Source organism: Streptomyces sp. NPDC048185, assembly GCF_043202495.1.
GTDB lineage: Bacteria > Actinomycetota > Actinomycetes > Streptomycetales > Streptomycetaceae > Streptomyces.
The window spans coordinates 1-193940 of the sequence record NZ_JBIDAN010000017.1 but is presented as its reverse complement, the minus strand read 5'-3'; the positions used below and the strand labels follow the sequence as shown (position 1 = coordinate 193940).

Sequence of the window (193940 nt, the reverse complement as noted above, 5' to 3'; positions counted from 1 at the left end):
CGCCGGCCGAGGTCGGTGGCCCCCGCCCCCCCCCCCGACCCCCGGGGGGGGGAGCCGCGGGGGGCCCGGGGGCACGACGGGGGAACACCTATTGCGGACAAGGCGGTGGCGCGATGGACGGTTGTCCATCGCGCCACCAAAAGGGGTGAACGGTCGTAACTTTCCCGTGCGGGACGCGTTCGGTCGCGCTAAGGGATCATGCGGCTACCGTGTGCGACGCAACGGCCATGGCGGGTCAGCCGTTGGGGTAGGCCCAGGCGTTGGGACGGCAGTCGATGCCGTCGTGGTCCACGAACTTGGTCTGCTGCTGCATGACCGGGGCGAGCTGGCCGTCCTTGTCGCAGGAGACGTGGTTGTAGCCGATGCGGTGGCCGACCTCGTGGTTGATCAGCATCTGCCGGTAGGCGTATATCTGGTCGCCGAAGGGCTCGGCGCCCTGCGCCCACCGGTAGGCGTTGATCATCACGCGTTCGGTGGCGGCCGAGTCGCAGGAGACGTTGTCCTCGGTGGTGTCCAGGCCGGACTTGGCGCACCAGTCGGCCGTGGTGCCGGGGCTGGCGAGCGTGATCACGAAGTCGGGCTCCCCGGAGTGGATGCGCTCGAACGTACGGGCGCCGTCGTGGGCCCAGCTCCGGTTGTCGTTGAGCGTCTTCTGCACGGCCTGCGCGAAGAGTGCGCCGTCGAGGCCGAGCCCCTGCTCCACGTCCACGCGGTAGGTGTACTTCTGCCCTGTCCCGGGCGCCTTGTCGAAGCCGGGGACCGCCTCGAACTTCCCCGACCCCTTGTAGGTGGCGCCGAGGGGATAGGTCTTGGCCATCTTCTGCTCGTACGTCAGCGGCGCCGCGGCACCGGACGCGGCGGGCCGCTCGTCCGAGCGGGACGCGGGGTCGCGGACGTCACGGGCCTGGTCGGTCGCGGACCGGGAGTCCGCGCCCTTGCTGCTCTGGCCGTCGGCGACCTGGCCGGCCACGACGACCGCCAGCACGGTGGTGACGGCGGCGGCCGCGATGCCGGTGAAGGCCCGCCCCTTGCCGCCCCTGGCCGGCGCGGGTTCGCCGGTGGGCGCCGCGTCGTCGTCGCCGGGGGCGCCGGGGCCGTCGGCGGACCTCCGGTCGGTGACGGAGGCGTACGGGTCGGGCGCCTGGGCGGGGACGGGGGTACGGGGCCGGGTCCGGGTCGAGAAGACGCCGTCGTCCTCGCCGAAGGCGTCCAGGTAGTCGCGCCGCGGCCCTTCCGCGGGCGCCTGCCGCTGCCGCGGGAAGGGGACGCCGGACCGACCGGGCGCGGTCGCGTCCGACTGCGGCCCTGCCGCGGCCCGCCCGCCCACGCCGCCCCAGCCGCCGCCGGGTTCGCGCTGCTCGGGATGCCCGCCACGGACCTGCGGCATCCCGTGCGCGGGAGTCCCGTCGGGAGAGCGGGGCACACCTCGCGCAGGCGTCCCGCCGGGAACACGGGGCGAACCGTGCGCGGGCGTGCCGTCGGGGAGACGCGGCGAACCATGCGTCGGCGTGCCGTCCGGGACGCGCGGCGAACCCTGCGCGGGCGTCCCGTCGGGGAACCCCGGGAAGGGCTGCGCCTGCCGGCCGCCCTGCGCCCGCGGAAACTCCTGCGCGGGCGTGCCACCGGGGAACCGGGGAACGCCGTGCGCCGGTGTGCCGCCGCCCGGCCGGGGAACGCCGTGCGTCGGCGTGTCGTCCGGTGGCCGCGGGGCAGCGTGGCCCCAGGCGCCGCCCGGCGCCGTGCCGTGTGCCGACGGACCCGGCATTCCGTCGGCCGGCGGGGCGGGCAGGCGCCGTCGGCCCGGGCCTGCGGCCCGGTCCTCGCGTGCTGCCGCGGGGGCGTCCGCGCTGTCGCCCTTGGGGGCGGGTCCGCGGCGGCTGTGGCGTCCCACTCGCGCCTCAGCCTCCTGTGGTCTGGTTGGCGGGCTCGTCGTCGACGGGCCCGGCGGTGCTCCTGGCGACCGCCGACTCCCCGGCGTCCGCGAGAAGTTCGCGGAACGCCGTGGCCACGGTCTCCGGGTATTCCATCATCGCCACGTGTCCCGCGTCCGGCAGGGTCAGCAGCCGGGCGTCACGGAAGGCGCGGGCCGCCCGCTGAGCCATGCGGTAGCCGACGAGTTGGTCCCGTCCACCGTAGACCAGCAGTGTCGGTGCGAGAACCCGTTCGGCCTGCCGCCACAGCCCGTGCTGGCCGCCCACCGTGTACGCGTTGACGATCCCGCGTGCCGAACGTGCCATCGCGTCCCAGAAGTACGGCAGTTGCAGCCGCCGCTCCATCTCCTGCACGGCGTTGCGGAAGCCTTCCGGCGACACCCTCCCGGGGTCGCCGTAGCAGAGCGCCGTCACCCCGCGGACCCGCTGCTCGGCGGTCCACTCCCTGGTGAGCCGGGTGAACAGCGACACCACGCCCGGCAGCGCCAGCAGCCCCGTGGGCACCGCGCTGCGCTGGACACGGATCTCCGGGAGCGCGGGCGACACGAGGGTCAGCGTGCGCACCAGGTCGGGCCGCACCGCGGCAACGCGCGTGGCGACCGCGCCGCCGAGCGAGTTGCCGAAGAGGTGGACGGGGCCGCGCCCGGCCGCGTCGAGGTGACGGATGACCGCGCGCGCGTGACCCGAGACGGAGTAGTCGCCGTCGTCCGGCGGCGGCGAGTCGCCGAAGCCGGGCAGGTCGACGGCCTCGCTGTCGACGACGTCGTCCAGCAGCGGCATCAGCGCCGACCAGTTCTGGGACGAACCGCCGAGGCCGTGGACGTACAGCGCGGGCGGAAGCCCTTCGCGAGCGGGCTGCCTGGAGCGCACCGCGAGAGTGATCCCGGACAGACGTACCGAGCGGAGCCGCTCGCCCTCCACGACCTTGACGGCCGCCACCCTCGGCAGCACATTGGCAGGCGGCACGGACGGCGGCTCGGTCGAAGACATGCGGCAATGTTACGAGACGATCACGCAGTGGCTCATGTGTTCGCCGTCACAGAACGTGTGCGACGCCGGGCGGGCCGGGTACCTGCGATCGGCGCACACCGACGCCTGGCGGCCGAATCGGGTGTCTCCTAGGCTCATGGAGAGGGCACCCGCATGTGGCCCCTGCATCTCCAGGGACGTCCGTAGGAAGGGAGCCCAGCATGACCGTCGACCCCACCGACCCGGAGACCTTCGACGACGAGGACCGGGGACCCGAGGAACTCGGCGTCGAGGCCCCCGACGCCGACGCGGCGGAGCAGTACGCCGACGTCACACCCGATCGCGACGACCCGCTGACCGGTGTGGAACCGGACCGCGCCAACGAGGCCGACCTGGCCGAACAGGCCCGGGTCGTCGCGCAGGACGAGGACGACTACCGCTGAGGCGGAACGACTGCCGCTGAGGCGGGGGGCCGCCGATCAGGAGGGAGGCCGATTTTTGCCCGGCCTGCGACCTTTTGAAACCTGTTGTGCGGCTTTCGCCACCGTCCGGTCCGTGAAATTCTGCGCTCGCACCGCGCACACCACGGTTACCGAAAAGTACGATGGCGACGCGGCGCACACCGCACGTGGACGACTTTGGGAGGCGGCGTGACAGCCATCGAGCAGACAGAGGCGGTACGCCCGCGGGGCACACGCCTTCCCCGCCGTGCCCGACGCAACCAGCTGCTGGGCGCCGCCCAGGAAGTGTTCGTGGCGCAGGGCTACCACGCCGCCGCGATGGACGACATCGCCGAGCGCGCCGGCGTCAGCAAGCCGGTGCTGTACCAGCACTTCCCGGGCAAGCTCGACCTCTACCTCGCCCTGCTGGACCAGCACTGCGAGGCGCTGATCCAGTCCGTGCGCAACGCGCTCGCGTCGACGACCGACAACAAGCAGCGCGTCCGGGCGACGATGGACGCCTACTTCGCGTACGTCGAGGACGACGGCGGCGCCTTCCGCCTGGTCTTCGAGTCGGACCTGACCAACGAGCCCGCCGTGCGCGAGCGCGTCGACAAGGTCACGAACGAGTGCGCGGAGGCGATCTGCGACGTCATCGCCGAGGACACCGGCCTCTCCCGTGCCGAGTCGATGCTGCTGGCCTCCGGTCTGGGCGGCCTCGCCCAGGTGGTGGCCCGCGCCTGGCTGCACAGCGACCGCACCGTGCCGCGCGACCAGGCGGTCCAGCTGCTGACGTCGCTGGCCTGGCGGGGCATCGCCGGTTTCCCGCTGCACGGCACCGAGCAGCACTGACCGTCGCACGTTCGGCGTACGGCGGCGTCTGTTCCCCCCGGCTGTTCGCTCCTGGCGTTCTCGGGCGGAGCGTGTACGTCCCCTCACCGGGCTAATGTGTGCTGGGTACGGCGCGGAAGATCGCGCACTTCACTGACCGTCGGAGGGACATAGCCGTGGAGGTCAAGATCGGCGTGCAGCACGCGCCCCGCGAGATCGTTCTGGAGAGCGGTCAGAGTGCCGAGGAGGTAGAGCGCGTGGTGGCCGAGGCACTGGCCGGCAAGTCGCAGCTGCTGAGCCTCGTGGACGAGCACGGCCGCAAGGTCCTGGTCCCGGCCGACCGCCTCGCGTACGTCGAGCTCGGCGAGCCGAGCCCGCGCAAGGTGGGATTCGGCGCGCTGTAGCCGACGGAGGAAGTACGGCGAAGGGCCCGGCGGTCGAGACCGCCGGGCCCTTCGCCGTACTTCCGTCCGGAGCACAGCTCGTCCACAGGAGGAGGATTGCATTCCGCAGGTCAGGGGTATGTCGGCCAATGACCGTTTCGGGCAGGCCGGCCACGTGGGAGGGACCCCGACATGCTCCTGGAAGCGCTCAGCGCCTCGATCCTCGGCCTCGCTCTGGCCTGGGCCGCCGCCCGCCGTCTGCCGCACCGCCTCCCCGACCGCGTCCTGGTCCTGCCGACGGGTGTCGCCGGGGCCCTGTTCGGGGCGTTCGTCACGCACACCGCGCTGGGCGCCGGCGGACTCCTGCTGGTCCTCATGGGCGCGGCCGCCGTCTCGGCGGCTTCGCTGTCGCTGCTGCTCCGCCCGGAAAGGCTGCGCCGTCGTTCGGCGACCGCCTGACCGGCCGCCGGTGGCGGCGCCGGCGGTGAGGCCGGGGCGGGCCGGCGCCTAGGGGGTGTCGTTTGGATCAGGCCGGCTCCGGACCACGGTGCCGTGCTGCCGACCCGAGCGGGGTCTGGCGCGTGCAGCTGCAAGGCGGAGGAGGGAGCCGACGCGGAGCGTCGGGGACCGACGACAACGCCGCAGATGCGCGTGCCAGACCCCGCGACCCCGGCAAGATCCAAACGACGCCCCCTAGGCCGCCAGCCCCAGCGCCGCCATCCGCTTGGTGTGCGCCTCGGTGATCCGGGAGAACATGCGGCCCACCTCGGCGAGGTCGAAGCCGTCCGCGACACCGCCCACGAGCATCGTCGACAGCGCGTCCCGGTCGGCGACCACCCGCTGGGACTGCGACAGCGCCTCGCCCATCAGCCGCCGCGCCCACAGCGCCAGCCGCCCGCCCACCCGCGGATCGGCCTCGATCGCCGCGCGCACCTTCTCCACGGCGAAGCTCGCGTGCCCGGTGTCGTCCAGCACGGCCAGCACCAGGCTCCGGGTGTCGGAGTCGAGCCGGGCGGCGACCTCCCGGTAGAAGTCGCTGGCGATGGAGTCGCCGACGTAGGCCTTGACGAGACCCTCGAGCCAGTCCGAGGGGTCCGTCTGCTTGTGGAAACCGTCGTAGGCGGCCACGAACGGCTCCATGGCCGCCGTCGGCTCCTCACCGATCTCGGCGAGCCGGTCGCGCAGCCGCTCGAAGTGGTGGAACTCCGCCGACGCCATCTTCGCCAGCTCCGCCTTGTCCGCCAGCGTGGGCGCCAGCTTGGCGTCCTCGGCGAGCCGCTCGAACGCCGCCAGCTCGCCGTACGCGAGCGCGCCGAGCAGGTCCACGACCGCGGCACGGTAGTGCGGGTCGGCGGCCGCCGTCGCCCAGTCCTGGGCGGCGACTCCGGTGGCTGCGGCGGTCTCGGCGGGGACGTCTGCGGCGTTGCCAGGCTTGTCAGAGCTCGTCATGCAGCGCACAATAACCCGCCCGCCGCGGACCGTAAGGGCCTGGTCAGTCACTGTGACGACGACTACGTGACCAATTCGGCCATCGCGTGTGCGCCGATTCGGGGTATGGTGGTAATGCGCCTGCCGAGTATGTGACGTACAGGTACGTGACGTCTTCGTCGGGCCGCACGCATGAGGATGCCCGGTCGGTGGCCCGATCGGCTCCGACCCGACAGCCCTCCCTGCCGTACGCCACACTGCGTACGGACCCCGGAGGGGGACCCTCAGTGGTACGAGCGCTGGAGCGTCGACAGAGGTCCCGTGTCCTACGGCTCACCCGTAAGGGCGGCCGACGTCCCCGACACGGTCCGCACGACCCGCGCGCTCGCCTCGCACCACGCACACAGAAGAGGCAGCACCCTGACTACGACGTTCCGATCCCTCGGGATCCTCCCCGAGACCGCCGAAGCCCTCGAGGCCGTCGGCATCGTCAATCCCTTCCCCATCCAGGAGATGACGCTCCCCGTGGCCCTCTCGGGCACGGACGTCATCGGCCAGGCCAAGACCGGCACCGGCAAGACGCTGGGCTTCGGCCTTCCGCTCCTCGAGCGCGTCACCGTCCCCGCCGACGTCGAGGCGGGCCGCGCCGCGCCCGAGTCCCTGACCGACGCCCCGCAGGCCCTCGTCGTCGTCCCGACGCGCGAGCTGTGCCAGCAGGTCACCAACGACCTGCTCACCGCCGGCAAGGTCCGCAACGTGCGCGTCCTCGCGATCTACGGCGGCCGGGCGTACGAGCCCCAGGTGGAGGCCCTGAAGAAGGGCGTCGACGTGATCGTCGGCACCCCGGGCCGTCTGCTGGACCTCGCCGGCCAGAAGAAGCTGAGCCTGAAGCACATCAAGTGCCTGGTCCTCGACGAGGCCGACGAGATGCTCGACCTGGGCTTCCTGCCCGACGTCGAGAAGATCATCAACATGCTGCCGGCCCGGCGCCAGACCATGCTCTTCTCGGCGACCATGCCGGGCGCGGTCATCGGCCTGGCCCGCCGCTACATGTCGCAGCCCACGCACATCCGCGCCACGTCGCCGGACGACGCGGGTGCGACGGTCGCGAACACGAAGCAGTTCATCTACCGCGCGCACAACATGGACAAGCCCGAGATGGTGGCGCGCATACTGCAGGCCGAGGGCCGGGGACTGGCCATGGTCTTCTGCCGCACCAAGCGCACCGCGGCCGACCTGGCCGACCAGCTGAAGCAGCGCGGTTTCGCCTCCGGCGCGGTCCACGGCGACCTCGGCCAGGGCGCCCGCGAGCAGGCCCTGCGCGCCTTCCGCAACGGCAAGGTGGACGTCCTCGTCTGCACCGACGTCGCCGCCCGCGGCATCGACGTCGAAGGCGTCACGCACGTCATCAACTACCAGTCGCCGGAAGAGGAGAAGACGTACCTGCACCGCATCGGCCGCACCGGCCGCGCGGGCGCCAAGGGTACGGCGATCACGCTGGTCGACTGGGACGACATCCCGCGCTGGCAGCTGATCAACAAGGCGCTGCAGCTGGACTTCAACGACCCGCCGGAGACGTACTCCACCTCCCCGCACTTCTACTCCGACCTGGGCATCCCCGAGGGCACCAAGGGCATCCTGCCGCGCTCGGAGCGCACGCGGGCCGGGCTGGACGCGGAGGAGCTGGAGGACCTGGGCGAGCCGGGCGGCCGGGGCGGTCGCGCCCGCGGTGGCCGGGGCGGCCGGGACGAGTCCCGCTCCTCCGACCGCGAGCGTTCCTCCGACCGCGAGCGTTCCTCCCGTACGACGCCGCGCCGCCGTCGCCGTACGCGCGGCGGGGCGCAGGTGGACGCCCCGGCCACCGGGACCACCGCCCCCGAGGCCGTGGCCGGCGGCACGAACGGCGCCACGGACACGGAAGGCACCGCTCAGGGGCCCCGCGTCCTGCGTCGCCGTCGCCGTACGCGGGGCGGTGAGCCGGCCCAGCAGCCGGTGACGGCCGCCACCGCCGAGACCGCGGCGGCTGAGACCGCCGTCGCGACGGCGGAGGGCACGGCTCCGGAGGCTTCGGAGGGCGTCGAGGCCCCGGCCAAGCCGCGTCGTCGTCGCACCCGCAAGTCGGCCGAGACGCCGTCCGCCGCACCGGAGGCCGCCGCGGTGGCCGAGCCGGCGCCGGTGGTCGAGGCTCCGGTGACCGAGGTTCCCGAGGCCGCCGCGGTCGAGGCGCCCGTCGAGAAGCCGCGTCGCCGCACCCGCAAGGCCACGGCCCCGGCTGCCGCCGAGACGGCCGTCGACACGGCCGAGGGAGTGACCGAGCCGGCCGCCGAGCCGGCGGAGTCGAAGCCGCGTCGCACCCGCAAGACGGCGGCCAAGACCACGGCCACCAAGGCGGAGACCGCGGTCGACACGGCCGAGGCGCCCGTCGAGAAGCCGCGTCGGACGCGCAAGGCCGCCGCCGAGGCCTCGGAGACCGTCGAGGCCGCTGAGGCGGTCGAGGCTGCTGAGGCCAAGCCGCGTCGGACCCGCAAGACCGCGGCCAAGACCACGGCCCCCAAGGCGGAAGCCGCCGTCGACACGGCCGAGGCCACCGAGGTCAAGCCGCGCCGCCGCACCCGCAAGGCCGCCGAACCGGCCGAGGCCACCGCCGAGATCCCGGCCCAGGCCTCGCAGGAGCCGGAGGCGGCCGAGGCCAAGCCGCGCCGCACCCGCAAGACGGCGGCCAAGACCACGGCCACCAAGGCGGAGACCGCGGTCGACACGGCCGAGGCGCCCGTCCAGAAGCCGCGTCGGACCCGCAAGGCCGCTGTCGCTTCGGATGCCGTCGAGGCCGCTGAGGCCGCGGTGGCTCCGGAAGCCGCCGAGGCCAAGCCGCGCCGCACCCGCAAGACCGCGGCCAAGACCACGGCCACCAAGGCGGAAGCCGCCGTCGACACGGCCGAGGCCACCGAGGCCAAGCCGCGCCGCCGCACCCGCAAGGCCGCCGAACCGGCCGAGGCCACCGCCGAGATCCCGGCCCAGGCCTCGCAGGAGCCGGAGGCCGCACCGCGGCGCCGGACCCGCAAGGCCGCGGCGGCCCCCGTCGAGGCCGCCGAGACGGCCGACGAGGCGAAGCCGAAGGCTCGTCGTACGCGCAAGGCGGTGGCGGCGCAGCCCGCGGAGTCGGCCGAGAGCTGACCCGCCGCGTCCCGGTCCGTCGGCCCGGTCCCGCCACTCGGCGGGGCCGGGCCGACGGCGTATCCGCGCCCCTGTCGCCGCTGACGTGGGGCTCGGGAAGGGTGGGGCGCCGGTGTTCACGGTCCGGCGGCGTGGCGCGCGAGGGCGCTCGCCCCTCGCTGCCGGGTGCCTCCCCGGCAGGCCCCCCAGCGCCCCCGTGCCGCTCCGGCCGCCCGACTGCCCGCGGTCGGGCCGGCGGGGGTGGCCAAGGTGGGGCGGGCGCGCGGGGCCACGGATAGTCTCTGGGCGTGAGTACGAACGCCCGCTTCACCCCGCCGCCCGATGCCCGCGCGTACCGGCTGCGTACCGCGCGTGGTGAGTTCGCCGTCGTCGACTCGCCCGTGGCGGGCGGTGGCGTGCCGAAGGGGGTCGTGCTGATGCTGCCCGGTTTCACGGGCAGCAAGGAGGACTTCACGCTGCTGCACGAGCCGCTCGCGGCGCGCGGGTACCGCACGGTCGCCGTGGACGGCCGGGGACAGTACGAGTCCGACGGTCCGGAACACGACGAGTCAGGCTACGCGCAGCCCGAACTCGCCCGGGACGTCCTCGCGCAGGTCGCCGCGCTCGGGACGGCCGTGCACCTCCTCGGGCACTCGCTCGGCGGCCAGATCGCCCGTGCCGCCGTCCTCCTCGACCACTCCCCCTTCCTGTCCCTCACGCTGATGTCGTCGGGTCCGGCGCGGATCTCCGTCTCCCAGCAGCAGCGCGTGAAGCTCCTGCGGGACGCGCTCGACACCATGACGATGGCCCAGGTGTGGGAGGTGATGCAGGCGATGGGGCCGCCGGAGGAGGCCGGTGCCCCGGTCCCCGCCCACGGTCCGGACGCTCCGGAACGCCTGCGCGAGCGCTGGCTGGGCACGAGGCCGGCTCAACTGCTGGCCACGGGGCGCCAGTTGTGCACCGAGCCGGACCGCGTCGCCGAACTCGCCGCGACGCCACTGCCGTTGCACGTCCTGTCGGGGGCCTACGACGACACCTGGCCCGTGCCCCTCCTCGACGAGATGGCCGAACGGCTGGACGCGCGCCGGACCGTCGTCCCCGGGGCGGAGCACTCGCCCAACACGGACCAGCCGCTGCCGACCGCCCAGGCCCTGGCCGACTTCTGGGACGGCGTCCCCGCGAGGTGACCGGCGCGCGGGCCCGGCCGGTCCCGGGGCTCGGCCTAGTACTGGGCCCGGAGGTGCTCCCAGAAGCCGTCCCGCAGCGCCCGCCGCAGGTCGGCCTGGCCGCGCAGTGAGTACTGCAGCAGCCCTTCGGCCTCCACCAGCAGGTCCTGGTCCACGGAACCGGGGAGGTACGGATGGCCGGGGAGCAGCTCCAGCAGTGCGTCGCGGCCCCGGGCCGCCAGCCACTTCGCCGCGATCTGGGCGCCCACGAAGCGCACGTCCTCGCGGGCCGGCCGCACCACGCCCGCCGCTTCGAAGGCCTGGGCGGTGCGCCGGGAGACGTACGGCTTGAAGAAGTCGAGGTCGAAGGTGCGCTGGCTGTCGACCTCCCAGAGCAGCGGGTCGGCCTGGTTGCGGCCCTCCGGGGCCTCGATGCCCCACAGGTGGACGCGGGCGCCGTAGCCCTGGGCGGCCTCGACCGCGGAGACCAGGTCCTCGTCGCCGCCGAGGAGCGCCGCGTCGCTGATGGCGCGGTGGCGGGCGAGCGATTCGAGGTCGGAGCGGATGAGGGAGTCGACGCCCTTCTGCTGGTTGTTGGCGTTGAGGTTGCCCAGGCGGACCTTGACGTCCGGCAGCTCGGCGATGGACTGCTGCTCGGCGGTGTGGATGCGGCGCCGGGCGCCGTCGTACCAGTAGACCCGCAGCAGGCGGCTGTCCGCGAAGATCGTGCGGGCCGTGTCGATGAGCGCCTCGATGAGTCCCTCGGCGTCGAGGTCGAAGGCCCGGCGGTCCTCGGTCCCGGCGACCAGTCGCCCCGCCGCCGCGTAGAGGTACCCGGCGTCGACGAAGATCGCGTGCGTCGAGGGCGTCTTCGCCACCTCGGCGAGCATGCGCTGCAGCAGCTCGTTGGTGCGGTCGATGCGGGCGTTCAGGGACGCGAGGTCGTCGTTCATCGCCTCCATTGTCCCGGCGGTCACGCTGCGAACACAACCGGTCCCGGTCGGTCCCGCACCGACCGTGCACCGATCGCTCCGACGCCGTCTTCTTACGTGTCAGTAATTAGTTGTTCGAAAAATTTCCTTAGCGTAGGGAATGTTCGTGACACCCAGGCCGTTGAACCGTACGGACGCCCGGGCACCGACGACCCGGGGCCCGCACCAGTAGTTCTCCTCAGGAGGATGACCAGATCAAGGGAGAGGCCATGCGCTTTGAAGTCATGCGACTCGACGACACCGACGGAACGCCCGTCGACACCACCGTCGTGGACGCCGCCTCCGTGAACCGCATCGTTCAGCAGGCCGCCGCCATCGGGCAGCGCCTGTGGATCCGCCCCGCCGGCACCTCGGCCTCGTAACGCGGACCGTTCGACACGCCGCGAGCCCCCGTACGGCACCGTCACCGGTGCTGTGCGGGGGCTCTGTCGCGTCCGGGGCTCAGGCCCCCTGGATCACCTGGGTGACGCCGTTGATGATCTGCTGCACGGCGATCGCGGAGAGCATCATGCCCGCGAGGCGGGTCACCAGGACGACACCGCCGTCCTTGATGACGCGGATGATCAGCAGCGAGTACCGCATCACCAGCCACAGCACCACGTGGATGGCGAGGATCGCCGACCAGACCGACACCTGCGAGGTCACGCTGTCGGCCTTCTGCACGGCCAGGATGACCGACACGATGGCGCCGGGCCCCGCCAGCAGCGGCATGCCCAGCGGCACCAGCGCGACGTTGACGTCCTTGGTCTGCTTGGGCTCGTCCGTCTTGCCGGTGAGCAGGTCGAGCGCGATCAGCAGGAGCAGCAGCCCGCCCGCGATCATCAACGCGGGCACGGAGACGTGCAGGTAGTTCAGGATCTGGTGCCCGAGCAGCCCGAAGACCGTGATCACACCGCCGGCCACACAGACGGCCTGGAAGGCCATCCGCTTCTGCACCTTGGCGGGCCGGCCCGCGGTCAGCGCGAGGAAGATCGGGGTGATCCCGGGGGGATCCATGATGACAAAAAGGGTCAGGAAGAGGGAGCCGAAGACGGCGAGGTCGAACATGAGCGTGACAGGGCCTTGCGATGACAGGAACAACGAACGGGGTGGGGGACGGGAGAGGCCCGCGGGCCTCGGGTGCGGCGGGCCTCAGGCTCCGCCGGCCCCCGGCACGGGGAACGCCCCGTGCGCCCGCCGCGTGATCTCCCCGTACACCTCGGGGTCGGTCGTGTACTCGCCCAGCTCGCAGGTCTTCCGGCTGCCGTGGTAGTCGCTGGAACCGGTCACCAGGAGCCCCAGCTCCGCGGCGAGCCCGCGCAGCCGCGCCCGCGTCCGGACGTCGTGGTCCATGTGGTCGACCTCGATGCCGTCCAGTCCGGCGGCGGCGAGCTCGGCGATGGCGCTCTCCGGCACCGTGCGGCCCCGCTTGGCGGCGGCGGGGTGGGCGAACACCGCGACGCCGCCGGCTCCCTTGATCAGCCGGATCGCCTCGAAGGGGTCGGTCTCGTGCTTCTCGACGTACGCCCGGCCGCCGTCGGCCAGCCAGTCCTCGGTGAAGGCGTCGCTCACGGTCGGCACGACGCCGAGTTCCACGAGCGCGGAGGCCACGTGCGGACGCCCGACCGAGCCGTCCCCGGCGATCCGCGCGACCTGCTCCCAGGTGACGGGGACGCCCAGCTCGTTGAGCCTGGCGACCATGGACCGGGCCCGCGGCACCCGGTCGTCCCGGACGAGCTCCCGCTCGGCGAGCAGGGCGGGCTCCTCGGGATCGAAGAGGTAGGCCAGCATGTGCATGCTGATGCCGTCGAGGCGGCAGGAGAGTTCGGCGCCGGTGACCAGCGTCAGGCCCCCGGGCAGGGCGGCGACGGCCTCGGCGTGTCCGCGGGTGGTGTCGTGGTCGGTCAGCGCGACGACGTCCAGTCCGGCCGCGGCGGCGTTGCGCACCAGCTGGGCCGGGGTGTCCGTGCCGTCGGACGCGGTGGAGTGGGTGTGCAGATCGATGCGCACGACGCTGACTCCAGGCGGTGACGGGACGGAGGGACGCTCCAGGATAACCGGACTTTCGTACCCCGATGTCACACCCGAAGCAGCCTCGCACCCCCTACGTCCGCGGCAACCACGCCCGTCTCCGGTCCTCGCCCTAGGGCTGGATCAGCCGCGGCGAGAGGGCGCCGCACGGCACCAGGTCCACCTCGGCCCCGGCGTCCCGGAGGTCGGTCAGCACCAGCTCGTCGTACATGAGCAGCCCCGACTGCTCGGGCCACAGCACGGCCCACAGCCACATGCCGAGGGCCTCCCCCGCGAACACCGCCCGGTCGGCCGGGGCTCCGGACACGTGCCAGAGCGGGGTCGGGCGGCCGGCGGCGAGCACCTTGGCCTGCGGCGGCTTCTCGACGTCCATGTAGGGGCCCGGGTCCGGGGCGTCGATCCCCGCGTACCAGGCGCCGAGTCCGACGCCCAGCTCCTCGGCCACCAGGATCAGCTCCCCGACGCCGCCGAGCGGGCCCGGCCCCGAGCAGGCCACCGCGGTGGCCCGGCCGCCGCTGCGGTCGTCGCCCGCGCAGGCCACGCCGGTGAACAGCCAGCCCACGGGCAGCGGCCACGGCATCCACACCGGCACCTGGGTGCGGTGCACCACGACGCCGAGCGCCTCGACGCTGGGCGGTATCACGGGCTGGACCGGGTGCACCGTGCCGTGCACGTCGCACTGCCATGAATCGGCGAAAAGACCGGGAGCCCTGACCCGGCCACCACACTTCGGGCAACTGGGTTCGCCCCTCATACAGCCCCACGGTCCTACCCTCACCCGCCCACGTCAAGGACGATCACCCATCCGGGCGGCGGACCTGACCAGGGGAAAGTAGGTGCATGTTGCATTAATTAGCCACGCTAACTTACTATGTGCATACACCAACCATTTCTGTCGGCATTGGAGCAACCATGGACCCTCTCGACGCGGGTGCGGGCGGCATCCTGCGGCAGCCCAAGGCGGTGTGGGCGACCGCCGGTGCGTCCGTCGTCGCCTTCATGGGCATCGGGCTCGTCGACCCGATCCTGCCGTCCATCGCCAAGGGTCTGGACGCGAGCGCCAGCCAGGTCTCCCTCCTGTTCACCTCGTACTTCCTGATCACGGCAGTCGCCATGCTGGTCACGGGCTTCGTCTCCAGCCGCATCGGCGGCCGCAAGACCCTGCTGCTCGGCCTGGCCTTCGTGGTGGTCTTCGCGGGCCTGGCCGGCACCTCCGACACCGTCGGCCAGCTCGTCGGCTACCGGGCCGGCTGGGGCCTCGGCAACGCGCTGTTCGTCTCGACCGCCCTCGCGGTCATCGTCGGCGCGGCGGCCGGCGGCAGCGCCGCGGCGATCCTGCTGTACGAGTCCGCCCTCGGCCTCGGCATGGCCTGCGGCCCGCTGCTGGGCGCGCTGCTCGGTGACGCCAGCTGGCGCTACCCGTTCTTCGGCACCGCGTTCCTGATGGCGATCGGCTTCCTGTGCATCACGGTGTTCCTGAAGGAGCAGCCGAAGCCGGCCCGCAAGACCTCGCTGCTGGACCCGATCAAGGCACTGGGCCACGGCGGTCTCGCCTCCGCCGCGATCTCGGCGTTCTTCTACAACTACACGTTCTTCACCGTGCTGGCCTTCACCCCGTTCGTGCTGAACATGACCCCGTACAAGTCCGGTGCCGTGTTCTTCGCCTGGGGCGTGCTGCTCGCCGTCTTCTCGGTCCTCGTGGCGCCGCGCATGCAGAAGCGGTTCGGGTCGCTGAAGGTGCTGGGCGGCTCGCTGGTGCTGCTCGCTGCCGACGTGCTGGTCCTCGGGTACGGCAACCACACCGCGGCGATCGTCTGCACCGTCCTGTCCGGTGCCTTCATCGGTGTGAACAACACGGTGTACACCGAACTGGCCCTCGGCGTGTCGGATGCACCGCGGCCGGTGGCGAGCGCCGGCTACAACTTCGTGCGCTGGTTCGCGGCGGCCGCCGCCCCGTACTTCGCGCCGAAGATCGAGGAGTGGACCGACATCCACATCCCGTTCGTGGTGGCCGCGGTCACCGCCGTCCTGGGCGCGGCCGTGGTCGCCGTACGGCGCCGTGCGCTCACCCACGAGGCCGAGGAGCTGGAGCCGAGGCACGCGGCCGAGGACGGGGTCACCGTCTTCGCCGACTGAGCCACGGCTCACAGGCGTTGGGCGTCGGTGAGACGCGTCACTCCAGCGGGACGGACCTGCGGGACGGATCCCGCAGGTCCGTCCCGTGCGTCAGCCAGCGCTCCTGGAGGGCCTGGGCGCCGTGCACCCGCTTCCAGGCGGCCTCGTTGGGCGTCATCGGCAGCAGCGGCAGGAACCGTACGGGATCCAGCGGGGCGTCCAGCTCCAGGTCCTCCACCAGGCCGCCCGGCTCGGCGACCAGCACCGAGGTGAACGGGGCGCCGGGCCACAGCGGCTCCCCGACGTCCAGGGACGCACCCGGCGCCACGACGACGCCCTCCACCTGCGGGGACGCGGCGAGCACGGCCAGCGGCCGGAGCACCTTGCCGGTGTCGGCGAGACCCGCCCGGACGGAGAGGAGCAGTTCGGCGCGCGGGCCCTTGACCGGGTCGGCGAGCACGGCCGTGGGGTCGGCCATGGGCTGCGCGGACATGCCGAGGGTGGCGTAGCGGACGATGTCGCCCTCCGGGCCGCCGCCGGGGAAGCGCAGCACCTCGATACGGTCGGCGCCGAGGAAGGTGACCGCCGCGCGCGCGTCCGGTTCGCCCAGTGCCGTACACAACCGGGCCTCGACCAGAGGAAGAACATCAGCCATGCGGCGAGCATAGAACTCGTCAGTACGCGGCAAAGCGGCACCTTGACACGTCGAGTCACTGGTACTCTGGGCCAGCGGTTTTGGGGCAGCACGCAGCTGGGGTCTTCTCCCAGTCCCTCCAGGCTCTGGGGGATTCGCGATCACGGCCCCGACGCTGAGAACACTCCCCTACGGGGAACCCCTCCAAACAGGGGTATGGATCGTCCCTCACGAGGGACCGGCCGGAGGAGGTGGGCGGCATGGACCGAAGTCGACCGTGCAGTACCACTCGCTCTTCCGGCCGCTGACGCAGCTGCTCCGGTTCTTCCCGCCGCCGCTTCCTGCTCGCGCGCTTCTCCTCGGAAGAGCACTTCGTCTCGTTTTGCCTGATCTGCCTGCCTGCAACAGCAGCGCTGAATCAGCAGTGAAGCCGGCCACCGCGACGGTGCGGTGCCCCCCGCTTTGTGGACGCGCCGAGCACGCGTGATCTGGACGTCCTCATTCCGGGTGGTTCCACCCCTCGCCGGCACGCTCGCTGCCCGTCGCGAAGGAGCCCGCCATGTCGATGATCCGTGACCTGCGCGCCGCGGTCCGCCCGTCCCGCGTCTCGCTGCGCAAGGACAACGGCGCCTACGACACCACCCGCGACCCGGGGACCACCTCCGCCGTCGTCGACTGCGCCGTCTACCGCGACGGCACGCGCGTCGAGACCGACGCGCCGCTGAGCCCGCACCAGGCTATGCGTCAGGTACGCCGCGACGGCGGATTCGTGTGGATCGGCCTGCACGAGCCCACCGAGGACGAATTCGCCGGGATCGCCCGGGAGTTCGGGCTGCACCCGCTGGCCGTGGAGGACGCCGTCCAGGCCCACCAGCGGCCCAAGCTGGAGCGCTACGACGATTCCCTGTTCACGGTCTTCAAGACCATCCACTACGTCGACCACGACGAGCTCACCGCGAACAGCGAGGTCGTCGAGACCGGCGAGGTCATGTGCTTCACCGGGCGGGACTTCTTCATCACCGTCCGGCACGGCGGGCAGGGCTCGCTGCGTGCGCTGCGGTGCCGGCTCCAGGAGGACCCCGAGCTGCTGCTCAAGGGCCCCTCCGCGGTGCTGCACGCCATCGCCGACCACGTCGTCGACGGCTACATCGCGGTCGCCGACGCGGTGCAGGACGACATCGACGAGGTCGAGACCGAGGTGTTCTCGCCGGGCCGCAAGGGCAGCCCGCGCGGCACCGACGCCGGCCGGATCTACCAACTCAAGCGCGAGGTGCTGGAGTTCAAGCGGGCGGTGGCACCGCTGCTGCGGCCCATGCAGCTGCTCAGCGAACGCCCGATGCGGCTGATCGACCCGGAGATCCAGAAGTACTTCCGGGACGTCGCCGACCACGTGGCGCGGGTGCAGGAGCAGGTCATCGGCTTCGACGAGCTGCTGAACTCCATCCTCCAGGCCAACCTGGCCCAGGCGTCCGTCGCGCAGAACGAGGACATGCGCAAGATCACCTCGTGGGCGGCGATCATCGCCGTGCCGACGATGGTGTGCGGGGTGTACGGCATGAACTTCGACTACATGCCGGAGACGCACTGGAAGTTCGGCTACCCGCTGGTCCTGTCGATCACGGTCGGCATCTGTCTGGGCATCCACCGCACGCTCAAGCGCAACGGCTGGCTCTGAACCCGTCCACGGGCTCGTGGATAGGCTGACCGCATGACAAGCGAGCTGCTCGACCAGGCCCTCGTCGAGGAGGCCACCAAGAAGTCCGGCCTCATCTGGGTCAGGGGCCCCGGCGTGCCCGCCCGTGCGCTGTGGCACGTCTGGCACGAGGGCGCGGCCTGCGTCGTCGGCGACGGGCCCGGCGAGCAGCCGCTGCCGGGCCTGGCCGACGGGGCCGCGGCCGAGGTGACGGTGCGCAGCAAGGACAAGGGGGGCCGGCTGGTCTCCTGGACGGCGAGGGTCGTGGAGCTGCCGTCGGGGTCCGAGGCGTGGCAGGCCGCGGTCGCCGACCTCAAGGGCAAGCGGCTGAACGCCCCGGACGGCGAGGCGATGACCGGCCGCTGGGCCCGTGAGTGCCGGGTGCTGCGTCTGGAGCCGACGGGGACGGTCGCACCGCTGCCCGACGGCTCGCTGGCCGAGGCACCGCTGCCCAGCCCGGCGACGACACGCGGACCCGTCCCGGCGGGGCTGCCACGCCTGCTGCTGAAGCGCCGGAAGAAGAGCCGCCGCGGCCAGGACAGGGCCTAGGACGTCGGCAGCTGCTTGCCGTAGTCCAGGGTGTCGTCCTTGGCCGGTGCCGTGAGCCCGAAGTCCTTGTTCCAGTCCGAGAAGCTGAGCGTGCCCGCGCTGCCCGCCCGCATCAGCCGCAGTGGATAGGGCGTGCCCTTCAGGGAGACGTCCAGCGAGCCGCCGGAGCCCTGGTCGCCGGTGATGCGGACGGTGCGCACGCCCGCCTGCTCGTGCCGGCCGTCCGTCTCCACCGTGCCGTGCAGGGTCAGCAGCCCGTCGAGGAGGACGTCCTTGTCCGTGAAGCCGCTGAACTTCTGGTACGCGGGGTCGCCCTCCGGCACCTTCACGTACTTGCCGGCCAGCTTCTCCGCGGCCGCGGCGTCGCCGCCGTCGTGGCTCCAGAAACCGGCGTCGGCCTTGAGGAAGAGCTGGTCACCGACCCGCAGCAGCCGGAAGGTCGCTCCCTCGGCGGCGACCGAACCGGTGCCGCCGTCGGACTTCAGGCGCATGTCCAAGGTGTACGTGCTGCCGCCGGCGGCCACGGTCCCGTGCAGCCGGACCGCGCGGGCGGAAGCGGCGGCCGCCCGCGTCCTGGCCTGGATCTGCTCGGCCGGGAGCTTGCCCACCCCGTTGGTGCCCGCGTCCGGGTCCTCGCTGCTGCATCCCGTCAGCCCCGCCCCCGTCACGGCCAGGGCGCACAGCGCTCCCAGCCAGGCGGCCCTGCGGAATCGGCGCCGGGGAGTCACGGTCACAGGTGGGCTGCCTTTCCGACGGAGATCCAAGCGGCTACCGCAGCGTACCGGGGCCGGGGGCGGTGATCGGAGCCAGTCCGTCCGGACCGGCCGCCAGGGCGGAGCTCTTCGGGACGGGCTAGCCTGAAGGCCGTCCGAGCGGGCAATTCGGAAAAGAGACACAGTACGAAACTCCTCTCACGGACTGACCGACGAAAAGGAGCCGCGGCCATGGCAGCGGGCGCCCCCCGGATCTTCGTCTCGCACCTCTCCGGCATCGCCGTCTTCGACCCGGCCGGCGACCAGGTGGGGCGGGTGCGCGACCTGGTCGTCATGCTCCGCGTCGGCCGCAAGCCCCCGCGGGTTCTCGGTCTGGTCGTCGAACTGTCCACGCGCCGCCGCATCTTCCTGCCGATGACCCGGGTCACCGGGGTCGATTCCGGCCAGGTGATCACGACCGGGGTGCTCAACGTGCGGCGCTTCGAGCAGCGGCCCACCGAGCGTCTCGTCTTCGGCGAGCTCCTCGACCGGCGGGTGACGCTGACCGAGGACGGCGAGGAGGCCACCGTCCTGGACCTGTCGGTGCAGCAGCTGCCGGCCCGCCGGGACTGGGAGATCGACAAGGTCTTCGTCCGCAAGGGCAAGAAGGGCGGCGCCTTCCGGCGCAACAAGGGCGAGACGCTGACCGTCGAGTGGTCCGGCGTCACCGGCTTCTCCGTGGAGGAGCAGGGGCAGGGCGCCGAGAACCTGCTGGCCACCTTCGAGCAGCTGCGTCCCGCCGACCTCGCCAACGTCCTGCACCACCTGTCCGCCAAGCGCCGCGCCGAGGTGGCCGCCGCCCTCGACGACGACCGCCTGGCCGACGTGCTGGAGGAGCTGCCCGAGGACGACCAGATCGAGATCCTCGGCAAGCTCAAGGAGGAACGCGCCGCGGACGTGCTGGAGGCGATGGACCCCGACGACGCGGCCGACCTGCTCGGCGAGCTGCCCGAGGCCGACAAGGAGCGGCTGCTGAGCCTGATGCAGCCCGGCGACGCGGCCGACATGCGGCGCCTGATGGCGTACGAGGAGCACACGGCCGGCGGGCTGATGACGACCGAGCCGATCGTGCTGCGGCCCGACGCCACCGTCGCGGACGCCCTCGCCCGCATCCGCAACCCCGACCTGTCGCCGGCGCACGCCGCGCAGATCTACGTCTGCCGCCCGCCCGAGGAGACCCCGACCGGCAAGTACCTGGGGACGGTCCACTTCCAGCGCCTGCTGCGCGACCCCCCGTACACGCTGGTCGGCTCGATCCTCGACGACGACCTCCAGCCCCTGGAGCCGGACGCCGCACTGCCCGTGGTCGCCGGGTTCTTCGCCGCGTACGACATGGTCGCGGCGCCGGTCGTCGACGATTCCGGGTCGCTGCTGGGCGCGGTCACCGTGGACGACGTCCTGGACCACATGCTGCCCGACGACTGGCGGGAGACCGAGTACCACCTGGAGGAGTCGGCGGGGGAGGCGAGCGGCGATGGTGCCTGAGCGCGAGACCACGACCCGTGAGCGTGCCGCGTCGGGGGCCACGGCCGCCTCCCGCACCCGGACCCGCCTCGACCAGCCCCGTCCGCCGCGCCGCAGGCTGTTGCCCGAGTGGGACCCGGAGTCCTTCGGCAGGCTGTCGGAGCGCGTCGCGCGCTTCCTCGGCACCGGGCGGTTCATCGTCTGGATGACGGTCGTCATCATCCTGTGGGTGGTGTGGAACGTGTCGGCGCCGAGCGGCCTGCGCTTCGACGAGTACCCGTTCATCTTCCTGACCCTGATGCTGTCGCTCCAGGCCTCCTACGCCGCCCCGCTGATCCTGCTCGCGCAGAACCGGCAGGACGACCGGGACCGCGTCAACCTGGAGCAGGACCGCAAGCAGAACGAGCGGTCGATCGCCGACACCGAGTACCTGACCCGGGAGATCGCCGCGCTGCGCATCGGCCTCGGCGAGGTCGCGACGCGGGACTGGATCCGCTCCGAGCTCCAGGACCTGATCAAGGAGATGGAGGAGCGGCAGGACGGCCACCACCGCGGTGAGGGGGTATTCCCGGCAGATCGGTCCGCCGGGCGTGACGTACACGACCGCTGACGGGGCTTTCCGCACCCCGTGGGCGGCGCCGTACCATCGTGTCTATGGCTACGGAAGACGCGGTGCGCGAGGCACTGGCGACGGTGAACGACCCCGAGATCAACCGGCCCATCACCGAGCTCGGGATGGTCAAGTCGGTGGGGATCGGCGCGGACGGAGCGGTCGCGGTCGCCGTGTACCTGACGGTCTCCGGCTGTCCCATGCGGGACACCATCACCCAGCGGGTGACCGACGCCGTCTCCCGGGTCGAGGGCGTCACGCGGGTCGACGTCGAGCTGGACGTGATGAGCGACGAGCAGCGCCGTGAGCTGGCCTCCGCGCTGCGCGGCGGCCAGACCGAGCGCGAGGTCCCCTTCGCCAAGCCCGGCAGTCTGACCCGGGTGTACGCGGTCGCCTCCGGCAAGGGCGGCGTCGGCAAGTCGTCGGTGACGGTGAACCTGGCGGCGGCGATGGCGGCCGACGGCCTCAAGGTCGGCGTCGTCGACGCCGACATCTACGGCCACTCCGTGCCGCGCATGCTGGGCGCCGACGGGCGTCCCACCCAGGTCGAGAACATGATCATGCCGCCTTCGGCCAACGGGGTGAAGGTCATCTCGATCGGCATGTTCACCCCGGGCAACGCGCCGGTCGTCTGGCGCGGCCCGATGCTGCACCGCGCCCTCCAGCAGTTCCTGGCGGACGTGTACTGGGGCGACCTGGACGTCCTGCTTCTCGACCTGCCGCCCGGCACCGGTGACATCGCGATCTCCGTGGCGCAGCTCGTCCCCAACGCCGAGATCCTCGTCGTGACGACCCCTCAGCAGGCCGCCGCCGAGGTGGCGGAGCGGGCCGGCGCGATCGCCGTGCAGACCCACCAGAAGATCGTCGGCGTGGTCGAGAACATGTCCGGCCTGCCCTGCCCGCACTGCGGCGAGATGGTCGACGTGTTCGGCACGGGCGGCGGTCAGGCGGTCGCCGACGGCCTGACCCGCACGACCGGCGCCTCGGTCCCGGTCCTCGGCTCCATCCCGATCGACGTCCGCCTGCGCGAGGGCGGCGACGAGGGCAAGCCCGTGGTCCTGTCCGACCCGGAGTCCCCGGCGGGCGCGGCCCTGCGTGCCATCGCGGGCAAGCTGGGCGGCCGTCAGCGCGGCCTGTCGGGCCTGTCGCTGGGGATCACGCCCAGGAACAAGTTCTGACCTCCCGTACGGCCATCGGGGCGCTGTCCTGGCGGACGGCGCCCCTCGTCGTACGCCCGGTCGCGGGTCAGCCGTCGTAGGCGGCGATGTCCTTGACCACCGAGAAGGCGAGCCCGTAGGCGCTCATGCCCCGTCCGTACGCCCCGAGGTGGACGCCGCGGTCGGTGGACCCGGCGAGCACCCAGCCGAACTCGGACTCCCGGTAGTGGAAGGACGTCGGCACGCCGTCGACGGGCAGGGACAGCGTCGTCCAGTCCTCCCCGTCGAGGTCGTCGGCGAGCACCCAGGCGGTCTCGGTCTGCTGCTCCAGCCAGTTGTCGCGCAGGGAGTGGTCCATCTGGCCGGGCCAGGTGAAGGACAGCAGTCCCACACCGGCGAGCCACGCCGCCGAGGACACCGAAGTGGCCTCCAGCAGACCCCTGCCGTCGGCGCTGCGCCGGTCGGGGTTGGCGGCCACCGTCACGACCACCGCGAACTTCTCCTTGGCGTCCTGCTCGTCGCCCGCCACGTGCTCGTTGCGCACCGACGGTTCGTCGCCGTGTCCGATCGAGCCGTGCTCCACGGCCCCGTCGGCCGCCGTGCCGACCTGCATCAGCCAGCGCCGCCCCGTGAACGCCTCGTCGAGGCCGTACCACGGGAAGTGCGCCCGCAGATAGCCGTCGACCGCGCGCCGGGCGGAGGGGACTGGTTGTCCGTCCTCCGCGGCCGGCGCCTGCGCGACCGCCGCGTTCGTCGTCTCCATGTGCCCGGACGCCTCCTCGCTCTCGTCGGAGCGGATCGGCCCACCCCCCTTCGGGCGCACTCGTCCGCTCCGCACAACAACTCGGCAGCATAGCCACACCACCGCGGACAGCCTGGAAAGCGCCCGGCGCGTGGGCCGGACCGGTGCCGTGATCAGGCCGTGTGCGACCGGTTCGGAGTATGAGACGCGTCACGTACGGCGGTGGCGCGGGGGCCCGTCCCGCCGTGCGGCGGCCGGCTCGCCGGGCTCAGGTGGCGTCGGCGTCGAACGGCGGGCGTTCGTCGCGAGCGGGGGCCTCGGGCTTGTTCGCCATGTCGATCTTCTTGGACATGTCGATGGCCCCGCCCGAGGAGGTGGACGACGACGTCTCCGACTCGCGGCCGTGGACCGCGTCGGCGACCTCGGCCATCTCCTTCTTCATGTCGAAGCCGTTGCGGATCTCCTTGAGACCCAGCTCGTCGTTGTCCAGCTGCTTGCGGATGAACGTCTTGGGGTTGAGGTCCTCGAACTCGAAGTCCTTGAACTCGGGGCCCAGCTCCTCCCGGATGTCCCGCTTGGCGCTGTCCGAGAACTCCCGGATCTTCCGGATGGTCCGCGTCACGTCCTGGATGACCTTGGGGAGCTTGTCCGGGCCGAACACGAGCACGGCGAGGACGACGAGCGTCACCAGCTCGAGTGCGCCTATGTCATTGAACACCTGAAGCTCCTTGGGATGTCCGGGCCGCAACCACGGTACCCGCCGACCCTGCCCGGCCGGTACCGTCCCGTGACCACTGGCCGCGCGTATGCGAGCGCTTTCCCGATTGTTTGCCTTCCTGGCCCCGTTTCCTGGCCGTATGTCGGCCTGTCCGGCGGTTCAGCCTCCGTCGGAGGAGCCGAGCACCAACGAGACGTTCGTCTCCCTGCCCTGGCGCTCCACGGTCAGCTCCAGGCGGTCGCCGGGGCGGTGGGCGCGGGTCTTGACGATGAGTTCCTCACCGGAGTGCACGCGTCGGCCGTCGACCTCGGTGATCACGTCCCCGGCCTTGAGGCCGGCGTCGGCGCCGGGTCCGCCCGCGGTGACCGGGGGGCCGCCGTCACTGCCCTGGTTGCCGACGCGGGCGCCGTCGCCGGCGTAGGCCATGTCGAGGGTGATGCCGATGACCGGGTGCGTCGCCCGGCCCGTGTTGATCAGCTCCTCGGCGACGCGCTTGCCCTGGTTGACGGGGATGGCGAAGCCGAGGCCTATGGAGCCGGCCTGGCCGCCGTCGGACTCGGCGCCGCCGCCGTCGGCGGACCGGATGGCGGAGTTGATGCCGATGGCCCGGCCCTGGGCGTCCAGGAGGGGGCCGCCGGAGTTGCCGGGGTTGATGGGCGCGTCGGTCTGCAGCGCGTCGACGTACGACACGTCGCTGCCGTCGCTCTCCTCGCCGCCCGCCGTGATGGGCCGCTCCTTGGCGCTGATGATGCCCGAGGTGACGGTGCCGGCCAGGTCGAAGGGGGCGCCGATGGCGACGACCGGGTCGCCGACCTGCACGTTGTCGGAGTTGCCGAGCGGCATGGGGGTGAGTCCCTCGACGCCCTTCACCTTCACCACCGCGAGGTCGTATCCGCTGTCCCGTCCGACGACCGTGGCCTCGGCGGTGTCGCCGCTGTTGAAGGTCACCGTGATCTCGCCGCCCTCTCCGGCGGGCTCGACGACGTGGTTGTTGGTGAGGATGTGGCCGCGCCCGTCGAGGACGAAGCCCGTGCCGGTGCCCGCCGCGTCGCTGCCGCTCACGTGCAGCGTCACCACGCTGGGCAGGGCCCGCGCGGCGATCCCGGCGACGCTGTCCGGGGCCCGGTCGGCCGGTTCCCGGCCGGCCTGCGGCAGCTCCACGGTGCCGGTGCCGCCGTGGCGCTCCAGGTACGCCCCTACGGCGCCGCCGACGCCGCCGGCGACCACGGCGATCAGCACGACGCCGACGACGACCCCTCGCCGGGCCCGCTTACGCCGCCGCTCGCGTGTCCCGACGGCGGCGCCGTTCTCCTGGAGCGGACCGGCCGCCGCCACGGCCCACGGGTCGTACCGCCGCCAGGGGTCGGGCGCGGGGGCGTCCCCGGGGTGCGGGGACGGGGCGGTCGCGCCGGGCGCGGTGGGCGTGCCCGCGGCCGGCGTGCCTGCGGCCGGCGCCAGGGGGGCCGTCGGCGGGTGCTGGGGCAGGGGGGCGTCCGCGGCCGGTGTGCCCGCGGTCGGCGCCAGGGGGGCCGTCGGCGGGTGCTGGAGCAGCGGGGCGGGCGGCGGGGCGTCCGCGTAGGCGGGGTCGGGCACCGGGGCACCGGCGGGCGTCGCCGGCCCTGCGGGCGCCGGGGGCGCCGTCGTGCCGTGGGCCGGCGTCGCCACCGGGTGCTGGACCGGCGGGGCGGGAGCCCAGGGGCCGGGCTCGCCGTACGGCGGAGTGCTGTAGGGATCGGGGTCGTGCAGCGGCCCGGGCCGCTCGGTGACGGGCGCGGAGGCGGGTATGCCGTCGGCGCGGGGGTCGCCGGGAGCGGGGGCGCCGGGGGCCTCCGGGGCGGCGGCACAGGCATCGGCAGCCGCGCCGGTGCCGGGGGCGTCCGGGGCGAGCGGAGGGACGGCGGCCACCGCGTCGGGGCCGGGGGCGTTCGGAGCGGGGGGAGGGACGGCGGCCACCGCGTCGGGGCCGGAGCCGTCCGAGGCGAGCGGAGGGACGGCGGCCACCGCGTCGGGGCCGGAGGCGACCGGGGGTGGGGTGCCGTCGGCGGGGACCGCGTCGGGGGTGGGGCGTGGCTCCGGGATCGGGGCGGTGGCGGGGTCCGGCGTCGGTTCGCCGGGGCGCGCCGCGGGGCCGTCCAGTTCGTAGTCGCCGTCGTGGTCACGCTCGGCGGCCGCCCGCGGCGCATCGGGGCGCGCCAGCGGGAAGTCGCCCTCGTCGGGCTCGGCGTCGCCGGTGCCGTGGGCCGCACGGGGCCGTGCCAGTTCGAAGTCCCCGTCGGAGCCGTCCCCGGACGGGCGAGGACGGCTCCACCATTTCGCCTTCGTGGGCTTCCCCTCGTTCATGCTCTCCCCGCACCTGGCCGCAGATCGTCGGCTCCAAGGGCTCTGGCGCCAACCCGGATTCAATCAGGTCCGGGTGCCGGCGCGCAGATCCCCTCAGGGGGCCGGACGGTGGGACGCGGTGGGAAGCGCCGAGGCCCGGGGGGAGGAGAGCGGATCGGGGGCGGGTGCGGTGAACAGACCGGGCGGTTCGACCACGGACTGCGACGGCCAGGCGGCCAGGGCGAGCGGCGGAACCGCGTCCAGCGGCCGTATCAGCGGGGACACCGCGACCGCGCCGACCGTGACCGGCGTGGTCAGGGCCCGCACGGCCTGCTGCCGTGGGTCGGCGACCGCGGGGGCCGGCAGGCCGGGCAGCAGCGGCGCGGACACCTCCGTCGGGGCCGCAAGGGTCTCGGACGCCCGCTGGCCCTGGGCCTGTCCGAGCAGCGGGCCGAGCGAGCGGCGGCGCTGGTTCTCCGGCGTCTTGCTCGCTCCCGCGCCCTGGGTGCCCAGCGGCGTCACATTGCTGCCGGTGCCGGAACCCCGGGCCTCCGTGGTGGTGTCGGGCGTGCCGAGGGTGACACCGCCCAGCGCGATCGCGGCCAGCGACACCGCCCCCGCGGCGACGAACGCGAACCGCATCCCGCGCGAGGCCGACCGCTCCGACTCGTGCCGGGTCACGTCGTGGATCCGGAAACCCCGGTCCGCCGGCGAGGACGACAGCGGGGAGGAGTGCGGGCGGGCGGGAACGTAACCGAACTCGAACTTCCCGGGCATCGGGTCGGAGAAGCCTCCGCCACTCAGCGGCGAGCCGTGCCCGTCCGTGTCGCCGCCGCCCGGCAGCCCTTGGAGGCGGGCCAGGAAGCTCTCGGACGGGGCCGGCGGGGCGGCGGCCGCGAAGACGTTCTTCAAACGGCGCTGCGCGTCGACCTCCGCCTTGCACTTCGGGCAGGTCGCCACGTGCGCCAGCACGCGCTCACGCGCGTCGTGACCGAGCTCTCCGTCCACGAGGGCCGAGAGTCGGTCTCCCAGGTGCTGCTCCGCGAGGTGTCCCTCCGGTTTCGGCCGTGACCCACTCACGCGCTCGTGCCCCCTCCTCCCAGTGCGGGAACACGGGCCACGAAGGAGCGGCGCTCGGCGCGGGCCTGCGGGGAGCGGTGCGCGAGGGCCTTGCGCAGCTGGGAGCGGCCCCGGTGGATGCGGGAGCGGACGGTGCCGAGCTTGACGCCGAGGGTCGCGGCGATCTCCTCGTACGACAGCCCCTCGATGTCGCACAGCACGACGGCCGCGCGGAACTCGGGGGCGAGGGTGTCCAGCGCCTGCTGGACGTCCGCGTCGAAGTGGGCGTCGTGGAAGACCTGCTGCGGGTTCGGCTCCTTGCTGGGCAGCCGCTCGGCCGCGTCGTCGCCGAGCGCGTCGAAGCGGATGCGCTGCTTGCGGCGCACCATGTCCAGGAACAGATTGGTGGTGATGCGGTGCAGCCAGCCCTCGAAGGTGCCCGGCGTGTAGGTCGACAGGGACCGGAAGACTCGGACGAAGACCTCCTGGGTGAGGTCCTCGGCGTCGTGCTGGTTACCGGTGAGGCGGTAGGCGAGGCGGTAGACCCGGCCGCTGTGCGTGCTGACGATCTCCTCCCAGGTGGGCGGAGTCCACGCCTGCCCGTCCGCGTCGCTGGTGAAGGTCGCGGTCTGGGCGGGTCCTGAGGCAGGACCAGTGGCGTGGCTGTGGTCAGCAGCGGTGTCGTTCACGGATTTCGGCCTGCCCGCCGATCCGAGAAAGCGCCGCAGCACTCCTCCCCGATCCACAGGTACGGCCGCACCTCCCCTGTCGGCTCTGGTGGTGTCCAGTGGAGCCCCTACCATAGCCACCTCGCCCGTTAGCTCCGGATAAGCGGTTTTACGAGAATTTGATCTGAGCTGGTACCGCTCGTACGGCTGCGTCAGCACTTGCTCGGTGCCCCTGCCCATCCGCTGCCCCCGTCGCCGTACCGACCGCTCTGCCGTGTCTTCCCGTACCCCTTTAAACGACCGGTCCCATCTGCGGGTTCCCGACGCCAACGGATACAGTCACGCCGAGGCAACGACGGGGACAGGAGAGGGTCATTACCGGCAACCGGCAGACGAGCTGGGCGTTCGCCGACGCCTATGTCGCCGAGGACGACGCGCTGCGCTGGGCGCGCGACCGGGCCTGCGAGGCGGGCCTGCGCTCGGTGACGCCCGGCACGGGGTCGGCGCTCGGGTTGCTCGCCGCCGCCGTGGACGCCAAGGCGGTCGCGGAGATCGGTACCGGCTGCGGCGTGTCGGGGATCCACCTGCTGCAGGGCATGCGGCCGGACGGGGTCCTGACCACCGTCGACCCGGAGCCGGAGCACCAGCAGTTCGCCCGGCAGGCCTTCCGGGCCGCGGGGTTCGCCAGCAACAGGGCCCGCTTCATCCCGGGCCGCGCCCTGGACGTCCTGCCCCGGCTGGCGGACGCCGGCTACGACCTCGTCTTCTGCGACGGCGACCGGCTGGAGTACCTGGACTACCTCGCCGAATCGTTGCGCCTGCTGCGCCCAGGGGGCCTCGTCGCCTTCGAGGGTGTCTTCGGGACCGGCAGGACGATCGACTCCGGACCGCAGCCCACCGAGGTGCTGCGGCTGCGGGAGGTGCTGCGCGCGGTGCGGGAGAGTCAGGAACTGGTGCCGTCGTTGCTGCCGGTGGGCGACGGGCTGCTGTGCGCGGTGAAGCGGTAGCCCGGCGCGGGGAAGCGGTGACAGGCCTTCGGGAAAAGCGGCGAAACCGTCCGGGGACATCCCGGAAAGCAGGAGAGAACCGGGAAAACAATCGCCCCGGCACCAGGTACGGCACCGGGGCGACTGAACGGGTATGGTCGCTTGCGCGTCAGCCGACGACCTTCTTGAGGGCGTCGCCGAGCGCGTCGGCCTCGTCGGGGGTCAGCTCGACGACGAGTCGACCGCCGCCTTCGAGCGGAACGCGCATGACGATGCCCCGCCCCTCCTTGGTCACCTCGAGCGGGCCATCGCCCGTCCGCGGCTTCATGGCCGCCATGCTCGTTCCCCTTCCTGATACCAGCTCACCGTCACCGCCGACGGCCCGTGAGGGCACGCGCAGTCCGGCTTGGACGCGCGACACCGGCATCGAACACATTGCTTCCCAGCCATTATCCCGCATCCCAGGACCCGATGACCAACATCGGTCGGCATCGCTTGGGCAACGCGCGCGAGCAAAACCACTCAATTCGGCGATGTGACTGCGATACTGCGCGCCCCGCCCCACTCCGACCGAATGGATACGGACCGGAATTCTTTGACGGAGGTCACACCCCCGCGGCGGTCCGCCGCCGGTGATCTCCGTCATGCTGTCCTGCAGACACAAGCCGCGACGCGGAGGGGATATCCATGGCCGACACCGTGCTCTACGAGGTGAGCGACGGGCTCGCGACGATCACGCTGAACCGCCCCGAGGCGATGAACGCGCTGAACATCGAGACCAAGATCGCGCTCCGGGACGTGGTGCGCGCCGCCGCGGCGGACGGCGCCGTGCGCGCGGTGCTGCTGACGGCGGCCGGGGAGCGGGCGTTCTGCGTCGGCCAGGACCTCAAGGAGCACATCGGGCTGCTGGCCGCCGACCGGGAGACCGGCGAGGGCCGGACCATGAGCACGGTCCGCGAGCACTACAACCCGATCGTCCGGGCGCTGGCCGAGGCGCCCAAACCGGTCGTCGCCGCCGTGAACGGGGTGGCGGCCGGGGCGGGCTTCGGTTTCGCGCTCGCCGCCGACTACCGGATCGTCGCGGAGACGGCGGCGTTCAACACGTCGTTCGCGGGTGTCGCGCTGACCGCCGACTCGGGCGTCTCCTGGACGCTGCCGCGCGTGGTGGGCCCCGGGCGCGCCGCCGACCTGCTGCTGTTCCCGCGGAGCGTCAAGGCCCAGGAGGCGTACGAGCTGGGCATCGCCAACCGGGTCGTCCCGGCCGCCGACCTGCGCGCCGAGGCGGAGCGCACGGCACGGGCCCTGGCCGAGGGGCCGACGGTGGCCTACGCGGCGCTGAAGGAGTCGATGGCGTACGGGCTGACGCACTCGCTCTCCGAGACGCTGGAGAAGGAGGACGAGCTCCAGTCGCGGGCGGGGCAGTCGCAGGACCACGGCATCGCGGTGCGGGCCTTCGTCGACAAGGAGAAGCCGGTCTACCTGGGGCGCTGAGCCGGCCGCGGGCGGCGCGGGCGGGGTCCGCGCCGCTCAGGCCCGCCGGGCCACGCAGGTGGCCAGGTGGTCGTCGACCAGTCCGCACGCCTGCATCAGCGCGTACGCCGTCGTGGGGCCGACGAAGCGCAGGCCCCGCTTCTTCAGGGCCTTCGACAGGGCCGTCGACTCCGGGGTGACGGCCGGGACGTCGGCGAGGGTCTTCGGCACCGGGCGGCCGTCCGGGTCGGGGGCGTGGGACCAGATCAGCTCGTCCAGCTCGCCCGGGGCCCAGCCGGTCAGTACGCGCGCGTTGGCGAGGGTCGCGTCGACCTTGGCGCGGTTGCGGATGATGCCCGGGTCGGCGAGCAGCCGCTCGCGGTCCTCGTCGGTGAACTCGGCGACCGAGGCGATCTCGAAGTCCGCGAAGGCCGCGCGGAAGCCGGTGCGGCGGCGCAGGATGGTGATCCAGGACAGGCCGGACTGGAAGGCTTCCAGGCTGAGCCGCTCGAACAGGGCGTCGTCCCCGTGGACCGGGCGGCCCCATTCCTCGTCGTGGTACGTCACGTAGTCCGCGGTGGACAGGGCCCAGGGGCAGCGCAGCGCGCCGTCCGGGCCGGCGACGGCCTCACCGGCGCTCACTGCTGCTCCTCCTGGGCCGGCTTGTCCGGGCCGGCGTGGTGGGCGGCGGCCCGGGCGCCCGCCAGCGCGGACTCCAGGTCGGCGATGCGGGCGTCGCGCTCGGACAGCTCGGCGCCGAGGCGGCCGAGGGCGTCGTCGACGTCCGCCATGCGGTAGCCGCGCACGACGAGCGGGAAGCGGAGCCGCTCCACGTCCCCGCGGGCCACCGGCCGGTCCGGGGGCAGGGAGTCCCGCAGCTGCTCGGGGGCGGCCTCGGGCAGCGGTCCGCTGTCGCCGCCGCTCACCACGGCGAGCGTCACCGCGGCGACCACGACGGCGAGCGCGACGACGAGGAAGAGGAACATGACCATCGCTGGGGCCCCCATGGTCGGAACGAGCGCTGCGATCGCACGGTGCGTTCGACGGAGCGCGTCGGCTGATTGGATCGGAGTCGTTGTGTCGGGTCCGATCGTGCCATGCGAGTCTGACAGTCGGGATCGCAGGCGGTCGATCGCAGGCGGTCGAAGGACGCGGGCGGACACCGAAGAGCGGGACGTCGGAGCCGGAGCGGGACATGAGGGACGGTATGGGCGAGGAGATGTCACAGGGGATGCTCAGGCTGGGCAGGCGTGAGTTCGCGCCGCACGAGCCGGTGATCATGGCGATCGTGAACCGGACCCCGGACTCCTTCTACGACCAGGGCGCCACCTTCCGCGACGAGCCGGCGCTCGCGCGCGTGGAGCAGGCCGTGGCCGAGGGGGCCGCGATCATCGACATCGGCGGGGTGAAGGCCGGGCCCGGCGACGAGGTGTCGGCCGAGGAGGAGGCGCGGCGGACCGTGGGCTTCGTCGCGGAGGTGCGGCGGCGGTTCCCGGACGTCGTGATCAGCGTGGACACGTGGCGGCACGAGGTCGGCGAGGCCGTGTGCGAGGCCGGGGCGGACCTGCTGAACGACGCGTGGGGCGGTGTCGACCCGAAGCTGGCGGAGGTGGCGGCGCGGTACGGGGTGGGCCTGGTGTGCACGCACGCCGGCGGCGCCGAGCCGCGGACGCGGCCGCACCGGGTGACGTACGGCGACGTGGTGGCCGACATCCTCGAGGTGACGGTGGGGCTGGCCGAGCGGGCGGTGGCGCTGGGGGTGCCGCGGGAGTCGGTGCTGATCGATCCCGGGCACGACTTCGGGAAGAACACGCGGCACAGCCTGGAGGCGACGCGGCGGCTCGGGGAGATGGTGGAGACGGGGTGGCCGGTGCTGGTGTCCTTGTCCAACAAGGACTTCGTCGGGGAGACGCTGGACCGGCCGGTGAAGGAGCGGGTGCTGGGGACGCTGGCGACGACGGCGGTGTCGGCGTGGCTGGGGGCGCGGGTGTACCGGGTGCACGAGGTGGCGGAGACGCGGCAGGTGCTGGACATGGTGGCGACGATCGCCGGGCACCGGGCGCCTGCGGTGGCTCGGCGGGGGCTGGCATAGGCGGGGCGGGCGGGGCGTGGGGCGGGCGTGGGGGTTTTTCTCGCCCCCGCCGCCCGTACCCTTCCCGTCCCAGGGGCTTCGCCCCTTCGACCCCACCAGGGGCTCCGCCCCCGGACCCCGGCGGGGACTGCGTCCCCTGCACCCCTGCCGGGCTCGCGTCCCGGCAACGTGCCGGGCCTGCGTCCGCGTCGCGGGTGGGCTTACGTTCCCGTACCGTGCCGGGCTCGCCTCCCCGCACCGTGCCGGGCTTGCGTCCGCGTCGGGGGCGGGCTCGCGTTCCCGTTCCGTGTCGGGCTCGCGTTTCCGGGCTAGCGGCCCGCCTCCTTGGAGACCAGGGCGACGGCCTCGTCCACGTCGTCCGTGACGTGGAACAGCAGCAGGTCCTTCTCCGCCGCCTTGCCCTGGGCCACCAGGGTGCCCCGGAGCCAGTCGACCAGGCCGCCCCAGTACTCCGAGCCGAAGAGGACGATGGGGAAGCGGGTGACCTTCTGGGTCTGCACCAGGGTGAGCGCCTCGAAGAGTTCGTCGAGGGTGCCGAGGCCACCGGGCAGGACCACGAAGCCCTGGGCGTACTTCACGAACATCATCTTGCGGACGAAGAAGTAACGGAAGTTCAGCCCGATGTCGACGTACGGGTTGAGGCCCTGCTCGAAGGGCAGTTCGATGCCGAGGCCGACCGAGATGCCCTTCGCCTCCAGCGCGCCCTTGTTGGCCGCCTCCATCGCCCCCGGCCCGCCGCCGGTGATGACCGCGAAGCCCGCGTCGACCAGGCCGCGGCCCAGCCGGACGCCGGCTTCGTACTCCGGCGAGTCGACGGGCGTGCGGGCGGAGCCGAAGACGCTGATCGCGGGCGGGAGTTCGGCGAGCGTGCCGAAGCCCTCGATGAACTCGGACTGGATCCGCAGGACGCGCCAGGGGTCGGTGTGGACCCAGTCCGTGGGGGCACGCTCGTCCAGCAGGCGCTGGTCCGTGGTGCTCCCCTGGACCTGGTCCCGCCGTCGGAGGACAGGGCCCAGGCGCTGCTCCTCCGGCGGCTGCTTCTTGCCCTCCGGGTTGCCTGTAGGCATGTGCGCTCCCTCCGTGTGCAGGTGGTTCCACCTCAGCGTAGATCGACGCGGGTTACGTACGGGGGACCTCAGCATGTCCGGCACGCAGCGGTGTAAACCCGGAACGGATCATGCCGTCAGCCAGGACCGCAGTCGCTCCTCCCCCGCGAGGATCTTCGCCGTCTCGACGCGTTCGTCCCGCTTGTGCGCCAGGTGCGGGTTGCCGGGGCCGTAGTTGACCGCCGGAACGCCGAGCGCGGAGAAGCGTGACACGTCCGTCCAGCCGTACTTCGGCTGCGGGGTGCCGCCGACCGCCTCGATGAAGGCCGCCGCGGCCGGGTGGGACAGACCCGGCAGGGCCGCGCCGCTGTGGTCGTCGACCACGAACTCCGCCACCCCGCAGTCCTCGAAGACCTCGCGGACGTGGGCGAGGGCGTCCTCGGGGCTGCGGTCCGGGGCGTAGCGGAAGTTGACGGTGACCACGCACTCGTCGGGGATCACGTTGCCCGCGACACCGCCCGTGATGCCCACCGCGTTCAGGCCCTCGCGGTACTCCAGGCCGTCGATCACCGGGTACCGCGGCTCGTACGCCGCCAGGCGCGCGAGGATGGGGGCGGCGGCGTGGACGGCGTTGGAGCCCATCCAGCTGCGGGCGGAGTGCGCGCGCTCCCCCGTGGTCCTCAGCAGCACCCGCAGGGTGCCCTGGCAGCCGCCCTCCACCTGGCCGTCCGACGGTTCGAGGAGCACCGCGAAGTCGCCCTCCAGCCACTCGGGGTGCGCCTCGGCGACGTGCTTCAGGCCGTTGAGGTCGGCGGCGACCTCCTCGTTGTCGTAGAAGACGAAGGTCAGGTCGCGGTTGGGGGCCGGGACCGTGGCCGCGATGCGCAGCTGCACGGCGACGCCCGCCTTCATGTCGCAGGTGCCGCAGCCCCACAGGACGCCGTCCTCGTCCAGCCGGGAGGGGACGTTCTCGGCGATCGGCACGGTGTCGATGTGCCCGGCGAGGATCACGCGCTCCGTCCGGCCCAGGTCCGTGCGGGCCACGACGTTGTTGCCGTACCGGTCGACCGTCAGGTGCGGCAGGGCGCGCAGCGCGCTCTCGATCGCGTCCGCCAGGGGCTTCTCGGAGCCGCTCTCGGAGGGGAAGTCGACGAGCCGCGCGGTGAGCTCCGCGGCGTCCAGCGTGAGGTCAAGCGGGGTATCGGCCATGCCGTCGACCCTACCCGCCGGGTCACGGGCGGTGCCCTCCCGCATCATCCGCACCAGGGTCCCAGGAGCCCTACTCTCCAGTACCTTGTACGCGTGCTTGAGCCGTCCCCCACCCGCAAACGCCGCGGCCGCCTCCTCCGTGCCGGGGCCGCCTTCGTGGTCCTGCTCGCGGTCGCCGGTTACCTCACGGTCCAGTACGTCACCGGCGGCGCGCCGGGTTGCAAGGTCGTCTCGGGCGACGACGACCGTACGGCCTACGAGTTCACGCCGGAGCAGGCGGTGAACGCGGCGACGATCACCGCGGTGGGCACCGCGCGCGACCTGCCCGAACGGGCGGTGACGATCGCCCTGGCGACCGCGCTGCAGGAGTCCGGGCTGCGCAACATCGACTACGGCGACCGCGACTCGCTCGGCCTGTTCCAGCAGCGGCCCTCGCAGGGCTGGGGCACCGCGAGGGAGATCATGGACCCGGCCTACTCGGCGGGCGTGTTCTACGACCACCTGGCCGAGGTGCCCGGCTACACGCGCCTCCCCCTGACGGTCGCCGCGCAGCGCGTGCAGCGCAGCGGCTTCCCCGACGCGTACGCCAAGCACGAGCCGGACGCCACGCTGCTGGCGGCGGCCCTGACCGGGCGGTCCGCGGCGACGCTGACCTGCGAAGGGCGCCCCGGCGCGCACCGGGCGGAAGGGCCGGACGCGGTACGGGCGGCGCTCGTGCGGGACTTCGGGCGCGATGTGCTCCGGCCGGCCGGCGCGGAGGTGGGCGCTTCGACGGAGTCCGGCCCCTCGGCGTCCCCGGACGCGCGCGGCGGCTCCGACGGGCGGACCGTGACCCTGCCCGTGGGCGACGGCCACGGCTCGGGCACGGACCGGAGCGCCGAGCGGCGCGGCTGGCAGCTGGCGCACTGGGCGGTGGCCAACGCGTCCGCGCTGCGCATCGAGCGGGTCACCTACGCCGGCCGGCAGTGGACCGCCGGGAACACCGACAGCAAGTGGTACGCGACGGGCGGGACCGGCACACACGGTGCCGAACAGGGCACGGGTTCGGTCCGGATCACGTCCGCGCGGTAGTGCGAACCGTCCCCTGCGAGAGGTAGTCGCACCGGCATGAGGCCGGCGGTGTGCGCACGTTTTCGCGTCGTCACCCCGAAAACTCCCGGAACCCCGGAGAACAAAGAGCTGTAAGGATTCGGCAGGCTTTCCGGGCGGAGCCCTTTTGCCCGCTTTTCAGGGCAACCGATAATGCGACGCATTGCCAACTCTTTACGTCGCGCCGCCGCAACCTTCGCGGACTTCGAGCGGTAGTCACTGCGTCCGAGCCCGGCGTTCACCCGCCGGGCGAGGTCGGAACCTCATCGTTGACTTCCGTCGAAGGAGCATCATGTCCCTCCCCCTGACCCGCCGGATCGCCCGTGCCGCGCTGCTCGTCGCTGCGGGAGCGGCTGCCGGGGTCGGTGCGGCCGGCTCCGCCAGCGCGGCTCCCGGGCTGCCGGCCACCCCGAACCTCGGCGGGCTGACCGCGCTGGACGGGGCGACCGCGGACGGCGCCGTCCAGCACGTCACCAAGACCGCGGGTGACACCGGCGGCAAGGCCGTGAAGAAGGCCGTGCCCGCCGCCGGCAAGACCGGCGGCTCGGCCGTCAAGAAGGCCACGCCCGTGGCGCAGAAGACCGCGGGCGACGCGGCGTCCTCGGCCGGGGACCTCCTCGGCGACACCGCCTCGACGGCCACGAAGGGCGGGTTGCCGGCGGGCGGCGCGCTGCCGGCGCAGACGCTGCCGCTGCGCTGACGGCGGCTGCCGCCGGTCGGTGTGGCGACGGGGTCCGGGTTCCTGCCCGGACCCCGTCGCGCTACAGGCGGCTCACCGCTGCGGCCACGCGGGCGTCCGTGGCGGTGAAGGCGACGCGGACGAAGTTCTCGCCCGCCGGGCCGTAGAAGTCGCCGGGGGCCACGAGGATGCCGCGCTCGGCCAGGTGGGCGACCGTGTCCCAGCAGGACTCGTCGCGGGTGGCCCACAGGTAGAGGCTGGCCTCGCTGTGCTCGATGCGGAAGCCGTGACCGAGCAGCGCCTCGCGCAGGGCCGCGCGGCGGGCCGCGTACCGCTCGCGCTGGACGCGGACGTGCTCGTCGTCGCCGAGAGCGGCCACCACGGCCGCCTGCGTCGGCGCCGCGGTCATCATGCCGCCGTGCTTGCGGATCTCCAGGAGCGGGCCCAGGACGGCCGGGTCGCCGGCCAGGAAGGCCGCGCGGTAGCCCGCGAGGTTGGAGCGCTTGGAGAGGGAGTGGACGGCGACGAGGCCGTCGTAGGAGCCGCCGTTGACGTCCGGGTGCAGCACCGAGACCGGGTCGGCCCCCCAGCCCAGCTCGAGGTAGCACTCGTCGGAGACGACGAGGATGCCGTGCTCGCGGGCCCAGGCGACGATCCGGGCCAGCTCGGCCTGCGAGAGGACCTTGCCGGTCGGGTTGGACGGGGAGTTGAGCCAGAGGAGTTTCAGACCCGCCGGGTCCAGCTCGGTCGGGTCGTCGTACGCCTCGTACTCGGCACGGGCCAGGCGCGCGCCGACCTCGTACGTCGGGTAGGCGAGGCGCGGGAAGGCGACCCGGTCGCCGGGGCCGAGGCCCAGCTGGGTCGGGAGCCAGGCGACGAGTTCCTTGGAGCCGACGATCGGCAGGACGTGGCGGTGGGTGACGTCCCGGGCGCCGAGGCGGCGCTCGACCCAGCCGGTGATCGCGTCGCGCAGTGCCGGCGTGCCCCAGACGGTCGGGTATCCCGGGGAGTCCGCCGCGTCGATCAGGGCCTTCTGGATCAGCTCGGGGACCGGGTCGACCGGGGTGCCGACGGAGAGGTCGACGATCCCGTCCGGATGCGCGGCGGCCGTCTTCTTGTACGGCTCCAGCTTGTCCCAGGGGAAGGTGGGCAAGCGGTCGGAGACTGCGGACACGTTACTGGCTCACTTTCGTCGTGGGCGCCCGGTACGGCAAACGCCTCGGTCCCGTGCGGCGCCGATCGGGGTGACCGGGCCGTACGGGACCGAGGCGGCGCGCGTGCGGGCCGCCGTTACTGGTTCTGCGGCGGCAGCGCGGCGACGAAGGGGTGGTCGCGCTCGATCAGACCCAGCTTGCTGGCGCCGCCGGGCGAGCCGAGCTCGTCGAAGAACTCGACGTTCGCCTTGTAGTAGTCCTTCCACTCCTCCGGAGTGTCGTCCTCGTAGAAGATCGCCTCGACCGGGCAGACCGGCTCACAGGCACCACAGTCGACGCATTCGTCCGGGTGGATGTACAAGGACCGCTGGCCCTCGTAGATGCAGTCGACCGGGCACTCCTCGATGCACGCCTTGTCCTTCACGTCGACACAAGGCTGCGCGATGACGTAGGTCACGCTGTCGTTCCTCCTCGATAGGGCGCTGGCGGGCCTCCTCAGGCTCCGCCGCCTGGCGCGCGGGAGCGCGGCGTCGTCGATGCCCGCCCCTAGTATCTCCGTTCTTGGGCATGATCCGAACAGGAGGGGTGGACCGACCCGTGGAAATCTCTGCCGCCGGGCGACTCGAAGTCCGCATTACGGCTGCTGACGTGGGCAAACGAGTCTCCGTGCGGCGCTTGAGCGAACCTGGTGTCGCAGGTGAGAAGTTCACCGACACGGTCGGCGTTCTCACATCATGGGACAAGGGTGTGCTGCTGATCACACGGAAGAGTGGCGAGTCGGTCCGGATCGCGGAATCCACGCTGGTGGCGGGGAAGGTGGTGCCGTCCGCCCCGGCGCGTCGGCGTGGCCCCGCGGCGTCCTACGACGAGCTGGCGCGGGCCGCCGCGAGGGCCTGGCGGCCGGTGGAGAGCGAGTGGCTCGGTGAGTGGGAGCTGCGGGCGGCCGCCGGGTTCACCCGACGGGCCAACTCCGTGCTGCCGCTCGGCGATCCGGGGATGCCGCTCGACGACGCGCTGGCCGCCGTACGCCGCTGGTACGGCGAGCGCGGCCTGCCCGCGTACGTTCAGACCGCCACGGGGGCCGAGGGCACACAGGAACTGCTGTGCGCGGAGCTGGAGCGACGGGGCTGGGTGCGGGAGGTGACGGCGGAGGTGTGGACCGGCGGCCTGGCGCCGGTCGCCGACCGGGCCGAGGGGACCGGTGTGGTGCTGTCCCGGGAGGCCGGCGAGGCGTGGCTCGGCCGGTACCGGCGCAAGGGCCTGAGTGACGTGGCGCTGCGGGTGCTGAACAGTGGGCCGTCGGTGTGGTTCGCGACGGTGCCGGGGGCGGGGACGCCCGGGACGGAGGCGCCCGCCGCGATCGGGCGGTGCGTCGTGGACGGGCGGTGGGCCTCCTTCGCGGCCGTCGAGGTCGATCCCGGGCAGCGGCGACGGGGGCTCGCCACCGAGGTCATGGCCGCGCTGGCCCGGCGGGCGCTCGACGAGGGCGCCTCGGCGGCGTGGCTCCAGGTCGAGGAGGACAACGCGGGGGCGCGGGCGCTGTACGCCGGGATGGGGTTCTCGGCGCACCACGCGTACCACCACTACCGCGCGCCCGAGGGCGACGCGCGGGTGGAGCGGGGCTGAGGGCCGGCCGTCGTTCGCTGTTCGTCCGTCGTTCGCTGTTCGTCCGTCGTTCGCTGACTGCCGTGAGAGGGCACGAGCCCGATATGCGTCACCTTCCCCATCCGCCCCCGCCGGAGCGTTCCGCCGAGGTGCGGCGCCGGTTCGCCGAAGAGGCGCGGTCCGAGCGGCCCGATCTGTCGATGCTGTGCCTGCTGCTGGGCGCCGTGGCGGACGGCGGGCTGGACGAGGCGGGTCTGGACGCCGCGCAGATGGAGCTCGACCGGCTGGCCGGTCAGGTGCCGTTCCGGCCGGGTTCGCCGCGGGCCTGGGCGGTCGCGCTGCGGGACCTGCTCGGGGAGCGGTACGGGTTCCACGGGGTCGCGGCGGACTACCGGCGCCTGGAGTCGTCGTTGCTGCACGAGGTGCTGCGGCGCCGGCGGGGGCTGCCGATCCTGCTGTCGGTGGTGTGGCTGGAGGTGGCCCGGCGTGCGGGGGCTCCGGTGTACGGGGTCGCGCTGCCGGGACACTTCGTGGTCGGGTTCGGGCCGGAGGGTGACCGGGTGCTCGCCGATCCGTTCGACGGGGGGCGGGTGCTGAGCGGGAACGACGCGGAGGTGCTGGTGGCGGGGGCGACGGGGGCAGGGCTGGATCCGTCGATGCTGGAGCCCGCGGCGCCGTTGGACGTGGTGTCGCGGATCCTGAACAACGTGCGGGCGTGGGCGGCGGCCCGTCCGGAGCGGTCGGACGTGGGGCTGTGGGCGATCGAGCTGGCGCTGCTGTTGCCGTCGCATGCGGCGCGGTTGCGGTACGAGCGAGCGCAGTTGCTGGTGCGGCGGGGGGAGTTCGTGGCGGGGGCGGTGGAGTTGGACGCGTATGCCGACGTCGTCGGGGTGGTGGACGAGGGGGCGGCGGAGAAGGTGCGGGGGGAGGCGCGGGCGGCTCGGGCGTTGCTGAACTGAACGCCGGTCCGGTGAGCGGGGAGCGGGGCCCGCGGCCCGGCGCTGCGGGGTGCTGCCTGCGCCCACCCGTGCCGACCCTGGGGGCACCTCCCAGGCCGTTCAGGCACTGGGGGAGGCACGACTGCCCCCAGGCTGCGGGGCGGGGTGGGTGCACGACAGCCGCAGGCTGAGGGGGGGGCGGGGTGGGTGCACGCCAGCCCGCAGGCTGCGGGGAGGGCGGGGTGGGTGCACGACTGCCCGCAGGCTGCGGGGAGGGCGGGGCGAGTGCACGACTGCCCGCAGGCTGCGAAGGCGGGATGGGGCGAGTGCACGACTGCCCGCAGGTTGCGCCGGAGGGCCGGTGGGGCTACAGCCAGCCCTTCTCTCTTGCTATGCGGACCGCCTCCGCTCTGTTGCGGGCGGCCAACTTCTGGATGGCTGTGGAGAGGTAGTTGCGGACCGTGCCCTGGGACAGATGGAGGGCCTTGGCGAGTTCCGCGTTGGTGGAGCCGTCGGACGCGGCGCGCAGGATCTCGCGCTCGCGGTCGGTCAGGGGGTTGGCCCCCTCGGCGAGGGCCGCCGCCGCGAGGGTGGGGTCGATGACCCGCTCCCCCGCCAGCACCTTACGTACGGCCTCGGCCAGTTGGGCCGCCGGGGCGTCCTTGACCAGGAAGGCGTCCGCGCCCGACTCCATGGCGCTGCGCAGATAGCCGGGGCGGCCGAAGGTGGTGAGGACGATCAGCTTCACCGACGGGAGCTCGCGGTGCAGCAGGGCCGCCGCCTCGATGCCGGTCGCGCCCGGCATCTCGATGTCCATCAGCGCCACGTCCACGCCGTGTTCGCGGGCGGCCGCCAGTACCTCGTCGCCGCGCGCCACCTGGGCGACGACCTCGATGTCCTCCTCCAGGCCGAGCAGGGCGGCCAGTGCCTCGCGGACCATGGCCTGGTCCTCCGCCAGCAGGACCTTGATCGTGGGGCTCATGCCCCGGATCCTACGTCCGCGACCGCGCCGGCCGGCACGCGGGCGACCAGCCGGAATCCGTGCCGGACGCGGCCGGACTCCAGCTCGCCGCCCGCCTTCTCGAGGCGCTCGGCCAGTCCGGTCAGCCCGTTGCCGGGGGCCTGCGCGGGTCCGGGGCCGCCGGAGCCGTTGTCCTCCACCGACAGTTCGAGCACGCGCCCGTCGAGGGTGTGGCGCGTGAGCAGCTCCACCGTGCAGCGTCGGGCGCCGCTGTGCCGGACGACGTTGGTGACCGCCTCGCGCAGGGCCCAGGCGAGGGCCGACTCGGACTCCTCGGGGACCCCGGTGAGATCCGGTTCGGCGGGCAGCTCCGGGACCACGCCGGCGGCGGTCAACGCGACCTGTGCCCCGGCGAGTTCGGCGGTCAGGCGGGCACGCCGGTAGCCGGTGACGGCCTCCCGGACGTCGACGAGGGCCTGGCGGCTGACCTGTTCGATGTCGGCGACCTGCTGGGCGGCCTTGTCCGGGTGGCCGGGGAGCATGCGGCCGGCCAGTTCGCTCTTCAGCGTGATCAGGGACAGCGAGTGGCCGAGCAGGTCGTGCAGGTCGCGGGCGAGCCGCAGCCGTTCCTCGTTGGCGGCGAGGTGGGCGACGGTGGCACGGGCCTCGCGCAGCGCGATCGTCGTCCGGATCAGCTCGCGTACGCCGGTCATGGCGAAGCCGCCCAGCAGCGCCGGGAGCAGCAGGCCGGCGATGAAGGAGGTCCCGCCGGGCACCGCGAGCGCGAGCGCCGTCAGCAGGGCCGAGGCGCCCGGGATCGTCCAGCGGGCCAGCCGCAGCGGCAGGGCGGCACCGGACGCGATCGACACGTAGACGAACAGGACGAGCCACTCGCGGCCCAGGGTGAGGGCGAGGACCGTGGACTGGGCCGCGAGGACGGCCAGGGAGCCGAGGACGACGCGGGTCCGGTCGCCGCGGCCGGTGCGGAAGAGCAGCAGCATGTACCAGGTCACGAAGACTAGGAGACCGAGCCAGCCGAGGATCTGGACACCCACGGCGTGACCGCCGTGCAGCAGGTCGCTGACGGGGGCGCCCAGGTAGGCCAGCCAGATGGCGGTCCACATGACCTTGACGGCCTGCTGCCTGCGGTTCTCCGGGCGTTGCCCGATGCCGACGCCGCTCACGCCTTCAGCGTGTCCTTCCGGTAGAGCCACGCCGCGCCGCCTGTGAAGAGCACGAACGAGACGGCGAGGACGGCGAGATCCTGTGCGTGCGGGGCGTGACTCTGTTCGATCGCCTGCCCCAGGGCAGCGTACGCGTGCGTGGGCAGCCATTCGGCGATCTTCTGGAGCCAGCCCGGGAACGTGGTCGTGGGCATCCACAGGCCGCCGAGCATGGACAGGCCGAAGTACACGATCATCGTGATCGGGCGGACCGCGTCCCCGCTCGCCAGGTAGCCGATGGCGACGCCGAGCGCGGCGAAGACCAGGCTGCCCGCCCAGATGGCACCGGTCAGGGCGAGCCACTGCCAGGCGTCCAGGCGTACGCCCTTCACGGCCGCGGCGACGACGAAGACGATGACGATGGAGGGCAGGCTGACGACGGCGGCGCTCGCGGTCTTGGCGAGGACGTAGCCGCGGCCCGGGAGCGCGGTCAGCCGCAACTGCCGTACCCAGCCGCTCTCGCGCTCCTTGGCGATGCGTTCGCTGTTGCCCATCAGTACGGCGGTCAGCGCGCCGAAGGAGGCCATGGAGACCATGAAGAAGGTCGGCAGGGTCAGGCCGGTGCCGTCGACCTCGGTGGTGGCGTCGGCGCTGCCGGCGATGAGCAGGAACAGGGCCGAGGGGTAGATCACCGAGAAGAACAGGAACTTGCGGTTGCGCAGGGCGCGGGTGAGTTCCAGCTTGATCAGGCTGTTCACGGCTGCCTGGCCTCCTCTGCGGCGGTGATGGCGACGAAGGCCTGCTCGAGTCCGAGGCCGGCGACCTCGAGATTGCGGGGGTACAGGCCGAGGCCGTACGCGGCATGGACGGTGGCGTCGGCGTCGGAGGACTGGATGCGGACGGCCCGGCCGGACACGGTGAGGGACGTCAGGAACGGCAGTGCGCGCAGCGCCTGTTCGTCGATCGCGCCTTCGAGGTCGAAGGAGATCCTGCGGGCGCCGGCCCTGGCCTTGATCTCGGCGGCGGTGCCGTCCGCCAGCAGCCGGCCCCGGTGCAGGACGAGCACCCGGTCGGCGATGGCGTCGGCCTCCTCCAGGTAGTGCGTGGCGAACAGGACCGTGCGGCCCTGGTCGGCCTGGTCGCGCATGGTGGCCCAGAAGGCCTGGCGGGCGGTGACGTCCATGCCGGTGGTGGGCTCGTCCAGGACGATCAGGTCGCTGTCGCCGGCGGTGGCTAGCGCGAAGCGGACGCGCTGTGCCTGGCCGCCGGAGAGCTTGTCGACCTTGCGGTCGGCGATCTTCGTGAGGCCGGCCCGGGCCAGGACGTCGGCGGCCGGGTAGGCCCTGGGGTGCAGCGCGCAGCCGAGCCGGACCAGTTCGGCGACGGTGATCTCGTCCATCAGCCCGCCGCTCTGCAGCATCGCGCCCACGCGCCCGGCGACGATGGCCTCGCGCGGGCCGGTGCCGAAGACCCGGACGGTCCCGGTGTCGGGCTGCTTGAGGCCGAGCAGCAGGTCGAGGGTGGTCGACTTGCCCGCCCCGTTCGGCCCCAGCAGGGCCACGGTCTGGCCGGGGCGCAGGGTGAGCGTCAGGCCGTCGACGGCGCGGACGTCGCCGTAGCTCTTGGTCACCCGGTCGAAGCCGACCGCCTCTGTCGTCGTCATGGCAGCCATCGTGGCCGCCGCGGCCGGGTGCGCGGCAGTGTCGGCGGTCCGGAATGGCGGATGACAGATGTCATACGGCACCCGTTCCGGGCGCGGGCACGGCGAAGGGGGCCGCCCGGCGCCTGCCGGGTGCCCCCTTCGCGTGCGGGCCGTGCGTCAGCTGGGGTCGGTGTCGATGACCCCGACGCGGTTGCCGGTGCTCTTCAGCGCCGGGCGCAGGGCGCCGATCACGTCCTGGACGGTGACCGGGGTCTTCTGGCCGGTGGCGCGGGTGATGAGCACGCCGTCGAAGGTGTCGCCGTACAGCTCCTTCAGGGCGGCCTGGTCGTAGTACTCGACCAGCTTGCCGTTCTGCGGCTTGACGGCGAGGAACTTCCACAGCGACTTGCCGGGGCTGAAGGAGACCGTGTGCACGGCGTCGGTCCGGACCGTGACCAGGCCGGACATCGCCGGTTCGGCGAACTCCTTCATCATCCGGTCGACCTCCGCGTCGGAGACGGTCGGCTGCCGGTCGGTCGTCGGCACGTTCACCGCGGTGGAGGCGCCGGTCTCCACCTGGGCGCGGTACGCCTTCTCCACGGCGTCGGTCGACTTGGCCACGTCGATGCCCTTGCCCGCCTTGCCGTACACCGGGACGGCCTTGCCGGACTCGAACCTGATCGTGCCCTCGGTCGCCGTGCCGGCGCCGCCCGCCGCGTCCTGGAGGGCGGCGTGCAGCTTCTCCTCGTCGACGGGCATCACCGGGTCGACGACACGGTGGTTGCCGAAGAGCGAGCCGATCACGGAGACCGGGTTGTAGTCGCTGGTCGCCGCAGCGCTGGCCGTGGCCTGGGTGTCGAACTGGAGCCCCGCCTGGTCCGGCTTGAGGGAGATGCCGCCGCCGCCCACCGTGAGCTTCAGCGGCTTGTTCACCCGGTCGCCGAGGGCGGCGTCCAGCTTCTCGACGGCGTCGTCGCGCGAGCCGCCGCCGATGTCGACGCCGAGCACGGTGGTGCCCTTGGGGACCTCGGAGTGGTTCATCAGCAGGCCGGCGCCGTAGGCACCGCCGGCGACGACGATCAGGCCGCCGACGAGCAGGGGGAGCTTCCCGCGGCCCTTCTTCCTGGCGGCCGGCTTGGCGGAGCCCGCCGGGGGCGCGGGGGCCGGCGCGGGTGCCTGCGGGGGCGTGTGCGGGCGCGGTCCGTCGGGGGACCCCGCGGGGAACGGGCCGTTGCGGTCGCCGGGTACGACGGGGATGCCGCTGGTGACGGTGTTGCCGGAGACGTTGTCCGGGTTGCCGTGGCGGGCGCCGTCCGGCGGTTCCGGGGCGGGGCGCTGCGGGGTGAGGATCGCGGTGTCGTCGCTCAGCCCCCCGCCGGGCCCGGGACGCGCGCCGGGGCCGTCACCGGGGCCCTGGGCTCCGCCCGGAGCGCCCGGTGCGCCTGGTGCGCCGAGGGTGCCGGGGCCGTGCAGGCCGGTGGGTGCGGGGCCGCGCCGGCCGTCGGGCCGTCCGGGTGCGCCCGGTCCGCCGAGCGGGGGCACCGGCGGGCCGTCGCCGGTGACCGGGCCGGTCGTCGGGCCCGCGGGCGCCTGGGCGCCACCGAAGGCGGCCTGTCCGTGCTGCCGGTTCCGGCCGGTCCGTGCCTCCGGTCCGCCGGGGAAGCTCTGCTCGCCCCGCCCGTCCTCCGGGGAGAACGGCAGGTCGTCACGGCCGCGTTCGGCGGGGCCGTCGCCGCCCGGGCGCGTCCCGTTGCCGCCGAGCGGTCCTCCCGCCAGCGCCTCGGTCACGTCGAAGGAACCGGTGCCGCCGCCGTGTCCGGGCGCCACGGGTCCGCCGGTCGCGCCGGGCAGGCCGGCGCCGTTGGTGGAACCGGAACCGGACCGGGAACCCCCCGGCACGCTCATGGAGCCGACCACGCCACCGGGACGGCCGCTCCCGCCGCCCGGCCGCGCACCGGCGCCCGTGCCGGCACCCGGGGACGCCGGACCAGGACCGGTGCCCGGGCCGGCGCTGCCGGCTCCGGAACCACCGGGCAGACCGGCACCGTTGGTGGAACCGCCGCCCTGACCGCCCTTGCCCGGCGCGGACTTGCGGGGCGCGAACCAGTCGCTGGTCGGCTTGTCCTCGGCCGGCTGGGCGGGCTCGGCGGGAGCCTCGGCGGTGTTCGCGGGCGCGGCGGCACCCGGCTGGGGGTGCTCGGCCGTCTCCGGGTCACCGGCGTCGCTCCCGGCGTCCGCGACGGGCTTGCGCACGACGACCGGCGGAATGGGCCGCGACCCGGGGATGTTGATCCGGATCCGGGTCGTCAGCGTCGTCTCGGTCTTGCGCTCCTCCGGCCGCGTGGCCGAACGGCCCGCGTCCGCACCGGCACCGGAAGCCACGGGGGTCCCGTAGGGCGGGGTGCCCGACGGGTACGCGGCTCCACCGCGCCCGTGGGGCCCGGAGGACGGACTGTCAGTTTCACGACTCAAGGCAGGTTCTCCCGGTTGGCTCCGCCGCCCGGCGCACCAGAAAGCGGGCGGCCCGGCGGCGCGCACCACCATACTGGCCACTTCTCACGCGTATCCCGTGACTGTCGGGGAAACCCACACCGGACTCGCACGCCCGTGCCACGGCGAAGTAGTACGTCATTTGCCAAGTCGGGCGCCGCCGCCGTGCGGTTGCCGAACCGGCGCGAGGGTGGCGCACATCACAGCGACGGCGATACCGCCGAGCAGGAAGAGGTACGAGCCGCTGCCCGCGGCGAAGACGAAGTCGCCCTCCGGGCGGCTGGCGGTGAGCAGCACCACGGCGACGGCCCAGCCGACGGCGGGTGCCACGGCCGCGCCGCGGCGGCCCACGGCCCGGCCTGCGCCGAGGCAGAGTCCCGCCTCGGCGGCCAGCGCGAGCAGCAGTCCGCCCGGGAACCAGGCCGGCTGGACGAGTGCTCCCGCCACGCCGGTCAGCGCGCCGAGGACGAGGAGCCCTAGGTAGAGGGCGGCCCGCCCGGGGGACGGCGGCCGCAGCGGCTGTGCCAGGGCGGAGGTCGTCGGCTCGTTACGTCCGCTCACGACGCCTCCCCGGTCCCGGTTCCGGCGAACAGGTCACTCTCGCGCCCGTCCCCGTCACCGGCCCGCTCGCCGCGCACCAGTTCGTAGTACTCGGTGGTGAAGAGGGGCTGGGCCAGTTCGTTGGAGAGGACGAAGTACGGCTCGGCCACGGTGATCTGCGTGGCGTGCGCGCGCATGGCCGCGGCCTTGGCGGCGGCGTGCGGGGTGCCCTCCGCGCGGATCTCGGTGGTGATCCGCCCGTCGTCCACGACGCCCGGCACGTCCTCGACGCCGGCCGCCTTCTCGAACGGCAGGCCGGGCAGGTCCTCGCGGAGCCGGGCGAAACCGTCCTCGGCGACGGTGCGCGGTACGCGGTTCCAGTAGACCTTGGCGACCGGGCAGCCCGCGTCGGCCGCCAGCTCCACGGCGCGCATGGCGATGCGGTGGGCCTGGATGTGGTCGGGGTGGCCGTAGCCGCCGTCGGGGTCGTAGGTGACGAGGACCTGGGGGCGCACCTCGCGGATCACCTCGACGAGGAGGGCGGCGGCCTCGTCGAGGTCCGCCTGCCAGAGGCAGCCGGGGTCGTCGTTGTCGGGCAGGCCCATCATTCCGGAGTCGGCGTACCGGCCGGGCCCGCCGAGCAGCCGGAAGTCGTCGACGCCGAGCGCACGCATCGCCTCCGTCAGTTCGCCCCTGCGGTGCCCGCCCAGGGCGGCCCCGGTCAGGTGCGCGAGCCCGGGCGGGATGACCTCGCCCCGCTCGCCGAGGGTGCAGGTCACCAGGGTCACGTGGGCGCCCTCGGCCGCGTACCTGGCCATGGTGGCACCGTTGTTGATCGACTCGTCGTCCGGGTGCGCGTGCACCAGCAGCAGACGCCGGGCGGGGAGATCCTTCATGGGGCCACCCTATGAGGCCGCGGGCCCGTCCTCGTCATGCGGGAGACCGTCCGTGGGGACGGTCCGGGGCGGGAGCGCCTCGGCAGCCCCGCCCTGAAAGTCCCCTACCGGATAATCCGCCACGGAACGACGGCGCCTACGCTGGCGGACATGACCGCCATGACACCCTCGCGGACCGAGCCCGACCTGTCGTTCCTGCTCGACCACACCAGCCACGTCCTGCGGAGCAAGATGTCCGCCGCTCTCGCCGAGATCGGCCTGACCACCCGCATGCACTGCGTGCTCGTGCACGCCCTGGAGGAGGAGCGCACCCAGATCCAGCTCGCCGAGATCGGCGACATGGACAAGACCACCATGGTGGTGACGGTGGACGCCCTGGAGAAGGCGGGCCTGGCCGAGCGCCGCCCTTCCCGCACGGACCGGCGGGCCCGGATCATCGCCGTCACCGACGAGGGCGCCCGTGTCGCCGGACGGAGCCAGGAGATCGTCGACCGGGTGCACCGCGAGGCCCTGGCCACGCTCCCCGACGGGGAGGCGGACGTCCTGCTGCGGATTCTCGGCCACCTGGTCGGCGACGGCCTGGCGACCCCCGTCGAGGCTCCGCGCTCCGCGCGCCGGGCACGGCAGCCGAAGTAGAGCCGAAACAAATAGTCTGCAACAAAACCATCTGCTACGGTCTCCCCTGTCGCCTCGACCGACAGGAGAGCGCATGTCCGCCATATCCGGCCCCGCACCGTCGCCCGTCCCTCCCGCTCCTCCCTCCGACCCGCGTACGCGCCGGCTCGCCCTCGGGGTCATCGCCACCGGGATGCTGATGATCGTCCTCGACGGGTCCATCGTGACCGTGGCGATGCCGGTCATCCAGAACGACCTGGGCTTCACCCCCGCCGGCCTCAGCTGGGTCGTCAACGCCTACCTCATCGCCTTCGGGAGCCTGCTCCTGCCGGCCGGGCGGCTCGGCGACATGATCGGCCGCAGGCGCGTGTTCCTGGCCGGCATCGCCGTCTTCACCGCCGCCTCGCTGCTGGCCGGCGTGGCCACGTCGCCCGCCGCACTGATCGCCGCCCGCTTCCTGCAGGGCGTCGGCAGCGCGATGGCCTCGGCCGTCGGTCTGGGCATCCTCGTGACGCTGTTCACCGAAGCCGGGGAGCGCGCCAGGGCCATCGCCGTGTTCAGCTTCACCGGCGCGGCGGGCGCGTCCATCGGGCAGGTCCTCGGCGGGGTCCTCACCGACGCGTTCACCTGGCACTGGATCTTCTTCATCAACCTGCCGATCGGCATCGCCGCCCTCGCGATCGCCGTACGCGTCCTGCCCCGTGACCGCGGCGCCGGCTTCGGGGCGGGTGCGGACGTTCCCGGCGCGGCTCTGGTCACCGCAGGTCTGATGCTCGGCATCCACACGGTCGTCAAGGCCGAGGAGTACGGCTGGGGCTCGGGGCGCACCCTCGGTTCCGGCGCCCTCGCCGGTGCCTTGATCGCCGCGTTCCTCGCCCGTCAGGCGACCGCGAGGAACCCGCTGATGCCGCTGAGGGTCTTCCGCTCGCGCAGCGTCTTCGCGGCCAACCTGGTCCAGGTCCTGATGGTCGCCGCGCTCTTCTCCTTCCAGGTCCTCGTCGCCCTCTACCTCCAGAAGGTGCTCGGATACGGTGCCGCCGGGACCGGCCTCGCGATGCTCCCGGCGGCCGCCGTCATCGGCGCGGTCTCCCTGGGAGCCTCGGCACGCCTCAACGCCCGGTTCGGTGAGCGCAACGTCCTGCTGGCGGGCATCGTGCTCCTCGTCGGCGTCCTCGGGCTCCTCACCCGGGTGCCCGTCCGCGCCAGTTACCCCGTCGACCTCCTGCCGGTCATGCTGCTCGCCGCGGGCTTCGGCCTCGCGCTGCCGGCCCTGACCGCGCTCGGCATGTCCGGCGCGGACGAGGAGGACGCCGGACTCGTGTCCGGCCTGTTCAACACGACCCAGCAGATCGGCATGGCCCTGGGCGTCGCGGTCCTGTCCACGCTGGCCGCCGCCCGCACCGAGCGCCTGGCGGCGGACGGCCGGACGGCCGCGGAGGCGCTGACCGGCGGCTACCGGCTCGCCTTCGCGGTGGGCGCGGGCCTGCTGGTCGCCGCGTTCGCCGTCGCCTTCACCGTGCTGCGGCGCCCCGAGCGGGAGGCCGCCCGGGAGCCGGCCGCCGGGGCACCGCGCCCCGGCCGCTCCCCGGCCGCCTGAACCGCCCCCTCGTCCCCCTCCCGACCGCAGGAAGGCCGATCACCATGAGCGAGAACGCCGAGGTACCCGCCGGCACCACCAGGAACGACGGCCCGGCCCCCCGGGCGCTCACCGACCAGGAGCTCTCCCGGCTGTTGGGCCGGCAGCGCTTCGGCGTGCTGGCGAGCGTCAGGAGCAGCGGCCATCCACACCTGTCGACCGTCCTCTACGAGTGGGACGCCGAGGAACGCGTGCTGCGCGTCTCCTCCACCGCCGACCGCCTCAAGGTCCGCCAACTGCGCCGCGACCCGCACGCCTCGCTGCACGTCGACGGCCCGGACGTCTGGTCGTTCGCCGCGGCGGAGGGCGAGGCGGAGATCGTGGACCCGGCCGACGGGGCGGCCCCGGGCGAGCGGCCGCTGCCCGACCGCCGGGTGGTGATCCTGATCAGGGTCTCCCGGCTGTACGGGACGGCCCTGGACGTCGCCGCCCAGGGCTGAGCCGGCTGTCAGAAGTTGATGCTCCCGATCATCCCCGCGATGTTCGACGTCACCTCACTGATCGTGGGGGCGACGGTCGAGGAGGCCAGGTAGAAGCCGAGCAGCATGCAGACGACTGCGTGCCCGGCCTTCAGTCCTGACTTCTTGACCAGCAGGAAGACGATGATCGCCAGCAGCACCACCGCCGAAATCGAGAGTGCCACGGCGGCTCACCTCCAAAGAACCCAGGGACATGGGAAGGTCGGACGCGGTCGGACTATCGGAACGCTTCGGTACGCGGGAGCAGATAAATCCACGCAGCGGGCACCCAGTTGATACCCACTATGCGCTAGTGATCATAACTATCCGTACGCGCGCATCGATCGGCGCACGGCCGCACAAGGGGGCGCATGGCCAATATGGTCAGGGCATGACGACCGAGTCCGACTCCTTCCCCAAACGGCACGCCCGCACCCAGCGGTTCACGCTCGGCGCGCCGCGTTCGTTCACCGTGGCACCCGACGGTTCACGGGTCGCCTTCCTGCGCTCCGGTTCCGGTACGGACCGGGCCAACTCCCTGTGGGTCCTCGACGTCGCGGACGGCGGGGAGCGCGTCGCCGCCGACCCGCGCGCCCTCCTGGGCGGCGCCGAGGAACGCCTGTCGCCCGTGGAGCGGGCGCGGCGCGAGCGCAGCCGCGAGGGCGGCGCCGGCATCGTCGGGTACGCCACCGACGCCGCCGTCGAACTGGCCTCCTTCGCCCTGTCGGGGCGGCTCTTCACGGCCGAGCTGCGCGCGGGGACGGCACGCGAACTCCCCGCCCCCGGGCCGGTGATCGACCCGCGCCCCTCCCCCGACGGACGGCACGTCGCGTACGTCGCCCGGGGTGCCCTGCGGGTGGTGGGCGCCGAGGGGGACGGGGACAGGGCGCTGGCCGATCCGGACGGCGACGGAGTCTCCTACGGCCTCGCCGAGTTCATCGCCGCCGAGGAGATGGGGCGGGCGCGGGGCTTCTGGTGGGGCCCGGAGTCCGACCGGCTGCTGGTCGCGCGGGTGGACGACACACCGGTCAGGCGCTGGTGGATCTCCGACCCGGCCCACCCCGGACGTGATCCACAACACGTCCCGTACCCGGCGGCGGGCACCGCCAACGCGGACGTACGGCTGTTCGTGATCGGGCTGGACGGGGGGCGCACGGAGGTCCTGTGGGACCGGGCGCGGTACCCGTATCTGGCGCGGGTGCACTGGTCAGCGGCGGGTGCGCCACTGATCCTCGTACAGGCGCGCGACCAGCGCAGTCAGCTGTTCCTCGCCGTGGACACGGAGTCCGGGACGACCCGGATGGTGCACGCGGACGAAGATCCGATTTGGCTGGAACTCTTCCCCGGAGTGCCCTGCTGGAGCCCGTCCGGGCAGCTCGTGCGGATCGCCGACGAGGGCGGGGCGCGGGTGCTGACGGTCGGGGAACGACCCCTCACCGGGGCACAGTTGCACCTGCGGGCGGTACTCGACGTCTCCGGCGACGACGTGCTGGTCTCCGCGTCGGCGGGCGAGGGCGCGGCGGACCCGGAGACCGGCGAGGTGCACGTGTACCGGGTCAACGAGCTCGGCGTGGAGCGCGTCTCGCAGGAGCCCGGCGTGCACTCGGCGGTGCGCGCCGGGGGCGTGACCGTTCTCGTCTCCGCGACGCTCGGCCGGCCGGGGGCACGGGCACAGGTTCTGCGGGACGGGAAGCCCACGGCGACCGTGACGTCGTACGCCGAAGACCCCGGTTTGTCCCCGCGCGTGACGCTCACCCAAGGGGGCGCACGCCGCGTCCCGTGCGCCGTGCTTATGCCAACGGACTACCACGGTGACACCCCCCTCCCGGTGCTCCTGGACCCGTACGGCGGCCCGCACGGCCAGCGCGTGGTGGCCGCGCACAACGCCCACCTCACGTCCCAGTGGTTCGCCGACCAGGGCTTCGCGGTGGTCGTCGCCGACGGGCGGGGCACCCCTGGGCGCTCCCCCGCCTGGGAGAAGGCCGTCAAGGACGACGTGGCCGCGGTCGTCCTCCAGGACCAGGTCGACGCGCTCCAGGCACTCGCCGCCGACTTCCCGCTCGACCTGGACCGGGTGGCCGTCCGCGGCTGGTCCTTCGGCGGCTATCTGGCGGCCCTGGCGGCGCTGCGCCGGCCGGACGTCTTCCACGCGGCGATCGTCGGCGCCCCGGTGACGGACCTGCGGCTGTACGACACCCACTACCAGGAGCGCTACGTCGGCCACCCGGACGAGCAGCCGGAGGTCTACCGGCGCAACTCGGTGATCGACGACGAGGGCCTGGTCGACGCCGCAGAGCCGCACCGGCCCATGATGATCATCCACGGGCTGGCGGACGACAACGTGGTGGTCGCGCACTCCCTGCGCCTGTCCTCGGCCCTGCTGGCGGCCGGACGCCCGCACGAGGTGCTCCCGCTGTCCGGCGTCACGCACATGACCCCGCAGGAGACGGTCGCCGAGAACCTGCTGCTGCTCCAGGTGGACTTCCTGAAGCGCTCGCTGGGCCTGACCTCACCCGAACACCGACGGCCGTAACACTCAGGCAACTTCGCCGAAGCGGCACCGATATACGGACGCGCGAAGCTCGTCCGCGTACGGCCGTGCGGGTGCCGTGAGCGGGCCGGGGAGCGCCATGTCACCCCGGCCCGCTGCCGTCGTCCTCCGCCTCGGGCGGCACCACCTGCTTCTCCTCCGCGAAGTGGCACGCCGAGTCGTGCGCGGCGGGCCCGGGCACGTCCCGGAACCCGGCGGGCACCGCCAGTGCGGGCACCTCCAGGGCGCACCGCTCGCGCGCCTTCCAGCAGCGGGTGCGGAAGCGGCAGCCGGAGGGGATGTTCGTCGGGGAGGGCACGTCACCGGCGAGGATGATGCGCTCGCGGTGTTCCCGGGCCTCCGGGTCGGGCACCGGCACGGCGGACAGCAGCGCCTGGGTGTAGGGGTGGGTGGGGTGGTCGTAGATCTCCGCGTCGCGGCCGGTCTCCACGATGCGGCCGAGGTACATCACGGCGACCCGGTCGGAGATATGCCGGACGATCGACAGGTCGTGGGCGATGAAGATGTACGAGAGCTCGAACTCGTCCTGGAGCCGGCCCATCAGGTTGACGACCTGCGCCTGGACGGAGACGTCGAGGGCGGAGACCGGTTCGTCCGCGACGATGACCTCCGGGCGCAGGGCGAGCCCGCGCGCGATGCCGATGCGCTGGCGCTGGCCCCCGGAGAACTGGTGCGGGTAGCGGTTGATGTACTCCGGGTTGAGGCCGACCACGTCCAGCAGGTGCTGGACCCGTCTGCGCCGGTCACCCTTCGGGGCCACCTCGGGGTGGATGTCGTAGGCCTCCCCGATGATGTCGCCCACCGTCATCCGGGGGTTGAGGGAGGTGTAGGGGTCCTGGAAGACCATCTGGATGTTGCGGCGCACGGCCTTGAGGGCCCTGCCCGACAGGCGGGTGATGTCCTCGCCCTTGTAGCGGATCTCCCCCGCCGTCGGCTTCTCCAGGTTGACCAGCATCCTGGCGACCGTGGACTTGCCGCAGCCGGACTCGCCGACGATGCCGAGGGTCTCGCCGCGCCCGAGGTCGAAGTCCACGCCGTCGACCGCCTTGACCGCGCCGACGTGCTTCCTGAAGAGGATGCCGGAGGTGAGCGGGTAGTGCTTGACGAGGCCGCGGACCTCGAGGACCGGTTCGGTGGCCTCAGCCATGCAGGCACTCCCTCCAGAAGTGGCAGGCGCTCCCGCGTTCCGCGCCGTTCCACTCCGGTTCCGTCACGTCGTACAGCGGTGGCACGTCGGTGCGGCAGACGTCCTGGGCCATCGGGCAGCGGGGGTGGAAGGCGCAGCCGGGCGGGATGCGGGTGAGGTTGGGCGGCAGGCCCTTGATGGCGTACAGCTCCCGGCCCTTCTGGTCCAGGCGCGGGATCGACTCCAGCAGGCCGCGGGTGTACGGGTGCGCCGGGGCCTTGTAGATGTCGTGGACGGGGGCCGTCTCCACGATCCGGCCCGCGTACATCACGGCGATCTTGTCGGCGACGTCGGCGACCACGCCCAGGTCGTGGGTGATGAGGATCAGGCCCATGTGGTACTCGCGCTGGAGTTCCGCGAGCAGTTCCATGACCTGGGCCTGGACGGTGACGTCGAGGGCGGTGGTCGGCTCGTCGGCGATGATCAGCTTGGGTTCGAGGGCCATCGCCATCGCGATCATGATGCGCTGGCGCATGCCGCCGGAGAACTGGTGCGGGTACTGCTTCACCCGCTCCCTGGCGGCGGGGATGCGCACCCGGTCCATCAGGTCGACGGCCCTGGCGCGTGCGTCCTTGCGGGACATGCCCCGGTGCACGGTGAACATCTCGCCGAGCTGGTCGCCGACGGTGAGCACGGGGTTCAGCGAGGACAGCGCGTCCTGGAAGATCATCGCCATCTCGGCGCCGCGGACCTTCCGGCGTTCCTCCTCCTTCAGCTTCAGCAGGTCCCGGCCCTGGAACAGGACCTCGCCGGAGGTGACCCGGCCGGGCGGGACGTCGAGGATGCCCATGATGGTCTGGGCGGTGACGGACTTGCCGGAGCCGGACTCGCCGAGGACGGCCAGGGTCTCGCCGGCGTCCACTTCGTAGCTGACGCCGTTGACGGCCTTGGCGACGCCGTCCCGGGTGTGGAACTCCACGTGCAGGTCGCGCACTTCGAGCAGCATGGCGGCGGCTCACCTCAGCTTCGGGTCGAGGGCGTCGCGCACCGCGTCGCCGAGCATGATGAACGCGAGGACGGTGATGGCGAGGGCTCCGGAGGGCCAGAGGAGGGCGTGCGGGGCGTTGCGGACGTAGGGGGCGGCGGAGGAGATGTCGATGCCCCAGGAGACACTGGGCGGCTTGAGGCCGACGCCGAGGAAGGACAGGGTCGCCTCCAGGGAGATGTAGGTGCCGAGCGCGATGGTCGCGACGACGATGACGGGGGCGACGGCGTTGGGCGCGATGTGCCGCAGCAGGAGGCGGGAGTGGGAGGCGCCCAGCGCCCGCGCGGCCTGGACGTAGTCGTTCTGCTTGGCGGTGATGACGGAGCCGCGGGCGATGCGGGAGATCTGGGGCCAGCCGAGCAGCACGATGAAGCCGATGACCGGCCAGACGGTGTTGCTGGTGATGACGGACAGCAGCACCAGGCCGCCGAGGACGACCGGGATCGCGAAGAAGACGTCGGTGATCCGGGACAGGACAGCGTCCCCCGCCCCGCCGAAGAACCCGGCGAGTCCGCCGAGCACGCTGCCGAGGACGGCGACCCCGAGCGTGGCGAGGACGCCCACCTCCACCGACGTACGGGCGCCGTAGACGGTGCGGGTGTAGACGTCGCAGCCCTGGCCGTTGAAGCCGAAGGGGTGGCCGGGCTGGGAGCCCTCCTGGGCCTTGGCCAGGTCGCACTTGAGGGGGTTGCCGGAGGCGATCAGGGACGGCCAGACGGAGATGACGATCAGGAAGAGGATCACCAGGGCGGAGATGATGAAGACCGGGTTGCGGCGCAGGTCGTGCCAGGCGTCGGACCAGAGGCTGCGGGGCTTGTCCCGGGGGCCGGTGCCGTCGGGGCTCTCCGGGGGCTTCTCCAGGGTGATGGCCTCGCTGGTGCCGAGGTCCATCGTGCCTCCCATGCCGGTCCCGGCCATCGCGCGCTCGGGCTCGTAGGACTCCTGCTCAGGCATAGCGGATCCTCGGGTCGAGTACGGCGTACAGGAGGTCGACGACGAGGTTGGCGACCAGGAAGACGAGGACCAGGACGGTGACGAAACCGACGACGGTCTGCGTGTTCTGGCGCAGGATGCCCTGGTAGAGCTGGTAGCCGACACCGTGGATGTTGAAGATCCGCTCGGTGACGATGGCGCCGCCCATCAGGGCGCCGATGTCGGTGCCGATGAAGGTGACGACGGGGATGAGGGAGTTGCGCAGCAGGTGCCGGGTGACGACCCGGTGGCGGGGCAGGCCCTTGGCGATGGCCGTGCGGACGTAGTCGGAGCGCCGGTTCTCCGCGATGGAGGTCCGGGTCAGCCGGGTGACGTACGCCAGTGACACGGAGGCGAGGACGAGGCCGGGGACGATCAGCTCGTCGAAGGGGGCCGCCGTGGAGACCGCCGGGTCGATCCAGCCCCAGGTGACGCCGAGCAGGAGCTGGAGCAGCAGGCCGGTGACGAAGGTGGGGACCGAGATCACGACGAGGGTGAGCAGCAGCACCCCGGTGTCGACGGGGCGTCCGCGGCGCAGGCCGGTGACCACGCCCAGCGCGATGCCGACGACGATCTCGAAGAGGATGGCCACGACGGTCAGCCGGATGGTCACCGGGAAGGCGGTGCCCATCAGCTCGGTGACCGGCTGGCCGTTGAAGGCGGTGCCGAAGTCGCCGGTGAAGACGTTGCCCATGTAGGTGAGGTATTGCTGCCACACGGGCTTGTCGAGGCCGAACTCCCTCCTGAGCTGCGCCGCGGTCGCCGGGTCGCACTCCCGGTCGCCGCACAGGCCGGCGATGGGGTCGCCCATCACGTTGACCATCAGGAAGATCAGCAGCGTGGCCCCGATGAAGACCGGGATCATCTGGAGCAGCCGCCGGACGACGTACCGTCCCATGGCGCCTCCTCAGCTGACCTTGATCTCGTTGTAGACGGGGACGCTGAAGGGGTTGAGCTTGACGTCGGACAGCCGCTGCGAGTAGCCGGCGCTGCCGTTCTGGTACCAGAGCGGGATGGCGGCCATGTTGTCCCGCACGACCTCCTCGGCCTGCTGGAAGGTCCCCACGGCCTTGGCGGTGTCGGACTCGCCGTTCGCCTGGTCGACGAGGTCGTCGAACTTCTGGTCGGACCACTTGCCGTCGTTGGACGAGGCGTTGGTGTAGTAGAGCGGCTGGAGGAAGTTCTGGATGAGCGGGTAGTCCATCTGCCAGCCGGCGCGGAAGGGGCCGCTCATCTTCTTGTCGGTGATCTGGTTGCGGAAGTCCGCGAAGGTGCCGACCGGGTTGCCGACGCAGGCGCGGTCGTTGTCGAGGGCGTTGTTGATGGAGTTGCAGACGGCGTCGACCCACTGTCCGTGGGAACCGGTGTCGGCGTTGTACGTGATCTTCACCTGGCCGCCCGGCAGGCCGCCGCCGTCCTTGATCAGCTTCTTCGCCTGGTCCGGGTCGTACTCGCAGGCGTCCCCGCACAGACCGGCCTTGTAGCCGCCGTCCTCGCCGAGGACGGGCGAGGTCCAGTCGGTGGCCGGGGTGCGGGTCCGCTGGAAGATCGTGTCGGTGATCTGCTTGCGGTCGATCGCCATGGACAGGCCCGTGCGGACCTTGTCGGAGCCGGGCTTGTTCCAGTCCTTGTCGTAGTACGGGAAGGCGAGGGTCTGGATGATGCCGGCGGGGGTGTTGATGTACCGGTCGCCGAGGTCGTTCTTGACGTTCTTGAGCTGGGCGGCGGGGATGTCGTCGACGAGGTCGAGGTTGCCGGCCATCAGGTCGGTGTAGGCGGTGTTGTTGTCGGTGTAGACCTTCAGGTCGACGCCGCCGTTGACGGCCTTGTCGGGACCGGGGTACTGCTCCCACGTGCGCAGGGACATCTGGGAGCCGCGGGCGTAGTTGTCCACCTGGTAGGGCCCGTTGCCGACCGGCTTCTTCACCCAGGCGTCGTGGTCGTCGAAGAACGCGGTGGGCAGCGGGGCGAAGGCGGGGTAGCCGAGGGTGTCGGGGAACGTCGAGAACTTCTGGCTGAGCTTGACCGTGAAGGTGCGGGGGCCGGTGACCTTCAGCCCGGAGAGCGTGTCGGCGCTCTGCTCGCTCCCGTCCTCGGGGTGCACCTTGTCGTAGCCGTCGATGTAGGCGAAGAAGTACGCGTTGCGCTGGTTGTTCTTCAGGCTCGCGCCGTAGTTCCAGGCGTCCGTGAAGGACTGGGCGGTGACCTTCTCGCCGTTGCTGAAGGTCCAGCCGTCCTTGACCGTGATGGTGTAGTTCTGCGAGTCCGAGGTGTCGATCTTCTCGGCGAGCATGTCCTTCGCCTCGCCGGTCTCCGGGTCGTACTTCTTCAGCCCCCGGAAGATCATGTCGAGGACCTTGCCGCCCTGCACCTCGTTGGTGTTGGCCGGCTCGAGTGGGTTCTGCGGGTCGCCCCAGGAGGAGCTGAGCACGGCACCGCTGTCCGAGCCGCTGTCCCCGCCGCCCCCGCAGGCCGTCACCGCGAGGGCTGCCGCCGCCGCGCCTGCGGCCCATTTGGCGTGCGTGGCTCCGCGCATGGAGTGCCTCCCAGTGCCTGACTCGTCCGCTGGTCCCTTGTCGGCCAGCATCGGGGGGCGGCTCCTGCAGCGCACATTCGTCCGGTCCGTACGGGTTCGGGGGTCCTCCGGACGGACGCAAGGGGGCAGCGGGCCGTGCGCGGCGGCGCGCGAAGGACCGGGGGCGGGAGAGTCGTCCTCCCGCCCCCGGTCCACGGGCCGTCAGGTCTCCGGCCGGGGCCGGACCCGCCGGGTCAGCTCTTCGAGACGTCCGCCCCGCCGTCGGTGCCGTCCTCCAGGGCCGAGAGCGCCGGGTCGAGGACGATGTCCTCGGCGCGGGCCTCGACGGTGGGCTCCTCCGGGAAGTGGCAGGCCGTCAGGTGACCGGCCCTGTTGCCCTCGATGCGGACGAGCGGCGGCTCCTCCGTCGCGCACTTGTCCTGGGCCTTCCAGCACCGCGTACGGAACCGGCAGCCGGACGGCGGGGCGATCGGCGAGGGCACGTCGCCCTGGAGGCGGATGCGCTCCTTCTTCTCCGCGTCGATGTCCGGGTCCGGCACGGCCGACAGCAGCGCGTGCGTGTACGGGTGGCGCGGCCGCTCGTAGAGGGAGTCACGGTCCGCGATCTCCACGATCTTGCCCAGGTACATCACCGCGACGCGCTGCGAGAAGTGCCGCACGATCGACAGGTCGTGGGCGATGAAGACGAACGCGATCCCCATCTCCCGCTGCACCTCCTGCAGCAGGTTCACCACCTGGGCCTGGATCGACACGTCGAGGGCCGAGACCGGCTCGTCGGCGATGATCAGCTTCGGCTGGAGCGCGACGGCACGCGCGACACCGATGCGCTGGCGCTGACCGCCGGAGAACTCGTGCGGGAAGCGGTTGTAGTGCTCCGGGTTGAGACCGACGATCTCCAGGAGCTCCCGGACCCGCTTCTCGCGGCCGCCGGGCGGGTTGATCCCGTTGATCTCCATCGGGCCGGAGATGATCGTGCCCACGGTCTGCCGGGGGTTCAGCGACGCGTACGGGTCCTGGAAGATCATCTGGATCTCGGACCTGATCGGCGCCAGCTGGGACCGGTTGGAGCGGGTGATGTCCTGCCCGTTGTACTCGATCGTGCCCTCGGTGGGCTCGTACAGACGGGTGATCAGCCGGCCGGTCGTCGACTTGCCGCAGCCGGACTCGCCGACGAGGCCGAGGCTCTCCCCCGCGAAGACCTCGAAGTCGACGCCGTCGACGGCCTTGACCGCGCCGACGGTGCGCCGGATCGGGAAGCCGCCCTTGATCGGGAAGTGCTTCTTCAGGCCCTTGACCCGCATGAGGGGTTCGCTGCCGCCGTCCCGCTGCTGCGGGATCGAGTCGGCGACCGCCGTGTTCGTCTTGCTGTTGTCGCTCATGGTGATGCCCCAGTCGCCGGTTTCCGCTCAGCCCAGCCGGGGCTGAATCGTCTCGATGAACACCTGCTGCCGCTGCTCGCCCGTCAGGTGACAGGCCGCCGCACGGCCCGGGCCGAGCGTCGGGCGCTCACCCGAGCAACGCTCCCCCGAAACCTTGTCGGTGAACGCGCACCGCGGGTGGAACGGGCAACCCGTGGGCGGGTTCAGCAGCGAGGGCGGCGATCCCGGGATCGGCATCAGCGGCTCGTCGACGTCGGAGCCGAGCCTCGGCATCGAACCCAGCAGACCCCAGGTGTACGGGTGCTGGGGCGACTTGAGCACCTCGCGCACCGTGCCGCGCTCGACGGCACGGCCGGCGTACATCACCAGGATGTCGTCGGCCATGTTGGCGACCACGCCCAGGTCGTGGGTGATCATGATGATCGCGGAGCCGAACTCCTGCTGGAGGTCCTTGAGGAGGTCCAGGATCTGCGCCTGCACGGTCACGTCGAGGGCCGTGGTCGGCTCGTCGGCGATCAGCAGGTCCGGGTCGCAGGCGAGCGCCATGGCGATCATGGCGCGCTGCCGCATACCGCCGGAGAACTGGTGGGGGTAGTCGTCCACCCGCTGCTGCGGGTGCGGGATGCCCACCTTCTCCAGCAGGTCGATGGCGCGCACCCGGGCGTCCCTCTTTGAGGCGCCGGTGTGCTTCATGAACGGCTCGCCGATCTGGCGGCCGATCGTGTAGTACGGCGACAGCGCGGTCAGCGCGTCCTGGAAGATCATCGCCATCTTCTTGCCGCGCAGCTTTTCCATCTGCTTCTCACTGGCGTCGGTCAGCTCCTGACCGTCCAGTGTGATCGACCCGTCGATGGCGGTCTTCTTGCGGTTGTGCAGGCCGAGCACGGCCAGGTTGGTCACCGACTTGCCGGAGCCGGACTCGCCCACGATGCCGAGCGTCCTGCCGCGCTCCAGGTCGAAGGAGAGCCCGTCCACCGCCTTGACGATGCCGCCCTCGGTGGAGAAGTGCACCTTGAGGTCGCGCACCGACAGGAAGGCGTCCCCCGCGGCGGCGGGCGTGGCCTCTTCGGGCTTAGTCTGAGTGGTCACGGTGGTTCTCCTAGGACAGGCGCACGCGCGGGTCGATGACGGCGTACAGGGCGTCCACGATCAGGTTGAAGACGATGATGAGCGCGGCGCTGACCAGCATGACGCCCATCAGCATCGGCAGGTCCTTGTTGGTGACGGAGTCCAGCGCCAGCCGGCCGAGTCCGGCCAGACCGAACGTCAGCTCGGTCACCATGCCGCCCGACAGCAGCGAGGACAGGTCGATGCCGAGGATGGTGACGATGGGGATGAGGGAGCCGCGCCACGCGTAGCGGAAGAAGACGTAGTTGCCGGACATGCCCTTGGCGCGGGCCGCCTTCACGTGTTCTTCCTGCAGTTGCTCGATCATCGACGAACGGCTCATGCGGGTGTAGTTGGCGGTGAAGATCGTCGCCATGACGAGCCAGGGGATCAGCAGCCCCATGAACCAGCCGCCGAGGTCCTCGGAGAACGGCACGTACTTCGGCTTGTCCAGCCAGCCGGTGTTGTAGACGAAGAGCAGCAGGACCAGCGGACCCAGGAAGTAGATCTGCATGGAGCTGATGACCAGAGAGCCCGAGCTGAACGTCTTGTCCAGCCAGGTACCGCGGTTCTTCGCGGCGAGCATGCCTGCGCCGAGACCGACGATGAGGAAGACCAGGAGGCTGCCGACGGTCAGCGAGAGCGTCAGCGGGAAGCGGTCGACGATCGTGTCCCAGACGTTCTGGTTGTTCGCGAACGAGACACCGAAGCAGGGCGCGGCGCAGTGACCGACGGCGAAGTCACGGCCGGCGAAGATGCCGACGATGAAGTTCCAGTACTGGACGGGGACCGGTGAGTCGAGGCCGAGGTTCTTGTGGATGATCGCCAGCGCGTCCGGCGTGCAGTTCTTGCCACAGGCCAGCATGGCCGGGTCCTGCGGGATCGCGAAGAACATGAAGAACGTGAACGCACTGATCAACAGCAGAATCAGCGCCGCGCCGAACGTCCGGCGAATGAGGAATTGAAGCATGGCAGGCAGCTGCTCTCAGGACGGCGGCAATCGGTTGGGGAGGTCTGGAAGGGGATCCGGGCCCCGGTGGTGGGCGCTCCGCCGCGCGCCCACCACCGGTTTCCCGACAGGACGGATTACTTCTTGAGGAAGATCCGGGTGACGTCCACGTAGCTCGAGTCCGAGCTGTAGCGGATGCCGCCGATGTTCGAACCGAAGATCTGGAAGACCTTGGTGTAGTAGATCGGCGCGGCCGGGTTGACCTTCTCGGTGATGTACTTGCCCAGCTCACCCCAGGCCTTGGTGGCCTCGGCGGTGTCGGTGATCTTCTGGATCCGGGCGATCTCCGAGTTCACGTGGTCGTCGTTGATGTGCGAGTAGTTCGACGCGCCGTCCTGGATCTGCGTGCCGTCGTACACCGGCGGGAAGACGGTGGACGCGGACGGCCAGTCCTGGCCCCAGCCGGTCATGTACAGGTCCAGGCCGTTGTTGACCTTGCCGACCTGCTCGTACCAGGTCGCGGCGTCGATCTCCTTCTTCTGGATGTCGAGGCCGATCTTGCCCAGCGCGTCGGCGATCAGGACGGCCTGCTGCTGACGGGTCGGCGTGTTGCCGTAGGCGTAGACGAGCTTCTTGCCCTCGTAGCCGCCTTCCTTGATCAGCTTCTTGGCGGCCTCGATGTCACCGTTCGGCTTCTTGGCGCGGTTGAACGGGTCGTACGTCTCGTCGTAGCCCGGAGTGGTGGGCGACATCAGCGAGTTGGCGACCTCACCGCCGTAGGCGCCACCGTCGGCCTTGAAGACCGAGGAGGCCGGCAGGGCCAGGGCGATGGCGTCACGGAGCTTCTTGTCCTTGACGCGGTCCATGTTGAAGTTGAGCTGCCACACGTAGGGCGCGTAGCCCTGGATCGTGCGGTTGGCCATGGCGTTCTTGTCGCTGACGACCTTCTGCAGCTGCGTGGTGGCGACCTGGCCCGTGAACATCATCGCGTTCTTGGCCTCGCCCTGGTCGGCGAGCAGGGTCTTGGTCTGGTCTTCGTCATCGTGGTTCATCTCGATGTTGAAGCCGTCCACGTACTGGTGGCGCACCGAGTCGGACTTCGCGTCCCACTGGGGGTTCTTGACCAGCTTCATCGACTTGCCCGGCTTGAAGTCCGCGATCTTGTACGGACCGGTGGCGACGGGGTCGGAGTCGTACTTCTCCTTGGTGTCCGTCTCCTCCGGAACGACGCCGTAACCGGGCATGGTCAGCATCTGCGGAAGGTCGGGCTGCGCGTCCTTGAAGTGGAAGACGATCGTCTTGTCGTCCGGCGTCTCCAGGACGTTGTCGGGCAGGTGCTTGCCCTTGTCCGGACCTTCGTACGCCTTGCGGTAGGTGGTGCCGGCGCCGGACAGCCACTGCTGCAGGTAGATCGGACCGTCGGTGATGTAGGAGGAGTACAGGCGCTCGACCGTGTGGCGGATGTCCGCCGAGTTGATCGGGTTGCCGTTCTCGTCCTTCAGGTTGTCCTTGAGGGTGTACGTCCAGGTCTTGCCGCCGTCGGACGCCTTGCCCGCGTCGGTGGCGAGGTCGCCCACGACGGTCAGGTTGCCCTTGTCGTCCTCGGAGTACTGGGTCAGGCCGCGGTAGATGAGGCGGCTGAGCAGCTTGCCGTCCGAGACGTAGATCTGGCCCGGGTCCAGGTGGGAGAAGTCGTCCTCCTGGTACACGGTCGCGACGCCACCGGGCTTGGCACCGGGGACCTCGGCCGCGGGACCGGTCGACGCCTGGGCGTCACCGATCTGCACCGGCTTGGACTGCGACGCGGCGTCCTTCTTGCTCTTGCTGTTGTCCTTGGACGAGTTGCCGCTGTCGCCGCCGCCGCAGGCGGTGAGGGTCAGGGCGCCCGCCGCCACCGCGACGAGCGCGGCCGTAGCGGTGCGGTTTCGGAAGATGCTCATGGAGTCGAATCCACCTGCCTGTGAGTAGTGAGCACTGCAGTTGCGCGGCCGGAGACGGGCTGTGTGGCACCGGGCCCGACCTGGGGCAGAGCGAGGAGTCCCCGTGGGGGCTCAGCGGCCCGTCTTGGGATCGAAGGCGTCCCGCACCGAGTCGCCGAGGAGGTTGAAGGCCACGACGAAGATCACCATGGCGATGCCGGGGAAGAGCATGTAGTACGGGTCCTGCTCCACGATGTTCGCGCCGATGGCGAACATCCGTCCCCAGTCCGGCGTGGGTTCGACGTATCCCACACCCACGAAGGAGAGGAAGGCGATGCTCAGGATGGTGCTCGGCAGCGTGAGAGTCGCCTGCACGAGCGTGGGCGTGACGATGTTGGGCAGTAGTTCCTTGCGGATGATCCGCCAGGACGAGGCGCCGGAGATGCGCGCGGCCTCGACGAACTCCCGGTCACGCAGGGACAGCGTGGCGGCTCGGACGATGCGCGCCATGCTCATCCATCCCAGGAAGGCCATCACGATGATGATCGCGCAGGTGCGCACGTAGGTGGGCGTCTCCTCGTCCGGGGCGACGAACACCGTGGTGATCACGGGCATCGCGGCGACGAAGAACAGCTGGCTGGGCAGGGCCATGAAGAAGTCGGTCACCCGGCCGAGCCAGTAGTCGGTCTTGCCTCCGAAGTAGCCGCCGGCGAGGCCGATCAGCACACCCACGATCGTCATGATGAGCGTCGCGGCCAGCGCCGTGGCGATCGAGGTCCGCATGCCGTACAGCAGCTGCGTGAAGACGTCGCGTCCCAAGCCGGGTTCGATGCCGAACCAGAATTCGCCGTCGATGCCACCGGCCGGCTTCGCCGGCATGGTGAACATGTCCAGGAGGTCGGGGTTGTCCTGGCCGTAGAGCGTATACGGGTTCTTGCCGTACACCTTCGCGATCAGCGGCGCCGCTGCCGCGACGACGAAGAAGAACAGGACGACGAAGGCAGAGATGACGCCGGCGCGGTCGCGCTTGAAGCGACTCCACATCAACTGCCCGGGACTGCGCCCCTCAGACTCCTTCGACTCCTTGGCGTCGCCCTGGGGTGCGCTCTCTTTGTCCAAGACGGAAGAGGCTTCAGCACCCTCAATCTCGATTGGACTCGTCATGATTCGTCCATTTCACAGGTGTTGGAGACCGTCGGCAGTGCACGAGTGGTCCGACGGCCTTCGCACGGCGTATGTCATTCGAAGCGCGCGAGGGGGAACAACGACTGGCGGCGAACCCGCCCTTGGGGAACCTGGCTCACGGTCGGCACCGGCCGGCCGTGGGAACGAGCCGTCAAGGAAGTCCGCGCCACCGGATCGCCGGCGCGGCGAAGGCAGCGGAACCGAACCCACCCACGGGACCTGCACCTGCCACCGGGGACGACGCGGCCCATATGGCGCTTTTGGCACCTCGCATGGGTTCCTCCTCATGAATCCGCTGGTTCACCGCAAAGAGGAGCACACGACAGTTCCCGGCCCCGTCACCGGTGCCCGAGATCAGTCAAGTGCCCCCGCGCTCGCGAGTCTGCGCCGTCAGCGCCTGACCCGTTCATACGAGCTCTACGCGCCTAACTATCTGCCATCCGCCAGGGACCGAACCACACTCTCGAGGTCTCGGTTCGATCACAGATAGGGGCTAGATCTTCCAAAATCCGGACAAAGGGTTTGGTGAGAGATCACTGCGAAACGGACTTGTTACACATCTATCGGAAGGCGATGCCCGGATAGCGGACACCTGTGTCAGGAAAAGAGATTGCGAGTAACGTGCCCGCCGTGCAGGGTGCCCACAGGCATGTCCCGCGCCCGGCACGCTCCGTGTGCGGGGCGGTTGACCTCGGTGACGTGCACCCCGGCCCCACCGGCCCGTGCGGCCGCGTGACTTGCGGGCAGGGTAGTGCGAGTCGGTCCTCCGGACGGCATCTCCCCACGAAATAGAGGGTTTTCCCTACGCTTTCGCGAGCCTCTCTTCAGAGGATCGCACCACAGACGCGAAAACGGCGCCGGGCACCCCTCGACGAGAGGGGTGCCCGGCGCCGTTCGGCGGTGCGGGTCAGCCGTGCTTGGCGCGGCTCGCGGCGCGGGCGCGCTCACGGGCGTCCAGGTTCACCTTGCGGATACGGACGGCCTCGGGGGTCACCTCGACGCACTCGTCGTCGCGGCAGAACTCGAGCGACTGCTCCAGCGACAGCTTGCGCGGCGGGACGATCGCCTCGAACGAATCGGCCGAGGAGGAGCGCATGTTCGTGAGCTTCTTCTCCTTGGTGATGTTGACGTCCATGTCGTCGGCGCGGGAGTTCTCGCCGACGATCATGCCCTCGTACACCTCGGTGCCGGGCTCCGTGAAGAGCACGCCGCGCTCCTGGAGGTTGGTCATCGCGAACGCGGTGACCGCACCCGAGCGGTCGGCGACCAGCGAGCCGTTGTTGCGGGTCGTCAGGGTGCCGAACCAGGGCTCGTGGCCCTCGTGGATGGAGTGGGCGATGCCGGTGCCGCGGGTCTGGGTCAGGAACTCGGTGCGGAAGCCGATGAGACCCCGGGAGGGGACCACGAACTCCATGCGGACCCAGCCCGAGCCGTGGTTGGACATGTTGTCCATCCGGCCCTTGCGCACGCCCATGAGCTGCGTGACCGCGCCCATGTGCTCCTCGGGCACGTCGATCGTCATGCGCTCGACGGGCTCGTAGGTCTTGCCCTCGACCTCCTTGGTGACGACCTGCGGCTTGCCGATGGTCAGCTCGAAGCCCTCGCGGCGCATCTGCTCGACCAGGATGGCCAGCGCCAGCTCACCGCGGCCCTGCACCTCCCAGGCGTCCGGACGCTCGGTGTCCAGGACGCGCAGCGAGACGTTGCCGATCAGCTCGCGGTCCAGACGGTCCTTGACCTGGCGCGCGGTGACCTTGCGGTCCTTGACGACCGCCTTGTTGTCCGCGCCCTTGCCGGTGGCGCCGCGGCCGACCAGCGGGGAGGTGTTGGTGCCGATGGTCATGGAGATCGCCGGCTCGTCCACCGTGATCAGCGGCAGCGGAACCGGGTTCTCCGGGTCGGCCAGCGTCTCACCGATCATGATCTCCGGGATGCCCGCGACGGCGCAGATGTCACCGGGGCCGGCCTTCTCGGCGGGCTTGCGGGTGAGCGCCTCGGTCATCATCAGCTCGGAGATGCGCACGTTCTGCACGGACCCGTCGCGCTTCATCCAGGCGACGGTCTGGCCCTTCTTCAGCTCGCCCTGGTGGACGCGCAGCAGCGCGATGCGGCCGAGGAAGTTGTCGGCGTCCAGGTTGGTGACGTGGGCCTGGAGCGGGGCGCCCTCCTCGTAGGTGGGGGCCGGGATGTGCTCCAGGATCGTCGAGAAGAACGGCTCCAGGCTGGTGGAGTCGCTCGGGACGGTGCCGTCCTCGGGCTTGGTGAGGGAGGCGACGCCGTCGCGGCCGCAGGCGTAGACGATCGGGAACTCGATCTGCTCCTCGTCGGCGTCCAGGTCGAGGAAGAGGTCGTACGTCTCGTTGACGACCTCGTCGATCCGGGAGTCCGGCCGGTCCGTCTTGTTGATGCAGAGGATGATCGGCAGGCGCTGCTGGAGCGCCTTGCGCAGCACGAAGCGGGTCTGCGGCAGCGGGCCCTCGGAGGCGTCCACGAGCAGGACGACGCCGTCGACCATCGACAGGCCGCGCTCGACCTCGCCACCGAAGTCGGCGTGGCCCGGGGTGTCGATGATGTTGATGGTGATGACGTCGCCGCCATCCTTCGGGTGGTACTTCACCGCCGTGTTCTTGGCCAGGATCGTGATGCCCTTCTCACGCTCCAGGTCGTTCGAGTCCATCATGCGGTCGTCGACGGAGTCGAGCTGGTGCGCGGCGAAGGCACCGGCCTGCTTGAGCATCCCGTCGACGATGGTGGTCTTGCCGTGGTCGACGTGGGCGACGATGGCGACGTTGCGGATGTTGTGACGCGTAACAGACACAGCCATGTGTGGCGTACTCCCGGAGGGTGTGAGGACGGCCCTCGCGGACGTCCGTGTCACGCGGGCCTGCCGGGCGATACGTGCCACGGCCTCACCCAATGGTACGGGGCCGTGAGGGCAGGGGCTTGCCGGGCCGTGTGCGCGGGACGGGGAGCCCGGTCAGGACGACGGACTCGCCGACCGCGGCGCGCCCTCTGCACCCTTCTTCAGGAAGCCCATGTCCTCGTAGACCGGGGTCCCGAAACCGAAGGCGCCGGCGTTGACGAGGTTCTTGCGGGCGGCCGTCAGCTGGGGGCGCTGATAGAGGGGGATGGAGCCCGCCGCCGCCCAGATCCGCGAGTCCGCCTTGCGCAGCAGGTCGCGGGCCTCCTTCTCGTCCAGCGTCCCCAGGGCCTGGTCGAAGAGCTGGTCGACCTGGTCGGTGCCGACCCGGGTGTAGTTCTGCGCGACGTTCAGGGAGCCGTCGGCGGCCGGGACGGGCTTGGCGTAGATGGGGCGGGCGTCGGTGGCGGGGAAGGCGGTGGTCGGCCAGGAGTAGAGCGCCAGGTCGTACTCGCCGGAGGCGATGTGGTCCTTGAAGTAGCTCTCGTCGGAGACCTTGGTGATGTCGGTGCCGATGCCGACCTTCTTCAGCATGCCGGAGATGCGGTCGGCCACGGTGCGCAGCGCCTCGGAGCCGGGGCCGGAGGGCAGCACGAAACGCAGGGTGAGGGCCTTGCCGTCCTTGGCCAGCGGCTGCACGGCCGAGCCGGCCGGGGCGGCGGTGCCCTTGGGGGCGTAGGCGCCGGGGGCACCGCCCTGGGCGGTGTTCTTCCCGGTGCGGTGCTTCTCGCCGCTCTCCTGGTCGGTGTCGTCGTTCTTGTTGTCCTCGCCGACGATGTAGGTGCCGTCGTCGCCGCCCTCGGACTGCTCCTCGTCCTTGTCGTCCTTGTCGCTCTTCTCGCTCTTCTCGCTCTTCTCGCTCTTCTCGCTCTTCTCGCTCTTGGACTTCTCGCCCTCGGCGCCGGCCGCCTCCTCCTCTTCCTCCTGCTCGTCCACGGGGCCGCCGGGCACCCACCCGGCGTCCGCGAGGAGGGCGCGGGCCTCCTTGGCGTCCTGGCCGCCCAGCGCTCCGCTGTTGTCGGCGTACACGGGCTGGCCGGCCAGGGCGAGGTGGCTGCCCACCGGCTCGGCGGGCAGACCCAGCGGCTTGAGCACCGCCTCGGCCAGTGCCTCCCGGTCCAGGGCGCGGGCGACGGCGCGGCGGACGCGCTCGTCGGCGAGGGGGCCGTCGGCACCGTTGAGGGCGAGCTGGGTGTAGGCGGGCTCCAGCGACTTGCGGAGCTCGAATCCGCGCAGGGCCCGCTGCCGCCGCTGGTACTTCTCCGCCGCCTCGCGGCGCTTCTCGCGCGCGAGGGTCTCCTCGTCGGCGGCCTCCTCGTCGGAGCCGTTGGCCACGGCCCAGGAGCGCAGCTCGTCCGCGGCGGACCGCTTCCCGTCGGGTCCGGGCAGCGGCGTACCGCCCGGTCCGGGGGCCGGGCTGCCGCCGGCGCCCATGACCGGGGTGCCGGTGCCCGCGTCCCGGGGCCCCGCGGCCAGCGCCACCTGCTCGGCGGTATCCGGGTCGATCTCGGCCAGGTCGACCTCACCGGCGGCCAGGGCGGAGACCCGCTTGTCGCGCGGCACGGCGCTCAGCACGATCTCGGAGAGCTTGGGCTGGTCGCCCCACCAGCGGGGGCTGCGGGCGAGGACGACCTCGTCGTCCTTGGTGTCGACCTTCTTGAGCGAGAAGGGCCCGGCGGTGACCTTGAGCTTGCGCCGGGCTCCGTCGTTGAAGGAGTCCGGGGTGCCCATGACGTCCTTCGGGTACAGCGGTGTGAACAGCGACTTCCAGTCGGCGTAGGGCCGGCTGAAGGTGACCTTGACCTCCAGGTCGTTGGCGCCGCGCTCGATCTTCTCGATGCGGTCGTAGCCGGCGTTGCGTGCGGTCCAGTAGGCGCTGTCCTTGCCGGACAGGGCCCGCCACTGGGCGGCGAAGTCGGCGGCGCCGATCTCCCGGCCGTCGCTCCAGACGGCCTGCTGGTTGAGCCTGTACAGGACGACCTGCTTGGGCTCGGTGTCCACGACCTTCGCGGACTCCAGGTAGTCGGCGTCGCGCACCGGGCGGCCGTGCGCGTCCGTCCGGTACATCGCGGGCAGCACGGCCTGCGCGACGCGGGTGGTGGTGGCGTCGGCGTCCGACTGGAAGGTGTTCAGGGTGTCCGGCACGGAGTCCACGGCCCAGTGCAGGGTGCCGCCGTCGGCGATCCGGGCGCGGGCCGCGGAGGCGATGTCCTGCCCGGCGAGCGGCTTCCCGGACGGGTCCTCGGAGCTGCAGCCGGCCAGCGCGGGGAGCGTGAGCACACCCGCGGTGAGGAAGGCGACCGAGCGCGTGACCGCGCGGGGTCCGACGCCGACGTGGGACATCTCTGCTACCTCCGGTAGGCCGCGGGCTGGTGATCACGTCCGTGGTGATCGCTTTTGCGGTATATGGAGTTGATCATTTGTATCCGTGCGGTATGCGGCCACTGAAGAGGAAACGGTTCGGCGACGCGGGGAGACACGGCGGTGACGCTGTCCAAGCCCACCCGTGCGGCGCAACGCACCGCATCGCGCACCTGTACGCCCCGGCCAATCGCTGCACGTCCCTTCCCAGCGGCCGGTGTGACGCGCGACACTCGCAGGCGCATGAACGTCACCGTCCAGGACCGGCCGCGTGCCGGACCTACGGAAGTGAGGTCACGTCATGTCCGTGCACGACGACCTGTCATCCCTCCAGCGCTGCCTCGACGACCTGACCCGGTCGGTGAGCCGCCTGGCCCAGCAGCTCGGCGGCGACGGCCTGGAGATGCGCCGGGTCCGCACCGACGCCGGCCACCTGCGCGAGAGCGTCGCGCTGCTGCGGGCGGCGGCCGCCTCCCCCGACGCGGCCGAGCGGCCCGACCTCGTCCCGATCCCCGACACGCCGTACGACGGCTCGCTGTGGACGGACTCGGACGACGAGGGCCTCGGCGCCCGCGACCGCCGCGCCCCCTGACACCGACCCGGAGCCGCCCCGTGGCCACTGGAACGGAACCACCCGACACGGACCGCCGTCGCCGCGGCGGCGTCCACGCCCCGACGCGCGCCGCCATCCGCGCCCCGCACCTGCGCACCGACCGCTGGTGGCTGGCACCGGCCGCCACCGCCGCCGGGCTGCTGGCCTTCGTCGTCTACTCGACCTGGCGGGCCTTCGCGAACGCCGACTACTACGCGGCCCCGTACGTCTCGCCGTTCTACTCGCCCTGCCTGGCCGAGAACTGCGAGCCGATGCGCGCCGGCCCGAACTGGGAGCTGTTCGGCACCTGGTGGGGCGTCTCCCCCGCGATCATCATCCTGATCTTCCCGCTCGGCTTCCGCCTGACCTGCTACTACTACCGCAAGGCCTACTACCGGGGCTTCTGGGCGTCCCCGCCGGCCTGCGCGGTGGCGGAGCCGCACCGGAAGTACACCGGCGAGACCCGCTTCCCGCTCGTCCTGCAGAACGTCCACCGGTACTTCTTCTACGCGGCGCTGCTGGTCGCGGGCATCCTCACCTACGACACCGTGCTCTCCTTCCGCGACGAGCACTACGCCTGGGGTCACATGGGTCTGGGGACCCTGGTGTTCCTCGCGAACATCGCGCTGATCTGGGCGTACACCCTCTCCTGCCACTCCTGCCGGCACGTCGTCGGCGGCAAGCTCAGGCACTTCTCCCGGCACCCCGTGCGCTACCGGATGTGGCAGCTGGTCGGGAAGCTCAACGCCCGGCACATGGCCCTGGCCTGGGCGTCGCTGGTGAGCGTGGCGCTCGCCGACTTCTACGTGTATCTCGTCGCGTCCGGTGTCTTCGACGATCCGCGCTTCTTCTGATGAGTGAGGGCTCTTGATGTCCGTGGTCGACCGGCAGGAATGGGACGTCGTCGTGGTGGGCGCGGGCGGCGCCGGACTGCGCGCCGCGATCGAGGCCCGCGAGCGGGGCGCCCGTACGGCCGTGATCTGCAAGTCCCTGTTCGGCAAGGCGCACACCGTGATGGCCGAGGGCGGCATCGCCGCGGCCATGGGCAACGTCAACTCCGGCGACAACTGGCAGGTCCACTTCCGCGACACCATGCGCGGCGGCAAGTTCCTCAACCAGTGGCGGATGGCCGAGCTGCACGCCCAGGAGGCCCCGCAGCGGGTGTGGGAGCTGGAGACGTGGGGCGCGCTGTTCGACCGGACCAAGGACGGCCGGATCTCGCAGCGCAACTTCGGCGGCCACGAGTACCCGCGCCTCGCGCACGTCGGCGACCGCACCGGGCTGGAACTGATCCGCACGCTCCAGCAGAAGATCGTCTCCCTCCAGCAGGAGGACGCCCGGGAGACCGGGGACCACGAGTCCCGCCTCAGGGTCTTCCAGGAGTGCACCGTGACACGGGTCCTCAAGGAGGGGAACCGGGTCTCCGGCGTCTTCGGGTACGCACGCGAGACGGGACGCTTCTTCGTCCTCCAGGCGCCCTCGGTGGTGATCGCCACGGGGGGCATCGGCAAGTCCTTCAAGGTGACGTCGAACTCGTGGGAGTACACCGGCGACGGCCACGCCCTGGCGCTGCTGGCCGGGGCGCCGCTGCTGAACATGGAGTTCGTGCAGTTCCACCCGACGGGCATGGTCTGGCCGCCGTCGGTCAAGGGCATCCTCGTCACCGAGTCGGTGCGCGGCGACGGCGGGGTCCTGCGGAACTCCGACGGCGAGCGGTTCATGTTCGACTACGTCCCCGACGTGTTCAAGGAGAAGTACGCCGAGTCGGAGGAGGAGGCCGACCGCTGGTACGACGACCCGGACCGCAACCGGCGGCCGCCCGAGCTCCTCCCCCGCGACGAGGTGGCCCGGGCGATCAACGCCGAGGTGAAGGAGGGCCGGGGCTCACCGCACGGCGGAGTGTTCCTCGACGTGTCGACCCGGATGCCGGCCGAGGTGATCAAGCGCCGGCTGCCCTCGATGTACCACCAGTTCAAGGAGCTGGCCGACGTCGACATCACGGCCGAGCCGATGGAGGTCGGACCCACCTGCCACTACGTGATGGGCGGTGTCGCCGTCGACTCCGACACGGCCGCCGCGCGCGGGGTGCCGGGGCTGTACGCGGCCGGTGAGGTGGCCGGCGGCATGCACGGCTCCAACCGGCTCGGCGGCAACTCGCTGTCCGACCTGCTGGTGTTCGGGCGGCGGGCGGGCCGGCACGCGGCCGCGTACGCGGCGGCCCGGGAGTCCGGTGCGCGGCCCCGGGTGGACGACGACCAGGTCGCCGCCGCAGCGGCTGAGGCACTGCGGCCGTTCTCGGCCGAGACGGAGCAGCCCGAGGAGGGGCCGCCGGAGAACCCGTACACCCTCCACCAGGAGCTCCAGCAGGCGATGAACGACCTGGTCGGCATCATCCGCCGCGAACCGGAGATGAAGCAGGCCCTGGAGAAGCTGGCCGAGCTGCGGCTGCGGGCCCGCCGGGCCGGTGTGGAGGGACACCGGCAGTTCAACCCGGGCTGGCACCTCGCCCTGGACCTGCGGAACATGCTGCTGGTCAGCGAGTGCGTGGCGCGGGCCGCGCTGGAGCGCACCGAGTCGCGCGGCGGGCACACGCGCGAGGACCACCCGACGATGGACCGCCGGTGGCGCCCGGTCAACCTGCTGTGCTCCCTGGCCGACCCGACGGGCACCCTGGCGGCGACGGACCCGGAGCGCGGCCAGATCAGCCTGGAACGGCAGACCACCGAGCCCGTACGTCCCGACCTGCTCGCCCTCTTCGAGAAGGACGAACTGGTCAAGTACCTCGCCGAGGAGGAGTTGTCCGAATGAGCGGCTACGTGGCCGGCTTCCGGGTGTGGCGGGGCGACGCGGAGGGGGGTGGACTGGAGGACTTCCGCGTCGAGGTGAACGAGGGCGAGGTGGTCCTCGACATCATCCACCGCATCCAGGCGACCCAGGCCCCCGATCTCGCGGTCCGCTGGAACTGCAAGGCCGGCAAGTGCGGTTCGTGCTCGGCGGAGATCAACGGGCGCCCCCGGCTGATGTGCATGACCCGCATGTCGGTCTTCGGCCGCGAGGAGACGGTCACCGTCACCCCGCTGCGGGCCTTCCCGGTCGTCCGCGACCTGGTGACGGACGTGGGCTTCAACTACGCCAAGGCGCGGGAGGTCCCGTCCTTCGTCCCGCCCGCCGAGCTCGGGCCGGGTGAGTACCGGATGATGCAGGAGGACGTGGACCGCTCGCAGGAGTTCCGCAAGTGCATCGAGTGCTTCCTGTGCCAGGACACCTGCCATGTCGTCCGTGACCACGAGGAGAACAAGCCGGCCTTCGCGGGTCCGCGTTTCCTCATGCGGGTCGCCGAGCTGGACATGCACCCGCTGGACGCGGCACCGGAGACCGGCCTGGACCGCAAGCGCACGGCCCAGGACGAACACGGCCTCGGCTACTGCAACATCACCAAGTGCTGCACGGAGGTCTGCCCCGAGGGCATCAGGATCACCGACAACGCGCTGATCCCGCTGAAGGAGCGGGCCGTGGACCGCAAGTACGACCCGCTGGTGTGGCTGGGCTCGAAGATCCGGCGCCGGCCGTCCTAACGGACCCAGCCGTCGCGGTACGCCGCCCAGTCCTCCTCCGTCGCCGCGAAGTCGATGTACGCGGCGACACCGAAGCGCGCACGGTCCGCGTCCGTGCGGGACAGGCCGAGGCGCACGCCCCGGACGGCGGCGGCGACGGTCTCGGCGTGGTTCCAGTGGCCGAAGCGGTTCTCGTGGTAGAAGGGCAGGCCCATCAGCAGGTGGGTGGTCGGCGGCGTGACCTCCAGGGCGAGGGAGGTCTGCTGGGCGACGTAGCCGCCGTACAGGCTCTGCAGGGGCTGCATGGTGTCGTAGGACATGACGGCGATCTGGTCGACGCGGCGGGCGACCTGGCCGAAGAACGCCTGCGACCACCACTTGGGGTGTCCGGCGACCGTGCCCCAGAAGGAGTGGAAGGCGGGGAGCGGGTCGATCTGGTGGGCGGCCACCGAGAGCTGCGCGCCCTCGGCCCGCGTCACCGCGTGCAGGTCGTCCAGGAGGGACAGGTAGTTCCGGTCGCCGGAGTGGAGGGGCTCCAGGTCGAGGTGGACACCGTCGTAGCCGGCGTCCAGGACCTGACGGGCCGAGCCGACGACCGCGGCCCGGGTGGCGGCCTTCTCCAGCCGCATGCCGTCGGGGCTCTCGGTGGCGAGGACGTCGCCGAGGAAGGCCTGGACGCGGACGCCGGGCATCTCCCGGTGCACGGCCTCGGTCAGCCAGTGCGCCTTCGGGTACAGCGACCGGGGCAGGGTGCCGTCGTGCTCCATGGGCCCGGTGTGGACGTACAGGTCGCGGATGCCGGTGGACTCCAGGCGGCGGGCCAGCGCGGCGACGTCCGCGTCGTCCTTGCGGCCGTCGACCCAGGCGTGCCCGAGCCAGATCGCGTCGCGGTTCCTGGTCTGGGTGCCGTCGGCGGGGTCGCCCATGTAATTGACGCGCAGCGCGGTCTCGGCGGTGAGGAGGGGCACGAGCAGGACGAGGAGCACGGCGAGGGCGATGCGGCGGACGCGGCGCAGCCGTCGCTTCCTCGCGGGCGGCCCCTCGGGGGCCTGCTCGTCGTCGGCGGCTGCCGCTGCGGCGCTCCTCGGTTCCGTGTCCTCCACGGTGTCCCCTCCCTGTGGCCGTCCCCGGTCGCGCCGGCCGGTTGTGGCGCATACGCTCCGAGCGTGTTGCCACCGGGGACGACTCGAACCGGTGTTCCGGTTGCGGTCAGGGGTGCGTCGCGATGATCTCCGCCGACCTGGTGCCGCCGTTGGTCACGGCCGGGGCGGCACTGCTGCTCGCCGCGTACGCCCGGGTGCGCCGCACCCGGCGCGCCCGGAGCCGTACGACGCCGGGCCGCGTCAGAAGAGGCTCAGCAGGGCCTCCGCCGGGTCGGCCAGCCGGGTGTCGCCGCCCGGCAGGGGCAGTTCGAACCACACCGTCTTCCCGCGCGGCGTACGGCGTGAGCCCCAGGCCGCACTGAGCAGGCCGACCAGTTGCAGGCCGCGGCCGCCCTCGTCGGTGTCGCGGGCGCGGCGCCGGCGGGGCTGGACCAGGCCGGAGTCCCAGACCTCGCAGACCAGGGTGCGGTCGAGCAGGAGGCGGAGTCTGATCTCGCCCTCGCCGTACCGGAGCGCATTGGTGACCAGCTCGCTGACCAGCAGCTCCGTGGTGTCGACCAGGGGTTCCATGTCCCAGCTGAGCAGCTGTGCGCGGGCGTACTCGCGGGCCCGGCCCACACTGCGCGGCTCGCGCGGCAGGGTCCAGTCGCCGACGGACTCGGCGGGCAGTCCCTGGACACGGGCCATCAGCAGGGCGATGTCGTCCTCGCCGTGGTGGCTGCCGAGGGTGTCGAGGACCTGGTCGCAGACGTCCTCGAGGGGACGCGTGGGATCGGTGAGGGCGCCGACGAAGGCCTGGAGTCCCTCGTCCAGGGGGTGATCGCGGCTCTCCACCAGTCCGTCGGTGTAGAGCGCGAGCAGGGCGCCCTCGGGCAGTTCGACCTCCACCTCCTCGAAGGGCTCGCCGCCGACGCCGAGCGGCAGGCCCGGTGGGACGTCCAGCATCAGCGCGGACTCGCCGGGCTCGACCAGGACGGGCGGCAGGTGGCCGGCGTTGGCGAAGGTGCAGCGCCGGGTCACCGAGTCGTAGACGGCGTAGACACAGGTCGCCAGGTAGACCTCGGACAGGTCGGCCTCGCGGGGCCGGCGGGCGGCCCGCGTCGCCTGCTGCACGCCCCCGGGGGCGCCGAGGCCACGGGCGATCTCGTCCAGATGGGAGAGCACCTCGGCCGGTTCGAGGTCGAGCTGTGCCAGCGTCCGTACGGCGGTGCGCAGTTCGCCCATCGCGACCGCGGCGCGCAGCCCGCGCCCCATGACGTCGCCGACGACCAGGGCGGTGCGGTGGCCGGGGAGTTCGATGACGTCGAACCAGTCGCCGCCGACCTCGCTGGGCCGGGCGGTGGCCGCGTTGCCGGGCAGGTAGCGGCAGGCGATGTCGAGTCCGGAGGCCTCCGGGTCGCCGGGCGGCAGCAGGGAGCGCTGGAGGATCAGCGCGCGTTCGTGCTCGCGCCGGTAGAGGCGGGCGTTGTCGATGCACACGGCGGCCCGCGCCGCCAGTTCCACGGCGAGGTCCCGGTCGCGGTCGCCGAACGGCTCGCTGCCCTTGGTCCGGGCGAACTGGGCGAGTCCCACCACCGTGTCGTGGGCGACCATGGGGACGGCGAGCGTGGACTGCACGAGACCGCCGTCCTCGGCGGGCACGGTGCGCGGGCGGGCCGTGCGCAGGGCGTCCGCGCAGGGCGAGTTGAACGGGTAGTGGTGGACGGCGCCGAGCTTGACCCGCTCACCGGTGCCGTCGAAGGGCGCGTCGGAGACGGCACTGGAGAAGGCGACGCGACGCAGTTCGGCGCTGCCGTCGGCGAGGCCCGGCGGGGTCTCGTCACCGGCCAGCAGGCCCTGGTAGAGGTCGACGGTGGCCAGGTCGCAGAAGCCGGGGACGACGACGTCGAGGAGTTCGCGGGCGGTGGTCTCCAGGTCGAGGGAGTTGCCGATGCGGGCGCCGGCGTCGTTGAGGAGGGCGAGATTGCGCCGGGCGGCGGCGGCCTCGCGGGCGGCGGCGCGGCGGGCGGTGATGTCGGTGCCGAGCCAGGCGACGCCGATGGGCCGGCCCGAACCGCTGTGTACGCGGTAGAGGTTGACGGACCAGTGGCGGCGCTCGTCGGAGCCGGGCACGAAGCCCGTGACGTGCATGTCGGTGATGGACTCGCCGGTCTCCAGCACCCGGCGCAGGGTGGCGGAGACCCGGTCGGCCTCGGCGCGCGACAGGTAGTCGTGGACGCCCTTGCCCCGGTGGGTGTCGGGTGTGCCGCCGAAGACGGAGGCGAACCGCTGGTTGGCGCGGCGCACCTTCAGCTCGCGGTCGATCAGCAGGAACCCGAACGGGGACTGGCCGAAAATGGCCTGCGAGGCGGCGAGGTCGGTCTCGATGCTGCGCAGGGTGCGGACGTCGACGACGATGCAGACGGCGGCCCGCTCGCCCTCCTCCGTCCGCGTCGGCATGACGTACACCTCGGCGAGCCCGCGCGGCCCCCGGTGCCCGCGCCCGCCCTCCTCGGTGCCGACGGCCGGTGCCCGGAAGGGGACCACGCCCGTCCACTCGCGGCCGTCGAGGATCTCGGCCATCTTGCGCTGGCCCCGTTCCCGCAGGTCGGCGTCGATGAACGTCTCGATGGGGTCGGTGCCGACGGCGCGTTCGGCGGGGATGCCGAGCAGTTGCTCGGCGCGCAGGCTCCACTGATCGACGAGGCCGTCGGGGCCGATGGAGAAGGACGCGACCTTGATGTAGTCGTACATGGAGCCGGGCGGGCTGCTCTGCCACACGGCGTCACCGGACGGCGCGTCACCGGACGGGCCGCCGCCGGGACCGGTGCCCGCCGGGGCCCCGGCCGCGCCCGCGGCGCCGGCCCTGGCAGCGTCCGACGGACCCTCGGACCCCGTGGCCCTCGCTGGTATCTCGCTCACGCGAACCGTCCCCTCCAGCTCACCGCGCCCGGCACCGGTCACCGGGGGCGGCTGCCCGCAGTATCCAGCACTACGGTGCCGCACGACACGGTGTTCACGATCACAGCACGGTCCCGATGCTTTTCGGTCCGGACCGTGACAACACTTCCAGTCTTCTAACCAGCGGGCACGGCATCGAATCACGTACGCCGACAACTGCTGCTGGCCTGAACCGGCCGGTCGACCGGACGGTACCGGACGTCGGGACCTGCCGGCGCGGCCGGTACCCCTCATTCCGGCACCGCGAGCTCGAACCAGACCGTCTTCCCGGTCCCCCCGGGCCGGGTGCCCCAGCGGCGCGCGGAGGAGGCGACCAGTTGCAGCCCCCGGCCGCCCTCGTCCTCGGGGCGGGCGGCACGCTCGCGGGGCGGGTCCGGGAGCGGGTCGGAGACTTCCACGAGCAGCACGCCGTCCAGGCCGTCGGGGCGGAGCACGAGGCGGACCCCGATGGGGCCGGTGGCATGCCGCAGGGCATTGGTGACCAGCTCGCTGACCAGCAAGGCCGTGATGTCGCCGACGCTGTCGAGGTCCCAGCCGCGCAGCCGGTCGCGCACGAGGGAGCGCGCCGTCCGAACGGCGCCCGGCTCCCCCGGGAAGACCCATTCGACCGTGTGGCCATCGGTCTCGATCACGCCGATCACTTCCCCGGCCGGCAACCCCACTTGTCCGGTTTCGTCAGGTTAGTGGGCCCATACCCGATATCAGGGGCCCAGTACCGTCACCAGGACAGCCCGTGGGCCTGCGGGCGCACGGAAGCACCGGCGGCGTACGAGGCGCCCGTACCGGCTCCCCCTACGCGCCCGGCGCGTTCCCCGCCTCCGGTGCCAGGTGCGCGAGCGCCCGCTCGACGGCCGGCACGTCCTGGTCGAGCCAGGGCACGTCCCAGATCTCGCCGGGCGCGAGCCAGCGCAGGGTGTCGTGATCCTGGAGGGGTTCGGGAGCGGCGGAGCCGGGCAGCAGGCGGGCGGTCCACACCTGGAGGACGTACGGGGGCCTCAGCGGCCACTGCCCCGGGACGCGCTCCCCGGTCTCGGCCGCCACACCGAGTTCCTCGCGCAGCTCCCGCACCAGGGCCGCCTCGGGGGTCTCGCCCGCCTCGACCTTGCCGCCGGGCAGCTCCCAGCGTCCGGCCAGCTCGGCCGGCGCACTGCGCCGCGCGGCGAGCAGACGCCCGCCGTCGAGCAGCGCGGCGCCCACCACGATCCGTTCCGTCATACGGCCGAGCCTAGTTGCCCGGCGGGGGCCGGCGATGCGGCGGTACGCCCGGTCAGTCGGCCGGGCCGGACGTGTTCGAGCCGAGCTTCTCGACCCAGTAGAGCTGTTTGTGACCGCGGCCGTCGAGGGTGTCCGCGACGTTCTGAGCCTCGGCCCGGGTCGCGTACCTGCCCACGCGATAGCGATTGCCGTTGTCGTCCTGGCGGAAGACCAGCCAGGGAAGAGTGACCGTGCTGTCGTTCATCGCGCCCCTCCGCTTCCCACCCGCGGCCCCCGACGGCCCCGCCCGTCGAGGAAACCGCAATACGCATATGCCCGACCCTACGCCTAACCTTCACGCAGCGAATACGACTTTTCACAAAGAGGTACGCAACCAGCCAGAACGCAGGGGGCGCACGCTGTCCGATGCGCCGTCCAGGGCCACCGGTGCTTCCGGTCGGGGGCATGCGCCGCACGACGGAGGCGACCTGCGAGAACGACGGCAATCCCGTGGTGCGGGGCGGTGGCGCGGGACGCACAAGGCGGTGCGGACGCGCAGCAGGGGGCGCGAGAGGCGCACGGAGGCGTGCGCCATCTCACAGTGCGGCGTGCCCCGTTGGCGGCGGACGGACGCCGCGGGCGGGCCCGGGGCGCTACTTGACGGGCAGGTGGTACGCCACCCGGTACCGGTCGGCCGGGACGACCACGTCGGCCGTCTCGACCGCGCGGCCGGAGGCGTAGAAGGTGCGCCGGACGACCAGCACGACGTGCCCGGGGACGCCGCCCAGGGCGAGCAGCTCCTCGGCGAGGCCGGGGCGGGCACCGACCTCCTCGGTGACGTTGTCCACGACGACGTCGATGGCGGCCATCCGCTCGACGACGCCCATGCCGCCGAGCGGACCCTCCTCGGGCAGCATCACGGGCGTGCGGCCGGTGAGGTCGAGCGGCTCCCACGAGGTGGAGAGCATCATCGCCTCACCGCCCTCCCGGAAGACGTACCGCGTGCACATCACCCGGTCCCCGGGCTCGATGCCGAGCCGCTCGGCGACCGCGCCGCTCGCCACGGCCTGTTCGCTGCGGGACTCCCACGTGCCGCGGGAGCCCGCGTCGGCCTGCTCCTGCCGGAAGGGCGTGGCGCCGCCGGCCGGCCGGTACCCGGAGCGGGCGATGCGCCGCGGCTCGGGCCGCTCGCGCACATAGGTGCCGGAGCCCGAGCGGCCCTCGACCAGCCCTTCGGCCATGAGCACCTTGCGCGCCTCCAGGGCGACGGTGTCCGAGACGCCGTACTCCTCGCGGATCCGGGCCTGGGAAGGGAGGCGGGTGTGCGGCGCCAGCAGGCCGTCGACGATCTTCTTGCGGAGATCACCCGCGACACGCAGGTACGCCGGCTGCTCACCGAATGTCACTGGCCGCTCCCATCAGGTTGTACAGACAGCAACAGCGTGGCAACCGTAGGTTGTGCCAGGCAAGCGAAGGCCAGAGAATCACTCGAAGTGATGACACGTGCCGTGAGGGGCCTCACGCAGGCACTTTCTCCCCACTGTGCACGCCCTCACACCTCCATGCCGGTGCCGGCCCCGCCGTCGCCGCCGTCCTCCCCGTAGTCCGGCGGTGTCGTGGGCAGTCCCAGGGCCTTGCGTGCGGTGACCGTGGTGTCCGCCTCGATCAGGTCGAAACCCTTGCCGTAGTGCTCGTAGTACGCGTCGACGTCGGTCGCCCGGGCCGCCTCGCCCCACTCCTCCCGCGCCGCGTCCAGGTCCTCGATCAGGGCGGCGACCTGCCGCTCGGACCCGGCGGGCCAGTCGTGCCGGCGCAGGACCCCCACCTCGTGGCGCAGCGCCTCCGAGACCTGCCCCGCCCACACCCCGTACGCCGGGAAGTCGTCCTCGACGGACTCCGCCTCGGGCACCTCGTCCATGGCCCGGTTGAGGGCGCCCTCCCCCGTCAGGTAGGCGACCTGGTGCGGGTCGAGCGTCCTGGCGTCGTTGCGCAGCGAGCCGGTGAGCGTGCCCTGCTCGTCCGTGTTGCCGAACAGGCAGGTGACCTCCCGGTCGCCCAGGCGCCAGCTCTGCCGGGTCGGCGTCAGGTAGTACACGTCGACGTCGGCGGGCAGGGCCCAGCGGTCCATGGCGTACGTGTCCTGCAGTGCGTAACACCGGTCGTCGGCGGACCGGGTGATCTCGTCGTCGCCGGGGAAGGAGCCGCCGGGCAGATCGAAGGCGGCGAACACCTCCCCGTCGTGCTCCTCCGCGCACGGCACCACGTCGACGTCGTAGGCGACTCCCTGCAGGGACCCGCTGGGCGTGGTGAAGCACTGGCCCTCGGAGAGCGCGTACGCGGTGCCCTCGCCCTGTGCGGCATCCCTGAAGCCCTGCCAGAAGTCGGCGGCGGCGCCCGTGGAGAGTGACACCGCCCACAGGACGAGACCCACGGAGGAGAGCACGGAGCCGGCCACGGCGAGCCCCTTGCCCCGCTCGCCCCTCCTCCTGATCTGGCGCAGGGCCACCAGGCCCAGCACGAGTCCGACCGCCGGTACGAAGCAGAGGACGCCGAGGACGAGCGCGGCGATGGCCACACCGTTGACGGGTGCCGGCCGCGGGTACGCCCCGTAGGGCCCGCCCCAGGCCGGCTGGGGCTGCTGCGGGCCGTACGGCCCCTGCGGGTACGGCCCTCGGGGACCGGGGGGCGGCGGTATGGACACGGGTGCCGTGCTCCTGATCCGTGCGGCGACGCGGTTCGCTCCGCGGGTGAGAGCGACCGCCGGGAACGCACGGCCGCGTGACTGACCGCATGGTATGCGCGCACCGGCCGGGGGCGGTACGGGAGATCGGGTACGGCGGTCCGGGTCCGCGAGGGTGGCCGGGGAGGGTGGTCCGCGCCGACGCGTGCCTCAGTCGTCGTAGCCCGTCGCCCTGGTGCGCTTCTCCCAGGCGGTCACGTCCGCCCGGACCTGGTCGAGGTGGCCGAGGACCGCGCTGACACCGTCGTCGCCGAGCGGCAGCCGCAGCGGGGTGTCGTCGGCCTCCAGCGCGGCGAGGACGAGCGCCGCCGCCTTGGCCGGGTCGCCGGGCTGGCTGCCGTCGCCGCCGGTGACGAGCCCACGGGTCTCGCTCACCTTGGCGTAGACACCGCTGTCCGCGCTGAGCCCGGCCGCGCCGCTCGCGAACAGGCCGGTACGGAAGGCGCCCGGCTCCACGATCAGCACCTTGATCCCGAACTCCCGCACCTCGTCCGCGAGCCCCTCGCTCATGCCCTCCAGGGCGAACTTCGTTCCGCTGTACGCCGAGAAGCCCGCGAAGGACATCTGCCCGCCCATGCTGCTCATCTGGACGACCGCGCCCGAGCGCCGCTTCCGCATGTGCGGCAGCACGGCCCGCGTGAGCGCGGCCGGCCCGAAGACGTGCACGTCGAACAGGGCGCGCAGCTCGTCCTCGCCGGTCTCCTCGAAGGCGCCGACGTGCGTGCGGCCCGCGTTGTTGACCAGGACGTCGATCCGTCCGTGCCGCGCCACCACGTCCCGCACGGCGGCCTCGGCGGCGGCCGTGTCGGCGACGTCCAGGCGCACTGCCTCCATCTGGTCGGGGTGGGCGGCCACCAGGTCGTCCAGCCCCTCCGGCCGCCGTGCCGCACCGACGACCACATCACCCTCCGCGAGGGCCGCCTCGGCGATCGCCCGCCCGAAACCGCTGCTCGCACCCGTGACCAGCCACACCTTGTTCATTCCGGCTCCCTCGCCGTTCCGTCTTCCGTAACCGCCAACCACCCTGCCGGGAAAGCCGGTTGCCAGTCCAAGACCCGTGGTGATAGCCAACGGTCATGACGACGGACGTGCACGTGCGGGACCTGCGTTACTTCGCGGCGGTGGCGGAGGAACTGCACTTCACGCGGGCGGCCGAGCGGCTGTACGTGTCCCAGCCCGCGCTGAGCAAGCAGATCCGGGTTCTGGAACGGCAGTTGGGCGCCGAACTGTTCCGGCGCGAGCCGCGCGGCGTGACGCTGACCGAGGCGGGCACGGCACTGCTGCCCTACGCCCGGCGGGTGCTGGCCGACTGGACCGAGGGCGCGACGGCGGTGCGGGCTGCGCAGGCGGCGCGGCGCGGCACCCTGGTGATCGGCATGAGCACCAGCCCCGGACGCGGTGGCCTGTTACCGGCTATCCGCTCCCGGTTCACGGCGGCCCACCCGGAGGCACTGCCCCGGCTGCGGCAGCTGGACTGGCACGACCCGACGGCGGGCCTCGCCGACGGCACGGCCGACGTCGCGTACGTGTGGCTGCCGTTGCCCGACGCCGACCGCTACGCGTGGGCCACGGTCGCCGAGGAACCCCGCCTGGTCGCCCTCCCCGACACCCACCCGCTAGCGGCCCGCGCCGAGGTCGACTTCGCGGACCTGGCCGACGAGCCGTTCCTCGCCCTGCCGCCGGAGGCGGGTGTCCTGCGCGACTTCTGGCTGGCGCTGGACGAACGGCGCGCCCTGCAGGAACGGCTCGGCCCGGCCGGAGGCACCGCCGGCCCGCCGCGCATCGGCGCGGAGATCGCCGGCACGGAGGAGACGTACGAGGCCCTCGCCGCCGGCCTCGGCATCTGCCTCGTCGCCACGGGCAACGCCCCGCTGATCACCCTGGGCGGCGTCACCACCCGCCCGGTCCGGGGGCTGAGCCCCAGCCGCTATGCGCTCGCCTGGCGCCGGGAGGACGAGGGCCGCCCGCTGGTGCGGGGGTACGTGGAGGCGTGCCGGCAGGTGATCGCCCGTGGGTGACGACCGGTCGGCGGACCTGGACCGCTACCTCACGGTCGCCGAGGTCACCGAGGCGGCGCGGCGGCTGGTCGCCCGGTTCCCCGGCGTCGCCCGCCTGCACCGGATCGGGACGTCCCGCGCGGGCCGGCCGATCCGGATGCTGTCCGTGGGACACGGGCCGCGGCGCGTCCTGGTGGTCGCCCGGCCGCACCCTGACGAGCCGGTCGGCGGCGTGACCGCGCTCGCGCTGGCGGAGCACGCGGCACGCGGCGACCGGCTCTCGCCGGCGACCGACCTCGCCCTCGTCACCTGGGACATCGTCCTCTGCCTGGACCCGGACGGCGCCGCGCTGAGCGAGGGACTCGAAGCGGCGACGGCCGGCCCACGCCCCACCCTGGACGGCTATTACCGCGCCGCTTTCCGCCCGGTCGCGGCGGAACAGCCGGAGTGGGCGCCGATCGTCCGGCGGGACCTCCCGGAGAGCCGCGCCCTGTTCGAGGTGATCGACGAGCGGCGACCGTTCCTCCAGTGTTCCCTGCACAACGTCGAAGCGGGCGGCAGCTGGGTCCAGCTGACCCGCGACCTCCCCGGCCTCGCCACCCCCTTCCGGACCTCCGCCCGCGCCCTCGGCATCCCGGTCCAGCACGGCACGTACGACGCCCTGTACTGGGAGAATCCCGGCCCCGGGGTGTACGTCCTGCCTCCGCCGGACAGCACCGCCCGCCTGGCGGCCGGGTCCGAGGACATCGGCCTGTCCACCTGGTGCGCGCCTCAGCGGTACGGCGGTGTCACCGCGATCGTCGAGGTGCCCATGTGGGCCACGGACCTGGCCGACGCCGTGTCCCCGCACCCGCGGGCCGCTGACGCCCTGCGCGGCCTGTCCGCCCTGGTGCGGGAGGGCGGACGGCAGGTGACCGCCGTCCTCGACAGGGCGCGGGGCTTCCTGCCGCCGGCCCGGGACAGCGCGCCGCGCCGCGTACTGGAATGGATGGCCGACGACCTCTACGACCTGGTCGCCGACTCCTGGGAACCACTCGCCCGGCAGGCGGCCGAGGCGACCGGCCCGGACGACCCGCGGCACCTGACGACGGCCCGGGTCTCCGCCCTGGACGTCGTGGCCCGCCGCCAGCCGCTGCGCGCGGCGGGCCTCCTGCTGCGCCTTCTGGCCGAGGCGACGGACCCCGCCGCCCCCGGTCTGCACCGCGAGCTGGAAGGGCTCTTCACTTCATGGTGCACGGACTTCGAGCAGGCCCTGCGCCTGCGCTGGGTGCCCGTGCGCGACCAGGTGGAACACCAGACCCGCACGGCCCTGGCAGCAGCGGAGGCCGCGCTGCGCTGACCAGACCACGCGCGCTGCCCGAACCGGACCACTGGAGGACGGTGACCGGGCTGTCGCTACGGCGCGCGCCGAGTACGCCCCGCAGCAAGACCGGGCGTGGGCAGCTTTCCGTGTCCCTCGACGTCCCTCGACGCACATGCGCGGTACCGGCTCAGTCGGCGGTGCCGGGCTCCACGACCCACTCGGCTCGCAACCCGCTCACCGAAGCGATCATGTCGAAGTCGCCGTCGTAATGCAGCACCGTGTCTCGATGCCGCTCGGCGGTTGCGGCGATGAGGAGATCGGCCAGCGACAGCGCCCGGTGAAAACCGGCATTCAGCGCCAGGGCCTGGATCTCGATCGCCCTCTCGAACTCCTCGTCATTGCAGGGCAGGTAGTCGAATCCCCGGAGCAGGGAACGCAGACGCAGCGCCTCGGGTTTTCCGCGAGCCGAGTAAAGGATCTCGAACTCGGTCGGGGCGCACACCGCCAGAAGCCCGTCCCGGTCCAGCTCGTCCAACCGTGCCCGCACTGCCGCTTCACCCCGTCGCGCCAGCGCTGACTTGTCGATCAGGCCGTCTGTCGAGTAGGGCCGACCACCAGCACCCGTCCAGCCCGGTGGGAAGTCGTCCAGTACATCCAGCCCTACTCGGGCCGGCCCCACTTTGGGCAGTGGTGTACACATGGCACACTCGGTACGCTTGAGCGCATGACACAGCCGCTGCCCATAGAGTCCATCCGCGACGTGCGCGCCCACTTGGCCGAAGTCGTCGAACGGGCCGACCGCGACGACGTGCCCACTGTCATCACCCGTCGCGGCAAGCAGGTCGCCGCCGTGGTCTCGATCGAGGTGCTTCGCAAGTACCAGGAGTGGGAAGAGCGCGAGATCAACCGCATCATCGACGAGCGCATGGCGAGCCCGGCCGTCGGCGTCCCGATCGAGGACGTGATGAGGGAGACGCTGGCACGCGGTGAGTGACTACCGCACGGTGTTCCGGCCCGAGGCCCAGGCCGAGCTGCGCAAGATCCCGCGTGACATGGCGCTTCGCATCCTGGCCAAAGTGACAGAGCTGGAAAGCGACCCCTTCGGCTTCAACACCACCCCACTCGTATCCCAGCCCGAGCGCCGCCGCCTACGGATCGGCGACTACCGTGTCGTCTACACGATCGACAATGGGGAACTGGTGGTGTGGGTCGTCCACGTCGGACACCGCTCCACGGTCTACGACACGTAGCTGCTCCAGGTTCTGCGGACTGCTGCGGACAGCACGACGGCCTGACCTGCTTTCTCGCAGGTCAGGCCGTCTGTCCACGTCCAATCAGACGTTGAAGCGGAACTCCACCACGTCCCCGTCCTGCATCACGTAGTCCTTGCCCTCCATGCGCGCCTTGCCCTTGGCGCGGGCCTCGGCCACCGAGCCGGTCTCGACCAGGTCGTCGTAGGAGATGACCTCGGCTTTGATGAAGCCCTTCTGGAAGTCGGTGTGGATGACACCGGCGGCCTCGGGGGCGGTGGCGCCCTTCTTGATGGTCCAGGCGCGGGATTCCTTCGGGCCGGCCGTCAGGTAGGTCTGCAGGCCGAGGGTGCGGAAGCCGACGTGGGCGAGGGTGGCGAGGCCGGGCTCGTCCTGACCGACGGACTGGAGGAGCTCCAGGGCCTCGTCCTCCTCCAGCTCGGCGAGGTCCGCCTCCAGCTTGGCGTTGAGGAAGATCGCCTCGGCGGGGGCCACCAGGGCGCGCTGCTCGTTCTTGAAGTCGTCGTCGGTGAGCTCGTCCTCGTCGACGTTGAAGACGTAGAGGAAGGGCTTCGTCGTCAGCAGGTGCAGGTCGTGGAGCAGCTCGTTGCGCTCGGTGCCCTGGACGATGCCGTGGGCGAAGAGCGTGTCGCCCTTCTCCAGGATCTCCTTGGCCTCCTCGACCGCCTTGACCTTCGGCGCGACGTCCTTCTTGATCCGGGACTCCTTCTGGAGGCGCGGGAGGACCTTCTCGATGGTCTGCAGGTCGGCGAGGATCAGCTCGGTGTTGATCGTCTCGATGTCGTCCTTGGGCGAGACCTTGCCGTCGACGTGGACGACGTTCTCGTCCTTGAAGGCCCGGATGACCTGGCAGATCGCGTCGGACTCGCGGATGTTGGCCAGGAACTTGTTGCCCAGGCCCTCGCCCTCGCTCGCGCCGCGCACGATGCCCGCGATGTCGACGAAGTCGACCGTGGCCGGGAGGACCTTCTCGGAGGAGAAGATCTCGGCCAGTTTCGTCAGGCGGGGGTCGGGGACGCCCACGACGCCGACGTTGGGCTCGATCGTGGCGAACGGGTAGTTGGCCGCGAGCACGTCGTTCTTGGTCAGGGCGTTGAACAGGGTCGACTTGCCGACATTCGGCAGACCGACGATTCCGATCGTGAGCGACACGTTGCGACTTCCCGTACGTGAGGATGCGGAGGGCGAGGCAGGCCAGACTGGGCCGATCCACCAGTCTACGGGGTGTCCGGTAACGGCCACGCCGGGCGTCGAACGCTTGGCCAGGCATCGCCCCACGGCGTGTCTGTCGGGCTATTCGGCACATTAACCGACCTAAGTTGGTCCAGTGGAGCAACACGGGACGGGACCTGCGCAGTACGGACCGCGACGGGGCCGGACGCCGTTGCCCTCGCAGGGGCGGGGCGTCGGCGGCGGTCCGGCGAGACCGCCGGCCCGGCCCGTCGCGCCTGCCGCTCGCCCCCGGCCCGTCGCGCCGGGTGCGGGCGGGCGGCCGCGTCGCCCGACGGCAGCGGGGTCCCGGCCCGGGGCGGGGAGGCCGGCGCCGCTGGTGGCGCGGGTCCTGCGGCGGGTGCGCGCGACGCCCAACCCCCGGCTGACCGGGGTGGGCGGCGGTCTGTTCTGCGCGGCGGTGATGGTCCTGCTCGGGTTCCTCGACCAGGTGCTTTTCGGCGGGTCCCTGACGGTGTACGGCGTGCTGTTCCTGCCGGTGTGCGTGCTCACCGCGTTCTGGGTGCGCAGGGGCGACCTGCTGATCGCGCCCGTCGTCGTGCCGATCGCCTTCGCCGCGGGTCTGGTGACCGTCGCCGAGCGCGGTGACGGCGCCGGCGGGCGGCTGATGGGGCTGGTGACCGCCCTGGCCACCGAGGCCGGCTGGCTGTACGGCGGGACGCTGGTCGCCGGGTCGATCGTGATCGTCCGGCGGATCCGGCTGGTGCGCCGCCGGGCGGCTGCCGCCCGGAACCGGTCGGCGGCGTCCTGAGGGAGGCGGGCGCCACGGCCGCGCCGTGACCGGCGCCGTACGGCGACCGGCGCGGCCGGGGGGACGTGAGTGGCCGGGGCGCGGCACGGCCCTCCGTAAGGAGGCCGGGAGGCGGCCGGGGTCCGGTGCGGTCGTGCGCCGCGCCGGCCTCCGCAGGAGGAAACGCGGCCGATGCGGCGGCCGGCCCGAGGCCCGCACCGCGCCTCCGGTGCGCACCGCCGCGCGGGCGGACCGGCGTCCGTGCCCGCCGGTCAGCCCGCCGCGCGCATCGCCGCTCCCACGATGCCCGCGTTGTTCTGCAGCTGCGCCGGGACGATCTCCGCCTGGATGCCCTCGAGGTGGTGCAGGAACTTGTGGGACTTGCGGCTGACGCCGCCGCCGATGATGAACAGCGAGGGGGAGAACAGCATCTCCACGTGCGCGAGGTACTTCCGGACCCGGTGCGCCCACTGCTCCCACGACAGGTCGTGGTCGTCCTTGACCTTGCTGGAGGCCCGCTTCTCCGCGTCGTGGCCGTCCAGCTCGAGGTGACCCAGCTCGCTGTTGGGGACGAGGACGCCGTCGCTGAAGACGGCGCTGCCGATGCCCGTGCCGAAGGTGAGCAGCACGACCGTGCCCTGCCGGCCGCGCCCGGCACCGAAGTGCATCTCCGCCACGCCGGCCGCGTCCGCGTCGTTGACGACCGTGACGTCCAGTCCGCCGAGCCGCTCGCTGAACAGGGCGCGCGCGTCCGTGTCGACCCAGCTCCTGTCGACGTTGGCCGCCGTACGGACCGTGGCGCCGCCGGTGACGACCCCCGGGAACGTGAGCCCGACCGGGCCGGTCCAGCCGAAGTGGTCGACGACCTGCTTCACCCCGTCGGCCACCCCGTCGGGGGTCGCCGGGTGCGGGGTGAGCACCTTGTGGCGCTCCTGGGCCAGGTCACCCCTGTCGAGGTCCACAGGGGCACCCTTGATGCCCGATCCGCCGATGTCCACGCCGAAGATCTGCATGGCTCCACGTTACGACGGGCCACCGACCGTCACGAGGGCGGTGATCCCGGCGGCTCAGGCCCCCGCCGTACCGGCGCCACCCCGCTCGGCCACCAGCGCGGCGGCCTCCTCGCGCAGGTCGCGGCGGAGCTCCTTGGGCAGCGAGAACGTGATCGACTCCTCGGCGGCCTTGACGATCTCCACGTCCTCGAAGCCGCGCGGCGACAGCCACTCCAGGACCTGCTCGACCAGGACGTCGGGGACGGACGCGCCCGAGGTGACGCCGACCGTGGTCACGCCCTCCAGCCAGGCCTCGTCGATCTCGTCGGCGAAGTCCACCAGGTGGGCGTCGCGCGCGCCGGCCTGCTTGGCGACCTCGACCAGGCGCTTGGAGTTGGAGGAGTTGCGGGAGCCGACGACGATCACCAGGTCGGCCTCGGCGCCCATCTGCTTGACCGCGAGCTGGCGGTTCTGCGTGGCGTAGCAGATGTCGTCGCTCGGCGGGGAGACGAGCTGCGGGAACTTGTCCTTGAGCGCGTCGACGGTCTCCATCGTCTCGTCGACCGAGAGGGTGGTCTGCGACAGCCACACCACCTTCGACGGGTCGCGCACCTCCACCTTGGCGACGTCCTCGGGGCCGTCGACGAGCTGGATGTGGTCCGGGGCCTCGCCCGAGGTGCCGATGACCTCCTCGTGGCCCTCGTGGCCGATCAGCAGGATGTCGTAGTCCTCGTTGGCGAAGCGGACGGCTTCCTTGTGCACCTTGGTCACGAGGGGGCAGGTGGCGTCGATGGTGGCGAGCCGGCCGCGCTCGGCCTCCTGGTGGACGACGGGGGCCACGCCGTGCGCGGAGAACATGACGATGTTCCCCGGCGGGACCTCCTCCGTCCGCTCGACGAAGATCGCGCCCTTCTTCTCGAGGGTCTGCACGACGTACTTGTTGTGGACGATCTCGTGCCGGACGTAGACGGGGGCCCCGTACTGCTCGAGGGCCTTCTCGACGGCGATCACGGCACGGTCCACACCCGCGCAGTAACCACGGGGGGCGGCGAGCAGGACACGGCGGCCAGGCGAAGCGGTCATGGCACCCATCGTAAGGCCGCGTTCGGCGGGTCAGAGATCGCGTGGGCGTGGCGTCGGCGGGGACACTGACGGGGACGTTCCGAGGCACAGTCCGATGCGCTGGCGGAGGCACGATGTCCGAGTCCGGTACGACGGCCCCCGAGGCCGGTGAGGAACACGAGCTGCGGCGCAGCCTGGGCTTCCGGGACCTGGTGGTCTACGGGCTGCTGTTCATCGCACCCATGGCTCCGGTCGGCGTCTTCGGCACGCTGGACGCCAAGTCGCACGGCGCGGTCGCCCTCGTCTACGTCGTCGCCACGGTCGCGATGGCGTTCACCGCTTTCAGCTACGCGCAGATGGTGCGGGTGGTCCCCCAGGCGGGGTCGGTGTTCGCCTACGCGCGCGTGGCGCTCGGCAACGGGGCCGGTTTCGTCGCCGGGTGGATGGCGATGCTGGACTACGTCCTCATCCCGGCGGTGGCCTACCTGTTCTCCGGTATCGCCATGGAGGCGCTGGTCCCCGAGGTGTCGCGGTGGGTGTGGACGGCACTCGCGGTGGTCGTCACGACGGCGCTGAACCTGTGGGGGGTGCGGACGGCCGCCCGGGTGGGCTTCCTGGTGCTCGCGTTGGAGATCGTGGTCCTGGTGGTGTTCGTGGCCACGGCGATCGTGGTCCTGGCGCAGGACGGGGCCGGCCGCGGCTGGCTGTCGCCGCTGTCGGGGGACGGCACGCAGGGGGCGTTCGCGCTGTCGGCGGTGGTGGGCGCGGTGTCGGTGGCGGTGCTGTCGTACCTGGGCTTCGACGCGATCGCGACGTTCGCGGAGGAGGTCACCGGCGGGTCGGCGAAGGTGGCGCGGGCATTGCTGTTCTGCCTGGCGCTGGCGGGCGTGCTGTTCGTGGCGCAGACGTATCTGGTGGCGCTGCTGGAGCCGGTGACGTCGGCGCGGCTGGCGGCGGATCCGGGGAGCCAGGGGTCGGCCTTCTACGACGCGGTGGACTCGTCCGTGGGGACGTGGCTGCACGACCTGGTGGCCGTGAGCAAGGCGATCGGGGCGGCGTTCGCCGCGCTGGCCGGGCAGGCGGCGGCGGGCCGGCTGCTGTTCGCGATGGGCCGCGACCGGCGGCTGCCGGGGGTGCTGTCGCGCACGGACGCCGGGGTGCCGCGGGTCGCGCTGCTGGTCGCGGCCGTGATCACGCTGGTGGCGGCGGTGTGGGCGGCGCGGCGGGACGACGGCCTCGACCATCTGGTGTCGGTGGTGGACGTCGGCGCACTCACCGCGTTCACGCTGCTGCACGCGAGCGTGGTGGGCTGGTTCGCGGTCCGGCGTCGCGGGGGTCCGGTGAGCTGGTGGCGCCATGTGCTGGTGCCGGTGCTCGGCGCGGCCATCACGATCGCGGTGATCGTGGAGGCCTCGGGGACGGCACAGGTGGTGGGCGCGATCTGGCTGGCGATCGGCCTGGTGGTCCTGGCGGTCCAGAGCCGGCGGAGGAGCCCGGCGGGGCCGTGAGGCCCGCGCCCGCCCGCCGACACGGTCGCGAGGCGGCCGCGGGGCGGGCAGCCACCTCGTCGGCTCGGCGGGGGGTGTTGTCGTACGCGGCCGTTACGCTCGGGCGCATGGCTGCGAACACGTCCCCTGAAGCTCCCCTGCCCGTCGGCGAGGTGTCACGGCTGATCGGCGGCTGGATCGACCGGCTCGGTGCGGTGTGGGTCGAGGGGCAGATCACGCAGTTGTCGCGGCGGCCGGGTGCGGGGGTGGTGTTCCTGACGCTGCGCGACCCGTCGTACGACATCTCCGTGAGCGTCACCTGCTACCGCCAGGTGTTCGACGCGGTGGCCGACGTGGTGGGCGAGGGCGCCCGCGTGGTCGTGCACGCCAAACCGGAGTGGTACGCGCCGCGGGGGCAGCTGTCGTTGCGGGCCGCCGAGATCAAGCCGGTGGGGGTCGGTGAGCTGCTCGCACGGCTGGAGCAGCTGAAGAAGTCCCTCGCGCGCGAGGGCCTGTTCGCGCCGGAGCGGAAGAAGCCCCTGCCCTTCCTGCCGCAGCTGATCGGCCTGGTCTGCGGGCGGGCCTCCGCGGCCGAGCGGGACGTGCTGGAGAACGCCCGGCACCGCTGGCCCGCCGTCCGCTTCGAGGTGCGCAACGTCCCCGTGCAGGGCGTGCACGCCGTGCCGCAGGTGGTGCAGGCGGTGAAGGAGCTGGACGCGCGGGACGACGTGGACGTGATCGTCGTCGCACGCGGCGGCGGCAGCGTGGAGGACCTGCTGCCGTTCTCCGACGAGCAACTGGTCCGGGCGGTCGCCGCCTGCCGTACGCCGGTCGTCTCGGCGATCGGGCACGAGCCGGACAGTCCCCTGCTGGACCTGGTCGCCGACCTGCGCGCCTCCACGCCGACCGACGCCGCGAAGAAGGTCGTGCCGGACGTCGGCGAGGAGTACGAACGGGTGCGGCAGCTGCGGGACCGCGCACGGCGGTGTGTGGCGGCCTTCGTCGACCGCGAGGAGCGGGGGCTGGCCCATGCGCTGGCCCGGCCGGTGATACAGGACCCGCACCGGATGATCGACGAGCGGGCCGAGCAGGTGACGGCCCTGCTGGAGCGGGGCCGCCGCTCCCTGCGGCACCAGCTCGACCGGGCCGACTCCGAGCTGACGCACACGCACGCGCGCGTGGTGGCCCTCTCCCCGGCCGCGACCCTCGAGCGCGGGTACGCCGTGCTGCAGCGGGCCGACGGCCACGCGGTGCGGGACCCGGGCGAGGTGGAGCCGGGCGAGACGCTGCGGGCCCGCGTCTCCGAAGGTGATTTCTCTGTACGAGTCGATGCGTAGGGTGAGTGGATGACCAGCGAGGTGGAGCAGCCGGCGGCCGTGTCCGAGGCGCTCGGGTACGAGCAGGCGCGGGACGAGCTGATCGAGGTCGTACGGCGGCTGGAGGCCGGCGGTACGACCCTGGAGGAGTCCCTCGCCCTGTGGGAGCGGGGCGAGGAGCTGGCGAAGGTGTGCCGGCGGTGGCTGGAGGGCGCCCGGGCCCGCCTCGACGCGGCGCTGGCCGAGGAGACGGGGGCGGAGGACCGGGACGGGGACGCCTAGCCCTCCCCCGCTCCCCTGCTCCGCCGCCGTCCTCGGCTACTTCCCGCTGTCCTCGGCGAGCGTGTGCGCGACGAGCGCGTTGGCGTGTCCGTGGCCCAGTCCGTGCTCGGTCTTGAGCCAGGTGACGAGTTCCATGTGCTTGGCGAGCGGCGAGGAGCGGATCAGTTCCTTCCACTCCGCGATCGGCCGGCCGTACTTCTTCTCGATCGACGGGAAGTAGGAGGCGGGGCCCTTGACGGCGCTGGTCATGTCGGTGCGGTCCTGTCCGTGCGAGGAGCGGTCTGTCCCCAGTAGGACCCCGGTCGGCGAGCGAAGTGATCGCCCGTCGGGCGTGAGCTGCGTCACTCCACGAGCCCTGAACAGGTGAAGCGGATCACTCCGCTCCCCTATTGGTTGAAGCTTGAACTTCTTTGGCGTACCGTCGTCCCCGTCAACGGCTTCCGTGCCGCACCGCGCGGGCCGACGCGAATCCTGAGGAAGTTCACGCATGTCTCTCGTTCTTGACCCCGCCGCCCAGGACCTGCTGTTCCGTGAGGCCCGCACCGCCAACACCTTCACCGACGAGCCGGTGACCGACGAGCAGGTCCAGGCGATCTACGACCTGGTCAAGTACGGCCCGACCGCGTTCAACCAGTCCCCGCTGCGCATCACGCTGGTCCGCTCCCCCGAGGCCCGCGAGCGTCTGGTCCAGCACATGGCCGAGGGCAACCGGCCCAAGACCGCCGCCGCCCCGCTGGTCGCGATCCTGTCGGCGGACAACGAGTTCCACGAGGAGCTGCCGCAGCTCTTCCCGCACTTCCCCCAGGCCAAGGACGCCTTCTTCAGCGAGCGCCCCGTGCGTGAGGGTGCCGCCACGCTGAACGCCGCCCTCCAGGCCGCGTACTTCATCGTCGGCGTCCGTGCCGCCGGCCTGGCCGCCGGCCCGATGACCGGCCTCGACTTCGAGGGCGTCCGCAAGGAGTTCCTGGACGACGACCACACCCCGCTGATGGTGGTCAACATCGGCCGCCCGGGCCCGGACGCCTGGTTCCCGCGCTCCCCGCGCCTGTCGTACGAGCAGGTCGTCACCACCGTCTGAGGCGACGCCCGCGCCGCGGCGCGCTCACCCCACGACGACGGCCCCCGGCAACGCGCCGGGGGCCTTCGCCGTACGCCGGTACCGGCCGGCCTCAGTCCGTCTTCAGCGCCGCCGCCATGTCGGCCAGCTGCTCGAACGACCCGGTGCCCGCCACGACCGTCGTCGCGCCCTTGACGCCGTCCGTGTCCTGCAGCACCAGCGCGTCGTACCGGCCGCCCTCGTAGCGGGTCCAGGTACGGCCGGCGATCTGCTCGGTGGCGTCGGTCTTCCGCCCGCCCTGGCTGGCCTCCTCTATGAAGGTGGCCGGCTTCTCCGTTGACTGCTCGACCGCCACGTACTCGCCGTCGGGAGCGCGGAAGCCCAGGTGCCAGGCGTCGAAGTCGTCGCCGCGGAACCGGACGGAGGTCGGCTTCCAGTCCTTGGAGAGCCCCTCGGGCGCCGCGACCGGGTACGACGCGGCGCGGCGCGCGGTGAGCAGCTCGACCCGGTAGTCGACCCGCTTGATGTCGGGCTCGCCCTCGCTGTGCGGGATGAAGAGCCACATGCCCAGCCCCACGAGCACGATGACCCCCAGGGAGAGGATCATGTCCCGGGCCGTCTTCTGCTTGCCTTTCGTACCTGCCACGCCCCTATCGTCGCAGGTCCCCGAACTGCTCATCCGTGGGGTCCCCTGCTCATTTTGTCGGACTGACGATAGAGTGCGCCCATACCCTCATCCGGCCGTCGTCGTATCAGAAAGGTGCGCTCCGATGACCGAGCATCATCATCTGCCGTCCGAGCTGGACGTCCCCTCAGAGGCTCCCGACCGCAACCTCGCCCTGGAGCTCGTCCGGGTCACCGAGGCCGCGGCGATGGCCGCCGGCCGCTGGGTCGGGCGCGGCGACAAGAACGGCGCCGACGGTGCCGCGGTGCGCGCCATGCGCACCCTCGTCTCCACCGTCTCGATGAACGGCGTCGTCGTCATCGGCGAGGGCGAGAAGGACGAGGCCCCGATGCTCTTCAACGGAGAGCAGGTCGGGGACGGGACCGGGGCCGAGGTCGACATCGCGGTCGACCCGATCGACGGGACCACGCTGACCGCCAAGGGCATGACCAACGCGATCGCCGTGCTGGCCGCCGCCGAGCGCGGGTCCATGTTCGACCCGTCGGCCGTGTTCTACATGGACAAGCTGGTCACCGGGCCCGAGGCCGCCGACTTCGTCGACATCAACGCGCCGGTGTCCGTGAACATCCGCCGGGTCGCCAAGGCCAAGCGCCGCACCCCCGAGGACGTCACCGTCGTCATCCTCGACCGGCCCCGGCACCAGGGCCTGATCAAGGAGGTCCGGGAGACCGGTGCCCGGATCAAGCTGATCTCCGACGGTGACGTGGCCGGCTCCATCCTGGCGCTGCGCGAGGGCACCGGCATCGACCTGCTGCTGGGCATCGGCGGCACCCCCGAGGGCATCATCTCGGCCTGTGCCGTGAAGTGCCTGGGCGGCACCATCCAGGGCAAGCTGTGGCCCAAGGACGACGAGGAGCGGCAGCGCGCGATCGACGCCGGGCACGACCTGGACCGGGTGCTGACCACGGACGACCTGGTCTCCGGGGACAACGTCTTCTTCGTCGCGACCGGCATCACCGACGGCGAGCTGCTGCGCGGGGTGCGGTACCGGTCCGAGACGGCCACGACCGACTCGATCGTGATGCGGTCGAAGTCGGGCACGGTGCGGCGGATCGACTCCGAGCACCGGCTGAGCAAGCTGCGGGCCTACAGCGCGATCGACTTCGACCGGGCGAAGTGACGCCGTCGGTCGTCCGGGGCGCCTCCTGAAGCGGGGGTGCGGTCGCGTGGCGGGTGCGGCTGCGTCGTGGCTCGTCGCGCAGTTCCCCGCGCCCCTGAGGCGGGCTGCCACCCGGGGCGTGAGGGAGGTACCGCGCCCCTGAGGCGGGCTGCCACCCGGGGCGTGAGGGAGGCACCGCGCCCCTGAGGTGGACTGTCGCCCAAGGCGTGTGAGAGGCGTCGCGCCTCTGATGGCGTTGTCCGTCGCGGCGTGAAGAGAGGCACCCTCTGTGCGGAGAGGGTGCCTCTCTTCGTGGGCGTCGGTGCTAGCCCGCCGCGGCTATGCGGTCCGCCGCGGTGCGGGTCTTCTTCAGCTCCAGGTCGCGACGGCGGCGGCGGGCGAGGACCACTCGGCGCTCCGCCGCCGTGAGGCCGCCCCAGACTCCGTAGGGCTCGGGCTGCAGGAGCGCGTGCTCGCGGCATTCGACCATGACCGGACAGCGGGCGCAGACCCGCTTGGCCGCCTCCTCGCGGGAGAGCCGGGCGGCGGTGGGTTCCTTCGAGGGTGCGAAGAACAGTCCGGCCTCGTCGCGCCGGCACACCGCCTCGGTGTGCCACGGAGCGTCTTGGTCCCTGTCCCGCACGGGTACCCGCTGGGCCGGAACGGCAGCTACCTGCAGGGACGAATGCGGCGGTTGCAGCACGGTCTACTCCTGACGACGGCTTCGCGAGCGAGAGACGATGCGTCAGGCTTACCCGCTGTGCGCGCGCCTATGCACTGGGTTTCCCACCGCGACGGGCGCCGCGCTACACGTGCTTGCGCAAACCCTTTTCGACCTTGCGCTGCACCCGGTCCAGGATGTCCGCGACGAACGTGCCCCGCTTGGGGCGCGCCTCGACGCTGCCCAGCACGGCCCAGCCGTCCACGTAGATGACGGGAGCCTCGGCCTCCGCCGAGTCCAGGGAGTCCACCTCGAAGCTGCCGAGGACGCAGCCTCCCGCGCCGCGCAGCGACACGTTCTCCGGGACGCGCACCTCGACGCTGCCGAAGACCGAGAACGCCTTGATCACGACCTGCTGGTGCTCGAAGAGCGCCTCGCTGAGGTCGATCTCGACGCTCCCGAAGACGGCGTACGCGTGGATACGGCGGCTCGCACGCCGGCGTCCCCTGCGGACGGCGCTGCTGAACACCGCCACCACGTTCTCCTCGGGGTCCGCCGGGATCGCACCGAGGGTGGGCCGGTCGGGGGCCGGGGCCGCGGCGGTGTCCCGCCCGCCGTGCGCGGCGGGCAGGTCGCGCACGAACACGTCCAGCTCGCCGACCGTCTTGGCGGCCAGCACGCCCTCCACGCGCTCGGCGTGCTCCTCCGCGGTCAGACGCCCCTCCGCGAGGGCCTCGCGCAGCATGTCGGCGATGCGGTCACGGTCGGCGTCCGAGGCGCGCAGCTCGGTGACGTGCGGGGCCGTACCCGCCTGCGGCTGTCGGTCGTGCTTCTGAAGGTCCACGTCGGCAGCGTACCGAAACGCGATAGATCGCGACCAGAGGTGTGGACGGCCTTGTCCCGACTCGCTTCCCCGCGGCCTACTGAGCCTTACCTCACAAGCTCGCCGCCGGCGACAGGTTTTACGCTGGTGGACGCTGCCGACGGAGGCCAGCCGTCGTTGCTGAGTAATCCAGCCGCGCGTGATGTCGAGTGAGGAATGGGCGAGATGCCTGAGTTCGCGTACACCGATCTGCTCCCCCAGGGCGAGGACACCACTCCGTACCGGCTGGTGACCGCCGAGGGTGTCTCCACCTTCGAGGCCGACGGGCGGACGTTCCTCAAGGTGGAGCCGGAGGCGCTGCGCAAGCTGGCCGAAGAGGCGATCCACGACATCCAGCACTACCTGCGCCCGGCGCACCTGGCGCAGCTGCGCCGGATCATCGACGACCCGGAGGCGTCGGGCAACGACAAGTTCGTGGCGCTGGACCTGCTGAAGAACGCGAACATCGCGGCGGCGGGCGTGCTGCCGATGTGCCAGGACACCGGCACGGCGATCGTGATGGGCAAGCGCGGTCAGAACGTGCTGACGGCGGGCGGCGACGAGGAGGCCCTCAGCCGCGGCATCTACGACGCGTACAAGAACCTGAACCTGCGCTACTCGCAGATGGCTCCGCTCACCATGTGGGAGGAGAAGAACACCGGCTCCAACCTCCCGGCCCAGATCGAGCTGTACGCGACCGACGGCGGCGCGTACAAGTTCCTATTCATGGCGAAGGGCGGCGGCTCGGCCAACAAGTCGTTCCTGTACCAGGAGACGAAGGCCGTCCTGAACGAGTCCTCCATGATGAAGTTCCTGGAGGAGAAGATCCGCTCGCTGGGTACGGCCGCCTGCCCGCCGTACCACCTGGCGATCGTGGTCGGCGGTACGTCCGCCGAGTACGCGCTGAAGACCGCGAAGTACGCCTCCGCGCACTACCTGGACGAGATCCCGGCCGAGGGCTCGGAGCTCGGGCACGGCTTCCGGGACAAGGAGCTGGAGGAGAAGGTCTTCGAGCTGACCCAGAAGATCGGCATCGGCGCGCAGTTCGGCGGCAAGTACTTCTGCCACGACGTGCGCGTGGTGCGGCTGCCGCGGCACGGGGCGTCCTGCCCGGTCGCCATCGCCGTGTCCTGCTCCGCCGACCGTCAGGCGGTCGCGAAGATCACCGCCGAGGGCGTCTTCCTGGAGCAGCTGGAGACCGACCCGGCGCGGTTCCTGCCGGAGACGACGGACGAGCAGCTCGACGAGGCCGGGGACGTCGTGAAGATCGACCTCAACCAGCCGATGGACGACATCCTGGCCGAGCTGACCAAGTACCCGGTCAAGACCCGGCTGTCGCTGACCGGCCCGCTGGTCGTGGCGCGCGACATCGCGCACGCCAAGATCAAGGAGCGGCTGGACGCGGGCGAGGAGATGCCGCAGTACCTGAAGGACCACCCGGTGTACTACGCGGGTCCGGCGAAGACGCCGGAGGGCTACGCGTCCGGGTCCTTCGGTCCGACCACGGCCGGCCGGATGGACTCCTACGTGGAGCAGTTCCAGGCGGCGGGCGGCTCCAAGGTGATGCTCGCGAAGGGCAACCGCTCCAAGCAGGTGACCGACGCGTGCGACACGCACGGCGGCTTCTACCTCGGCTCCATCGGCGGCCCGGCGGCCCGTCTCGCGCAGGACTGCATCAAGAAGGTCGAGGTCGTCGAGTACGAGGAGCTCGGCATGGAGGCGGTCTGGAAGATCGAGGTCGAGGACTTCCCGGCGTTCATCGTGGTGGACGACAAGGGCAACGACTTCTTCCAGGACCCGGCGCCGGCGCCGACCTTCACGACGATCCCGGTGCGGGGACCGGGGCTGGCCTGACACCCCCGTGATCCACGAGGCGGCGGCCCCCACCCGGTGACGGGGTGGGGGCCGCCGCCCGTCTGGGTTCATGCGCCACGGCCGGCGAACGAACCCGCAGGCGGGCCGTCACCCTCGGCCCGGGCACGTCGGCCGTCGTGCCCCGGGGCCGGTGGCACCGCATGGAGGCCGACGGCCCCGGTCGAGCCGCCGTCCCCGTCGGGACGGCGCCGCCGGGCCCTCGCCGGGCCGAGCCGGCCGCCGAGGACACCTGCGGCACCGGCCTGCGGGCCCTGGCCCGAGGGGCTGCTGCCGCCGCGCCGGGCGGGCGTGCCGGGTACGGACGGGGAATAGGTACGTCCGACCCTGTGCTGATCTTCGTGGAGGTACGACGATGACGACGACCCGAACCGGCGACACCGACCACCGAGTCGAGCACGACTCCATGGGCGAGGTCCGTGTCCCCGCCCACGCCAAGTGGCGGGCGCAGACGCAGCGCGCGGTGGAGAACTTCCCCGTGTCCGGACAGCGCATCGAGCGCGCGCACATCGAGGCGCTGGCCCGCATCAAGAGCGCGGCGGCGAAGGTCAACGCCGACCTCGGGGTCCTCGACGCGGACGTCGCCGACGCCATCCGGGAGGCGGCCGGGGAGGTCGCCGAGGGCAGGTGGGACGACCACTTCCCCGTGGACGTGTTCCAGACGGGGTCGGGGACCTCGTCCAACATGAACACCAACGAGGTCATCGCCACCCTGGCCAGTGAGCGGCTCGGCCGGGACGTGCACCCCAACGACCACGTCAACGCCTCCCAGTCGTCCAACGACGTCTTCCCGTCGTCGATCCACATCGCCGCCACCGCCGCCGTGAGCCGGGACCTCGTCCCCGCGCTGGACCACCTCGCCGCCGCCCTGGAGCGCAAGGCCGGGGAGTTCGCCGACGTCGTGAAGTCGGGACGCACGCACCTCATGGACGCCACACCCGTCACCCTGGGCCAGGAGTTCGGCGGGTACGCGGCCCAGGTGCGCTACGGCGTCGAGCGGCTGAACGCGTCGCTGCCCCGGCTCGCCGAACTGCCGCTGGGCGGCACCGCGGTCGGCACCGGCATCAACACCCCGCCCGGTTTCGCCGCCGCCGTCATCGAGGAGGTGGCCCGCGCGACCGGGCTGCCGCTGACCGAGGCGCGCGACCACTTCGAGGCCCAGGGCGCGCGGGACGGCATCGTCGAGACCAGTGGGCAGCTGCGGACCATCGCCGTCGGACTGACGAAGATCGCGAACGACCTGCGGTGGATGTCCTCCGGGCCGCGCACCGGCCTCGCGGAGATCTCGCTGCCCGACCTCCAGCCCGGTTCGTCCATCATGCCGGGCAAGGTGAATCCGGTCGTCCCGGAGGCCGTGCTCATGGTCGCCGCCCAGGTCATCGGCAACGACGCGACCGTCACCACCGCCGGGGCGGCGGGCAACTTCGAGCTCAACGTCATGCTGCCGGTCATCGCCAAGAACGTCCTGGAGTCGGTGCGGCTGCTCGCCAACGTCTCGCGGCTGCTGGCCGACCGGACCGTGGACGGCATCGTCGCCCACCGCGACCGGGCCCGCGAGTACGCCGAGTCCTCGCCCTCCGTGGTCACGCCGCTGAACAAGTACATCGGGTACGAGGAGGCCGCCAAGGTCGCCAAGAAGGCGCTGGCCGAGCGGAAGACGATCCGTCAGGTGGTGCTGGAGGGCGGGTACGTGGAGCGCGGCGACCTCACGAACGAGCAGCTGGACGAGGCGTTGGACGTGCTGCGGATGACCCACCCGTGACCGGGCGGCCGTCGCGGACGCGGACGCTCCTCGCGATCACCCCCGCATCGGATGGCCTGGGCACCTAATATCTGTCCATGGCAGACGGTGAAGCGGTGAGCGCGGCGGCACGGGCGGGCGGGCCGGCCGCCCCGGGGTTCTGGGCACCCGGCAGTCACATCCTGTGGCGGTACCGGGAGAACGGCGGCCGGCACTTCCACATCGCGCGCCCCGTGACCGTCGTACGCGACGACGCCGACCTGCTCGCCGTGTGGATGGCGCCCGGCACCGAGTGCGTGAAGCCGGTGCTCGCCGACGGCACCCCCGTGCACCTGGAGCCGCTGGCGTCGCGCTACACCAAGCCCCGCACCGTGCAGCGCGACCGCTGGTTCGGCACCGGGGTGCTGAAGCTGGCGCGGCCCGGTGACCCGTGGTCGGTGTGGCTGTTCTGGGATCCGGGCTGGCAGTTCAAGAACTGGTACGTGAACCTGGAGGAGCCGCTGACCCGATGGGAGGGCGGCGTCGACTCCGAGGACCACTTTCTGGACATCACCGTGCAGCCGGACCGCAGCTGGCACTGGCGGGACGAGGACGAGTTCGCGCAGGCCCAGCGGGACCGCCTGGTGGACGCGGGCCTCGCCGAGCAGGTGCGCGGGGCGGGGCGCGCGGCGGTCGAGGCGATCCGGGCCTGGGGGCCGCCGTTCTCGGACGGCTGGGAACAGTGGCGACCGGATCCGTCCTGGCCGGTACCGTCGCTCCCCGGCGACTGGGATCGCACGCCCGCGTACGTGTCCCCATGAGACCCTTGATGCGCCCCCGGGCAAGAAACGTAGGATCGTCCTCCGCAATGGTGCGCGGCGGCAACCGGCGGAGCGTGCACTGTGCTTGACCGATCGTCACCGAGGGGCGGCAGGACGTGAGCGAGGGGTACGAGGGCAATACCGGTGCGGGCCGCGGTCGGCCCGCCGGTGGCACAGGAACAGCCTCTGACCACGCGGAAAATCCGTTCCTGGGGCACCTCTTCCGGGTATCGGAGTTTCTGCGGGACGAACTGCACGCGCCGCGCGCAGTCCCGGACGGATGGATTCGACACGCGTGACGGAGCACCCGACCTCCTTCGAACGCCCCCCGACGGGCGCAGACCCCACGGACTCCCGCGGGGCGTTCCTGCGTGCCCCCGTGGGGCCGCGGACCCCCGAGGCCGCCTTACCGGCCCAGGGCCGCGCCGGGCAGACGCCGCCCGTCCCCGGCGCCGCCGCCTTCGAGCACTCCCAGCCGGGCGCGGAGCACTCGGCCGAGCCCGACACCCACCGCCCACGGCCCACGGCCGAGGGCGTCCCCGTCCAGCCGGGCGCCGCCTCGGGCGGGGCGGGGGCGCCGGCGGGGCAGGGCGGCCGTGACGCGTCCCCGGAGCCGGACCGGCGTACCGGGCAGCCCACCACGCCCGGGCGGCCCACGCCCATGCGGCGGGACGGGGACCGGCTGCGCTTCGTCGGCGCCGCGACCCGGCGGATCGCGCGGGGCATGGACCTGGACGAGATCGTCATGGGGCTGTGCCGGGCCACCGTGCCGACCTTCGCGGACGCCATCCTCGTCTATCTGCGCGAGCCGCTGCCCGTGGGCGACGAGCGGCCCACCGGCCCGCTGGTGCTGCGGCTGCGCCGTACCGACCGGATACCGGCCGAGCGGGACACCGAGAGCGGCCTCCTGCCCACCGCCGAGCCGTCCGAGCTGGAGGCGGTCGGCTCCGAGCTGTGCGAGGTGCGGCCCGGCAGCGCGCTCGCCGAGGTGCTGCGCGGGGTCCGCCCGGTCTTCACGGACACCCCCGCCGCCCGTGCCGCGCTGCCCGACCTGCTCGGCGACGGCGGCGAGTTCGCCGTGCCCGGCGGCCGGCGCGCGATCCTCGCGCCGCTGCGCGGCAGGCGCCGGGTGATCGGCGCGGCCCTGTTCCTGCGCGGCCCCGAGCGCATCGCCTTCGAGGGCGACGACCTGCTGGTCGCCGCCCAGCTCGCGACGCACAGCGCGCTCGGCATCGACAAGGCGGTGCTGTACGGGCGCGAGGCGTACATCGCCGACGAGCTGCAGCGCACGATGCTCCCGGAGAACCTGCCGCGCTGCACCGGCGTACGGCTGGCCTCCCGCTATCTGCCGGCCGCCGAGACGGCGCGGGTCGGCGGCGACTGGTACGACGCGATCCCGCTGCCCGGCAGCCGGGTCGCGCTGGTCGTCGGGGACGTCATGGGCCATTCGATGACGTCGGCGGCCATCATGGGCCAGCTGCGGACCACCGCGCAGACCCTGGCCGGGCTCGACCTGCCCCCGCAGGAGGTGCTGCACCACCTGGACGAGCAGGCCCAGCGCCTGGGCACCGACCGCATGGCGACGTGCCTGTACGCCGTCTACGACCCGGTGGCGCACCGCATCACCGTCGCCAACGCCGGCCACCCGCCGCCCGTCCTGCTGCACCTGGGCGGACATGCCGAGGTGCTGCGGGTGCCCGCGGGCGCCCCGATCGGCGTCGGCGGTGTGGACTTCGAGGCGGTGGAGCTGGACGCCCCGGCCGGTGCCACCCTGCTGCTCTACACGGACGGCCTGGTGGAGTCCCGCCTGCGGGACGTGTGGACGGGCATAGAGCAGCTGCGGGAGCGCCTCGCGGCGACCGCGCAGCTCACCGGCCCGGACCATCCGCCGCCCCTGGAAGCGCTGTGCGACGAGGTGTTGGACATGCTCGGGCCGGGCGACCGGGACGACGACATCGCGCTGCTCGCCGCCCGCTTCGACGGCATCGCGCCCAGCGACGTGGCGTACTGGTTGCTGGAGCCGGAGGACGCGGCCCCCGGCCGGGCCCGCCGGCTGGCCCGGCGCGCCCTGGCCCGCTGGGGCATGGAGGAGCTCACGGACTCGGTGGAGCTGCTGATCAGCGAGGTCGTGACCAACGCGGTGCGGTACGCGACCAAACCGGTCACCCTGCGGCTGCTGCGCACCGACGTGCTGCGCTGCGAGGTCGGCGACGACGTGCCGCAGCTGCCGCGGCTGCGGCAGGCGCGCGCCACGGACGAGGGCGGGCGCGGACTGTACCTGGTGAACCGGCTGGCCCGGCGCTGGGGCGCGACCCGGCTGAGCACCGGGAAGGTGGTCTGGTTCGAGCTGAACCGGGGCTGAGCCGAGAGGTACGCGGAAGGGCGCCCGGTGAGCACCGGGCGCCCTTCGCGTGTTCCGTCCTGCGGGCTACTGCTCGCGCCGGTCGTTGTCCGGGAACAGCGGGTCCTCCGGGTCCGTGGACGCCCCGCCCGTCGGCGGCTGGCTCGACGGGCTGTTGGACGGCGACATCGACGGCGACTCCTCCGGCTCCTCCGAGGTGTCGTCCGTCTCCTCCTCGGTCGGCTCCTCGCTGCTCGGCTCCTCGCTCGGCGACTCCTCGGCCGACTCCTCCTCAGAGGGCGACTCGGACGGCGACTCGCTGACCGTGGGCGAGGTGCTGGGCTTCACCGCGGCGCCCTGCTTGGTCTCCAGGTCGAACTCCGTGACCTCGTCCATCACGCCGAAGGTGTACGCGGCCCAGATCTGCGCCGGGAAACCACCGCCGTTGACGCGGGGCACGCCACCCGCCTCGTACATCGGGACCTGGGCGCCGGTCTTGGAGTCCTCGCCGAACAGCCCGACGGAGGTGACCAGGCCGGGCGTGAAGCCGGTGAACCAGGCCGACTTGTTGTTGTCGGACGTACCCGTCTTGCCGGCCACCTGCTGGCCGTCGCGCATCGGGTTGTCGCGCACGGACTTCTTGGCCGTACCGTCGTCGACCACTCCGGTCAGCACGGACGTCACCGTGTCGGCGGCCTCGCGGCTGATGACCTGGTCGCCCACCGGGTCGGGGAAGTCGACCTTGCGGGAGTTGTGTTCGACCGACTTCACGACGGCCGGGGTGACCTTCTTGCCGTGGTTGTCGAGGGTGGCGTAGACACCGGCCATCTCCAGCGGGCTCGCGCCCATACTGCCCAGGGTCTGGGCGGGGACGGCCTCCATGCCCTCGGTCTCCATGCCCAGCTTGCCGGCCACGTTCACGACCTCGGACATCCCGACGTCGACGCCCATCTGCGCGAAGACGGAGTTGACCGACTTGTTCATCGCCTCCTGGACGTCGATGTCGCCGTAGTCGGCGTCGTCCTCGTTCTCGGGGGCGAAGCCGACCTCCTGGCCGTCGTCCACCACGGGGCGCTTGCTCGTGCCGTCGTACATGGTGTTCGCCGTGATCGGCACGCCGTCCTGCGTCTCGGCGTCCTCGTCCACGGCGGCACCGAGGATGACCGGCTTGAAGGTGGAGGCGGGCTGGTAGTCGTCCCGGGTGGCGTTGTTGCGGAAGTGCTTGACGTAGTCCACGCCGCCGTACATCGCCACGACCGCGCCCGTCTTCGGGTCGACGGACACGGCGCCGGCCTGGACGTCGGCGTCCACGTCGCGCTTCTGCGGATCGAGCTTGCTGGTGAGCTGCTCCTTGACGGCCTTCTCCAGCGCCGCCTGCTTGCCCTTGTCGACGTTGAGCGTGACGGTCCAGCCGCCGGCCTCGACCATCGCGTCGGCCTGCTTGGTGTCCTCGGCGGTGCCGTCCGCGACGAGCTGTTTCTTGAGCACGGTGTTGGCCGCCTCGACCAGGTACCCGGTCTGGCCCTCCATCCCGGGGGCGGGCCTGGGCTCCTGGGGGACGGGGAACTTCATGGCCTGGCGGTCGGACTGGTTCAGCCACTTCTGCTCGACCATGTTGTCCAGGACGTAGTTCCAGCGCTGCTGGACGAGCTTCTTGCCGGTCTCGCTGGCGATGGCCCAGTCGTACTGGTTGGGTGCCTGGAGCAGCGCGGCGAGGTACGCACCCTGCTCGACCGTGAGGTCCTCGGCGTCGACGCGGTAGTAGGCCTGGGCGGCGGCCTGGATGCCGTAGGCGCCGCGGCCGTAGAAGCTGGTGTTGATGTACCCGGCGAGGATGTAGTCCTTGGGCTTCTCCCGGTCCAGCTTCAGGGAGATGACCAGCTCCTTGAGCTTGCGGGAGACGGTCTGGTCCTGGGTCAGGTAGTAGTTCTTGACGTACTGCTGGGTGATCGTCGAACCGCCCTGCGCTCCCTTGCCGGAGAGCGTGTTGAGCACACCGCGCGCGGTGCCCTTGAGGTCGACGCCGGAGTCCTTGTAGAAGGTCTTGTTCTCGGCGGCGACGAAGGTGTGCTGGACGTCCTTGGGGATCTTGGCCAGGTCGACGATCTCGCGGTTGTAGCCCTTGCGGGCCATGATCGTGCCGTCGCTGTACTTGTAGACGTTGCCCTGCGCCTGGGCGTCGGCGTTGCCCTCGGGGATGTCGATCACCATGTACAGCACGATGAAGGCGCCCATGCCGAGCAGGATCACGCCGAAGAACGTGCCGAGGATCTTCTTCCAGGTGAACAGCCGGCGTATGAGGCTCCGGTCGGCCGCCGGTGACGAGCGGCGTCGGCTCGGCGCCGCGCGGCGGCCACCGCGCTGGCGCGCTCTTCTCTCTTCCGCTCGTCCCATGGGTCCGATCCGCTCCGATTCGGTCGTGTGTGCTCACCCGTCGCACAGGTTCGCCGCTCAGGTCAGCTCAGAAAGCTAACACCGGGAGATATGGCAAACGGCCGCGGATCCCGCCTTGTACAGACGTGAGAATCAGCACCCGTTCCAAGGGAACCGACGTCCGAACGGGGTTGAGGGTTGTCATGACAGGGAAAAGTGATATCACTTAGCTAGACGACAGCAATCACCGGCCGCGTGCGAGCGCGGCCCACGACAACGGGGGGACCACCCATGTCCGCACAGGAAACGCCGCAGGTCGAAGCCGATGTGCCACAGATGCCGGCACCGCGGGTGCGGGAGACCCAGGCGCCGAGCATCGGCGGCGGGCTGGCGCTGCTGCTGGGACTGCTGGGACTGCTCGTCGGCGCCGGGCTGATCGTCACGGCCACGGCGGTCTCGGCGACCGGCGCGAAGGCCGGACTGATCGTCGGCGGCATCGTCATCGCCCTGGCGGCGTTCCTGGCGATGTGCGGGCTGAACATGGTGGCGCCGGGCGAGGCCCGGGTGGTGCAGCTCTTCGGGCGGTACCGGGGGACGATCCGGCAGGACGGGCTGCGCTGGGTGAACCCCTTCACCTCGCGCACCAAGATCTCGACGCGGGTCCGCAACCACGAGACGGCCGTCCTCAAGGTGAACGACGCGTACGGCAACCCGATCGAGCTGGCCGCCGTCGTGGTGTGGCGGGTGGAGGACACCGCGCAGGCCACCTTCGAGGTGGACGACTACATCGAGTTCGTCTCCACCCAGACCGAGGCGGCCGTGCGGCACATCGCCATCGAGTACCCCTACGACGCCCACGAGGAGGACGGCCTCTCGCTGCGCGGCAACGCCGAGGAGATCACCGAGAAGCTCGCCGTCGAGCTCCACGCGCGCGTGGAGGCGGCCGGGGTACAGATCATCGAGTCCCGCTTCACGCACCTCGCGTACGCCCCGGAGATCGCCTCGGCGATGCTCCAGCGGCAGCAGGCCGGCGCGGTGGTGGCGGCGCGGCGGCAGATCGTGGACGGCGCGGTCGGCATGGTCGAGGCGGCGCTGGCCCGCATCAGCGAGCAGGACATCGTTGAGCTGGACGACGAACGCAAGGCGGCGATGGTGTCCAACCTGATGGTCGTGCTCTGCGGTGACCGCGCCGCCCAGCCCGTCCTGAACACGGGAACGCTCTACCAGTGACGACCCCGTCCGAGGGCCCGGCCCCGGGGCGCCGGCCGCAGCAGCGCAAGCAGGTGCTGCTGCGGCTGGACCCCCAGGTGTACGAGGCGCTGGCCCGGTGGGCCGGGGACGAGCTGCGCTCGGCCAACGCCCAGATCGAGTTCCTGCTGCGCAGGGCGCTCGCGGAGGCGGGCCGGCTGCCCGGGGACACCGGGCCGCTGCCCCGCCGGGGACGCCCGCCGAGGAGCGGTCCGGAGGGCGGGCCGGGTGCGGCGCCCTGACCGGCGCACCCGCGAGCCGCACCACCCCCGGCCGGCCGCGTCCGCGCACCCTCGCGCGGCGCGGCCCGCGCCCGTAGCGGAACCGTGACAATCGGCCCCGACCTGCGGTCCCGTACCCCGCGCCACGGTCTCTGCACTCCACGTATACATGGTGCGTATACACCGTGTGTAGAGTGCTCGGCATGTCCATCGGTCACACCCTCCTGGGACTCCTGGAGTCCGGGCCGCGCCACGGTTACGACCTGAAGCGCGCCTTCGACGAGAAGTTCGGTCACGACCGGCCGCTGCACTACGGCCAGGTCTACTCGACGATGTCCCGCCTGCTGAAGAACGGCCTCGTCGTGGTCGACGGCATCGAGACGGGCGGCGGCCCCGAGCGCAAGCGGTACGCGATCACCGACGCCGGCATCACCGACGTGCAGCAGTGGCTCGCCACGCCGGAGAAGCCCGAGCCGTACCTGCAGTCGACGCTGTACACGAAGGTCGTCCTCGCGCTGCTCACCCACCGCGACGCCGCCGACGTCCTCGACACCCAGCGTTCGGAGCACCTGCGCAGCATGCGCATCCTCACCGACCGCAAGCGCAAGGGCGACCTCGCCGACCAGCTCATCTGCGACCACGCCCTCTTCCACCTCGAGGCCGACCTGCGCTGGCTGGAGCTCACCGCCGCGCGCCTCGACAAGCTCCGCGAGGCGGTGGCCCGATGACCCCTCCCGCGGGTTCCCTGCTCTCGGCCGACGCGCTGCGCAAGGCCTACGGCCCCACCCTCGCCCTCGACGGCGCCGAGTTCTCCATCCATCCCGGCGAGGTCGTCGCCGTGATGGGCCCCTCCGGGTCCGGCAAGTCGACGCTGCTGCACTGCCTCGCGGGGATCGTGACCCCGGACTCGGGGACGATCACGTACGACGGACGGGAACTGTCCGCGATGACCGACGCCCAGCGCAGTGCGCTGCGCCGCTCGGACTTCGGTTTCGTGTTCCAGTTCGGGCAGCTCGTGCCGGAGCTGACCTGCGTGGAGAACGTGGCCTTGCCGCTGCGCCTGAACGGCACCTCCCGCAAGGAGGCCGAGCGGGCCGCGCTGACCTGGATGGAGCGGCTGGAGGTCGACGACCTGCGCAAGAAGCGGCCCGGCGAGGTCTCCGGCGGGCAGGGGCAGCGCGTCGCCGTGGCGCGGTCGCTGGTGACCAACCCGCGCGTGCTGTTCGCCGACGAGCCGACCGGCGCGCTGGACTCCCTCAACGGCGAGCGGGTGATGGAACTGCTCACGGACGCCGCCCGCTCCACCAACGCAGCCGTCGTCCTGGTCACGCACGAGGCGCGGGTGGCCGCGTACTCCGACCGCGAGGTCGTCGTACGGGACGGCAGGTCGCGGGACATGGAGCGCGTCGTATGAGCATGCGTCAGGGGGCCGCGGACCTGATGCTGGGCGTCCGCTTCGCCTTCACCGGGGGCCGGGAAGGCTGGACGCGGGCCGTGCTGACGGCCGTCGGCGTCGGGCTCGGCGTGGCGCTGCTGCTGCTGACGACGGCCGTCCCGAACGCGCTCGCCGCCCGGCACGACCGGGAGGCGGCACGCTCCGACGTCACCTTCGCCACCGACCCGATGCCGAAGGCGGACGACACGCTCGTGATCGCCGACGTCGACGAGGACTTCCGCGACGACGAGGTACGGGGCCGGGCCCTGGAGCCCGAGGGGCCGCGGGCACCGCTGCCGCCCGGGGTGGAGAAGTTCCCGGCGGTGGGCGAGATGGTGGTCTCCCCCGCGCTGAAGGAGCTGCTGGACTCGGGCTCCGGAGCGCTGCTGCGCGAGCGTCTGCCGGACCGGATCGTCGGCACGATCGCGGAGGAGGGGCTGATCGGCTCGGCCGAACTCGCCTACTACCGGGGCGCGGAAGGGCTCGCGGAGCACCTCACCGCGGGCCGGATCGAGCGCATCGACCGCTTCGGCGACCCGATGCCGGCGGAAGAACAGTCCGACCCCGTGCTGCTCCTGCTGGTCCTCGTCGTCTTCGTGGTGCTGCTGATGCCGGTCGCGGTGTTCATCGCCGCCGCCGTGCGGTTCGGCGGCGAGCGGCGGGACCGGCGGCTCGCGGCCCTGCGCCTGGTGGGCTCCGACAGGCGCATGACCCGGCGGATCGCCGCCGGTGAGGCCCTGGCCGGCGCGGTCCTCGGACTGGTCTTCGGCGTCGGCTTCTTCCTGGTCGGGCGGCAACTCGCGGGGAACGCCGAGGTCTTCCGCATCAGCGTGTTCCCCAGCTTTCTCGACCCGTCCCCGCTGCTGGCCCTGCTGGTCGCGGTGGCGGTGCCGGCGGCCGCGGTGCTGGTGACGCTGTTCGCGCTGCGCGGGGTGGTCATCGAGCCGCTCGGCGTGGTGCGGTCGGGCCGGCCGGCCCGGCGCCGGCTGTGGTGGCGGCTGCTGCTGCCGCTGGCCGGACTGGCGATGCTCTACCCGATGATCGGCAACGGCCGCGACAACGGCGACTTCAACCAGTACCTGGTGACCGGCGGTGTCGTCCTGCTCCTGGTGGGGGTGACCGCGCTGCTGCCGTGGGTCGTGGAGAGTGTCGTCGCCCGGCTCGGCTCCGGTGGCGTGGCCTGGCAACTGGCCGTGCGCAGGCTCCAGCTGAGCAGTGGCACGGCCGCCCGCATGGTCAACGGCATCGCGGTGGCCGTCGCCGGGGCGATCGCGCTGCAGATGCTGTTCGCCGGCGTGGACGACGACTACACCAGGTCCACGGGGCAGGACGTGTCGCGGGTGCAGATGGAGGCGCAGCTGCCGAGCGGGACACCGATCGGCCCGGCGGCCGAGAAGTTCCGCGGCACCAAGGGCGTGGAGGCGGTCTACGCCTTCTCCGAGGGTTACCTGGGCGACCGCGCCCACGACCCGGAGCACGGCTCGACGATCACCGTGGGCGACTGCGCGTCGCTGCGGCAGGTCGCCAGGCTGCCCTCGTGCGCGGACGGCGACGTGTTCGCCGTGCACGGTGCCGAGTGGGACATGGGGGAGGACATGACGAAGCTGGCCGCGCCCGGCCGGAAGCTGTACGCGGACCCGTCCTACGAGGGCGGCCCCGAGCACCCCGAGACCGCCTGGACGGTGCCGCGGAACATCCGTGCGGCGAAGCCCGGACCGGAGCTGGTGGGGGGCATCGACACGGGCGGCTTCCTCCTCACGCCGAAGGCCGTGCCGGACGCGCTGAGGCCGGCGCTGGACGGTCACGCCTACCTCAAGGTCGACGCGTCGGTGCCGGACGTCCACGACCTGGTGCGGAACACCACGACGAGCATCGACCCGCTGGCGGACACCGTGACCTGGGCGGCGACCGAGCGCACCGACCGGTTCGACGCCATCCGCACCGGTCTGTTCGTCGGCGCCGCGTGCGTGTTGGCGCTGATCGGCGCCAGCCTGCTGGTCTCGCAGCTGGAGCAGCTGCGGGAGCGGAAGAAGCTGCTGTCGGCCCTGGTCGCCTTCGGCACCCGGCGCCGCACGCTCAGCCTCTCGGTGCTGTGGCAGACGGCGATCCCCATCGTGCTCGGCCTGCTGCTCGCCTGCGCGGTGGGCCTGACCCTGGGCACGGTGCTGCTGAAGATGACGGGCACCCCGGTCCGCGTCGACTGGACCGGGGTCCTGTCCATGACGGGCATCGGCGCGGCGGTCGTCCTGACGGTGACGCTGTGCAGCCTGCCGCCGCTGCTGCGGCTGATGCGGCCGGAGGGGCTGCGCACGGAGTAGTTCCTGGGCGGGCCGAGCGTCCGGGGCACTGAGCGACCGTCCGGCCGGACGGTCGCTCAGTCGTGCACGGTGCGGACCGGCAGGTCCTCCATCGCCTCCCGCAGCGCCGCCGCCAGCTCCTCGTACTCGGCGGAGCGGGCCGTGCCCGTGCGCATGGCGAGGGCGATCCGGCGGGTGGGGGCCGGGTCGGCGAACGAGCCGGTGAGGAGCTGGCTGGAGCGGGACGTCTCCACGCGGACCGCCGTACGCGGCAGCAGCGTCACGCCGAGACCGCCCGCCACCAGCTGCACCAGCGTCGACAGGCCCGCCGCCGTCGTGGTCGCCGGGACGTCCGCGCGGCCGGCCTCCCGGCAGATGTCGAGCGCCTGGTCGCGCAGGCAGTGCCCCTCGTCGAGCAGCAGCAGCTTCAGCTCGCGCAGCACGCCGCGCTCGATGCCCTCCCGGCCGCCGAGCCGGTGGTCGAGCGGGGTGACGAGCACGAAGTCCTCGTCGAAGAGCGGGAGTTCGGTGACGCCGGGGACACCGAGCGGCACCGCCAGCAACAGCAGGTCCAGGCGGCCGGTGGCGAGGCCGTCCAGCAGGCTCGCCGTCTGCTCCTCGTGCACCTGGAGATCGAGGTCGGGGTAGCGGTCGTGGACCAGCCGCAGGACCGTGGGGAGCAGATACGGCGCCACGGTCGGGATGACGCCGAGGCGCAGCACCCCCGTGAACGGCGCCCGTACCGCCTCCGCCTCCTCCAGCAGCGCCCCGACCTCGGCCAGCACCGCCTTCGTCCGCACCGCGAGCCGTTCCCCCGCCGGCGAGAGCAGCACCTTGCGCGTCGTACGCTCCAAGAGGGTGACACCGAGTGTCTCCTCCAGGGCCGAGACGGCGCCGGAGAGCGCCGGCTGGCTCATGCCGATCGCGGCGGCGGCATCGCGGAAGTGCAGATGCTCGGCGACCGCGGCGAAAGCCCGCAGCTGGGCGAGGCTGGGCTGCCTCTTCTTACTGGTCACTAATAGCCACCTCCGATCAACTCGACCGAGTGTAGCTATTTCACTAATCAATGCACTCTGTGCCAACATCACTCACGTCCAACCCATGGGAAACGCTCGCAAAGCGGGTGTTTCTTCGCTGCACTATTGGAGAGCGCGTGCTCACTGTCGGTGACAAGTTCCCCGAGTTCGATCTGACCGCCTGCGTCTCGCTGGAGAAGGGCAAGGAGTTCCAGCAGATCAACCACAAGACCTACGAGGGTCAGTGGAAGGTCGTCTTCGCGTGGCCCAAGGACTTCACCTTCGTGTGCCCGACCGAGATCGCCGCCTTCGGCAAGCTGAACGACGAGTTCGCCGACCGTGACGCCCAGGTCCTCGGCTTCTCCGGCGACTCCGAGTTCGTCCACCACGCCTGGCGCAAGGACCACCCGGACCTGACCGACCTGCCCTTCCCGATGATGGCGGACTCCAAGCACGAGCTGATGCGCGACCTCGGCATCGAGGGCGAGGACGGCTTCGCCAAGCGCGCCGTGTTCATCGTGGACCAGAACAACGAGATCCAGTTCACCATGGTGACCGCCGGCTCGGTCGGCCGTAACCCCAAGGAGGTCCTGCGGGTCCTCGACGCCCTGCAGACCGACGAGCTCTGCCCGTGCAACTGGAGCAAGGGCGACGAGACCCTGGACCCGGTCGCGCTGCTGGCCGGGGAGTGATCTGACATGTCCCTCGACTCCCTGAAGTCCGCCGTACCGGACTACGCCAAGGACCTGAAGCTCAACCTGGGTTCGGTCATCGGCAACTCCGACCTCCCGGCGCAGCAGCTGTGGGGCACCGTGCTGGCGACCGCCATCGCCTCGCGCTCCCCGATCGTGCTGCGCGAGCTGGAGCCGGAGGCGAAGGCGAACCTCACGCCGGAGGCGTACACGGCCGCCAAGTCGGCCGCCGCCATCATGGCGATGAACAACGTCTTCTACCGCACCCGGCACCTGCTGTCGGACCACGAGTACGGCAACCTGCGCGCCGGTCTGCGGATGAACGTCATCGGCAACCCGGGCGTCGACAAGGTCGACTTCGAGCTGTGGTCCTTCGCGGTGTCCGCGATCAACGGCTGCGGCATGTGCCTGGACTCGCACGAGCAGGTGCTGCGCAAGGCCGGGATCGACCGCGAGGTCGTCCAGGAGGCCTTCAAGATCGCCGCGGTGATCGAGGCCGTCGGCGCCACGCTGGACGCCGAGGCGGCTCTCGCCCAGTAGTCCCGCCGGACCCGGCACGGCAAGGGCCCCGCTCACCGTCCTGGTGAGCGGGGCCCTTCGCGTCGCTACGCGGGGGGCGTGTCGGGCGCCGGCTCGGCCTCGGCCGGTGCCGGACGCGTCTCCGTCGCCGGGGACGCGTCCGTCGACGTCGCGCCGCGGGGCCTCGGTGCCTGCCGTACGGCGGCCTCGCGGGAGTAGGCCCGCAGGTAGCCCACGACGGTGTTCGTCACCGCGACCAGCGGTACGGCGACCACCGCACCGCCGATGCCGGCCACCATGCCGCCGGCGGCCACCGACAGCACCACCGCCAGCGGGTGGACCCGCACCGCGCGCCCGAGGATGAACGGCTGCAGGATGTGGCCCTCGATCTGCTGCACCACCAGCACGACGACGAGCGTCATGACCGCGGCGAACATGCCCTGCGTCACCAGTGCCACGACGACCGCGAGGGCGCCCGACACGACAGCGCCGACGAGCGGGATGAAGGCGAACAGGAAGATGAACACGGCCAGCGGCACGGCCATCGGCACGTCGAGGAAGTAGATGCCGATCCCGATGAAGACGGCGTCGATCAGGGCCACCACCACCGTGCCCCGGACGTAGGCGGTCAGCGTCCGCCAGGCGCGCGGACCGGCACCGGCGACGCCCGGCCGGGCCGCGGCCGGCACCAGCTTCAGCGTCCACTGCCAGATGCGCTTGCCGTCGTAGAGCAGGAACAGCGTCGAGAAGGCGGCCAGCAGGATGCCGGTGAGCGCCTCGACGACGACGGTGACGCCCTCCAGTCCGGCGGAGGTTATCTGGTCGGTGTTGGCGCCGACCGCGTCGCGCAGGTTCTTGGCGATCTCGTTGATCTGCTTGTCGGTGACGTGGAAGGGGCTGTTCAGCAGCCAGTTCCGCAGCTCGTCGATGCCGTCCTGGACCTGGTCGGAGAGGTTGTCGATGTTCTCCATGACCTGCCAGGTGACGAACCAGCCGATCAGGCCCATCACCACGAACCCGAGGATGGCGGTCAGCGCCGTGGCCGGCCCACGGGGCACCCCGTGCCTTCGGAGCCACGCCACCGAGGGCTGGAGCAGGGCCGTGATCAGCAGCGCGGCCACGAACGCCAGCACCACCAGCTGCACGGCGCTGATCACCTTCATCAGCACCCAGAGGGTGCCCGCGAGGACCAGCAGCCGCCATCCGGCCTCCGCCGCGACCCGCATGCCCCACGGCACCGCCTGCGCGGGATCGGGCCGGTCCCGGACGACGGGGGTGTGGTCCACGAGCGTGTACCCGTGCCCTTCGGGCGCGTGGTCCGCGTCCGGCGGGGACACGTGGTCCGGGGCGTGCCCCGGCCCGGCGCCGTCCGCCTCGGGACCCTCGCCCGCCGCCTCGGCGCGACGCTGGTCCAACTGCCTGCTCATCCGGGTCAGTCCGGCGCCGAGCCGGCCGAGCCACCCTGGCACTCGCGACATGATCCGTCCTCTTCCCCCGTCCGTCCCCACCACTCCCCCCGGAGTCGTTCCGGTCCGACCGTACATGGCGGGAGCGCGAAAGCCCCTCACCGTAGGACGGTGAGGGGCTGCGCGAGGTTGAGCGGCGGGCCGTGCCGGGCCGGCTCAGTACCAGTGGTTGTTCTGCCAGAACGCCCAGGCGTCGCACGGGCTGCCGTAACGGCTGTCCATGTAGTTGAGGCCCCACTTGATCTGGGTGGCCGGGTTGGTCTGCCAGTCGGAACCGACCGACGACATCTTGGAACCGGGCAGGGCCTGGAAGAGACCGTAGGCACCGGAGGAGGCGTTGACGGCCTGGTAGTTCCAGCTGGACTCGTGGTCCACGATGTTGCTGAAGCACTGGAACTGGCCGCTGGGCACCATCTGGCGCGCCATCGCCTGGATCTGGCCGACGCTGTAGGAGCTCTGGACGGCGAAGGTCACGGACTCGCGCTCCGCGTCGCGGCTGGCGGCTTCCTCCGCCGCCCTGCGCTTCTCGGCGTCCTGGGCCGCCTTCTTCGCCTTCTCCTGCTTGGCGACGGCGGTCTGCGCGGCTGCCTTGCGGGCCGCCTCCTCGGCGTCCTTCTTGGCGCTCGCGTCCGCGGCGATGGCCTGTACGTCGGCCTGCTGCGTCAGGGACGCGGTCTGCACCTGCGCCTGCTCGCCCATGGGGATGTCCGCCAGCAGCGTCGTGCCTGCTGCCGTCGCCTCCGCGTCGTGGTTCTGCGCGGTGCTGCCCGAGGCAACGCCGACGACGCTTCCGACTGCGGTGACCGCCGTGGCCGAGGCCACTGCGAATCCCCGGACCGAGATCCGGCTCACACGGTTTCCTTCCAGCATCGCCCGCTTCGGTGACCCTCGCGGACGCAATCGTGCCCCTGGCACTGGCCTCCCCAACTACGGGTCACGGGAGGCTCGGGCCCGGTGGACAACTCCCTCGACGGGAGCGCCGCGTGGTGCTCGGGCGGCATACGACGCTGCTATGGAGTTGGAACTGGTGCTTCTGTGGTGCCGTACCGCTGGGGGTACAGGTGTGTCGTATGCGGGGCCTGACAGGAGTGAGACTCTGCCGTAACCCGCCGGGGTGAGGCAATTCTGTGTTGCGTGTGAAAGCTCACATCCCGTTTGGGCCTGGGGATTTCGAGAAACCTCCACGCGCGAAGACGCCGCCCGGCTAGGCTCTTGGCCTTTCCGGACGGCGTCGACCGTCGGGGCAACCGACCCGTGTCGGGTCGCAGTTCTCAGATGTGCCCGTCCTCCAGCATTTCGGTCACAAGCGCCGCGATCTGGGACCTCTCGGACCGCGTCAGCGTGACGTGGGCGAAGAGCGGATGGCCCTTCAGCTTCTCGACCACGGCGACCACTCCGTCGTACCGCCCCACCCGCAGGTTGTCCCGCTGCGCCACGTCGTGGGTCAGCACGACCCGCGAGTCGGCGCCGATCCGGGACAGCACGGTCAGCAGGACGTTCCGCTCCAGCGACTGGGCCTCGTCCACGATCACGAAGGCGTCGTGCAGCGAGCGGCCGCGGATGTGGGTGAGCGGCAGGACCTCCAGCATGCCGCGGGCGGTGACCTCCTCGATGACCTCACGGCTGGTGACCGCCGACAGCGTGTCGAAGACCGCCTGGGCCCAGGGGCTCATCTTCTCCGCCTCGGAGCCCGGCAGGTAGCCGAGTTCCTGCCCGCCGACCGCGTACAGCGGACGGAAGACCATCACCTTCTGGTGCTGCCGGCGCTCCAGCACGGCCTCCAGTCCGGCGCACAGCGCGAGCGCCGACTTGCCGGTGCCGGCCCGGCCGCCCATCGACACGATGCCGACGTCCGGGTCGAGCAGCAGGTCGAGCGCGATCCGCTGCTCGGCGCTGCGGCCCTTGATGCCGAACACCTCCCGGTCGCCGCGCACCAGCCGGACGCTGCCGTCGGGTGCGACCCGCCCGAGCGCCTTGCCGCGCTCCGACTGGATGGTCAGCCCCGTGTGCACGGGCAGCTCGGCGGCCTCGGGGACGTGGACCCGGCCCTCCTCGAAGAGCACGTCCACCTGTTCACCCGGCAGGGTGAGTTCGGACATGCCGGTCCAGCCGGACGCGTCCGTGATGGCGAGCTCCGCGCGGTACTCCTCGGCGAGCAGGCCGACCGAGGACGCCTTGATCCTGAGCGGGAGGTCCTTCGACACGACGGTGACGTCGAACCCCTCGGCCTGCAGGTTGCGGGCGACCGCGAGGATGCGGGAGTCGTTGTCCCCCAGGCGGTAGCCGGTGGGCAGCACGCTGGGGTCCGAGTGGTTGAGCTCGACACGCACGGTCCCGCCGAGGTCCCCGATCGGGATGGGGGCGTCGAGGCGACCGTGCCGCACCCGGAACTCGTCGAGCAGGCGCAGGGCCTGCCGGGCGAAGTAGCCGAGCTCGGGATGGTGCCTTTTGGCCTCCAGTTCCGTCACCACGACGATCGGGAGCACGACCTCGTGCTCGTCGAAGCGGCTCAGGGCGTTCGGATCGGCCAGCAGGACGCTGGTGTCGAGAACGTAGGTGCGCCGATCTGGCTTGTGGCGCTTTGTGCTGGTCACCACGGAAGGACGTACCCCCTCGGAAGAGGTCGGGGAGCGACGGAGTGGATGCTGGGCCGGGAGGGCGGGAACGAACCGGCCGGTCGAGGGCCGCCCTGCACTGGCGCGGGCCGCGAGCCGGCCCTCCGCCGCGTCTTCCGTGCCGTGACCGCACGGTGGGGCTGGTGCAAAGGGCCTCCCGGGCGGACGGGCTCCGTGCCGTCCGCTGAGATACGACACCCGTGGTTCGGGCGTCGACCTGCTTGGCTTATGCCCTCGAACGACCTCCGCCATGCAGCGACGCGGGACGACACACCGGTGAACTCCTCGTTACGGGCGTCCCACGAGGGCACCCGGGCGGGTCGGGGTGCGCACGAGCCGGGCGGGGGGCCTCGAACGGGGGGCCTGGAAGGGGCCTCACGAAAGGGCCTCGCGAAGGGGCCTCGCGGAGGGAAGAAAAAACGGGCCGGTCCGTGGGGGGGGAGACGGACCGGCCCGAGGGGGGTTTCCACCATAACCCTTCGTAAGTGATGCTGCGCGCATCGGCGTGCCACAACTACTCTCCGGAATCGCCCGGCGACGCCCGGGTGGCCCCGGAATTGCCCATTCCGCCCTGAATCATGGCCAAAATGCGGCGCTCACGGGGAATTCACAGGGAAGCGGGTGACAGGAGTGGCGATCCGGAGGGTCCGGCGCCCACCGGCCCCGGCACGGCGGGGCGACCTCGCATCCCTCCACCGGGTGACACCGCCGGTGAACGCCCGCTTGACCGGACACCGCGCAGCCCCCTCCACTGCGCGGTGCCGTACGCGCAGCTTTGCTCACGCGAATTACCTGCTTCGAATTTACGTGATCACGGCGGGCGGATTCGACCCTTGCGGGGCGCCGGTGGATAACGATGTGGAAACCCTGTGAGGATCACGGGGCGATTTCGCACACTCCCCCCGGAGCGCGAATATTTGCGAAGGCAGGCCGCTTACGCCCGGAATGTCCCGCCCGACCGGGCACGCGCCTCCGCCTTCGCGGCCGGCGCCCGGCCAGTTCCGGTCCTGACGCCGCCTCATCACGGCGCCCGCGAGAATCACCCGGGTGGCGGCGAGGGCTCGGCGGGCTCGAACGGCTGTTCCTGGCCATATCCGCCCGACCGGGCACATCGGCCGGGCACGCCCCGGCCTACGGGGCCGGCTTGCGGGCCTCGAAGAGCTGACGCGCGCTGTGGGCCACGAAGGGCCCCTCGGCCTCGATGCGGTCGTGCAGCTCGCGCAGGCGGGGCCGGTACTCGTCGACGGTGAACCCTGGGACCATCCACACGACCTTGCGCAGGAAGTGGACGACGGCGCCGATGTCGTGGAACTCCATCCGCAGCCGCTCCGCCCGCACGTCGACGATCTCCAGCCCGGCGGCCTCGGCGTCGGCACGCTCACGGTCGGGGTGGCGCTGGTTGCGGTTCTTCTCGGGCAGGGGGCCGAGGAAGAACTCGATGAGCTCGAAGACGCTGGCGGGGCCGACATGCTGGGCGAAGTACCTACCGCCGGGCAGCAGCACGCGGGCGATCTCGTCCCAGTGCGGCCGGACCGGATGCCGGCTGACGACGAGGTCGAAGGCCGCGTCCCCGAAGGGGAACGGGGCGTCGTCGGGCGAGGCGACCACGGGGACGCCGCGCGGGCGGAGCAGTTCGGTGGCCTTGGCGACGTTCGGCGCCCACCCCTCGGTGGCGACGACGAGCGGGGGCCGGTGCGGCGCGGCGACGCCGAGGGCGATGTCCAGGACCTCGCCGCCGCCGGTCTGCACGTCCAGCACGGCGGTCGCCGCGGCCAGCCGTCCGCCCATGGTGCGCGCGTATCCCCAGGAGGGCCGTTCCTCGGTGGCCCGCCCCTCGAACCAGGAGAAGTCCCACCCTTCGGTGGGGACGGCGGCGCCTTCGGCCACGAGGTCGTCGAAGGAGCGGGAGGAAGCGGGGGGCATGGTGCGGCCGATCCGATCTGTGTGTGCGTGGGGGGTGTTCATGGACGCGAGGTCCGTGGGGCGGCTGACGGCGGTCGAAGGCCGGGACGCCGGCCCACCAGGGGCCGGACCTGTTCGGCGGCGAACCGGACGAAGCCCTCGGCGTCGGGCTCGTCACCCGTCGGCTGGAGGACGACGGTGTCGGCGCCGGCCTCGGCCAGCCGCCGGACGGCCTTGGCGACGTCCTCGGCGTCCCCGGCGACACCCAGGTCCGGCACCGCCGCGAGGCCCTCGGCCCGCTGCTCGGCCCGCAGCCGTTCGGCGGCGCCGGGTCCGGTGGCCGCCAGGAGATAGACGACCACCTGGTGCGGGTCCGTCCGCCCGGCCGCCGACCGTCCCTCGTCGATGAGCCGACGGGCCCGCCGCACGGCGTCGGGCGAGTTGGCCGCGGTGAGGATCGTGCCGTCGGCGGCCTCCCCGGCGAGCCGCAGCGAGCGGGGACCGGTGACCCCGGCGAGCACTCCGGACCCTTCGGCGGGCGGCCAGTCGAGGGCGACGGCGTCGAGCCGGACGTACCGTCCCTCGGTCGTCACCCGCTCCCCGCGGAGCAGGGCCCGCAGGGCGAGCAGGTACTCCCGCAGGAGGGTGACGGGCGACTCGGCCCGCGCCCCGACCTGCCCCATCCAGTCCTGGACGCCGTGCCCGACGCCGAGGGTCGCACGGCCGGGGAACATCCGGTGCAGGGTGGCGGCCTCCATGGCGGTGACGGCCACGTTCCGCAAGGGCACGGGCAGCAGGCCGACGCCGACCCTGAGCCGCTCGGTCCAGGCGAGGGCGGCGGCGGCCGTCGAGATCCCTCCCTCGAGGAAGCAGTCCTCCCACAGCCACAGCTCGTCCAGCCCCGACTCCTCCGCGACCCGTGCCACGGCACGCAGCCGCTCGGGGGCGAGCTGGGGACGGAACACGACGCCGAGTGCGGTCATGGGCCCTTCCTACACTTGGCCCGGGGCGCGGGACAACGACATTTCACGGCCCGGCAGGGTGTCGGGGCTCGGCGCGGGAGGGAGTCGGCATGGGGTGGCGGAGCTGGCGGGACGGGCGGGGACGCCTGGTGGTGGAAGGCGGGCGCGGGGGGATCGCGGTGCCGCTGGAGATCTCGGCGTCCTACCGGGCGCGCACCCGGGGGCTGTTGGGCCGTGACGCGATCGACGGGGCGCTCCTGCTGTCGCCGGCCGGCAGCGTGCACACCTTCCGGATGCGTTTCCCGATCGACGTGGCCTACCTGGACCGCCGTCTCACGGTCATCACCGTACGCACGATGCGCCCGAACCGCCTGGGCCTGCCCCGGCTCCGCGCCCGCCACGTCCTGGAGGCGGAGGCGGGGGCCATGGCGGGGTGGGGGGTGCGGGCCGGGGTGCGGGTGGAGGTGGAGACGGAGGTGGAGGGAGGGTAGCGGCGGCCGTCGGCGCCTCTACGGCGACGCCGGGGCCGGGGGACTTCATGAGGTGCGGGGGAAGGAGACCTCGACCCGGCGGTTCTTCTTGCGGCCAGCCTCCGTCGAGTTGTCGGCAATGGGGTAGTCCTCGCCGTAGCCGCGGACCTCGTACGTGATGCCGGCGTCGTTCAGGGTCTGGGCAAGGAGTTCCTGCACGGCGTTGGCGCGCTGCTTGGACAGGACGTCGCCGTGGGCGGAGGAGCCCAGGTTGTCCGTGAAGCCGAAGACGCGGACCTTTCCGGCGCCCTGGTTCTTGATCTCCGTGGCGATCCCCGCGACCCGGGACTTCGCCTCGCCGCCGAGCTTGGCACTGTCCTTGCCGAACAGCACCTCGGCCTGGAGCGCGAAGGTCACGTTGGTGTTGGTGTCCTCACGGCGTTCGTCACCGCTCTGGTCTTCGACGACCGACTTGATGTCCAGCACCTTGGCCCGCGCGAGTGTGGCCCCGTCGGGGAGCTTGAGATCGGGGTCGTTCGGGTCGACGTCGACGGGGGCGGAGCTTTCCGGGACGGAAGGAGCGGGCGGGTCGTCATCGGCGTGCGCGACGGCGACGCCACAGAGGTTCGTGGCGAGCAGAAGGGTGACGGTGGTGAGGGCCAGCGTGAGGCGGGGGTAAGGGGTGGTCATGGTGGGCCTCACCCGGAGATCTCGATGCTGGCAGCCGAGAACATGGGCAGCTGGAACGAGACCTCGGTCGCGTCGGCGGGGGGTGCGGGGAACTGCATGAAGACAGGCACAGTCTCCCCGGACTTCAAAGCCGAAAAATTGGTTGTGGTCAGCGGTCGACCATCGGTGTCCCGCAACACGTAATAGCGCTTCTTCCCCTTGGAATCCACCAACGTTGCCCCGCCGAGTGACCTACCGTTGCGAATGATTTCGGTTTCGTTGCCGCTGAGCTGAGCCGGCACGGTGGTCGTCTTGCTGCCGTCATTCTTGAGATCACCGCTCACGGTGACGAAACCGCCGGAGTCACGCTGCGCAGCGGTGATTTTCAGCGACAGACCGGATGGCCCCTTCAGCTCGGCCAGAGCTTCATCCGACTGACCCTCCTGAGGACTCGGCTGTGACCCGTCGGTCTTGGACGAGGACTTCGAGGCATCAGGCTTGTTGTCATCGCTGTCGCCACCACAACCGGCCACGCCGAAGGTGAGCCCAAGCACAACGGCTACTGCAACCGCTCCCCTACCGACCTTGGGTGTGAACCGAATACTCATGACTCTGCTTCCTTCGTCCTCGTCGTTCGCATGTCAGTCGGCCAGGTGGACGTCGAACAGATCCTCAGGCTTGGGTAGCTCCAAGGGGTCGTCGGGGTCCAGAACCCAGTCCTCGCCTTGGCAGGTGAGCTCGGGCAAGGCGTCTTCACCCGTGTCCTCACCTGGCAGGTCAAACAGGCAACGAGGCTCGATGACGGCAGTGGCGGACTCCGTGGCTCGCTGATTTTCCGTGCCCGGCACGATGGTGTCACCGACAGCCTCGTTCGTCTCGGCCACGACTCTGTAGGACAAGAGTCCTACCAGGCTGCAGTCCACGCTTGCATCGTTGTGTGCCGCTAGTTGGTGGGCACGCCAGCACCCGCTGCCCACCGCGGCGTTGCCATCGAAGATCGCTTGCCACACATCCGGATCCTTGATGTTCTGCAGCCACTGGTCCGCGAGGGCGTCTCGGGTTTCCAACGCCGCTGCGAGAGCCGCGGCGTCTGCTGCTGTCTGGGCCTCACTGCGAGTCGCTGCGGCCTGGCCTACCGCGAGGTACGCGAACGCGAGAAAGAGCAGGCCCCCCACTACCGTGAGGTAGATGGGGAAAGCCTGCCCCGCGTCGCCGCGAAAGCGGCCGGGCTTCAGCCACCGGTGACTTCGGTGATCTTGTCTGTGATCGCGTTGTAAATCGACTGCCCGATGTCCGTGCCCGTGATCGCCAGCACGATTGCCACCACCACCGCGATGATGCCCAGGTACTCCACCGCCGTCTGCCCCTTGTCGCCGCGCGCGGCGCGGGTCTTCAGGTGGGTGACGGTGGTGTGCAGCCAGTTGCTCATGGTGTTGCCCTCCAGGGTGGCCGGTGCCGCGCTCGTCGTCGGGAACGTACGGCGGGACCGGCCGGACGGCCCAGGGCCCCCGGACCCAATCGCGGGCCCAACTGCGTACCGACGGTCGGCTCATCGCGCTCACCCCAGGCCCAGCCACTTGGCGGTGGCCTCGGAACGGTTCGTGCTGTGGAGCTTGGCGAAGATGCGGTTGATGTGGTTCTTGACCGTCTTCTCGCTGATGAAGCACGTGGCGGCGATCTGCTGGTTGTTCATGCCGGAAGCGATGAGGTCCATGATCTCCACCTCCCTCGTGCTCAGTTGGAACCGCGACCTGTCAGGAGTATCGGAGGACGACTGTCTCACAGACGGTTGCAGTTGCGAAAGAGCGTGTGCGGATGTGGGTCTATCAGGCTTTGTCGAGGCGACGTTGAGTCTCACCGAGTCGTGTGCATTCGCACTCACACTCGGCCGCTCCTGCCCCCGTCCCCGCAGCTCCGCCAGCAGTGCGTCCGCCGCCGTCGGGGTGAAGTGGGCCCTGCCCTGCCGCACGTCGCGGACCGCCGTCACCAGCTGGTCCGCGGTGAACTCGCCGTGGACCAGGTAGCCGCCCGCCCCGCGTCGCAGGGCTTCCCGGACGATCTCCGACTCCCCGCTGTACGTCAGCATCATCACCGGGGCGATGCCCACCAGGTACGGGAGGGCGGAAAGGCCGTCCACGCCGGGCATGCGGACGTCGAGGAGGACCACGTCGGGGCGGTGCCGCTGCGCGGCCTCGCAGGCCTGGCGGCCGTCGGCGGCCTCGGCCACGACCGTGATGTCCGGGCGGCCGGAGAGCAGCGCGGTGAGACCGGCGCGGACGACCGGGTTGTCGTCTGCCACGACGACCCGTAGGGCGGCGGCCGGCTCGGGCGGCGGGAAGGGGTGGAGTCGGTGGCCGTTCCGGTTCGTCTCGTCGTCCGGCATCGGGTGTGCTCCTCTCCTGTCAAGGGTGGTCGTCGGGTACGCCGTGTTCATGCGGGCGGGCTCGTGCTCGTGCCGGGGGCGGGCGTCAGGGCGGACAGGGGCAGGTCCACGCGGACCTCCGTCCCCCGTGCGTGGCCGCCCCGCCCGATGCGGATGCGGGCGCCCACCGAGGCGGCTCGCTCGACCATGCCGACCAGGCCGAAGTGGCCGGCAGCGCGCAGGCGTTCGAGGTCGGTGTCCGGGGGGAGACCGGTGCCGTCGTCGTGCACGCTGATACGCAGGAGGTCGCCCCGCACGGCCGTGCGGACCTGGACGTGGGCCGGTGCCGCGTGGCGGTGGGCGTTCTCCAGGGCCTCGGAGACGATGGTGAGGAGCTGGCGCGCCACCGCCGGCGGCACCGGAGGCACCGGTGCCGCCGGGGCGGGATGCCGGCAGGTGGCGGGGACGCCGGTGCGGGCGGTGAAGTCCCGCACTCTCTCGCCCAGTTCCGCCGTGATGTCCGTGCCCTGCGCGGGGTCCGTCTCGCGGCGCAGGTCGGTCAGGAGTTCGCGGGACTCGGCGGCGGCTCTGCGGGCCGAGCGGGCCACCAGCTCGGCCTGGCGCCTGGCCAGCGCCGGGTCCATGCGGTCGCTGCCCGCCGTGGCGGCCAGGCCGTCGGCCGCCAGGGCCACGCCGTGCAGGGTCTTGGCGACGGAGTCGTGCAGTTCGCGCGCGAGGCGGGCGCGTTCGGCGCTCACCGCCTCCGCCACCGCCAGACGGGCCCGGACCGCCGTGAGGGCCTCGGTGGCGGAGCCGAAGCGCAGCAGCAGCCCGCGCAGGCTGGACCCGGCCGCCCCGGCGATGACGCACAGGCCCGGCAGGAGCGACGCCTCCGCCACGCCCGGGTGCGGGTCCAGCGTCGCGTGGACCAGCAGCAGGATCAGCGACTGGAGCGAGGCGAAGACGGCCGCGCCGCGCCAGCCGTAGACGAGTCCGGCGAGGAGCGGGGTGCAGACGCTGACGTAGGCGAGGGTCGTGTCGGGGCCCGCCGAGATCAGGAGCAGGGAACCGAACAGCGTGTCCGCCGCCAGGAGCGTGGGATGGCGCAGGAGGAGGGGGCCGAAGCGTTCCCAGTCGCGGACGAGGACGTACGACACCATGAAGGTGACGACCACGGCGGCGCCGACCAGGCGGGCGCCCAGGCCCGGGCTGGCGTTGAGGAGGGCGGCGGGGGCGGCCAGCGCGATCATGGCCAGGCGGAAGCCGAAGACCTGGCGGCACAGGGCCTGGAGGGCGTTCACCTGGAGGGTGAGCGCGGGGGCCGCCGGCGTCTCGTCGGGGCCGGGCGCGGGGGGGCGCCCCTGCGTGGCGTCCGGGGAATCCGGACGTACGCCGATGCCATCCGTCGGCCGTCGCGGCGCGGGTGACGTCCCGGACGGTGAGCCCGCCGGCCGCTCCAGGGCGGGCGACGTTCCGGACGGTGAGCCCGCCGGCCGCTCCGGGGCGGGCGTCGGCCCGGGCGGTGTGCCCGTCGTTCCCCGGATCGGCGGCGGTCCCGTCGGCGACTCCTGTGGGTCCCAGTCCGGCGGCAGTACGGGCGCCGCCGGGGCGTCCGGTGCCGCCTCGCGGGCGGGGCGGGCCGGTGGGGCCGCGTCCGCGGGCGGGGCGGTGATCGGCGGAGCAGGCCGCTGCGGGCGGTGGCGGTGCCGCGTGCGGGTGGGTCCGTCGTCCGGCTGCCGTGCCGTCAGGTCCCTCGCCGGTGGGTTGGTCGTGGCCATGCCGTCCGTCCTCCCCTACTCGCCCGTGATCGTGCCGAAGTCCGTCCCCGAGCCGAGGATCAGCCCGGCGCCGAGCAGGATCATCGTGGCCGGGACCATGAACGTGGTGATCATCATCGTGGCCTTGGGGACGGCACGGGCGGCCTTGCGGCGGGCGTTCTGGGCGTCCGTGCGGCGCATGTCCTTGGCCAGGGACACCAGGGTGTCCACGATCGGGGCGCCCAGTTCCTCGCCCTGCTGGAGTGCCGTCACGAACATCGCCACCTGTTCGGAGTCGTTGCGCCGGCGCAGCTCCGCGAAGGCCTGGCGGCGGCTCATCCCGAGGTCCATCTGACGCAGGGTGATGCGCAGTTCGTCGGCCCAGGGACCCTCGTAGCGCATCGCGACGCGGTCGAGGGCCTGGCGGAAGCCGAGGCCGGCGCTGACCACGACCGCCAGGACGTCCAGGAAGTCGGGGAGCGTGCGCTCGATGACGTCCTTGCGGATGCGGATCGCCGACCAGATGCCCACCTCCGTCCAGAACGCGCCGAAGGCCAGCAGGAGGATCGCCACCAGGTACTGGCCGCGCAGCAGGAAGACCAGGAAGCCGACGGCGCCCAGGAAGCCGTAGACGGCGCGGCGGGCGGCGTAGCGGTCGATGGTGAGCCCGCCGGGGTTGCCCGCCAGGTCGATGCGACGGCGGTACCGGGCGACCAGGGCGGGGCCCATGAGGCGCAGCACGGCGGGGGCGTAGCGCATGCCCAGGCGGTCGATCAGGGAGTCGACGGCGCCGGTGCGGGTGGAGCCGACCTCCAGCGCGAGGGCGAGGTCGCCGGGGAGCTTGGCGTCGGCCCGGTACATGCGGATGCCGGCGAACGCGCCCCAGACGCTCAGGCCCATGCCCAGTGCGAGCAGCAGTCCCATGGCTCCTCCCTCCTCAGACGTCGATGCGGGACAGGCGGCGGATGAGGACGAAGCCGACGGCGTAGAGACCGAAGGCGGTGATCACCGCGATCTGGCCGGCCGGGGAGCCCGTCATGCGCTCCAGTGCGCCGTCCTTCACCCCGTTCATCAGGAACAACGAGCCGACGCCGAGGACCGGCACGGCGTACGAGGTCATGCTGACCTGGGACAGCTGGGTGCGGACCTCGCGCCGGGTCTCCTTGCGTTCCTCCAGCGTCTCGGTGAGGTTGCGCAGCGCGCTGACCACCTGGCCGCCGGCCCGGTTGGACAGGACGAGCGTGGTGACCAGGACGACGAGCTCGCGGGAGGGGAGGCGTTCGGCGAGTTCGCCGAGGGCGTCGTCCATCGAGGAGCCGATGGCCAGTTGGTCGGCCACCTTGGCGAGTTCCTCGCCGGCCGGGGCCTCCAGCTCCTCCGCGGCCATGCCGATGGCGGTGCGCAGGGCGAGGCCGGCCTGGGTGGCGTTGGCGAGGATGCGGGCGAGCTCGGGGAGCTGGTTGATGAACTTCTCGATGCGTTTCTGGCGTTGCCAGGTGAGGAACTGCATCGCCGCCCAGATGCCCAGCAGACCGGCGAGCGGGCCGAAGAACGGTGCCAGGGCGGCCTGGCCGATGAGCCACAGGCCCGCGACGGTGGCGAGCATGTAGGCGAAGAACTCGCCGGGGGTGAGGTCCAGGCCGGTGGCGGCCAGACGCAGTTCGAGCTTCCGGCCGAGCCTCGTGCGGCGCAGGCGGCGGTCCAGGGTGCGGAAGCGGCGCCTGCGGCCGCCGGAGACGATCTGCCCGGTGGCGGAGAGACGGTCGACCAGGGCTTCGCGCTGAGCCCTTCCCGCGGCGTAGGAGTGCAGCCCCATGACCGCCAGGACGCAGGTCAGCAGGGTGATGCCGGTGGTGAGCGTGACGAGCGTGTGCAGTTCCATCGGGCGGTCCTACCTGGCTTCTCGGGTGGCGAGCTGTTCTGCGGAGTGGGCCACGCCGAAGGCCTGCGGGATGGGCTGGCTCGCCATGTACAGGCGCTCGGCGGTGCGGCGCGGCAGCGGGTGGTACTCGAAGGCGCCGTAGATGCGGCCGTCGGCGGTCATCGGCCGGGCGTTGAAGCGGGCGACCGTGGCCAGGCGGTAGGGCTCGCCGCCGTGGCTGGCCAGCAGGGCGATCTCGGTGATGCGGCGGGCTCCGTCGGCGAAGCGGGTGAGCTGGACGATGACGTCGACGGAGCTGTTGATCTGGTCGTGCAGCGCCACGAAGGGGATCTCGACGTCCGACATGGAGGCGAGCGTCTGGAGCCGCATCAGGGCGTCCTCGGCGCTGTTGGCGTGGACGGTGGCGAGGGAGCCGTCGTGGCCGGTGGACATGGCCTGGAGCATGTCCAGGGACTCGCCGCCGCGGACCTCACCGACGACGATGCGGTCGGGCCGCATGCGCAGTGAGTTGCGGACGAGGTCGCGGATGGTGACGCGGCCCTTGCCCTCGACGTTGGGCGGGCGCGACTCCAGGCGGATCACGTGGGCCTGCTGGAGCTGGAGTTCGGCCGAGTCCTCGATGGTGATGATGCGCTCGGTCTCCGGGATCAGGCCGGACAGGGCGTTGAGGAGGGTCGTCTTGCCGGTGCCGGTGGCGCCCGAGACGATGATGTTGAAGCGGGCCTGCACCAGTCCGGCCAGCAGGTACAGCATGTGCTCGTCGAGCGAGCCGAGGCCGATCAGCTCCTGGAGGGTGAAGGAGCGCGGGAAGCGGCGGATGGTCAGCGTGGCGCCGGTCAGGGACAGCGGCGGGATGATGACGTTGACGCGCTCGCCGGAGGGGAGGCGGGCGTCGACCATCGGGTTCGACTCGTCCACGCGGCGGTTGACGGTGGAGACGATCCGCTCGATGGTCTGCATGAGCTGGTCGTTGGAGGCGAAGCGGAGCGGGAGCTGTTCGACGCGGCCGCCGCGCTCGACGAAGATCGCGTCCGGTCCGTTGACCATGATCTCCGTGATCGAGGCGTCCTCCAGCAGGGGTTCGAGGATGCCGAGGCCGAGGGCCTCGTCCACGACCCGGCGGATGAGCTGGGAGCGCTCGACGGTGGACAGGACCGGGCCCTCGCGGCTGATGATGTGCCCGAGGACGCGCTCCAGCCGGGCGCGGCGCTCGGCCATGGCGAGCGAGCTCATCTCCGCGAGGTCGATCTCCTCCAGGAGCTTGGCCCGGTAGGAGGCGACGAGGTGTCCGTCCTCGCCCCGGCTGCCGTGCTCCTCGGGCGAGTGGATGCGTGCGCGCAGGCTCATGCGTCCGGTGCTCCTTGCTCCTCGTTCACGCGGTCGCCGGTCGTGCGGTCACGGGGCGGGCGGGCGCTGATCACGCGGTCACGCGTCGCGCGGTCACAGGGCGGGCCGTCGCTGACCACGCGGTCACGCGTCGCGCGGTGACGGGGCGGGCGGTCGCTCACCACGCGGTCACGCGTCGGGCGGTCGCAGGGCGGGCCGTCGCTGATCACGCGGTCACGCGTCGCGCGGTCACGGGGCGGGCCGTCGCTGATCACTCGGTCACGCGTCGCGCGGTCACAGGGCGGACGGTCGCTCACCACGTAGTCACGGGTCATGCGGTCACGGGTCATGCCGTCACTCGTCCGTTCCGTGGTCGAGCGGCATGGTCGCCGTCCTGGTGGCGTCCCCGAAGTCCCAGCCGGGCACGATGGAGGGGATGTCGACGGAGGCGGTGACCGTCACCTCGTCGCCGCCGTACGAGGGCGGGCAGTCGGTGCCGTCGGCCAGCCAGTCGCTGACCGCCGTGGTGCAGGCCTCCTGGGCGCTCTCCTGGAGCGAGGCCCCCCGGGCGCCGGCACGGGCCGCCGTGCCGGCCTGCTGGGCGGTGTAGGCGATGAGCCCGAGCTGTACGGCGGCCATGGCGACGATGACCAGGATCGGCAGGAAGCCGAGGTACTCGATGGCGACCTGGCCCCGGTCGCGGGCCCGTCCGTCGCGGTGGTGGGAGTACGGCATCTCAGTCGTCGTCCTCCTCTTCCTCCACGGCCCCCGCGTGCCCGTGCACGGTGAAGGGGAAGCCGACGGTGCCCGGGAAGAGGATGGGGACTTCGAGCCGCACGTCGGCCGTCACGTACCCGTTCGCGGTGCCGCAGTCCACACCCACGCCCCCCTCCCAGGCGCCCGGGAGCTTGTCCCGGCCGGCGTCCTGGCAGGCTCCCTGCCGCGCCCCCGGGCCGGCCGCCGTCGCCGCCCGTACCGCCTCGTCGGCGGCATTGCCCGCGAGGGTGAACGTGTATCCCACGAGCACGAGCTGCCACAGCACCACCAGCGTGACGACGATCGTCGGCGTCATGCCGAGGAACTCGATGGTGACCTGCCCGCGGTCGCCGAACCCGTCCCCGCCCCCCGCCCGCCGGCGGAGGGAGCCGTACGTCCTCATCCCCCACCGTCCTTCCGGCGCCGGAAGCTCACCGATCCGCGGTCGCTGCGGAACCGGCCGCTCCTGCGGTCGCCCCCGGCGGCCTTGGCCAGCCCCAGCTCGCCGGCGAGGCTCCACAGGGCCTGCTTCACGGTGCTCCGGCCGTCGAGTTCGTGGATGCGCCCGGAGTCGACGGCCCCCTGGAGTTCCTTGAAGCCCGCGGGGACGGTGGTGGCGGCGACCGCCGTGCCGGTGATCTTGCGGACCAGCGGCGGCTGGATCTCCGTGCTCCGCGTGTGCCGGTTGACGACCACGGTCGTCTCCTCGGCCTTGCGGATCTGCAGCCGGTCCCACATCCGCACCACCCGCTTGGCGCCCCGCACGGCGATGACGTCCGGGGTGGTGACCAGCAGCGCCTTGTCGGCCATCTCCACGGCGGCGGCGCCGGCCCCGCCGAGCTGGGCTCCGCAGTCGATGACGACGACCTCGTAGCGGGAGCGCAGGGCGCTCACGACCTGGCGTGCGGCGCGGTCGGTGACCTCCTCGCCGCGTTCGCCCTCGCCGGGGGCGAGCAGCAGGGCGAGGCCGGTGTCGTGGCGGAAGACGGCGTCGGCCAAGACGCGCGGCGAGATGTCGTTGATGGCGGCCAGGTCGACCACGGACCGGCGGAACTGGACGTCCAGGTAGGAGGCGATGTCACCGGCCTGGAGGTCCATGTCGACCAGGGCGGTGGCGCGGCCCGACGCCTGGGCGGCGAGTGCCAGCTGGATGGCGGTCAGGGTGGCACCCACCCCACCCTTGGCGCCGCTGACCGTGACGACGGTGCCGCCGACGCCGGTGAACACGTCGCCGCCGCTGCCGAGGTGCCGGCGCACGCCCACGGACCACTGGGCCACCGCCTGGACCCGGCTGGCGAGTTCCTCGTAGCTGAGCGGCAGGGCGACCAGGCCGCGGGCGCCGTAGTCCATGGCGGCCTGGAAGAGGCCGGGGCTCGCGTCGGAGGTGACGAGGATGACGCCGACGGCCGGGAAGCGCAGGGCGACCTCGCGGATCAGCTCCAGCGCCGGGACCGGGCCGATCCGCTCGTGCACGACGACGACCTCGGGCAGTTCGTCGACCGACTCGGCGGCCAGCCGGGCGAGGGTGTCGACGAGCTGGGTGGAGTCGGTCACCGGGGCGACCGGTTCGGCGTCCGGGAGCTGGCTGAGCAGGGTCGTGATGGACCGTACGGCGTCCGCGTCGCCGACTGCCGGGAGGATCCTCGTGGGCATGCGGGCCTCTCACTTGTCCTTCGCGAGTTCGTACGTACGGTCCTTGTCCGGGACCGTGGTGCCGCTGCCCGGCGCCACGAGCGCGAGCCGGACCCGCTGGGCGAACGACTCGGCGTAGGTGATGCGCTGGGCGTCGAGGGTGGACAGGGCGAAGGTGATGGGGACCGCGTCGGTGGCCCGGCGGTCGTCGCTCTTGTCGCCGGGCTGCAGCGAGGTGAGTTCGCCGACGTCGATGACCTTGGCGTTCGTCACGATGATCTTGGACTGGTCGGGGGCGCCCTCGCGCTCCCCCTCGAACGTGGCGTAGACGTTCACGGTGGCGCCCGGCGTGATCTTGCCGGCGACGCCGGTCGCCGCGTCGATCATGATGGCGACCTCCTGCTGCCCCGGCTGGAGGGCGGGCTGGTCGACGATCATGTCGCTCTGCAGCAGCGATCCCTCCTTCAGCGTCGTCACGGCGATCTTGCCGCGGATCCCGGAGAGGTCCCTGACCGCGTTGTCCGACAGCCAGCGCTCGGGCATCTCGACCTTCTCGAACTGGTCCGCGCTGAGCGGCGTGTAGGGCGCCACGGTCGTCTTGACCTGGTACGCGGTGACCTCGGGGCCGACCTTGGACTTCGCGTCGTCGATGACGGACAGCACGCCGGCGAAGGCGCCGAGGGCGCAGAGGACCGACAGGATCAGCAGGATGATGCCGCGGCGCTGACGGGAGTTCATGGGCCGTGCAACCTCATTGGGGGAATCGGTCGAGCCGGATCGGAGGGGGGCGGGAGGTGCGTAGGGTCGGGCCTAGCCGGTGAGCGCGCGTCTGCCCCGCTGGAGCTCGCGGCGGGACGGGGCGCCGGGCGCGGGGTGGCCGTCGTCGACGGGGGGTGTCGCGGAGCAGAAGACGCAGCGGTCGCCGATGACGTCGATGCCGCACCAGTGGCAGGTGCTCTGCCGTACGGAGGTGACGAGCTGGTAGAGGACCGACAGGTCGGGCAGGTACGCGCAGAACTCGGTGAGCCTTCCGGTCCCCCACCAGCCGGGGGACTCCGCCGGGAGCGGGGTCTCGTGCAGCCCCTGGACCTTCCAGGAGGGGGCCAGGGTGCCGGTGACCCAGTCGGACGCGAGCTGTCCCTTGGCGTGCAGCATCCACGTCCCGAACTCGGGCCCCGCGAGGGCCGCGTCGGGGCCGATCCGCACCAGCTGCGGCTCGGGGTGCGCGACGACACCGAACTGGCTCCCCGGCACCCAGGACTTGGCGTGCGACTTCAGACTCACGGGGACGTGGTCGAGCCGGGCGACGGAGCCGAGCAGTGCGCCGGAGTGGATGTAGTGGGTGAGCAGCCGTCCGGCCGAGGCGAGGACGCCGGGGCTGAGGTCGCAGGAGGCGAGCTGCCGTAACTGGCGGGCCAGTACAGCCAGTCCCAGCGGCGGCAGATCCGGCCGGAACAGGGCGATCCGGTCGGTCTCCAGCAGGGACCGGACGGTGTGCAGCCGTCGCTCCACGCCCGGGGAGACGCCCTGCGAAGACACCACGATCACGTGCCCGTACTGCTCGACCAGCGCCTGCATCTCGCCCAGCACCTGCTCCAGGGGGCGCTGGTCGACGTCCTGGAGCACGACCGCGGGCACGGTCCGTTCGTCCTGCGGCGGCAGCGCCATGTCGGCACCGGTCACGGCGATGGCAGTTGGCACGCGCGCTCCCCGTCTCCCCATGCCCCTGGGCCGGCCGGCATCACTCCGGCCCACCCGGACGACTTCACTGCGTGACTACGTGAGCACTGTAACCACGCGTCTGTGACCGGAGAACACCGTTTCTGTACCTCAAGAGGAACTTACGGGGCACAAGAGGCGGCAAACCGGGGCAGGACGAGCAATCCGCCGCCCGCGGGGTCGGTGCGGAGTCGCTCCGGGCGAGGAGGGCGGCGGCGCGGGAGGCCGCGAGGGGCCCGGTTCCCGCACCCGGACGCAGGCCCCCCTCGCCCGGCATCGCACTGCTCGGGACATCTCACGTGTTCGCGGCGCAGGGCGTCGGGCACCGGCGTGCAGTTGGTCCGTACCTACCCCTTGACACCTTCAATTGGTCTGGACCACCTTGTACGTCAACGCGGTGGCCACCGTCGGCAGTTCGTGAGTTCCTCCCCCTTCCTCCCCACTTCCCCACCGGAGGCCCCAGTGGAGCCCGTACACAGACGGCGCGGACAACGACGGATGCGGGTCGGGTCCGCGGCCGGTGCCGTGGCCGCCGCTCTGGCGCTCACCGTCAGCGCCGTCGGCCAGGCGTCCGCCGCGGACGTCAACAACGCGAAGAACGCCGGTTTCGAGGCCGGCCTGAGCAACTGGACCTGCTCCGCGAACAGCGGCACGACCGTCGCCTCCCCCGCGCACGCCGGCACCGCCGCCCTCAGGGCGACGCCCGGCGGGCAGGACAACGCCCGGTGCGCGCAGACGGTCAAGGTGCAGCCCAACTCCACGTACACGCTGAGCGCGTGGGTCCAGGGCGGGTACTCCTATCTGGGCGTGACCGGTACCGGGACGACCGACGTGTCGACCTGGACGCCCGACTCGGCCTCCTGGAAGCAGCTGTCGACGAGCTTCCGGACCGGGGCCTCGACCACCTCCGTGTCCGTGTACACGCACGGTTGGTACGGGCAGGCGGCGTACTACGTCGACGACGTGTCCGTGTACGGACCAGACGGGGGCGGCGGAGGCGGCCAGGAGCCGGAACCGACCGTTCCGGGCGCCCCGGCCGGGCTCAGCGTCACCGGGACGACCTCCTCCTCCGCCTCCCTGGCCTGGAACGCGGTCTCCGGCGCCACCGGCTACAGCGTCTACCGCGACGGTGCGAAGGTGACGGCCGTGACCGGCACCTCGGCGACCGTCACCGGCCTCGCGGCCTCGACGTCGTACTCCTTCCAGGTCACGGCCACCAACGCGGCCGGTGAGTCCGCCAGGTCCGCGGCCGTGACCGCCCGTACGGCCGAGTCGGGCGGCGGTGGCGGTGGCGGTGGCGTGGCCAAGCACGCCGTCACCGGGTACTGGCAGAACTTCAACAACGGCGCCGCCGTCCAGAAGATCTCCGACGTCTCCGCGCAGTACGACATCATCGCCGTGTCCTTCGCGGACGCGACGACGACGCCGGGCGCCGTGACCTTCAACCTCGACACCGCCGGGCTCAACGGCTACACCGTCGACCAGTTCAAGGCCGACATCCGCGCCAAGCAGGCGGCCGGCAAGAAGGTCATCATCTCCATCGGCGGCGAGAAGGGCACCGTCTCGGTGAACGACTCCGCCTCCGCGAACAACTTCGCGAACTCCGTCCACTCCCTCATGCAGACGTACGGCTTCGACGGCGTCGACATCGACCTGGAGAACGGGCTCAACCCGACGTACATGACGCAGGCCCTGCGCGCCCTGTCGGCGAAGGCCGGTCCGGGCATGGTGCTGACCATGGCACCGCAGACCATCGACATGCAGTCGACGTCCGGCGGGTACTTCAAGACCGCGCTGAACGTGAAGGACATCCTCACCGTCGTCAACATGCAGTACTACAACAGCGGTTCCATGCTGGGCTGCGACGGCAAGGTGTACTCCCAGGGCACCGTCGACTTCCTCACCGCCCTGGCCTGCATCCAGCTGGAGGGCGGACTCGACCCGTCCCAGGTCGGCCTGGGCCTGCCCGCCTCCACCCGCGCCGCCGGCGGCGGCTACGTGTCGCCGAGCGTCGTGAACAACGCCCTCGACTGCCTGACCAAGGGCACGAACTGCGGCACCTTCAAGCCGTCGAGGACATACCCGTCCCTGCGGGGCGCCATGACCTGGTCGACGAACTGGGACGCGACGGCCGGGAACGCCTGGTCCAACGCGGTGGGCGCCCACGTGCACGCCCTGCCGTGACCGTCCGTCCGGCTCCGTCCGCCCCTGCCCACGGTGACGTGGGCGGGGGCGGTGCCGTTTCCGCCGTCGGGGGCGCCCGGGGCGCGGACCCGAAACCGTGTGAAACATTTCCCCGGCCCCACCGCATCAATGAGGTGAAGGCGGTACCGGGCGAGCGCAGGGGGACGCGTCGTATGTGGCAGGGGCGGGCGGACGACTACGCCGAGTTCGCGGGGGCGCGGGCCGGGCATCTGTACCGGTCCGCGTGTCTGCTCACCGCTGGGGACACGCATCTGGCCGAGGATCTCGTGCAGGACACCCTCGGGCGGCTGTACGTCCGCTGGGGACGCGTGTCCCGGGCCGAGAACCCCGCCGCGTACGCGCAGACCGTGCTCACCCGGGCGTTCCTCGCCCACCAGCGGCGGCGCAGCAGCGGCGAGCGGGCGACGGACGTGTTCCCCGATCTGCCGGGCGCCGGGGACGGGGACGCGCCGCTGCGGCTGACGCTGCTGGCCGCGCTCGCCCGGCTGCCCGCCAAGGACCGGGCCGTCATCGTCCTGCGGTACTGGGAGGACCGGTCCGTCGAACAGACCGCCGACGTGCTCAACGTCAGCTCGGCGGCCGTGCGGACGCGGTGCTCGCGGGCGCTCGGCCGGCTGCGGGAGCTGCTGGGCGAGGATCTCGCGGAGTACGCCAGACCCTGACACGGCCCCCGTCCGCCTCACGTCTCTCATCTCACCTTGCCGAAAGGGTGGTTCGTCATGCCCGAAAGCCAGCACCCGAGTCCCTTCGAGGACCGTCTCACCGCCGCTCTGCGCGATGCCGGCGACAGCTTCGACGCCGACCGGGCCGCGCTGGCCGCCGGTGGGCGGACCCGTGGCCGCCGGGCCCGGCTGCGGCGACGGGCCGGTGTGTTCGGCGGGGCGGCCGGGATCGCCCTGGTCGGGGTCGGCGGCGCGCTGCTGCTGCCCGGCGGCGGCCACTCGGCCGCGCCGCAGCAGGCGTCGGCCGCGGCCCCGCCGAGCGCCACCGCCGCGAGCCCCGCGCCCGCCGCCTCCTTCTCCGGCGACGACCTCCTCCAGGCCCTCGAGGAGCTGCTGCCCGAGGGCGAGGTCAGCGAGGAGCAGGCCCAGGGCACCGTCCCGGGGCTGCCCCCGTACGCCCACGTCGTGTTCGACGACGGCAAGGGCCCGGCGGCCATCGGCATCAGCCTCGACCGGGTGGAGCCGGGCAGCCGGGACGTCCGTGACCGGACGACCTGCCCGGACAAGGCGATGGTCCCCTACGACGACTGCACCACCAGCAGGCTGGCCGACGGCTCGGTGCTCATGATCTACCAGGGCTACGAGTATCCCGACCGGCGCGTGGACACCAAGTGGTGGTCGGCGGAGCTGGTCACGGCCCGGGGACAGCACGTGTCGTTGAGCGAGTGGAACGCGCCGGCGGAGAAGGACGCCGCGATCACCCGGCCGCAGCCGCCGCTGTCGCCCGCCGAGTTGCGCAAGGTCGTCACCGCCGACGTGTGGCGCCGGGTCGTGGACGCGATCCCCGAGGACCCCAAGGCGGCCGCCCGGGAGAAGGCGGCGGCGTCGGAGTCCGCGGCACCGAGCCGGGCGCCCGAGGCGTCGGGAGCGGCGATCGGCAAGACGCTGGAATCGCTGCTGCCCGACGGGGTCGACGTCGTCTCGCGGGGCGAGCAGGAGGCGGAGTACGCCTACCTCGTCCTCGACGACGGCAAGGGCAGGAGCCTCGTCCAGATCAACGTGCAGCCCGGCATGCGGGACGTCGCCGGCCAGCTCTACGGCTCCGCCGAGACCCGCCCCGACGGCACCCTGCTCGCCACCTCGCAGGGGCCCGGCGAGAAGGGCGGCTCCGGGGTCGTGATGTGGACCGCCGACACCATGCGGCCCGACGGCCTCCGCGTCGTCGTCAGCGCCTTCAACACCGGAGCCCAGCACGAGGACGCCACCCGTGACGCCCCCGCGCTGACCATGGAGCAGCTCCAGGAGATCGCGCTCAGCGAGCAGTGGGACCGGCTGCGCTGAGGCCCCCGGCCGGGCTCAGAAGAACTCCGACCACGGCTGGTCCCAGACCTGCTTCACGCACAGCACCAGGAACAGCAGGCCGGCGACGGCGAGCATGCCGTTGCTCAGCGCGCCGTTGCGCCATTCCCGCGGTGTGCGGGCGGAGTTGAGCAGCCACACCAGGGTGAGGGCGAGGAAGGGCATGAAGGCGGCGCCCAGGACGCCGTAGATGATGATCAGGCGGAAGGGCTGGCCCTGGAAGAGCAGGACGATGGGCGGGAAGGTGAGCCAGAGCAGGTAGGCGCGGAAGGCCCAGGAGCGTTCCCGGCGGCCCGACGCCAGCTCGTCGCCGCGCGCCTCCCGTTCGCCCCGCTGCCGGGCCAGGAAGTCGGCGAACATCAGGCTCACGCCGTGCCAGACGCCGATCAGCGAGGTGAAGGAGGTGGCGAAGAAGCCGATCAGGAAGAGCTTGCCCGTCGCGGTGCCGTACTGGTCCTCCAGGACGTCACCGAGCTGGATCAGGCCCTTGTCGCCGCTCGCGATGGCGATGTTCGCCGAGTGCAGCAGCTCGGCGCCGACGAAGAGCATCGCGACGACGAAGATGCCGGTGGTGGCGTAGGCGACCCGGTTGTCGAGGCGCATGACCTTCATCCAGCCGGTGTCGGTCCAGCCCTTGGCGTTGACCCAGTAGCCGTAGGCGGCCAGCGTGATCGTGCCGCCGACGCCGCCGATCAGGCCCAGCGTGTTGAGGACGGAGTCCTTCTCGTCCGGGAGGACCGGGAGGAGGCCGGCGAAGGCGTCGCCGAGGTGGGGGGTGACCCGGATCGCCAGGTAGACGGTGACGACGAACATGACGCCCACCAGGACCGTCATGACCTTCTCGAAGACGTCGTACTTGTTGAACCAGACGAAGACGAGGCCGACCAGGCCGCAGGCCACGCCCCACCACTCGAGGTCCATCACGTCGGGGAACAGGGCCTGCAGCGGCAGGGCGCTGGACGACATCGCCGCCGCGCCGTAGACGAAGCCCCAGATCACGGCGTAGACCGCGAAGAACCACGTGGTCCAGCGGCCGAGGCTCGCCCAGCCGTCGAAGAGCGTGCGACCGGTGGCCAGGTGCCACCGGCCGCACGCCTCCGCGAGGGAGATCTTCACCAGGCAGCCGATGATCGCGGCCCACAGCAGCGTGTAGCCGAAGTTGCTGCCCGCGATGAGCGTGGCGACGAGGTCGCCGGCGCCCACACCGGTCGCGGCGACGACGATGCCGGGGCCGATGTGGCGCCAACTGGACTTACGGGGGGCCGGACCGGCCCCGGCTGCGAGTGGTGCACCGCTGTCCCTGGTGTTGCCCGTGGTGTCCGCCATGCGAGTCAAGGAAGCGGAAAGCGGCCGGTGGGGCAAGAGGGCGTGCGGGGATCTTCACGCCATGTGCTTACTCGGCGGCCGTCGGCCCGGGCTTCTCGGCGGTGTCGGCGGCGGTGTCGGCGGCCTCCGACGCTTCGGACACCTCGGAGGTCTCGGACGCCTCGGAGGTCTCGGACGCCTCGGAGGTCTCGGATGTCTTGGAGGACGCCTCTGACTCACCGTCCTCGAAGTACGCGTCGAGGACCTCGTCCAGTGCCGACTCCCACTCCTTGAAGCGGCTGCGGGACGGGGCCTCGATCTCGATCGGGTACCAGCGGCGGTCCGGCGTGTGCACTGTGACGGTGAACCGCTTGCCGAAGCGTCCGGTCTCCGTCTCGACGGCGCCGATCTCGTCCCAGCGGAACTCGCACTCCTGGTCGTCCAGGGCCAGGCTCACGCCCTTGTGGTCGGCGACGATGCGGGCGCGGCGGTCGGACGCCTCGAAGACCGGACCGTCGGGGACCTCCTCGGTGCCGGGCTCCTCGGCGGTGACCGGGTCGTCGGTGGGCTCCGCGGCCGCCGGCGGCTTCTCCTCCTCCACCTCCTCCGGCTTCGCGTCCTCCGGCTCGCCGGACACGGGCGAGGTGAGCCCGGGGATGAAGGCCGGGTCGAAACCGGCGCCTTCCAGGGGCTTGCTGCTCGAACCTATGCGCTGCTCCACGGCGGAAGTATGGACGACTTTCCTGTGCCGGGAACAGCCGGACCGCGAGTCACCCGCCTTCACGCACGTCACAGTTGTGCGTCGGACCCCGTCACAGCCGTCATTCGTCCATGAAGACGATCCGCCGCGTCCGCCCTCCGTCGCCCGGGACCGGAGTCACCGCGCCGCGGCCGGCCGGTACCGCGCGTTCGCGGCCCCAGGCGCGGATCTCCTCGATCTGTTCGGGGTTGCTGACGCTCAGCGGACGTACGTCGGCGAAGGTGTCGAGGACGAAGGAGTCCTTGAGGTTGGCGACGCCGCCGCGGCACAGGGCCTCCTCGCCGACGCTGTGCAGGGCGGCCTCGATGTCGGAGCCCGCGAAGCCCTCGGAGAGGTCGACGAGCCGGCCGAGCAGCTCCGGTTCCGGCTCGGCCTCGAGGTAGCGGCGGTAGTAGATGCCGAGGATCTCCCGGCGGTCCTCGGCATCGGGCAGGTCGACGAAGAACAGCTCGTCGAAGCGGCCCTTGCGCAGCAGCTCCGGCGGCAGGCTGCGAATGTCGTTGGCGGTGGCGACGACGAAGGCGCGGGACTGCGACTCCTGGAGCCAGTACAGGAACTGGCCGATGATGCGCTGCGGCACGCCGGACATGTCGTCGCGGCCGGCGAGGCCCTTCTCGATCTCGTCGATCCACAGGATGCAGGGCGCCACCCGGTCGGCCATGGCGAGCGCCTCGCGGAAGCGGCCCTCGGACTCGCCGAGGTACTTGCCGTGGATGCTGGCCATGTCGAGCCGGTACAGCGGCAGCCGCCACTCGTGGGCGATGGCCTTGGCGGACAGGGACTTGCCGCAGCCGGGGACGCCGACGAGCAGGACGCCGCGGGGCGGGCGCAGCGCGGTCTGCCGCAGGTCGCGGGAGATCATGTCGTTCTTGCGGCGCAGCCAGGTGCGCAGGCCGACGAGGCCGCCGACGGCGTAGTCGCTGTCGCGGAGCTGGACGCGCTCGAGGCCGGTCAGGTCGCTGAAGATGCGGTCCTTGGCCTGGGCGAGGCCGAGGACGTCCTCCTTGAGGATGGCGCCCTTGGCGGCGATGGTCGCCATCAGGTTGATGCACTCCGCCTCGGTGACGCCGCTGAGGAACTCGGCGGCGCGGCGGGCGTCCTCCTCGGTCCACTCGATCGGGATGTGGCCGTGGTGGTCGCCGAGGAAGCCGCTGAGGATGCCGTACATCTCCTCGGAGTCCGGCAGGTCGAGCTTCAGGCTCATCCCGAGCCGCTGGAGGCCGCTCCAGACCGGCGTGTCCGTGATGATCACGATGCTGCCCATGTTGCTGTCGGCGAGCCGGGCCAGCTCGGCGAAGTGCCGGGTGACCGGGGTGTCGGACTCGAGCTCGTCCGGGTCGACGAAGACGACGGTGGCGTTGGCGCGGCTGCCGAACTGGGTGGCCGCGAAGTCCATGGCGCCGGTGAGCGAACGGTCGTCCTGCACGGAGGCGTTGGTCCGCAGGTCGCGCAGGCCGGTGGCGCGGGTGTAGATCCAGAACGGCATGTTGCTGCGCCGGGACTGGGTGGCCGCCTCCCGCAGCAGCCGCAGGGCGCGCTGCTGCTCGATGGTCCGCATGGCGATGACCGGGACGCGGGCGGAGATGTAGCTGTCGAGGTGGGTGAGGCTCTCGGCGTAGTTCGACATACGGGGTACGGCCTTCGGGGCGAGGGTGGGCGGGATGCGCGTGCCGGTGCGGGGCGGTGCGGTGCGGGCGGCCCCGGGCGGCTCAGCCGGGCACGATCCGGCGCCGGGGCGGGCTGCCGGGGACGTCGGCCGCCCACGGGTCGGGCACGGTCGGTGTGGCGGGCGGGGGCGCGGCGAGGACCCCGGTGAGGGCGTTGTCCCGCAGGGTGCGGCGGCGGCGTTCCAGCAGGCGCCGGTCGGCGCCGCGGCGCTCCTCCTCGGCGAGCTGGTGCTCCAGTTGCTCCTGCACGTGGGGGATCTGCTGGTCGACGAGGCGCAGCAGCTCGGTGCGCAGGGACTCGGGCAGCCCGGGGTGGGCGGCCAGGGCGCGCACCTCGCGCAGTCCGGCGCGGGCCTGGGTGAGTTCGCGGCCGTAGCTGAACTCGTCGCGCGCCTGGTCCAGGGCCCGCACCAGCGCGTCGGCCCAGGAGCCGAGGCGGGTGTTGAAGGCGGTGGTGAGGTGGGCGCCGAGCCGTACCCAGGTCTCGGCGTCGTAGTGCTCGTCGGTGAGGGCGGGCAGGGTGGCCGGGTCGGCGGGCTCGCGGGCCGCCCAGCGGCGCAGGAAGTCGGCCCAGGCCTGGTAGGCGCCGCCGTCGCCCCACAGCCCGCTCACGGGGCGGTGCTCCCGGGCCGGCGCACGAGGGTCTCGCCGGGCGGCAGGGGCTCCCAGTCGGGCAGGCCCTCGACGAGCTTGCGCAGTCTGCTGGTGACGCGCTCCTGCTGCGTCCGGCGGACGGCGCCCCACGGGGAGGACTGCGTCCGCCCGGCGTCGGCGGAGCCGGCCCACGGGGACGCGCCCGGGGGCGTGCGCGGGTGGGGCGGGGTGGGGGAACCGGCCGGCGGGGTGCTGGGGGTGGTCATCGGTTGTCGTCCTCCTGGCGTACGGTGCGGCCCTCGAACGGCGAGGCCGGGCCGTCCTCGGTCCGCAGGGACGCGATCAGCTCGCGGACCTTGGCCTCGACCTGGTCGGCGGCCCGGAACTTCTCGTACCAGTCGGTGAGTTCGGCGGAGGCGCCGCGCAGGGCGTGCAGGGACTCCGTCCTGGCCGCCTCCAGGGCCTGGCGGGCGGTGTCCTGGTTGCGCCGGGCGGTCTGGGCGCCGTTGTGCAGGACGAGGCCCCACACGACGCCGACGACGGCGGCGGCGCCCAGCGCGAAGCCGACGCTCACCTGCGTGATGAAGAGCAGGATGCCGACGATCACCGCGACCAGCGGCGCGGCCTTCTTCAGCCACGGGTAGCCGAGCGCCTCGATGAACGGGGTCATGTGCCGGTCCCAGTGGTCGGCGAGGGACTTCTCCAGGGTGGCCAGGGGCTGGGTGAACGACCCCGTCCAGGGCGGCAGCCGGAAGGACTGGGCGGCGACGGTGTACGCGGTGTCGAAGTGCGCCTGCACGTCCTGCGGCACGGCCGCGCGGTAGTCGCGGGTGTGCCCGGCGTGGGCCTGCTGGAACCAGTCGTGGCAGGCGGCGACGGCCAGGCGCTGGGTGGCCGGTGAGGTGCCGATGGCCTCCGGGTTGAGGGCGGCCGTGGTCTGCACGGTCAGGTAGTCGAGGGTCTCCTCGTACGAGGCGGCGTCCGCGTCGGCGACCCGGCGGGCGGATTCCAGGTCTCCGTCGTGGTCGACCACCGCCTGGTTGAAGGCGAGGTCGCGGCGCAGCGGCAGTTCCTCGTTGTCGTACTCGGAGACCAGCCGGTCGAGGATGTCGTCGACGGCGTCCTCGATGCGCTCCGAGGGCGTGAAGTCCCGGTCGAGGACGGCCCGGTACTTGTCGAGCAGGAGCTGCTGGCCCCGGGCGCCGGAGAGCACGCCGTCGAGCTGGGCCCACTGCGGTGAGACGGCCGCGAGCCGCGGGAACTCCTGCTGCGCGGACGGGCCGCGCAGGGCCAGGATCTCCTCGCGCCAGCGGGTGATCTGCCGGGTCTGCGCGTCGGCGCTGTCCGCGAGCTGGGCGCGCCATTCAGCGAGGGTGCGGTCCAGCAGGTCGCGGCCCACGACGCCGAAGGCGCCCTGGGCGATGGCTTCCAGGATGACGGCGAACTCGCGGCCGAGCGAGGCGGGGTCCTGGGCCAGCAGGTAGTGCCGCAGCCAGCGCACGGCGCCCTCGCGGCGTCCCTGGCGGCGCAGGACGAGGGCGAAGAACAGCGAGGTGCGGTCGGGTGAGCGCCGGAACGCCTCGTCGACGGCGCGCTCGCACAGCCCCCGGTCGTCGGCCGACCAGGAGGCGAGGGCGACGAGGGCGGGCGCCAGCCAGTAACGGGGCGTCTGGATCATCAGCTGGTCGCTGACCATCCGGACGTTGTCCTCGGAGACGAGACCCACGTCGAAGGCCTGGAGCATGCCGACCGCGGTGCGGCGGACGGTCTTGTGGTGGCCGAACTCGTGGTCGATCTTGTCCTCGATGACGCCGATGCGGGTCTCGGCGCGCTGCACGTTGGCGGTGGTCTCGGCCTGCCGGACGAACGCCAGGAACTCGTCGCGCAGCTCCTGCAGTTCGGTGCGGGTCTGCTGCTGGTTGGCCTCGACCGTGGAGACCTGGCCGGAGACCGAGCCGACCTGTTCGGTGAGTCTGACGACGAGGTTGCTGACCTCCTGCACCTTGCGGTGCAGTGCGTAGTCGACCTCGGACATGCGCGAACTCCGTTTCGGGGGCGGGGCTTCGGTGGCCGGCGTTCTCGGGGCGGGGCTGTCTCAGGGCCGTACGACCGTGCCGTCCTCGAGGACCGGGAGGATCAGTCCGTCGCTGTACACCTCGACGTACGCGTAGCCGCCGGAGCGGGCCAGCATCCGGGCCGAGGAGTACGGGTCGGGCATGGGCTCGGCGGGGGCGAAGTGCCGCACGATGACGCCGAAGAGGTTGAGCTGGTGGTCCACGTAGGGCGGGCCGAGGTAGCAGCGGGCGACGAAGCCGAGCGGGACCGCGCCGTACGACGTCGTGTACTCCTCGCGGATCCACTCGGCGAGGGAGCGGCAGGCCTGGTCGTCGATCCCCGCGTCCAGCCGGTGCAGGGCGTCGCGCAGGGCCCGCGGGCGCGGCCGGTACAGCTCGCGGCGGGTCACGTCCGGGCCGGGGGCGCCGGAGGTCTGACGCCGGGGCGTGCCCAGGTCGCCGACCAGGCGGCGGCCGGCGCCCGGCGTCGACAGGGGCCGGGCGGACGGCCCCTGCGGTCCCTGCTGTCCGGGCCGGACGATGCGGCGTGGGTGTTCTGCGTACCCCATGGTGTCCCCCGAGATTCATGGGTGGCGCGCACCGGAGAACCGGTTGCGTGATGCACGTGGGTCGAAGCGTAGTGACGATCCGTCAAGAGTGCGACTCAAAAGACCGAACGACCTGCCGGTGACCGGAACACGCCCGGAACGGGCCCGGTCCGGTCGTCGCGTTCGCTCGGCGTGGCGTCCCGGGCGCTGACAGACTCTCCCGCATGGGGAAGATCCATGCGCTCCTGGTGGGCGTGGACGGATATCCGGCCGAGGTGGCGCCGGCGTTGACGGGCTGCGGCAACGACATCGACGCGGCGCGGCGGCTGGTCGCGGACCTCGCCGGTGAACGGGCGGACGTCACCGTGCTGCTGGACGGCGCGGCGACGGTGGCCGCGGTGGAGGAGGCGGTCGTACGGGAGTTGGGGAAGGCGGGTCCCGGGGACACGGCGCTGCTCTGGTTCTCCGGGCACGGCACGCAGATGCCCGCCACGGGGGCCGATCTCCTCATCGAGGCGACCGGGCTGAACCAGGCCGTGCTGTGCGTGGACGGCCCGCTGCTCGACAAGCGGCTCGGTGCGCTGCTGAACGCGGTCGCGGCGGGCGGCGCCCAGGTCACGGCGGTCCTGGACTGCTGCCACTCGGGCGGCGCGACCCGGCGGCAGGGACTGCGGTACGCCGCGCCGAGCCCCGCCTGGAAGCTGCCGGCGGGCGGTGCGGCGGCGCGGGAGGCGGTGGCGGAGGCGGAGGCGCCCGGGGGGCGGCATCTGCTGATGGCGGCGAGCCGGCTGAACCAGCCGTCGTACGAGGACTGGTTCGACGGGCGGCAGCACGGCGTCTTCACGCACGCCCTGGTCGCGGCGGCGCGCGCCGCCGGTCCGGACGCCACGTGCAGGGAGCTGCTGGCGGCCGCGGCCGGGCGGGTCGCGCGTGCCGGGCGCCAGCAGCAGCCGGTGCTCCTGCCGGACGCGCCGGGCGGCCCCGCGGACCAGCCGTTCCTCGGCCTGCCCGGATTCCGCCCGGCACCGGCGAACGCGCACCTGCTGCGCTACGGCCCGGACGGCTGGGAGGTCGACTGCGGCTCGGCCCACGGGCTGCGGGAGGGCACGGGCGCGGCGGAGTTCACGGTGGCGGTCCCGGAGGCGGACGGCGCCGGACCGGGTGCGGACGGACCCGCCGGAGCCGAGGCAGGCCTGACCGGACCGGGTGCCGACGGACCCGCCGGGGCCGGGGCGAGCCCGACCGCGCCGGGCGGGGCCGACACCGGGGACGGGGCGAGCCCCACCGGACCGGCCGGGACGAACCCGACCGGACCGGGTGCGGACGGACCCGCCGGGGCCGGGGATGCCGGGGGGCTCATGGGCGGGCTCGTGCTGTGGGCCCGGGACGTGCTGATGGAGCGGACGCTCGTCGATCCGGTGGGCTGGGTGCCCGATCGGAGCCGGGTGTACCCGGTCGTGGTCTCCGCCCTCGCGCTGGCGCCGGGCAGTGTGCGGCTGGAGGGCCCCGCAGGGGCGGTGCGGGAACTCGCCGAGGCGGTGGCGCCGTCGCCGCTGCTGCGGCTGGCCGACGGGCCCGGACAGGCGGCCGGGCTGCAACTGCGGGTACGGGTGGACGACCACGCGGCGCACGTGGAGCGGCGGGACGGGACGCCGTTCACCGCGCCGCTGCCGTACAGGGACCGCGACGATGCCACGCGGGTGGTCCGCTGCCTGCAGCATCTGACCCGCTGGCACGAGATCCGGGACCTCACGCCCCGACCGTCGCCGCTGGACGGCCTGGTCCGCGTGGAGATCGTGCCGCGGAACGCGGCGCCGGGCGAGGTGCTGCTGCCGGACGGCAGCGGCGAGATCGTCTGCCGGTACACGTCCGGTCCGGACGGACCGGAGGCGCCCCGGGTGTCGATCCGGCTGCACAACCGCTCCCCCGACCGCACCCTGTGGTGCCTGCTGCTCGATCTGACGGACAGCTACGCCTGCAACTCCGTGCTGTACCCGGGGCACTTCATCGGCCCCGGCCGTACGGGCCACGCCCTGGACGGCGAGGCCGTACAGCTGTCCCTGCCGCCCGGCCGGCCGGTGGTGCCCGGCGCCCAGGTCCGGGACTGGCTCAAGCTGATCGTCGCCGAGCGCGAGCTGAACACGCTGCCCTTCCAGCTGCCCGCGTGGAATCCGCTCACCTCCCCGGCCCCCCGCGACCTGGGCCCGGCGCTCGGGCCCGACACCGGGCGGTGGACGACGCTCACCGTGCCGCTGCGCACGCTCGTACCGGCCGGGGAGGCGGAGGTCACCGGCCCAGGTGGGTGAAGCCGGCCCAGGCGGTCAGATCGTGCGGATCGATGCGGCGGGAGCGGGCCGCCAGGGCCGAGGGGAGGTCGTCGGGGAGCTCCCGGTCGGGGTTCAGCATCCACAGCTGGGCACGGCGCAGCGCCTTCGCCGGGGGTTCGCCGTGGGTGCGCAGGAAGTGGTGGGTGAGGAACATCAGCACCGAGGTCGCCTCGTCCGGGACCGGCCACAGCGAGCCGACGACCGCGTCCGCGCCGGCCACGAGGAACGCGGTGGAGAGACTGAACGCCTCGTTGTGGCCACGCCCCGACACATGGCTGCTGCAGGCGGCCAGCAGCACCAGTGACAGCCGCCGGTTCGGCCCGCCGGCCGCGTCGGTCAGCTCCTCCGCCGCCAGCCTGCCCCCGTTCAGGGCCAGATAGGCGCTGCGGCGGGCGTTGGCGGTGACGGCGGCGTGGCAGGCGAGGTGCAGCACGCCGCCGTCCTCGTCCGCCGCGGTGCCGCGCAGCCAGTCCAGCACCTCCCGCGGGGTGCCCGCGCCGTCCGGCGTGTCCGCGGCACCGGTGGTGCGGCGGCCGAGGAAACGGCCGTGCGGGTAGAAGACGCGCTGCACGGCGTCGGCCTCCTCGCCCGCGTAGCGCAGGTCGCCGGTGGGGTTGCCGACGACGAGCGCGGGGCCGGTGCGCGGCGCGGCGGGGCGGGCCGCGACCTGGCACAGCAGGCGGGCCGACGCGGCGTAGGAGATCTCGGCGGCCTGGAGGGCGTAGCGGCGGCCCCGGGGTCCGCCGGGCTCCCAGGCGGCGTGCCAGGGCACGAGCCCGAGCGTGCCCATCGGCACCAGCACCAGGCGCGGCGGCCGGCCGCCCGGCATCTCGAACGCCTCCAGCAGCGGCCGCATCGCGGCGTACCAGGCCCAGCCGCACAGCCGGTCGAGCTGCTCCCGCAGCAGGGTCTGAGCGTCCTGGGGCCGCTTGCCGCCGGGGGCGTCTCCCGGCACGGGTCCCAGGTCGCGGCCGGGAGCGAGGACGGTGCCGGAGGCGAGGGCGGCCTCGGGAGCGCCCCCCTCGGCGCGGGCCGGTCCCTGGGACACCGGGAGATACGCCTTCAGCGGCGCCGCGTCCTGGCTGAGCGTGGGCAGCGGTACCGCGTGCACCTGGGCGGAGGAGGTGACGACCAGGGCGGTGCCGGGGACGTCGTCGCCGGCCGGGACCAGGTAGACGAGGGCGTCCTTGCCCACGGCGCGCAGCGCCCGGCCGATCTCCTCCGGCGCGGGTGGGTCCAGGAGCTGCGCCGCGCTCGGGGCGTCGCCCCCGGTGAGCGCGGCGAACACGCGCCGGCGCAGCGAACTGGGCACGCTCGGCGCGGTCCGTGCGGCCGTGAGCGGGTCGGCCGGACCCTCGCCGGCGCCGGAGGCACTCCACTCGTCGGCGAGGTCGGTGCGGCCGGCCGCGGCCAGCAGGCCGGGCACGGTGGTCGAGGCGACGGCCGCGTGCAGGACGAGCCCGCGGCAGGCGTCGAGCGCCTGGAGTGCCTCCTCGGGCCTGCCGTCCCGCAGGCACCAGCCGGCGACCTCCAGCGCCGCCCCGGTGGCCTGCCTCGCGGCCAGGGCGGCGTGGTCGGTGCCCGACTGCAGCAGCGCCGCCCAGGTGTGGCCGCGCAGCGAGGACAGGCCGACGCGCCGGGCGGTGGGGCGGTCGCGCCGGTGGAGGTCGTCGCGGGTGCGGTAGGCGCGGGCCAGGGCGAGACCGATCTCCGCGTACAGGCGGTGCTCGGGTCCGCCGGCCTCCTCGAAGACGGCTTCCAGGTACCTGATGCCCTTGGCCAGCCGTTCCCGGCTGTGCAGCCGGTCGAACTGGAGCGTGGACAGGGCGCAGTGGGCGACGCCGAGGCCGTAGGCGTAGCGCAGCCGGTCGTCGCCGCCCTCCGCGGACAGGTCGTGGGCCTCCTGGAGCAGGCCGATCGCGTCCGCCAGGCCGGGCCCGTCGTTCGCCTGCCCGGCCCGGATGAACCAGCGCATGCCGTTGTCACCGAGCACCCAGGCGCGGTGGTCGCGCGGCAGGCGCTTGGCCTCGCGCCGGAGCTGGGCCGCACCGGGACGGCCGGTGAGCGGGGGCAAGGGCGGGGCCCCCAGGTTGTGGGCGAGGGCGTCGCGGGCGTCCCGCACGTTCTCCAGGGAGGTGAAGGCCTCGATCCGCGAGGGGTCGTCGTGCGACATCGCGGCGTGCCCCTCGGCCAGGGCCGCGATGTGCCGGTCGGCCGCGGCCAGGTCCCCGCGTCGGACGGCGGTGTGGGCGTCGAAGCCCGCCTGCTGGACGTCCAGCGTGCGGCGCACGTGCGCGGGCAGGCCGGGGTCGTCCCGCAGTCGCCGCCAGACGGCCGCGCCCTCCTCCATGTCGTCCGCCGCGCCGCCGGTCTGGCCGCGCTGGGTCTGCGCCACGAAGCGGGCCAGGGCGAGCCCGTAGTCGTCCCTCCCGCCGGCCGCCTCGGCCCGGTCGAAGTGGGCGAGGACCTCGTCGAGTCCGGCGCCGGAGCCGCTGCTGGTCTCCTCCTGGAGGCGCGCGATGCCGAGGACGGCGTGGGCCCGCCCGGCCCAGGCGGGGTCGGCCTCGGCGCGCTGCAGCACGGCCTCCCTCAGTTCCTGCCGGATCCCGGGACCGAGCAGGTCGCCCTCGGGGTCGGTGACGGTCAGGTTGCTCAGGAGCATCGCGGCGGCCTGGGCGCGGGCCTCGCCGCCGGGCTCGGCGGCGCGGAACTGCTCCAGCTGCCAGTTGAGGCGTTCGGTGCGCACGCGCGGTGACGTCATGTCCCGGCCGATGCCGCGCAGGAACTCCTCCTCGCCGAAGTCGACGAAGGACCGGCCCTCCTGGAAGTCCTCGAGCATGCCCTCGGTGGCCTGCCCGAGGGCGGCGACGTCCAGGCCCTGCGGCAGCCCGTCGACCTCCGGCAGCATCCCGCGGTCGGCGAGCACGTAGCGCGCCCAGCCGTCGAGCAGGCGCGCCATCCTGGTGATGGCCGAGTCGCCGGAGGGCCGCTCCAGCAGCCGCCCGGTCGCCTCCAGGACGTCGTGGAGGCGTCGGGGGTCGGAGTCGGCGGAGTAGCGGGCCTGCTGGAACGCGGCGAGGAAGAAGGCGGTCGGGGTGACGTCGCCGTCGCGGGCCGGCTCCCACCGGGCCAGGGCCCGCCGCAGGAGCGCGATGCCCCGGTCCCGGCCGGCGTCGTCGTCGCGGTCGGCGGCCCGCTCGTAGAGGACCCGGCCGAAGACGTCGAGGTACTGGGGCGCCAGCCGGTCCTCGGCGTCCGGCCGGGCCAGCACGTCCCGCAGCTCGACCTCGGCGGCGGCGCACTGGCCGTTGTCCTGCCACGTGCTCCAGATCAGCGCGCGGACGAAGACGGCGTCGGCCTCGGACCGGAACGCCCAGTCGGGTTCCTCCCCGCCGGTCCGGTGCGCCCGGCGCAGCTCGGCGCGGGCGGTGCCGAAGGCGTCCCGTGCCGCCTCCAGCAGGTCGCGGTCGGCGGTCATGCGGCCGCGCAGCAGCAGGGCCAGGCCCAGGCTGTGCCGGACGTGCGGCAGGTCGACGTCCGGCGGGCCGGCGTCGAGGACGGCCGCGTAGTGGCGCGCCGACTCGGCGGCGGCACCGGGGTCGGCGCGCAGCTCGGCGCGCTCCAGGTGCAGGAAGCCGAGGGAGCTGTGCAGCTCGGCCTCGTCGTCGTCGCCGGGTGTCGCGTCGTCCAGGGCGTCGGCGTGGCGGAGCACCGCCTCGTCGAGCAGCGGGCCCGGGTCGTCGTCCTCGCGGTGCCGCAGGTAGCGCTCCTTGGCGCAGTTGGCGAGGACGCGGCGGCCGAGGGCGAGGACGTCGTCGAGTCCGGGTTCGTCGGGCGTGAGGCCGTCCACGCCCGCCCGCAGCAGTTCCTCCGCGCGGTCCAGGAGTCCGGGGTCCCGGGAGTCGTCGTACTCGATCGCCAGCAGGTGTCCGTACAGGATCCGCCAGGCCCACCAGACGGGTTCGGGCCCGGGCTCGCGGAAGGCGCGCTCGAAGGCCTCCAGGGCGAGGTGGAGGTCCTCGCCGTCCGGCTCGGCTCCGTCCAGGTGGTACAGCCGGTGGCTGAGTTCGCCGACGTAGGCGCACATGCCGGGCACGTCGGGGTCGTCGGCGGACAGCCGGCCGAGCGCGTCGAGGGTCCGCTCGCGTTCGGCGGCGAGGTCCTCGGGGGTGACGGGGGTGTCGGGCACGGTGCGGGCCTTCTACTGGGGGGCGAGCTGCGCGTGGTAGGGCTGGAGCACGGAGTCGAGGTGGCTGCGTCCGCCGGCCGTGGCGAAGTCGACGGTGTGGCCGGGGAGCGCCTCCAGGGCGCCGGGCGGGCAGCGGTCGCCGAAGAGGACCACCGTACGGTCGCCGGGCTCGCGCTTGGAGGCCCAGACGAAGCCCTGTGCCCAGGGGTCGGTGTGGCGGCGGATCCAGTGCGCCCAGTCCCGGGTGTAGGCGTAGTCCTGCGCCTCGGTCTGCACCAGCCAGCCGTCCTGCCGTACCCCGGCGAGGTCCTGAGCGGTCATCAGGGAGACGACGGTGAGGTCGGCGGCCAGCCTCAGGGTGCTCAGGCCGCGCCGGGCGACGGCGACGCCGGGCACCAGGCGCGGGCCTCCCGCCGGGTCGAAGGGCACGGAGCGCAGCAGGGTCTCGCACACGGCGGCCCCCGGGGTCGTGCCGGCGTAGAGGTAGCCGTAGCGGTCGCAGGGCGTGGCGTCGAAGCGTCCGCCGCCGTAGAGGCAGTGCGCCGGCTGCGGGTTGAAGGCGGTGGCGCTGCGGTGCAGGGCGTGGACGCGGTGCAGCAGGGTGCCCTGCGCGAGCGTCGCCCTGGCCGGGGTGCCCGTCAGCTTCTCGGGCGGCCGGTAGTTGGGCACGGCGGGTCTGCCTCCTCGTACGGCGCGGTCGGTGCGGTCACACGTCCTCCATCAGCAGGCGCGCGGTGTCGGCGAGCCGGCGCTCCTGTCCGGTGCCGAGCAGGGCGGCCGGCGCGGTGCCGAGCCAGGCGTTGCCGGCCAGCCACCAGTCGGCGGCGCCCCACGGGTCGCGGGCGGCGTCGAGGAGCGCGTTGACCTCCAGGACGACGAGCCAGGGCAGGCAGCCCTCGGAGAATTGGAACCGGGGCAGCCGGGCCAGTCCGCCGGGCCCGGGCAGCCGGATCAGGTCGCGGGCGTAGGGGTCGCCGCCGTCGCGCAGCACGGTGGCCGGGTCAAGGGCGGGTTCGGCGAGCAGCCGGTCGCGCACCGGGCCGAGCACGGGACCGACCATGCGGTGCCCGTCGAGGAGCAGGACGGCGAGGTCGTCGGCGCGGAAGCCCAGGTAGGACGGGTCGGTGGCGGTGCCGGTGGCGCTGTCCGTGCCGGTCGTCGTGCCGGTGGCCAGCCGGGCCTCCTGGGCGGTGCCGAACGCGTCGGGCAGGGCCCGGCGCAGCAGCCCGGCGGCCTCCTCCGCGGCGGCGCGGCGGGCGGGTTCCCCGGCCTCGCGGTGGCGTACGACGGTCAGCAGGGCGGCGAGGCGCTCTCGGGTGGGTCCGGTGACGCGGTCGGCCAGCCGGTGCCACTCGGCTGCCGCCGCGGCCAGCACGGCGTACGGATTCACTGGTCCCCCTTGTCGTCGGTACCGGTCGTCGGGCCGGGCGTCGCTCCCCGTCCGGCCGGCGGGCTACGCGCGCCGCCCGGTGAGGAGCCGTTCCACCAGGTCGGCGCGGGCCTGGCGGCGCATCACCAGGTGGATGTCCCAGGGGGCGCCGCGCGCCAGTGCGGCCTCCACGGCCGTCCACAGCGCGCCGAAGCTCTCCAGGGCGGGCAGGCCGCCGCGGCCGGCTCCGAGCAGCGGCAGGCAGACGGAGGTGAGCGGCGGGTCGTGGCGGCCGGACTCGGCGGCGAGGAGCGTGAAGGCCCGGTCGACGGCGCGGGTGATGTCGGCGGGCTGGACGTCGTAGTCGTTGGTGCCGGGGCGGGGCACGGCCACGGCGAGGTGGTAGATGCGCCGCACGCCCTGGGCGGCCATGGCCCCGGCGGAGGTGGCGGCGACTGTGCCGGGCAGGGCGGCCCGGCCGGGGATGCCGTGGCGCACGGCCCAGTCGCGCAGTTCGTCGTGGACGTGGTCCTCGACGACTCCCCCGGTGGCGTCGGTGCGTGCCGCGGCCCGGCGCAGGGTCGCGGCGACCGACGCCTTGTAGGGCGCGGGGAGCGCGAAGTACGTGTTGGACGGGGAGACGACGACGTCGACGCCGCGCAGGAGGTCCACGGAGTGGACGTGCAGGGTGACCGGTACGGCCCGGTCGTGGACGCGCGGCTTGACCACGCGGTGGGCCGGGGCGAGCCGGTCCTGCCCGGGGGCCGGAGCGTCCCGGTCGCCGGCCGCGTCGCGGGCGGCGGCGTCGTCGGCGGCGGGGGCGGCGGTGAGGCCGAGGACCTGCTCGGTGATCTGGTCCAGCACCATCAGCTCGTGGTGCTTGCGGAACCGTTCGACGCTGACGCCGTACACCTCGGCGGCCCGGCGGCGCCGGTCGGCCGGGGGCCAGTCGCGGGTGCCCTGGGCGAGGCCGAGGGTGTACTCGGCGGCGGTCTGGAGGGTGCCGCCGCCGATGGCGGCGACGGCGTCCCGGAGCAGTCGCTCGACCACGAGGCCGGGTAACTCCCCCGGCGCTCCCAGCCGTTCGCGGGCGATGCGGGAGAGCTCCGGGATGTCCAGTCCGCGGAGCCTGACGACCCCGGCGCGCCGCACCGCTCTCACCTCGGCGAGCACCGCGGCGTGATCGGGCCTGTGAGGGGGATGCGGCATGGCACCAAGAGTCCCATCGCCGCCTCCGCCCTCACAAGCCCGGTCCGGTGCTCCCCCCGTCGTTCCATTGCACCGCACGGGCCGGTCGGGGCCGGGGCCGTTTCCGGGCGGATCCGGGGCGGGCGGGCGGGAGCCGGCGGGCGGGCGCTACACGAACAGGCTGAGCACCGCCGCCATCACGAAGCCGCCCAGGGACAGCACGCTCTCCAGCACGGTCCACGTCTTCAGGGTGTCCCGCTCGCTGATGCCGAAGTACTTGGCCACCATCCAGAAGCCGCCGTCGTTGACGTGCGAGGCGAAGATGGAGCCCGCCGAGATGGCCATGATGACCAGCGCGGTGAACGCCTGGGAGTGGTCGCCCTCGGCGAGCAGGGGCGCCACGATGCCCGCCGTCGTCACGATGGCGACCGTCGCCGAACCCTGGGCGACCCTCAGCACGAGGGAGATCAGGTACGACAGGACGATCACCGGCAGGCCGACGTCGTGGAAGGTGTCGGAGAGCGCCTGGGCGACGCCGCTGGCCTTGAGGACCGCGCCGAAGACACCGCCCGCGCCGACCACGAGCAGGATGTTGCCGACCGGCTTCAGCGAGGACGTCGAGACGGTCTCCAGGGACTTGCGGGACCAGCCGCGCCGGATGCCGAGCAGGTAGTAGGCGAGGAGCAGGGCGATGGTCAGGGCCACGAAGGGGCTGCCGAAGAACTCGATCACCGAGCGGGTGGTGGACGGGTCCAGGGCGATGGAGGAGAAGGTCGCGGCGAGGATGAGGACCAGCGGGGTGCCGATGATGCCGAGGACCGTGCCGAGCGGCACCGGCGTCTCGCGGGGCGCGACACCGGCCTTGCGCTGCTCGTCGATGACGGCCTGCCGGGCCTCCTCGGCGGCCTCGACCATGTCCTGCGGCACGGGGACGAAGATGCGGCGGCCGACCCAGGCGGCGTACGCCCAGGCGGCGAGCACGGCGGGGACACCGCAGACGATGCCCATGAGGATCACCCAGCCGAGGTCCACGTGCAGCAGTCCGGCGGCGGCCACCGGGCCGGGGTGCGGCGGCAGGAAGGCGTGGGTCATCGACAGGCCGGCCAGCAGGGGCAGGCAGTAGAGCAGGACCGACTTGCCGGAGCGCTTGGCGGCGGCGTAGACGATGGGCGCGAGGACGAAGATGCCCACGTCGAAGAAGACGGGGATGCCGAAGATCAGGCCGGTCAGGCCCATGGCGAGCGGGGCGCGCTTCTCGCCGAACAGGCCGAGCAGGCGGGAGGCCAGCACCTCCGCTCCGCCGCTCACCTCGAGGATCGCGCCGAGCATGGTGCCCAGGCCGATGATGATGGCGACGTGGCCGAGGATGCCGCCCATGCCGGACTCGATGGTGGAGACGGCGTCGGACTTCTGGACGGTGCCGAAGAGTTCGGTGACCGACAGGCCGGCGAGCAGGCCGACGGCTATGGAGACGGCGAGCAGCGCGACGAAGGGCTGCAGGCGCACCTTGATGATCAGGAAGAGCAGGAGTGCGATGCCGATCGCGGCGACGGTCAGCAGCCCTGCCGTGCCGTCGATGAGCGTGAGCAGGCCGCCGGTGTGCGGTGGGGTCTCGGAGGCCGCGAGCTGGAGGGACGGGAAGGACATACGGGGGTCCTCTGGGTAAACGCATGAAGCTTTCGGGCAGGGCGGGGCGCGGCACGGCGCCCCGGGGGACGGGGGCGCCGTGCCGTGCGACAGACAGGCGGGGAGTCGGGAGGGGGGTCAGCCCAGGACGGCGAGGGCGTCGATCTCGATGAGGAGTCCGGCGGGCAGGCCGACGTAGACCGTCGTGCGCGCGGCGGGCGGCTGGGTGAGGCCCTGCTCCTCGAAGTACGCGTTGTAGATCTCGTTCATCTCGGCGAAGTGGTCGACGTCGGTGAGGTAGACGCGGATCATCATCACGTCGTCCCAGCTCGCGCCGCCCTCCTCGAGGATCGCCTTGACGTTGGCGAGGGTCTGGAGGGTCTGCTCGCGCAGGGTGGGCCCGGCCGGGGTGGGGGCCTTGCCCTCCTCGTGCGGGAGGAAGCCGACCTGGCCGGCGACCTGGAGGATGTTGCCCTTCCGCACGCCGTGCGAGAACTTCGCCGGCGGGACGGTGTGGGTCGCGGGGGTGAGGGCGGTCTTGTCGGTCATACCGTGTCCTTCTCGGGGTGGTGCTCGGGGTGTTGCACGGGGGTCCTGCCGGAGTACTCGCCGCTGATGGCGTCCGCCGTACGGCGCACCAGCGGGAGCAGGGTGAGGAGTTCGTCGGCGGTGACGACGACGTTCGGCGCGGAGACCGACATCGCGGCGGCCACCCTGCCGTCGGCGCCCCGGATGGGTGCGGCGACGCAGTTGATGGACTCCTCGTGGCCGCCGAGGTCGGTGGCCCAGCCCTGTTCGCGCACCTTGGCCAGCTCCTTGAGGAAGGCGTCGGCGTTCGGCGTCGAACGGGCCGTGTACAGGGGGTAGTCGAGCCTCTCCACGACGGCCCGGCGCTCGTTCTCCGGGAGGTCGGCCAGCAGCAGCTTGGCGACGGCCGCGACGGTGATGGCGACGGGCTTGCCGATCCGGGAGTACATCCGGACCGGGTAGCGGCTCTCGACCTTGTCGATGTAGAGGACCTCGTTCTCCTCGTAGACGGCGAGGTGGACGGTGTGTCCGCACTGCTCGTTGAGGCGTACGAGGTGGCTGTGGGCGATCTCGCGGACGTCCAGGTTCTCCATCGCCTCCTGGGCGAGGGCGATGAGCCGGGCGCCGAGGCGGTAGCGCTGGTCGGACTGGCGGTAGACGAAGCCGTGCTCGTGCAGGGTGCGCAGCAGGCGCAGGGCCGTGGACTTGTGCACGCCGAGCCGGTCGGCGACCATGCCCAGGTCGGCGGGTCCCTCGGCGAGCAGCGGCAGGATGCCGAGCGCGCGGTCGACGGTCTGGCTCATGGTGTGCGTACCTCCTCGTCGGCCCCTTCGTCGGCCTGTGTCCAGCCGGGGCCGAGTCGCAGTCTCCCCCACGCGTCGTCGTCGAGGGCGGCCAGGCGGTCGGCGTGGTGCCGCGCGGGGGGTGCGGCGAGGTCGCCGGGGACGGTGAGGGCGGCGGCGGCCATCAGGTGACCGTGGCGCAGGCGCTCCCGCACGGGCAGTCCGCGCAGGGTGGCGGAGAGGAACCCGGCGGCGAAGGCGTCGCCCGCGCCGACGGCGGCGGCGACGTCGACGTGCAGGGCGGGGACGGAGGTGACGCGGTCCCCGTGGAAGGCGGTGGCGCCGGTCGCGCCCTGCTTGACGACGAGCAGTTCGGGCTCGGGCAGCGCGGCGCGCACGGCCTCGGGGCCGCCGAGTCCCCAGGCCTCGTCCTCGCCGACGAACACGAGGTCGGCGCCGCGCGCCAGTTCCAGCAGCACCGCCGGGCCGTCGCCGTCCCGCCACAGGCCGGGGCGGTGGTTGACGTCGAAGGAGACCAGGGGCCGCCCGGGGCGGCGTGCGGTCAGCCGGCGCATCAGGTCCAGGCAGTCGGCGGAGAGCGCCGCGGTGATGCCGGACAGGTGGAGGATGCGCCCGGAGCGGAGCGCGTCGGCGTCCAGGGTGCCGGCCGACATGGCGGAGGCCGCGGAGCCGGCCCGGTAGTACGCCACCTCGTGCGCGTCGGTGGCCCGGTCCCCGGCGGTACGGAAGTAGATGCCGGTCGGCCGGTCGGGGTCGCGGCGGACGGCGGAGACGTCGACGCCGTAGGAGCCGATCGCCTCGACCAGGTGGTCGCCGAAGCCGTCGGCGCCGACCGCGCTGACCCAGCGGACGGTGTGCCCGGCGGCGGCCAGTACGCAGGCCACGTTGGACTCGGCGCCGCCGATGGCGCGGTCGAAGGAGGGCACGTCGGCGAGGCGTCCGGGACGGGAGGGCAGGAAGGTGACCATGGACTCGCCGAGCGCGACGACGTCCACGACGTCGGGGGTGGTGCTGGTGGGGCCGTCGGCGGTCACGATGGTGGGGCTCCTTGTCCTTTCGCGGGCGGAGGCTCCGTTGACCCCGCGTTGGCCGAGATGTTAGACAGCAGTGAGCGATATACGCAACGGTCGTTGCAGAGAACGCAACGACCCACCTCAGGGAGGCTCCATGGCCCTCGACACCGGCACCGAAGCCCTCGCCCGTCTGGCCGAGGAGCACGTCGACCACCGCTTCAAGGGCCTCCCGCCGGACGCCACGGGTCTCACCGTCGCCGAGCTGGCCGCCCAGCGCCGCAATCTCTTCACGGACGGCTTCACCACCCCCGTGCTGGCCCTCTCCGCCGAGCGCCTGGAGCACAACCTGAAGCTGATGGAGACGTACGCCGCCCGGCACGGCCTCGCGTTCGCCCCGCACGGCAAGACCTCGATGGCCCCCCAGCTCTTCCACCGGCAGATCGAGCACGGCGCCTGGGGCATCACGCTCGCGGTGCCGCACCAGGTGTGGGTGGCCCGGGCCTTCGGCATCGGCCGGATCTTCCTGGCCAACGAGCTGGTCGACGCGTCCGCCCTGCGCCGGATCGCCGCGGAGCTGGACGCCGACCCGGACTTCCGCTTCGTCTGCTACGCCGACTCCGTCCGCGGCGTCGAGCTGATGGACGCGGCGCTGAGCGCTGCCGGGGCCTCGCGCCCGGTGGACGTCGTGGTCGAGCTGGCCGCCGGCGAGGGCGCCCGGACCGGTGTGCGCACGGAGGCGGAGTGCGCGGCGGTCGCCGACGCGGTGGCCGCCGCGCCGACACTGCGGCTGGCCGGTGTCGCCGGGTACGAGGGCGAGGTGCCGGACGCCGACCCGGACACGGTGCACGCGTGGCTGCGGCGGCTGGTCGCGCTGGCCGTGGACTTCGACAAGGCCGGGCGGTTCACCGGGCTGGAGGAGATCGTGCTCAGCGCGGGCGGCAGCGCCTGGTTCGACGCGGTCGCCGACGTGTTCGCGGAGGTCCCCGACCTCTCCCGGCCGGTGCTGAAGCTGCTGCGCTCGGGCGCCTACGTCTCGCACGACGACGGGCACTACCGCGAGCTGACCCCGTTCAACCGCGTCCCCGCCGAGGGCGCCCTGGAGCCCGCGTTCCGCCTGTGGACCCAGGTCGTCTCCCGCCCCGCTCCCGGGCAGGCCTTCACCAACGCCGGCAAGCGCGACGCGGCCTACGACCTCCACCTGCCCTTCGCCCGGGCGGTCCGCCCGGCGTCCGGCGGCCCGGAGCGTCCGGCAGACGGCATCACGGTGACGGGCCTGTCCGACCAGCACGCCTGGCTGCGCACCGCCCCGGAGGCGGAGCTGGAGGTCGGCGACTGGGTCGGCATGGGCCTGTCCCACCCGTGCACGTCCTTCGACAAGTGGCAGCTGATCCCCGTCGCCGAGGCGGACGGGACGGTCGTCGACTACATCCGTACGTTCTTCTAGAGGAGGCCCTGGTGGAAGAGCTGGTCATCCGGGACGCCGAGGTCGTCGACGGCACCGGTGAACCCTCGTACCGCGCCGACGTGGTCGTCGACGGCGGCCGCATCGTGTCGATCGTCAAGGAGGCGGCGGCCGCCGGCTGCCAGCGCCCCGCGGCCCGCCGCGAGCTGGACGCCGAGGGCCTGGCCCTGGCGCCCGGCTTCATCGACATGCACGCCCACAGCGACCTGGCCCTGCTGCGCGACCCCGACCACAGCGCGAAGGCCGCCCAGGGGGTCACCCTGGAGGTCCTCGGGCAGGACGGGCTGTCGTACGCGCCGGGCGACGACCGCACCCTCGGCGAGGTGCGCCGCGCCATCGCCGGATGGAACGGCGCCGGCGACGACATCGACTTCGACTGGCGGTCGGTCGGCGAGTACCTGGACCGGCTCGACCGGGGCATCGCCGTCAACGCCGCCTATCTGGTCCCCCAGGGCACCGTCCGCGCCCTCGCGGTCGGCTGGGACGACCGCGAGGCGACACCGGCCGAGCTGGAGCGGATGCGCCGGCTGGTCGCCGAGGGCATGGAACAGGGCGCGGTCGGCATGTCGTCCGGGCTCACCTACACGCCCGGCATGTACGCCCAGGACGCCGAGCTGACCGAGCTGTGCCGGGTGGTGGCCGAGTACGGCGGCTACTACTGCCCGCACCACCGCTCCTACGGGGCCGGGGCCCTCCAGGCGTACGAGGAGATGGTGGAACTGACCCGAGAGGCGGGCTGCCCGCTCCACCTCGCGCACGCCACCATGAACTTCGGCGTCAACAAGGGCAGGGCCCCCGAACTGCTCACGCTGCTCGACGAGGCGCTCGCCACCGGCGCCGACATCACGCTCGACACCTACCCGTACACCCCCGGCTGCACGACGCTCGTGGCGATGTTGCCGAGCTGGGCGAGCGAGGGCGGGCCGGAGCAGATCATGAAGCGGCTGGCGGACGACGACACCGCCGAGCGCATCCGGCACCACATCGAGGAGATCGGCTCCGACGGCTGCCACGGCGTGCCCCTGGAGTGGGACACGATCGAGATCTCCGGCACGGGCGACCCGGCACTCGCGGAGTACGTCGGCCGCACGGTGCTGGAGTCGGCGCGGCTGCGCGGCGAGAGTCCGTGGGCGGTCGCCCGGAACCTGCTCCTGGCCGACCGGCTGGCCCCGACGATCCTCCAGCACGTCGGCCACGAGGAGAACGTCCGCGCGATCATGCGCCACCGCGTCCACACCGGTGGCTCGGACGGCATCCTCCAGGGCACCAAGCCGCACCCGCGCGCCTACGGCACCTTCCCGCACTACCTCGGGCACTACGTGCGCGAGCTGGGCGTGCTCTCGCTGGAGGAGTGCGTGGCCCATCTCAGCGGGCGCCCGGCGGCCCGGCTGCGCCTGCCGGACCGGGGCGTCGTCCGCGAGGGGTACCGGGCCGACCTGGTGCTCTTCGACCCGGCCACGGTCGCGGCCGGCAGCACGTACGAGGAGCCCCGCCGGCTTCCGACGGGCATCCCGTACGTGCTGGTCGACGGCCGGTTCGTGATGGAGGACGGGCGGCGCACCGACGTGCTGGCCGGGCGGTCGGTGCGCCGGACCCCGCGCTGACCTGTGGGCCCTAGGGCTTCGGCAGGACGCAGCCGGCGCGGGTGAGGTCGAGCTTGTTGTCGGCGCCGAAGCAGGCGGGTATCCGGTAGGTCTGCTGGGCGTAGTTGATGCCCTTGCGGACCGTGACCGTGCCGTTCTCGGAGACCTCGCAGGGGTTGTTGTCGGTGCAGCGCGCGCCGTCCTCGTTGCCGGTGTTGTTGACGGCCACGACCTTGCCCGTGGCGTTGTCGACGACGGGCGAGCCGGAGGTGCCGCCGATGGTCTGGCAGGCGGAGGTGTAGCGGACCGAGTCCTTCCAGGTCCACTCCCCCTCCTTCAGGCGGTAGGCGAACCCGTCGATGCTGCAGGCGTAGGTCCGCTTCCAGTAGCCGGAGACGACGGTGATCGCGGTGCCGGCCGTGGGGCGGATGTCGTTGAGGGTGAGCGGGCTGATGCCGTAGCTGCCGCGGATCTGGGCGTACGTGCTGGTGAGCTGGTACAGCGAGACGTCGGTGTCGGTCATCGTCGCGTAGGCGATCTTGCTGGCGCGCAGGGTGCCGACGCGGCTGCCGGAGGCGTTGAGCAGCCCGAAGGACCGGCTGGAGGGCTGGTTCACGACGACCTCGCCGGCCGCGGGGAAGCCGGTCTCCAGGCAGTGGCCGTTGGACATGACCAGCGCCGGGTCGTCGTCCTCGGAGGCGGGCAGGCGGACGACCGAGCCGGAGCAGTTGCTGAGCGACACGGTGCCGGCGAAGGTCACGGCGCGGACGGCGGGCGCCGCGGGTGACGCGGGAGCCGTACGTGACGCGGGAGCCGTGCGTGACGCGGGTGACGCGGGAGCCGCGGGTGACGCGACCGCCGGTGCCACGCCCACCCCGGTGACGGCCAGGGTGGCGAGCGCGGCAAGGAGAGGCTTGTTCATGTGGGGTCCCCTCGATGGAGGCGCCGGCCGGAGGTCTTCCGGACGGCGGCCAGATTGTCATGCGCATTGTCATGACAGGGAGGGGACGTGGACAAGGAGCGCTATCCGGCCGCGAGTTGGCGCGATCCGGCCCTTCAGGCATGCCCGGAGGCGGCGCCGGGCACCCCGGCCGACACGTCTCACGTGGTGGAAAACACGACCCACGGGCCGTGACCGGGTCGTAAGCTCGCGGCATGCAGGTGATCCAGTCGACGAAGCTCGCCAACGTCTGTTACGAGATCCGGGGCCCGGTGCTCGAGGAGGCGATGCGGCTGGAGGCGGCCGGTCACCGCATCCTGAAGCTGAACACCGGCAACCCCGCGGCGTTCGGCTTCGAGTGCCCGCCCGAGATCCTGGAGGACATCCTCCGCAACGTCTCGACGGCGCACGGCTACGGCGACGCGAAGGGCCTGCTGGCCGCGCGCCGGGCGGTCGTCATGCACAACCAGACCCTCGGCATCGAGACGGACGTCGAGCACGTCTTCATCGGCAACGGCGTCTCCGAGCTGATCGTGATGGCGATGCAGGGCCTGCTGGACGACGGCGACGAGGTCCTCGTCCCGGCGCCGGACTACCCCCTGTGGACGGCCGCCGTCTCCCTGTCCGGCGGCACGGCGGTGCACTACCGCTGCGACGAGCAGTCCGACTGGATGCCGGACCTCGCGGACGTGGAGCGCAAGGTCACCGACCGCACCAAGGCCATCGTCATCATCAACCCGAACAACCCGACGGGCGCGGTGTACGACAGGGAGATGCTGCGCGGGCTCACCGACATCGCCCGCAGGCACAACCTCCTGGTCTGCTCCGACGAGATCTACGACAAGATCCTCTACGACGACGCGGTGCACACCCCGACGGCCGCGATCGCCCCGGACCTGCTCACCCTCACCTTCAACGGCATGTCGAAGGCGTACCGGGTGGCCGGCTACCGGGTCGGCTGGATGTCCGTCTCCGGGCCGCGCGCGCACGCCGAGTCGTACATCGAGGGCCTGACGATCCTGGCGAACATGCGGCTGTGCGCCAACATGCCGGGCCAGCACGGCGTGGTCGCCGCGCTCAGCGGACGGCAGACGATCAAGGACCTGGTGCTGCCGGGCGGGCGGCTGCGCGAGCAGCGCGACGCCGCGCACGAGGCGCTGACCAGCATCCCGGGCGTGACCTGCGTGAAGCCGAAGGGTGCGCTGTACCTCTTCCCGCGCCTCGACCCCAAGGTCTTCAAGATCAAGGACGACCGGCGGATGGTCCTGGACCTGCTGCGGCAGGAGAAGATCATGGTCGTCCAGGGCACGGGCTTCAACTGGCCCGAGCCCGACCACTTCCGCGTGGTGACCCTGCCGACGGCCGGTGACCTGCGCGAGGCGGTGGGCCGGATCGGGAACTTCCTGGACGGCTACGGGCAGCCCTGAGCCAAATCCCGACGCCCCTCAACTTTAGATTGAATCCAATGTAGGATGGCTTCCTGTAAGCGTTCAGGAGGCCGTCCCATGTACGAACCGATCCGCAGCAAGTCGGTCCACAGCACGGTGGCCGGCAGCGCCTCGGACTTCCCCCACCGGTCCCGTGAGGAGGAGCTGGACATCCAGCTCGCGGGTCATCTCGCGGCCCTGCTCGCCGCCACGGACGAGCTCCGCGCCCTGGCTCCCTCCGAGGAGCTGGACACGGCCGCCGACCGGCTCGCGGAGCAGGTCGCCCGGCTGCGGGGAGGTCACGCACCGGCCCGTGCGCCGCTGGCCGCCGTGCCGTCCGCGCCGCACCCGGCGGTACTGCACCGCCGGGCACACACCCTGGCGAGCCGCGCCCTGGTCGTGGCCGCCTCCCGCGCCGACACGGCGGTCGCGATCCTGACCGCCGAGCGCATGGACGCCCACGACGCGGCCCTGGAGCCGCGCGAGCTGGCGTCCCGCTGAGCCCTCACCGGGCTCCCTCCGACGGCCCCGGCCCGCGCGCACCCGCAGCGACGCGCGGGCCGGGTGCCATTCACTGCGTGGCTCGAGCGGGGGTCTCGCTTCGGCGCCGTTGTGTGTCTCGTCCTTCGGCGGCTTTCCGTCACACGTGGCTGGTCGCGCAGTTCCCCGCGCCCCTTCGGGGCGCGTCAGCGAACGGCGTCTCATGGTGAGGCCGCGGAATGTCGAAGGGCCGGGTCCGTCGCACGCCTTTGTGCGGGGACCCGGCCCGAGCGGGGCCTCTTCGTGCTCCGGGACATCGAGCTACAGGAGCGTGAAGAGGACCCTCGCGGCCGGCCTTCGTGACGACTTCGCGGGTCAGGGCTAGCCGGACCGGCCGCGGAACCAGGGGGGATCAGCCCAGGCGCTGCACCAGCGCGCGGTACTGGTCCCACAGCTCGGTGGGCGTGTGGTCGCCGAAGGTGTTCAGGTGCTCGGGGACGAGCGCCGCCTCCTCGCGCCACACCTCCTTGTCGACGCTGAGCAGGAAGTCCAGGTCGGACTCGGGCAGGTCGAGGCCGTCGGTGTCCAGGGACTCCTTGGTCGGCAGGACGCCGATCGGGGTCTCGACGCCGTCGGCCTTGCCCTCCAGGCGCTCCACGATCCACTTCAGGACGCGGCCGTTCTCACCGAAGCCGGGCCAGACGAACCGGCCCGCGTCGTCCTTGCGGAACCAGTTGACGTAGTAGATCTTCGGCAGCTTGGACTGGTCCTTGTCCTTCGCGACGTCGATCCAGTGACCCATGTAGTCGCCCATGTTGTAGCCGCAGAACGGCAGCATGGCGAACGGGTCGCGGCGCAGCTCGCCGACCTTGCCCTCGGCGGCGGCGGTCTTCTCGGAGGCCACGTTGGCCCCGAGGAAGACGCCGTGGTTCCAGTCGAAGGACTCGGTGACCAGCGGGACGGCGGTGGCGCGGCGCCCGCCGAAGAGGATCGCCGAGATCGGCACGCCCTTGGGGTCCTCCCACTCCGGCGCGATGATCGGGCACTGGGCCGCGGGCGTGGTGAAGCGCGCGTTGGGGTGCGCGGCCGGGGTGCCGGACGCGGGCGTCCAGTCGTTGCCCTTCCAGTCCGTGAGGTGGGCGGGCGTCTCCTCGGTCATGCCCTCCCACCACACGTCGCCGTCGTCGGTGAGGGCGACGTTGGTGAAGACGGAGTTGCCCCACAGGGTCTTCATCGCGTTGGCGTTGGTGTGCTCACCGGTGCCGGGCGCGACGCCGAAGAAACCGGCCTCGGGGTTGATGGCGTACAGGCGGCCGTCCTCGCCGAAGCGCATCCAGGCGATGTCGTCGCCGATGGTCTCCACGGTCCAGCCGGAGATCGTGGGCTCCAGCATGGCGAGGTTGGTCTTGCCGCAGGCCGACGGGAAGGCGGCGGCGACGTACTTGGGCTCCCCGGTGGGCGGGGTCAGCTTCAGCACGAGCATGTGCTCGGCGAGCCAGCCCTCGTCGCGGGCCATGACGGAGGCGATGCGCAGCGCGTAGCACTTCTTGCCGAGCAGGGCGTTGCCGCCGTAGCCGGAGCCGTAGGACCAGATCTCCCGGTCCTCGGGGAAGTGCGAGATGTACTTGGTGCTGTTGCAGGGCCACGGGACGTCCGCCTCGCCCTCCGCGAGGGGGGCGCCGAGGGTGTGCACGGCCTTGACGAAGAAGCCGTCGTCACCGAGCTCGTCCAGGACCGGCTGTCCCATGCGGGTCATGGTGCGCATGGAGACGGCGACGTACGCGGAGTCGGTGATCTCCACGCCGAGCGCGGACAGCGGCGAGCCGAGCGGGCCCATGCAGAAGGGCACGACGTACATGGTCCGGCCGCGCATGGAGCCGCGGAACAGGCCGCCCTTCCCCTGGTCACCGGTGAAGATCTCCCGCATCTCGGCGGGGTCCTTCCAGTGGTTGGTCGGGCCGGCGTCCTCCTCCTTGGCGGAGCAGATGAAGGTCCGGTCCTCGACGCGCGCGACGTCGGAGGGGTCGGAGGCCGCGTAGTAGGAGTTGGGGCGCTTGATCGGGTCGAGCTTCCGGAAGGTGCCCTTCGCCACGAGCTCCTCGCACAGTCGCTCGTACTCGGCCTCGGATCCGTCACACCAGACCACGTTGTCCGGCTGCGTCAGTTCGGCGATCTCGTTCACCCACGAGATCAGCTCCTGGTGCTGGGTGGGGACGACGGGGGGAGCCGCGATGTCGCGCGCCACGATTGCTCCTAAATGAGGGGTTTTTGTCTGGAGGCCCCGTGGGGGCTGCGACCCGGATGCGTCACGCGAGGAGCTCACGCTGCTCATCCGGTGCCGACCGCACTCATTTGATCATCCGACGAGAGTGCCCATATGTCCAGAGGGCCTCACACCTGAGCGGAGTGAGGATCGCCACGTACCAGCGGTTGTCTCCGTGTTTTTTTGCGTGCGCCTGGAGTTCGCCTGAAACTTCTTTTACTTCCGTCACCGGCGGCGCGAGCGAGGGGGCACGGGCGGTGTGCCTGGGGGATGCCGGACCGGGGACTCCCGTGAGACGATGGCCACTTGCGGCCTTCCCGGCTCCCCTACTGACGCGTAACTTACGGTCCCGTAGGTACGATGCCGATATGACTGCGTCCGCCTCCGACGCGCCCAGGGACACGCCGGCCGCCGGCCGCGGTCCCGTGGCGCTCTCCCTGCCGCATCCGGTCAAGCCCAAGCTGCGCGGCTGGCTGCACCTCGGCATGTTCCCGGCCGTCCTCGTCGCGGGCCTCGTGCTCACCGCACTCGCCGACTCGTCCGAGGGACGCGTCGCCTGCGGGGTCTACGCCGTCACGGCCTGCCTGCTGTTCGGCGTCAGCGCGCTGTACCACCGGGGCAACTGGAGCCCCCGCATGGACGGCGTCCTGCGGCGGCTCGACCACGCCAACATCTTCCTGATCATCGCGGGCACCTACACCCCGCTCACGATCCTGCTCCTGCCGGGAGCCCAGGGGCAGTGGCTGCTGTGGGGCATCTGGGCCGCCGCCGCGGCCGGCATAGTCTTCCGGGTCTTCTGGGTCGGCGCCCCGCGCTGGCTCTACACCCCCTGCTACCTCGCCATGGGCTGGGCGGCCGTCTTCTACCTCCCCGAGTTCATGCGGACCGGCGGCATCGCCGTGCTGGTCCTGGTGATCGTGGGCGGGGTCCTCTACAGCGCGGGCGGGGTGATCTACGGCCTCAAGCGCCCGAACCCCTCACCGCGCTGGTTCGGCTTCCACGAGGTCTTCCACGCCTTCACCCTGGCCGCCTTCATCGCGCACTACGTGGGGATCTCGCTGGTGGCCTACCAGCAGGCATAGCCGCCCGCACCGGCCGGCCCGCACCGGAGAATCCCCGAGAGCGGCGGCCTCCCGCGTGGCATCCTGACCAGGTGAACGGTCCCGAGATCCACGTCGAGTTCGCCCCCGGACTGCGCGTGTTCGCCCCCCGGGCCCGCGCGACCGGCGCCGCCCGCGCCGCCACCGACGGCGTCTCCACCCTCGGCCACGTCGTCGAGTCCCTCGGCGTCCCCCTGACCGAGGTCGGCGCGCTCCTGGTGGACGGCCGCGAGGTGCCGCCCGGGCACGTCCCCACCGGCGGCGAGTCGGTGACCGTGCGGGCCGTCGAACACCCCCAGCGGGTCCCGGGCGCGCCCCTGCGCTTCCTCCTCGACGTGCACCTCGGCACCCTCGCCCGCCGCCTGCGGCTGCTCGGCGTGGACACGGCCTACGAGTCGACGGACCTCGGCGACCCGGCGCTCGCCGCGCTGTCGGCGGCGGAGAAGCGGGTCATGCTCAGCCGCGACCGGGGCCTGCTGCGCCGCCGCGAGCTGTGGTCCGGCGCCTACGTCTACAGCACCCGTCCCGACGACCAGCTGAAGGACGTCCTGGACCGCTTCCAACCCGAGCTGCGGCCCTGGACCCGGTGCACCGCCTGCAACGGCCTGCTGAGGAAGGCCACCAAGGAGGAGGTGGCCGACCAGCTCAAGGGCGGCACCGAGCGGACGTACGACGTGTTCGCGCAGTGCACCGCGTGCGGGAGGGCGTACTGGAAGGGCGCGCACCACGAACAGCTGGAGGCCATCGTGGAGCGCGCCCTCGCCGGGACCGGGCGCCGGGAGCCCTAGTACCGCTTCGTCCGCACGTCCCCCTTGCCGCAGGCCACGCCGTCGCGGTCGGGGTCCAGGCGGAGCGGGTCGTCCTTGCCGTTGACCTCCAGGTGGCCGTAGTCGTTGCGGGCCAGCCAGGAGCAGCGGGCGGCCGTCGTCCTCTTCACCTCGGCCGGGAAGGCGGTCGGCACGCAGACGTTGGCGGAGCCGTAGTGCCGGTCGCAGCCGGAGACGGTGGGGGCGACCGGCTGCGAGGCGCGCTTCCTGCCGGGGCCCGTGACCTTGCCCCGCGGGGCGTCGGCGAAGGAGTGGACGTGCGCCGAGGCGTCCTTCGCGGCGAGGGCCGTCGGGCCCTGGAGGTGCACCCACTTCGCCACCGAGGGCACGCCGTTCGCGTCGACCGCGAAGAGCATGTACCAGCCGGGGGGTGCGAGATTCGGGTTGCTCGTGACGTTCAGGTCGACGTTGTTCCCGTCCACGGACAGCGGCAGGTCCACGAACCGCTGGTTCGGGTCGGAGGAGTGGGTGACGGCGGCCGGGCGGATCAGCTCGGCCTTGGCGATCGGCCGGTCGACGGTGATCCGCTGGGTGTCGCCGTAGGTCCACTCGGTGTCGATCACCGAGGTGATCGAGGGCCGCTCGCCCTTGAGCAGGTACGGGGGCGTGTAGACCGACACGTCGTGGTTCCAGGAGCCGTTGCCCGGGTTGTCGCCGGTGGACATCACCCGGCCGTCGGGCAGCAGGAACGACGACGAGTGGTAGCCGCGAGCCTCCGGGTCGGCGGCCACCGGGTCGAAGGTCTCCGTCTCCGGGTCGAAGACCGAGGACTCGAAGACCGGGTTCGCCCGGTTGTGCAGCGCGCCGCCGGTCTCCAGCACCTTGCCGTCGGGCAGCAGCACGGCGGAGACGTACATCTTGCCCTGGCCGCCGGTCTGCGGCACCGGCCCGGCGCCGAGGTCGACCGTGCCCTGCGGGAGCGGGGGCCCGGCGGTGTAGGCGGGGTTCGGCTGCTTCAGGTCGATGATGTCGGTCAGGCGGTTCGCGTCCGGGTTGGAGTCGATGTTGCCGCCGCCGATGGTGAGCACCCTCTGGTCCTGCGCGGGCGGCAGCAGCACGCTGGCCGACTGGTCCCGTACGTCCTTGTCCTGGAGGCCCGGGACCTGCGTGACCGTGTTGGCGTCGTAGTCGTAGATCGCCGAACCGGTGCCGGGGATGTTGTTGCCGAAGACGTGGCTGCCGGAGTAGAAGAGGCGGCCGTCCTGCATCAGGATCATCGACGGGTACAGGCCCCAGTACGACCAGGTCTGGTTGACCTGCCAGGTCGGCAGCCACTTCTGCTGCGCGTCCGACCACCGCTCGGCCGTGACCGACCCGGTGGAGTCCTCGCGCAGCCCGCCGAAGGAGATGACGTCGCCGTTGCCGAGGACGGTCGCCGACGGGTACCAGTGGCCGTCGTTCATGTCGTTGGTCTTCGTGTAGGTCTCGGTCTCCGGGTCGAAGACGTACGAGTCCTTGAACCCCTGGTAGCCGATCGTGCCGTCCGCCGACGGGTAGCCGGCGTTGCCGCTCATGACGAGGACGCGGCCGTCCTGGAGCTGGACGTGCCCGGCGCAGAACATGTCCTTGGGCGTCGGGATCGTCCGGTACTCGCCGGTCGCCGGGTCGTACACCGCCGACGTGAAGGTGCCCGCCTCGAACATCTCCGGGTCGTTGCCGGAGCCCGCGATCAGCAGCACCTTGCCGTTGTGCAGGACGACGGAGTGCATGGAGCGGACCGGGTTCTCGGTGGGCAGCACGTCCCAGCGGCCGTCGGCGCACTCCTTCGCGGTGCCCGTGCACTCCGGTTCCGGGACCGGGTCGGCGACCTGCTCCATGGTGTAGTCGTCGGTGGTCGCCGATCCGGTGCCGTAGACGGAGACGCCCCAGCTGATGCGGTCGGTGCCGGCCGGGACCTCGGGCGTGCGGACGCTCGCCTCGGTCCAGTCGGCGGCCAGGGCGAGGGTCTTGAGGTCGGTCCAGTACTGCCAGCCCGCGGTGGCGTCGTGCCGGAAGAGGGTGAGGGCGGCGTCCGGGGTCGTGGTCCTGTACCAGAGGGACAGGTCGTACTGCTTGCCCGCCGTCACCACGGGCGCGCACGCGGCGGACTCCGTGATCAGGGCCTTGCGGTCGCCGTCCAGCCGACGGGTGAGCTCGACCTTCATGGCCTTGGAGCCGGTGTGGGCGTCGGCGGTGGTGGTGAAGGTGAAGTCGTTGTCGCCCCAGCCGGACTTCTCCCAGCAGTAGGGCATGTCGCCGGTGCCGGCCGTCTCGAAGCCGGGGTTCTTGATCAGGTTGGCGGCCGAGGCGGGCTGGGGGGCGGTGAGCAGCAGGCCGCCGGTGAGGGCGGACACCGCCAGGAGGGCGGAGGTTCTCCTCCGTGGTCTTCTCATGCGTCGCTCCTCGCTGTGCGGGCCGTACGGCTTTCCCTGCTGTGCTGCTCCGGCGCGCGCTTGCGGCGCCGGCGCGGGAGGTAGACGAGCGCCTCCGTCCCGGCGAAGCGCAGGACGAAGGTGATGACGAGGGCCAGCGCGGTGGCGGGCAGCACGGCCAGCCCGAACTGCCCGACGAGCAGGGCGATCAGCGGGATGCGCAGCACCAGGTCGGCGTTGGCGATCAGCGCGAACCGCAGCGTCCGGTCGGCCCAGTGCCGGTGCCGGCGCCGGTCGCGGAAGAGCAGCCGCTCCAGCAGGAGGAAGTTCCAGGCCACCCCGAACTGGTTGGCGAGGATCTCGGAGGGCAGGTAGTGCAGCCCCGCCGCGGTCAGCGCCCACAGGGCGGCCAGGTTGGGCACGAAGCCGCTCAGCCCGATCAGGCCGAAGGCGATCATGCGAGCGGGCGCCGAGGCGGTGCGCAGCCCGGCCAGGTGGCGCAGGAAGCGCAGCCCTTCCCGCGCGGTGGACTTGGACTCGCCCGCGAACCGCTCCTCGAAGACGAACGGCACCTCGGTGACGGTGTGGGGGCGGCCGCGGACGGCGAGTTCGAGGAGGATCTTGTAGCCGAGGGGCTTGAGGACGTCCGCGGTGACCTCGCTGCGGCGGATGGCGAAGAAGCCGCTCATCGGGTCGCTGATGCCGCGCAGCCGGCGCGGGAAGAGGGCCTTGGTCAGCCAGGTCGCCGCGCGCGAGACGGCCACCCGGTAGCCGCCCGCGAGTCCGGCACGGCTGCCGCCCTCGATGTACCGCGAGGCGACGACGAGCCCGGCGCCCGCCCGCTCGCCGGTGGCGACCAGCTCGGGGACCAGGGACGGCGGGTGCTGGCAGTCGCCGTCCATGACGACGATCCAGTCGGACCCGGCCGCCCTGAGGCCCTCGACGACCGCGCCGCCGAGCCCGCCGGCCGGCTCGTCCCGGTGCAGGACGGTGACCGGGAACGGGCAGTCCAGGGCCGCTTCCCGGACGACGTCCGGGGTGTCGTCGGTGGAGTCGTCCACGAAGACGACCTCGCAGGGCAGCCGGGCCGGCACGGACTCGGTGATCCGGTGCAGCAACTGCCGTACGTTGGCGGACTCGTTGAAGGTCGGTACGACGATGGTGACGGCGCCCGGCTCGGGCACCTCCGAGGCCGCGGGGCGTACGGCCGGACGGCCCAGCTCGCCGGGGACGGTGGACTCGTGGCTCATCGGGCGGCTCCGGAGGGCTGGATACGGCGGATCTCGATGCGGTCCGCGCCGGTGCCGAAGACGGCGACCGGGGTGGAGTGGTTCATCGCGGCCCGGACGTTGGGCAGGTCGGCCGCGTCGCGCCGTACCGTCGGGGAGGCGACGACGTAGTCGATGTCGCGCCAGCCGCCCGGCATCGTCTTCGTCACCGCCGGGTCGAGGTCCGCCTTGTAGAACCAGATGACCCCGAGTCCGGGCCGGTAACCCGCGTGCACCAGATCCAGCCACAGCGCGTCGTCGACGAGCACCCGGGTGCCGGCGGGGTCCGCCACCTCCTCGGCCAGCCAGTCGGCGGCGGCCTCGTAGGGGGCGTTGGCGTCGGCGGTGACGGCGGTGCGGTCGCCGTCGTACCAGCGGGGCACGACGTAGGCGCCGGCGGCGAGCACCAGGACGCCGGCGAGGGCGTACCGGCCCGCGGTGACGCCCCGTTTCTCGGCCTCGGTGCGCCATCTGCGCAGCACGGCGTGGGCGGTGCTCGCCGCGCCGCCGGCCAGGACCAGGGCGAGGAAGGGCAGGGCCTGGATGACGTACATGGCGGGCAGGTAGCCGTTCGGCCGCAGGGCGAGGGCGGCGAGGATCGCCACCGTCAGGGCCGGTCCGGCCAGGGACCGCGCGGTGACCGACCAGCGCCAGGTGGCCAGCAGGAGCAGCGCGCCGGCGAGACCGCCGAGGGGCAGCACGCGGTCGTAGTACAGCCAGGACTCCAGGACGCCCCAGGAGCCGGAGCCCTGGTCGAGGATGAAGCCGGAACCGGGCCTGGTCATCTGGTAGACGACGCCGTCCCACAGGGAGACGTGTCCGCCGCCCGGCAGCAGCTCGCCCTTCAGCAGGGCGAACAGGGGGTAGGAGAACCCGATGAGGGCGCAGGCGGTGACGGCGCCGGTCAGGGCGAACTTGCGGGTGTCCCGGTGGCTGTGGCGCCACATGGTGACCAGCAGGGCGGGCAGGACGACGAGCATCGTCTCCTTGGTGAGCACCGCGGTGGCGGCGGCGACGCCCGCGCCGAAGTGGTGCCACAGGTGGCGGCTCGGGGAGGCGGCCAGCGCGAAGGCCAGCAGGGTCCACATCACCGCGAGGTTGTCGAGGAAGATCTCCCGCTGGAGCACGACCGAGAGCGGGGAGAGCCCGAACAGGGCCATGGCGAGTCCGGCGGCCCAGCGGGGCAGGGAGAGCCGGCGGGCGATGACGTAGACGAGGACGGCGGAGACGGCGGCGATCAGCAGCATCACCGCGCGCATGGTGCCGACGGTCATCGACTCGGGGCTGATCAGCGTGGGTATCCAGGTCAGCACGGCTATCTGGATCCAGCCGAGCGGCGGGTGGTCGTACCAGTAGGTGTAGTGGGCGAGGCCCTCGCCCTGCTGGACGGCCCACGCCTGGGCGAGGTAGGTGCCCTCGTCGTCGCTGAGGGCCGGGTAGTCGGAGATGTTCCAGCCCTGCACGACCATGATCGCCAGGAGCAGCGTGCCGCACAGCAGCAGGTCGGGCCGGGAGGAGCGGAGGCGGCCCGGCGGCGCGGCGCCGCCGGGGGCCGTGCCGGTGTCGTGGGCAGGCCGGCGCTGCGCGGGGACCGTGGTGCCGGTCGCCGCGGGAAGGGTGGAGGTCACGCGGGAACGTCCTCTCGGTCCACGGGCGCGAGGTGGGCGCCGACATGGCTGGTCAGCTCCCAGTCGTTGCGGCCGCGCTGCTCGCGCCACACGGCGCGGACGGCGGCCCCGGCGAGGAGGACCTGGTAGAAGGGGCCCCCGGCGATCAGCTTCAGGTAGTGGGCGAGACGGACGCGGAGTCCGTACTGCTTGCCGAAGTCGTGCAGGCCGACGACCTCGAACACGAAGGTGACCAGGGCCGTGACGGCCGGCAGGAAGGTGATGAAGGCGATGCCGACGGGCACGTCCAGGAACAGCGCGACGGCCGCGTTCAGCGGGATGATCACACCGGTGAAGGCCTGGAGGAACGGCGTCATCAGGGTGTAGCGGGCCAGCAGCCGCTGGGTGAAGGTGGGCAGCTGCCGCCAGTCCTTCTTCCGGTACACCTGGAGGAACCCCTGGTTCCAGCGGGTGCGCTGCTTGAGCAGCGACATCAGCGTGCCCGGGGTCTCCTCCCGGGTGACCATGTCGGAGTCGTAGGCGACGACGACCTTCTTGCCGGTGCTGGAGAGCCGGACGCCGAGGTCGCAGTCCTCCGCCAGGCACTCGGGGTCCCAGCCGCCGGCCTCGCGGAGCACGTCCGTGCGCACGAAGACGGTGTTGCCGCCGAGCGGGATGAACCCCTTCTGCGCGTGCAGGTGCAGCCGGGAGCGGAACCAGAAGAAGTACTCCAGGCAGTTGCGCAGGCTGTACCAGCTGGAGTGGAAGTTGATGAGCTGGACGCCGCCCTGGACGACGTCGGCGCCGGTGGTGCGGAAGGCGTGGTCGACGTGGGCGAGCAGCTCGGGATGGACCTGGTCCTCGGCGTCGAAGACCCCGACGACGTCACCGCGGCAGTGCGGCAGCGCCGTGTTCATGGCCTTCGGCTTGTTCTTCTTCTCGTGGGTGTCGACGACGACCCGGACGCGGGGGTCACGGTCGGCGGCCCGCTCGGCGACGGCCGTGGTCTCGGGATCGTCGTGGCCGACGATGACGATGATCTCGAAGTCGGTGTGCGTCGAGGTCAGCAGGCGCTGGACGGTGTGGTCGAGCACGGCCTGTTCGTGCCGTGCGGGCAGCAGCAGCGAGAACGACACGTGCTCGTCGCCGTCGGGTCTGCTGAACCGGGTGGAGGCGAGCACCTCGGGCGTGCGCCAGGCGTGCATCTGCCACCACAGCGTGAAGGCCGCCATCCAGAAGAGCGCCAGTGAGACGGCGGCGACGAAGACAGACGTCAGCAAGAAAAGATCCCCCCAGATCTTCGGAATTCCCCCCGCGCGACGGCCCGCCCGGATCAGGCGACCGCCACGTCACGGTGAAGAGGCTAGGGGTCTTCTGTGAAACACATCGGCTGTTTCGGTGAAGAGCGTGTTTCCTCACAACAGGAACCGGTTCTGAACAGTTCGTCCACCGGTTCCGTTGCGAGGGGTTTCGTTCGTGTCGTCTCAGCTGTTCAGTGCGGCCCGCAGCCGCTCCGGGTCCGTCGTGGGCGCGTCACAGGTGAAGTTGCGGCAGACGTACGCGGCCGGCGCACCGCCCACCAGGGGGCGGCCGGCGAGCAGCGGGAACTCGTCGCTGCCCTCGGTGCCGACGGCGACCACCGCGCCCGGCGCCGTCCCGAGGAGGGCCGTGCGGTGCAGCCCCAGGGTGGCGCCGTCCCCCGGGGCCGGCCCGACGACGGCGACTTCGCGGGGACCGTCGAGCAGGGCCTCGGCGGCGGCGAGGCCCCAGCCGATGAAGCGCGGGACGCGCGGGCCGAGTGCCTTCACCACGCCGAGGGCGTGCTCGGCCGCGGTGCGGTGGGCCTCGGAGCCGGTGTGGGCGGCGTAGGAGAGCAGGGCGCCCGCGGCGGCGGTCCAGCCGGACGGCGTGGCGTTGTCGGTCGGGTCCTGCGGCCGGCGGATCAGCCGCTCGGAGTCGGCGGCGGTGTCGTAGAGGGAGCCGGAGTCGTCGGTGAAGCGGGTGAGGACGTGGTCGAGCAGCAGTCCGGCGAAGTCCAGCCAGACGCCCTCGCCGGTGACGGACGCGAGGGCGAGGAAGCCCTCCGCCACGTCGGCGTAGTCCTCCAGCACCCCGGCGTTGGCTCCCGCGCGGCCGTCCTTGCTGGTGCGGAAGAGCCGGGCGTGCTCGTCGAGGTGCAGCCGCACCAGCAGGTCGGCGGCGGCCACGGCGGCCTCGACCAGGTCCGGGCGTTCGAAGTAGGCGCCGGTCTCGGCGAGCGCGGCGACCGCCAGGCCGTTCCAGGCGGCGACCACCTTGTCGTCGCGGCCGGGGGCGGGACGCCCGGCGCGGGCGGCCAGCAGCCGTTCCCGTACGGACGCGATCCGCTCGGCGTCGAAGACGCCCTCCTCCTGGGGGAGTTGCAGCACCGAGGAGCCGTGCTCGAAGGTGCCCTCCTCGGTGACGCCGAAGTACTGGGCGGCGAGCGCGGCGTCGTCCGCTCCGAGCACCTCGGTGAGCTGCCCGGGCGTCCACACGTAGTAGGCGCCCTCGACGTGCCGTCCCGTGCCGTCGTCGCTGTCCGCGTCCAGCGCGGAGGCGAACCCGCCCTCGGCGGTGCGCAGTTCGCGGACCATGAAGTCGGCGGTCTCCAGGGCGACCCGGCGGGCGAGCGCCGACCCCGTGGCACGCCACAGGTGGGCGTAGACCCGGCACAGCAGCGCGTTGTCGTACAGCATCTTCTCGAAGTGCGGCACCACCCAGTCCCGGTCCACGGAGTACCGGGCGAAGCCGCCGCCGAGCTGGTCGTAGATCCCGCCGCGCGCCATGCGCTCGCAGGTGTCCCGCGCCATCTGCAGCGCGCCCTCGGCGCCGGTGCGGGCGTGGTGCCTCAGCAGGAACTCGATCGCCATCGACGGCGGGAACTTCGGCGCCCCGCCGAATCCGCCGCGCTGCGCGTCGTACTCCCGGGTCAGCCCGAGCAGCGCCTGCCCGAGCTCGGCGTCGCCGGGCGCCTGCGCGTCGCCGTAGGAGATCTCCCGCCCGGCGAGATCGCGCACGATCTTGCCCGCGACGTCGGTGACCTCGCCCCGCCGCTCCGTCCAGGCCTGCTGGACGCCCTGGAGCACCTGCCGGAAGGACGGCATGCCGTGGCGGGGCTCGGGCGGGTAGTACGTGCCGAAGTAGAAGGGCTCCGCCTCCGGGGTGAGGAAGACGGTCATGGGCCAGCCGCCGTGTCCGGTCGCCGCCTGCACCGCCTCCATGTACACGGCGTCGACGTCGGGGCGCTCCTCGCGGTCGACCTTGACGCTGACGAAGTGCGAGTTCAGGAACTCGGCGGTCGGCCCGTCCTCGAACGACTCGTGCGCCATCACGTGGCACCAGTGGCAGCTGCTGTACCCGACGCTCAGCAGCACCGGCACGTCCCGCCGCCGCGCCTCCTCGAAGGCCTCGTCCGACCAGGGCCACCAGTCGACGGGGTTGTCGGCGTGCTGAAGGAGGTACGGGGACGTCTCGTGCGCCAGTCGGTTCGGCATGTGGTCCATCCTGCCCCAGTACCCGCGCCCGGCCGGACAGCACACCGCCGTGCCCCACGGGTCCTCTCCCCAGGGTCTCCCCGCCGCGGCACATTTGACCGGCGGACAACCGGGGAAGGACCCGGGGGCGGGCCGGGAGGGGCCCGGCGATGCCTGGGGACACCAGGGGGATGCCATTGCCGCCGGAGGGGGACGGGACATGCGGGACGGTCATCGGGTGGAGGCCGAGCGGCTGCTGACGCGGGCCGTGGAGGAGGAGGTGCGGCGCTCGGGCGGGCGCACGGACGGGAACGTGCTGCTCTCCCGGGCCCGCGGGGCCCTGGACGCGATGGCGGAGATGGCCGCCGAGGAGTACGAGGCCTACACCCGCGCCCTGGACGAGGCGTCGGCCGGACAGCTCACCTTCCGCCGGCGCTACGCCCAGGAGGGCGGCGGCACTCCCCTGCTGGTGGCCGGCGTGGCGGCGGTCGCGGCGGTCGTCGCCGACGTGGCGCTCGGCACCGGCACGGGCACGGCGGTCGGCGCGGGCGTGGCCGTGGGCGTCGTCGGCGCGGCCGCGACCGTGGTCAAGGTGGCCGGTTCCCATGTGCCGGCCGCCCATCACCGCGCCGGTGCGGTGAGCCAGCCGGGCGGGCCCGAGCAGCTGCGCCTGCAGTGGCTCACCGCGCTGGAGGTGCGCGGCATCCGGCCGTTCCTGGACCAGCAGCGCGTGCTCGCTGCGTCCACCGGGCCGAAGAAGGCCGGTCCGAAGCTGCGGGGCGCCGACAAGAGCGCGGCGGCCCGGGGGCGCACCGTGCTGGAGCAGTCGTTCGCGCAGCTGCCGCAGCCCGAGGGCGCGTTCGCCGGCCGGCGCGGGGAGATGGCGCGGCTGCGGCAGTGGGTGCAGGCGGCCCGCGCGAGCACGGAGACGATGGCGACGGTCGTGGTGCTGCACGGCGCGCCCGGCAGCGGCCGGACGACGCTCGCGGTGCGGGCCGCGCACGAGCTGCGGGACCACTTCCGCGGGGCGTGCGTGGTCGATCTGCGCGGCGACAGCGCCTCGACGGGGGGCGAACCGCCGCTGACCACCCGGGACGCCCTGCTGCACCTGCTGAACCGGCTCGGGGCACCCCGCGAGCAGTTGCTGTTCCGGGAGCGGTCCTCCGCGGACCAGCAGGTCAAACGGCTGAGCGAGCTGTACCACCAGCATCTGGCGGGCGTGCCGGTCACCATCGTGCTGGACGACGCCTCCGACGCCGAGCAGGTGCGCGCGCTGGTGCCCGAGCGGTCGGACAGCCTGGTGCTGGTCACCGCGCGGAAGGCGCTGGACCTGCCGGCCGACCTGCCCGCGCGGGTGTTCCGGCTGCCGGTGGAGCCGCTGGACGCGGCCGGTGCGGAGGAGCTGCTCGGCGCCGCCGCCGAGGACGCGTCGGGGCCCTACGACGCCGAGTCCGCCGAGCGGATCCGGCAGCTGTGCGGCGGGCTGCCGCTGGCGCTGCGCATCGCGGGCTCGTCCCTCGGTCCGCGCTCGCCGCGCCGGCTGGCCACCGACCTGGGCGCCTACGGCCCGGTGGAGCCGGTCGAGCGGGCGCTGTGGCTGCGCTACACCGACCAGCCGGAGGCGACCCGGCGGCTGCTGCGCCGGCTGGCGCTGGCCGGGCGCACCTCGCTGGGTGCCGCCGCTGCCGCCGCGCTGCTGGCCACCGACGAGGCGGAGGCGGCGCGGCAGCTGGCGGCGCTGTCGGACGCGGGGCTGCTCGATCACGTCCGGGGCAGCCGCTACCGGCTGCACGACGTGGTGCGGGCCTTCGCCGCGGCCCGTCTCTCCGACGAGGAGGAGCCGGCGGAGACCGCGGCGGCGCAGGAACGGCTGATCGCGAACTACGCCGAGCTGGCCGACTCGGTGCTGCGCCTGGTGGACGGCAACATGTCGACCCGTTCGGACCGGTTCGGGCAGCACGGCTTCACGTCCCTGGACGAGGCGCTGCGCTGGCTGGACGACGAGTCGAGCTTCATCACGGCGGCGCTGCGGCACGCGGAGGGCGTCGACCAGGGCACGGTGCTGAACCTGCTGGGCGCGCTGTGCGACTACTGCCTGCTGCGGGGCGACCTGTACCGGCTGGGCGAGATCAGCGAGCTGACGCAGTCCGTGGACCAGGGGCTGCTGGTGCGCTCCGTGCAGTGGCGCACCGGCATCGCGGCCCGGCAGCTCGGCGAGCTGGACAAGGCGCGGACCACGCTCACCTCCGTGGTCGACCTGTACATGGAGGCCCACCACGACGCGGGGGCGGCGCGGGCCCTGTGCTCGCTCGGCATCACGCTGCACCACCAGGGGAACCTCACCGAGGCGGCGGCGAGGCTGCGGGAGGCGCTGGACCTCCAGGCCCCGCCGGAGCTGGCCACGGACCGGGCGTGGACCCTGCACGCGCTGGCGGCCGTGCAGCGGGACCGGGCCCGGCTGGCGGAGGCCATGGACCTGCTCACCGAGTCACTGGTCCTGCACCGCGCGGGCGAGTCGGTGCACGGCCAGGCGTGGGCCCACTTCCAGCTCGGCCAGCTGCGGCTGCGGATGGGCGACGTACCGCGGGCGGAGGAGGAGCTGCGGGCCGCCCTGGAGCTGTACGGCCGTACCCAGGACGCCCGCGGCGAGGCGTGGGCGCTGACCCAGCTGGCGCGGGCCCGGCTGGTGGACGGCGACGCCTCCGAGGCGGCCGAGGAGCTGCGGCAGGCCGCGGCCCGCCACCGCGAGAACGAGGACGCGCGCGGCGAGGCGTGGAGCGTCTACTACCTGGGTCAGGCACTGGAGGAGACGGGCGCCCTGGACCGGGCGGTCCGTGAGCTGGAACGCTCCCGCACGATGTTCTCGCGGATGCGGGACGTGTACGGCCTGGCGTGCGCCCGGCACCATTCGGCACGGGTGACCCGCGACCAGCGGGCCGCGCAGACCGGCTCGCTCAGGAACTCGGGCTTCGCCCGCCAGCTCCTCGTCGACGCGCGCGCCGACTTCCAGCGCATCGGTGTAGGCCACGGCGAGGCGTGGACGTGCCTGGAGCTGGCCGTGGTGGACGCCGGCAACGCCCGTACGCCGCAGGCGCTGGCGCTGTGCGACGAGGCGGCGGTGCTCTTCGCGGCGTACGGCGACCGGCGCGGCGAGGACTGGGCCCGCTTCCTGCGCTGCACGCTGCTGCCGTACGCCGCCCCCGGCGGGGTGGAGGTCGGCACGGCGGTGGCGCAGGAGGAGCTGGCCCAGCTGTCCCGCGCCCGGCATCCGGCACGCGACCCGAAGCTGGACGACTACGTGGAGGCGTACCGGCTGCTGCTGGAGCGGGGCGTGCGGCTGGAGGCGGGCTGGCAGGCCTGGCGCCTCGGCATGGTCCCGGACCGGCACGCGCGCGAGGTGATGGGCGTGGCGGTGACGGCGGGGCACTGAGTCCCGCCGTCACCGGGCCCCCCCGCTCTCCCGGGGCCCACTGGTCACCGGGCCCGGCGCGGCCGCCGCTCCGGCCCGGTGCGCGGACGTCCCGGGGCGGGTCAGCCCTGCTGCGGCTCGGCCCGGCCGGAGCTCTTGCCCGTCCCGGCGCCGGAGGCACCGGCCTCCGCGTCCGGGGACTCCTTGAAGTCGACCCTGGCCATGTGCCGGTTCATGGACTTCATCAGACCCCACACCGCCAGGGCCATCACCGCGAAGACGATGAAGCCGAGGACGCCGGGGGTGACCTTGTCCTCGTCGATCTCGGCGAGGGTGACGAGGTGCGTCATTGCCAGGCTTGCGCTTGCGCTCATGTCAGGCATTGTCCCGGATGCCCGCGAAGAGGTCGTCCTCGGGGAGGGAAGTGTCCACGAGGGACTTCGCGAGCTCGTACTCCTCGGTGGGCCAGACCTCCTTCTGGATCTCCATTGGCACCCGGAACCAGCCACCGTCCGGGTCGATCTGCGTGGCGTGCGCGATCAGCGCCTTGTCACGGATCTCGAAGAAGTCGGCGCAGGGCACGTGCGTGGTGAGCGTGCGCTCCTTGCGCTCGAACTCCGCCCACCGCTTGAGCCAGTCCCCGTAGGGCGACTCCAGGCCGCGCTCCAGCAGCGCGTTGTGCAGCGCCTCGGTGCGCGGGCGGTTGAAGCCCTGGTTGTAGTACACCTTCAGCGGCTGGTACGCCGGGCCGTACTCGCTCTCCGGGTACTTCTCGGTGTCGGCCGCGCCCTCGAAGGCCACCATCGTGATCTTGTGGGTCATGATGTGGTCGGGGTGCGGGTAACCGCCGTTCTCGTCGTAGGTGGTGATCACCTGGGGGCGGAACGAACGGATCTTGCGCACCAGCTCACCGGCCGCCTTGTCGACGTCCTCCAGGGCGAAGCAGCCCTCCGGCAGCGGCGGCAGCGGGTCGCCCTCGGGCAGGCCGGAGTCGACGAAGCCGAGCCACTCCTGGCCCACGCCCAGGATCTCCCGGGCCTCGTCCATCTCCTTCCTGCGCACCTCGTGGATGTTCTCCTCGATGTACGCGTCGCCCTGCAGCTTGGGGTTGAGGATGGAGCCGCGCTCGCCGCCCGTGCAGGTCACCACCAGCACGTCCACCCCCTCGGACACGTACTTCGCCATGGTGGCCGCGCCCTTGCTCGACTCGTCGTCGGGGTGGGCGTGGACGGCCATCAGTCGCAGCTGGTCAGTCAAGACTCGTTCCTCGGTCAGTCGGCCCCCGGTGTGCGGTGGCGCGATCCAATGGGTGCCGCCCCGTAGGGCCCCGTCGTTCAGGGGCGGCGGTCGGGTGGCAAGCGGGAGGCTTCTATAGTGACCGAATCGGGGGGCGAATAATTCCGGGGCCCGGGAACAACACGCTTCGGGGCCCCTTTCGGGACACTTCTCCCGCTCCTGCCGAGAGGACGATCATGAGCACGGCGACCACGAGAGCGCCCGAGGGCCGTTACGGCCGCTCCTCGGACGAACGGTCCGACCGCACCCTCAAGGTCGTCGGCGCCGTGCTCGGTGCCGTGCTGCTCGTGGTGATCGGCTGGTTCGGCTACCACTACGTCGGCCAGAACAAGATCAGCGCCGAGGTGATCAGCTTCGAGATCACCGACAAGGCCGTCCAGATACACCTGGAGGTCCGCAAGGACGCCGGGGCCGCCGGCTACTGCACGATGCGCTCCCAGGCCGAGAACGGCGACGAGGTGGGCCGGGCCGACTTCCGCTTCGACGGGGACGCCACGCGCATCGACAAGGTCGTCACGCTGCGCACGAAGGCCCGCGGCACGTCGGCGGAGCTGCTCGGCTGCCACGCGGAGTGACGCCCACGGGAATCCGTCGGCACTGACCTGCGCCGACGGGAATCTAGTGGCTTATGTCCTCCCCCTTTGCCGACTGAATTGTTAGGCTCGTGGTTTCGCCCTTCCGTGGAGGAACATCCTTCTGGGTAGGGCGTTGCTTTGTATTCCCAGTACCGACGAGGAGCACCTGTGACCCAGACCAGCGAGAACGTCACCTGGCTGACCCAGGAGGCGTACAACAAGCTCAAGGAGGAGCTTGCGTACCTTACTGGTCCCGCGCGCACCGAGATCTCTGCCAAGATCGCCGCGGCGCGCGAGGAGGGGGACCTGCGCGAGAACGGCGGGTACCACGCTGCCAAGGAGGAGCAGGGCAAGCAGGAGCTCCGCGTGCGCCAGCTGACCCAGCTCCTCGAGAGCGCGAAGGTGGGCGAGGCCCCCGCCGCGGACGGTGTGGTGGCGCCCGGCATGGTCGTCACGATCGCCTTCGACGGCGACGAGGACGACACGCTGACCTTCCTGCTCGCCTCGCGCGAGTACGCGAGCTCGGACATCGAGACCTATTCGCCGCAGTCCCCCCTGGGCTCCGGCGTCAACGGCCACAAGGTCGGCGAGGACGCGGAGTACGAACTGCCGAACGGCAAGTCGGCCTCCGTGAAGATCCTCAAGGCCGAGCCCTACAACGGCTGATCCTGTCCCCGCGAGCCCCCGGCGTCCCCTGGCGCCGGGGGCGTCGTCGTCCCGGCCTCAGCCGCCCTGTCGTTCCAGGCGGAAGGCGGGGCAGACGTCCGGGTCGTCGTCCGTGTAGAGGTGGGTGTGCCCGTCGCCCTCGGCGATCGACAGCGAGTCGAGGGTGTCCCCCTTCAGGAAGCGCTGCGGCGTGGTGAAGGAGAGGGACAGGCGCGCGAACTCGGTGGCCGGGGTGCCGCCCTGCACGACGGACCAGGTGCCGGACCCGTCGAAGGTCTCGCCGAGCTCGCTCCGGTACCAGTCACCGGTCGGCCAGTCGTGCACGGTGACCGAGCCGCTGCCCGGCTTGTCCGGCGAGGCCTTCAGGGTGAGCGACACGCCCTCCGCGTCGCCCTCACCGCGGTAGGTGCCGGCGAGCTGCCCGGAGGTCGCGCCGACCGCCTGCTTCCCCATGCAGGCCTCGACGCTGGTGGGCTCCGACGAACAGCCCGCCAGGCAGGTCAGCAGGGCCAGCACGGCGGCGGCCGCCGGCAGTCGTACTCGGGACACCGACTCACTTCTCCTTCGCCGGAATGCGCTCGGTCCAGATGATCTTCTGGTCCACGGACGAGAAGGCGCCCTCCTCGCGATTGAACTTCTCCAGCCAGTCGTAGTAGCCGACGTAGTGCAGGAACGACTCGTTGCTGGTGTTGTTCTTCAGGGTGTACTCGACCACGAGGGAGCCGTCGGGGTCCTGGCCCTTGACCGTGTAGTTCAGGTTGTACGAGCCGGTGAACGCCTCGCCCAGGTGGTCCTCGTCACCGGTGACGATCGCCGGGATGTCCGTGGTGATGAGCTTCTTGAACGCGCCCAGTTTGCCGCTCTCCGAGATCGAGTACGCCACGCTGCCCTCCGGCTGACCGGTGGACCGCCACTGCTGCAGCGTGTCCAGCCGCAGTTGCTCCATGCTCTCGCTGGACCTGATCAGCTCGGTCATCTCGTCGCCGTAGTGGTAGTCGCGGTGCCGGTCGCCGTCACCGGTCACCCAGTCCCAGCCCAGCGAGTACGGATCGTCCGAGCTGAGCCCCGGGTAGGGGTTCTTGCCCTGGAGGGCGAGGTCGAGCGCGTTGTACGCGTCCTCGCTGATCTTCTTCGTGGAGTCGATGTCGGTGAGCCCCGGGGCCTGGTTGAACCACTGGCCGAGGCCGATGTCGGCCATGAGGCTGAAGGAGAGGTTGCGGTCGGCCGTGACGCCCCGCTTGAGGATCTGCGCGATCTCCCGGTCCGCCGCCTCGATGGTCTTCTTCTCCTCGTCGGTCAGCTCGACCTTGCAGGCGTTGCCGATGACGTCCGGGGACAGCGTGCCGTCCTTGTTGATGTACAGGCCCTTCTCCTTGGCCCGCCGGGCGGCGTCCTTGAGGTCCTTCTGGGCGGACTTCAGCTCGCCCACGCCGTCCTCGACGACGCGTCGGGCCGCGTCCGCCACCTTCGTGGCGTTCTCCAGCTGGCGCTCGATGTCGTCGATCATCTTCCAGGCGTACGGGGCCGCCGCCCCTTCCCAGTAGCCCTTGTCCCGCAGCGGTGTGAGCGCTTCGTCGTGCATGCGCTTGCCGAGGCCCTTGATGTCCCGGTGGATGGTCTCCCAGCGGTCCGCCAGGTCGTCCAGCGCCGTCAAATCCACGGACAGCAGCGTGAGGTAGAAGGTCTCCGCCATCAGAAGTCCTCCAGTACCGAGCGGAGCCGCACCTGGCCGGCGGTCTGGCCCACGGCCATGTCCGTCTTGGTGTAGGTGCCGTCGCTGAGGCGCAGGCTCTCGGCGATGTGCGCGAGCCATCCCGTGACCGTGCCGGCCTGCCGCTCCCACTGCCGGTGGGCGAGCCGGACCGCCCGCGCCGACTCCAGCCCCTCCAGCGCGCCCACCGCCTTCAGCGCGGGCTCCTCCAGGGACGCGGCCGGCTTGTAGAAGTGGTCGTAGATGTCGTCGATCTGGCCGGCGGCCTTCTTGAGCACGCCCGGTGCGATCTTCAGGTCGACCGGCTTGCCGCCGGCGGGCGGCGGCGGGAGGAGGCCGGGAGTGGTCGGTTGCAGCGGCGGCCGGTCCAGTGGGTCGACGGTGCTGCTCGCGGGCGGCGCGGTGTAGTGGCCCTCCCAGCCGGGGAGGACCTCGTGCCGCTCGATCTCGTCCGGGGACAGCGGGAGCTTCGCCCCGTCCGGCTCGGGGAGCCGGTCGTCCCCCGTGGTCCTGCCGTCACTGCCCGCGTTCTTGCCTTCGCTCATGTGTGATCCCCCGTTCGGTGTCGCCCCTTCAGACAATCATGGGGACGACCGGATGATCACATCGGTTCGGCATCCACGCCGAAGCCAACTGGGCCTCTTCGCAGGCGTCGAAGTCGCCGAGCCACGCGAACGCCTCCGCCCGTACGGCCGCAGCCCAGTGCTGTGCCGCCAGGCTGCTGTCCCCGCGTACGGCGACGCGTCGAGCAGCCCCGAGGGTGTCCGCGGCCCGCTTGCAGCGCTGCTCGGCGAGGTCTACGTACGCGCTGCGGATCAGGGCGCACGCCCACAGGTCGTAGGCACCGGCCTCCTTGCCGGCGCTGGCCGCCAGGGCGTAGGAGGGGAAAGGGCGCGAACGGCAGGTCGGGTACCTCGGGCAGGAAGCTCGGCGGCAGGAGGCGAAGCACGGTCGGAGAACGCTGAGGCCCGAAGCGCAGGCACTCCGGGCCTCGTCCCACGCTGCTCCCGGCCTCAGCCGTCCGCCGAGCGGTACTTCCGGACGGCCAGCGTGCGGAAGACCACGACGATCAGCACGGACCAGATGACCGACGCCCAGACCGGGTGCTGCATGGGCCACGCGTCGGAGGTGGAGACTCCGGGGCTTCCGAACAGCTCCCGGCACGCCTGCACGGTCGCGCTGAACGGGTTCCAGTCCGCCACGTGCTGCAGCCAGGGCGTCATCTGGCTGGAGTCGACGAACGCGTTGGAGACGAAGGTGACCGGGAACAGCCAGATGATGCCGCCCGAGGTCGCGGCCTCGGGCGTGCGCACCGAGAGACCGATCAAGGCCCCGATCCACGTGAAGGAGTAGCCCAGGAGGAGCAGGAGCCCGAAGCCTGCCAGGATCTCGCCCACGCTCGTGGAGCCCGCGGTGCCCGTGCGCCAGCCCACGATCAGGGCCACGATCGCCAGGACGAGGAGGGTGATGGCCGTCTGGACGAGGTCCGCGACCGTGCGGCCCGTCAGGACGGCGCCGCGCGCCATCGGCAGCGAGCGGAACCGGTCGACGAGCCCCTTCTGCATGTCGTCCGCGATGCCGGCGGCCGACCCGGCGGTCGCGAACGTGACCGTCTGGGCGAAGATCCCCGGCATCAGGAAGTCCTTGTAGACGTCCGCGTTCGTGGTGTCGCCGATCTTCAGCGACCCGCCGAAGACGTACGTGAAGAGGATCACGAACATCACCGGCTGGATGACCCCGAACAGCACCATCTCGGGAATCCGGGTCATGCGAATCAGGTTCCTGCGGGCAATGACCAGGGAGTCGGCCATCATGCTCACTTGGTCACCTCCTTCTCCGGCCGGTGGCCGGCCCCCTCCGCCGCAGCGTTCGCCTCGTCGCCCGCTTCTGCCGCGTGGCCGGTGAGGGAGAGGAAGACGTCGTCGAGGGTGGGGCGGCGCAGGCCGATGTCGTCGATCTCGATGCCGCGGGTGTCGAGTTCGCGGATGACCTCGGCGAGCAGCTTGGCGCCGCCGGTCACGGGCACGGTGAGCTTGCGCATGTGCTCCTCGACGGTCGTGTCGCCCTTGCCGAAGCCGCGCAGCACCTCCGACGCGGCCGGGATGTGCTCGCGCTCGTGGACGACCAGTTCGACGCGCTCGCCGCCGGTGCGGGCCTTGAGCTGGTCGGAGGTGCCCTTGGCGATGACCCGGCCGCGGTCGACCACGGCGATCTCGTGCGCGAGGTGGTCGGCCTCCTCCAGGTACTGGGTGGTCAGCAGCAGGGTCGTCCCGCCGGAGACCAGCTGCTTGATGACCTCCCACAGCTGCTGGCGGTTGCGCGGGTCCAGGCCCGTCGTCGGCTCGTCCATGAACATCACGGGCGGGGAGACGACGAGGGCCGCCGCGAGGTCGAGCCGGCGGCGCATGCCCCCGGAGTAGGTCTTGGTGGGACGGTCGGCGGCGTCCGCGAGATGGAACTGGTCCAGCAGCTCGGCCGCCCGGCGCTTCGCCTCCTTGGCCCGCATCTGGTACAGCTGGCCGACCATCTGCAGGTTCTCCCGGCCGGTCAGGTATTCGTCGACCGCGGCGAACTGTCCGGACAGGCCGATCGAGCGGCGCACCGCGTCGGGCTGACCGAGCACGTCGAGGCCGGCGACGACGGCCTTGCCGCTGTCGGGCCGCAGCAGGGTGGTCAGGCAGCGGACGGCGGTGGTCTTGCCCGCGCCGTTCGGCCCGAGCAGGCCCAGGACCGTGCCCTCGGGGACCTCGAGGTCGACGCCGTCCAGAGCCCTTACGTCACCGAAGGTCTTCACCAGGCCTTCGGCATAGATGGCGCCCGGCATATGAGTCTCCACGTCGTCGGGGATTCTTCGGAAAGCCTAGGATCGTACGATTTCTTTCGCTTGTTCTTCTTTCGCCTGTTCTTCTTTCGTTTGTTCTTCTGCCGCTTCCTCCGGCTCGCGCCGCACCCGTGCCGCCGGACGGAGAAGAACCGCGTGGCCCACGACACACACTAACGCGATGTATCGCGTCTCACCAGAGAGTTGCCCGAACGAGTGACGGCAGCATCCCCGACCGGAGCTTCGGCCCGGAGGAGGGCGGCTCCCGGTTCAGCCGATGACCGGGTAACCCGCGTCCCGCAACGCCCGGCCGACCTCGGCGCAGTGCTCCGGGCCCTTCGTCTCCAGGTGCAGCTCGACCTCCGCCTCCGTGAGCCCGAGCCGCGGGTCGGTCCGGACGTGGCTCACGTCCAGCACGTTCGCGTCCACCGCCGACAGCACACCGAGGAGCGTGGCGAGGGCACCCGGCCGGTCCGTCAGCCGCAGGCGGACCGCCAGGTAGCGGCCCTGCGCGGCCATGCCGTGCCGGAGCACGCCCTGCATCAGCACCGGGTCCACGTTGCCCCCGGACAGCACGGCCACCACCGGGCCCTCGAAGGCGCCGGGATCGCTCATCAGCGCCGCCACCGGGCTCGCCCCGGCCGGCTCCACGACCAGCTTGGCCCGCTCCAGGCACAGCAGCAGCGCGGCGGACAGCTCGTCCTCGGAGACCGTGCGGACCTCGTCCACCAGGTCGCCGATGATGCCGAACGGCACGTCACCGGGCCGCCCCACCTTGATGCCGTCGGCCATCGTCACCGGGTTCTCGACGGCCACCGGCCGCCCCGCGGCCAGCGACGGCGGATACGCCGCCGCACCCTCCGCCTGCACGCCGACGATGCGCACGTCCGGCCGGATCCCCTTCACCGCGACCGCCGTCCCGGCCACCAGCCCGCCCCCGCCGATGCCGACGACCACGGTCCGCACCTCGGGGCACTGCTCCAGGACCTCCAGCCCGACCGTCCCCTGCCCGGCGATGACGTCGGGATGGTCGAAGGGGTGGATGAAGACCGCGCCGGTGCGCTCCGCGTACTCCTGCGCGGCGGCCAGCGTCTCGTCGACCACCTGGCCGTGCAGGCGCACCTCGGCGCCGTAGTCCCGGGTGGCGCTGATCTTGGGCAGCGGGGCGCCCTTGGGCATGAACACCGTCGACCGGACCCCGAGCAGGGCCGACGCCAGGGCGACGCCCTGCGCGTGGTTGCCCGCGCTGGCCGCGACGACCCCGGCGGCCCGCTCCTCGGGCAGCAGCCCGGCGATCCTGACGTACGCCCCGCGCAGCTTGAACGAGCCGGTCCGCTGGAGGTTCTCGCACTTGAGGTGCACCGGCGCCCCGACCAGCTGCGACAGGTACCGGCTGCCCTCCATCGCCGTCACCCGCGCCACACCCGACAGCATCTTCTGCGCTCCGCGCACGTCGTCGAGGGTGACGGGCCGGACAGCGGCGGCGGTGCGGTGGCTCATGCCTCCAGCATCGCAGTTCACGGGCGCCGGCGACCGTTGTGACCAACCTCCGAGACCCGCTTTGCTCAGCGCCGGTACGCGTCGCCGCCCGGCCGCGTACCCTGTCCCCCAATTAGCAGCCCTTCACGAAGTGAGCCCCCGGCCATGCCCACAACACCTGAAATGTCGATGGACATGACGACCGCCGGTGACACCGGTCTTCTCGAGACGCTCCAGCACGAGGTGGCGCTCTTCGCCCGCCGCGCGGAACAGACCCGGCTCGGCGGGGTCGGGCAGGTCCGCAACTCCATGGACCGTGCCGCCTACCTGCTCCTGAACCGCCTCGACAAAGAGGGCCCGATGGGGGTCAAGGCCCTGGCCGCGAGCATGGGGATCGACTCCTCGACGGTCACCCGGCAGGTGGCACCGCTCGTCGACACCGGACTCGTCAAGCGGACGTCGCACCCCGAGGACGGACGCGCGGTGGTGCTCCAGCTGTCCCCGCGCGGCGTGGCGCGGCTGGACGAAGTGCGGACCTCGCGGCGCCGGCTGATGGCCGAGCTGACCGACGACTGGGCACCGGAGGAGCGCGAGGCGTTCTGCAACCTCCTCTCGCGCTTCAACGTCGCCCTGTCCGCCCGTACGGCCCCGCAGAGCGCGGGGAGCTCGGAGTCGTCGCCGGCCTCCTGAGGCGTTCGGCCCCGGGACCACCGGGGCCGACCCGGGCTCCGACGAGCGGACCGCGCCGCACTCTTGACCGGCGGGCCGACCCTGGCCTGATATGAGACCGGGCCCCGGCGCAGGCCGCCGGAGGCCACGGTGTCGCCCATCGGCGGGAGGCGCGGTGCGAGAACGGCATGCGGTCCGGGACGCCCTGCGGACCCGGGAGTTCGAGGCGTTCGTCGCGGGCGCGGCGGGCCGGCTGCTGCATGCCGCCACCCTGCTCACGGCCGAGCCGCCGGACGACAACCCCGGCGCGCGGCGCCTGCTCGCGCTGTCCCTGGCCCACACGTACGCGTGCTGGGACGGGCTGCGCGGCGAGGACCCCTACGACCGCACCCGCGAGCACTTGGCGACCCGGTTCGCCCGCGAGGCCTGGCACCGTCACGGCGGCGTGCTGGGCCCGATGCGCCGACGCCCCGCCGGCGCGCTCGGCGCACTCGCCCCGCAGGAGCGCCTGGTCCTGGTGCTCAGACTGTACGAGGGGGTCGCCGAGGAGCAGGTGGCCGCCCTGCTGGCCCTGCCGGTGGAACGGGTGCGGACGGTCCACGACCGGGCGATGGCCGCCCTGTTGTATCCGCGGCCCGAGCCCGCCCGGCGGGTGGCGAAGGCGGCCGCGTCATGACCGGCACGCGCGCGCGGGACACCGGGGGGCGGCGGTGAACCGGCTCGAACGGGAGGCCACCGCGCGGCGGATCATGGAGCAGTCGCCCCCGCGGGTACCGCCCGAGCTGTACGCGGACGTCCTGCGCCGCGGGAGCCGGATGCTGCGGCGCAGGACCGCCGCCCGCCGTCTGATGTGGCTGGTGCTGTGCGCCGCGGCCGTGGCGTTCACGGTGTGGGCGCTCACCGTCCGCCCCTGGGTGGAGCCGCCGTCCGGGACGACCCCACCCGTGACGGGCTGGGAGGGCTGGTAGCCCCGAGGGGTGTCGTTCGCATCTTGCCGGGGTCGCGGGGTCTGGTCGCCTGCAAGGCACCGTTGCCCGGAGCCGGTCTGATCCGGACGCCCCCCTAGCCGAGCGCCTGCTTCAGGTCCTCCAGCAGGTCGTCGGCGTTCTCGATGCCGACCGACAGGCGCACCAGGTCGGCGGGCACCTCCAGGGCCGAACCGGCCGCGGAGGCGTGCGTCATCCGGCCGGGGTGCTCGATCAGCGACTCGACGCCGCCCAGGGACTCGCCGAGCGTGAACACCTTCGCGCGGTTGCAGACCTCGACGGCCGCCTCCTCGCCGCCCTCGACGCGGAAGGAGACCATGCCGCCGAACGCCTTCATCTGCTTGGCGGCGATCTCGTGTCCGGGGTGGTCCGGCAGCCCCGGGTACAGCACGCTCGTCACGCGCGCGTGCCGGGTGAGCATCTCGGCGACCTTGCCGGCGTTCTCGCTGTGCCGGTCCATGCGCACCGCGAGCGTCTTGGTGCCGCGCAGCACCAGCCAGGAGTCGAAGGGCCCGGCGACGGCGCCCATCGCGTTCTGGTGGAACGCCAGCTCCTCGCCGAGCTCCTGGTCGTTCACGATCAGCGCGCCGCCGACGACGTCCGAGTGGCCGCCCATGTACTTGGTCAGGGAGTGCACGACGACGTCCGCGCCGAGCGCCAGCGGCTGCTGGAGGTACGGCGTGGCGAAGGTGTTGTCGACGACGAGCCGTGCCCCGGCCTCCCGGGCGACCTGCGCGACGGCCGCGACGTCGGTGATGCCGAGCAGCGGGTTGGACGGCGTCTCGACCCATACCGCCTTGGTCTTCGGCGTGAGGGCGGCCCGCACGGCGGCGGGGTCACCGCTTTCGGCGACCGACCACTCCACGCCCCACCGGGTGGCGACCTTGGCGAAGAGCCGGAAGGTGCCGCCGTAGGCGTCGTTGGGGATGACCACGTGGTCGCCGGGGCGCAGCAGCGTACGCAACAGGCAGTCCTCGGCCGCCAGTCCGGACGCGAAGGCGAGGCCTCGGCGGCCGCCCTCCAGGGCGGCGAGGTTCTCCTCCAGCGCCGTCCGGGTCGGGTTGGCGCTGCGGCTGTACTCGTAGCCGCCGCGCAGGCCGCCGACGCCGTCCTGCTTGTAGGTCGACACCTGGTAGATGGGCGGGACCACCGCTCCCGTCAGGGGATCGGCGGTGTTGCCCGCGTGAATCGCGAGCGTCTCGAAGTGCTGACTGATGTGCCTGTCGCTCATGGGCACCGAGAGTAGTGCCGCGAGCGGCCCCGCGCGTTCTCCACAGGCGCCCGGCACAGGTTGGCCAAGTGGCGGCGGCGTCTGGTTCGCTGGTGGCATGGAGATTCTCTGGGTCCTGATCGCCCTGGTCATGCTGGGCTTCGTGCTGCTCCCCGTGCTGCGGCGCCGACGGACCGCGGTCGGACTGGTCCCGCCCGGACACCCGGACGCCGCGGACCCCGCGAACTACGGCTTCGCCCTCGAGGAGGAGCTGGACGTCCGCATGCCCGGTCCCGACCAGGACCTGCTGGACGTCCTGGACCTGGTCCAGCGCACCCAGGACCACCGCGGGGCGCAGCAGCTCCTCGCCGGCACGGAGACCGAGGGCGAGCGCCGCTGGCAGCGCGTGCAGGCCTTCGCGGGCGCCGCGTCGCTGGAGCTGCAGCAGCGGCCCGGCGGGGTCGGCGAGACGCCGGGCGGGCAGTGGCTGCGGGTGTGGCGGGCGGAGGCCCCCAAGGACGCGGGCGGCGCCGCCGTGCACGCCGAGTTCCTGGTGCAGCAGGCGTGGCGGACGGCGACGCCGGGCACGGACGAGTTCCGGATCATCATGGAGGAGGCGAAGGCGGCGTGCGGTGAGGCGGCGCTGCTGGCCCCCGGCGATCCGGTGCCCCACATCATCGAGCTGTCGGTGGCGCGGGGCCTGGCCTACCCGCGCGAGGAGTTCGAGCAGCTGTGGCTGAAGATCCTGGACCGCGCCCCGGCCCACATGGGCGCGCACCTGGCCGCCCTGCCCTACTGGTGCGAGAAGTGGCACGGATCGCGCGAACTGGCGTACTCGTTCGCGGAGGCCGCGGCGGCCCGCGCGCCCCACGGGTCACTGCTGGCCGCGATGCCGCTCTTCGCGGTCTTCGAGCACCTGCCCGAGGTCAATCTGGTCAGCGGTTTCCACCAGAGCGAGGTCGTCACCCGGGCGGTCCACGCCGCCCTGCACGCGGTCCACTCGGCGCGGCCCGACGACCCGACGCAGGCGCACGTCCGCCATCTGCTCGTCTTCTTCCTGGTCCGCGGCGAGCGCTGGGCGGAGGCCATGAACCAGCTGATGGTCGTCGACGGCCATGTCGGCGCCCTGCCCTGGACCCTGTCGCCCGACCCGGCGTCCGAGTTCGCGGTCTACCGCGCCCTGGCGGTGGCGGGCTACGAGGCGAACGGCGGCAGCCCGGCCACGCTGCCGCACTGAGCGGTGCCCTCGGTGCGGGTCCGGCCGGGGTGCCGGCCGGACCCTCCCGCGCTCAGCCCTCGGTGCGGGCGGGCAGTCGCCATCCCGGGCGCGGGAAGTGGCAGGTGTAGCCCTCCGGGTAGCGCTGCAGGTAGTCCTGGTGCTCGGGCT

177 protein-coding genes and 1 pseudogene are annotated in these 193940 nt (G+C 72.3%); 68 read left to right on the top strand and 110 right to left on the bottom strand.

The window, feature by feature from the left end; genetic code table 11:
- Positions 1 to 235: 235 nt before the first annotated feature.
- Complete coding sequence (locus ACGF3H_RS34985) at positions 236 to 1891, bottom strand: DUF3152 domain-containing protein (RefSeq protein ID WP_362486897.1); 1656 nt, start codon at positions 1889 to 1891, stop codon at positions 236 to 238.
- 7 nt (positions 1892 to 1898) lie between these two features.
- Positions 1899 to 2921, bottom strand: coding sequence for an alpha/beta hydrolase (locus ACGF3H_RS34980; RefSeq protein WP_362486899.1), 1023 nt, complete (start codon positions 2919 to 2921; stop codon positions 1899 to 1901).
- Positions 2922 to 3121: 200 nt separating this feature from the next.
- Here ACGF3H_RS34980 and ACGF3H_RS34975 point away from each other — a divergent pair, with 200 nt between their 5' ends.
- From ACGF3H_RS34975 to ACGF3H_RS34960, 4 genes are all read left to right on the top strand, one after another.
- Positions 3122 to 3343, top strand: coding sequence for a hypothetical protein (locus ACGF3H_RS34975; protein ID WP_362486901.1), 222 nt, complete (start codon positions 3122 to 3124; stop codon positions 3341 to 3343).
- A gap of 207 nt (positions 3344 to 3550) precedes the next feature.
- Positions 3551 to 4192: a TetR/AcrR family transcriptional regulator gene (locus ACGF3H_RS34970; protein WP_362486903.1), complete on the top strand. Its 642-nt coding sequence runs from the start codon at positions 3551 to 3553 to the stop codon at positions 4190 to 4192.
- A 155-nt stretch (positions 4193 to 4347) separates the two neighbouring features.
- Positions 4348 to 4575, top strand: coding sequence for a DUF3107 domain-containing protein (locus ACGF3H_RS34965; RefSeq protein ID WP_161168724.1), 228 nt, complete (start codon positions 4348 to 4350; stop codon positions 4573 to 4575).
- Positions 4576 to 4746: 171 nt separating this feature from the next.
- Positions 4747 to 5013: a hypothetical protein gene (locus tag ACGF3H_RS34960; protein ID WP_362486904.1), complete on the top strand. Its 267-nt coding sequence runs from the start codon at positions 4747 to 4749 to the stop codon at positions 5011 to 5013.
- 234 nt (positions 5014 to 5247) lie between these two features.
- Here ACGF3H_RS34960 and ACGF3H_RS34955 read toward each other — a convergent pair whose 3' ends face one another.
- Positions 5248 to 6003, bottom strand: coding sequence for a ferritin-like fold-containing protein (locus tag ACGF3H_RS34955; protein WP_362486906.1), 756 nt, complete (start codon positions 6001 to 6003; stop codon positions 5248 to 5250).
- Between the two features lie 492 nt (positions 6004 to 6495).
- On the opposite strand from ACGF3H_RS34955, the gene ACGF3H_RS34950 reads away from it, so the two are divergent.
- Positions 6496 to 9156 (top strand): DEAD/DEAH box helicase, encoded by a 2661-nt coding sequence (locus ACGF3H_RS34950; protein WP_362487223.1) that lies wholly within the window; start codon positions 6496 to 6498, stop codon positions 9154 to 9156.
- A gap of 287 nt (positions 9157 to 9443) precedes the next feature.
- A complete protein-coding gene (locus ACGF3H_RS34945; protein WP_362486908.1) occupies positions 9444 to 10322 on the top strand; it encodes an alpha/beta hydrolase in 879 nt (292 codons plus the stop codon).
- Between the two features lie 35 nt (positions 10323 to 10357).
- On the opposite strand, the gene ACGF3H_RS34940 is transcribed toward ACGF3H_RS34945, so the two are convergent.
- Positions 10358 to 11263 carry an NYN domain-containing protein gene (locus ACGF3H_RS34940; protein ID WP_362487225.1) on the bottom strand — a complete coding sequence of 302 codons (906 nt, stop codon included), beginning with the start codon at positions 11261 to 11263 and terminating at the stop codon, positions 10358 to 10360.
- Between the two features lie 239 nt (positions 11264 to 11502).
- On the opposite strand from ACGF3H_RS34940, the gene ACGF3H_RS34935 reads away from it, so the two are divergent.
- Positions 11503 to 11655 (top strand): hypothetical protein, encoded by a 153-nt coding sequence (locus tag ACGF3H_RS34935; protein WP_362486910.1) that lies wholly within the window; start codon positions 11503 to 11505, stop codon positions 11653 to 11655.
- Between the two features lie 79 nt (positions 11656 to 11734).
- On the opposite strand, the gene ACGF3H_RS34930 is transcribed toward ACGF3H_RS34935, so the two are convergent.
- From ACGF3H_RS34930 to ACGF3H_RS34920, 3 genes are all read right to left on the bottom strand, one after another.
- Positions 11735 to 12340 carry a MarC family protein gene (locus ACGF3H_RS34930; protein WP_318214324.1) on the bottom strand — a complete coding sequence of 202 codons (606 nt, stop codon included), beginning with the start codon at positions 12338 to 12340 and terminating at the stop codon, positions 11735 to 11737.
- Positions 12341 to 12424: 84 nt separating this feature from the next.
- Entirely contained in the window at positions 12425 to 13282 is an 858-nt protein-coding gene (locus ACGF3H_RS34925; RefSeq protein WP_362486912.1) for a PHP domain-containing protein, read from the bottom strand.
- Between the two features lie 133 nt (positions 13283 to 13415).
- A complete protein-coding gene (locus tag ACGF3H_RS34920) occupies positions 13416 to 14057 on the bottom strand; it encodes a DUF6758 family protein (protein WP_362486913.1) in 642 nt (213 codons plus the stop codon).
- A 158-nt stretch (positions 14058 to 14215) separates the two neighbouring features.
- Here ACGF3H_RS34920 and ACGF3H_RS34915 point away from each other — a divergent pair, with 158 nt between their 5' ends.
- On the top strand, positions 14216 to 15439 hold the full coding sequence (locus tag ACGF3H_RS34915; RefSeq protein WP_362486914.1) for an MFS transporter: 1224 nt from the start codon (positions 14216 to 14218) through the stop codon (positions 15437 to 15439).
- A gap of 37 nt (positions 15440 to 15476) precedes the next feature.
- On the opposite strand, the gene ACGF3H_RS34910 is transcribed toward ACGF3H_RS34915, so the two are convergent.
- Positions 15477 to 16073: a suppressor of fused domain protein gene (locus ACGF3H_RS34910; RefSeq protein WP_362486918.1), complete on the bottom strand. Its 597-nt coding sequence runs from the start codon at positions 16071 to 16073 to the stop codon at positions 15477 to 15479.
- A gap of 538 nt (positions 16074 to 16611) precedes the next feature.
- Here ACGF3H_RS34910 and ACGF3H_RS34905 point away from each other — a divergent pair.
- Together ACGF3H_RS34905 and ACGF3H_RS34900 are read left to right on the top strand one after the other, a co-directional pair.
- Positions 16612 to 17727, top strand: a complete 1116-nt coding sequence (locus ACGF3H_RS34905) for a magnesium and cobalt transport protein CorA (protein ID WP_362486919.1) — start codon at positions 16612 to 16614, stop codon at positions 17725 to 17727.
- A 33-nt stretch (positions 17728 to 17760) separates the two neighbouring features.
- Complete coding sequence (locus ACGF3H_RS34900; RefSeq protein ID WP_362486920.1) at positions 17761 to 18294, top strand: hypothetical protein; 534 nt, start codon at positions 17761 to 17763, stop codon at positions 18292 to 18294.
- On the opposite strand, the gene ACGF3H_RS34895 is transcribed toward ACGF3H_RS34900, so the two are convergent.
- Complete coding sequence (locus tag ACGF3H_RS34895; RefSeq protein WP_362486922.1) at positions 18291 to 19028, bottom strand: hypothetical protein; 738 nt, start codon at positions 19026 to 19028, stop codon at positions 18291 to 18293. The two genes, ACGF3H_RS34900 and ACGF3H_RS34895, sit on opposite strands and share 4 nt — an antisense overlap.
- Before the next feature lie 210 nt (positions 19029 to 19238).
- On the opposite strand from ACGF3H_RS34895, the gene ACGF3H_RS34890 reads away from it, so the two are divergent.
- Genes ACGF3H_RS34890 through ACGF3H_RS34880 form a run of 3 tightly spaced genes read left to right on the top strand, consistent with a single transcriptional unit; the run spans position 19239 to position 22298 of the window.
- Complete coding sequence (locus tag ACGF3H_RS34890; RefSeq protein WP_362486924.1) at positions 19239 to 20531, top strand: magnesium transporter MgtE N-terminal domain-containing protein; 1293 nt, start codon at positions 19239 to 19241, stop codon at positions 20529 to 20531.
- Positions 20521 to 21120 (top strand): DUF1003 domain-containing protein, encoded by a 600-nt coding sequence (locus ACGF3H_RS34885; RefSeq protein WP_362486926.1) that lies wholly within the window; start codon positions 20521 to 20523, stop codon positions 21118 to 21120. The genes ACGF3H_RS34890 and ACGF3H_RS34885 overlap by 11 nt, the downstream gene beginning before the upstream one ends.
- Positions 21121 to 21164: 44 nt before the next feature.
- On the top strand, positions 21165 to 22298 hold the full coding sequence (locus ACGF3H_RS34880) for an Mrp/NBP35 family ATP-binding protein (protein WP_362486928.1): 1134 nt from the start codon (positions 21165 to 21167) through the stop codon (positions 22296 to 22298).
- Between the two features lie 67 nt (positions 22299 to 22365).
- Here ACGF3H_RS34880 and ACGF3H_RS34875 read toward each other — a convergent pair whose 3' ends face one another.
- The 5 genes from ACGF3H_RS34875 to sigE form a co-directional block, all read right to left on the bottom strand.
- Positions 22366 to 23040 carry a hypothetical protein gene (locus ACGF3H_RS34875; RefSeq protein WP_362486929.1) on the bottom strand — a complete coding sequence of 225 codons (675 nt, stop codon included), beginning with the start codon at positions 23038 to 23040 and terminating at the stop codon, positions 22366 to 22368.
- A gap of 247 nt (positions 23041 to 23287) precedes the next feature.
- Positions 23288 to 23737: a sec-independent translocase gene (locus ACGF3H_RS34870; RefSeq protein WP_362486931.1), complete on the bottom strand. Its 450-nt coding sequence runs from the start codon at positions 23735 to 23737 to the stop codon at positions 23288 to 23290.
- Between the two features lie 159 nt (positions 23738 to 23896).
- Positions 23897 to 26077: a trypsin-like peptidase domain-containing protein gene (locus ACGF3H_RS34865; RefSeq protein ID WP_362486933.1), complete on the bottom strand. Its 2181-nt coding sequence runs from the start codon at positions 26075 to 26077 to the stop codon at positions 23897 to 23899.
- A 93-nt stretch (positions 26078 to 26170) separates the two neighbouring features.
- Positions 26171 to 27136 carry a zf-HC2 domain-containing protein gene (locus ACGF3H_RS34860; protein WP_362486935.1) on the bottom strand — a complete coding sequence of 322 codons (966 nt, stop codon included), beginning with the start codon at positions 27134 to 27136 and terminating at the stop codon, positions 26171 to 26173.
- Complete coding sequence (sigE, locus tag ACGF3H_RS34855; RefSeq protein ID WP_362486937.1) at positions 27133 to 27804, bottom strand: RNA polymerase sigma factor SigE; 672 nt, start codon at positions 27802 to 27804, stop codon at positions 27133 to 27135. The genes ACGF3H_RS34860 and sigE overlap by 4 nt, the downstream gene beginning before the upstream one ends.
- 287 nt (positions 27805 to 28091) lie before the next feature.
- Between sigE and ACGF3H_RS34850 the strand changes: the two genes are divergently transcribed.
- The gene (locus tag ACGF3H_RS34850) at positions 28092 to 28790 is read left to right on the top strand and encodes an O-methyltransferase (RefSeq protein WP_308032459.1); all 699 of its coding nucleotides are present in this window, start codon (positions 28092 to 28094) and stop codon (positions 28788 to 28790) included.
- A gap of 148 nt (positions 28791 to 28938) precedes the next feature.
- Here ACGF3H_RS34850 and ACGF3H_RS34845 read toward each other — a convergent pair whose 3' ends face one another.
- Positions 28939 to 29106: a DUF3117 domain-containing protein gene (locus tag ACGF3H_RS34845; RefSeq protein WP_003966491.1), complete on the bottom strand. Its 168-nt coding sequence runs from the start codon at positions 29104 to 29106 to the stop codon at positions 28939 to 28941.
- Between the two features lie 350 nt (positions 29107 to 29456).
- Between ACGF3H_RS34845 and ACGF3H_RS34840 the strand changes: the two genes are divergently transcribed.
- Positions 29457 to 30260, top strand: a complete 804-nt coding sequence (locus ACGF3H_RS34840; protein ID WP_362486939.1) for an enoyl-CoA hydratase-related protein — start codon at positions 29457 to 29459, stop codon at positions 30258 to 30260.
- A gap of 36 nt (positions 30261 to 30296) precedes the next feature.
- Here ACGF3H_RS34840 and ACGF3H_RS34835 read toward each other — a convergent pair whose 3' ends face one another.
- Together ACGF3H_RS34835 and ACGF3H_RS34830 are read right to left on the bottom strand one after the other, a co-directional pair.
- Positions 30297 to 30881: a DNA-3-methyladenine glycosylase I gene (locus ACGF3H_RS34835; protein WP_362486941.1), complete on the bottom strand. Its 585-nt coding sequence runs from the start codon at positions 30879 to 30881 to the stop codon at positions 30297 to 30299.
- Entirely contained in the window at positions 30878 to 31231 is a 354-nt protein-coding gene (locus tag ACGF3H_RS34830; protein WP_362487228.1) for a DivIVA domain-containing protein, read from the bottom strand. Before ACGF3H_RS34830 ends, ACGF3H_RS34835 begins: the two co-directional genes overlap by 4 nt.
- 239 nt (positions 31232 to 31470) lie before the next feature.
- Between ACGF3H_RS34830 and folP the strand changes: the two genes are divergently transcribed.
- On the top strand, positions 31471 to 32331 hold the full coding sequence (gene folP, locus ACGF3H_RS34825) for a dihydropteroate synthase (protein WP_362487230.1): 861 nt from the start codon (positions 31471 to 31473) through the stop codon (positions 32329 to 32331).
- Positions 32332 to 32639: 308 nt separating this feature from the next.
- Here folP and ACGF3H_RS34820 read toward each other — a convergent pair whose 3' ends face one another.
- Positions 32640 to 33398: a TIGR00730 family Rossman fold protein gene (locus tag ACGF3H_RS34820; RefSeq protein WP_362486943.1), complete on the bottom strand. Its 759-nt coding sequence runs from the start codon at positions 33396 to 33398 to the stop codon at positions 32640 to 32642.
- Positions 33399 to 33506: 108 nt separating this feature from the next.
- The gene (gene dapE / locus ACGF3H_RS34815) at positions 33507 to 34586 is read right to left on the bottom strand and encodes a succinyl-diaminopimelate desuccinylase (protein ID WP_362486945.1); all 1080 of its coding nucleotides are present in this window, start codon (positions 34584 to 34586) and stop codon (positions 33507 to 33509) included.
- Between the two features lie 93 nt (positions 34587 to 34679).
- Between dapE and ACGF3H_RS34810 the strand changes: the two genes are divergently transcribed.
- The gene (locus ACGF3H_RS34810) at positions 34680 to 35657 is read left to right on the top strand and encodes a heavy metal transporter (RefSeq protein WP_362486947.1); all 978 of its coding nucleotides are present in this window, start codon (positions 34680 to 34682) and stop codon (positions 35655 to 35657) included.
- Positions 35658 to 35967: 310 nt separating this feature from the next.
- Complete coding sequence (locus ACGF3H_RS34805) at positions 35968 to 36375, top strand: ATP-binding protein (RefSeq protein WP_362486949.1); 408 nt, start codon at positions 35968 to 35970, stop codon at positions 36373 to 36375.
- Between the two features lie 61 nt (positions 36376 to 36436).
- On the opposite strand, the gene ACGF3H_RS34800 is transcribed toward ACGF3H_RS34805, so the two are convergent.
- Together ACGF3H_RS34800 and fdxA are read right to left on the bottom strand one after the other, a co-directional pair.
- The gene (locus tag ACGF3H_RS34800; RefSeq protein WP_362486951.1) at positions 36437 to 37528 is read right to left on the bottom strand and encodes a bifunctional succinyldiaminopimelate transaminase/glutamate-prephenate aminotransferase; all 1092 of its coding nucleotides are present in this window, start codon (positions 37526 to 37528) and stop codon (positions 36437 to 36439) included.
- 116 nt (positions 37529 to 37644) lie between these two features.
- Positions 37645 to 37965: a ferredoxin gene (gene fdxA / locus ACGF3H_RS34795; protein WP_003973842.1), complete on the bottom strand. Its 321-nt coding sequence runs from the start codon at positions 37963 to 37965 to the stop codon at positions 37645 to 37647.
- Between the two features lie 140 nt (positions 37966 to 38105).
- Here fdxA and ACGF3H_RS34790 point away from each other — a divergent pair, with 140 nt between their 5' ends.
- Together ACGF3H_RS34790 and ACGF3H_RS34785 are read left to right on the top strand one after the other, a co-directional pair.
- The gene (locus tag ACGF3H_RS34790) at positions 38106 to 39134 is read left to right on the top strand and encodes a GNAT family N-acetyltransferase (RefSeq protein WP_362486953.1); all 1029 of its coding nucleotides are present in this window, start codon (positions 38106 to 38108) and stop codon (positions 39132 to 39134) included.
- Positions 39135 to 39217: 83 nt separating this feature from the next.
- Positions 39218 to 40072 (top strand): transglutaminase-like domain-containing protein, encoded by an 855-nt coding sequence (locus ACGF3H_RS34785; protein ID WP_362486955.1) that lies wholly within the window; start codon positions 39218 to 39220, stop codon positions 40070 to 40072.
- A 346-nt stretch (positions 40073 to 40418) separates the two neighbouring features.
- On the opposite strand, the gene ACGF3H_RS34780 is transcribed toward ACGF3H_RS34785, so the two are convergent.
- From ACGF3H_RS34780 to mshB, 7 genes are all read right to left on the bottom strand, one after another.
- Positions 40419 to 41033, bottom strand: coding sequence for a response regulator transcription factor (locus tag ACGF3H_RS34780; protein ID WP_362486958.1), 615 nt, complete (start codon positions 41031 to 41033; stop codon positions 40419 to 40421).
- Positions 41030 to 42196 carry a sensor histidine kinase gene (locus tag ACGF3H_RS34775; protein WP_362486960.1) on the bottom strand — a complete coding sequence of 389 codons (1167 nt, stop codon included), beginning with the start codon at positions 42194 to 42196 and terminating at the stop codon, positions 41030 to 41032. The genes ACGF3H_RS34780 and ACGF3H_RS34775 overlap by 4 nt, the downstream gene beginning before the upstream one ends.
- Positions 42193 to 42933, bottom strand: coding sequence for an ABC transporter permease (locus ACGF3H_RS34770; protein ID WP_362486962.1), 741 nt, complete (start codon positions 42931 to 42933; stop codon positions 42193 to 42195). Before ACGF3H_RS34770 ends, ACGF3H_RS34775 begins: the two co-directional genes overlap by 4 nt.
- Positions 42930 to 43838, bottom strand: a complete 909-nt coding sequence (locus tag ACGF3H_RS34765) for an ABC transporter ATP-binding protein (RefSeq protein WP_362486964.1) — start codon at positions 43836 to 43838, stop codon at positions 42930 to 42932. The genes ACGF3H_RS34770 and ACGF3H_RS34765 overlap by 4 nt, the downstream gene beginning before the upstream one ends.
- A gap of 156 nt (positions 43839 to 43994) precedes the next feature.
- Positions 43995 to 46289: a hypothetical protein gene (locus ACGF3H_RS34760; RefSeq protein WP_362486966.1), complete on the bottom strand. Its 2295-nt coding sequence runs from the start codon at positions 46287 to 46289 to the stop codon at positions 43995 to 43997.
- A 156-nt stretch (positions 46290 to 46445) separates the two neighbouring features.
- Complete coding sequence (locus ACGF3H_RS34755) at positions 46446 to 46868, bottom strand: DUF6113 family protein (protein WP_362486968.1); 423 nt, start codon at positions 46866 to 46868, stop codon at positions 46446 to 46448.
- Entirely contained in the window at positions 46865 to 47743 is an 879-nt protein-coding gene (gene mshB, locus ACGF3H_RS34750) for an N-acetyl-1-D-myo-inositol-2-amino-2-deoxy-alpha-D-glucopyranoside deacetylase (RefSeq protein WP_362486970.1), read from the bottom strand. The genes ACGF3H_RS34755 and mshB overlap by 4 nt, the downstream gene beginning before the upstream one ends.
- A gap of 150 nt (positions 47744 to 47893) precedes the next feature.
- Here mshB and ACGF3H_RS34745 point away from each other — a divergent pair, with 150 nt between their 5' ends.
- The 3 genes from ACGF3H_RS34745 (at position 47894) to ACGF3H_RS34735 (ending at position 50434) form a co-directional block, all read left to right on the top strand.
- A complete protein-coding gene (locus ACGF3H_RS34745) occupies positions 47894 to 48379 on the top strand; it encodes a MarR family winged helix-turn-helix transcriptional regulator (RefSeq protein ID WP_362486972.1) in 486 nt (161 codons plus the stop codon).
- A 73-nt stretch (positions 48380 to 48452) separates the two neighbouring features.
- Positions 48453 to 49955, top strand: a complete 1503-nt coding sequence (locus ACGF3H_RS34740) for an MFS transporter (RefSeq protein ID WP_362486974.1) — start codon at positions 48453 to 48455, stop codon at positions 49953 to 49955.
- Between the two features lie 44 nt (positions 49956 to 49999).
- A complete protein-coding gene (locus ACGF3H_RS34735) occupies positions 50000 to 50434 on the top strand; it encodes a pyridoxamine 5'-phosphate oxidase family protein (RefSeq protein ID WP_362486976.1) in 435 nt (144 codons plus the stop codon).
- Positions 50435 to 50442: 8 nt separating this feature from the next.
- Here ACGF3H_RS34735 and ACGF3H_RS34730 read toward each other — a convergent pair whose 3' ends face one another.
- Positions 50443 to 50637: a hypothetical protein gene (locus ACGF3H_RS34730; protein ID WP_189228818.1), complete on the bottom strand. Its 195-nt coding sequence runs from the start codon at positions 50635 to 50637 to the stop codon at positions 50443 to 50445.
- Positions 50638 to 50843: 206 nt separating this feature from the next.
- On the opposite strand from ACGF3H_RS34730, the gene ACGF3H_RS34725 reads away from it, so the two are divergent.
- Positions 50844 to 52985: a prolyl oligopeptidase family serine peptidase gene (locus ACGF3H_RS34725; protein ID WP_362486977.1), complete on the top strand. Its 2142-nt coding sequence runs from the start codon at positions 50844 to 50846 to the stop codon at positions 52983 to 52985.
- Positions 52986 to 53085: 100 nt separating this feature from the next.
- On the opposite strand, the gene ACGF3H_RS34720 is transcribed toward ACGF3H_RS34725, so the two are convergent.
- From ACGF3H_RS34720 to ACGF3H_RS34665, 12 genes are all read right to left on the bottom strand, one after another.
- A complete protein-coding gene (locus ACGF3H_RS34720; protein WP_362486979.1) occupies positions 53086 to 54150 on the bottom strand; it encodes a dipeptide ABC transporter ATP-binding protein in 1065 nt (354 codons plus the stop codon).
- Entirely contained in the window at positions 54143 to 55135 is a 993-nt protein-coding gene (locus ACGF3H_RS34715) for an ABC transporter ATP-binding protein (protein ID WP_362486981.1), read from the bottom strand. The genes ACGF3H_RS34720 and ACGF3H_RS34715 overlap by 8 nt, the downstream gene beginning before the upstream one ends.
- Positions 55136 to 55144: 9 nt before the next feature.
- The gene (locus tag ACGF3H_RS34710) at positions 55145 to 56128 is read right to left on the bottom strand and encodes an ABC transporter permease (RefSeq protein WP_362486983.1); all 984 of its coding nucleotides are present in this window, start codon (positions 56126 to 56128) and stop codon (positions 55145 to 55147) included.
- Positions 56121 to 57044, bottom strand: a complete 924-nt coding sequence (locus tag ACGF3H_RS34705) for an ABC transporter permease (protein WP_362486985.1) — start codon at positions 57042 to 57044, stop codon at positions 56121 to 56123. Before ACGF3H_RS34705 ends, ACGF3H_RS34710 begins: the two co-directional genes overlap by 8 nt.
- 9 nt (positions 57045 to 57053) lie before the next feature.
- Positions 57054 to 58682, bottom strand: coding sequence for an ABC transporter substrate-binding protein (locus ACGF3H_RS34700; RefSeq protein WP_362486987.1), 1629 nt, complete (start codon positions 58680 to 58682; stop codon positions 57054 to 57056).
- Positions 58683 to 58915: 233 nt separating this feature from the next.
- Entirely contained in the window at positions 58916 to 60061 is a 1146-nt protein-coding gene (locus tag ACGF3H_RS34695) for a dipeptide ABC transporter ATP-binding protein (RefSeq protein WP_362486989.1), read from the bottom strand.
- Between the two features lie 27 nt (positions 60062 to 60088).
- Positions 60089 to 61150: an ABC transporter ATP-binding protein gene (locus ACGF3H_RS34690; protein WP_362486991.1), complete on the bottom strand. Its 1062-nt coding sequence runs from the start codon at positions 61148 to 61150 to the stop codon at positions 60089 to 60091.
- Between the two features lie 10 nt (positions 61151 to 61160).
- The gene (locus ACGF3H_RS34685; RefSeq protein ID WP_318214285.1) at positions 61161 to 62138 is read right to left on the bottom strand and encodes an ABC transporter permease; all 978 of its coding nucleotides are present in this window, start codon (positions 62136 to 62138) and stop codon (positions 61161 to 61163) included.
- Positions 62139 to 62254: 116 nt separating this feature from the next.
- On the bottom strand, positions 62255 to 64057 hold the full coding sequence (locus ACGF3H_RS34680; protein ID WP_362486994.1) for an ABC transporter substrate-binding protein: 1803 nt from the start codon (positions 64055 to 64057) through the stop codon (positions 62255 to 62257).
- Positions 64058 to 64168: 111 nt separating this feature from the next.
- Positions 64169 to 65200 (bottom strand): ABC transporter permease, encoded by a 1032-nt coding sequence (locus ACGF3H_RS34675; protein WP_362486996.1) that lies wholly within the window; start codon positions 65198 to 65200, stop codon positions 64169 to 64171.
- A 928-nt stretch (positions 65201 to 66128) separates the two neighbouring features.
- Entirely contained in the window at positions 66129 to 68045 is a 1917-nt protein-coding gene (gene typA / locus ACGF3H_RS34670; RefSeq protein ID WP_362486998.1) for a translational GTPase TypA, read from the bottom strand.
- A 153-nt stretch (positions 68046 to 68198) separates the two neighbouring features.
- A complete protein-coding gene (locus ACGF3H_RS34665; RefSeq protein WP_362487000.1) occupies positions 68199 to 70484 on the bottom strand; it encodes an ABC transporter family substrate-binding protein in 2286 nt (761 codons plus the stop codon).
- A 319-nt stretch (positions 70485 to 70803) separates the two neighbouring features.
- On the opposite strand from ACGF3H_RS34665, the gene ACGF3H_RS34660 reads away from it, so the two are divergent.
- From ACGF3H_RS34660 to ACGF3H_RS34645, 4 genes are read left to right on the top strand one after another with little or no spacing between them, the layout of a single operon-like run.
- Positions 70804 to 71094, top strand: coding sequence for a hypothetical protein (locus ACGF3H_RS34660; RefSeq protein WP_362487001.1), 291 nt, complete (start codon positions 70804 to 70806; stop codon positions 71092 to 71094).
- A 20-nt stretch (positions 71095 to 71114) separates the two neighbouring features.
- Complete coding sequence (locus tag ACGF3H_RS34655) at positions 71115 to 71948, top strand: hypothetical protein (RefSeq protein WP_362487002.1); 834 nt, start codon at positions 71115 to 71117, stop codon at positions 71946 to 71948.
- Positions 71949 to 71964: 16 nt separating this feature from the next.
- Positions 71965 to 73902: a fumarate reductase/succinate dehydrogenase flavoprotein subunit gene (locus tag ACGF3H_RS34650; RefSeq protein ID WP_362487003.1), complete on the top strand. Its 1938-nt coding sequence runs from the start codon at positions 71965 to 71967 to the stop codon at positions 73900 to 73902.
- Complete coding sequence (locus tag ACGF3H_RS34645; RefSeq protein ID WP_362487005.1) at positions 73899 to 74669, top strand: succinate dehydrogenase/fumarate reductase iron-sulfur subunit; 771 nt, start codon at positions 73899 to 73901, stop codon at positions 74667 to 74669. Before ACGF3H_RS34650 ends, ACGF3H_RS34645 begins: the two co-directional genes overlap by 4 nt.
- On the opposite strand, the gene ACGF3H_RS34640 is transcribed toward ACGF3H_RS34645, so the two are convergent.
- From ACGF3H_RS34640 to ACGF3H_RS34605, 8 genes are all read right to left on the bottom strand, one after another.
- Complete coding sequence (locus tag ACGF3H_RS34640) at positions 74666 to 75751, bottom strand: hypothetical protein (protein ID WP_362487007.1); 1086 nt, start codon at positions 75749 to 75751, stop codon at positions 74666 to 74668. The genes ACGF3H_RS34645 and ACGF3H_RS34640 overlap by 4 nt on opposite strands.
- A 240-nt stretch (positions 75752 to 75991) precedes the next feature.
- On the bottom strand, positions 75992 to 78652 hold the full coding sequence (locus ACGF3H_RS34635) for a SpoIIE family protein phosphatase (RefSeq protein WP_362487009.1): 2661 nt from the start codon (positions 78650 to 78652) through the stop codon (positions 75992 to 75994).
- A gap of 269 nt (positions 78653 to 78921) precedes the next feature.
- Complete coding sequence (locus tag ACGF3H_RS34630) at positions 78922 to 79353, bottom strand: ATP-binding protein (RefSeq protein ID WP_362487010.1); 432 nt, start codon at positions 79351 to 79353, stop codon at positions 78922 to 78924.
- 130 nt (positions 79354 to 79483) lie between these two features.
- Positions 79484 to 79906 (bottom strand): (deoxy)nucleoside triphosphate pyrophosphohydrolase, encoded by a 423-nt coding sequence (locus ACGF3H_RS34625; RefSeq protein WP_362487012.1) that lies wholly within the window; start codon positions 79904 to 79906, stop codon positions 79484 to 79486.
- Positions 79907 to 79958: 52 nt separating this feature from the next.
- Positions 79959 to 80150: an SPOR domain-containing protein gene (locus ACGF3H_RS34620; protein WP_362487014.1), complete on the bottom strand. Its 192-nt coding sequence runs from the start codon at positions 80148 to 80150 to the stop codon at positions 79959 to 79961.
- 388 nt (positions 80151 to 80538) lie between these two features.
- Positions 80539 to 81291, bottom strand: a complete 753-nt coding sequence (locus tag ACGF3H_RS34615; RefSeq protein ID WP_362487016.1) for a GntR family transcriptional regulator — start codon at positions 81289 to 81291, stop codon at positions 80539 to 80541.
- A 146-nt stretch (positions 81292 to 81437) separates the two neighbouring features.
- The gene (locus ACGF3H_RS34610; protein ID WP_362487018.1) at positions 81438 to 82586 is read right to left on the bottom strand and encodes a DUF4190 domain-containing protein; all 1149 of its coding nucleotides are present in this window, start codon (positions 82584 to 82586) and stop codon (positions 81438 to 81440) included.
- A gap of 189 nt (positions 82587 to 82775) precedes the next feature.
- Positions 82776 to 83606, bottom strand: a complete 831-nt coding sequence (locus tag ACGF3H_RS34605) for an oxidoreductase (protein ID WP_362487020.1) — start codon at positions 83604 to 83606, stop codon at positions 82776 to 82778.
- A gap of 95 nt (positions 83607 to 83701) precedes the next feature.
- Here ACGF3H_RS34605 and ACGF3H_RS34600 point away from each other — a divergent pair, with 95 nt between their 5' ends.
- Positions 83702 to 84643: a LysR family transcriptional regulator gene (locus tag ACGF3H_RS34600; RefSeq protein ID WP_362487022.1), complete on the top strand. Its 942-nt coding sequence runs from the start codon at positions 83702 to 83704 to the stop codon at positions 84641 to 84643.
- A 16-nt stretch (positions 84644 to 84659) separates the two neighbouring features.
- Entirely contained in the window at positions 84660 to 85961 is a 1302-nt protein-coding gene (locus ACGF3H_RS34595) for a M14 family zinc carboxypeptidase (RefSeq protein ID WP_362487232.1), read from the top strand.
- Positions 85962 to 86112: 151 nt separating this feature from the next.
- Here the strand turns inward: ACGF3H_RS34595 and ACGF3H_RS34590 are convergent, their stop codons facing one another.
- Positions 86113 to 86625 carry a PIN domain nuclease gene (locus tag ACGF3H_RS34590; protein WP_362487024.1) on the bottom strand — a complete coding sequence of 171 codons (513 nt, stop codon included), beginning with the start codon at positions 86623 to 86625 and terminating at the stop codon, positions 86113 to 86115.
- A gap of 24 nt (positions 86626 to 86649) precedes the next feature.
- Between ACGF3H_RS34590 and ACGF3H_RS34585 the strand changes: the two genes are divergently transcribed.
- Positions 86650 to 86919, top strand: a complete 270-nt coding sequence (locus tag ACGF3H_RS34585) for a type II toxin-antitoxin system Phd/YefM family antitoxin (protein WP_362487026.1) — start codon at positions 86650 to 86652, stop codon at positions 86917 to 86919.
- Complete coding sequence (locus ACGF3H_RS34580) at positions 86912 to 87175, top strand: type II toxin-antitoxin system RelE/ParE family toxin (protein WP_362487028.1); 264 nt, start codon at positions 86912 to 86914, stop codon at positions 87173 to 87175. The genes ACGF3H_RS34585 and ACGF3H_RS34580 overlap by 8 nt, the downstream gene beginning before the upstream one ends.
- An 84-nt stretch (positions 87176 to 87259) precedes the next feature.
- On the opposite strand, the gene ychF is transcribed toward ACGF3H_RS34580, so the two are convergent.
- Positions 87260 to 88348, bottom strand: a complete 1089-nt coding sequence (ychF, locus tag ACGF3H_RS34575; RefSeq protein WP_362487029.1) for a redox-regulated ATPase YchF — start codon at positions 88346 to 88348, stop codon at positions 87260 to 87262.
- A gap of 175 nt (positions 88349 to 88523) precedes the next feature.
- On the opposite strand from ychF, the gene ACGF3H_RS34570 reads away from it, so the two are divergent.
- Positions 88524 to 89177 carry a DUF6542 domain-containing protein gene (locus tag ACGF3H_RS34570; RefSeq protein WP_362487030.1) on the top strand — a complete coding sequence of 218 codons (654 nt, stop codon included), beginning with the start codon at positions 88524 to 88526 and terminating at the stop codon, positions 89175 to 89177.
- Positions 89178 to 89428: 251 nt separating this feature from the next.
- Here the strand turns inward: ACGF3H_RS34570 and ppgK are convergent, their stop codons facing one another.
- Positions 89429 to 90169 (bottom strand): polyphosphate--glucose phosphotransferase, encoded by a 741-nt coding sequence (gene ppgK, locus ACGF3H_RS34565; RefSeq protein ID WP_362487032.1) that lies wholly within the window; start codon positions 90167 to 90169, stop codon positions 89429 to 89431.
- Positions 90170 to 90223: 54 nt separating this feature from the next.
- The gene (locus tag ACGF3H_RS34560; RefSeq protein WP_362487034.1) at positions 90224 to 91240 is read right to left on the bottom strand and encodes a 4-hydroxy-3-methylbut-2-enyl diphosphate reductase; all 1017 of its coding nucleotides are present in this window, start codon (positions 91238 to 91240) and stop codon (positions 90224 to 90226) included.
- Between the two features lie 104 nt (positions 91241 to 91344).
- Between ACGF3H_RS34560 and ACGF3H_RS34555 the strand changes: the two genes are divergently transcribed.
- The 3 genes from ACGF3H_RS34555 to ACGF3H_RS34545 all read left to right on the top strand — a co-directional run bounded on the left by ACGF3H_RS34555 (position 91345) and on the right by ACGF3H_RS34545 (position 94295).
- Positions 91345 to 92718, top strand: a complete 1374-nt coding sequence (locus ACGF3H_RS34555) for an APC family permease (RefSeq protein WP_362487036.1) — start codon at positions 91345 to 91347, stop codon at positions 92716 to 92718.
- A 107-nt stretch (positions 92719 to 92825) separates the two neighbouring features.
- On the top strand, positions 92826 to 94034 hold the full coding sequence (gene xseA, locus ACGF3H_RS34550) for an exodeoxyribonuclease VII large subunit (RefSeq protein ID WP_362487038.1): 1209 nt from the start codon (positions 92826 to 92828) through the stop codon (positions 94032 to 94034).
- Between the two features lie 9 nt (positions 94035 to 94043).
- Positions 94044 to 94295, top strand: coding sequence for an exodeoxyribonuclease VII small subunit (locus tag ACGF3H_RS34545; protein WP_362487039.1), 252 nt, complete (start codon positions 94044 to 94046; stop codon positions 94293 to 94295).
- Between the two features lie 36 nt (positions 94296 to 94331).
- Here the strand turns inward: ACGF3H_RS34545 and ACGF3H_RS34540 are convergent, their stop codons facing one another.
- On the bottom strand, positions 94332 to 94544 hold the full coding sequence (locus tag ACGF3H_RS34540) for a DUF4287 domain-containing protein (RefSeq protein ID WP_362487041.1): 213 nt from the start codon (positions 94542 to 94544) through the stop codon (positions 94332 to 94334).
- Between the two features lie 238 nt (positions 94545 to 94782).
- Here ACGF3H_RS34540 and ACGF3H_RS34535 point away from each other — a divergent pair, with 238 nt between their 5' ends.
- Positions 94783 to 95373 carry a malonic semialdehyde reductase gene (locus tag ACGF3H_RS34535; RefSeq protein WP_019329207.1) on the top strand — a complete coding sequence of 197 codons (591 nt, stop codon included), beginning with the start codon at positions 94783 to 94785 and terminating at the stop codon, positions 95371 to 95373.
- A 91-nt stretch (positions 95374 to 95464) separates the two neighbouring features.
- Here ACGF3H_RS34535 and ACGF3H_RS34530 read toward each other — a convergent pair whose 3' ends face one another.
- Positions 95465 to 95998, bottom strand: coding sequence for a DUF4245 domain-containing protein (locus ACGF3H_RS34530; protein WP_362487043.1), 534 nt, complete (start codon positions 95996 to 95998; stop codon positions 95465 to 95467).
- 124 nt (positions 95999 to 96122) lie between these two features.
- On the opposite strand from ACGF3H_RS34530, the gene glpX reads away from it, so the two are divergent.
- On the top strand, positions 96123 to 97157 hold the full coding sequence (gene glpX, locus ACGF3H_RS34525; protein ID WP_161165973.1) for a class II fructose-bisphosphatase: 1035 nt from the start codon (positions 96123 to 96125) through the stop codon (positions 97155 to 97157).
- A 304-nt stretch (positions 97158 to 97461) separates the two neighbouring features.
- Here the strand turns inward: glpX and ACGF3H_RS34520 are convergent, their stop codons facing one another.
- The gene (locus tag ACGF3H_RS34520; protein WP_362487045.1) at positions 97462 to 97839 is read right to left on the bottom strand and encodes a WhiB family transcriptional regulator; all 378 of its coding nucleotides are present in this window, start codon (positions 97837 to 97839) and stop codon (positions 97462 to 97464) included.
- 103 nt (positions 97840 to 97942) lie between these two features.
- Positions 97943 to 98641 (bottom strand): DUF1707 domain-containing protein, encoded by a 699-nt coding sequence (locus ACGF3H_RS34515; RefSeq protein ID WP_362487047.1) that lies wholly within the window; start codon positions 98639 to 98641, stop codon positions 97943 to 97945.
- Between the two features lie 204 nt (positions 98642 to 98845).
- Here ACGF3H_RS34515 and ACGF3H_RS34510 point away from each other — a divergent pair, with 204 nt between their 5' ends.
- From ACGF3H_RS34510 to ACGF3H_RS34495, 4 genes are all read left to right on the top strand, one after another.
- Complete coding sequence (locus ACGF3H_RS34510; RefSeq protein WP_362487049.1) at positions 98846 to 100513, top strand: fumarate hydratase; 1668 nt, start codon at positions 98846 to 98848, stop codon at positions 100511 to 100513.
- 373 nt (positions 100514 to 100886) lie between these two features.
- Positions 100887 to 102293, top strand: a complete 1407-nt coding sequence (locus tag ACGF3H_RS34505) for a class II fumarate hydratase (RefSeq protein WP_362487051.1) — start codon at positions 100887 to 100889, stop codon at positions 102291 to 102293.
- Between the two features lie 77 nt (positions 102294 to 102370).
- The gene (locus ACGF3H_RS34500; RefSeq protein WP_362487053.1) at positions 102371 to 103072 is read left to right on the top strand and encodes a DUF402 domain-containing protein; all 702 of its coding nucleotides are present in this window, start codon (positions 102371 to 102373) and stop codon (positions 103070 to 103072) included.
- Positions 103073 to 103352: 280 nt separating this feature from the next.
- Positions 103353 to 105434 carry a SpoIIE family protein phosphatase gene (locus tag ACGF3H_RS34495; RefSeq protein WP_362487055.1) on the top strand — a complete coding sequence of 694 codons (2082 nt, stop codon included), beginning with the start codon at positions 103353 to 103355 and terminating at the stop codon, positions 105432 to 105434.
- A gap of 66 nt (positions 105435 to 105500) precedes the next feature.
- On the opposite strand, the gene ACGF3H_RS34490 is transcribed toward ACGF3H_RS34495, so the two are convergent.
- Complete coding sequence (locus ACGF3H_RS34490) at positions 105501 to 107807, bottom strand: transglycosylase domain-containing protein (protein WP_362487057.1); 2307 nt, start codon at positions 107805 to 107807, stop codon at positions 105501 to 105503.
- 270 nt (positions 107808 to 108077) lie between these two features.
- Here ACGF3H_RS34490 and ACGF3H_RS34485 point away from each other — a divergent pair, with 270 nt between their 5' ends.
- The 5 genes from ACGF3H_RS34485 (at position 108078) to ACGF3H_RS34465 (ending at position 113008) form a co-directional block, all read left to right on the top strand.
- On the top strand, positions 108078 to 109016 hold the full coding sequence (locus ACGF3H_RS34485; protein WP_351015933.1) for an SPFH domain-containing protein: 939 nt from the start codon (positions 108078 to 108080) through the stop codon (positions 109014 to 109016).
- The gene (locus ACGF3H_RS34480; RefSeq protein ID WP_362487059.1) at positions 109013 to 109276 is read left to right on the top strand and encodes a hypothetical protein; all 264 of its coding nucleotides are present in this window, start codon (positions 109013 to 109015) and stop codon (positions 109274 to 109276) included. The genes ACGF3H_RS34485 and ACGF3H_RS34480 overlap by 4 nt, the downstream gene beginning before the upstream one ends.
- Before the next feature lie 182 nt (positions 109277 to 109458).
- Positions 109459 to 109983: a PadR family transcriptional regulator gene (locus ACGF3H_RS34475; protein ID WP_362487060.1), complete on the top strand. Its 525-nt coding sequence runs from the start codon at positions 109459 to 109461 to the stop codon at positions 109981 to 109983.
- Entirely contained in the window at positions 109980 to 110669 is a 690-nt protein-coding gene (locus tag ACGF3H_RS34470; RefSeq protein WP_362487062.1) for an ABC transporter ATP-binding protein, read from the top strand. The genes ACGF3H_RS34475 and ACGF3H_RS34470 overlap by 4 nt, the downstream gene beginning before the upstream one ends.
- A complete protein-coding gene (locus ACGF3H_RS34465) occupies positions 110666 to 113008 on the top strand; it encodes an FtsX-like permease family protein (RefSeq protein ID WP_362487064.1) in 2343 nt (780 codons plus the stop codon). The genes ACGF3H_RS34470 and ACGF3H_RS34465 overlap by 4 nt, the downstream gene beginning before the upstream one ends.
- 56 nt (positions 113009 to 113064) lie before the next feature.
- On the opposite strand, the gene ACGF3H_RS34460 is transcribed toward ACGF3H_RS34465, so the two are convergent.
- Complete coding sequence (locus ACGF3H_RS34460) at positions 113065 to 114003, bottom strand: LysR substrate-binding domain-containing protein (protein ID WP_362487066.1); 939 nt, start codon at positions 114001 to 114003, stop codon at positions 113065 to 113067.
- Positions 114004 to 114140: 137 nt separating this feature from the next.
- Here ACGF3H_RS34460 and ACGF3H_RS34455 point away from each other — a divergent pair, with 137 nt between their 5' ends.
- Together ACGF3H_RS34455 and ACGF3H_RS34450 are read left to right on the top strand one after the other, a co-directional pair.
- Positions 114141 to 114695, top strand: a complete 555-nt coding sequence (locus ACGF3H_RS34455) for a peroxiredoxin (protein ID WP_053136447.1) — start codon at positions 114141 to 114143, stop codon at positions 114693 to 114695.
- A 6-nt stretch (positions 114696 to 114701) separates the two neighbouring features.
- Entirely contained in the window at positions 114702 to 115235 is a 534-nt protein-coding gene (locus tag ACGF3H_RS34450; RefSeq protein WP_362487068.1) for an alkyl hydroperoxide reductase, read from the top strand.
- Positions 115236 to 115300: 65 nt separating this feature from the next.
- On the opposite strand, the gene ACGF3H_RS34445 is transcribed toward ACGF3H_RS34450, so the two are convergent.
- From ACGF3H_RS34445 to ACGF3H_RS34425, 5 genes are all read right to left on the bottom strand, one after another.
- Positions 115301 to 116692 (bottom strand): AI-2E family transporter, encoded by a 1392-nt coding sequence (locus ACGF3H_RS34445; protein ID WP_362487069.1) that lies wholly within the window; start codon positions 116690 to 116692, stop codon positions 115301 to 115303.
- A gap of 144 nt (positions 116693 to 116836) precedes the next feature.
- Positions 116837 to 117532 (bottom strand): transglycosylase SLT domain-containing protein, encoded by a 696-nt coding sequence (locus ACGF3H_RS34440; RefSeq protein WP_362487071.1) that lies wholly within the window; start codon positions 117530 to 117532, stop codon positions 116837 to 116839.
- 419 nt (positions 117533 to 117951) lie between these two features.
- A complete protein-coding gene (locus ACGF3H_RS34435; RefSeq protein WP_362487073.1) occupies positions 117952 to 119277 on the bottom strand; it encodes a PhoH family protein in 1326 nt (441 codons plus the stop codon).
- A 1149-nt stretch (positions 119278 to 120426) separates the two neighbouring features.
- Positions 120427 to 121218: a methyltransferase domain-containing protein gene (locus ACGF3H_RS34430; protein ID WP_362487075.1), complete on the bottom strand. Its 792-nt coding sequence runs from the start codon at positions 121216 to 121218 to the stop codon at positions 120427 to 120429.
- Between the two features lie 38 nt (positions 121219 to 121256).
- On the bottom strand, positions 121257 to 122180 hold the full coding sequence (locus ACGF3H_RS34425; RefSeq protein WP_362487077.1) for an LLM class flavin-dependent oxidoreductase: 924 nt from the start codon (positions 122178 to 122180) through the stop codon (positions 121257 to 121259).
- 89 nt (positions 122181 to 122269) lie between these two features.
- On the opposite strand from ACGF3H_RS34425, the gene ACGF3H_RS34420 reads away from it, so the two are divergent.
- Positions 122270 to 122650, top strand: a complete 381-nt coding sequence (locus tag ACGF3H_RS34420; protein ID WP_362487079.1) for a DUF192 domain-containing protein — start codon at positions 122270 to 122272, stop codon at positions 122648 to 122650.
- A gap of 45 nt (positions 122651 to 122695) precedes the next feature.
- Here ACGF3H_RS34420 and ACGF3H_RS34415 read toward each other — a convergent pair whose 3' ends face one another.
- From ACGF3H_RS34415 to ACGF3H_RS34350, 14 genes are all read right to left on the bottom strand, one after another.
- Positions 122696 to 123319 (bottom strand): OmpA family protein, encoded by a 624-nt coding sequence (locus ACGF3H_RS34415; RefSeq protein ID WP_362487080.1) that lies wholly within the window; start codon positions 123317 to 123319, stop codon positions 122696 to 122698.
- 8 nt (positions 123320 to 123327) lie between these two features.
- The gene (locus ACGF3H_RS34410; protein ID WP_362487082.1) at positions 123328 to 123906 is read right to left on the bottom strand and encodes a hypothetical protein; all 579 of its coding nucleotides are present in this window, start codon (positions 123904 to 123906) and stop codon (positions 123328 to 123330) included.
- Between the two features lie 33 nt (positions 123907 to 123939).
- Positions 123940 to 124533 carry a pilus assembly protein TadG-related protein gene (locus tag ACGF3H_RS34405; RefSeq protein ID WP_362487234.1) on the bottom strand — a complete coding sequence of 198 codons (594 nt, stop codon included), beginning with the start codon at positions 124531 to 124533 and terminating at the stop codon, positions 123940 to 123942.
- Entirely contained in the window at positions 124530 to 124727 is a 198-nt protein-coding gene (locus tag ACGF3H_RS34400; RefSeq protein WP_362487084.1) for a hypothetical protein, read from the bottom strand. Before ACGF3H_RS34400 ends, ACGF3H_RS34405 begins: the two co-directional genes overlap by 4 nt.
- A gap of 129 nt (positions 124728 to 124856) precedes the next feature.
- Positions 124857 to 125681 carry a response regulator transcription factor gene (locus ACGF3H_RS34395; protein ID WP_362487086.1) on the bottom strand — a complete coding sequence of 275 codons (825 nt, stop codon included), beginning with the start codon at positions 125679 to 125681 and terminating at the stop codon, positions 124857 to 124859.
- Between the two features lie 47 nt (positions 125682 to 125728).
- Positions 125729 to 127438: a histidine kinase gene (locus tag ACGF3H_RS34390; protein ID WP_362487088.1), complete on the bottom strand. Its 1710-nt coding sequence runs from the start codon at positions 127436 to 127438 to the stop codon at positions 125729 to 125731.
- Between the two features lie 15 nt (positions 127439 to 127453).
- Positions 127454 to 128341 carry a DUF5936 domain-containing protein gene (locus tag ACGF3H_RS34385; protein WP_362487090.1) on the bottom strand — a complete coding sequence of 296 codons (888 nt, stop codon included), beginning with the start codon at positions 128339 to 128341 and terminating at the stop codon, positions 127454 to 127456.
- Between the two features lie 13 nt (positions 128342 to 128354).
- Positions 128355 to 129299 carry a type II secretion system F family protein gene (locus ACGF3H_RS34380; protein ID WP_362487092.1) on the bottom strand — a complete coding sequence of 315 codons (945 nt, stop codon included), beginning with the start codon at positions 129297 to 129299 and terminating at the stop codon, positions 128355 to 128357.
- 9 nt (positions 129300 to 129308) lie between these two features.
- Positions 129309 to 130646, bottom strand: coding sequence for a CpaF family protein (locus tag ACGF3H_RS34375; protein ID WP_362487095.1), 1338 nt, complete (start codon positions 130644 to 130646; stop codon positions 129309 to 129311).
- A 333-nt stretch (positions 130647 to 130979) separates the two neighbouring features.
- Positions 130980 to 131360 (bottom strand): TadE/TadG family type IV pilus assembly protein, encoded by a 381-nt coding sequence (locus ACGF3H_RS34370; protein WP_362487097.1) that lies wholly within the window; start codon positions 131358 to 131360, stop codon positions 130980 to 130982.
- Between the two features lies 1 nt (position 131361).
- Entirely contained in the window at positions 131362 to 131784 is a 423-nt protein-coding gene (locus ACGF3H_RS34365) for a pilus assembly protein (protein WP_362487099.1), read from the bottom strand.
- Positions 131781 to 133034 (bottom strand): AAA family ATPase, encoded by a 1254-nt coding sequence (locus tag ACGF3H_RS34360; protein ID WP_362487101.1) that lies wholly within the window; start codon positions 133032 to 133034, stop codon positions 131781 to 131783. Before ACGF3H_RS34360 ends, ACGF3H_RS34365 begins: the two co-directional genes overlap by 4 nt.
- Before the next feature lie 9 nt (positions 133035 to 133043).
- On the bottom strand, positions 133044 to 133751 hold the full coding sequence (gene cpaB, locus ACGF3H_RS34355; RefSeq protein WP_362487102.1) for a Flp pilus assembly protein CpaB: 708 nt from the start codon (positions 133749 to 133751) through the stop codon (positions 133044 to 133046).
- A gap of 72 nt (positions 133752 to 133823) precedes the next feature.
- Complete coding sequence (locus ACGF3H_RS34350) at positions 133824 to 134735, bottom strand: hypothetical protein (protein ID WP_362487104.1); 912 nt, start codon at positions 134733 to 134735, stop codon at positions 133824 to 133826.
- A gap of 495 nt (positions 134736 to 135230) precedes the next feature.
- Between ACGF3H_RS34350 and ACGF3H_RS34345 the strand changes: the two genes are divergently transcribed.
- The 3 genes from ACGF3H_RS34345 to ACGF3H_RS34335 all read left to right on the top strand — a co-directional run bounded on the left by ACGF3H_RS34345 (position 135231) and on the right by ACGF3H_RS34335 (position 138940).
- A complete protein-coding gene (locus tag ACGF3H_RS34345; protein ID WP_362487106.1) occupies positions 135231 to 136916 on the top strand; it encodes a glycoside hydrolase family 18 protein in 1686 nt (561 codons plus the stop codon).
- A 173-nt stretch (positions 136917 to 137089) separates the two neighbouring features.
- Positions 137090 to 137599, top strand: a complete 510-nt coding sequence (locus ACGF3H_RS34340; RefSeq protein ID WP_362487108.1) for a SigE family RNA polymerase sigma factor — start codon at positions 137090 to 137092, stop codon at positions 137597 to 137599.
- Between the two features lie 57 nt (positions 137600 to 137656).
- Entirely contained in the window at positions 137657 to 138940 is a 1284-nt protein-coding gene (locus tag ACGF3H_RS34335; RefSeq protein ID WP_362487110.1) for a hypothetical protein, read from the top strand.
- A gap of 15 nt (positions 138941 to 138955) precedes the next feature.
- Here ACGF3H_RS34335 and ACGF3H_RS34330 read toward each other — a convergent pair whose 3' ends face one another.
- From ACGF3H_RS34330 to ACGF3H_RS34300, 7 genes are all read right to left on the bottom strand, one after another.
- Positions 138956 to 140284, bottom strand: a complete 1329-nt coding sequence (locus ACGF3H_RS34330) for an Nramp family divalent metal transporter (protein ID WP_362487112.1) — start codon at positions 140282 to 140284, stop codon at positions 138956 to 138958.
- A 67-nt stretch (positions 140285 to 140351) separates the two neighbouring features.
- The gene (locus ACGF3H_RS34325) at positions 140352 to 140984 is read right to left on the bottom strand and encodes a hypothetical protein (RefSeq protein ID WP_362487114.1); all 633 of its coding nucleotides are present in this window, start codon (positions 140982 to 140984) and stop codon (positions 140352 to 140354) included.
- A 100-nt stretch (positions 140985 to 141084) separates the two neighbouring features.
- Positions 141085 to 142650 (bottom strand): AAA family ATPase, encoded by a 1566-nt coding sequence (locus ACGF3H_RS34320; RefSeq protein WP_362487115.1) that lies wholly within the window; start codon positions 142648 to 142650, stop codon positions 141085 to 141087.
- 82 nt (positions 142651 to 142732) lie between these two features.
- Complete coding sequence (locus tag ACGF3H_RS34315; protein WP_362487116.1) at positions 142733 to 143302, bottom strand: hypothetical protein; 570 nt, start codon at positions 143300 to 143302, stop codon at positions 142733 to 142735.
- Positions 143299 to 143550: a hypothetical protein gene (locus ACGF3H_RS34310; protein ID WP_362487118.1), complete on the bottom strand. Its 252-nt coding sequence runs from the start codon at positions 143548 to 143550 to the stop codon at positions 143299 to 143301. Before ACGF3H_RS34310 ends, ACGF3H_RS34315 begins: the two co-directional genes overlap by 4 nt.
- On the bottom strand, positions 143547 to 145319 hold the full coding sequence (locus ACGF3H_RS34305; RefSeq protein ID WP_362487120.1) for a hypothetical protein: 1773 nt from the start codon (positions 145317 to 145319) through the stop codon (positions 143547 to 143549). Before ACGF3H_RS34305 ends, ACGF3H_RS34310 begins: the two co-directional genes overlap by 4 nt.
- A 60-nt stretch (positions 145320 to 145379) precedes the next feature.
- Complete coding sequence (locus tag ACGF3H_RS34300) at positions 145380 to 145907, bottom strand: hypothetical protein (RefSeq protein WP_362487122.1); 528 nt, start codon at positions 145905 to 145907, stop codon at positions 145380 to 145382.
- Positions 145908 to 146110: 203 nt separating this feature from the next.
- Here ACGF3H_RS34300 and ACGF3H_RS34295 point away from each other — a divergent pair, with 203 nt between their 5' ends.
- A complete protein-coding gene (locus ACGF3H_RS34295) occupies positions 146111 to 148192 on the top strand; it encodes a caspase family protein (protein ID WP_362487124.1) in 2082 nt (693 codons plus the stop codon).
- On the opposite strand, the gene ACGF3H_RS34290 is transcribed toward ACGF3H_RS34295, so the two are convergent.
- The 8 genes from ACGF3H_RS34290 to ACGF3H_RS34255 form a co-directional block, all read right to left on the bottom strand.
- Complete coding sequence (locus tag ACGF3H_RS34290; RefSeq protein WP_362487126.1) at positions 148173 to 152402, bottom strand: CHAT domain-containing protein; 4230 nt, start codon at positions 152400 to 152402, stop codon at positions 148173 to 148175. The genes ACGF3H_RS34295 and ACGF3H_RS34290 overlap by 20 nt on opposite strands.
- A 12-nt stretch (positions 152403 to 152414) precedes the next feature.
- The gene (locus ACGF3H_RS34285) at positions 152415 to 153071 is read right to left on the bottom strand and encodes an RES family NAD+ phosphorylase (RefSeq protein ID WP_362487127.1); all 657 of its coding nucleotides are present in this window, start codon (positions 153069 to 153071) and stop codon (positions 152415 to 152417) included.
- Between the two features lie 37 nt (positions 153072 to 153108).
- Entirely contained in the window at positions 153109 to 153792 is a 684-nt protein-coding gene (locus ACGF3H_RS34280) for a hypothetical protein (protein ID WP_362487129.1), read from the bottom strand.
- Positions 153793 to 153855: 63 nt separating this feature from the next.
- Positions 153856 to 154980 carry a hypothetical protein gene (locus ACGF3H_RS34275; protein WP_362487131.1) on the bottom strand — a complete coding sequence of 375 codons (1125 nt, stop codon included), beginning with the start codon at positions 154978 to 154980 and terminating at the stop codon, positions 153856 to 153858.
- 147 nt (positions 154981 to 155127) lie between these two features.
- Positions 155128 to 156606 (bottom strand): gluconate:H+ symporter, encoded by a 1479-nt coding sequence (locus tag ACGF3H_RS34270; RefSeq protein WP_362487133.1) that lies wholly within the window; start codon positions 156604 to 156606, stop codon positions 155128 to 155130.
- Between the two features lie 117 nt (positions 156607 to 156723).
- Complete coding sequence (locus ACGF3H_RS34265) at positions 156724 to 157134, bottom strand: RidA family protein (protein ID WP_362487135.1); 411 nt, start codon at positions 157132 to 157134, stop codon at positions 156724 to 156726.
- On the bottom strand, positions 157131 to 157916 hold the full coding sequence (locus ACGF3H_RS34260) for an IclR family transcriptional regulator (RefSeq protein ID WP_362487137.1): 786 nt from the start codon (positions 157914 to 157916) through the stop codon (positions 157131 to 157133). The genes ACGF3H_RS34265 and ACGF3H_RS34260 overlap by 4 nt, the downstream gene beginning before the upstream one ends.
- On the bottom strand, positions 157913 to 158950 hold the full coding sequence (locus ACGF3H_RS34255) for a sugar kinase (protein ID WP_362487139.1): 1038 nt from the start codon (positions 158948 to 158950) through the stop codon (positions 157913 to 157915). Before ACGF3H_RS34255 ends, ACGF3H_RS34260 begins: the two co-directional genes overlap by 4 nt.
- 133 nt (positions 158951 to 159083) lie before the next feature.
- On the opposite strand from ACGF3H_RS34255, the gene ACGF3H_RS34250 reads away from it, so the two are divergent.
- Positions 159084 to 160373 (top strand): amino acid deaminase, encoded by a 1290-nt coding sequence (locus tag ACGF3H_RS34250; RefSeq protein WP_362487141.1) that lies wholly within the window; start codon positions 159084 to 159086, stop codon positions 160371 to 160373.
- A gap of 11 nt (positions 160374 to 160384) precedes the next feature.
- A complete protein-coding gene (locus tag ACGF3H_RS34245) occupies positions 160385 to 161995 on the top strand; it encodes a D-aminoacylase (RefSeq protein WP_362487143.1) in 1611 nt (536 codons plus the stop codon).
- Between the two features lie 10 nt (positions 161996 to 162005).
- Here the strand turns inward: ACGF3H_RS34245 and ACGF3H_RS34240 are convergent, their stop codons facing one another.
- Positions 162006 to 162896: a serine protease gene (locus ACGF3H_RS34240; protein WP_362487145.1), complete on the bottom strand. Its 891-nt coding sequence runs from the start codon at positions 162894 to 162896 to the stop codon at positions 162006 to 162008.
- An 87-nt stretch (positions 162897 to 162983) separates the two neighbouring features.
- On the opposite strand from ACGF3H_RS34240, the gene ACGF3H_RS34235 reads away from it, so the two are divergent.
- The 3 genes from ACGF3H_RS34235 (at position 162984) to ACGF3H_RS34225 (ending at position 164842) form a co-directional block, all read left to right on the top strand.
- A complete protein-coding gene (locus tag ACGF3H_RS34235; RefSeq protein ID WP_362487147.1) occupies positions 162984 to 163109 on the top strand; it encodes a hypothetical protein in 126 nt (41 codons plus the stop codon).
- A gap of 20 nt (positions 163110 to 163129) precedes the next feature.
- Positions 163130 to 164341 (top strand): pyridoxal phosphate-dependent aminotransferase, encoded by a 1212-nt coding sequence (locus tag ACGF3H_RS34230; protein WP_359404261.1) that lies wholly within the window; start codon positions 163130 to 163132, stop codon positions 164339 to 164341.
- 78 nt (positions 164342 to 164419) lie between these two features.
- Positions 164420 to 164842, top strand: coding sequence for a hypothetical protein (locus ACGF3H_RS34225; protein WP_362487149.1), 423 nt, complete (start codon positions 164420 to 164422; stop codon positions 164840 to 164842).
- A gap of 391 nt (positions 164843 to 165233) precedes the next feature.
- Here the strand turns inward: ACGF3H_RS34225 and ACGF3H_RS34220 are convergent, their stop codons facing one another.
- Entirely contained in the window at positions 165234 to 167066 is a 1833-nt protein-coding gene (locus ACGF3H_RS34220) for a phosphoenolpyruvate carboxykinase (GTP) (RefSeq protein ID WP_362487150.1), read from the bottom strand.
- Between the two features lie 386 nt (positions 167067 to 167452).
- On the opposite strand from ACGF3H_RS34220, the gene ACGF3H_RS34215 reads away from it, so the two are divergent.
- Positions 167453 to 168166, top strand: a complete 714-nt coding sequence (locus tag ACGF3H_RS34215; RefSeq protein WP_362487151.1) for a hemolysin III family protein — start codon at positions 167453 to 167455, stop codon at positions 168164 to 168166.
- 71 nt (positions 168167 to 168237) lie between these two features.
- Positions 168238 to 168972 carry a Mut7-C RNAse domain-containing protein gene (locus ACGF3H_RS34210; protein ID WP_362487153.1) on the top strand — a complete coding sequence of 245 codons (735 nt, stop codon included), beginning with the start codon at positions 168238 to 168240 and terminating at the stop codon, positions 168970 to 168972.
- On the opposite strand, the gene ACGF3H_RS34205 is transcribed toward ACGF3H_RS34210, so the two are convergent.
- The 5 genes from ACGF3H_RS34205 to ACGF3H_RS34185 form a co-directional block, all read right to left on the bottom strand.
- Positions 168969 to 171383 carry a galactose oxidase-like domain-containing protein gene (locus ACGF3H_RS34205; protein WP_362487155.1) on the bottom strand — a complete coding sequence of 805 codons (2415 nt, stop codon included), beginning with the start codon at positions 171381 to 171383 and terminating at the stop codon, positions 168969 to 168971. The two genes, ACGF3H_RS34210 and ACGF3H_RS34205, sit on opposite strands and share 4 nt — an antisense overlap.
- Positions 171380 to 172612 carry a polyprenol monophosphomannose synthase gene (locus tag ACGF3H_RS34200; RefSeq protein ID WP_362487157.1) on the bottom strand — a complete coding sequence of 411 codons (1233 nt, stop codon included), beginning with the start codon at positions 172610 to 172612 and terminating at the stop codon, positions 171380 to 171382. Before ACGF3H_RS34200 ends, ACGF3H_RS34205 begins: the two co-directional genes overlap by 4 nt.
- Entirely contained in the window at positions 172609 to 174258 is a 1650-nt protein-coding gene (locus ACGF3H_RS34195; RefSeq protein ID WP_362487158.1) for a phospholipid carrier-dependent glycosyltransferase, read from the bottom strand. Before ACGF3H_RS34195 ends, ACGF3H_RS34200 begins: the two co-directional genes overlap by 4 nt.
- Complete coding sequence (locus ACGF3H_RS34190) at positions 174255 to 175517, bottom strand: glycosyltransferase (RefSeq protein WP_362487159.1); 1263 nt, start codon at positions 175515 to 175517, stop codon at positions 174255 to 174257. The genes ACGF3H_RS34195 and ACGF3H_RS34190 overlap by 4 nt, the downstream gene beginning before the upstream one ends.
- Before the next feature lie 204 nt (positions 175518 to 175721).
- The gene (locus ACGF3H_RS34185) at positions 175722 to 177752 is read right to left on the bottom strand and encodes a thioredoxin domain-containing protein (protein WP_362487160.1); all 2031 of its coding nucleotides are present in this window, start codon (positions 177750 to 177752) and stop codon (positions 175722 to 175724) included.
- A 199-nt stretch (positions 177753 to 177951) separates the two neighbouring features.
- Here ACGF3H_RS34185 and ACGF3H_RS34180 point away from each other — a divergent pair, with 199 nt between their 5' ends.
- On the top strand, positions 177952 to 181161 hold the full coding sequence (locus tag ACGF3H_RS34180; protein WP_362487162.1) for a tetratricopeptide repeat protein: 3210 nt from the start codon (positions 177952 to 177954) through the stop codon (positions 181159 to 181161).
- A 101-nt stretch (positions 181162 to 181262) separates the two neighbouring features.
- Here the strand turns inward: ACGF3H_RS34180 and ACGF3H_RS34175 are convergent, their stop codons facing one another.
- Both ACGF3H_RS34175 and mca read right to left on the bottom strand, forming a co-directional pair.
- On the bottom strand, positions 181263 to 181523 hold the full coding sequence (locus ACGF3H_RS34175) for a hypothetical protein (RefSeq protein ID WP_362487164.1): 261 nt from the start codon (positions 181521 to 181523) through the stop codon (positions 181263 to 181265).
- Entirely contained in the window at positions 181516 to 182397 is an 882-nt protein-coding gene (gene mca, locus ACGF3H_RS34170; protein ID WP_362487165.1) for a mycothiol conjugate amidase Mca, read from the bottom strand. The genes ACGF3H_RS34175 and mca overlap by 8 nt, the downstream gene beginning before the upstream one ends.
- A 215-nt stretch (positions 182398 to 182612) precedes the next feature.
- Here mca and ACGF3H_RS34165 point away from each other — a divergent pair, with 215 nt between their 5' ends.
- The gene (locus ACGF3H_RS34165; RefSeq protein ID WP_362487167.1) at positions 182613 to 183011 is read left to right on the top strand and encodes a DUF4307 domain-containing protein; all 399 of its coding nucleotides are present in this window, start codon (positions 182613 to 182615) and stop codon (positions 183009 to 183011) included.
- A gap of 168 nt (positions 183012 to 183179) precedes the next feature.
- The gene (greA, locus tag ACGF3H_RS34160; protein ID WP_161167970.1) at positions 183180 to 183677 is read left to right on the top strand and encodes a transcription elongation factor GreA; all 498 of its coding nucleotides are present in this window, start codon (positions 183180 to 183182) and stop codon (positions 183675 to 183677) included.
- A 57-nt stretch (positions 183678 to 183734) separates the two neighbouring features.
- Here greA and ACGF3H_RS34155 read toward each other — a convergent pair whose 3' ends face one another.
- From ACGF3H_RS34155 to ilvA, 6 genes are all read right to left on the bottom strand, one after another.
- Positions 183735 to 184226, bottom strand: coding sequence for a hypothetical protein (locus ACGF3H_RS34155; RefSeq protein ID WP_362487169.1), 492 nt, complete (start codon positions 184224 to 184226; stop codon positions 183735 to 183737).
- A 4-nt stretch (positions 184227 to 184230) separates the two neighbouring features.
- Complete coding sequence (locus tag ACGF3H_RS34150; protein ID WP_362487171.1) at positions 184231 to 185370, bottom strand: hypothetical protein; 1140 nt, start codon at positions 185368 to 185370, stop codon at positions 184231 to 184233.
- The gene (locus ACGF3H_RS34145) at positions 185370 to 185933 is read right to left on the bottom strand and encodes a hypothetical protein (RefSeq protein WP_362487173.1); all 564 of its coding nucleotides are present in this window, start codon (positions 185931 to 185933) and stop codon (positions 185370 to 185372) included. Before ACGF3H_RS34145 ends, ACGF3H_RS34150 begins: the two co-directional genes overlap by 1 nt.
- A 468-nt stretch (positions 185934 to 186401) precedes the next feature.
- The gene (locus tag ACGF3H_RS34140; RefSeq protein WP_362487236.1) at positions 186402 to 187199 is read right to left on the bottom strand and encodes an ABC transporter permease; all 798 of its coding nucleotides are present in this window, start codon (positions 187197 to 187199) and stop codon (positions 186402 to 186404) included.
- Positions 187200 to 187204: 5 nt separating this feature from the next.
- Positions 187205 to 188212 carry an ATP-binding cassette domain-containing protein gene (locus ACGF3H_RS34135; RefSeq protein WP_362487175.1) on the bottom strand — a complete coding sequence of 336 codons (1008 nt, stop codon included), beginning with the start codon at positions 188210 to 188212 and terminating at the stop codon, positions 187205 to 187207.
- A 267-nt stretch (positions 188213 to 188479) separates the two neighbouring features.
- Complete coding sequence (gene ilvA, locus ACGF3H_RS34130) at positions 188480 to 189709, bottom strand: threonine ammonia-lyase (RefSeq protein ID WP_362487177.1); 1230 nt, start codon at positions 189707 to 189709, stop codon at positions 188480 to 188482.
- 168 nt (positions 189710 to 189877) lie between these two features.
- On the opposite strand from ilvA, the gene ACGF3H_RS34125 reads away from it, so the two are divergent.
- The 3 genes from ACGF3H_RS34125 to ACGF3H_RS34115 all read left to right on the top strand — a co-directional run bounded on the left by ACGF3H_RS34125 (position 189878) and on the right by ACGF3H_RS34115 (position 191325).
- Positions 189878 to 190378, top strand: coding sequence for a MarR family transcriptional regulator (locus tag ACGF3H_RS34125; RefSeq protein ID WP_362487238.1), 501 nt, complete (start codon positions 189878 to 189880; stop codon positions 190376 to 190378).
- A gap of 154 nt (positions 190379 to 190532) precedes the next feature.
- On the top strand, positions 190533 to 191033 hold the full coding sequence (locus ACGF3H_RS34120) for a sigma factor-like helix-turn-helix DNA-binding protein (RefSeq protein ID WP_362487179.1): 501 nt from the start codon (positions 190533 to 190535) through the stop codon (positions 191031 to 191033).
- Between the two features lie 34 nt (positions 191034 to 191067).
- Entirely contained in the window at positions 191068 to 191325 is a 258-nt protein-coding gene (locus ACGF3H_RS34115; protein ID WP_225632002.1) for a hypothetical protein, read from the top strand.
- 94 nt (positions 191326 to 191419) lie between these two features.
- Here the strand turns inward: ACGF3H_RS34115 and ACGF3H_RS34110 are convergent, their stop codons facing one another.
- Positions 191420 to 192574 carry a cystathionine gamma-synthase gene (locus tag ACGF3H_RS34110; protein WP_362487182.1) on the bottom strand — a complete coding sequence of 385 codons (1155 nt, stop codon included), beginning with the start codon at positions 192572 to 192574 and terminating at the stop codon, positions 191420 to 191422.
- A gap of 97 nt (positions 192575 to 192671) precedes the next feature.
- Here ACGF3H_RS34110 and ACGF3H_RS34105 point away from each other — a divergent pair, with 97 nt between their 5' ends.
- On the top strand, positions 192672 to 193790 hold the full coding sequence (locus ACGF3H_RS34105; protein ID WP_362487184.1) for a hypothetical protein: 1119 nt from the start codon (positions 192672 to 192674) through the stop codon (positions 193788 to 193790).
- Positions 193791 to 193842: 52 nt separating this feature from the next.
- On the opposite strand, the pseudogene ACGF3H_RS34100 reads toward ACGF3H_RS34105, so the two are convergent.
- Positions 193843 to 193940, bottom strand: a pseudogene (locus ACGF3H_RS34100) (peptide-methionine (S)-S-oxide reductase); the annotation flags it as partial.

Excerpts from the sequence above, each read along its gene's own strand:
- ACGF3H_RS34335 (WP_362487110.1), top strand. The coding sequence starts at position 137,657 with ATGCCCGAAAGCCAGCACCCGAGTCCCTTCGAGGACCGTCTCACCGCC.
- ACGF3H_RS34915 (WP_362486914.1), top strand. The coding sequence starts at position 14,216 with ATGGACCCTCTCGACGCGGGTGCGGGCGGCATCCTGCGGCAGCCCAAG.
- ACGF3H_RS34710 (WP_362486983.1), bottom strand. The coding sequence starts at position 56,128 with ATGCCTGAGCAGGAGTCCTACGAGCCCGAGCGCGCGATGGCCGGGACC.
- ACGF3H_RS34695 (WP_362486989.1), bottom strand. The coding sequence starts at position 60,061 with ATGAGCGACAACAGCAAGACGAACACGGCGGTCGCCGACTCGATCCCG.
- ACGF3H_RS34370 (WP_362487097.1), bottom strand. The coding sequence starts at position 131,360 with ATGCCGTACTCCCACCACCGCGACGGACGGGCCCGCGACCGGGGCCAG.
- ACGF3H_RS34490 (WP_362487057.1), bottom strand. The coding sequence starts at position 107,807 with ATGGGACGAGCGGAAGAGAGAAGAGCGCGCCAGCGCGGTGGCCGCCGC.
- ACGF3H_RS34675 (WP_362486996.1), bottom strand. The coding sequence starts at position 65,200 with ATGACGAGTCCAATCGAGATTGAGGGTGCTGAAGCCTCTTCCGTCTTG.
- ACGF3H_RS34715 (WP_362486981.1), bottom strand. The coding sequence starts at position 55,135 with ATGCTGCTCGAAGTGCGCGACCTGCACGTGGAGTTCCACACCCGGGAC.
- ACGF3H_RS34935 (WP_362486910.1), top strand. The coding sequence starts at position 11,503 with ATGCGCTTTGAAGTCATGCGACTCGACGACACCGACGGAACGCCCGTC.
- ppgK (WP_362487032.1), bottom strand. The coding sequence starts at position 90,169 with ATGCAGATCTTCGGCGTGGACATCGGCGGATCGGGCATCAAGGGTGCC.
- ACGF3H_RS34590 (WP_362487024.1), bottom strand. The coding sequence starts at position 86,625 with ATGTGTACACCACTGCCCAAAGTGGGGCCGGCCCGAGTAGGGCTGGAT.
- ACGF3H_RS34250 (WP_362487141.1), top strand. The coding sequence starts at position 159,084 with ATGGCCCTCGACACCGGCACCGAAGCCCTCGCCCGTCTGGCCGAGGAG.
- ACGF3H_RS34900 (WP_362486920.1), top strand. The coding sequence starts at position 17,761 with ATGACAAGCGAGCTGCTCGACCAGGCCCTCGTCGAGGAGGCCACCAAG.
- ACGF3H_RS34270 (WP_362487133.1), bottom strand. The coding sequence starts at position 156,606 with ATGTCCTTCCCGTCCCTCCAGCTCGCGGCCTCCGAGACCCCACCGCAC.
- ACGF3H_RS34865 (WP_362486933.1), bottom strand. The coding sequence starts at position 26,077 with ATGAACGAGGGGAAGCCCACGAAGGCGAAATGGTGGAGCCGTCCTCGC.
- ACGF3H_RS34950 (WP_362487223.1), top strand. The coding sequence starts at position 6,496 with ATGACGCTCCCCGTGGCCCTCTCGGGCACGGACGTCATCGGCCAGGCC.
- ACGF3H_RS34890 (WP_362486924.1), top strand. The coding sequence starts at position 19,239 with ATGGCAGCGGGCGCCCCCCGGATCTTCGTCTCGCACCTCTCCGGCATC.
- ACGF3H_RS34620 (WP_362487014.1), bottom strand. The coding sequence starts at position 80,150 with ATGAACGACAGCACGGTCACTCTTCCCTGGCTGGTCTTCCGCCAGGAC.
- ACGF3H_RS34820 (WP_362486943.1), bottom strand. The coding sequence starts at position 33,398 with ATGCCTACAGGCAACCCGGAGGGCAAGAAGCAGCCGCCGGAGGAGCAG.
- ACGF3H_RS34425 (WP_362487077.1), bottom strand. The coding sequence starts at position 122,180 with ATGACCGCACTCGGCGTCGTGTTCCGTCCCCAGCTCGCCCCCGAGCGG.
- ACGF3H_RS34260 (WP_362487137.1), bottom strand. The coding sequence starts at position 157,916 with ATGAGCCAGACCGTCGACCGCGCGCTCGGCATCCTGCCGCTGCTCGCC.
- ACGF3H_RS34560 (WP_362487034.1), bottom strand. The coding sequence starts at position 91,240 with ATGGGTGCCATGACCGCTTCGCCTGGCCGCCGTGTCCTGCTCGCCGCC.
- ACGF3H_RS34140 (WP_362487236.1), bottom strand. The coding sequence starts at position 187,199 with ATGGCCGACTCCCTGGTCATTGCCCGCAGGAACCTGATTCGCATGACC.
- ACGF3H_RS34735 (WP_362486976.1), top strand. The coding sequence starts at position 50,000 with ATGAGCGAGAACGCCGAGGTACCCGCCGGCACCACCAGGAACGACGGC.
- ACGF3H_RS34465 (WP_362487064.1), top strand. The coding sequence starts at position 110,666 with ATGAGCATGCGTCAGGGGGCCGCGGACCTGATGCTGGGCGTCCGCTTC.
- ACGF3H_RS34400 (WP_362487084.1), bottom strand. The coding sequence starts at position 124,727 with ATGAGCAACTGGCTGCACACCACCGTCACCCACCTGAAGACCCGCGCC.
- ACGF3H_RS34470 (WP_362487062.1), top strand. The coding sequence starts at position 109,980 with ATGACCCCTCCCGCGGGTTCCCTGCTCTCGGCCGACGCGCTGCGCAAG.
- ACGF3H_RS34975 (WP_362486901.1), top strand. The coding sequence starts at position 3,122 with ATGACCGTCGACCCCACCGACCCGGAGACCTTCGACGACGAGGACCGG.
- ACGF3H_RS34540 (WP_362487041.1), bottom strand. The coding sequence starts at position 94,544 with ATGACCAGCGCCGTCAAGGGCCCCGCCTCCTACTTCCCGTCGATCGAG.
- folP (WP_362487230.1), top strand. The coding sequence starts at position 31,471 with ATGCTCAGGCTGGGCAGGCGTGAGTTCGCGCCGCACGAGCCGGTGATC.
- ACGF3H_RS34375 (WP_362487095.1), bottom strand. The coding sequence starts at position 130,646 with ATGAGCCTGCGCGCACGCATCCACTCGCCCGAGGAGCACGGCAGCCGG.
- dapE (WP_362486945.1), bottom strand. The coding sequence starts at position 34,586 with ATGGCCGATACCCCGCTTGACCTCACGCTGGACGCCGCGGAGCTCACC.
- ACGF3H_RS34660 (WP_362487001.1), top strand. The coding sequence starts at position 70,804 with ATGTCCGTGCACGACGACCTGTCATCCCTCCAGCGCTGCCTCGACGAC.
- ACGF3H_RS34665 (WP_362487000.1), bottom strand. The coding sequence starts at position 70,484 with ATGTCCCACGTCGGCGTCGGACCCCGCGCGGTCACGCGCTCGGTCGCC.
- ACGF3H_RS34645 (WP_362487005.1), top strand. The coding sequence starts at position 73,899 with ATGAGCGGCTACGTGGCCGGCTTCCGGGTGTGGCGGGGCGACGCGGAG.
- ACGF3H_RS34875 (WP_362486929.1), bottom strand. The coding sequence starts at position 23,040 with ATGGAGACGACGAACGCGGCGGTCGCGCAGGCGCCGGCCGCGGAGGAC.
- ACGF3H_RS34605 (WP_362487020.1), bottom strand. The coding sequence starts at position 83,606 with ATGAACAAGGTGTGGCTGGTCACGGGTGCGAGCAGCGGTTTCGGGCGG.
- ACGF3H_RS34215 (WP_362487151.1), top strand. The coding sequence starts at position 167,453 with ATGACTGCGTCCGCCTCCGACGCGCCCAGGGACACGCCGGCCGCCGGC.
- ACGF3H_RS34205 (WP_362487155.1), bottom strand. The coding sequence starts at position 171,383 with ATGAGAAGACCACGGAGGAGAACCTCCGCCCTCCTGGCGGTGTCCGCC.
- ACGF3H_RS34135 (WP_362487175.1), bottom strand. The coding sequence starts at position 188,212 with ATGCCGGGCGCCATCTATGCCGAAGGCCTGGTGAAGACCTTCGGTGAC.
- ACGF3H_RS34740 (WP_362486974.1), top strand. The coding sequence starts at position 48,453 with ATGTCCGCCATATCCGGCCCCGCACCGTCGCCCGTCCCTCCCGCTCCT.
- ACGF3H_RS34125 (WP_362487238.1), top strand. The coding sequence starts at position 189,878 with ATGGACATGACGACCGCCGGTGACACCGGTCTTCTCGAGACGCTCCAG.
- ACGF3H_RS34390 (WP_362487088.1), bottom strand. The coding sequence starts at position 127,438 with ATGGCCACGACCAACCCACCGGCGAGGGACCTGACGGCACGGCAGCCG.
- typA (WP_362486998.1), bottom strand. The coding sequence starts at position 68,045 with ATGGCTGTGTCTGTTACGCGTCACAACATCCGCAACGTCGCCATCGTC.
- ACGF3H_RS34500 (WP_362487053.1), top strand. The coding sequence starts at position 102,371 with ATGGCAGACGGTGAAGCGGTGAGCGCGGCGGCACGGGCGGGCGGGCCG.
- ACGF3H_RS34485 (WP_351015933.1), top strand. The coding sequence starts at position 108,078 with ATGTCCGCACAGGAAACGCCGCAGGTCGAAGCCGATGTGCCACAGATG.
- ACGF3H_RS34940 (WP_362487225.1), bottom strand. The coding sequence starts at position 11,263 with ATGGAGGCGATGAACGACGACCTCGCGTCCCTGAACGCCCGCATCGAC.
- ACGF3H_RS34685 (WP_318214285.1), bottom strand. The coding sequence starts at position 62,138 with ATGCTTCAATTCCTCATTCGCCGGACGTTCGGCGCGGCGCTGATTCTG.
- ACGF3H_RS34340 (WP_362487108.1), top strand. The coding sequence starts at position 137,090 with ATGTGGCAGGGGCGGGCGGACGACTACGCCGAGTTCGCGGGGGCGCGG.
- ACGF3H_RS34555 (WP_362487036.1), top strand. The coding sequence starts at position 91,345 with ATGTCCGAGTCCGGTACGACGGCCCCCGAGGCCGGTGAGGAACACGAG.
- ilvA (WP_362487177.1), bottom strand. The coding sequence starts at position 189,709 with ATGAGCCACCGCACCGCCGCCGCTGTCCGGCCCGTCACCCTCGACGAC.
- ACGF3H_RS34345 (WP_362487106.1), top strand. The coding sequence starts at position 135,231 with ATGCGGGTCGGGTCCGCGGCCGGTGCCGTGGCCGCCGCTCTGGCGCTC.
- ACGF3H_RS34330 (WP_362487112.1), bottom strand. The coding sequence starts at position 140,284 with ATGGCGGACACCACGGGCAACACCAGGGACAGCGGTGCACCACTCGCA.
- ACGF3H_RS34920 (WP_362486913.1), bottom strand. The coding sequence starts at position 14,057 with ATGAGGGGCGAACCCAGTTGCCCGAAGTGTGGTGGCCGGGTCAGGGCT.
- ACGF3H_RS34300 (WP_362487122.1), bottom strand. The coding sequence starts at position 145,907 with ATGGGGTACGCAGAACACCCACGCCGCATCGTCCGGCCCGGACAGCAG.
- cpaB (WP_362487102.1), bottom strand. The coding sequence starts at position 133,751 with ATGAACTCCCGTCAGCGCCGCGGCATCATCCTGCTGATCCTGTCGGTC.
- ACGF3H_RS34410 (WP_362487082.1), bottom strand. The coding sequence starts at position 123,906 with ATGAGTATTCGGTTCACACCCAAGGTCGGTAGGGGAGCGGTTGCAGTA.
- ACGF3H_RS34840 (WP_362486939.1), top strand. The coding sequence starts at position 29,457 with ATGGCCGACACCGTGCTCTACGAGGTGAGCGACGGGCTCGCGACGATC.
- ACGF3H_RS34265 (WP_362487135.1), bottom strand. The coding sequence starts at position 157,134 with ATGACCGACAAGACCGCCCTCACCCCCGCGACCCACACCGTCCCGCCG.
- ACGF3H_RS34780 (WP_362486958.1), bottom strand. The coding sequence starts at position 41,033 with ATGAGCCCCACGATCAAGGTCCTGCTGGCGGAGGACCAGGCCATGGTC.
- ACGF3H_RS34805 (WP_362486949.1), top strand. The coding sequence starts at position 35,968 with ATGTCCCTCCCCCTGACCCGCCGGATCGCCCGTGCCGCGCTGCTCGTC.
- ACGF3H_RS34745 (WP_362486972.1), top strand. The coding sequence starts at position 47,894 with ATGACCGCCATGACACCCTCGCGGACCGAGCCCGACCTGTCGTTCCTG.
- ACGF3H_RS34510 (WP_362487049.1), top strand. The coding sequence starts at position 98,846 with ATGCCTGAGTTCGCGTACACCGATCTGCTCCCCCAGGGCGAGGACACC.
- ACGF3H_RS34705 (WP_362486985.1), bottom strand. The coding sequence starts at position 57,044 with ATGGGACGGTACGTCGTCCGGCGGCTGCTCCAGATGATCCCGGTCTTC.
- ACGF3H_RS34150 (WP_362487171.1), bottom strand. The coding sequence starts at position 185,370 with ATGGCGGAGACCTTCTACCTCACGCTGCTGTCCGTGGATTTGACGGCG.
- ACGF3H_RS34350 (WP_362487104.1), bottom strand. The coding sequence starts at position 134,735 with ATGGGGAGACGGGGAGCGCGCGTGCCAACTGCCATCGCCGTGACCGGT.
- ACGF3H_RS34475 (WP_362487060.1), top strand. The coding sequence starts at position 109,459 with ATGTCCATCGGTCACACCCTCCTGGGACTCCTGGAGTCCGGGCCGCGC.
- ACGF3H_RS34585 (WP_362487026.1), top strand. The coding sequence starts at position 86,650 with ATGACACAGCCGCTGCCCATAGAGTCCATCCGCGACGTGCGCGCCCAC.
- ACGF3H_RS34600 (WP_362487022.1), top strand. The coding sequence starts at position 83,702 with ATGACGACGGACGTGCACGTGCGGGACCTGCGTTACTTCGCGGCGGTG.
- ACGF3H_RS34165 (WP_362487167.1), top strand. The coding sequence starts at position 182,613 with ATGAGCACGGCGACCACGAGAGCGCCCGAGGGCCGTTACGGCCGCTCC.
- ACGF3H_RS34545 (WP_362487039.1), top strand. The coding sequence starts at position 94,044 with ATGACCAGCGAGGTGGAGCAGCCGGCGGCCGTGTCCGAGGCGCTCGGG.
- ACGF3H_RS34365 (WP_362487099.1), bottom strand. The coding sequence starts at position 131,784 with ATGAGGACGTACGGCTCCCTCCGCCGGCGGGCGGGGGGCGGGGACGGG.
- ACGF3H_RS34240 (WP_362487145.1), bottom strand. The coding sequence starts at position 162,896 with ATGAACAAGCCTCTCCTTGCCGCGCTCGCCACCCTGGCCGTCACCGGG.
- ACGF3H_RS34535 (WP_019329207.1), top strand. The coding sequence starts at position 94,783 with ATGTCTCTCGTTCTTGACCCCGCCGCCCAGGACCTGCTGTTCCGTGAG.
- ACGF3H_RS34910 (WP_362486918.1), bottom strand. The coding sequence starts at position 16,073 with ATGGCTGATGTTCTTCCTCTGGTCGAGGCCCGGTTGTGTACGGCACTG.
- ACGF3H_RS34830 (WP_362487228.1), bottom strand. The coding sequence starts at position 31,231 with ATGGTCATGTTCCTCTTCCTCGTCGTCGCGCTCGCCGTCGTGGTCGCC.
- ACGF3H_RS34110 (WP_362487182.1), bottom strand. The coding sequence starts at position 192,574 with ATGAGCGACAGGCACATCAGTCAGCACTTCGAGACGCTCGCGATTCAC.
- ACGF3H_RS34295 (WP_362487124.1), top strand. The coding sequence starts at position 146,111 with ATGGGGAAGATCCATGCGCTCCTGGTGGGCGTGGACGGATATCCGGCC.
- ACGF3H_RS34430 (WP_362487075.1), bottom strand. The coding sequence starts at position 121,218 with ATGCCCCCCGCTTCCTCCCGCTCCTTCGACGACCTCGTGGCCGAAGGC.
- ACGF3H_RS34495 (WP_362487055.1), top strand. The coding sequence starts at position 103,353 with ATGGATTCGACACGCGTGACGGAGCACCCGACCTCCTTCGAACGCCCC.
- ACGF3H_RS34200 (WP_362487157.1), bottom strand. The coding sequence starts at position 172,612 with ATGAGCCACGAGTCCACCGTCCCCGGCGAGCTGGGCCGTCCGGCCGTA.
- ACGF3H_RS34310 (WP_362487118.1), bottom strand. The coding sequence starts at position 143,550 with ATGACCACCCCCAGCACCCCGCCGGCCGGTTCCCCCACCCCGCCCCAC.
- ACGF3H_RS34680 (WP_362486994.1), bottom strand. The coding sequence starts at position 64,057 with ATGAGCATCTTCCGAAACCGCACCGCTACGGCCGCGCTCGTCGCGGTG.
- ACGF3H_RS34225 (WP_362487149.1), top strand. The coding sequence starts at position 164,420 with ATGTACGAACCGATCCGCAGCAAGTCGGTCCACAGCACGGTGGCCGGC.
- ACGF3H_RS34175 (WP_362487164.1), bottom strand. The coding sequence starts at position 181,523 with ATGCCTGACATGAGCGCAAGCGCAAGCCTGGCAATGACGCACCTCGTC.
- ACGF3H_RS34765 (WP_362486964.1), bottom strand. The coding sequence starts at position 43,838 with ATGACGACGACAGAGGCGGTCGGCTTCGACCGGGTGACCAAGAGCTAC.
- ACGF3H_RS34450 (WP_362487068.1), top strand. The coding sequence starts at position 114,702 with ATGTCCCTCGACTCCCTGAAGTCCGCCGTACCGGACTACGCCAAGGAC.
- ACGF3H_RS34105 (WP_362487184.1), top strand. The coding sequence starts at position 192,672 with ATGGAGATTCTCTGGGTCCTGATCGCCCTGGTCATGCTGGGCTTCGTG.
- ACGF3H_RS34380 (WP_362487092.1), bottom strand. The coding sequence starts at position 129,299 with ATGGAACTGCACACGCTCGTCACGCTCACCACCGGCATCACCCTGCTG.
- ACGF3H_RS34785 (WP_362486955.1), top strand. The coding sequence starts at position 39,218 with ATGCGTCACCTTCCCCATCCGCCCCCGCCGGAGCGTTCCGCCGAGGTG.
- ACGF3H_RS34960 (WP_362486904.1), top strand. The coding sequence starts at position 4,747 with ATGCTCCTGGAAGCGCTCAGCGCCTCGATCCTCGGCCTCGCTCTGGCC.
- ACGF3H_RS34930 (WP_318214324.1), bottom strand. The coding sequence starts at position 12,340 with ATGTTCGACCTCGCCGTCTTCGGCTCCCTCTTCCTGACCCTTTTTGTC.
- ACGF3H_RS34845 (WP_003966491.1), bottom strand. The coding sequence starts at position 29,106 with ATGGCGGCCATGAAGCCGCGGACGGGCGATGGCCCGCTCGAGGTGACC.
- ACGF3H_RS34305 (WP_362487120.1), bottom strand. The coding sequence starts at position 145,319 with ATGTCCGAGGTCGACTACGCACTGCACCGCAAGGTGCAGGAGGTCAGC.
- ACGF3H_RS34725 (WP_362486977.1), top strand. The coding sequence starts at position 50,844 with ATGACGACCGAGTCCGACTCCTTCCCCAAACGGCACGCCCGCACCCAG.
- ACGF3H_RS34275 (WP_362487131.1), bottom strand. The coding sequence starts at position 154,980 with ATGCCGCATCCCCCTCACAGGCCCGATCACGCCGCGGTGCTCGCCGAG.
- ACGF3H_RS34320 (WP_362487115.1), bottom strand. The coding sequence starts at position 142,650 with ATGTCGAACTACGCCGAGAGCCTCACCCACCTCGACAGCTACATCTCC.
- ACGF3H_RS34415 (WP_362487080.1), bottom strand. The coding sequence starts at position 123,319 with ATGACCACCCCTTACCCCCGCCTCACGCTGGCCCTCACCACCGTCACC.
- ACGF3H_RS34980 (WP_362486899.1), bottom strand. The coding sequence starts at position 2,921 with ATGTCTTCGACCGAGCCGCCGTCCGTGCCGCCTGCCAATGTGCTGCCG.
- ACGF3H_RS34185 (WP_362487160.1), bottom strand. The coding sequence starts at position 177,752 with ATGCCGAACCGACTGGCGCACGAGACGTCCCCGTACCTCCTTCAGCAC.
- ACGF3H_RS34885 (WP_362486926.1), top strand. The coding sequence starts at position 20,521 with ATGGTGCCTGAGCGCGAGACCACGACCCGTGAGCGTGCCGCGTCGGGG.
- ACGF3H_RS34880 (WP_362486928.1), top strand. The coding sequence starts at position 21,165 with ATGGCTACGGAAGACGCGGTGCGCGAGGCACTGGCGACGGTGAACGAC.
- ACGF3H_RS34230 (WP_359404261.1), top strand. The coding sequence starts at position 163,130 with ATGCAGGTGATCCAGTCGACGAAGCTCGCCAACGTCTGTTACGAGATC.
- ACGF3H_RS34625 (WP_362487012.1), bottom strand. The coding sequence starts at position 79,906 with ATGACGGAACGGATCGTGGTGGGCGCCGCGCTGCTCGACGGCGGGCGT.
- glpX (WP_161165973.1), top strand. The coding sequence starts at position 96,123 with ATGACCGAGCATCATCATCTGCCGTCCGAGCTGGACGTCCCCTCAGAG.
- ACGF3H_RS34420 (WP_362487079.1), top strand. The coding sequence starts at position 122,270 with ATGGGGTGGCGGAGCTGGCGGGACGGGCGGGGACGCCTGGTGGTGGAA.
- ACGF3H_RS34650 (WP_362487003.1), top strand. The coding sequence starts at position 71,965 with ATGTCCGTGGTCGACCGGCAGGAATGGGACGTCGTCGTGGTGGGCGCG.
- ACGF3H_RS34445 (WP_362487069.1), bottom strand. The coding sequence starts at position 116,692 with ATGTCGCGAGTGCCAGGGTGGCTCGGCCGGCTCGGCGCCGGACTGACC.
- ACGF3H_RS34905 (WP_362486919.1), top strand. The coding sequence starts at position 16,612 with ATGTCGATGATCCGTGACCTGCGCGCCGCGGTCCGCCCGTCCCGCGTC.
- ACGF3H_RS34145 (WP_362487173.1), bottom strand. The coding sequence starts at position 185,933 with ATGAGCGAAGGCAAGAACGCGGGCAGTGACGGCAGGACCACGGGGGAC.
- ACGF3H_RS34720 (WP_362486979.1), bottom strand. The coding sequence starts at position 54,150 with ATGGCTGAGGCCACCGAACCGGTCCTCGAGGTCCGCGGCCTCGTCAAG.
- mshB (WP_362486970.1), bottom strand. The coding sequence starts at position 47,743 with ATGAAGGATCTCCCCGCCCGGCGTCTGCTGCTGGTGCACGCGCACCCG.
- ACGF3H_RS34505 (WP_362487051.1), top strand. The coding sequence starts at position 100,887 with ATGACGACGACCCGAACCGGCGACACCGACCACCGAGTCGAGCACGAC.
- ACGF3H_RS34180 (WP_362487162.1), top strand. The coding sequence starts at position 177,952 with ATGCGGGACGGTCATCGGGTGGAGGCCGAGCGGCTGCTGACGCGGGCC.
- ACGF3H_RS34385 (WP_362487090.1), bottom strand. The coding sequence starts at position 128,341 with ATGGGACTGCTGCTCGCACTGGGCATGGGCCTGAGCGTCTGGGGCGCG.
- ACGF3H_RS34360 (WP_362487101.1), bottom strand. The coding sequence starts at position 133,034 with ATGCCCACGAGGATCCTCCCGGCAGTCGGCGACGCGGACGCCGTACGG.
- ACGF3H_RS34700 (WP_362486987.1), bottom strand. The coding sequence starts at position 58,682 with ATGCGCGGAGCCACGCACGCCAAATGGGCCGCAGGCGCGGCGGCGGCA.
- xseA (WP_362487038.1), top strand. The coding sequence starts at position 92,826 with ATGGCTGCGAACACGTCCCCTGAAGCTCCCCTGCCCGTCGGCGAGGTG.
- ACGF3H_RS34955 (WP_362486906.1), bottom strand. The coding sequence starts at position 6,003 with ATGACGAGCTCTGACAAGCCTGGCAACGCCGCAGACGTCCCCGCCGAG.
- ACGF3H_RS34395 (WP_362487086.1), bottom strand. The coding sequence starts at position 125,681 with ATGCCGGACGACGAGACGAACCGGAACGGCCACCGACTCCACCCCTTC.